Below are 230,686 nucleotides of genomic sequence, written 5' to 3' on the forward strand. Positions count from 1 at the left end.
AAAGCGGATATCAGGCCGCCAAAATTCTGATCCTGAGCAATGCCTTGCCTGAAGTGCTGGTCTGTGCGAATGATAATATGGCTCTCGGCGCGATTAAAGCTTTGGAAGAGAACGGAATACGGGTCCCGGAGGATATCTCGATCACCGGATTCGATAACTCGGATGCGGCGGCGATGGCCGGTTTGACCACGATTGCGATCCCGCGTTATGAAAGCGGTTATTTGGCGGCGAAGGAGCTGCTCGAGATGATCAAGGGCACAACGGGTAGGGAGCCCTTTAAGCTGAATGCCACCATCCAGTGGAGAAAAACGGTGAGATAAACTTTATGATTGCAACTAGTAAAATATCAATAATTTTACTAGTTTTTTTACTTAGTATTTTTATGAAAACGCGTACAATTTTTATTGACAATCTAGGTAAACCGCCCTATGATGGGTTTGTAAACGTTTTACTTTATAGAGTCCTTAAGGGGGAGGCGTGTCACTTGAAAAAAGTAAAAAAGGTATTTAGCATACTTACAGCAACGGTTTTGGTTGCAACACTTGCAGCCTGCGGTGGTACATCTGACAAAGATTCTGGAGCAGCATCCGGTGGTGATGGGGGAGATAAGCTGAAGAAAATTACGCTCTTCCAATCGAAAGTTGAAATTACAGAACCTCTTGAAGCTTTGGTTAAAACCTATAAAGAAGAAACCGGCAATGAGGTTGAAGTATGGGGTGCCGCAGGAGACGCTTATTCGCAGCAGCTGGTAGCGAAGCTCAGCAGCAATCAGGGACCGACGATATTCAGCGTGGCTCCAGGGCCCGAGTCCGAGAAGCTGAAATCTTATTTCTCCGATTTGAGCGGCGAAGAGTATGTGAAGAACATCGCGCCTGACATGGAATTGAAGGTCGATGATAAAACGGTCGGCGTTCCATACGGCGTAGAGGGCTTCGGCCTCGTGTATAACAAGGATCTGGTGGATCCGGCTAACATGAAGGACCTGGATTCCTTCACCAAGACGCTGGAGCAGCTGAAGGCTGACGGGAAGAACGGTTTGAGCCTGTCCCAAGAGGCATACTTCCTGATCGGACATATCATCAACACGCCGTTTGCGCTTCAATCCGATCCGCTGGCCTTTATCGACCAGCTGAACAAAGGCGAAGTGAAGATGGCCGATACGAAGGAGTTCCAAGAGTGGGCGAAATTCATGGACGTGATCAAGGCCAACACCAAGAATCCGCTGGAAGTGAAATACGATAGCCAAATGGGCGACTTCGCTACGGAAAAAACGGCTATGGTTCACCAAGGCAACTGGAGTTATTCCATGCTTGCGGACTTCGGCGATTTCGGCTCCAAGGTGGGCATGATGCCGTTCCCGCTTGCCGGCAACGATAAAATCGCCGTCGGCGTGGCCAGCTACTGGGTCGTAAACAATCAGGCGGATGCTGAGGAAGTTAAAGCCGCGAACGCATTCCTGAACTGGCTCTTTACTAGCGACAGCGGCAAGAAAGCCATCGTGGACGATTTCAAATTCATCCCGGCTCTAACGAATATTGAAGCAGGCGATCTGGATCCATTGTCTCAAGCGGTGCACGAAGCAACCACGAAGGGTGAGACGATCACTTGGGCGTTGAACTACTTCCCATCGGGAATCATCACCAATGACCTGGCTCCAGCTACGCAGGAGTACTTCATGAATCCGGGCATGACAGGAGAGCAGTTCCTGCAGAAGCTGGATGAAGTGTGGGCGAAAGCATCGAAATAATCGAGGCAAAACGATAACCACCTGAAATAACAATTCCATGAAAATGAAAGCCTAGCCTCAGACGTTCCGATGATGAGCGTTAGGCTTTTGTTTTTTCTAACACGAATTCAAGGTTTGATGCCGCCTTGCGGGAATCATCCGGAACGGAAAGAAGGTATGGATTATGAGCAAAAGTAAGGATAAAGCCTGGTTTGCCTTGTTTACGGTGCCGCTTCTGTTTATTTTCACGACCGTGGTTCTCATCCCGTTTATTATCGGGATCGTGTACTCTTTCGTAAATTGGGATGGCATTCCGGCAAATCCCAAAGTATTCGTAGGATTTGATAATTACGTTCAGCTGTTCCAGGACGAACGATTCCTGTCATCGGCTTGGCATACGGTTCAATTCACGCTGCTCGCGCTGGTATGCGTCAACATTCTGGGTCTGGCCTTTGCCCTGTTGGTAACGACGAAGCTCCGCTCGAGAAATGCGGCGCGAACGATGTTCTTTATGCCGAACCTCATCGGCGGCCTGATTCTGGGATACATCTGGCAGTTTATTTTTACGGATGCCTTCAGCTTCCTGGGCGAGAAGACCGGATTTGACAGCGTGTTCTTTAACTGGCTGCTGCATCCGCAGTTTGCGCTGTACGCCATCGTCGCCGTATTCACCTGGCAGCTGGCGGGTTATACGATGATCATCTACATCGCGGGCATCCAGGGGATTCCGGATGAGCTGATGGAGGCAGCGAAGGTCGACGGCGCCAACCTGTGGCAGCGACTCAAGAGCATTGTGTTCCCGCTGTTAATGCCTTCGTTCACGATCTGTCTGTTCCTGACGCTGTCCGGGGCGTTCAAAATCTATGACGTGAACCTGTCGTTGACCAAGGGCGGACCGAGCAATGCGACGGAGATGTTTGCGATGAATATTTTCAACGAGATTTTTGCTTACGGTAATTATGGTTTAGGTCAGGCCAAAGCGATCATCTTCTTCCTGATTGTGGCCGGACTTACGCTGACGCAAGTTATCATCACGAAGAGAAGAGAGGTGCAGATGTAATGAAGAAATCAGGGAAATGGCTGCTCGACATCCTGCTGTTCCTCGCCTCGCTGGTCTTCTTGTCTCCGGTCTTCATCATGCTGATTAACTCTTTTAAGGATCGTGCGGAGCTGTATGAGAATGCGCTCGCGCTGCCTTCCTCCTTCAGCTTTGAGTACTATAAATCCGCGATGGAGAAGATGAATTTCTTCACCGCTCTGGGCAACTCGCTGTATGTCACCGTCATCTCGGTGATTATCGTCATCGTGCTTGCCTCCATGACGGCATGGATGCTGGTGCGGACGGATAATAAGCTGAGCAAAATTATTTTCTTCACCTTCGTGGCGACCATGCTGATTCCCTTCCAGACGCTGATGATGCCGCTGATGCAGGTGATGGACTGGATTCGCACCAATCTGCACATTCCGATGCTCAACACTCATGAGGGCTTGATCTATATGAACGTCGGCTTTACGTCCAGTATGGCGGTCTTCCTGTACCACGGGTTCATCAAATCGGTACCGATTGCGCTGGAGGAGGCAGCTACGCTGGACGGCTGCTCCAAGCTGGGCGTGTTCTGGCGAATCGTGTTCCCGCTGCTGAAGAACATCAGCGTGACCATCGCGATCCTGAACGTCATTGCGCTGTGGAACGACTACCTGCTTCCATCGCTGACGCTGTCGGATAAAGGGCTGCGCACAATCCCGCTGTCGACCTTCTATTTCTTCGGGGAGTTCACGATTGTGTGGAACCAGGCGATGGCCGGTTTGACGCTGACGATCATCCCGGTTGTCATTTTCTATATTTTCGCCCAGAAATACATCATCAAAGGGATTGCGGCAGGTGCGGTAAAATGAGGCGGATCATTACGAGGGCCGACGATTATGCTTCCAGCCGTTCCGCCAATGCTGCGATTGCCAAGGACGTTGAGGCCGGATTCATTAAAAACGTGTCCATCATGGCGCCCGGTCCTTATCTTGGTGAGGCCGCGCAGCTGTTGGCGCATCGCAAGGACATCTGCTTCGGTTTCCATATGACGCTGAACGCGGAGTGGGATAACGTACGCTGGGGACCTGTTGCCGCGAAGGAACAGGTTCCTTCGCTTGTCGATGAGTCCGGTTATTTCTATCAGGATCCGTTCCTGTTTCAGGATCATCCGCCTTTGCTGCAGGAGATCCTCCTGGAATGCGAAGCCCAGCTTGATAAACTGACCGCAGCAGGCTTCAGCATTTCTTATGCCGATTCTCATATGCTGCCGGAGCGCTTCATACCCGGGCTGCAGGAAGAGCTGGACCGCTGGATTGAAGCGAAGGGGCTAATCAACCATCGCCATTACTACAATTTTTTCCCGGGCGGCGTGCCGGACGGGGTTGAGTCGTTTGAAAGGGTGCTTGGCAGCTTAACGGATGACCAGTATTTCTTCCTGTCCCATCCGGCATTGTATTCGGAGGAAATGGTGCAGTGCGGCAATGCTCGAGTGGATGGGGAGGAGCTGGCGCGCGGACGCGATCAGGAGGCTTCTTTTCTTGCACGGGAGGACTTGAATGAGATTAGTGAGCGGCTTGGTTTTCGTGCCATACGTTATGATGAGGCGGTGCCATTACCTGGTGTATAATGGAAGGGTCATAATGAAATTATTTTATTGATACAGGGAGAGGCGAAAGGAAGATGAACATGAAAACGGTTCAATTATTGCCAAGAAGCACCCCCGAAAATCAAGGAATCTCATCTCAGTCAATCGAACGCTTTATCCGATCGATTCAGGAAAAGGAGCTTGAACTCCACAGCTTCATGCTGGTACGGCATGGACATGTCGTGGCGGAAGGCTGGTGGAAGCCGTATCAGGCGGACAAACCGCATATGCTGTTCTCGTTAAGCAAGAGCTTTACTTCTACGGCGATCGGACTGCTCGCCCAAGAGGGACAGATTGCGCTGGAGGACCGGGTGATTGGCTTCTTTCCGGAATACGCTCCTGAAGATCCCTCCCCGAATCTGTCCGCGATGACGATACGCGACTTGCTTATCATGGGGACCGGACACGCGCAGGAGCCTGCCATGCCATCCGATATTTGGGCGGCCGACTTTCTTAAACAAGCGGTAGAGCATGAGCCCGGTACCCACTTTGTATATAACAGCGCAGCGACGTACATGCTTTCGGCCATTCTGCAGAAGGTTACCGGCATCACGCTGCTGGATTATTTGCAGCCTCGCCTGTTCGACCCGCTTGGCATTCATGGAGCCACATGGGAAAGCTGTCCGCAGGGAATCAACACCGGCGGATGGGGACTTAAGCTGAAGACCGAGGACATTGCCAAGTTCGGCCAGCTTTATCTTCAGAAGGGCGTATGGGAAGGCCAGCGGCTGATCCCGGAGGCGTGGATCGAGGAGGCGACCTCCAAACAGATATCCAACGGACCTGCGGATTCCTCTTCGGATTGGACCGAAGGGTACGGCTATCAATTCTGGATGTGCCGACACGGGGCTTACCGCGGCGACGGCGCATTCGGACAATTCTGCGTCGTGCTGCCGGAGCAGGATGCGGTCATAGCGATTACCTCCGGCCTTGGGGACATGCAGGCCGTGCTAGATGAAGCATGGGAGCATCTGCAACCTTCGATGAGGCCTGATGCGCTGCCGACCGACACCGGAGCGGAGGCTTCTCTTACTGGAATGCTGGAAGCGCTGAAGCTGGATCCGCCAAGCGAAGAGGCGGCATCCCCGGTCGAGAAGGACGTCACCGGGATCGTCTATGATCTCGAAGAGAATGAGGCGAAGCTGCGTTCGTTCTCCGTCCGGTTTGAAGAAGACGGCGCGGTAATGGAGCTTGAGGGGGAACACGGCGTCAATTCGGTTGTCTGTGGTCGCAACGCGTGGAAGACGGGAACCACGAAGCTGATGATGATGGGGGATAATGAATATGCTGCCTCCATGACCTGGAAGGATGAGCGGACGTTGAAGCTGACCATCCGACTGACAGAGACGCCATTCTACTTAACCACGGAATGCACCTTTGGTGAGGAAGGCATTCATCTTGCGTACTGGATGAATCAATCGTTCGAGGGCAAGGTGGTCCGGGAGATTAAGGGCAAGGTTAAGGCGTAAAGCCGGTAAAAGAATCGCTGTACATAAAGAAACCTCTCCATTGTCATGGAGAGGTTTCTTTACATGTCGTAATCAGAATCGCTCCGACACCGCCTTCGCCTGTGTAAACAGGAGCAGGTAGTCACGCCCGCCGGCTTTGGAGTCGGTCCCGGACATATTGAAGCCGCCGAACGGGTGGATGCCCACCAAGGCGCCGGTGCATTTCCGGTTCAAATACAGGTTGCCGACATGGAAGTCGCGCCGGGCTTGCTCCAGGTGCGCGCGGTTGTTCGAGATCACCGCGCCGGTCAGCCCATAATCGGTATTGTTGGCGAATCGGATCGCTTCGTCGAAGGAGGCTGCCTTCGTGAAGGCCACGACCGGACCAAAGATTTCCTCCTGGGAAATACGGGCGGTGCTGGCGACGTCCGCGAAGATCGTCGGCTGTATGAAATACCCCTCCGGATCGCCGGGAAAACCGCCAAGCACCAGCCTACCTTCGCTTTTCCCGATTTCGATATAGTCGAGAATTTTACGGTACGCCTTATCGTCGATGACGGGTCCTACCTGAGCCTCGGCATTGGAGGGGCTTCCGATCACCAGCTTCTTGGAGCGGTCGATCACCTTCTGCAGCACGATATCATAGACGTCCTCGTGCACGATGGCTCTGGAGCAGGCAGAGCATTTCTGACCGGAGAAGCCGAATGCGGAAGCGGCAATCGCGTCCGCCGCGAGCTCCAAATCGGCTTCGTTGTCCACGATGATTGCGTCTTTCCCGCCCATTTCGGCGATGACGCGCTTAATCCATCGTTGCCCCGGCTGCGTCTTGGCCGCGCGTTCCTGAATCCGCAGTCCGACGTCGCGTGACCCCGTAAAGCTGATAAATCTGGTCAATGGGTGATCCACCAAATAGTCGCCCACTTCCTGACCCGGGCCAGGCAGGAAATTAACGACGCCCGGAGGCAGGCTGACCTCTTCCAGTAGCTCTACGAATTTAGCGGCTATGACCGGGGTGGTGCTGGCTGGCTTCAGCACAACGGTGTTGCCGGAGACGATGGCAGCCGTTGTCATGCCGGCCATAATCGCGAGCGGGAAGTTCCACGGCGGAATGACGATGCCGACGCCAAGCGGGATGTAATAGAGATGATTCTCTTCCTCCTCGTGGACCGTCAGCGGCTGGGGCGCGCTCAGGCGCTGCATTTCGCGTGCATAGAATTCCATGAAATCGATCGCCTCGGCCGTATCGGCGTCGGCTTCGGCACGCGTCTTGCCGGCTTCGAGAGTCATGAGCGCGGAGAACTCGAGCTTTCGCCGCCGCATGATCGCCGCGGCTTTGAACAGATAGCGTGCCCGTTCGCTCGGCTCGGTGTGCTTCCACGTCTCAAAGGTACGCGCTGCCGTCTGAATGGCTTGTTCGGCAAGCTCGGTATCCGCCTGGGACACGACGCCGATGACTTGGCGTTTGCGCGCCGGATTGACCGAATTTGCGGTGCGCTCCGTATGGATTTTGGCACCGCCGATGACCAGCGGGTACGATTGGCCAAGCTCGGCTTCGACCCCGGATAACGCCGCGTCGTATAACTTGTTGTTCCATTCGTTGTTGAAGTCCATAAATGGTTCGTTCCGAAAAGATGCTCGCATGGGGAGGCCCCTCCTTAACATGATATGAATCGAAGCTTCTGGCCAATGGTCCAGCTGCGAATGCGTCATGGTGGCATGGTTAGGAACTCCTGGTGAAAACCTCTATGTAAGATATGTATGTCTTCCTGCATGCCGTCATGATTTTTGCATATGAGTTAGATAGAGTGCATTTTTGGTTTACCTTGCAGAGGGGGCGCGCGCATGGACGGAACCGAGCTTTACCGCAAAGTGATCCTGACGGTGTCCAGCAATAAACTCGTGAAATGGTTGTCGATCAAGTACGGCCGGAAATTGGCGGGCCGATTCATTGCCGGCGATACCTTGGATGAGGCGCTGGATGAAATCGAGAGGCTGAACGCGAAGGGCATTCTTGTCACGCTGGACCATCTGGGGGAGGGCATCCGGACGCTGGACGAAGCAGCCGGGTATCGGGAGGAATATTTGAAGCTGGTGGAAGGGATCGCGAGGCGTGGAGTGCAGTCGAACGTATCGTTGAAACCGACGCAGATGGGCATGGCGCTGGATCTGGAGAAGGCGTACGAGAACATCAAAATGGTGGCGAAAAAGGCGAAAGAGCACCGTAATTTCGTTCGTCTGGATATGGAGGATTCGCCGTACACCCAGGCGACGATTGATATGACGCTGCGGCTCCATAAGGAGGGGCTGACCAACGTGGGGACCGTAATGCAAGCCTACTTGTTCCGTACGGAGGAGGACGTCAAGAATTTGATGCGTGCCGGCGTAAATCTGCGGTTGGTCAAGGGGGCGTACAAAGAGCCGGGAACCATCGCCTTTCAGCAGAAGCGGGAGGTCATTGACAACTATAAGAAGTTGATCAAAATGCATTTTGATCAGGGAGCCTACGTCGCGATTGCTTCGCACGACGACAACATCATCGACTGGGTGAAGGTGTTTGCCGAGCAGAGCCGCATAGACAAACAGGACTATGAATTTCAGATGCTGTACGGACTGAGGATGAACGATCAGGCTGCCCTGGCACAGGACGGCTACCGTATCCGGTGTTATATGCCCTACGGAACGATGTGGTACCCGTATTTCACCCGGCGGCTGGCAGAGAAGCCGGCCAACCTGATGATGGTGCTCAAGAATATGTTCAAGTGAGCGGGGGGAAAACAACCAATTGCAATGGAGAGAGAACGGTAGCTCTTTCTAGCAGCTGTCCTAGAAGGAATAATATGCCTCCGAGCAGTCCATCAGGAAGGAACGCTCCAGCGGCAGGCTGCCTAACCGCATACGGGTGATGTGCTGTTGCAGATTGGCCTCCAGATCGGCGAGGGCCGATACGGCGAGCTGCATTCGTGCGGATCCCCACTGCTGCTGCTTCTGGGCATAGCGAATGGCCTCGGTCACGGGCATACCTCTCAGCCTCGTAAAGACGGATGCCCAGCGGATCAGATCCGCGAATTCTCTTGTGCTTGGCAGGGCATATTCGGCATACCCGGCCGCGTCTTTGCAGCTGATTTTGAACAACCCGCAGTTCCAATCTCGGTCGCTCCAGGGGATAAAGCGTTCAGCCGAGCACCGGTCGAAACGAAATATCTCCATGCAGCGGATGAGCTCTGCATTTAATGCAGGCGATGCGGTTTCGATGACGGGAGCCAGTGCGGCCTCGATGAGTTTCGTCATGATCTGCGCTCCTTTATAGGAATGTTATATGCACGGCAAAAAGGCCTGGTGAGCAGAGTAACCCCGCTCTCCAGGCCTATTTATCGTTAGTGGCCCTGCTACAGTGGCTGCTTCGCTTAAGGCTCGGGAGCTCAGCGTAAACGAGTGTTTCGAATGATGGATGAATCATACGCCGGAGGAATCTAAAAGTAAATGGCCATATTGGACGGATACATTCCGAAAATCGATGAAAACCGTAAAAGAAAACGCGTACATTCGGTTGTGTCATCTATTATCATGGCAAAATCTCGGTATCTCGATATATTGCGATAAATACAAGAAAACAAGAGAAATACATAGTATAGAGCAGGATTCAAGAGATAATGGAGCGAAACCGGACAGATCCTGTTCGACATAACGCCCCACGTGTTTCTGCTCACATTTACTTCCTGTAAGGCCGGACGTATGATACGAACTATGAATTGACGGACATCGGCAGCAGGCATACGGGCAGCCGTTCCATGAAGACCTAAAGGCTGTGTGGGAGCTGCCGGGTTCTTTATGGATCGAATCTCGGGCGAGGGCACCATGGGCCTTCGCTGGAAATGCAGGATGATGCGACTCTCACCGCTCGAACCTGATGCTGTGCTGTTTTGCCGGGCCTGAATGTTAGTCAATCGCTAATAGAATAACATGCTACTCGTTTTTAATTTTCGCTGAGTCCTTGAATGGAAAAGGAACGGGGGAACCAGTCGGGAGATAAACTTGATCTCTCAGGGGTGAATCCCATGGACAAGATAACGGTCTATGGGTAGGGCGACTCTCACGCCCGAATCCGTCAGCTAACCTCGTAAGCGTATCGAGAGAGGCAACGATTGTCGTGGACTTGGGCCACGGTGTATTTCACCGTGTTCTGATGAAGAAGCCTGCGGGAAGAGTTCTTCTCTTTCCCCAGGCTTCTTTGTTGTTGTCTTCTCTTTCTGAACTTTTTAGGAGGAGAACAAAAGATGGAGAAACCGCAGGAGTTTATCCTAGTATCCGCGCCGAACAAGGCCGGGGAAGAATTTATCCGCAAGTTGATCTATATGGACATTTCGTTTGCGGCCATAGCCAACAACCGGGTTGAGCAGGAGAGGCTGCGGGAACTAGGCTGCACCAACATGATCGTTATCGATACAAGGGATGAACAAACCTGGATCATTCCCGAGTTTCCCGTCAGCAAGGTGTATTTGTTCGAGAGCAGCTTGAACCTGTGCTGCCGCTATTTACGGATCTGCCGGACATGGACGACGGAGTCGATTTATGTGATTACCCATTCCAGCAATCCGCGATTGATATATAAGGGACTGGGGGCCGATGTGGTGCTTCATACGAACCATCATCAGGTATCCTTCCTGACTTCATCCATTGTCAGCTAAGCGTCTTGGCTGATGTGACCATGAGGTTTTAGGAGGTTGTATTCATGCAGGATTTATATATGGTGCTTATCTTGGGAGGAACCTACGGACTGCTCATGCTGTTTATGTTCTGGTGCGGACGCGTGGTTTCGGAACCGGAGGTGGATTAGTCGTGATGATCATTTTAATATGCACGCTCTTTATTTTTCTATATTTGATTTACGCGCTGCTTCATCCTGAAAAATTCTAGGGAAACAGCTGAAGGAGGAAGGCATTCGTCATGGGCATTTTACAAATTGCCATCGTTATACTCGTTCTGGTGCTGCTGGTAAAGCCGCTCGGAACTTATCTATATCAGGTGTTTCGCAATGAGGGGAATGGAACGGATAAATGGTTCTCCTGGTTGGAGAAACCGATCTTCGCACTGATTGGGTTGAAAGAACGCAAGGGAATGACATGGAAAGGGTATGCCGTCAGCTTTGTGATAACGAATATCGTGCTCGTGTCGGCGGGGTATTTGATTCTGCGGATACAGAGAGTATTGCCCTTCAACCCGAACGGTATCGACAATATGGAATCGACCTTGTCGTTCAATACGATCATCAGCTTTATGACGAATACGAATCTCCAGCATTACAGCGGGGAGTCGGGATTATCCTATATGGCCCAGATGGCCGTCATTACGATGATGATGTTCGCGTCCGCGGCGACCGGGCTATGCGTGGCGATTGCGTTTATCCGGGCGGTGACCAGCAAGGGTACAACCGTCGGCAACTTTTTTGAAGATTTCGTCAAAGCCCACACCCGGGTGTTTATTCCGGCCGCATTTATCATTGCGATGGTACTGGTTGCGCTGCAGGTGCCGCAGACTTTGCAGCCTACGCTCAGCGTCACGACGCTTGAAGGAAGCGAGCAGCAAATAGCGGTGGGACCGGTGGCTGCGCTGGAATCGATCAAGCATCTGGGCACCAATGGGGGCGGGTTTATGGGGGCCAACTCGGCGCATCCGTTCGAGAACCCGTCCCCGCTGACCAATGTGATCGAGATCCTGTGCATGTGGAGCCTCGGGGCGGCGCTTCCTTACACATTTGGTTTGTTCGCGAAGAGCCGTAAGCAGGGCTGGATTATTTTCTCGGTAATGATGACCTTGTTTATCGGATTCCTGTCCTTGAACTATGCGGCTGAAACGAACGGCAATCCGGCGCTGAACCAGCTGGGTATGGATACCTCCCAAGGCAGCATGGAGGGCAAGGAGGTCCGGTTCGGGATCGCCCAGTCCTCCCTGTTCACCACGGTGACGACCGCGGCCACGACCGGGTCGGTCAACAACATGCATGATACGCTCACGCCGCTTGGCGGGATAACGCCGCTATCCCTGATGATGCTGAACTCCGTTTTTGGCGGAAAAGGCGTCGGGCTAATGAACATGCTCATGTATGCGATATTGGCGGTGTTCCTGGCTGGTCTTATGGTTGGCCGAACACCCGAATTTCTAGGGAGAAAAATAGAGGCGCGGGAGATGAAGCTAATTGCGGTTGTTATCCTGGTGCATCCATTGATCATTCTGGCTCCGACCGCACTTGCGCTGATGACGGATGCGGGGCAGGCGGGCATTGCCCATGCGGGCTTTCATGGCATCTCGCAGGTATTGTACGAATACACGTCTTCCGCGGCTAATAACGGTTCCGGATTTGAGGGACTGTCGGATAACACGCCGTTCTGGAACGTGACAACCGGACTGGTCATGCTATTCGGACGTTACATTTCGATGATCGCCTTGCTGGCAGTGGGCGGCTCGTTGATGCGGAAGCAATGGGTTCCCGAGACGCTCGGAACGTTCCGGACAGATAATAAGCTGTTTGCCGGCATTCTGATCGCGACGGTTCTGATTATCGGTGCATTGACCTTCCTGCCAGTACTTGTGCTCGGTCCGATTGCTGAGCATCTGACGATCCGTTAATAGAAAAGGTGGCCTATTTCCATGAATAATACGAGAAAAAAAGCGATGTCCCAAGAGATGGTCCGTCAGGCGCTGAAAGACAGCCTCACGAAGCTGAATCCCGTCCTGATGATGAGAAATCCGGTCATGTTTGTTGTGGAGGCCGGGACGCTGGTTGTTCTGTTGATGACGTTATTTCCATCCTATTTCGGAACAGAGGGCAGTCTCGGATTTAATGTGGCGGTATTTGTCATTCTGCTGTTGACGCTGCTGTTTGCAAACTTCGCAGAGGCGCTTGCCGAAGGACGCGGAAAGGCGCAGGCCGATTCCCTTAAGCAGTCGAAGCAGGAAATGACGGCACATAAAGTGATGGAGAACGGAGGGGTACAATCCGTGCCGTCCACGGATCTTCGCAAAGGAGATATCGTGATCGTCACGCAGGGCGAGATGATTCCCGGGGACGGGGAAGTCATTGCGGGCCTTGCGTCCGTTGACGAATCGGCGATTACCGGCGAGTCCGCTCCCGTCATTAAAGAAGCCGGCGGCGATTTCAGCTCGGTCACCGGGGGGACGCGGGTTGTCAGCGATACGATCCGCGTCCGGATTACGAGCGATCCCGGGGAATCGTTTATCGACCGGATGATCTCGCTTGTGGAAGGAGCCTCTCGCCAGAAGACGCCGAATGAAATTGCGCTGAATACGCTGTTGATCGTCTTAACGCTGATATTCCTGATCGTTGTCGTTACGCTCGCTCCGATTGCGAAGTATCTTGGCATCGAGCTGTCCGTTCCGGTGCTGATCTCGCTGCTGGTATGTCTCATTCCGACCACGATCGGGGGGTTGCTGTCGGCGATCGGGATTGCCGGCATGGACCGGGTGACGCAGTTCAATGTGCTGGCGATGTCGGGCAAGGCGGTGGAGGCTGCCGGTGACATCAATACGATGATTCTGGATAAGACGGGTACCATTACGTTCGGGAACCGGATGGCCAGCCAGTTGATTCCCGTCGGCGGCGAATCGCATGCATCGCTTTCGCAATGGGCGGGCGTGAGCTCACTGCTGGATGAAACGCCGGAAGGACGTTCCGTGCTGGAGCTGCTGAAGCAGGAAAGTCTCGAAGCAGATGAAAGCATGACGGCTGAGGCGGATTTCATCGAATTTAAGGCAGAGACCCGGATGAGTGGGATGGACCTCAAGGATGGGCGAAAAGTCCGCAAAGGTGCGGTAGATGCCGTCAAAGCTTGGGTGCTGTCGCAAGGAGGCTCCATCCCTTCGGATTTGACGCCAAGCGCTGATGCCATCGCGACAGAGGGCGGAACCCCGCTCGCTGTTGCCGTGGATAACCGCATCTATGGTCTAATCTACTTGAAGGATACCGTGAAGCCGGGCATGAAGGAAAGGTTTGATCAGCTGCGCCGGATGGGCATCAAGACGATTATGTGCACGGGCGACAATCCGCTTACCGCAGCGACGATTGCCAAAGAAGCAGGTGTCGATGATTATATCGCCGAGAGCAAGCCCGAGGATAAGATTGCCGTCATCCGCCGAGAACAAGCCGAAGGCAAGCTGGTTGCGATGACTGGTGACGGTACGAACGACGCCCCGGCGCTGGCCCAGGCCGATGTGGGGCTGGCGATGAACAGCGGTACCACCGCAGCCAAGGAAGCGGCCAATATGGTGGATCTGGATTCGGATCCCTCGAAGATTATCGAGGTGGTTGCCATCGGCAAGCAGCTGCTAATGACGCGTGGCGCGCTGACCACGTTCAGCGTCGCGAACGATGTCGCCAAATATTTTGCCATCATTCCCGCGATGTTTGCAGCTGCCATACCGAGCATGAATGTTCTGAACGTCATGGGATTGGGTTCTCCCATGTCGGCGATTCTGTCGGCGCTGATCTTTAATGCGATCATTATTCCGCTGCTCATTCCGCTTGCGATGAGGGGCGTAGCCTACAAACCGATGAGCTCGTCGAAGCTGCTCCAGCGCAATGTGCTGGTCTATGGCTTAGGCGGCGTGATCGTACCGTTCCTCGGGATTAAGCTAATCGACATGATTGTCCATCTATGGATCTAGAAATGATTATCGTGCCGGGGAATAGAGATAACTCGAAAATGGTTTATATGGAAGATATGAAGGAAGGGATCGAGGAACCATGAATAATCCGTTGCAAAAATCATCCGCTGCGCCTCGCGCCGGGGCGGGGGCAGTTCGCGTCTCTCTGGGCATGGCCCTAAGAACGAGCCTTGTATTTATCGTGTTATGCGGTTTTCTCTATCCGCTGATTACGACGGGAGCCGCGCAGCTGCTCATGCCGAAGCAAGCCGGCGGCAGCTTGGTCACGGATTCCGGCGGAAAGGTGGTCGGATCGGAATTGATCGGCCAGAACTTTACGGAGCCTCAGTATTTTCACGGCAGGGTGTCCAGCATTGAATATAACGGAGCCGGCTCAGGCAGCAATAACTATGCACCTTCCAACCCGGACCTGATCGATCGGATGAAGGCCTCGATTGAAGCGTGGAAGGAGAACAACCCGGACGTTCCGGTGAGCAAGGTTCCGATGGATCTGGTTACGAATTCCGCCTCCGGATTGGATCCACACATATCGCCGCAGGCCGCGAATATTCAGATTCCGCGGATCAGCAAGCTGACTGGAATTACCGAGACAGAGCTTAATCAGTTGGTAGAGGAGCACACAGAAGGACGGGACTTGGGCGTGTTCGGTGAACCGCGCGTCAATGTGTTGAAGCTGAACCTGGCGCTGACCGAGCTTCTTGATTGATCATGGACCCATTTCGGAGAAAATCACCGGAGGAAATCTTAAGGTCGATTGCGAAGCTCCACCATGGAAGGCTTAAGGTATATATCGGGGCCGTAAGCGGTTCGGGGAAAACTTATCATATGCTTCGCGAAGGACATACCTTGAAACTGCAAGGCATCGATGTTGTTATATGCGCGGTATCCACGATGCAGCGTCCGGAAACGGTCGAGCAGGTCCGGAATCTGGAGCGGGTGCCCAGCATCCATTGGGTGGAGGACGGCGTAGAGAAGAAGGATCTTGATCTGGAACTGCTGGTGCAGCGCAACCCGGAGGTGGTGCTTGTCGATGGGCTTGCCCACCGAAATCGGAAGGGGGCGAAGCATGCCACGCGGCTGGATGACATCCGATTTCTGTTAAGACGGGGGATTAGCGTCATCACGACGGTCAATGTGTATGAGCTGGAGGACGTCCAGGATATTGCAGTCAAGCTGACAGGCATTAAGGCTAGTTATACGGTTCCTGCCGATACGCTAGAAAACGCAGACGAGGTGGTGCTCATTGATGTAACGCCTGAAACGATGCAGGAGCGGGCACAAGGCGGCTTGCTCGGGGGTGGCAGCGTATGGAAGGAGGGTAATCTGGCCGTGCTTCGGGAGCTGACGCTTCGCCTCGTAGCCGAAGGGGTAAACCACTCGCTGGAGCGGCACCGCAAGGAACGGGGATTGGTCGGCCCATCGGGAGCCCATGAGCGAATATTGGTATCCACCCAGTATCATTGGAACGGATCCATTTATATGCGGCGCGGACAGCAGATCGCGAAGAGATTGAACGGTGAGCTTATGGCCGTTACGTTTGTGAATCCGAGGTTAGAGCTCACGAAAGAGCAGGCGGCCTTCAAGCGATCTTTGCTGAAACTGTCGGAGCGTATCGGCGTCAAGCTTGAAGAGCTGCCTCTCCATTCGCGTAGGAAGCTGGCCGACGTGCTTGTTCAATATGCGTTGGAGCACCATGTGACCCGCATTGTGCTGGGTCACTCGAAGCAGACCCGCTTTCAGGAGATGCGGCAGGGCTCGCTCCTTCAGGATCTGCTGAAGAAAACGCGCGGGATCGATATTTTTATTGTGGCGGATCGGGCGGCGCATGACGGAGAACGGATCATCCCGGCGCAGATCCATCCGCGGCGAGTTTCCTCCGATTCGTTTCACCGATTGAATGAGCAAGAGCTGGACCGGAAGATGGAGCAGGTCAAGCGCGGGCGGTTTAAAGTCTATATCGGGGCTGCCCCGGGCGTGGGCAAGACGTATGCGATGCTGCGCGAAGGAAATGATCTGCTAAAGAAGGAATTGACGGTTCTTACCGGACTGTTGGAGACGCACGGCCGGATGGATACGCGATCACAGATCGGTGATCTTGAGGTTCTTCCGCGCAAAGAGATGGACTACCAGGGATCACGCCTTGAGGAGATGGATACCGATGAGATCATTCGTCGCAGGCCTGACGTGGTTCTTGTGGATGAGCTGGCGCATACGAATGTTCCCGGAAGCAAGCACAAGAAACGGTTTGAAGACGTGCTGGATATTCTGTCGGCCGGCATCTCCGTCATTACGACCATGAACGTGCAGCATTTGGAGAGCTTGAATGATGCCGTCAAGCAAATGACCGGCGTTCGTGTTCGCGAGACGGTGCCGGATCATATTCTGCAATTGGCCGATGAGGTTCAGCTCATCGACGTTACGCCGGAGTCGCTGCGGCAGCGGATGAAGGAGGGGAAAATTTATGCGCCGGAGAAAATCCCGCAAGCCCTTGGTCATTTTTTTAAGACGGGAAACCTTATTGCCTTAAGAGAGCTTGCCTTAAGAGAAATTGCGGATGATGTAGACGAGAGACTGGAGTCATGGCAGCGCAGCAGCTCGCTGCGGGGGCCTTGGCGTCGCGAGGAGGTTATCTATGTCATGCTTGGTGAAGGTCCCCAGGGAGAACGACTCATTCGCCGAGGCTTCCGGATCGCCCATCGGCTGAAAGCGGCCTGGTATGTGGCAGTCCCTCTGGAGCGGCATCACAGTCTGTCTCTTGACGACGAACAACGCCTGACGGCCCTTCAGACGTTAACGGAACGTCTCGGGGGAACGTTCACCGTGCTGCCGGTAAACAAGGGGCCAACCCGCGCCGTTTCTTCCCAATTGGTCGCAGCAGCCGATGCGGTCAAGGCCACCCAGTTGATTATCGGACAGCCGCAGATGGCCGGATGGAAGCTGTACGCCCAGCGGAGAATGATCCGGGGCCTGCTAAGAAGCGCAAGGCATATGGATGTGCTGGTGGTTGCGGATTACGATCCGCACGTTTGACGGCTTCAGCGCAGGGAGCTGAACGTTTTTGAGAGGACCGGGGACACAAGAGGCGTTGGAAATGCTGAAGGTGCAGGAAATGCAGTAAACCGCAGTAGATGCGGAGACGCAACAATTCGGAAAGCAAGAACACCGAGAACGAACATGGAACGAACATTCCGGAAAGCAAGAACACAGAAACCCAACAAACGTGGAAACGGAAGAACGCAAACATGACGAGCGGGTTATGCAATCCTAACGCAATTGACACGGATAACACCAAAAAGCCCACAGACCTTTAACTTAAATGGTCCTGTGGGCTTTTCCATGCTGCCAAACTGCTGATACGCAGGCTTGTCCTATGATTCACCCGACAATGTGCGGTCGCCGGTCAAATATTTCTCGGTCAAGATGGAGAGCAGGCGAATGCCGACTTCATTCTCTCCGCCTTCGGGAATGATCAGGTCGGCGTACTTCTTGGAGGGTTCGATGAACGCCTCATGCATCGGCTTGACGGTTGTCAGATACTGATTATGGATCGACTGGATGGTCCGGCCGCGGTCCTCGATATCGCGCACGACCCGGCGAAGCAGGCGTACATCGGGATCGGTATCCACAAACACTTTAATGTGAAGCAGCTTGCGCAGATTCTCATCGGACAGTACGTGCAGGCCTTCAATGATGACGATGTTGTTCGGCTTCAGTTCAATGGTCTGATCCGTGAAACGGGCATGGGCGGTAAAATCATACACCGGTGCAAATGCGGGTTGTCCGGTTTTCAAAATGCCGAGATGTTCGACGAGCAGCTCGTTGTCAAAGGCGAACGGATGATCATAGTTAATCGCTTCGCGTTCCTCGAAACTGAGCTCCTTATGATCCTTGTAATAGTTATCCTGCGAAATAAAAGTGACTTTATCTGAACCAAGACGGTCAATGACAGAGCGGGCAACCGTCGTTTTGCCCGATCCGGTGCCGCCGGCGATACCAATTATGAGCATGGCGAATCCATAACCCTCCCTAGAGTTTGCAATTTTATTATTGTAGCACAGCATGCGCTTATTTTCACTATGGGGACATAGAGCAAAAGATGGGATTTCCCATATGTTCTTTATTCTTACCATGGAATAGCTAACCGAATCTGTATGTCTTATCATAGAGGATAGACTTACCATTGAATTTTTTTCGGAGGGATGATCATGCATTATACGGCAAATTACTCATGCAAGCCCGCCCTATACATCCAGCAGGGAGAGCATCGTGGGAACATCGATTGGGACCGGTATGAAGCGGTGGCCCTGAGCGATACCGTGACCGGGCTTGCTGCGAAGGAAGCGACCGAGGTTCGCGCCTGCTGGAGCTCCGAATACTTTTATGTACGGTTTGTTTGCCAGGATTCTCATATCGTATCGGAGTACCAGCATCGGGATGATCCGCTGTATGAACAGGATGTCGTGGAATTGTTTATAGACGAAGCAGGAACGGGAATGGAATATATCGAGCTTGAGGTGAGTCCGAACAATATTATATTTGACGCCCTGATCCAAAGCGATGGACAAAAGTCGATCACAAGCAGCGATGTGAAGTGGAATCTTGCCGGCCTACAGACCTCGGTAGAGCATGACGATAAGGGGAATATAATGTATGAAATTCGCATTCCGGCTGCGAACTTCAAGAATCCCCTGCAAGCGGGACGAAGCTGGAAGGTGAATTTTTACCGCATTGATGAGGACACCCAAGGAAACCGGGAGTATCAGGCATGGAGCCCAACCGGTGAGGTGAATTACCATATTCCTTCACGTTTTGGGAAGCTGGAGTTCGTCGATATGATTTAGCATATCCATATAAACCAGAAGGCCGCATCGGTGGATGTTCATATCTGCTGTGCGGCATTCTTGTGTTTGCGGAGAGAATCGTGTTGCAAAAGAGTTCATCCTGTATTATTATTCACTTACCGACCGGTAAGTAGAATTATGAGGGGTTGTTAAATCAGGATGAGTAATCCATCAACGTATGAGGTTATTTTAGATACAAGCTATCGCTTGTTTGCGGAACAAGGCTTTGAGAAAACGAGCATGGCGATGATCGCCAAGGAATTGGATGTATCCAAACCTGCGCTTTATTATCATTTTTCCTCGAAGGAAGCTCTTATTGACAAGCTTTTTGAAGAGATTTGCCGCAGCATCGGTTTTCATGTTTATTTTCAACTGGAGAAATATACGGCGGAGAATTTCAGCGCGAGGCTTACCTCTGACGGGTTGAACATGATTCATACGCAACAGGAGGATGAACACTATACTCGAATTATGAATCAGTATCAGGCCTTGGGTTACCGCAATCCTAAATATGCACGGCAACTAATCGGCATTCTGGAAGGGTTCACTTCCGGCTTTACGGAGCTGCTGAAATATGGAGTTTCCATTGGAGCTCTTCCGGACGGCAATATGGGAGTTCAGGCACAGATGCTGACCATGATCATTGACAGCATGGATAACTTCATGAGTTACGGTCTGGAATACGACTATGAGGTGATCTGGACGCAAGCAGTCAACCAGGTGATGACAGGAGCCGAGGGGAATGAGCTCTAACACAACGCGTTTAACCGCACTCGATTATGCTCGCGCCTGGGCTATCTTCGGCATGATTATTGTCAATTATAAACTTGCCATGGAGGTGGGGGATCATGGAGCCAATTGGCTGCAAACCATCGCCGGTCTGTTTGAAGGAAGAGCTTCTGCATTGTTCGTGGTACTGGCTGGCACCGGTATATCCTTAATGACTGCGAAGGCTAGTATTTCCCGCAATCAACACATGATTCGAGAGAATCGCAAGACATTGGTGAAGAGAGCCGTATTCTTGTTTATCGCCGGGACACTTCTGCTGCTGACCGGATGGAGCGCCGATATATTGCATTATTATGCGGTATTTTTACTTCTGGCCTCGGTACTCATAACGGTATCGGACAAAACGCTCCTGATCCTGGCCGGACTCGTTCTGATCGTATCGTCATCCATGCTGATCCTGCTGGACTACAGCAAGGGCTGGGACCCCGGTTTTCATCGATATGCCGACTTTTGGACGGTGGAAGGATTCATCCGCAATTTGATGTTCAACGGATATCATCCTCTTTTTCCATGGATCAGCTTTTTCCTCATCGGCATGTGGCTTGGAAGAAAGGGCTGGTGGAGCGGCAAACACAGGCGGAAGCTCATGATGTATTCATTGTTCGGGGTGGTAATATTCGAGCTGTTATCCCGCTTCCTCATTCGCTGGACGTCTCCGTGGCTTGATGCCGATTCGGCTAATTATCTGTTTACAACCAAGCCGATGCCGCCGACGCTGCTCTATGTATGTTCTGCGGGTTGTCTGGCTGTTGCCGTGATTACAATCTGTTTTTATATCGTTGAGCGTTTTGAGGATAACCGCCTGACAGGGTGGCTTATATGGACCGGGCAGCTCTCACTCTCCCATTATCTCGGTCATATCTTCATTGGATTGGGGCTGCTGGAAGCGATCGGGTATTTGAACCATGGTAATCTGAGCTTTGCGGTTGCTTACGGCTGCGGTTACTTTGTGATGGCTGTCATCTTCTCTTGGGTATGGAGAAAACGAGTGAAGCGAGGTCCCATGGAGCTGCTTATGCGAAAATGGTGTTAACTCTCCGGCAGGAGAGTGGGCTATCTCTGTCCCGTAATGCCTATCCCTGGTATCGAATTAGCCGATTCCGCCATGAAACCGCTGCGCTTCAGCCATAAATACCCCGGGGTGTTTTCATAAAGGAACCAAAACCAACATCTCAAGAGGGATTTTGTCCCTTTTTTTGCATGCCGCAGGACATGTTGTTTTCATTGCAGCGTTCTATATACTTTGTAGGAAAGGGTAGCAATCCGCTTGGGGTGAGTGGACATGCAATATACGGAGGTTATTTTATGAATGCTGTCATGGATAGACTGATGCTCGAGCTGGAGCAGCAGTTGGAGGAGAAGGTCGCCGAAGATCTTCGGGATTTGCTGGATGAATATAAACAATTGAAGGGGGCGGCTCCTGATCAATTTCAGCTTTTTGAAGCGGAGTTCGGGATCGAGCTGCCACAGGACTTTCGTTCGTTTTACAGTAAGAAGAACGGCAGCGGATATGGGTTTCACGTGCTCTACCCCGGTAATGAAGGGGATGGGGAATACACGCCGTTTTATCTGATGAGCCTGGATGAGATGAGGGAGGTCAAAGTTTATTTCTGCGAACGGGATGAACCGCTGGATGCGTATTACAGTTCGGAGGAAATACAGCAGCTGGATCCGGAGATTAAGCCTTACCTGTTTCACAAGGCTTGGTATCCCTTTGCCACGATGGCAGGCGGGTCGTTGTATTTGATGCTGGATTTCGATCCGGCTGAGCCGGGAACGTCCGGGCAGATCATCATGTACGTGCATGATCCTGATTTTGTGTATTATATTGCGCCTTCCTTCACGGAGCTGCTTCAGGCGTCAAACCGCAATTTGCGCACCGACATTGAAGAGGTGGACTACTGATGGAACGCCAGGAAGCGCTCTTGATGCTTGCAACAGCGTCGCTTGTGCGTGGTCATCTGAAGGAAGAACTCGCGAGGGGAGGTGACAGCATGAAAGGCAGGCGGGTCCTCTGGGGAGTGATCATCCTGGTGGCAGCCACGTTGTTGATACCCGGTTACTTTATTGCGCGCACGTATGGGCTTTTTCAGAATGAGGTGGTCCTGATCACAGCTGGCCGTTGATGTGGATGGTGAACAAGTGGATGCATGGCCGCTGCTGGCCGGCTTTGCCGCAACCGATAAACAAGGGGAGCTTCGTCCGTTGTACTACATGCTGGAAGGGTCTGACCTCAACATGCTGTACCAATTGGCATATGGGCAGTTCGAAGTGGAGGCTTCAGAGGATAATCCTTTCTTGGCAGGGAGGGTTCAGTATGAGCATCTGGCGAACGATATTTAAACAGAATGCAGGTATCCCAAAAGCGAGGTGTTTTACATATGCAGCATACGAAAATGACTCAAGAGGTGGACCTTACCATTTCGCACCATCAGATCCAAGTCCGCTCACGGGACTTTGATGAGGATTTGTGCCAATGGGGAGAAACCAATATCAAGCAGGGCGTTGTCATTCATCCCGGTTATCTCACCTTTGATCCTATCCCTGATGATGCTTTCGGCGCCTGGGTAAAGCTGGCCTTGAAAGAGGTGTTCATCGAAGATCCGAATGCGCAGCGGCGGATGGTCGTGCCGTTTGATGTTCTGGATCCTGGGAAGCTGGAGCTGTTGTCCGTCATGTCGGACGCCGCTATTGAGCTTCCGCTGCAAGCAGGGCGATATGCACTGTATTTTGAGATTTGCGAGGATGAAGAAGTGTATTATCGTCTCACTTTTGTTCATGAGGGAGAAAAGGTTCAAGCCCGGTATCTGATGGATGATGAATGGGGCGGCAAGGCTGGAGAAGCATTGTCGGTGGGGTATTGCTGACGGATTGCTGCACTATAACAGGGCACGGAGGGCCTCGCTTGAGGTAAACGTTCTTAACTTAACATGAAAATATGAAGAGGCCGTCTCCGTGTTGGAGAGGGCCTCTTTTTTACCGTATGCTGTGCTGTCCCTCTGTCCCTGCTTAGGAAAGATCGTGTGCAGGAGGCGCAGACTTTGAATGGAGTAGTTTCTATGTTATTTTGCTGCGGTTACCGTAATCTGGCCATGCTTGCTTTGATCTGCATTCAGATTCAGAACGTCTGTTAGGAAAGCAAGCGGAACATAGACGTGGCCTTTTTTCATGACAGGAGCCGAGCCCAGCGAACGTGGGGCCATTTTGCCGAAAGTGTATGCATCCTTGTTCAGCTTCACCGCGCTCCAGACGGCTCCCTTGGAGATTTCCGTGGTTTTGCTCTTGCCGTTCCACTTGACATTGAACTGCAGCTGGCGCAGCACGGATACCTGAACCATGAGTTTGCCGTTGTTATCTTTGTAATAAGCGCCTGATTTCAATACGGCTGCAGCAGGCTTTATGTCGGATTCTTTACCCGGCAGCTTTACGGCAAATTCCGGTGTCCCTGTGGCTCCAGGGGCAATGCTGTATTTTTGGAATACGATATAGGCCTTTCCGTCCGCGACATAGAAGGATTGCTCCGCTTCTATGCCTTGAAACCCGTCTTCGTTCGAGAAATAATGGTCTTGATTCGCGGCAATCGCCGTTTTGACCGCTTGATCCACGATGGATTTGTAATCTTTGCCGAACAGGTCTTCAAGCGTCACGCGCTGTGCTTCGGCTTCGTTCGTGAAGTTGTACGTATCCACGCGGGGATCGCCATTGTTCATCCCGATGCCTTCGGTGATGACCTTAAGGGAGATCAAGCTGCCGTCTTTACCATCCGATGTGACCTCATAAGTGATGTTCAGCTGATAAGGGTGCATGGTATAGCCGTTCTTTTGCGCATTTGCAGCAGCTTCCGCCGCTTCTTTCTCCCATTTGACCATATCCTTGGAAGCATGGGATTCGATAATGTCGTTCAACTGGTCTTGATATTTGGTGTCAGTCAAACCTTGGAATACAGGGATCTTAATATTGGTTTCCAGCCATTTTTCCTTGGATTGCAGCGTTTTGGATGTTACCAGTTGCGGGGCAACGGTTGGAGCGGTCACCCGATTCGTGTTCGCTGCAGCTTTGGTTTCGGCATGGACATGAGCGGATGGCAGACCCGAAGCGGAGATCATCAGGATGCCCGCTAATCCGGCAGCCGCCAGGGTTTTGGTGATTGGGGTTGTGTGCTTCATTGTTTTTTTCATGTTATGTTACCTCCAGGTTAAGTTTTGATATTTATTATTTGTGATCTGCATTCGCCTTGATCTATCGGATGTATTCGCTGCTGACGAGCTGGTCTGCGATTACTTCCGTTGGGACCGTAAATTCCACGACGCCCATATAGCCGGGTGCAACTTCGTATTCATTGAAGCTGATGACCAGTTTGCCGTCTTGGTTGATATAGAAATTTTGGTCCTTGGCGATCGTTTGGAACAGATCCTCTGATGCATCGTTCTCCACGCCAGGCTGCTCCACCCAGTAGATGTTGTCCGGATTAGCCTGCATCTGGCGGCGCATCTGCTCCTTGATATTGTCGCTGATGACCTGGATATAACGATCATCCTTGAACAGACTTGGCAGCGTGATCACCATCTGGTTCTTCTTGTCGATCGTATCGTATTTTCTGGATTCGGCAGAGCCTCCAGCAGATTCGACAATATAACGTGAAAGCGTCAGCAGCTGTTCATTGTCGGTGATCACTTCATAACCGCTAGTAAGACTCAGATGCGCGCCGCCTTCTTTATTTAATAGGGCCACTTCGTCTTTGAAGTTTTCATACAGTTTCTTGTTTTCTTCCAGGTATTTGTTATTTAGGGTTTGCTCAAGCTCCGTATTTCCTAGGTTGGCAATGCCGGGTGTTTCGATATGCACTTCCGTGTTATCGTCTTGCTCGGCATATTCACGGATGGTGATCACCTTGATGATATGGCCCAGAACCGGCACATCGGACATGGCCTGGGCCAAGGCAGGGCTGGTATTCACTCCGGCGAACAGTAGGATGCATGCAGCTGCGCTACTAGCGAGCCAGGGCAGCGCTCTATTTTTTTTTCGTCTGGTTGCTATGGTCTTGTTGACAATCGAGCTTAGTTCGTCAGGAATAGGAGTGCTCTCGTACTGCTCTTTCATCCTATTCAGCTTGTCATGCATTATCGTTGCGCCTCCTCTTGATCTTCCTCGCTTAGATTCACCCGCAGTCTCTGTAGTCCTTGGTATAATCTCGTTTTCACCGTGCTGACGTTCTCGTGGAGCACTTCGGCAATTTCGTCAATCTTCATATCTTCAAAAAACCGGAGTATGATGACGACCCGATACTTGTCGGGTAATTCCTCCAAAGATTGGGCCAGATCCAGATTCGGATAGTGGTCATGGCTGCCGGGTAATATAACCTCCAGGTTCTCGTCGTCCATAACGCGGACTTTTTTCTGTTTTCTAATGAAATCCAGGGAGGTTGTTACAATAATTCGGAAAAACCAGCTTTTTAGTGAACCCGTCTGCTTCAGCTTTTCCATGGATATAAATGCTTTGTGGATCGCGTCCTGAACGATATCGAGGGCATCCTCTTTATTTCTAACGTAGCTGTATGCCAGCCGGTAGGCGCTGTCCTGATGTTCGGTTATGCATTGGATAAGAAGCTTCTCAAGCTTCCGGCCGCCTCTCATGTAAATATGACACTCCTTTGGGCCCGCGCGGGTAACCATCAATTGCAATTGACTTACGGAAGCAAGACGTGCGAGTCTTGCAAAAAGTTTGATTCTGCGAAAAAAATTAAAAAAGCCGTTGTTTCTGTTTCTGTCTCATTATTCAGCCCAGCCTTCCAGAATCGCAACAAGAAAAAGACCCCAGTTTTCACTGGGGTCCGGGACGCATGGGTTATTCGTGCTCATATTTCTGGATAACAATCGCCGAATTATGTCCGCCGAAGCCGAAGGAATTCGACATGCCAATCCGAAGCTCGACCTTTCTCGCCTGATTCGGTACGTAATCCAAATCGCATGCCGGATCGGCATGTTCCAGATTGATCGTCGGCGGTATGACGCCTTCCTGTAAGGATTTCACGAGTGCGATGGCCTCTACGCCGCCGGATGCGCCCAGCATATGTCCGGTCATCGACTTGTTCGCCGTTACCGGAATGCGATACGCCTCCTTGCCAAACACCTGCTTAATGGCCGCTGTCTCCGAACGGTCACCGATGACCGTGCTTGTGGCATGGGCGCTGATGACATCCACATCAGATGGGGCGAGATTCGCCTCGGTCAGGGCCAGCTTCATCGCCCGTGCCGCACCGTTGCCGTCTTCCGGCGTGGCGACCATATGATAGGCATCCGAGCTGGCACCGTAACCGATGACCTCGCCCAGAATGACGGCGCCTCTGCGTAAGGCATGGGAGAGCGATTCCAGGACGAGGATGCCGGCACCTTCTGCCATGACAAATCCGTCCCGGTCCGTATCAAACGGCCGGCTGGCCCGGCCCGGTTCATCGTTGCGGGATGAAAGGGCGGTTGCGTTCGCGAAGCTGGCCAGTGAAATATCGGTCAACGCCGCTTCGGAGCCTCCCGCGATGATGATGTCGGATCGGCCAGCCTGGATGTTAAAGAAAGCCTCGCCGATCGCCGTATTGCCGATCGAACATGCCGTAACCGGGGCCTGCGTGGAGCCCAGCGCCTTGTATTTAATGCTGATGAGCGCTGCCGCCATATTGGGAATCATCATGGGTACCAGGGTAGGACTGACCCGTTCGGGACCCCGCGCTGACAGCGTGCCGCTCTGATTCATCAGGGTCTGGATGCCGCCGATGCCGGAGCCGACATATACCCCCATCCGCTCATGATCGATCTGATCAAGATCGAGTCCCGACTGGCTTATGGCTTGATCCGCCGCAGCCAGCGCAAACTGGCAGAAGCGGTCCATACGCCGGGCTTCCTTGGCGCCGAACAGCGCGTTTGCGTCGAATTCCTTTACGGCACCTGCTATTTGTACCTTCTGTCTTGATGTGTCCAAAGTTTCTATATGTGTAATACCGGACTCTCCTCGTACAAGCCGGGACCAGAACGTCTCAACATCATGGCCCAACGGCGATATGACGCCCATACCGGTGATAACGACTCTTTCCATGGTTCAAGCCTCCTTTAAGACTTTATAACTTGTCAATCTTAAGGTTATAATGTCACGTGTAGTATCCTATTACAAGATACCGTTTATCCTAGTATAAATACTGCTATCCTTAGTTGGATGAAGGAGGCTTATAAGATGAATTCCCAGGTTAGACTCCAAGCTTTGTCGGCTTTCCTGAAAGGACAGCGTGCCAAAATCTCGCCCGAGTCCGTCGGATTGCCGCCCGGGTCACGAAGAAGGACACCGGGCTTGCGCAGAGAAGAGGTGGCCCAGCTGGCAGGTGTCAGCACCACTTGGTACACCTGGCTCGAGCAGGGACGCGACATCCAGGTGTCGTCGTCCGTGCTGGACTGCGTCGCCAATGCGCTACAGCTGAACGCGGATGAGCGAAGATATCTGTATTCTCTGGCGCTGGAGAGCGGGGCGGAGCCTTATACGGTCAAACAAGAAGCGGTGCAGATCAGCCCGTCTCTGCAAAAAATCATCACCGAGCTGAAATATTGCCCCGTCATGATATCGGATCGGATGTGCAACATCGTGGGATGGAACCGTGCGGCTGCGTATGTGTTCCTTGATTTTGACCGCATCCCGCCCGAGGAGCGGAATATGATCCGGCTGCTTTTCACCCGCAGGGAGTTTCAGCGGCTGGCGGTGAACTGGGAGCAGTTCGCCAGCGGCTTCCTGTCGATGTTTCGGTCCTATTACGGTCAATATGTCGAGGATGAGTGGTATGACCGTTTTCTGGAAGAGATGAAGCAGGGGCATCCGGAGTTCAATCGGATGTGGGAGCAGAGCCAGGTCAGCTATGCCCCGGAAGTACATCTGGAATTCCGGCATGCCAAGGCCGGAAAAATGGTATATGAGCTCACGTCGCTCAAAGTGTACGGAAATGATGATCTGCGGTGCAGCATTTATACGCCAGCTCCGGATACGACCACGGAAGCAAAGCTGCGGCAGCTGATGGAGGAGAAGTAAACGGAGGGAGTGGGACCCGGTGACGCTATCGAGGGGAGTGGCGGGGCTGGGTGATGCTATCGAGGGGAGTAGCAGCGCTGGCTGCTCCTGTTGCTCCTGGTGTAGGATTCGGTTGCTGCTTGCTGTTGGTGCGGCTGAGGTAAGGGACTCCAGTGGTGTGCACTTGCTGTACCAAGAGTAGGGATTCCGTTGCCGTTGCAGTAGCTGCGCCAAGAGTAGGGATTCCGTTGCTGTTACACTAGCTGCGCCTGAAGCAGAAGACTCCAGTTCCGATTGCACTTGCTGCGCCAAGAGTAGGGATTCCGTTGCCGTTGCAGTAGCTGCGCCAAGAGTAGGGATTCCGTTGCCGTTGCAGTAGCTGCGCCAAGAGTAGGGATTCCGTTGCTGTTACACTAGCTGCGCCTGAAGTAGAAGACTCCAGCTCCGATTGCACTTGCTGCACCCAGAGTAGGGATTTCGCGCCGCACTTACTGTTCTTGAAGTCATCTACTACTTGTTGCACCCGACTTATCGGACACCAGTTCCGCTATATTATGAGATAACGCCATAAACTCAAACTTAGGAGACACTAGGTACGTTATTGGACTCATATTCGGCGTTTTCATCGTTTTTTGGAGTAAATAACGGAACTAGGGTCCGTTCGAGTTCAAAAATGGTGGGTTTTTCCCTAAATAACGTATCCTGTGTCCGTTTATGTATAGTATCGCCACCTAATACCCTGCTACCAGGCCCGACGTTCTGGTGCTGACTGTCTTGCGCAGGTGAGGCCGATTCCGTGGCAAACTTACTGTTCTTGAATCATCTACTACTTGTTGCTCCCGACTTATCGGACACCAGTTCCGCTATTTTATGAGATAACGCCATATTTTCAAACTTAGCGGACACTAGGTACGTTATTGGGCTCATATTCGGCGTTTGCATCGTTTTTTGGAGTAAATAACGGAACTAGGGTCCGTTCGAGCTCAAAAATGGTGGGTTTTTTCCTGAATAACGTATTCTGTGTCCGTCTATGGATAGTATCGCCACCTAATACCCTGCTACCTGGCCCGACGTTTTGGTACTGACTATCTGGCGCAGGGGAGGCGGATTCCGTGGCAAACTTACTGTTCTTGAAGTCATCTACTACTTGTTGAACCCGACTTATCGGACACCAGTTCCGCTATTTTATGAGATAACGCCATATTTCCAAACTTAGCGGACACTAGGTACGTTATTGGGCTCATATTCGGCGTTTTTATCGTTTTTTGGAGCAAATAACGGAACTAGGGTCCGTTCGATTTCAAAGATGGTGGATTTTTTCCTGAATAACGTATCCTGTGTCCGGTAATGGATGGCATCGCCACCTATTACCCTGCTACAGGCCCAACGTTCTGGTACTGACTGTCTTGCGCAGGTGAGGCCGATTCCGTGGCAAACTTACTGTTCTTGAATCATCTACTACTTGTTGCACCCGACTTATCGGACTCTAGTTCCGCTATTTTATGAGATAACGCCATATTTTCAAACTTAGCGGACACTAGGTACGTTATTGGACTCATATTCGGCGTTTTTATCGTTTTTTGGAGCAAATAACGGAACTAGGGTCCGCTCGAGCTCGAAAATGGTGGATTTTTCCCTAAATAACGTATCCTATGTCCGTTTATGGATAGTATCGCCACCTAATACCCTGCTACCTGGCCCGACATTCTAGTAATGACTATCTTGAGCTGGTGAGGCGGATACCCTCTAAGCGGGAGTACCTCAAGTTGATTCGGATTACCTTCTAAGCAAGAGTACCTCAAGTTGATTCGGATTACCCTCTAAGCAAGAGTACCTCAAGTTGATTTCGGATTAACCTCTAAGCGGGAGTACCTCAAGTTGAGTCGGATTACCTTCTAAGCAAGAGTATCTTAAGTTGAACCGGATTACCCAAGACACAGGACTTCAACTGGTTCGAACCTTAGAATCCTTAGTCATACAAGCTTCATACGCGTAAACAAAACGAAATCCTGTTAAGCATTAAACTCCTCCAAATAACAAAAACCCCGTGTTGGCTCAGGGCCTCCGAAAAATGGCAAGTTTTCAGTGGCCGTGTCCTCACACGGGGCTTTCTTTTATTCAACGATATTATAGAACGGCATCTGGTAACCGCCTAGAAATTCCATAGGTATTCTGCTGTGCTTCACCCCTTCGGGGCCGAGTATCCAAGATCGCCTATCCGGTTACTCCTTGATATGACGATTACGCCCAGTCGCGCCGCAGCGTGAAGAGATCCTTCAGCTCATCGGTGGACAGCTCGGTAATCCAGCCCTCGCTGCTTGCGATAACCTGATCGCTCAGCTGCTGCTTGCTCTCCAGCATCTCGTCGATCCGCTCTTCGAGCGTCCCCATGGAGATGAACTTGTACACCTGGACATCCTTGGTCTGTCCCATCCGATAAGCGCGGTCGGTCGCCTGATTCTCCACAGCGGGGTTCCACCAGCGGTCGAAGTGGAACACGTGGTTCGCCGCGGTCAGATTCAGACCTACGCCGCCGGCCTTGATGGAGAGAATCATGACATTCGGCTGTTCTTCGGGCGGCAGGGTCTGGGATTGGAACTGCTCGATCATGCGGTCGCGCGTCCGCTTCGGTGTGCTGCCGTTCAAATACAGCACGGGTTCACCCAGCTCTTGATGCAGCACCTGCCGCATCATCTCGCCCATGCCGATATACTGGGTGAAGATCAGGCAGCGCTCGCCCTCGTCCCGCAGCTCCTTCACCATGGACAACAGCCGCTCCAGCTTCGCTGAACGGTTGACCACGGCCTCGGTATCAAGCAAGCCGCCGCCTCCCGGCAGTTCCGGGAGCGGCTCCTTCGTCAGCAGAGCCGGATGGTCGCAGAGCTGCTTGAACTGCGTCAGAGCTGCCAGAATGGCGCCTTTCCGCTCAATGCCCTCAAGCTTTTGCATGCGTTCCAGGAGACTGCTCACGGTCTGATCATAAAGCGCGCCTTGCTCGGCCGTAAGATGGATATAAGTCTTCATCTCATTTTTGTCCGGCAGGTCGAGCTGAATCGCAGGATCCTTTTTCTTGCGCCGAAGCATGAAGGGCTTAATCAGCTTCTGCAGGTCGGCCGTGCGCTGCTCGTTTTTGTCTTTTTCGATGGCCTGGATGAACCGGAGATTGAACGCCCGCAGGCTTCCAAGATATCCGGGATTGATGAAGTCATAGATGGACCACAGTTCGGACAACCGGTTCTCAATCGGTGTGCCGGTCAGCGCGACGCGATGCCTTGCCGGGAAGCTTCGCACGGCGGCGGATTGTTTGGTGTCGGCATTCTTGATGTTCTGGGCCTCGTCGATGCCGATCGTTTCCCACTTCATGTCTCTTAACATTTCTTGATCAAGCGTCGCCGTAGCATAAGAGGTAAGGATAATATCGGCTTGGTAAGCCTCTTTATAGAAATCCTCGCTGCTGCTTCGTTTGCCGCCGTAATGAAGCATGACCCGGAGCGAGGGGGCAAACCGTTCAAGCTCTTTCTGCCAATTGCCCAGCACTGAGGTGGGACAGATCAGCAGGGAGGGGAGGCGTCTTTCTTCCCGCTCCATCGTCATCTTCACGTGCAGCAGGTAGGCGATAAACTGCACGGTTTTGCCAAGACCCATGTCATCGGCAAGGCATGCACCAAGCCCGTAACGCCGCAAAAAGGCAAGCCAGGCAAAGCCGTCATGCTGATAAGTCCGCAGCTCGGCCTTCAGCCCAGCCGGGACAGGGAGGCTCGGCCATTCGTTTTGGCGGCCGAGCTGGCCTATGAGCTTCACGAGGTGCTCGTTCAGTTCCACCTCAAGCTTGATCCGCTCCGGATCCTGTGTTTCCTCCGAATCCTGCTTCGTCTGCTCCGATTCATCGTTGTTCCCGAGCAGATGAAGGTGCAGAATATCTTGAAACGATAGACCTTCCTCACGGTCTACGCCCGCCATCATCTGGCGGATTTGGGCAACCAGGGCGGGATCCAGCGGAATCCACTGCCCCCGGAACCGTACCAGCCGTTCGTTCCGGGCAACAAGCTCGGCGAATTCTGCCTCGGAAAGGGTAGCTTCCCCGATGGCGATGCGCCAATCGAAATTGACCAGCGCGTCCAGACCGAACAGGGAACCGCCGCTGCTTCGCTCGGCGTTCTCGCCCTCGCCCGAGCGTACCTTCGCCCGCAGCTTGGGCTTCTTCTTGCTGGCGGCTTCCCACCAAGCGGGCAATAGGACCAGCCAGCCTGACTGGAGCAGCCGCTGGCTGTCGTTGGTCAGGAACTGCCATGCCGCCTCGTCGGACAGCGGCCTACCGAGCACGTCTTCAGCCGGAGCATGAAGCACCCTTGCCGGCAGTGCTGCCTGCAATCCTTGGAGCCAGCCGGGGGCCCGCTCCTTGATATGAGGTGTCCATGTCTCGGGCCATGATCCATATGCATGCCCGTCTTCAGCAAGACGAACGGCTGCAAGCGCCGCGGCGTCTTGCTTGTCTTGCAATACAAGACGAAGACGCCATTCGGCTTCGTCTTCGTCAGGCTCCAACAATTGCAGCAGCGGCCGGAATGGAGCGGTATCCGGTCGCCATCCGATGGCGATCAGCCATGACTTGTCGTCCATGCCCTCGGCTGCCGTGCGGTTCGGCGAGAAGAGAAGCGGGTATTCTCTGCGCAGGTCAGCCGCCGACTCTTCGCTGCCGTAACACTGGTCTTGCACGGCGGCGGAGAACGCTGCCCGCAAGCCTTCATTCCATATCTCGTCTGCATTCAGCAGGGACAGACGGGACTGCTCTTCCGCTTTGAACGCCTCTGTATCCCAGATCCATTGCAGCTTGCCCAATCTGAAGGCGCTCAAGCTGGGCGCATATTGCTTATTCTGAATGCAAGCTGCCAGCGAAGGCGCAAGTTCAATGAAGGGAAGGCAATCCTCGTCCCATACCCATTCAATATGTTCCAGCAGCCGTCCATCCGCAAAGAACGGTATGACCTGCTCGGAAGGCAGGATGACCACTTCCATGTCCTGAACGGATTGAACGGTAAGCTCTGTTCCGTAGAAGGAAGCTTCGTGCCACGCGAATAAACGGTGCTTCAGGTATTGTCCGGACACATAACCCTGCATGACAGTAGAGCCGTATATGACGGCATCTCCGTATTCGCTTAGCGCCATGTGGACCGTGATGGTTTCTGTGTGTCTGCTCATGATATCAGCTTTCCTCTCCGCAGCTCTTCCTGGAATGCGCGAAGCCGGCTGTTTCGTACAGATAACGAGATAATGAACAGATCCCAGCGCTCCTGCTGCTTGAGCTTTTTGTATAGCTTGGCTAACCGTTTGAGCAGCTTGACGGCTGCTTTATATCCGGCTCGGTTCTTATGAAGGATGTACCGCTCAACGGCCTGATGGTAAAAAGGCAGCAGAAGCTCGGGTGCGTTCTTCTCGATCGGTGCCAGCTCGCTGACCCGGAGTTCCAGCGGCTCCCGGCCTGTGCTTAGTTGATAGTCGATCCATTCCCGCCATCTCCCGTGCGTGATCAAGGCATTCTGATAGATGTCCTTCGAATAAGGAAGCATGTCGGCAAGACTGCTCCACATCCGTTCAGCCTCCTCGGGCAAGTGCTCTATGACGGCATCCCAGTAGTATTGATAGCTGCTGAGATGCTCGTTGCGGTGACTGCCAAGCAGCGGGCCGATCTCCGGGAGCCAGCGGGCCAAGCGGTCCCATTGCTGCCCTGAATGCAGCATGTCGAAGAAGCCAAGGACGGAAGCGGGGGGCAGGCTGCTGACCTTGTCTGCTTCCCTGATCAGGTCCCAGGACGATTCATCTTCTCCGAGATAGAAGGCCATTAAGCCCTGCGCCATATACCATGAGGCGCGTGAAAGACTGCTGCCGAATTCGGCTTCGGCTGTCTGCAACTGCTCTAACTCCGCCTGGATTAAGCTGCTGTCTTTTTTCGAAAACGGATAGATCCAGTACATCCAGAGCTGCATATAGATCTGGGCGTAAAATTTGCGGTTCCGCGGCTCGCTCAGCATGCTCCGCCGGGCATGCGAAATCGTCTCGGTCAACCGCTGCCTGAATGCCTCCCCATGTTCGCTGACCTCCAGCCCTTCGTGGAAGATGCGCTCGATTCTGGCCAGGATATGATCCGCTGCCACCTGCGTATGATAGCCGATGTAGGAGCCGGAGGAATTCCAGGCACTGGCGGGCTGCTTGACGAGCTTCTCGAGAATGAAGAGATGCGCATGGAGCTCGTATAACGGATCCAGATCCGGCGGAAGCGGGGGTTTAATGTGATGGAGGGAAGCCAGCGCATTTTTGGCGTAAAACGAATTCTGCGTATTCGTTCCCAGCGAAGCCGTGCAAACTTCGAACAGCTCATGCCATGCGGAGATTGGCAGGTCGGGCAAATGATCCGCTTTGACTCTCCATTTTGATGCTCCGGCAGACGGTCGGTCCTGCGCTGGGCTGAAGCCGGACTCGCTTCGGTCATACGAAGAGGTGGAAGCATATGTGGTGGAATGCGCATTAACCAGGGCGTGAATGGAACGACCCTGAAGTTGAGCATAGTCAAGCAGAACAGCCACCATATGCTTGCAGCCATCCTTAACGGGACAGCTGCATTCGCTGTCGCTCAAGGAGTGAAGGTGAAGCTTGGTACGGTAGGTTTCCGTTCCATCCACGGAAGCCTCGACCACACCGGTCTCATCTGCCGGCTCGCTGGCGTGGACACGACCTTGCTTGTAATACTGAAATCCCCGTTTAATGGTCAAATCGCTGAAAAATCCGGCGGTTTGTTGAATCAGCGTCTGCCATTGTATATCATCTAACGTTTCGTTTGAGTTCATCATCGGACGGTCTCCTAAGAGAAATAATTCTAAGTATCCATTTAATCTATCACATTCCCATAGATGAAGAAACAAGCCAGGGCAGCTTCTCGCTGGAAAAGCCCGGCAACAGGCTGCACGGGCTTTCTTTTATGGGCGGAGCGATATGTGTTCTCCCTAAACCTAATACTGAATCGTAAACCGGCCGATCTGATCGCATTCCTCGGCGAACCAGACCTCGCCGCCGGAATCCACGGTTATGCCATGAGGTTCTGCGGAGGGGGTAGGGATTGGATACTCGGTAATGTCCCCGGTATAGGTAATTCGTCCGATTTGATTGGCTCCCCATTCGGTAAACCATAGATCCTCGGATACACCCGCCGTGATGGCATGGGGTCTGGCGTTCCCTGACGGGAGCTTGAATTCCGCAATTTCCCCGGCCGTTGTAATTCGACCGATTTGATTGCCGTTGATTTGAACAAACCATAGAGCGCCATCGGCACCTGTCGTGATGCCGACCGGTCCGGATTGCTCTGTTGGAATCCGGTACTCGGTAATCTTCCCCTCCACCGTAATTCGGCCGATGCAGTTGTTCTGGTTTTCCGTAAACCACAACGCGCCGTCCGGACCGGTTGTAATATAGGAAGGGTACGATCCTTCGCATGGTAAGTCATATTTCGTGATAATGCCTGCCGGCGTAATCCTTCCGATTCGGTTGCCGATTAGCTCGGTGAACCATATGGCTCCATCCGGACCCTCAGCCAAGCCGTAAGGAGACGAATTGGCTTCAGGCAGTTCGAATTCCGCAAATGTTCCTTCCATTGTCATTCTTCCGATTTTATTCGCTTTGTACTCCGTAAACCAGAGGTCACCGGTATGGGCAGAGAGGATGGACATGACCCCGGCATCTGGAGTCGGCACTTCGAACGTGCGTATATCCCCATCTTTGGTGAGCCGTCCGATCCGGTTTCCTTTTTGTTCCGTGAACCATATGGTCCCATCTTGTCTTGCCGTAATACCATAAGGTCCCGATTCCCGATTCGCTGTCTTGTATTCCTGTGCGGCGATCTGCATGCAAACATGCCTCCTGTTTAGAAAGTAGTTGTTAGGAATGCTTTATAAGACGGATTCTTCATTTGTCTGAGCGTAAACATGTCTCTCGCTCCGGTTGCCCGTAATCGGGGAGGTTCAGTCTTGGATGTTTGGATGAGTGCCTGTCATGGATAATCTCCATTCTCTCAATTGGTGTTTTTGAAATAGAAAAAGCCTCCCACTCCGAGATTTCGGAATAGGAGGCTAATATGAACAAGGAAGATGCGGACTTTCATGTAGAAGTCTCAAACATCCACCTGTCACATATAAAAAAAGCCGCACGAATCCTATCCCGAAAACCTCGTATCGAAATCGAAGTGTTTTCCAAATGCTTGGGACAGGATTAGTAGATCATTGGCTTTTGGTTCACCCTTTCATTTCTGGTTGCCTAGACTTTACCACAGGAGATTCAGTGGTTTCAACCCTGAATTAACTGAAGTTTACCTTCACAACCGCCGGTTTCTTTTCTCATCGATGTAGAGTTCGAGCGCGGTTATGGCCCGGATCATCAATTTAATGAGGAGATACAAAGCATATAAACCGAGAAGTGCGAATAGCCCGTATACGATAACGCTAAGCATGGAAAACATGCCGAAAAAGGATATTCCCTGGTTCAAAGATCTCACCTCCCTTCAAGGTATGGTTTTATGAATCGATATCGAACATTTTAGCTGACGTAGCCTTAAGATCAGGTGACAGCTGGACTCACAGCTAAAAGCTCGGATACAGGAGAGAGTTTGCCCGCTCCATGACATTCATATCGTTGGTATTCCGAATGAAAGCCAATACCCTTGAATTTTAATTATTCCATAATATAACAATCATATCTGATTCTAACATAACAGAAGGAGCGTGGTCATGATTTTTGCCATTGAATGGGGTGAATGATTGGATGCCCGGCAGGAAGGGGGCGACAGAGGAAGTATTTACATCATTTATGGATATGAACGAACCAATCCCGGTCACGATGCGTTTTAGTTATATAAACCTTATATTACAACCCAAGGAGATTTAGAGAACATGATCACCCGGAAATGGACAAGAATAGCAGTAAGCGGCGCTATAGCGGCCACCATGCTGATGAGTACCTTCGTACAGGCTCAGGCTGAAGCTGCACCCAAGAAGGAAATGGAATTAAACATCAATCATTGGATTGTTACGACGGATGTTAATCCCGTCATCGTGAATCAGACCACGCTGGTTCCCTTGCGCGTTATGAAGGACTACTTGAAACCCATGGAGCTTCACTGGAACAACAAAAACAAGACGGTAACTGTCAACACAGGTGCCGATCAAGTCACATTAGAGATGGGAAGCATGAAGGCGAAGGGAAAAGGGAACGCATATTCACTATCCGTTCCCGCAGCGTTAAAGGATGGCCACGTTATGGTTCCGATCCGATTTATAGCGGAGCTGTACGATGCAGAAGTAGGCTGGGATACGAAGGAGAGAATGATTTACATCTATACTCCGGATGTCGACGTGTCAACGGCGGAGGAGAACGGGGATGTAAAGCTGTATCCGATAAGCGTTACGAAATACGGCAGATATGAAGGCATGGTGGTCGAGGTTGAGGGAAGGAAGCGGGTCTTTGAAGACTGGAATGGTGGAGACGGTACGCGTAAACCCGTCATTCAATATCAGGATGTGACAGGCGATGGCAAGCCTGATGTTGTTGTGTTCTACGTGGACGGGACCGGCACAGGTCTTTACATGGGGGAGATGCATGTTGTCGACGCCGAGACTCTGAAGGAAATCCCTATCGAATCATTGGAACAGGCGGTATTGAGCCATGTGCAATCCAACATCGAGAAGTATGCGGATCACTTTGTTATCAAGCTTTTGATCGACGGGAAGGAGTATGTCCAAAGGGTCGAGGATGATTCCAAGGATAAAAGCTACTTATATGATAAGGTTGGCTTCGGGGCCGTCGTCAGGCACAAACTAGCGGAAGGCCAGCTTGTTACGGAAGCGGCAGGGAGCATAAGTCCGGCCGGTTTTGCCGGGAATCTGCAAATAACGTATCGATTTCAAGAAGAGTCGAACCGGTTTGTGGTGGATAGCATCGAATACAGTCTGGAAGAGTAGGAGAAGTAATCGTTTATTGCACACGGAACTTTAGAACTACATATAAACGCATATCCAATAAGAGGGTATAAACTTGAACGAGAAGTCATTAATTTTGATAGAATGATAGGTCTTGCTAGTAAAAAGGGCGCTGTGGCGCCCTTTTTTACGTTTTTTAATCCGCTCCAACCTGATTTATGCCCTCCCCGTTCTCCAAAAAGGAACGAATGGAAGTGGCACATATGGAACATATGCAAGAAGATTTCATCCCCTTTCATAGGCCTTTATTACCATTTACTTGAGTCTAAAGATTCCTCTAAGATAGTTAATAAACCTGACACATTTTTGCTAGGAAAAGAGAGTGATTTCGAAGTAAACGCATTCAATGTCAAGTAATATAACAAGCCCATACCATAGGGACTATGAACGAGGTGTTTTTATGCAGCAATGGCTTGGGAAATCGCTAAAGCATAAATTGTCGTTACTTATAATTGTCGCTACGCTGGTGCCGCTGCTGTTTCTTGGTATTTTCTCTTTTAACATAGCCAAGAGCCTGACGGAGGAGAAGGCCAAGATTACAGGAATGAATACGCTTCGGCAGCTGGAAGCTTACCTGGATACAATGGTCAAAGACGTGGAGAACATCTCGTTGTTTCTCATCGGGCATACCGGAGTTCAGGCCTATCTGAAGACCGAGCAGAGCAACTATGTCCAGCAGACGACGGTTATCAATTTTTTGACGAACCTGGCCTTTTCCAAAGATTATATCGCCAACATCATTGTCGAACCGCTCGGCAGCAAAGATGCAATCTCGCATAAATCCTTGGTACGGTCCGAGTTCCGGGATATTACCGAAATGGTTCCCGACTATTACGAGCAGCATCCCAAATGGTGGTCCTTTGTTCATCGCCAGTGGACCTTCGAAGGCGTTAGGAAAGTCATTACGTTGGCCAGACCGATTCGGAGCACGGATAAATATAAGCCGATCGGGAACCTGCAGATCAACCTGGACCAGGGCGTCATTGCCAATCAATTCCGGCAGGCCGTTCTAGAGAAGACCGGGTTTGTCCTTCTTCTTGACGAGAATAATCGGATTATCGCCGGTCCGCCGGATATGGAGACCAATCTTACGCTTGCAGATTATTATCCTGCGATTGGAGAGTTTGAGGGGCTCAGCGGAAATATAGACTATGGCGAGGGGAGCAACAAGAAGACCATTCTCTATAAGAAAATGTCCAGCGTGAACTGGAAACTGGTCGGCATCATTCCTTCACAGGAATACCGTTCCCAGAACCAGTACTTTATCAAATTGACGGCGGTTGCGGTCACGGTGGCCATCCTGCTCGCCATTATACTGGTACTTTTCCTGATCCAGAAAATTACGAATCCGCTGTCCGTGCTAACGAAGTTTCTCAAGAACTCAAGCCCGGAGGAGCCGCTGCCTGCGCTCCCGGTTAAGACGGTCGATGAGGTCGGACAGCTCATTATCAGTTATAACCGGCTCAGTTCGCGAATTGTGAAGCTTACCGATGAAGTGAAGCTGAACGAGTCGCTGAAGAAGGAGGCGGATATGCATGCGCTGCAAGTGCAGATCAATCCGCATTTCCTCTACAATACGCTGTCATCCATCCATTGGCTGGCGCTGATGAACCAGGATGTGAAAATTGCCGAGATGGTGGGATCGCTCAGTGATTTCCTGAGGTTCAGCCTCAATAACGGGCAGGAATATTGCACGATTCAGCAGGAAATTATGCATGTCCGTCATTACGTGAATATCCAAACCATCCGATATCCGGAAAAATTCAAGTTTGAGGTTCATGTGGAGGAAGAGCTGTATCAGCACACTATGTTAAAGCTGCTGCTGCAGCCGTTGGTTGAAAACTCCATGCTGCATGGTATTTTGAGCCGTGACGGGATGGGGACGATTACGATTCGCGGGCATCGCGAGCCTGAAGGGATCCACTTCGTGGTGGAGGATGACGGCATCGGAATGACGACGGATCGCCTGAAATGGCTTCAGGATCAGCTGGTTGAGAATCCGCTGCAGTACGAGAAGGGGCAGACCCCGCGCGGAAGCTACGGGCTGCGAAATGTCCATAAACGGCTGCTCCTTCATTACGGCAAGGATGCGGGCTTGCGTGTGGAGAGTACGGAAGGAGCCGGAACGCGTGTGATGTTTACGATACCTGATTTACCTGAAATTCAACAATCTGAATTATCCAGCAAAGGGGATGGCGACAATGAAGGTACTGATCGTTGATGATGAAGTGATCATTCGAAATGGTCTGAGTACAGTGATCAATTGGGCCGATAACGGCTTTACGGTGCTGACGCCCGCGGCTTCAGCGGAGGAAGCCCTTCAGCGTATTCCCGTTGAAATGCCCGAAATTATTTTTACCGATATTCGCATGACAGGCATAAGCGGACTGGATATGGCACATGAAGTCAAGCAGCAGTATCCCGAGATCGAAATCATTGTTATATCGGGATATGATGAATTCTCATATGCGCAGCAGGCCATGCGGGAAGGCGTAAGTGACTATTTGCTGAAGACGAGCAGGCCCGGGGAAATTATCGAGGCTGCTGTCCAAGCAAGAGAGCGTTTGTTACAGCGCAGGCTTACACAAGCGAAGGGAAGGGCGCAGGAGTTGGTAGTCAGCCGGGGTTTCCTGAGAAGGCTGCTTGCTTCCGGCACTCCGCTGGACGAGCATGCCGAGGCCGAATTGTGTGAGCGATACCCGGAGCTGCGTTTGGAATCGAACGGCTCGGTGCTGCAGATCTGGATGCTGTCGATATATCCGCTGCATCCAGAAGAAGAGGAACAATCGAACGTTAGCGAGCTGCATCGATTAATCGGCACGGAGTTGGCCGAAGAGCTGCAATGCGCGTGGCTGGAGTGGAACGGCTCCCTGCTTCTGTTGGTGCGGGCAGAGCCGAATAATGGCTGGGGGCGGGTAGATTCCGCTCTGCGGAAGATGGAATCCACGCACGCCTGCCGCATCACGGCTGCCAGCGGCCGACGGGTCGCAAACGCCAGGGAGCTGCACATTGCGCTGGCTACCGCGGTAGAGGCCAGCTCCTACGAGTGGCTGCTGCAATCGGAACGGCATATCCGTTATGAAGATATCGAAGGACGAACAGGCATCCGCACGGTCTGTTCGATGGAGGAAGAAACCAAACTGTCATCCCTGCTGCGTTCGGGAGAATCCGCCGACTTGCAGGCATGGGTGACGGATTTGCTGCGGCGCATCCAAAGTCAGGGCCAGGCAACGCCCGGCTCGGTTCAGGCTTACCTGCATTCCCTGATCGTCTCGGCACAACGATGGCTTATACGGGCTGCGACGTCTATCGGCTATACCAGTCCGGTGAAAGTGGAAGAGACGTACGATATCCGCGAGTTGACCAAGAATCCGGAGAAGGTACTGATCGATTCGCTCGGACTCATCATGAAGGAGTACCGTGATATGGTGTCGACGACAAGTCCCGTCCAGCGAGCGATCTCCTTCATTCATGAGCATCTGGGCCAGAGCTTGTCTCTCCAACAAGTGGCGAAGCATGTTCATATGAACCCCAACTATTTCAGCGAGATGTTCAAGAAGGAAACCGGACAGAATTATATCGAATTCGTGACCCAGGCGAAACTGCGAAAAGCGATGCACCTGCTAAGGGAAACGCCAGCCAAAATCAGTGAAATCGCGAATGAAATCGGCTATGAGGATATTAAGTATTTTAACCGCCTGTTCAAGAAATGGACGGGACAAACCCCGTCGGAGTATCGGGCAAATCCTGAATTTTGTCCCTCTATGGACTGAATTATATCCCCTATGTAAGCGTTATATCCTTTTATATACTTGGACTAATCATCTAAGACGTTTCATCATTTTCGTATATTAAAAAGGGGGATTGACCATGAGACCAAAACGTAAAATAGGTCTTGTACTGCTGATGATGTCACTGGTCCTTGCAGCTTGCGGAGGCGGGCAGAGCAAAGAGCAGGCGGGAGGAAATGAAGGCAATCAAGAGAAGGTCAAGCTGACCATCTGGCATAACTTCGCCGGTGACGACCTGCGCGCAAAATCAGTCCGAAGTTTTATCGATCAGTTTGCTCAGGACCATCCTGAAGTGACGCTCGATGCACAAGCGATTCCGCCGGACGGCTACCGTCAACGTCTGAGTACGGTTGCGGCTGCGAATGAAATGCCGGATGTATTCTTCGTATATGCAGGAAGTCAGTCAGCCGAGCTTCATCAGGCGAAGCTGCTTCAGCCGATTACAGAGGTGCTCGATGCGCATTCGGATTGGAAGGATAAATTCCTGCCGGGAGCGTTTGATCCGTACGAGTTCGAGGACGGCCAGATCTACTCCGCTCCACTAGGCATGTCGGCAACTTCGATTCTCTATTACAACAAAGCATTGTTTGACAAACATAACGTAAAAGTTCCAACGACTTGGGAAGAAATGATGGCAGCGGTTAAAACGTTCAACGATAACGGCATTACGCCGATCGCGCTCGGAAACAAAGCGCCATGGGTTGCGCAATCCACCATTATCGGATCGATTGCCGACCGTGTGACAGGCACCGAATGGTTTAAGAAAGCGGCAGCACAAGATGGCGCGAAATTTACCGATCCTGAGTTTATCGAAGCGCTTGGATATTTCAAAGAGCTCGTCGACAACAAAGCATTCCAAGAAGGTGCCAACAGCATCGACAACACGCAAGCCGAGCAGTATTTCATCCAAGGCAATGCAGCGATGATGATCAGCGGCGCGTGGACGCTCACCAACTTGGCGGCTTCTTCCTCGGAAGAGCAGATGAAGGATATTGAAGTGACGACTCTGCCTGCAATCCCTGGAGGCAAAGGCGAAGCTAACACCATCTCCGGCGGAGCTGGCGGCGGTCTGGCTCTTAGCAGCAGAACGGAAGGGAAAGCGAAAGAATTGGCGCTGGAGCTGATTTATGCGGTCAGCGGACCGGAAGCGCAAAAAGCGATTGCCGAGAGCAACTCCATGGTCATGTACGATACCGAAATCGATGAGTCGAAAGTTACTTCCTTGTACTACAAAGCCTTTAACCTGGTGAAATCCACAGGCATTACGCCGGTGTACGATGCTTATCTGTCTGCAGAGGCGGCTGAAGTCATCAACAACGGTCTGCAGGAAATTATGATGGGCGGTCCCGTCGAAGGTGTGGCCCAGAAGCTGCAGGACGCGCAAGCCAGATCCGCTACTCCATAAGAAACCATTCACCACTGCATAAGGATTAGGAGGGAGGAGGCTGCCATGCCTACAGCGATGAGAAGCAAAGGATTTATAGCCATAGCTCTTCTTCCTGCGCTTCTGTTGTTTCTGATATTTGTCATTATTCCGGTCTTCTGGTCAGCTTACTACGGATTTTTCAGTTGGAAAGGGTTCGGAGACGCCACATTTATCGGCCTTGATAATTATATAGAGATGTTCAAGGATCCGATCTTCTGGCGGGCGCTTCGAAACAACCTGATTCTGGTCGTATCATCCATTATCGGTCAGGTTCCAATCGCGTTGATTCTGGCCATTGTATTGTTCAAGAATTCGTTCTTCTCCAGGTTCATCCGGTCTGCCGTATTCATGCCGATGGTTCTCTCCACGGTTGTTGTCGGTCTCATCTGGGGTTACATTTACCATCCTCAGTTCGGAATCGCTAACTATGTGCTGGAGATGCTCGGTCTGGAGTCATGGACCCGTGCCTGGCTGTCCGATCCAAAAGTCAATATGCTGGCGATATCGATCCCGATTAACTGGGCGAACATCGGCCCTTATCTGGTCATCTTTATCGCAGCACTGCAAAATATTTCACCGGAGATCCATGATGCGGCCAAAATTGATGGGTCCACCGGCTGGAACAAGCTGATGCAAATCACGCTCCCGATGATCTGGAGCACGGTTGTCGTAACCATTGTGCTCTGTATCTCGGGAAGCCTGAAGGCTTTTGATCATGTTATCGTCATGACGGGCGGCGGACCGGCGCAATCGACTGAGCTGCTTGCCACCTACATGTACAACAGCACGTTCAGCGTGTATCGCTACGGTTACGGCTCCGCCGTTTCCACGATGATTATGATCGTCAGCGCCATTCTTATCGCGCTTAACTATTTCGCAACGCGCAGAAAGCCAAGTTAACATGAAGGAGGGAGCGATGTGAATTTACAGACGACCGGGACCGGAAGTGCCTCAGGGAAACGCGTCATCACGAAGGGGTTAACCGGGTTCGTAAAATTGCTGCTGATTGTGTATGCGATTCTTACGCTCTATCCCTTGTACTGGCTTTTTACGAGCGCGTTTAAATCGAATCAGGATTTCTTCACCAACCCTTACGGCTTGCCGAAGGAGTGGATGACCGAGAATTTATTCCGGGCATGGGAGCTTGGAAATATGGGCAGAGCGATGCTGAATTCAACGGTTGTGACGATTACTGCCGTCGTTCTGACCATCCTGCTCAGTGTACTTGCGGCGTATGTACTGTCCAGATTCGAGTTTCGGTTCAAAAAGCTGGTGGTCGTGTTGTTTACGACCGGGCTGCTGATTCCGATTCACAGTACGCTGGTGCCCTTGTTTATTATGATGAAAAATATCGGCTTACTCGACACGTACGGTGCGCTCATTCTGCCGTATACGGCATTTGAGCTGCCGATCGCAATCTTCTTGGCGATGGCCTACATGTCATCCATTCCTAGAGAGATTGAAGAAGCGGCCATGATTGACGGCAGCGGCTGGTGGGGAATCTTCGGCAGAATGATTCTTCCGCTCTGTACGCCTATCGTGGCAACGATATCGATTCTGGCATTCCTCCGATTCTGGAATGACTTCTCCTTCGCACTCGTATTTATTAATACGCAAGCGCTAAAGACGCTTCCGCTCAGTCTGTCCCTGTTCTCGGACGGCTTCGGTACGGATTACAGCTTGACGATGGGAGCGATGGCGATCGCAGTCATTCCAACAATTGTGGCTTACCTGATCTTGCAGGAGCAGATTATGAAGGGTATGGTGGCAGGATCCATCAAAGGTTAATTCTTTAGTCTTAAGGAATTTCAATATTCTTAAGAGAAAGGCCTCTTCCGGTCCGCGGAAGGGGTTTTTCGTAGTATTAGGTCAACCAGGATTATCAGGTTGGTTTAATTGCCGTATTGCGGTTTGTTTAAGTACCGAAGTTGGCAAAGTTTTCGCTTCTCCCTCGAAAATATTCATGCACGATTTTCGGCTACGCCATGCCGGCATATCCAATATAATAGGAACACCAGGACAATGAGAGCATGACAGGATGGCTTGCAAGCGATGGCCACAGAGTAAGTACATGAGATCGAGGGAGGAACCCCAAGTGATATCGGCTGCGAATCGACAGGAGTATTACCAGGCATTGCTGGAAAAGAAATCGGAGTACGAGGGCGTTTTTTATGTTGGCGTGAAAACAACAGGGGTATTCTGCCGCCCGACATGCCCAGCCCGGAAACCGAAGATGGAAAATTGCGAATTTTACGAGACGGCTCAAGAAGCGCTGCTGGCTTCCTTCAGACCCTGTAAACGATGTCGTCCTCTATCACATCCCAATCAGGTGTCCGACCTGGTCCGGCTGCTCGTTGAGGCGGTGGAAGCAAACCCGGAAAAAAGATGGACCAACCAGGACTTTCAGAAGCTGTCCGTGGATGCTTCGACCGCAAGGCGCCAATTCAAAAAGCGGTTCGGAATGACCTTCGTTGAATATGCACGGGCCCGGCGGATGGGACTTGCCCTGAAGCAGATAAGGGAGGGGCACGCCGTCATCGATGCGCAGCTGTCGACCGGCTACGAGTCCAGCAGCGGATTCAGGGATGCCTTTTCGCGGATTATGGGGGTAGCGCCTACCCGATCGGGGCACCATAACATCTTAAAAGCTTCATGGATCGATACGCGTCTCGGACCGATGATGGCCATCGCGGATGAGGAGGCGTTGTATCTGCTCGAATTTGTAGACCGCCGGGGCTTGGAGCGTGAGGTTGAGCGTCTTCGGCAGAGAACCAAGTCGGCAATCGTTCCAGGTTACACAGCACCGATTCGTTCGATCGAGCTTGAGCTCGGCGCGTATTTTGACGGGAAATTATCGGAATTCAAGACGCCCTTGTTCCTGTTAGGATCGCCATTTCAAAAAGAAGTATGGGACCAGTTACTGCAGATTCCACCCGGACAAACGTCTTCGTATGGCGAGATCGCAGCAACTATGGGAAGGCCCACCGCTTATCGTGCCGTTGCCCAAGCGAATGGCGCCAACCAGCTCGCGATTGTCATTCCATGCCACCGAGTGATCAATACGAGCGGCGAATTGGGCGGATACGGCGGAGGATTGTCTCGCAAGCAGTGGCTGCTCCATCATGAGAAATCGATGAGCAATGCGACTATACATGAATAGTAGACTTTGGTCGTAGAAAAGGTCTTACCTATAGGTAAGACCTTTTTTGTATAGATCGTGCAGTCATTGGTATGACGTAATGATATGTAGAATGTTTAAAATAAAGAGCATACCTTACATTCAGAGGAAAAGGGAGCGTGAACATTGTGCAGAATCAAGGACAACTGCCTCAGTGGGCAAACAACTATTTGCAATATATTCAAGTCCCGATAAGGGAGGCTTCATTGGAATATTTAACCGAAATTTGCACCGCACATCATCAGCGTGTACCGTTCGAGAACATTACCACGTTGCTGCAGTATCGGGAATATCATCAAAAAGGAAGATTGGAGCAGGATGAGAAGAGATTCGTAGATCAGCTGTGGCAGCTGAATGCGGGAGGCACTTGTTATATGATTAACAGCAGTCTTCATCAGCTCTTGAACCAGCTTGGTTTCGAAACCCGGTATGCGCTGCTGGGCGGGGGACATGTTGGGTTACTGGTGCGGATCCCGGGTGAGCAAGAAGAAGTGTACGTGGATTGCGGAAACTCCGCCCCTTTTTTCGAACCCGTACGGTTGGAGAGCGATCCCGAGCAAGTTTCCCAATATGCCGGGATTGAAGTCAGATTGCGCCCAGGGGATGAACCGGGAACATATACGTATTATCGGTATGTGGATGGTCGGCTGATTACAGAATTGGTTTGGTCATTCGACACACGGGTAACGTATCAATTCGATGATTTCCAGCCGGCCATTGCAAGCTATTTTCAACCGAATGATCTCTTTACCTCTTCATTACGCTGTCAGCTGTGGCAAATGGACCAGCAGCGCTCGCTGTCTCTGGTCGACAATGTACTGAGTATCCGGTATGCAAACGGGAAGGTAGAAAAGCGCATCTTATCCGATCTCAGCGAGCTGCGAGAGGTCATCGATCATGAGTTTCATCTCCCTAAATTGCCTGTTGAAGATGCCGTGAAGATTCTTCAGGAACTCGGATTTGATATTTTTAAAGGCAGCGCCATGACGAATTCCCTTGAGTAGAACGTTAAGAAACATACACACTCATTCTATCGATAAGTCGACGGATGGTTATCGTGGAATGAATTGGAATGAGCACGACTCTATCTGTTGCGGATATGCTACAATTTAACTAGTTATAGCGCTCGTGACTTCATTCAGCAGTGACTCCAATATACAATTAATCCGAAAAATACGGCGCTCAGTTGGAGGTTAGAGATGAATCTTTCCAAGAATAAGAGTTACGTATTTTTCTGGTTAGCTTCCACCATTTCATATTTTGGCACGTATATTACCACACTCGCTCTCCAAGTACTGGTGGTGGTTGATCTGGAAGGCAGCACCGTTGATGTGGGCTGGATCAATTCCTCGAGGTGGCTGCCCTATGTGCTGCTGGGATTGGTGGCGGGAGTGATTATTGATCGCGTCAGTCGTCGGAACATCCTGGTACTGACCGATCTGGGGCGGGGGATCTTGCTCGTAGCGATATGCCTACTGGCATTGTTCGATGGAATCAATGTGGGCATTCTGATGATCATCATGATACTCTTCGGGGCGATGTCGTTATTCAATGATGCTGCATCTCAATCTATTGTGCCCCAACTCGTGTCGAGAAGGTTGTTATTGTCCGCTTATGCGCGGTTGGAGCAAAGCGCAGCCGTTGCGGAAACCAGCGGCCCCGCAGCTGCCGGTTTATTAGTCTCTATCGTTACGGCTCCGTTTGCAATCTTGGTTAACGCAGCTTCGTATCTGTTTTCAGGGCTGGTTATGGCTTTTATTAAACATCAGCCCATACAGGAAAAGGCCTCGAATGAACGCATACTTGAATTGATAAAGGAAGGATTGCGCTGGGTCTACCGGCATCCGTTTCTCAGCACGCTGGCACTCAATACCCATGCGTGGTTTCTATTTAACAGTATGCTGGGGACGGTGCTGGTAACGTACGCTCTCACCGAATTAGGGTTTCATGCGTCAACCCTGGGACTTGTCATGACATCAGCAGGGATTGGCGCTGTTATAGGCACGACGTTATCAACCCGGGTCAGCAAGCGATTTGGAATTGGACGCAGCATCACGTTTGCTAGACTTTTGTATGCACCTGCGGTCCTGTTCATGGTTCTGGCACCACCCACTGACAACGGTGATCTGTTGATTCAGACCTTCCTCTTGATCGGATTTGGGCAACTGTTTTATGGTTTAGCATTAGGTATTGAGGGTCCGATTGAGATGGGTTACCGGCAGACGATCACACCTGCACACTTGCATGGGCGTATGAATGCCACCATGAGGTCTATCAACCGCAGTATGATCGTTATTGGAGCGCCTCTGGGTGGCTTCATCGCTGATGTATTTGGATTTCGCACAGCATTAGGCGTTGTTATCACCGGACTGGCTGTAGTCGGAATTTGGTTCGTGTTCTCACCGATGCGGGCTGCCCGGATGGATGATACGACGGATGTGAGTAATTAGATCGATACGTTCTGCACGGTCATAGTGCCGTTACCTATGGAATCTTAGCTCCCCGCACGATTTCAATTTCAACCACACAGTACGGTTCCGCAGGTACGAAAGAGAGGGAAAGACCAGATGATGGTTTCGATTCTAGCTATGGCGGCAGCCGTTTCGGGCGGCATTGTCGCCTCCGGGGCGGGAGTGGAATCGCAATCATATGATAGGGGTCTGCGTTTATTTCATGCTGGTCTTTGCTGCCGCCGGGGCCGCGATGCGATGAATGTGGCTGGAAAAAGCAGTCTAGAACATATCGAGTTACTAATGTGAAAGCAGCCTAGCTCCTGCCTTAAAGGATGAGCCTGGGCTGCTTTTTATTACCCCATTATATAGAAGGAAAAAATTCAGCGTGGGCTTTTCTCCTGCCCCGGCCTTGCCGGCACCGTTGCGGTCTCCCGGAATTTGACCGGGGATACGCCATAGTTGGCCCGAAATACCCGGTGAAAGTAGGAGTAGCTGGCGAAGCCGCAGGTTTCCGCGATTTCCTCCAGTGTCATCGTGCTGTATTTGATGCGCTCGACGGCTGCGTTCAGCCTGATCTCGAGGGCGTACTGGATCATGGTTTTTCCGTAATACTCCTTAAACAGCTTAACCGCCCGGGATAAGCTTAGCCCGACATGGGAAGCGGCCTCCTCCAGCTTGAAGGTAAGGGTGGCATGCTCCTCCACGAATCGCTTCAGCCGCAGGGCAGTGAAGGCAAGGCGATCGGTCGGCTTGATCTCGGTAATGGCGCGGTCCAGGCAGAGGCAGAGACTGCGCAGCAGGTAGTCGGTCAGTTCCCCGATTTCCCCTTCAAGGCCGCGCCGCTTCTCCAGCAGCATTTGTCTCCACAGACCCAGTAAATAATCGTCGAGCCCGACATGACTGACGACAGGGCGGGGGATGCGGTTCCACCAATTATCAATCCAGGAGCCATCGCAGAATATAAAATAATCCCCGCTGGACACGCGGCCATCCTCGCCGTCTTCCTTTACCCGCAGCTCGTATTCATCTCCGGGCTTCAGCAGCAGCAGGTCGCCTGCCTGCACGTGGTGCTCGATGCCGTTGCAGTAGATTTCGCAGGAGCCTTCGGTTTGGAGTCGGAACAGATAGGTTGTTAAGCCGCCCCGATGGCTGTTGCTGAATTGCTGAAAGTGATAGGAATAGTCGCAGATGAGCAGCCTTGCTTCCATAATGGTAACAACCCCCAGTAAAAATATAAGCAGATAGTTCATGTTGCAGCAATATTGTTTATGTTCATTTTAGCCTATTTGCATGTATGATAGTAGCAGATAGAGCAGTAACTCATTTTTGGAATCGAGGTGCGCTATAATGAGAAGAATGAACATTGGTTTGCAAATGTATACGCTGCGCGATGAAACGGCACAGGATTTCCGCGGTACGCTCCGCAAAGTCGCTGAATTGGGTTATGAAGGCGTGGAATTCGCAGGTTATGGAGACATTCCGGCCGAGGAAATGAAAACGCTTCTTCAAGAGCTTGGCCTGAAAGCAATCGGCAGTCACGTGGGCCTGCATCTGCTTCGCGCAGATCTGCAGAAGGAAATTGATTACCTGAAAACCATTGGCGCTAAATATATGATGTGTCCATATGTGGCCGAAGAAGATCGTAAAGATGCCGAGGATTGGAAGAACCTCTTCTCCTTCCTTGAGGAAGTAGGGGCTGAAGCCCGCAAGCAGGGACTGATCTTTGGATACCATAACCATGCATTCGAGTTCGAAGCCGAGGTTGATGGCCAGTTCGTCTTTGATGCAATGTATTCCGCAACGACGCCGGAAGCCGTGCAAGTGGAGATGGACGTATGCTGGGTACAATTCGCCGGACAAGATCCGCTTGCCTATATTCCGAAATACGCAGGACGTCTTCCGCTGCTTCACCTGAAAGATTTCAGCAAGGATGCGGAAGGCAACATGAAAACGCTGGAACTGAGCCAAGGCTCGGTTAACCTGCCGGGCGTCATTCAGGCTGCATCCGATGCAGGTACGGAATGGCTGATCGTCGAGCAGGACGTATGTCAGAATCCGCCGCTGCAAAGCGTGGAGAACAGCATGAACTGGCTGAAGCAGAACTACCTGAACCAATTTTAATTTATGAGCACAAAGGAGACTTTCAATGAGCAAAATTAAAGTGGCAGTGTTTGGCTGCGGCGCGATCGCCCAGCGCAGACATATTCCTGAATACGCGAACAATGCTAACGTGGAGCTGGTTGCTTTTGCCGATCCGGTAAAAGAACGCGTCGAAGAGATGGCAGCTCAGTATGGCGGTAAAGCCTATACAGACTACCAAGAACTGTTGAAGAACGAGAAGCTGGACGCCGTTAGCGTATGTACGCCGAACTATCTGCATGCTCCGATGAGCATCGCGGCTGCGAATGCCGGCCTTCATGTGCTGGTGGAGAAGCCGATGGCTACAACGGCTGAAGAAGGAGAGCAAATGATCGAGGCCGCCCGCAAGAACGGGGTGTACCTGATGGTAGGCCACAATCAGCGCCTCATGCCTCCGCACGTAAAAGCGAAGGAAATTCTGGATTCCGGCAAGCTCGGCAAAGTGCTTACCTTCCGTACTTCCTTTGGCCACGGCGGTCCGGAAAGCTGGAGTCTGGATGGACGCGACAGCTGGTTCTTCCGTAAAGAAGAAGCGATTATGGGCGCCATGGGCGATCTCGGCGTGCACAAATCCGACTTTATCCGTTACCTGCTGAACGATGAAATCGTGGAGGTGGCAGGTTTCATCGGTACGGTCCATAAAGAAGGAACCGATGTGGACGACAACGCGACTTGCATCGTTCGCATGAAGAGCGGGGCCGTGGGCACGCTGATGGCAAGCTGGACGCATTACAGATCCGGCGATAACGGAACAGTGTTGTGGTGCGAGAAGGGTGCCATGAAGATCGGTACCGTTAACGGCGACGAGGTGGTTGTGGAGCTGACCGACGGTACGGTGGAGACCTACAAGGTTGGCGCCATGGCAACCAATGAGAAGCAGGTTCCGAGCGGCGTCATCGACGCGTTCGTCGAATCCATTCTCACGAACACGCCGCCTAGCATTTCCGGTGAGGAAGGACTGCGTTCCTTGAACGTGATCCTGGGTGCATTCGAATCCCAAGAGACGGGTAAAATCGTGAAGCTGTAATAAATGAGTGTAGAAGGAGGCCGTACGCGTACGGCCTCCTTTTGTTTCTACGGGACAGTAACGCATAGCTTTGGGAAGTTAATCCTATAAAAAGAGCCGCTCTGCCATGTTCATGGAGAGCGACCTATTCGCGTATAGAGATTTTACTTGGGCATACGTGTTGTCCGATACATCCCATCCATCTTGATGCTGTCTCCATCCTCTGTGACGGGGATGAAGATCGGCCGTTCATCCGGCGTGCGGTTCGGGGTATGCACGGTCAGCATCAGCTGACCGTTCCAGGTACGGAAGACCATGCCGTGCCCGCCGTCGCTGGCATATAAGGGTTCTGGCTCTTGGAGCCAGGGCCCCGTCAGCTTGCCGGTTGTCGACTTGGCAACGCCGAGCGCGTATCGGCCGTCCACAAAGCTGGCCCATAACATGAGCAGACTCCCTGACGTTGTCCGAAACAGAAACGGTCCGTCCGTCACGTAGTTGCCCGATCCGGGAAAGCGGGGCGAGTGGAACGGCGTGGCCCAAGCGGCTTCGGAGGCACGGAACAGGGTCACGGGCTCCGAGGCTGCTTCCGTGAGATCGGGACTCAGGCGCATGGCGCAGATCTCGCCGTCCCCGACCTGCTGCCATTCATGGCAGAACACCATCCACGGCTGATCCGTTTCGTCGATATAGAGCGTGCCGTCCAGGGAACTCCAGTCGGCTGGGGTTACGGGCCCTTCGCTATGGAGGGAGAAGGGCCCCATCGGCTCCTCTGCAGACAGCACTGCAGTGCCCAGCCGATCGTTATCTTTTCGGCGGAAGGTGGCAAACATGATGTAATGCCCATGGTAATAGTAGACTTCGGGTGCCCAGAAGTTCACGTCCGCAAAGAAAGCGTCCGGTTTGCGAAAGACCGTGTAAGGGCCTTCCCAATCGTCGAGATCACGGCTGATATAGACATCGAAGCCGGTCCCTTCCTTCCAAATATTTTGTCGGTGCTGCCGTACATGTAGTATATTCGCTGTGCCGGGTCAGGCAGTACGTAGGGGTCCCGAAGCTGAATGTCTTGAGTTTTCACGCTTAAGCCGTTTACCTCCTTCAATTAACGATAGGCAGGATAGATGATGCCGATATCCCTCTCCGTCTTTAAATCTCCGTCTGAATACAACTGCATCTCATTGCCTTTGATCCGGATCGGAATGGATGTGCCTTGATAGCGGAGCTCGCCTTCAATGGTACGCACGCTCATGCCGATCACGCCCTCCAATTGTCCGCTGCGGTCCGTGACCAGCCGAATCCCGGCGGGGCCTTGAATATGAACGCGGCCTTCCCGGTATACGGTGACGTTGTCCGGGGTATTCACCAATTCGTAGTGCAGCCCGTTCACGGTTCGGCTATAGGCAGTGTTGCCGGCAACTTCTTCGCCATGATCCATGTCGACGGGAAGCAGTCCCGTAAACCACAGCCGATCCGATCCGATCGGCATGATGCCGCAGAGCCGTTCCACGTAATCCAGCAGGCACAGAATGGAAGGGGAATACGCCTCGGTAAAGCCCTCTTCACCAGTCCAAGGGCTCAAGGTTTGCGGGAAGCGCTTCGCCTTGGACAAGGCGGACAGAATGGGCTGCAGCACCCAGGTCAGCTCGACATAGCGGTGGTGATGTTCAAAGGCATGCGGCGCCCGGATCAAGCTCAGGAAATTGGACGGCCCGCCCCAGCTGTTGTAAGCGGAGGACGGATCGAACCGCGGATCGTCCATCGCCATGGACGTAAACGGATATTTGACGAAGAATTTGCGGGTATTCAGCAAATAGCGACGCAGCATATTGTCAAACAACTCGCGGTCGCCCACCTCGCAGGCCATCACGCGCAGCAGCACGTCGGATTGGACCCGGACCAGCTCGTCGTTCCGATCCCGGTCATAGAAGAACTGATCGTCTTCGTCATAACAGTAACGGAAGAGGCTGTCCAGGCTGGCTTCGGCTTTGGCCCTCCAATCGGCTCCGGATTCGCCGAGCTCTTCTGCCATGCGCGCCAAATACATCCGCTGGCAGTAGATGTTGGCCGTCAAATCCGGTGCCAGGAAGGGCAGTACCGGGGAGTCCGGGTGGAAGGCGGCGGCATCGTTCCTATAGGGCGTGTCCGGAACATGCCAGAACCTGGGCGACAGATCATGCCCGGTATCAAAGGTGCTGAAAGCCTCCACGCAGCCGGTCCCCCGGGTGCTGCGGTAACGCGCAATCCAATCGTCGTAACGCGACATGGCTTGGTACATGGTCTTCAGGAAGGAGAGGTCCCTTCCATGAAGCTCATAGTGGTTCCAGACGCAGCGCGCCAGCGGTGTGACGAGCTGGATCTGGCGGAACGAAGGGCCGTTCTCCGTCAGTTTATAAGGGAGCAGCCCATCCTCCCTTTGCTGATCCGCAAAAGCGAGGTAGGTGGTTTCCGAGACCGAAGGAATCAGTCGCGATAGCAGTTCGGCATTGATGGTGCCGGTGCTCTCCAGCCAGCAGCCGAGATAGATACCGCCCTCCTGCAGAATCGGATCGCTGCCGTTCATCGGCACGATGCAGGCCAGCAGCTTCTCCAGCGCCGTATAATAAGCCGCTTCGAGCCGTCCGCCCGATGCCGCGAATCGGACGCCAGTCGTCTGCCACTCCTGCAGCAGTTTCCGATCTTCCCGTTTACCTGGCTGCACCCGGTCCGGTATCGAAATCCGGTGCAGCCGGTCCAGCATAACTTCTGTCATGTCCGCCTCCTTGAAAACTTGTTATTGATTCGATTCAAATATGCGCACGGTGCCGTTATAGAAGTCCGCAACGGCCTGCTCGACGTTTTTCCGGCCGAAACCGATCTCCTGGGTCGTCGTCTGGGCCAGCTTGGAGAACTCGGCGAACCCCGGCGGATTATAACTTACGTCAAAAGGCTCGGTTTTCGTGGCTTCTGATACGAGACTCGTGTAATTGTACACAATCTCTTCCACGGGGCCTGCTTCCTCCTGGAGAAGGTTGCGGTTGGCTTCCGTTACCGGCACGCCGCGGTCGTTACCGAGGATTTTGGCCGCTTCGGGATCATTGATCCAGAAGTCCATGAGCGTGGCGACCTCCTTCGGATGCTTGGTGTTGGCATATCCGGATAGTCCTTGGCTGGACTCGAATACTACGCCCGTTCCCTTCGGACCTCTAGGTACCGGGTGGAGGATGAGCGGATCTTCCGTCAGGCTCTGGAATGCGGCCAGTTGATTGGAAGGGAGAAGGCTCATGGCCGCTTTGCCCGTAATTAACAAGGATTTGCTGGTATCATCGTGCGGATTGGACACCTGAAGTTCAGGCGTAACGACACCGCCGGCTTTCGATGCCTGCTCCCAATACTCGAACCATTCCTGAATGTCTTCCTTCGCGAAGCCGAGCTTTCCGTTCTCCATATCATACAGCTGTTTTCCGCGCTGCTTCAGGAAGATATCCATTCCGTCGACGGTGAAATTATAAGTACCGTATACGCCGTCGCCAAGCTTGTCGGACAATTCTTTGCTGATGGCGGCATATTCCTCCCAATCCCAATCCTGCTCCGGCAGAGGAATGCCTGCCTTTTCGAATAGTGCCTTGTTGATGACGATTCCCCGGGCGTTTGCGCCTGCAGAAATATGCTGCAGCTTCCCATCCAGACGGCCGTATTCCACCATGGTGGCATCCATGCCGTCCAGCTTCAGTTCGCTGTCGACATACGGATCCAGGTTTAGCAGCACATCTTTTTTGGCATAGTCCACCACGTTTCCGCCCAGGAAGAAGATATCCGGCGCGGTGCCGGAAGCGAGCTGGGTGTTCAGCTTATCGAAATATCCGGAGGAAGGCGAGAATTCGCCGACGATTTTGATGTTCGGATGTTTGCTCTGGAACACCTTCAGGGCTTCGTTCGTAATATCGGCCCGTTTCTGGTCGCCCCACCACATCATGCGCAGCTCGACCTGGCCGCTCGGCTCGGCCCCTGCGTCCGTACTCCCGCCTTCTCCAGTGTGATCCGTTCCGGAACAAGCGGTGACGAATAACAGGAGCGAAGCCAATATTCCAACGAAACATTTCTTCAACATGGATAATCCCCCAGTCTAATCATAATTGGTTCATTTGCAGCACGCCTTCGCAACACGTCAGGCAGCTTTCGAGACTACTTCAGGCCGGTCGTGGCAATGCCTTCGAGAAAATACCGTTGAAACACCAGAAAGATGATTGTCACAGGCAGCAGCGACAGCGTGGACATGGCGAGCAGCGCCCCCCAATCCGATTGCCCCGAAGGATCGAACAGGGATCGGATCCCCAGCTGTACAGTGAACAAATCGATCTTGCTTAAATAAATCATCTGGCTGAAGAAGTCGTCCCAGCTCCAGATGAAGGTGAAGATGGCCGTCGTAATCAGCGCAGGGACGAGAAGCGGCACCACGATGCGGAAGAAGATCTGCGATTGTCCGCAGCCGTCGATGGTCGCGCTCTCGTCAAGCTCCCGCGGAATGCCGCGGATGAACTGAACCATCAGCAGAATGAAGAAGGAGTCGTGCGCCAGCCATTTGGGCAGGATGAGCGGGAAATACGTATTGATCCAATGCAGCTCGTTATACAGAATGTATTGAGGCACGAGCGTTACGTGGTAAGGCAGCATAATCGTTACCAGCATGATGCTGAACCACAGGCCTTTGAATTTGAACTTCAATCGCGAGAAGGCGTAGGCTGCCAGGGAACAGGAGACGATGTTCCCGATGACGCTCATGACCGAGATCAGCACGGAGTTGCCGAAGAACCGTCCGAAAGAAATGCCCTGGAGCCCGCTCCAGCCGTTCACGTAATGATCCAGTGTGAAGGCAGTCGGAATGAGGCTGCTGTTGGTAAAGATGAGATGATTCGGTTTAAACGAGCTGAAGACGAGCCACAGCACCGGATACAGCATGAGCAGGCCGAAGAGGATAATGGCGGCATGCCTCCCGGCTTGAACCAGTTGTCGCTTAAGCGGCATATCCATTACCTCCCTTCCTGGTTGTCCCCGTAGAAGACCCAGAACTTTGATGTGAGAAAAACGATTCCGGTGAACACGCCGATGATGATCAGCATGATCCATGCCAGAGCCGAGGCATAACCCATATCGAAGAACGAGAAGCCTTTCAGATACAGGTACAAGGTGTAGAACATCGTGGCGTCGAGCGGTCCTCCCCGCCCGTCTCCGATGACATAGGCCGGCGTGAAGGCTTGGAACGAATTGATCATGCTCATGATCAGATTGAAAAAGATAACGGGTGACAGCATCGGCAGCGTAATGCCGAAGAACTGACGAATCTTTCCGGCACCGTCTACGCCGGATGCTTCATATAAATCAGTCGGAATCTGTTTCAGACCGGCAAGGAAGATGACCATGGCCGATCCGAACTGCCAGACGGACAGCGTGATAATCGTATACACCACATAGTCGGGGTGGGCGATCCACGAGGGGCCCGAGATGCCGAACCAGCCGAGGAACTGGTTGACCAGACCGCTGCCGTCAAAGATTTGGCGCCAGACGATGGCAATGGCAACGCTGCCTCCCAACAAGGAAGGGATGTAATACACGGTCCGGTAAATGCCGAGACCGCGGATGCCCTTGTTCAAGGCCATGGCGACCAGCAGCGCGAACGCAAGTCTCAGCGGCACGGATAAGAACACATAGTAGAACGTTAGCCACAAGGATCTTTGAAACGTATCGTCCTCGGTAAAAATCTGGACATAGTTGCTGAATCCCGTCCAAGTCGGCGATGAGAGCAGGTTGAATTTGGTCATGGATAAGTACAGCGATGCAATCATCGGCCCCAGCGTCAGACAGAAGAAGCCGATGAGCCAAGGCAGAAGAAACAAGTAGGCTGTCTTATTCTGCTGGCCGTATAAGGGCCTGGACAGCTTTCTCATAATGTGCCTCCCTTCAGGATGGATGAGCATGGGCGGTTACCTGACGGCTTGAAGCCGCTTACAATCGGGATGTCGGTGCGCCCGGTAAACACATCATACCGGGGGAAGCGAGAGGGCGGAATCTCATTTCTTCGGATCATCGTGTTCGATTTTTTCGGATTGCGACAGTCGGAACTCGGAAGGGCTTTGATTGAACATTTTTTTGAATTTGGAACTGAAATAGCCGGGTGAAGAGAAGCCCGTCAGCTCGGCTATGTCCCATACCGTCAGTCGAGTCTCCTGCAGCAGGCGTACGGCGTGTTTCATCCGAACTCCCGTAACGTACTGGATGAACGAGGCCCCAGCCCCTTCCTTGAACATCTCTGAGAAGTAGGTAGGGTGGTAGTTATACTGCTCGGCCAGCGAGGTCAGCGATAATTCCTGCATGTAATTTTCCTCGATATACCGCTTGGCGGATTCAATCAGGGTAGCGTCTTTGTCTCCGGATTCCAGGTGGTGGTCCACAAAATCCTGTGCCCACTGCATCAGCAGGCGTTCCGCCTGCTCCGGGGTCTCGAGCCATAAAACCCATTCGGGTGAAATCCATAGAGGCCCCCCTCCCTGTGAATGCCGTATGTTGTCGACGGCGGCCGATTCCATAATCAGCGTAATTTGAAAAAGGCTCCGTACCAAGCGGGAAGGCGATAGCCGGAATGCCTCGCCCAGCTCCCTCCGGATGATGCTGCGGAAGGATTCCAATTCGCCCCGGATCAGGCAGCGATGAAGCGCGCGGCTTGTTTCCTCCGGCAGCAGCGGACTTTGGTCGGTTACGGGTGCCTGATCCGGTCCGTTCTGGCGTCCTGCCAGATTCCAGGCCAGGAGGGAGTGGATATACCCCTCTTTCCATCGCTCAAGTCCCGACACGGGCAGCCCGAGTCCCACCTGCACCTCCACGGTTAAATAGGATGATGCCTGCGCGGCGAGTTTATCCGCGAATTCATGCTGAATGCCGTCAAGCGCAATGAAATGCATGATGCCGGGATGAGCTGTATCATGAAACACTTGAACGCCGCCCGGATAAGACTCGGCGATTTCATGGCAGACCATTTGAAACGGAAGGCGGAGATGTTCGGGCGCGCGGCCTTCGGGTGCTTTCTGCATGCCGCATTCCCTCATGCCCGCGGTGATGAAGCAAACGCACCCGTCCTGCCAGTCCTCCAGGTGGAACAGTCGAATCCGTTCCGGCAGGGAGGCGGGGGGGAGACGATTGCCGCGAACGAGATCCAGCAGGAAGCGCTCCTTCATTTCTTTGTAATACTGGGATAGCCGCCACTGCATCATTTCCGAATCGTCCCGTACCTTGCGGTTCTTATCCAATTCCTGTTTGATTTTGCTTAAGGCGGATTTCAGGTCGTCCCGGGCTACGGGCTTCAGCAAGTAGTCCATGGCCTGGCTGCGGACGCCCGCTCTGGCGTATTGAAAATCCTCGTATCCCGTAATGATGATGATCTGGATGGTCGGATTGTGGCTCCGGCAAACGTCGAGCAGCTGGACGCCGTCCATGACGGGCATGTTCATGTCGGTAATGAGCAGGTCATACGAATGGGATCTCAAGAGCTCTTCAGCTTCCAAGCCGTTCCCGGCCTCCCCCGAAATGGCAAAGCCCATGCTCTCCCAGTCGACTTTCAGCTTTAGCCCTTCACGAACCTCGATCTCGTCATCTGCGATCAATACGTTGTACATGATATTCCTCCTGTACCGGTAGAATCAGTTCGATGCAAGTGCCGGCTTCGCTTCCGTTCCGAATATGAACGGCAAATAAGTCGCCGTAATGCAAGCGGCAGCGTGCAATCACGTTGCCGAGTCCAATGTGCCAGCTCTCGCTTCGGAGGATCGGCTCTAATTGAGAGGCCGCCGCGGGATCCTGGAGTTTGCGGATGATCTCGGAGGGCATGCCTGGACCGTTATCCGCGACGTGGAGGTGCAGGCGATTGCCCTGCCTGCTGATCCGGATGTCCACCTGTGCCGTGGTTTGATGCTGAAAGCTGTACTTGACCGCATTCTCGATCAGCGGCTGCAGAATGAACTTGATCATCACCAGTGAATCCAGCCGGCCTTCCTCGTGGATGGAGATGTCGAGTTTATGCCCGAAGCGGGTTTGCAGAATGGAGATATAGTGGCGGACATAAGCCAGCTCTTCGGCTAAGAGGACCCGGTCGTCACTGGTATTCATGGAGAAGCGCATCATTTTGCCCAGGTCCTCGATCACCTGCACGGTATCGTCCGTCCGGCGCTGCATGGCAAGACTGCTCACCAGCTCCAGGGTGTTAAACATGAAGTGGGGATTGATCTGCATGAGCAGCGCTTTATATTCGGCTTGCTGGCGGAGCAGCTTCAGCTCGAATTCGTTCTGGATATGCTGCCGCAGGCGGCTGATCATATAGCGGAAGGTGGAGATGACGTAACTGACCTCGCTCTTTACGTTTTTGTCGGGAGGCAGCACGGACTCGGCCTGGTCGAATGCTCCGCGCTGCACCTGCCTCATCGCCAGGACCAGACGCGTTAAAGGCTTGGTGACGCCATAGGAGAGCCATGCGGCGGCAAACAGGGAGACCAGGATCAGAACGACCGTAACCACCAGGATGGTGCTCTGAAGCTTGTGAAGAGAGGAGTACAGCTCCTTTTCCGGCGCTAGTCCAGCCAGCATCCAGCCGGTGCGCCCCAGCTTCTTGTAAACCAGAATGTTCCGCTGCCCTTCATCGTTGGTCAGATAGACAACGCCCGATTTCAGCGGGCCGTTTCGAATGCGATCGATCTCCGATAGGGCTTCGGTGCCAAGTTCATGCGCCTGCTGGGATAGAATCGGGCTTCCTTGCTCGTTCAACAGAAAAATCGTGCTGTTCTTGGCCAGATGGATCCGGGTGAGCGGCTCCAGAAAATAAGACTCGCTGACGTTAACCTTCATCACGTTCTGCGCCGTGGCATGATGGAAGGTCCCGATGGGCATCAGCAGGCTGACGACGGGATTGCCGTGATCCCGGACACGTTCATGCTGGTCCGTATGCGCTGGCAGCCAGCGGTCTCCGGACGCGAAGAAGTTCGTGTACCACGATTCCCGCAAAAAGGCCGGGTCGCTTTCGACTTGGTTCTCGCCGCCGATCCGAAGTCCGCTGCGCCGGTAGATGGACACATCGGAGATACTGGTGTAGCTGTTGGTCGCCTGGGTCAGAAATCGGCTCATGGCAAGATTGGCCAGCATTTTCTCCCCTTCGGGCAGCAGCGGGTCACTGATGGCGTTATCCCAGTTCTTGGCCGTGTCGCTGTTGAACACGAGGGAAGCGACATCATAAATCTGCATCTGGACCATATCGACGTAGGAGCCGTATTCCTCCATCTTCTCGAGGGCAGAGGATTCGATGTAGGAGCGGATCACGGTGCGCGATTCCGTAAACAGCAGGAAGGAGAGCGTGCCGAAAGAGAGGACGAAGAGTGCGACGATAAAGGCGATCAAACGGCTTTTTAATGAGAAGAACATCCATTTCCTCCTTTACGAAAAGCGGATTTCTAGGCGGTCTGCGACATGTGAAAAAAGGCTGCGCAAATACGCAGCCTTTGAAGGGAAAATTGCTTGAAGCAGCCGTGTACGGCTTAGAAACGAACCAGATTGTCGATTCGTACAGGCATGCCGGTGGCGATGGCGCGGTTGGCTGCAATTCCTGTCAGTATGGATCTCGCCCCATCGATATGGTTGGCCGCACGGGCATACGGATCTTCCACCGGTTCCCCGAACAGATCATTCAGCAGCACAGGGTCGCCTCCGCCATGTCCGCCTTTTTGCTCCTCGACGTGAACCTCGTACGGGGCATCGAACATCGGAAGCACCCGCAGCGTTTTCCCGATTAACGCGCCTTCTTGGCTTTTGTCGCCCAGTGAATTGACGTAGGATTGTTCAACGATGTTCATCTCGATCCGGCCTTTGGTGCCGTTGATGGCGATGCGATAGCCTTCCCACGGCTGATAGGCGACCAGCGAATACGTTAAAATGGCCTTGTTCTGATACCGCACGAGGACGCCCATTGTATCCTCAATGTTGATGCCGTCCCCGAATACGCTTTGATCCCGCTGGTAGCCATCCTCCGGCTCGGCATCCAGGTACATGGCTTTGAGATGCGCATCCGAATCCAGATGGAGCGCGAACGGGTCCTCTTTGGCAATGGGGTTCCCGGTTGCGCGATTGTAGAATTGCGTAACGCCCCGCGCTTCGGCATTCTCTCTACCATAATACATGAGATCTCCAAATGCGAAAACGGTTTCAGGATGGGAACCGATCCAGAAGTTGACCAGGTCGAAGTGATGGGTGGATTTATGGACGAGCAATCCGCCGCTGTTCCGCTTGTCCCGGTGCCAGCGCCGGAAGTAGTCTGCGCCGTGGCGGGTATTCAGCAGCCATTCGAAGTGAACCGAGGTCACCTGGCCGATGGTGTCATTCATGATCAATTCCCGTACCTTGGTATGATGGGGGGCGTAACGGTAGTTAAAGGTGACCCTGATATTTTGTCCGGTCCGCTTGGCGGCATCCAGAATGGCCTGGCATTTTTCTTCGTCGATCGTCATCGGCTTCTCGGTCACGACGTCGCACCCAAGCTCCATTGCGCGAATGATGTACTTGTGATGCGTCCGGTCGATGCTGGTCACGATGACGAAGTCAGGCTTCTCGTTCTCGATCATCCGGTCAAATTGGTCTGCGGGGTAGGTAGGCACCTCGGTGTAATTATATTTTTCCCGCAGCAGCTGATTCGCGTAATTCATGCGAGTTTGGTTGATATCGCAAAAGGCAGCAAGCTCGGATTTGTCGCGGAAATTCTGGGCCAGTGCGCCATAAAAAAATTCGGCGCGGCCGCCGGTACCGACCAATACATAACGTTTCTTGTCACTCATCTCTATCGCCTCCTTGAATATAGCTCTAGCCTATAACAAGGGAGCACTGCTTTCGCCGCATTTCATGCGTAATCGCTTTCAAATGCCGCATATTTTGCTATAATCCAAGGAAAGGGGGCAGCCGCATGAACAAGCCGTTTCGAGCAGATTACCACGATCCCACCGGATATTTGAACATGGAGTATGACCGCCGCATTGGCTATTTCTCAATGACGGTCGACCATCTCCACGATCATTATGAGCTGTACTACCTGTTATCGGGCGAGCGGATCTACTTCATCAAGGATCGCTCTTACAGAGTTCGGGCCGGTGATCTTGTCTTCGTGGACCGGAATGCCGTTCATAAGACGCTGGACAGCGGCCGGCCCGACCATGATCGCCTTGTCCTCTATATAAGCCCGGAATTGTTCGCGGATCTGGCCGTACCGCCTGAGCTGGCCGAAGGGCTGAAGGAGCCGTTCGGCTGGGATGTTCCGATTCTAAGGCTTCCTTCGCCAGCGAGTGAAGCGGTGGAGCAAATGGTCGGCGAAATGGTGAATGAGATGATCCATCCTCAAGCGGGAAGCAGTTGGCTGCTGCGGCACCGAACGGTCGAATTGCTGCTCTTCGCCTACCGCAGCCGGCATTTGGGTACGGTTCGTTCAGCCGATACGGAGCCGGTTCTTCATCCGAAGACCCAGGCGGTGGTCCGGTATCTTAACGATAATTATCAGAAGGCTTTAACGCTGCCCGAGGTAGCGGAGGCGTTCCGAATCAGCCCGCACTATCTCAGCCGGCTGTTCAAGCAGACAACGGGGTTTACCTTTAGCGATTATTTGAACCTGCTTCGGGTTAAGGAAGCGCAGCGCCTCCTGCGAGAGAGCGATGATTCCATCACGGATATCGCCTGGCGATCAGGCTTCAGCAACTTCTCCCATTTCGGGAAGATGTTTAAGCGGACGGTTCAGCTGTCGCCGAGGGCATACAGGAAGCAGTATCGAATGCGAAGCTAAAGGAATAGACTATGTCTTCTTTCTGGTGTACTAGAAAACGCTATATTAAGATAATAGATAGTCTCTATTTTATTGCAGCGAGGAGCTAGCCCAGCCTTTGTGTATGGCTCTGATTTCTGCGCATAGAGGCTGTAGCCCTAGTCCCTAATAGAGGCACCGCGTTCATCGAGTTGGATTAGCTCGTGGCTGTGGTGTTTTTTGGTGTGCATATGGTATCTTGGAAGTGAACGAAAACGCCATATTTGATAGATTCGTTGAGAGGATCGACAGTCAATATGAAAACAAAAATACAAGAGTTGCCGCTGTCGCCGGGCGTGTATCTCATGAGAGATTCGCGGGGAACGGTCATTTACGTTGGCAAATCCAAAAGTCTCAAGAAGAGAGTACAATCGTATTTTTACAACAATAAATCGCACTCCCCAAAAGTGAAGAGGCTGGTTCAGCATGTCAAAGACCTGGAGCATATCGTCACCGACACGGAGTTTGAGGCGTTCATGCTGGAATGCAGGCTCATTCAGGACATAAAGCCGATGTATAACCGAAAAATGAAAAATCCGCTAGGTTATAGTTATATCGTATTGCGGCAAAAGCGAGATTGGCGATGGCTGGAATTTACGGATACACTGGATGAAGGCGGCCCTGACCGATCTCGTTTTTTCGGCCCCTATACAGCTAGCAGACATAGTCTTGAACATGCAGTGCAAAAGGTTAAAGAATGCTGTAAAATCGCCTGCAATCATACACCTGCCACTTCTTCGGCAAATGCTCCCTGCTTGAATTATTCGATTGGCCTCTGTCTTGGCAAGTGTCTTGGCGGCGAAAGCGCGCGGCAATTTGATGACATCATGGATCGATTCATTGCTCTGCTTCAAGGGGACGACCGACGTTTATATGATGAAATGGAGCGAAACATGCTGGGCGCCGCAGCGCGTTTCGATTTTGAGCAGGCTGCAAAATACAGGGACGGCATGGAGGCGGTGAACCTGCTTTTAAGTAAACGGGATGTGATCGAGTTCGCCGAAGAGAATCACAGCATCGTTGTCTACGAATATTTAAACGAAGATACGATTAAGTTATTCCTGATTAAGGGGAACGTTGTGCTGCACAGCGAGCGATGCTCTGTGGCTGCAACAGTGGATATTGAATCGCTGAGGCGAAGAGTCAAAGCCATGATTCTCAGCTATTTCACGAAGGATACGGAATCCGATGCTGCCGAGGTTACCCGGGAAGATATCGATGCTGCACAAATCATCTACAGCTATTTGCAGAGCAGCGCCTGTCGCTATCTTGTTCTTCAGGATTCATGGCTCGAAGACGATGGGGAGCCTGATATGGAGGCTGCACTGCGGGATTTTGTGAATCATTATGTTGTGTCATCTTAATTTGAGGAGTCGTTATCCCGCTGGGCCGAGATTGTATCGGAGGAAAGCTATCAGCGGAAATAGGTCTTTATCATATTAGCCTCTATCCGACACGGATAGAGGCTTTGGTTTACTTATTTACTTCCAACAGCAAACATATCTTTGAGTATTATGGCTTATTGAAAAATCGCCCCATCGGCATCTCTCTCGTAAAAGTGATCCCCCCATACCTATATTTCACTTCAATTTGGGTGATGGGCTCATCGTTATAAAGACGGACTCCGTAATTAAGCGGAATGCGCGAACCTTGATTGAGCGCGGCTCTCTTCTCGTCCGGCGAGAGCTCAGGCTTTAACGGCACCTCCCGAATATCCACGAATTCGATATCGGGATCTTCATCAAGGCCTCCGCCGCCGACCAGATGAAGAGAATAACTGACGCCTAGCTCGGCCTTGGCAGGCTTCATGCCATTATTCACCCGCACGTCCAGCAGCTCCACATCGGCGAATCCTTCATTGATAACCTCGAAGATGATGGTGTTTTCATCCGTAAAGGATGTAAATCCACCCACCTTGATGGGCGTGGGGCGAAGGAACAGCAGGTATAGAAGAATGGATGAAAGGAGCAGCCCCAGGCCCATATATAAGAGCCTGCGGTGAGGTTTGGATCTTGGTTTCATGGCAGAGCAATCTTCCTTCTCTTATTATATAGACAGCTTTACAACGGATTTGCCTTCCTCAATATCCGCTTTCATCGCTAACAGATATTTCCGGGTGCGTTCATCCATCTCATTCCAATTTACGAATTTGGAGAAATAGACAAAGGAGTAGATATTGCGGAAGTCGATGAAATATGGAATTCGCTCGATCCAATCCTCACTCAGCGTATTCTCTTGAAAGTAGCCGGATAAAAACGAGTCGAAGAATCGGGCCACAAACTCGGCTTTCCGGTTTTCCGGAACCGTCTGGACTGCATGATAGATGGCGATGGCGATATCGTAGGCGAACCAATGGTACGAGACATCCCCAAAGTCGAAAAAGATAATCTCCCCGTTATGTACGTGAAAGTTGTGATGGTGGAGGTCATTGTGGACGATGCCGTAGCCTTCCTGATCCTGCGGAAGCGACTCCAATTCCTTAAGATACTGTTTCCACTGCGTATGGACTCTTTCACCTGCAGCCTCCGGGAACGCATCGGTAAAAATCACATGCTCATTCCAATGTGGAAACGCCATTCGGTGCACGAGTGAGGAAGCGGTGGCGTCCTTTTTGCCGAGCTTATGCATACGGCCCATCCCGCGTCCCCACTGCTTGATTATCGCAAAATCCGATGTTACATCCGTTAACGGGCTGCCGGGAGCCTTCGTAAAGGCAATGACATGGTAACGCTTGGAATCGTGGGTTACCTCTTCAATAAGAAGGTCCTGGGCAGATCGAATGGACTCGGCCATGTTCAGACCCTGCTCGGCGAGATAGGCCATCCACGTAAGCTCGCGAATGATCGAGGCTTTGCGGTATTTGGATGCGTTCAAAAATTTAATAATGAAGCGGCGTCCGTCTTCGCCGTTGTATTCAAATACATTCTGATCGAATCCCCCAAGTAACTTCAGCGAATAAGAACCTTGGCCGAATCGTTCGGCCCCTTGATCCAAGACAGCCTGTTCCATGGAAAGTCCCCTTTATCGTATTCTCGATATGATGCTTATGCTTACATACCGGAAGATTACTGTACTCACTACCAACTACAGTCTAACGAAGATCGCGGGTGGTCGCAAAAAATGGGAGGACATACGAAAAAGGCGCTCCTAAGGGAGCACCCTTACAATTTCTTTATCAACCTTCGAATTTCTGAGCTAGCTCACGGAAATTCAGCTCCGCCGTGCTGGACAGCACGACATCTGCATGCGGGAAATGCGCGGCGTTGCCGATCGCGACGGCGAACATGCCAGCGCCCTTGATGGCGTCAACACCGGATGCGGCATCCTCCACGCCGATGCAGTAGGCAGGCTCTACGCCAAGCTCTGCAGCAGCGGTGAGGAAGATCTCCGGGTCCGGCTTGTTGTTCTTCAGCTTGGTTACGTCGACAATCACGTCGAATTGATCCATGACGCCAAGCCGGGTCAAAACGGCAATGGCGTTCTTGCTGGCGGACGCGATGCCGGTCTTCAGGCCGGCCGACCGGATGTCCCCCACAAACTCCGTAATGCCGGGCAGCAGGTCGGCTGGCGTGATCGTTTCGATCAGCTCGACGTACAGCTTGTTTTTGCGGTCGGCCAGCTGTGCCAGCTCTTCATCGGAATAGTTAACAGGCGTCTCCGCCTGGCTTAACAGGAGCTTCAGGGAATCCATGCGGGAAACGCCTTTGAGATTCTCGTTGAACTCTCTCGTGAAGGGAATGCCCAGCTCGGTTGCCGTGGCTTTCCATGCCTGATAATGATACTCCGCTGTATCGGTAATGACACCGTCCAAGTCAAAGATGACAGCCTTCAGCTTTCGTGTTTCGTTCATATCTTATAGCTCCTTTTTGAGATATCGGAGAGTACAAACCCGAAACAGGGACCTTCTTGGTATCGCAAGAAAAATGACGGTTAGTCGCAGTCTGTTTTCATAGGAAATTTTGTCGGGAATTTTGTCGATCGATCGTTTTCCTCGTAAGCCGGGATTGATGCCCTGTGCATGGGGAGGGCAATCGCCTCATGGCCTATTGTTATATGCTCTGCAATGAATGTTTCACAGGTTTCCCGGCTTCAAGCATAACGGCCTCGTCGTACAGCTTGATCTCGATGGATTCGCCTTCGACGATCTCCAAGGTGACGCCTTCCTTCTCGATGGATACGCCGATGAGGCGGTCGCGGAAGTTCAGGCGGAACGCATACTTCTCCCAGTCCTTCGGAATGGCCGGGGAGAGGGATAGTCCGCTTTCCTTCAGGCGCATGCCGGCAAAGCCGTAGACGATGGACATCCAGGTGCCGCCCATGTTGGCCATGTGCAAGCCGTCCTTCGTGTTGCCGTGCGTATTGTCCAGGTCGAGGCGTGCCGTCTCGATGAAATACTCATACGCTTTGTCCATATTCCCAATCTTCGAAGCCATGATGCTGAAGATGCAGGAAGACAGCGACGAATCATGCGTCGTGATGCCTTCGTAGTAATCATATGAACGCTGGATCGTTTCCAAGCTTTGCTCGTCTTCCAGCAGGAAGTGGGCGAGTACCGTATCCGCTTGCTTGCACACCTGATAACGGTAAATGGTGAGCGGGTGATAGTTGAGCAGCAGCGGATATTTGTCCTCCGGCGTGTTCTTGAAATCCCATACCGCTTTGCGGAGGAACGTATCGTCCTGCGGGTTAATGCCAAGTGCTTCATCATACGGGAGCAGCATGGCGTCCGCCGCTTTCGCCCAAGCCGAAATTTCATCCGCGGTTACGCCAAGCCGGTCGCACAGGGATTTGAAGCCTTGCGCATTGTAGGATTCCAGAATGGTGCAGCTCTTGGCGGCCCATTTCAGGTTATGCTTTGCCATGACGTTCGTGTAATAGTTGTTATTCACGCAGCATGTATATTCATCCGGTCCCGTCACCTCATCGATATGGAAGGCGCCGTTATAATAGTGACCGATGTCCGCCCACAGGCGGGCGGTTTCAATCAGCACCTCCGCCCCGTAGGACAAGAGGAAATCCCGGTCCTGTTCGGCGAGATAATATTGAATATAGCTGTATGCGATGTCTGCGCTGATATGGTATTGCGCCGTTCCCGAAGGGAAGAAGGAGGAGCATTCCGTTCCCGAGATCGTGCGCCACGGGAACAGCGCGCCTTGCCGATGTCCCATTTCCCGCGCTCTGCCTCTCGCCTGCTCCAGCGTGGAATAGCGATACAGCAGCAGCTGGCGCGCAATGTCCGGCTGCGTCATCAGGAATACCGGGAACATGTAAATCTCCGTGTCCCAGAAATAGTGGCCTTCATACCCTTCACCGCTCAGTCCTTTGGCGGAAATGTTGCTGTGCTTGTCCCGACCGGCGGATTGCAGCAGCTGGAATAGATTGAAACGGATGCCTTCCTGGAGCTGGTCATCATTCTGAATCACGACGTCGGCTGATTTCCAGTAGTCGTTCAGATACTCGGCCTGTTCGGCAAGCAAGTCCTCGAAAGAAAGATCCTTCAGCTCCTCCTGCAGCTGAATGCCGCGCTCGATCATGTCTTGCCCGTGACGAAGACTGTCGGTATACAGATTGTATTTCGTCAACTGGATCGGTCCGGTCAATGGAAGGACAGCCGTGAAGGTAACTTCTCCGGTTCCGGATTCGAGCCGAAAGTCCGCATCGGCATCCAAGTGGTGACGGGTCACGCAAGCTGCACGCAGTTTGGACGCCATCGTCTCGTCAACGACATAGGCATCGCTGCCTTTGACGCCTGTATCGATGACGGTCATCCGTTCCGCATGCCCTGCGCCTACCCGGGGATCGTTGGCATTGGTATAGTTCTTCACTTTGCCGTTGACGGTGGAAACGATGCGAACCTGGCCGTTGAAATTAATCGGTTCGATCCGTACGTCGATGGCGAACAGCTCCCGGTGCGCGAAGGACACCAGACGTCGGAAGGTCAGCTTGATCTCTTTGCCTTCGGGCGATATCCACTGCACGATGCGTTCGGAATACCCCTTGTCCATATGCAAGCGGCGTTCATGGGCAGTGATCGTTCCATGATCGAGGCAAAAAGGTTCTTTTTCGTCGCCTAGATAGATCAGGACCGTCTGGGCATCAATATTGTTAACGAGTTTTTGCTGTGTATCAGGAAAGGCGAAGAGCTTCTCGCCGTAAGGAATTTCAATCACGTCGTGGAAAGCGTTCAGGTAGGTACCGCGGATGGTGGACATGCTCTCTCCGTAGCCTTCTTCGAAATTGCCGCGTACACCCAAGTAACCGTTTCCAAGTGCAAAAATACTTTCCATATTCAGCAGGGCTTGCTGCGACAAATCAGGATTTGATATATTCCAGGTCATGTTCTACACTTCCTTCCTAGCATGGTTTATGCTTGAATTTTAGAGCCAATCGGGGTTATGTTATACTAAAATATCAAGGTTTTTATCAATATTTTTAGGTGGTGTGGAAATAATGAAAGGGCCTTCACGCTCGGGAAACCGTCCGTTTTATCTGTCCTCCCGTATGCATTATTTGCGCGAGAATTTTATCCATCCCCCGTTTGATTATGAGCACGAACTGCTCGAAGCGATCCGCTTCGGCGATGAGAATAGAGCCATGGATATGCTTCGTAAGATTAACGAGCTGGAAGCGGCTGTGCTTGCGACGTATCCGCTTCGGTCGAAGAAGAATGCCCTGATTGCGTCCTGTACCTTATTTACCCGGGCGATCATCAAAGGCGGCGTAGATCCTGAGATTGCCTTTCATTTAAGTGATACGATGATCCTTGAGATTGAGAAAATGACCGATGTGGAGCGGCTGGTTCATTTTGAATATGAGATGCTGGTGCAGTTTGTGTCGATGATTCGCTCCGAGAAGGAAGACGTGTCGTTCTCTCACATTGTGAATCTGGCGATCTATTACATCCGGGAGCATATTTTCGAGGAGTTGTCCCTGCAGAGGGTTGCGGAGTATTTGAAAGTCCATCCGAGTTATCTGTCCGATCGCTTTAAGCGGGAGACGGGCGAACCCTTGACAACCTTTATTAATCGGCGGAAGATCGAGGAATCCAAGCATTTGCTGGCCAATACGAATCAGTCGATATCGGAAATTGCGTTTACGTTCAAGTTTTGCAGCCAGAGTTATTATACGCAATTATTCAAGAATTTTACGGGGATGACGCCGAGACAATTCCGGATCAGCGGTACGGCGCGATAAAGGACGATCATAATGAACAACGAGAAGAGAGAGACACCCTCATGAAGAAACTAATGCAGAAAATGCTTCACTTAAGTCTGGAGAAAAAGCTGATTGCGGCGTTAGTTCTTGAGAATGCAACCGGATTTCAACTCGTTGGCCGATCGGTCATACGATGTATGGAGGAGCAACCTGTCTCTTAGCTTTTAAGATCAGGTTGTTTTTTGTTGAAATATCAGGAACGTATGTTCTATAATGATGAAGCGAGTTTGAACCTATAAGTGTTTTATACATACCAGATTGGAGAGAACCTATGAATTCCTATTGTACATATGCATTGCATCAAATCGAGGTGGCTGTCATCTCTGTTGTTGCGATTATCGACAGGCTGGATGAATCGGATTTGCTCGTTCAACCGACAGAAGACAAGCATTCCGTTGGAGAGCTGCTCAAGCATATTGCAGTGATCTGCCGGGCTGATTTTTACATATCGGGCGGGGCCACGCAAGAGGAGATGGACGCTTATTATGAGGGCGTGTCGTTAAATAACCTGAAGGATATACAGGCCGAATTGTTAAGCAGCTATTCACATTTGGAGCAGGCATTCAGAGACATGACGGAAGAAGAGCTCCATCAAGAGAAGACTTCCTACTGGGGCGTCACCTATTCAAGGTATGAATGGCTGCTTGAAATCGTCGCCCATCTGTATCACCATCGAGGACAACTGCATGCGATGCTGGTTCACTGTAACGGGAAGGATCCGAAGGTTCCGTTATTCGAATAGCCATGAGCGCTCTATCTTTCCCGACCCGAATTCTGTTTCCGGAATTCGGGTTTTGTTTATTCATAGATTTATATGTTATCATATCTTACGCGAAACCGAAATTATTAATATAATTTCATTAAATTTATTTAAGTAGTGTCAATATTATTTACATTAATATATAATAATCCTCAATATAGTGTTTTTTATGTGAATTTAATTAACATTTAAGTCGATAAGGAGTGATTCGGCATGTCCAGATTAACCGGAGTTTTTTTCAAAAGCACGCTTGCCATTATCCTAATAACGACGACTTGCTTTGTCTCCTTGGTGCAAGTTTCCCATGCTTGGGCAGCCGGGGGACAAAGCGGCAACCTGAGCCGGTTGGAATCCGTTCTCCAGCCCATTGTGAAAGCCGCAGCGGAAGACGGGATCGAGCTGTACGTCGGAGTCCAGGATCTTAGCAATACATATGGCGGAGGGAAGATTCAGGCGGGCTCATCGAATGTTTACTACGCGGCCAGCACCATCAAAATGGCCATCGTAACAGCGCTGATGCAGGATATTGAAGCAGGGAAATACGTGCTGGAGCAGACCGTCCAGGTTAAACCGGAGCAGGTTGTAGGCGGAGCTGGTTCGCTCAAGGAAGGAAAGTTCCCTCAGGAGATCACGATCGAGCGTTTAGCGGGGCTGATGATTACGCAATCCGATAATACGGCAACCAATGCCCTGATTGATCTTCTTGGGTTCGAGCGTATTAATGCTTTAATAGATGAACAGGGATTTGAAACCATGCAGTTGGGCCGGAAAATGATGACGCCTGCAAAATCCCCTGCTGCTGATAATTATGTCAACGGGGAGGAGTTGCTGACGCTCCTGGAGAGAATTTATGCTGGTGAGATCGTATCCGCCCAATCGCGGGATCAGATCCTGGCCTGGATGAAGGCGCAGGAAGTGAAGACCAAATTCGGCGTAGCGCTGCCCGGCAAGCCGATTGCCCACAAAACGGGGGAACTGGGCGATGTCAGCCATGACATCGGATATTTTCTCGTCCCCGGACGCGAGGTTGCCGTCACGGTATTAACCAAAGTCACCAAGCCGGAGGATGCGGGCAAAGCCCAGGAACTGGGCAACCCGGTTGTGCAGCGCGCGGCCAAAGCGGTGTATAACTTCTTGTTGGATACGCCGGCTGAAGTCGTATCGGCGGACGCATGGCCGGCCTTGTCGTTAGCTGTAAATCCTATCATTCGAGAGGCCGGGGATAAGGGAATCAGGGTAGCCGTTGGCTTGAAGGACTTAAGCGGCAGGGACCGGGAGCTGCTCCTGGGATCTCGCCAATCCTATATGCCTGCGAGCACCATCAAGATGGCGCTTGTATCGGCTTTGATGAAGGAAGTGGACGCCGGCAGGTTAACCTTGGAACAGAAGGTGAAAGTAGAGCAGGAAGATGTAGTTGGCGGAACAGGCTCCTTGCAAAAGGAAACATTTCCGCAGGATGTAACTATCGAACGATTGGCAAGGCTGATGATCACCCAGTCGGATAATACGGCTACGAACGTACTGATTGACGTGGTTGGATTGAATAAGGTCCAGGCTCTGTTGGATGAACTCGGCCTTGATGTCATGCATCTGGGGCGCAAAATGTTCGCAGCTGCCCCTACGCCGGAGCAGGACAACTATATTAATGCGGAGGATTTGGTCCATCTGCTTGCCAACATTCATTCAGGCGAATTCTTGTCCGATAACTCTCGTGATCAGATCATCGACTGGATGAAAGCCCAGGAGGTGGACACCAAGTTTGGTGCGGCCCTGCCCGATGCGCCGATTGCCCATAAAACCGGGGAGAATGCCAATGTTACCCATGATGCCGGATATTTTCTTCAGCCCGGCCGGGAAATCGCGATTTCGGTACTGACCGAAGTCACGACGACCAGCAGCTTTGACGAAGCCCAGGCTATCGGAAATCCGGTGGTGCAAGAGATTGCGAAGGCTGTTTATCAAGCGCTGGAACACGAAACGACCTTCACGGACGTGCCGGAGGATCACTGGGCAGCGCCTTATATTGAAGGGGCGGCGGCGGCTTCCTTGGTGAAGGGGATCTCGGAGACGACTTTCGCGCCCGAGCATCCGATCAGCCGTGCAGAGGTGACCTCCATGCTTGCTCGATCCCTTCAACTGGAGCCCGCCCTGTTCTCCCCTCAATTCAGAGACGTTCCCGGGGACCAGTGGTATTCCGCCGATGTGACAGCGGCTTATTCTTCCGGCATCGTCAGCGGACGGAATGACGGCATCTTTCATCCACAAGGTCCCATTAGCCGTGCGGAGCTGGCTGCGATGATAATCCGTGCTTACGAGTATGTGCATGGCCCGCTGGCTGAATACGAGGATGTACTTTCTCTTAAGGATGCGAACGAGATACGGGACTGGTCCAGAGAGTCGATTCTGAAGGCGGTCCAATTAGGCTTCGTGAACGGTTACAGCGACGATACATTCCGTCCGGACAGAACGGCATCAAGGGCAGAAACCCTTAAGATGATTGTGCATCTCCTCAGCAAATAAGGCCCTTGGTTTTATAAGCATTCGAGGCGCCGAGCACAGCGCGTTTTCCGACGAGTCTTTGACTTCTTTTCTCATACCGATGTCCGTCATTACACGCTTCGAGAGAGGTAGGCGGCGGTATTATCTGAAGTAACTAAATACCGTATGAGGATTAATCTCACGGCATGCTGCAGGCATAGCTTTTTCAAGGCGGCCTGCAGCATATTCCGTTTTCCAATGAGCATCCACCCCAGCTGTGCAGTTGTGCCAATAGGACGGACGATTACAGCTTCGGAACAAGTAAGAGCAGTCATTTCACACGAAATCTGCAGATAGTGATCGCAGGCTCTTTGAGTGGTTGCGCTATCATAGAATCGAGGGCTTCGCCATGATATTTGTTACATTGAATTGATATTCTTTTAAATTCGACAAAATAATACAAATTTCGCTATAGACTACGGCTAAATCATTCCTCTATGATAGATATTAAATAGCTTGGCAAGCTATTCTGAAAGCGCTATCCTGATCTTCGCTGAACCGAATGATCCTAAGTCTAGGGGGAATCCACCAAACCAGGGGACATAGCAGAATCCGTTAATTGAATGGTAAGCGCATACATGATGTGTCGAAGCCTTGATGAGTGCCGTTAACACAGATTTTACATATCGTTAATACTCTCATGATCCTAACGCCTTACCATAAGAGTGTTCGGTAAAAGGGGGACACGCACTTATGGCAGAACAAAGGACACGGCGTCTTCCCGTAATCGCTTCGATTACCAAGCTGGAACAGATCGATGCGGCTGTGAACAGCACGGTGGAACGGGTGAACCTGATGACAGGCGATATTTTGAAACTCAGGGATATCGTGAATCGACTTCACTCCTCAGGCAAAAAAGTGTTTGTTCATCTGGAGATGGTAAGCGGCATTGGCCGGGATAATTCGGCGGTGCAGTATTTGGCCGATTCGTACAAGATCGACGGGATCATTACGACGAAGACGAATACGGTATTGGCTTCGCGCCAAGCGGGCATTAGCTCGATACAGCGAGTGTTTGCCATTGATACGACAGCTTTAAGAACCGCAGTGAAAATGATCGGACAAGCCCGTCCGGATGAGGTGGAACTAATGCCGGGACTCATGCCCCGCGTAATCCGCGACCTGAAGAAGGAAATTCACTGTCCGCTTATTGTGGGAGGTTTTTTACGAAGCGAGGAAGAAATCGATGAGGCGCTGGCAAACGGTGCAGACCTCGTATCTACAGGAGATACGCGTTTTTGGACGTAAGGTTCCCTGTTCGGTGATGGATTAACTATAATTACATATTTGCTAGGGGTGGAGACGATGAGATAACCCGAGTAGCAGCTACTTTAGCTTTTATAGGAGGTGGTGGCTCTTAGGTTGCGCTCTTTTTGACGTCTCTATTTTTGTGCGCTTTTTAAGGGGTAGACGGGTTGAGTGGATGGACAGCAGTGATGAAGTTGAATGATGAGTAGATTCGAAAGGGGACAATTGATCATCTATGAAAAAGAAATCATGGTTGTTAATGTTACTGACCATATTTATGGTTATTACCACGGCTTGCGGAGGCGGCGGTGGAAGTGAAAGTGCCGGAGGAGAGGTTTCGCTCGACGATGTGGAAGCCGCTTCGATGGATATGAAGAATGATACAACACCTGTCAAAATCCAGTACTGGCATGCCCACGCGGATGCTCAACTGGAAGGCTTGAACTACATGATCGCAGAATTCCAGAAGAAGTACCCGCATATTACGGTAGAGCCGGTGTTCCAGGGCGGCTATCCTGATCTTCACAAAAAATTATCGGCTGCAGTGGCTGCGAATGACGTGCCGGCTGTAACGAATGTTGAAGTCGCGTCCCTGCCTAACTTTGCGGACAGCGGTGTGTTCTCTGATTTGGGCCCATGGATTAAGCGCGATGAAGTGAAGATGGACGATTTCGCCAAAGGAATGCTGAATGCATATGCATTCAACGGCAAGCAATATGGGTTCCCTCTGATCGTTAGTACCAGTGTGTTTGTATACAACAAAACGATGCTGGACGAGTTGGGTGTAGAGCCGCCGCAAAAGTGGGATGAGATCGATGACTTTAATGCGAAGGTAACGAAAAAAGAAGGCGACAAAACGACGCGTTATGCCTTCTCCGTTCCTGGCTGGGATACGTGGTATTACGATCCGTGGAACATTAACGGCGGCGGACAAATCCTGACCGAGGACCTGAGTGCATCGGCCGTTGAGAATGAAGAGTCGCTTCGTTATCTTCAGAACTTCTACAAATGGCAAAATGAAGGCCACATGCATATGGGCTTCGGGAAGGGTGCTTCCGATAATATGCGCCAAATGTTCCTGGGCGGCGAGATCGCCATGGTTCAGCATTCATCGGCTTTGCTCAAGATGTACCGCGAGAATGCGGACTTTGAGGTTGGCGTATCCTTTATCCCTGGCGATAAAGTGCGGACCTCCAACATTGGCGGCGCGGGGATCGTCATGATGGACGGTGCCGAGGATCTGGAGAAAGAAGCGGCTTGGAAATTTATCGAGTTCATGACTTCGGCGGAGCAAAACATTAAGTGGGCTGAATCCGTTGGATACCTGCCGACAAGAAAATCCGCAATCGAGTCTGAGGAAGGCAATCAATATTTCGAAAGATGGCCGCAATACAGAGCGGTATACGAGCATTTTGATGAAGTAACGCCGCGTCTGCAGCACCCGGCTTACCCTGAATTCAGCGAAGTTTATAAGGAAGTCGTAGGGGAAATGGTGCTGAACAAAAAAGATCCGACACCACTTATGCAGGATGCAGCCAAGAAGATCAACGATATTCTGGCTGACTATGAGTGATGCCTATGGAGACCAATAAACAAGTGACAAAGGCGGCGTCCAATCGGGCGACCGCTTCGGTCTCTAAACGGATGTCTCATACGTTGATCGAGAAGTGGAAGGACTTTTCGTTCGCGGTTCCGGCGTTGTTATTCATGGGCGTGTTTTTGTATTATCCCCTGGGCTATTCCGTGTACATTAGTTTTACGAACTGGAACATGACCCGTCCCGTGAAGAAATTCGTGGGCGTCGATAACTATACGCGCTTGCTGTCGAACTCGGATTTCTATCACTCCTTGAAGGTCACGTTCTTGTATACCGTGATGGACGTTGTATTTACGCTTGTCATCGGACTGCTGCTGGCGTTGCTGCTCAACGTGTCGTCGTCACGGTTGTTTGGATTCATGCGCGGCGTCATTTTTATGCCCTATTACATCTCGATGGTTGTCGCGGCCATGGTATTTACATGGATTTACAATGGACAATACGGGCTATTGAATTCCATTGTTTCCTGGTTCGGCATGGAGCCGGTCGAATGGCTGACCAACCCTTCGACGGCACTGCCGGCGCTGGTTGCCGTTTCCGTATGGAAGGGCGTCGGCTTTGCGATGATCCTCTTTATTGCAGGTATGCGCGGGATTCCGGCCGAGTATTATGAGGCAGCTTCGATTGATGGAGCCAGCAAGTTCCGGCAGTTCCGCAACATTACGCTGCCGCTCTTGTCGCCTATGACCCTGTTTTTGGTCATCACCAGCTTTATCTCCTCTATGCAGGTGTTCCAGTCGATCGACGTCATGACGGGCGGCGGTCCGCTCAAGGCAACGAATGCGATTGTGTACTGGATCTATACGATGGCCTTTGATGAATTCAAAACAGGAAGAGCCTCGGCGCTTGTCATGATTCTGTTTGTAATCATATTGCTGTTAACATTGGTACAATGGGTGGTCAGCAGGAAGAAGGTGCACTATGAAGGATAATTATATGGCTGGATCCGCCAAGAACCGGAAGGCCATGATGACGCTCCGTGTGATCGGAGCCGTGATCGTGACCCTCGTCATGTTCTTTCCGGTGTACTGGCTGCTGATCAGCGCGCTCAAGACGCAGTCCGAGATGCGAATGGCCGTTCCTACATTCTGGCCGGAAACCTTTGCCTGGCAGAACTTTGCCGAAGCCTTCCGGGTTATTCCTTACGCCCGGTTCTTCGGCAATACCTTGCTCATGGCGGTCGGCACCATTATTCTGCAGCTGAACGTGGCGCTCATGGCCGCTTATGCATTCGCGAAGGGGAAGTTCTGGGGACGGGACGCGCTGTTTCTGTTGGTGCTTGCCGCGTTGATCGTTCCGGAGCAGGTGATTTTCGTTCCCGTGTACGTCATGATGTCCAAACTCGATTGGCTGAACACCTTCTGGGCGCTTATCGTACCTCACGGGGCGTCCGCCTATGCGATATTCCTGCTCAGGCAGGCTTTCAAATCGATTAACAACGACGTGCTGGAAGCGGCACGCGTGGATGGAGCCGGTCGGTTCTCCATTCTATACAGGCTGTTGTTCCCGATGGCGATGCCGACGATCGTCACCATGGGCGTGCTGATCTTCATTTCGTCCTGGAATTCATATTTCTGGCCGCTGATCATGACCAACAATAACGACATGCGTGTGCTTACGGTAGGTATTGCGATGCTGCGGGATTCCATTGCCGGAAATGAAGCGATGTTCTTCAATGTCATTATGGCGTCCAGCGTCATGGCGATTATCCCGATCGTACTGGTCTTTACGGTCATGCAGAAGCATATTGTGGCCGCGATGGCGAATTCAACGTTTAAATAACCACATAACCGAATGAAGCGGTATTCAAGACGGCATGGAAACGGTGGGCAAGGATACACCGCTATGCCGTCTGTCTGTATTCTCCCGAAGGTTATGATCTGCTGCAGACAGCAGGGATCGGAAAGTTCATGGCGAACAGTCCTATAGAGCTTTAAATACCACCCCGATTACGTAAGTCAGTCCGTTACCGTAAGATACTGGCGTGATCGAGGCCATCAATCGACTAGATATGGAGGAATTGCACATGGAAGTACGTGGATTGGCTCATAGAGGGTATCCGCTGAAATACCCGGAGAACACGATGCTGGGCTATCAGAAAGCATTGGAGCTTGGCTTCTCGCACTTGGAGCTGGATGTCCAGCTGACGAAGGACGGCGTGCCCGTTGTGATTCATGATGCGACGGTAAACCGGACGACCAACGGAACAGGGGCAATCAATGCCTTCACGCTGGAGGAAATACGCAAGCTGGATGCAGGTTCAGGAGAAGTGATTCCCACGCTGGAGGAAGCACTGCGTTTTGCCAAGGATCGGATGATCGTTGACATTGAGCTGAAGCAGATGGGGGATACCTACCCCGGCCTGGAACAGAAGGTCATTGACGTAATTAAGGATACGGGCATGGAGAAGCAGGTGTTTCTCACCTCCTTCGATCATTATTCCATTGAACGGGCACGCTCCCTGGATCCTGACATTGAGCTGGGCCTTGTGATTTATGGAGCTACGCCATCGGTGTTCCCTTATCTGGAGAAGATCGGGGCTCGTTATGTGTCCGTCAAATATGTGTACGTGACTCCTTCCTTTATGGAGGAGGCGCGCAAGCGGGGCATCCAGCTCATTGTCTGGACGCCGGACGATGAGGCTGTACTGGCATCTCTTGCCCAGTACCCTGAGCTCTTGATCGTTACGAACAATCTGGAGGGCTGGGCCAGAGTATACAAGGAGAAGATTGCGCTGAACGCCTAACGGCTCCAGAAAAACTGATGCGCAAGCTGGGTGATATGTACAAGGCGCCGCTTGCATTTATAAGGTTAGGGGAAACGCCCGTTGACGGTCCCTGGAGTCGGCAGGTGTATGTATCAAAGGATCTGTCCTGGTCTTGGAGCGGGGGCAGGTCCTGTGTTAATTAATGGGTTTAAATATCTGATATCCTGCGTGTTCTGCTGCTTATACTAGCGGATAATGCGGCGGGCTTTATTCGGATTGCCGAATTTGAAAATTTAATGAAAATTTTCAGTTGACCTGCGGACAATTGTCCGTTAGAATAAAAAACGCGTTACCGGACAATTGTCCGTATACAGAGATAAGGGAGGATAAGGTCTTGGATATGGGAGTGGGGCCAAGTTCGGCCAAGATTGATTTAAGTAAAATAAAGAGAGGGCCGATTGTTGCCGCACTGATTATCGGCGCGTTCGTTTCCATCTTGAATGAGACACTGCTGAACATCGCTTTCCCAAGCTTGATGGAGCAGTTTGGTATTGGAGAGTCGACGGTTCAGTGGCTTTCAACATCCTATATGCTCGTTGTCGGTATTCTGGTGCCGGTCACGGCGCTGCTGCAGCTGTGGTTCACGACAAGACAGATGTTTATAGGCGCCATGACGCTATTTCTTATAGGTACGATTATCTGCGGCTTCTCACCGGTATTCGGGGTGCTGCTGGTAGGGCGTATCCTGCAAGCGGTCGGAACGGGGCTCATGCTGCCTGTTCTGATGAACACCATACTTAGTATTTATCCGCCTCAGAATCGCGGAGCTGCTATGGGCATGATCGGTCTTGTCATCATGACGGCCCCGGCGATCGGACCGACGCTTTCGGGCTTGATCGTGGACGCGCTGAACTGGCGCTGGTTGTTCTATCTGGTCATTCCATTGGCTGCGTTCTCCATCATATTTGCTGCGGTTTTCCTGAAGAACGTATCCGTACTGACCAAGCCGAAGGTCGATTATATTTCGATTATTCTGTCTACCATCGGTTTCGGGGGTATCGTATATGGATTCAGCAGCGCCGGAGAAGGCACCTGGTCTGATCCGAAGGTGCTTTGGTGCATTGCGGCAGGGGCCATCAGCTTGCTGTTCTTTGTATGGCGCCAACTGAAGATGAAGGAACCGATGCTGGATCTGCGTACCTTCAAATTCCCGATGTTCTCACTCGTGACCGTTCTGATGCTGGTGCTAATGATGAGCATGTTCTCCACCATGATCATGCTGCCATTGTTCCTGCAGAACGCACTGGGCTTAACTGCGCTTGCGGCAGGCCTGGTTATGATGCCTGGTGGTATCATCAACGGATTGATGGCTCCGATTACAGGGAAGCTGTTCGATAAGTTCGGACCGAGGGTTCTGATTATCCCAGGTCTTGCTCTCTTGAGTATCGCTATTTTCCTGTTCTCGCGCATCGACGCTTCATGGACCGGTGGTTATGTTATCTTCCTTCATGTTATGATGATGATAGGGATTTCGATGGTTATGATGCCGGCCCAGACTACAGCTTTGAATCAGCTGCCGCGCTTGCTGTATCCGCATGGAACAGCCATCATGAATACACTGCAGCAGGTAGCAGGAGCCGTAGGTATGGCGCTCTTTATCAGCATCATGACAGCAGGTGCTAAAAATTACGTTGAAACAACCGGGGATCTCAATCCGGTAGAGAGCATGGTTGCCGGTCTTCATAATGCTTTCGTAATCGGACTTGTTCTTGCAATCATCGCTTTAGTACTGGGATTATTTGTTAAACGCACAACTTCACCCGTTGAAGAAGAACAGTCTGCTGCATAAGGTTCCCGTGTGTTCAAATTAGAAAGGGATGCGTGCATTGCCGAAAGAGAATGACGAGTTGGGTCAAAAGATTTTGGATACGGCTCAGGCTTTATTTAATAAATACGGAGTCGAGGACGTCTCCATGCATCAAGTGGCGAAAACGGCCGGGATCGGGCAAGGCACCTTGTACCGCCGTTACCCCAGCAAGAGCAAGATTTGCTTTACGCTGATGGAAGCCAAGATCGATCGGTTTATGGAGGGGTTGGAGGTTTACCTTCAGAGCAGCGAAGGTGAACCGGTGGCTCATCGGCTGCGGACGGTGATGACGAAGGTCATTCTCCATTTCAATGAAGATTTGGAGTGGCTACGGGTAATGCTGACCTCTGACCGGCTGGAGGACACCAAGAACATTATGTGTGAGAACCCGCCCTTCACGTTTTTGAGGTTTCAGATCAAGCGCCTGCTGGAGCGTGCGGCGGAGCAGGGAGTACTGATGCCGCTAGACCCTCAGTTTACCTCTGTGATGCTCGCATCTCTGCCGCGCGCGGATATCATTCTATACATGCGTGATGTGGGATACAGCGCGGAGCAGATAGCGGAGGAATACTGCAGAAGCTTTGTTGACCCGCTGTTTATCCATCGCTAGTCAGATAATAGAGGCCGTTTCGGAAGACTTGATAAGTCTAACCCGGAACGGCCTTTTTGCGTGCTATCTTCCACATTCACTTATCATTTCATTGCAACATTTGGCAAATACGCCCGTCAGTATAGTAGTACATGATAAGTTAAGGCACCTAGAAAGGATGATGAGCATGAACAAACAATGGAAGAAGCAAGCAGCGACAATGATGGTTGCGGCCATCGCTGTCTCCGGTGGCGCAGCGGCTTATGCGGCACCCCAAACTGGAGGCAGCCAGGAACAGAAACCGGTCGTAATTTCGGCTGTAATGGATTATGGAGTTCTGGTTAACGGTAAGGAAGTGGCGGGCACCGGTTATATGAACGCCGATGCGAAGCAGGTCATGATTCCGCTGCGGAGTGTATCCGAGGCGCTCGGACTTGAACTGGGCTGGAATCAACAGGACCGCTCTGCGGAGCTGACTAAACCGGGATCCCCGATCTGGACTCTCGTGCAAACGGGCAAAGACCAGTATGCGGTTAACAAAATGTATAAGTCCCTCGGCGCTGCGCCGGTGAATGTGAAGGGTACGCTTTATGTTCCGGCTAACTTCTTCAGCGAAGTGCTCCATGTTAACGTCTCGGCCGATGGCACGAAAGTGAGCATCTCGTCCGAGGAAGAAGTGAAGAAGGAAACCGTCACTGGCAAAATCACCGAAATTATCAATAACGAAGATCGCCAAGCCGTTCACATAAACGGAACGGGAACGGAAGGAATCCTTCTGAACGTGGATGAGAACACCGTTATCCGCGGTGAAGAAGGCAAGGACATCGAGTTTAAGGATCTTGCGAAGGGGATGGAGATTGAAGCCGTTCACAGCCTGGCGATGACTATGAGCCTGCCTCCGCAGACCTATGCTTATGAAATCAGCGTGAAGTCGGACAAGGAAGAGACGGAGCAGCTCGCTACAGCCGGTGCCATCGCAGACATCAATGCGGATGGCGGCAGCCTGCGCGTAACGATTAAGGGTAAGGGATTAACGGAACAATCGCCAAATGAAGTCGTCCTGAATTTGACGCCTGAGACGGTTGTCGTGAATAAAGACGGAAAAACCTTGAAAGCAAGCGATTTGGCTGATAATGTAGAGATTATCGGTTATTACAGCCCGGTGCTCACCAAGAGCCTGCCGCCGATCGGCAATGCGATCAAAATCGTTCTTCAATAAGGAATGAAAACAAGAAGCCTGGCGGATAACGTCAGGCTTCTTAGTCGTTAATGTACAGCGGGGGAATGGGGTTTTGAGGGATTCCATGGCACAGACCCTTTCGGAAGATCATCTAAACTTATGGTTGCAAAATGGCCTTGCATGAACTTTATAGTGAGACCTCTTTCCCTCCCTCCAGCAAGAGCAGGTATATTCGTGCCATGCGCAGAATACTGTACAACAAAATCGTCCATGACGGATGGAGGGAAACGGATGAAGCGCAGTTGGGTGAATTCGCCGTATTCATATTCGCTTGGCATGTTTGCCATGATGGTTCCGAGCCAGGCGTTCAGCTCCTTTTACATCTTTTTCTACGTGGATACATTGGGTCTTGGCATAGGGCTGGCATCCCTGGCACGAACCGTATTCCTGATCTGGGATGCGGTTAATAACCCGCTGATGGGGTATTGGTCCGACCGTACGAAGACCCGGCTGGGGCGGCGCAGGCCGTGGATATTCGGCGCCATTCCGCTGTTTATGCTGACCTTCGTGCTGGTGTTCTCGCCGCCGGAAGGATTGTCTGAGAACGGACTGTTCATGTGGTTCTTAGTTGCCCTTATCCTGTATGAAGCGGTAGCGACCGTATTATGGGTCAATTATGGAGCGCTGTTTCCTGAGCTGTTCCGCGGAGACCGCATCCGGGCGAAAGCTTCGGCCATTCAGCAGGGCTACCAGGTTGTGGCGTTATTGATCGGTACCGCGCTGACCCCGATTATATATGACGCCATGGGATTTTCGAGTATGGCGATTCTGTACGCGCTGCTGTTCGGCGTGTTCATGTTCCTCTGCATGATAAGCGTCCGGGAGCAGGAGGCCTACAGCGCCAGCGAGCCGCTCAAGCTTGTCCAAGCATTCCGCGAAACCTTGCGCAACAAGAAGTTCTGGGTGTTTAACATCTCCAATTCATTCGCCCAGACAGTAAATGGCCTAATAAGCTCGACGATTCCTTTTTACGCAAAATATGTGCTCAACATCCCGGATAATCAAGTATCTATTCTGCTGGCAGCTGTGTTTGTATCGGTCATTCCGCTGGTATTCGTCTGGTACTGGATGATCCGCCGGATGGACGGCGTGAAGGCATGGCGTTTGTCGCTAGGAGTATATGGGTTATCCGTCATCCCTCTGTGGTTTGGCTATGATCTGATCAGCGGGATTCTGGCAGGCATCGGCGTGGGATTCGGTCTTGCGGGATTTCTGGTAACGCCGGCCATGGTGAGCGGCAACATCATCGACGAAGATGCGGAGCGGACGGGGCTGCGCAGAGAGGGGATCTATACGGCTGTCAGCGGATTTATTACGCGTTCCAGCGGATTGATCTCTGCCCTGGCATTTTTTGTGGTAGGCATGATATTCGGGTATGAAAGCGGTGACAACCCGGGGAGCGATCCGGAATCGACCTTCAGGTATTTGATTAGTGTCGTTCCATTGTGCTTGCTGGCGATTTCCTTCCTGTTATCGTTTGCAACCAAAATCGAATTCTCAAAAACCATAGGAGGCGGGCACGACCATGGAGCGAAGACTGATCATCAACTGTGACGATTTCGGGCAGAGCAAGGCCATGAATGAGGCGATCCGGCATCTGCTGGAGGAGAACAAAGTCTCTTCGGCAACCATTATGACCGTGGCTCCCGGCTTTGAAGAGGCGGCCTCCTGGGCGGCACGCCGACGCCAACCGAATGTGGGGCTGCACCTCACCATGACGAGCGAATTTGAGGCTCTGCGATGGAGCAGCTTAACAGGGCATTCCTCCCTTCATGATGCCAGCGGCCATCAATACCGGACCGTTCAGGAGTTTGAACGCGGGGCTGAGACGGGTGCCGTGTTAAAAGAGCTGGAGGCGCAGTATAGGTTGGCGAGCCAGGCCGGGATCCGCATTAGCCATGTGGATAATCACATGGGCAGCCTGTACGGGATGGAAACGGGGCGAAGCCTCATTCCGCAGATGCTGTGGAAGACTTCGCGTTGGCGCCTCCCCGCACGACTATTCCGCTATATCTACCCGGAGGATCCACTGCTCAGCTCGCTGCCGAATATCGAGCGTCCGGTCGCGCTCGCTTCAGGCCTTGCTGACACGTTTGGCGTGCCGATCCCGGATTATCTGCTCTCTCATCCGTTTCCTGTTGTTGAGGGAGAGACTTACGAGAGCTTCAAGCAATCGCTGATTGATAAGCTGTACAGACTCCCTGAAGGGGTCAGTGAAACCTACGTCCATCCCGGAGCGGAAGATGAATGGATGCTGGCGAATATCCCGCATTGGGAGAAGCGGGTATGGGAGTACCGGCTGCTGTTCGATGACGATTTTGCTTACGGACTGCGGGATGCCAAGGTGATCCTGACGGATTACCGTTATGTAGAGGAGCATTTAAAGAAGCCGCGCGTGCGCTCGGCCATGAAGCTGATGAAGGCAATGGCCAAAAAAACGTAAGTCTATGCCACAACAAGCCCTGCCGCGGCACCGGCAGGGCTTGTTTGTCTGTTAAGTACGGTTGGCTTTCGCCGACCGATGCTAGATGCTGCTGACGTATAAGTTTACTTCGCTTCAGCTTCCAGCTTAGCGATCTGTTCCTTGTATTGGTCCAGCAGCTTCGCCAATGCCTCTTTAATGGCATCCGAGTCCTTGGAACCTACGGCTTTGAAGAGGTCGATTCTGGCATGGATGAAAGCCAGATCTTCATCGCTGATTTTCACTGCCTCCAAACCAGCTGCCTCGCTATGGATCACGTCGTGTTTCACTATGCCGGCATCGGTTTTAACAGCTTCGGCTACTTCTATTGCCGTACCTTCTAGTGGAGTAAACTCCTTGATCTGGATCGCTTTGAATTCCTTGATATCCCCGCTGCCCGAGGACCCGTTGATATCTACAGCCGGAGTAGCCTTCACGGCAATTGCAATTCCGAATTCGCCATCACCCGTAACCGGCTGTGCATCACCGTTGTCTGCGTCGACAGCTGCAGCCTCCGAGAAGAAGAAGGTTCCCTCGGCTCCGGCAAGCTTGCCGTACTTCTCAAGCGTTTCTTTCCAATCCTGTACCGTTTCCGGTGCATATTTCTCTGCCAATTCCAGCGGGTTCGGCAGAATGGAGATGGTAGTGGCGGCTTGTATAGGTGCGCTTTTGCCTGGTTGTTTTGGTACATCACTTGTGTCAGCTCCTGATGCATGTACGGGGACGGCTGCCGTTCCAAGCAGGGCGGCGGACAGGGCGAGCTTGCCAAACAGTTTGTGTTTCATCGTTTAACACTCCTTGTGGGGTTGGTTTGTCTTACAGTACCCAGTGTACGAGTCAGCATTGGCAGAACATTGGTGTATTTGTGGAAAAATAATGGCAATCCCCTTCATCTTCCTACAGCTTGGTATACTGAGAGGAGATGAAGCCCGGAGGTCTATATATATGAACCAAAATTATCTCATCGCCGTGGTTGACGATGATCAGCATATACGTAATTTGGTGGAAGCTTATTTGCGCAAGGAGGGCTACAAGACGGTTGGCCTTGGCACGGCAGAGGAGGGCTGGGAGATGTGGAGAACGAATCCGCCGGATATGTGGGTGCTGGATATTATGCTGCCCGGCATGGACGGCTTCGAATTGTGCCGACGGATCCGTGCAGAGGCCGAGGTCCCGATCATCATGATCTCTGCCAAGGATAGCGAAGTGGATAAAATACTGGGGCTTGAGCTGGGAAGCGATGACTACATGGTCAAGCCGTTCAGCCCGCGCGAGTTGGTTGCCCGAATCAAACGACAGCTGAACCGATGGTACAAATTCCATCATGAGGAGCGTGTTCCGCGGCTTGCGCCGGCTTCTCCGGAGCTTAGCAACGGACGCCTTCAGTTAATGCTGGAGGAGCGGCGCGTGTTCTGGGATGGGGAAGAAGTGGATATGACCAACAAAGAATTCGAGATGCTGAAAGTGTTTGCCGAGCATCCGAACCGTGCGTTTACAAGGGATGAGCTGCTAACCTCCGTATGGGGCGACGACTATTTTGGAAGCGACCGTGCGGTCGATCATCTCATTAAACGGCTTCGCAAGAAGGTGGAGCAGCTGCCGATCGAGGCTATCTGGGGGCATGGATACCGAATGAGAGTGGATGGGGAGGAATCATCGATATGAAGCTGGTGCATCAGATCAATCTTGCGTTTGCCTTGTCGCTAATACTCGTGCTCTCCGTGACGGCGGTTGTGATTCATTATGTGCTGATGGACCATTTTATCGGGACGCAGAGAAAGGACATGCAGACCATAGGGGCTGAGCTGACGGCAAAACTCGAAACTGCCGCTGCCAAGAGCATTCCTATTGAGAGTGCGCCTTTGGCGGTTAGCGGCTTGACCTCGGCACAGGTAGCGGAAGTAGGCGTAATCATCCAGGATAACGAAGGGAATGTGGTCAGCTCGATTCCGGTAACTCCCTCCGCTCAATTCATGGTAAGTCAGGCGATTCGTCCGGACTATGTGGCTTCGTACTCATCCGCAGCGGGGAGCGGTCAATTCCTCACCGAGGTGACGGCGGTTCCTCAAGGGACGCTGACACTGATCACTCCGATCAGCAAGATTAAGGCCATTGAGCAGGCGCTGATGGGGCGTTTGATGCTCGTATTTGCTGTGGGAGGCGTAATCATGGTTATCTTAAGCTTGTTCATCACCAAGAGATTGATTAAGCCGCTCATGCTGCTGCGGGAGGAATTGAAGAAGGTGAAAGAGCGCCAGTTCTCCGAAGTTCAGCGGGTATCGGCAAGCGGAGAGATCGGCGTAGTTGCAGAGTCCGTGTACGAAATGGCGGGTGAGCTGGAGCGGTACAATCATGTGCAGAAGCAATTCTTCCAGAACGCATCCCACGAGCTGAAGTCGCCGCTCATGTCCATCTCCGGGTATGCGGAGGGAATTCGGGACGGGGTATTCGAAGGGGAGGAGATCCGCAAAGGGCTGGATATCATTATGAGTGAGAGCAGCCGCATGACCAATATCGTGACCGAGATGACGCTGCTCGCGAAGCTGGACAGCGAGGACGATATCTTTAAGGCAACGGCGGTCAATTTGAAGGAGCTCGTGGAGGAAACGATCGAAAGAGTCAATCCGGTCTTGGTGAAAAAGGGACTGTTCGTACATCCTTCCTATGGCGATAACGAATCGTTAATGGTGTATGCTGACCGGGATAAGCTGCTGCAAGCGCTGCTGAATATCGTTTCGAATGGAGCAAGGCACGCGAGCAAGCATATATACATTCAAGCCGGTATCCAAAATAGCCGGGTATTCCTCACCGTTTCCGATGATGGCGAGGGCATATCCGAGGAACTGCTTCCGTATTTGTTCCACCGGTTTGTGAAGGGCAAGAATGGGGAGTCCGGTCTGGGTCTGGCCATTGCTCGCGCCATCGTGGAGCGCTGTGGAGGTCTGATCACGGCAGGGAATCGAACGGAGGGAGGGGCCGTCATCTCGGTTGGTTTCCCTCAGCATAGAAAGACCACCGTCTTCTAGTTCAGGTGTGTCCCCATCTAGGTCTACAGACAGAATCATAAAGATAGGGTAAGAGGGGTCTTTTCTGGGTAATTATACTTAGATAAGGCCTCTTTTTTTGCGCGTTCGCACATATCATTCAATATTCTCTAACAAAACGCGTAAGCTATAGAGGATTTCAAGTGGGAAGGCAGAATTCTGTATATATCCGGGCAAGCTGGATGATAACAGGTGACAAGCATGATACAAAATAATCAAAAGGCGATGGTGATGTTGTCCATGGATATGCAGTATCGAATTGAAAAAGATTTTCTGGGGGAAAAACAGCTTCCTGCGGAAGCCTATTACGGAATTAATACGGTTAGGGCGGTAGAGAATTTTCCGATCAGCGGGGTACCCATCCATGCAGAATTGATATCTGCACTGGGCGAAGTTAAGAAAGCCGCTGCCCTGGCGAACATGGAGCTTGGCCTGCTGCCGAAAAAGATAGGCAGTGCCATTATAGAGGCGGCAGACGAGATCATCGCGGGTAATCTCCGTTCCGAATTTATTGTCGATTCCATCCAGGGCGGAGCAGGTACTTCGATCAATATGAATATGAATGAGGTATTGGCGAACCGGGCGCTGGAGATTTTGGGGAAACAGAAGGCCGAGTATTTCTACTGCAATCCTAATAATCATGTTAATATGTCGCAGTCCACGAACGATGCCATCCCGACGGCGATCCGCATCGCGTCTTACCGTCTGACGCAGGATCTGCTTGAGGTGTTCCGGACCTTGGTTGCCGGCATTCAGGAGAAGGCCAAGGAATTTGATGATGTCATCAAGATGGGGCGCACGCATCTGCAGGATGCGGTACCGATTCGACTCGGACAAGAGTTCGGGGCTTATGCCAATGTTCTGACACGTGACATCAACCGGATCGAGCGGGCCGCGCAAGGCTTGCTAGTCGTTAATATGGGGGCGACCGCTGTAGGTACGGGGCTTAATGCAACACCGGACTATATGCACAGTGTCGTCCAGCATTTAATTGAGCAGACAGGCTTCTCCTTGAAGCAAGCCGAAGATTTGGTCGATGCCACCCAGAACACCGATGCGTATATGGAATTGTCGGCTGCGCTCAAAGTGTGTGCCGTGAATTTCTCGAAAATGTGCAACGATATCCGCTTGATGGCTTCCGGTCCGAGAGCGGGCTTGAACGAATTGAACGTACCGGCAAGACAACCGGGTTCGTCGATTATGCCGGGCAAGGTCAATCCGGTGATGGCCGAGGTCATGAACCAGGTGTCGTTCCAAGTTATCGGAAATGACCATACGATCAGTTTGGCATGCGAAGCCGGGCAATTCGAACTTAACGTCATGGTTCCTGTCGCAGCGAACAACTTAATGCATTCCCTCAAAATCCTGAAGAACGGCATGGATGTGTTCTACAAGAATCTGATGGTCGATCTTACGGCGAATAAGGAACGCTGCAAGTACTTCGTGGATAACAGCTACGGCATTATTACGGCATTGAACCCGCATCTGGGTTATGACGTAGCCTCCAGACTCGTGAAGGAAGCGCAAAAGACAGGCCAAAGCATCAGGGAGATTATTCTGGAGCAGGGTCTTTTGACAGAGGAACAGATCCAGGTCATTCTGGACCCTTATCATATGACATCTCCAGGTATTGCCGGAGAAGAGTTCCTGCTGAACCAATAAGGTGTACCCTCGTTTTATCGATACGAAGAGCCGACCAAGATGTCATCTTGGTCGGCTCTTTTTTGGTGCTGTCGATAATCTCTGACGGATGTCGTAGATTTACGGATTGTTGAGTGCAGCTATAAGAGAGGCGATGACGTTCTTCTCGGGATCATCCAGCTCCTTGTTCGTTTGCCATTGCTCGAGCTCTTCTTCCACCTGTGTAACATTCTGATAACCAAGATGGTAAGCAATATTGGAAATGACGCTTTGCCTCATATCGTTGTCACTCAAATCAGCGAGTGCTCGAACCACGCCCGTTGTGTCTCTGGTAAACAATTCTCCTGAGATGGCGGCGTATTGCTCGGCAGAGGCACCGTCGAGATTGGTGCTTGCCATGAACAGGCTCCTGTAATGTTCGGGTTTGATAAGGGACCGGTGGGTATACAGCAGCTCAAGAGTCTCCAATGTTTTGCCATTGCTCAGGCGGTTGTATTCTGTCCAGTCCATGCCTTCCAATTGAGCAAGCATGTTCGTGACTTTATCCTCGGTATTCATGTCTTCTCCTTCATATAATGAAAATACGTTTTCCGCCGTACTGTTGTAGTCCGCCACTGCAGTTGTCGGAGGTTCGGATGATGGAGCCGGCGCTTCAACTGGATTGCTCGAACAGGCTGTTACAAGAAATAGGACAGCCATGAGGAACAAGTAAGCCATATTGGGTTTGAACATGGATTCTCATCTCCTTTACATCCTAAACGGATATTTGCTGTAAATAGTTACATAAACAGGAGGAGAACATAAGAATATGTTTCCAAATATCTGCTTATCCCGTATACCTTGATAAATGTTAAGATGAAAGCTGCCATGTTCACATTCGATTAAGTTTTACTGGCAGGCTCCATTTGCCGATAAAAGTGATAGAATAAACGTTAGGTTAGATTAAAGTGGCAGTATGATAAAAAGGGGTATGTGGTTTTGGATAATCGATGTGGTGAAATAACCGATCAGGAGATCATTCGGCAAACGAAGCAGCAGTGTATAGACAAGGGGATGAACCCGGAGCTGATTCCAACACATACGAATCGATTGAATGACGAAGTATTGGCCGCAAGACGTGCAAAATATAAAGAATACATCGAAGTGATACAGGTTTTCGTGAATAAGTTTCTTTCTTCAGGATCAGGAAACCCTGTCGTGATTACGATTACGGATAACGAGGGATTCATTCTTGATATGGAAGGGGACCCGACCATCATAGAAACAGCCCGGTATTTGGGTATCACCGAGGGCAACGGCTATTCCCAAGAAGATGGTCCAAGCTCTATTGATCTGTGTCTCCGGTACGAACGTCCGTTTACGTTGATAGGAGAGGATCATTTTCATCACATTCTGCACCGTATGGCATGTTATTCGGCTCCCTTTCACAGCGTGGATGGGAAGGAAATCCTAGGAACCATTTCTCTAATGACGAACAGGGAGTTTGTTCACCCACATTTGCATGCTTTGCTGTGTACGATGGCCGATTCCCTGGAACGGGAGATGGTTACCCGCAAACAGAACACGCAGCTGCAAACCTTGAATCAGGTGCTTCTCGGAACGAATCATTATGGCGTGATCATTACCGATGCAAAGGGTCAGATTCTGGAGATGAACGAAACCAGCTTAAGCCTGCTGTACAAAGGCGGCAGTGATCGGAGACGAACCCAATATGTGGGTCGCTCGGTGTTTGGTATTAAGCCGATTGGCGAGTATTATGAGCAGGTGATACACCGGCAGCAAATCTGCATCGGAGAAGAGCTTTCGCTTGAGATATCCGGAAACATGAATCATTATATACTGGATGTTCAGCCTGCTTACGACCGTGGGGGACAGCTCATGCGGGTGGTAGGTTTTCTTCGTGATATTACGGAGTTGAAGCGTACGGAGGAAGTACTGCGGAATACGGAAAAGCTGGTGTTTGCCGGTCAGGTTGCCGTAAGCATCGCCCATGAAGTGCGTAACCCGCTCACCACGGTGAAGGGAATGCTCCAGTTGGCGAATAAGGAGGCCTGTCTTCGGCACTATGATCTGATCATGTCCGAGCTGGAACGGGCCAATCTGATGGTAGGGGAATTTATGATTTTGGGCAAACCCCAGGCTGCGGTCTTTAAGCTTGAGGACTGCGGTCAAATTCTGGATGAGGTGCTCCACTTGTTTGCGATCCAGGCGGAGCTTAGCGGGATTGAAATGACCCGAAACATCGGGCAGAATGCTACGATTCTATGCGACCGGAACCAGATTAAGCAAGTTTTTCTTAATATTCTGAAGAATGCGATGGAAGCCTTGCCGCATGGCGGGAATATTCACATTCATCTGGATGTGCAGGAAGGATATCAACGCGTGATCTTTACGGATAACGGCTCTGGCATGACTGACGATGTGCTCCAGCGGATTGGGGAGCCATTTCATACGACCAAGCCGGACGGCAATGGCCTTGGCATTATGATCGTCCATCGGATCATGGAGAGCCATAATGGCCGGATTGTCATCCGGAGCGAGGAAGAGCGAGGGACATCGGTCGAAATAAGTCTGCCGATCTCGTAATATGTCGATACTTAGATAGGTGTAACTTGTTGTGATATTATGCTAAATTATTAGAGGGTTTTTATATCCACACTACGAGGTTGACATCTAAAGGAGGATTTTTTTCTTGGATTGGCAGGATATCCTATTTAAGTTTGTAGGCGGCTTGGGCATTTTTCTGTTCGGCATCAAGTACATGTCGGACGGACTGCAGAAGTCAGCAGGAGACAAAATGCGCGGGTTGCTGGAGAAATACACGTCCAACCCGGTGCTGGGCGTGCTGGTCGGTGTCGGTGTCACGATTCTGATTCAATCCTCATCAGGAACGACCGTGATGGCGATCGGACTGGTCAATGCGGGACTGATGACACTTCGACAAGCCATAGGCGTTATTATGGGCGCCAACATTGGCACAACCATGACTGCATTTATCGTGGGGATCAAAATTGAAGAATATGCACTGCCCATTATTGCGGTAGGAGCGTTCTTTTTATTTTTCTTTAACAAGAAAAGATTTCAATATATTGGCCAAGTGATTTTTGGCTTTGGTACCCTGTTCCTAGGGTTGTCGACTATGGGCAGTGGGGTGAAGCCGCTTAGTCAGCTTCCTGCCTTCACGGATTTTATGATCCAGCTAAAGGACCAACCGATCCTGGCTCTTATTGTTGGTACTTTGTTCACAGTGATTGTGCAAAGCTCAAGCGCGACAATCGGTATATTGCAGACGATTGCAGACGAAGGCATGATCAGCCTGCAAGGATCGCTACCGATCCTGTTTGGCGATAACATCGGGACCACCATTACGGCAGTGCTTGCTTCGATTGGCGCAACAGTCGCCGCAAAGCGAACAGCCTTGGTGCACGTCATCTTTAACGTCATCGGTGCTATTATCTTCATGATTCTGCTGATTCCCGTGCATTCTCTGGTGGCGTGGCTGGGTGAAGGCGTTAATATTCGGATGCAAATCGCGTACGCTCACGGCATCTTCAATACGACCAATGCCCTGATCTTCCTGCCTCTAATTCCGACTCTGGCCTGGCTCGTAACCAAGATCATTCCCGGCAAAATGCAGGAGATTGAATTTAAGGCGATTTATCTGGATGAACGTTTACTGGCCACTCCGGCTGTCGCTTTTGGACAAGCCCAGCATGAAATTCTGCGCATGGGGCAATATGCCCGAGAGACGCTCAATGATGCGTCTGCTTTCTTTTTCAGCAGGGAACCCCGGGTGGGGGAACTCGCCCTGCAGAAGGAAGAGCTTATCAACGAATTGAATCGGAAAATTACGGATTATATGGTGAAAATCCAGCAGCAGAACGGATTGCCGGAAGGGGAGTCCGAAAAAGCCTCCGGTTGGTTCCAACTGGTGAACGATATTGAGCGGATCGGCGATCATGCGGAAAATATCGTGGAGCTCTCCGAATTCAGCATTAATAAAAAGGTTGAGTTCTCAGAGGAAGCCGGGCGCGAGCTGAAGGAAATGCTGTCCTTAGCCGACAAGGCGGTGGAACGGGCGCTGACTGCGTTAGAGCATAATGACGTGGCCGCGGCTCAAGAGGTGCTGGACTATGAGCGGCAATTAGACGAGATGGAAGTTAGGTTCCGCAAGAGTCATATCCAGCGGTTGAACCAGAATCTGTGCACAGGGAACTCTGGAGCGGTCTATCTGGATATTCTGAGCAACTTGGAACGTGTCGGAGACCACAGTAAGAACATCGCTCAATTCGTCATGCACAAGGAGTAGGCTTAATCGATATGGATTCCATAGAAACAGCGCTGGCCAAGCCAGTCCTTAGAACTCAAGGACAGGGCATGCCAGCGCTGTTTGTTATAGGATAAAGTACTTCATCCTTATTCCCAGTAACGGGACATAATGTCCGTAGCCCATTCGGGCTGCTTGGTCTGCGTCTTCGGCAAAAACTCCTCCATGACAGGTTTGATATCAACGACGGGAGTCCCGTCTATGGCATCCAGCCCTTTTACGAAAACGGACCTGCCCTCTCTGCTTACCAACTCCACCATGGTGGCTCCTAGTCTGTTGGGTCGGTTCTTGCCCCGCTGGGCGAAGATACCGACCTTGGGAAAGCTCGGATTATTTCGCGGATGTCTCGCCGCGTACTGGATGCTGTCGTCCTGGACGAGATGGAATACATAGATGATTTCGAGGTGGCTGAACGTTTCAATCCCATCCAGGGAGCTTTCATCCCACGCTTCGCCCAGCTTGATCTCCGAGATGACATCCCCCCAGTAATCATCCTGAATCGCCTTTCTTTCGTTATGGACCATTCCGATTGCCTGTATCGTATACATGCGTTAACCTCCTTTTAGGTTATCGTTCCTTCATATAAACTTCCGGCGTTTTACCGATCACCGCTTTAAAATCCCGGATAAAATGCGACTGGTCGTAATAGCCCATGTCCATGGCCAATTGCAGTGCATCCTGTTGATCAAGGCCTTCAAGCATCTCGGCGGCATTTTGCAGCCGGTACAGGCGGATCACCCATTTAGGGCTTACCCCGACGTACTGCTTGAACAGGCGCTGAAGTGATCTCGGGCTCATCTGGAACCATTCGCTAACCTGCTCGACTCGGATGATGTCCCGGTTGTGATGAATGTGATCGATGATGGCATGAATCCGTTCGATCTGTTCGTCTTCTTCGGGGAGAACACGGCGGATAAGCTCCTCCATGTACCTGACTTTTTGCTCCGGTTCTTCTGCGGTCAATAGCTGCTGTTCCAGCGTATGGGAGTCGACTCGGAGAATCTCCATGGTCCCTATGGAGGAATCCGTCAGACGGTCCATGGACGTGTTCACGAACGGATAGAATCCGCCGGGTCTGAACTTGATTCCGAATACTTGGCCCCTCCCCTCCAGATGGTGGGAATGCCTGGTGCTGGATACGCCGTAAAAAGCGGTTCGATGAAGCTGGACGACCAAGTTTGCGCAAGGATTAGGAACAACATCCTGCAGATGAGGCTCCTGACCGGTTAAATCCCAATGAATGATCCAGTAATGCTTGATGAAATAGGAAAGGTCGCTGGATGGGGGAATTCGCAGGAGCTGGAACTTCTCTCCGGCTCTTTTCATGTTCAAAATGCCAAGGCTGGACTGATGAGGATGCTGAATCATGGACATAAACACCTCCAATTAATCCGTAGCAGGCCTGGATCAATAGACCATAGATCACTGGCCCCATACGGGACTTGTGCTTGTGATTTGAAGTGATTCCATAGGTTGCAGCCTGTCGCATTTTTACAATACTTGGATCGCAGCTGCTTGATAACATCATCATATCACAGGAGGACAAGTCGGTCTTCCTGCGCATTTTATAGAGGGTAGGAGGAAGCTGCATGGAGCCGTTGCAATATGAGTTTTATATCGGTGCTTCGCCGGAGAAGGTATGGGATGTCTTAATTTCGCCGGAGGGTACGCGGGCCACCTTTTTCGGGAGCGAACTGAGATCTTCATTTGAAGTCGGGGAGCCTTATGCTTATGTGGGTCCGGGGAATGACGGGGAGGAGACGGTTCATGTCTATGGGAAGGTTCTGGCTTATGAGCCGCAGAAGACACTGAGTCTGTCCGAGCATCCGGGGCCGTCGTATTATGCCAATCATGAGGAGCTGGAGTCTCGGATTACATTCACTCTCGAGCCGGTAGGGAATTGTACCAAGCTGACGCTCGTCAATGATCAATATACGCCAAATCACCCGTCCCGTGCCAAGGCAGCGGAAGGCTGGTGGATGACCATGAGCATTCTGAAGACCTATGCGGAGACGGGGAAGACGCTGGAATTAGGCTGGTAGCCACAGGGTGAATAATCGGCATATGGCCGACAGCATCCAAGCATCCGGCTGGACTGTACCGTTACGCATGATGCATGGAATCGTTATATGCCCAGGAAAGAAAGTCGATTAAAGAGCCGTAATGGCTCTTTTTTTGCGGGGGTTTATAGAGGCAGGCAGCAGGCGTATAAGCCGTTTAATTTCTTCACCGTGTGTATTTTATAGGAGGTTTGGAGTCTGATCAGTCAGAAGCCTATTTACGGTGTGTAGCAGATGGATAGATTGTACCAATGAGGGAAACTCTATACCTAAAAAGGAAGGGAGGTCCAAGGGTGAGCTGGATCATGATTTTGAAGGCGGTGGGAATTATTGTTGCCGGAACCATCCTATTTCGGATCGGCGGCAGGAAATCCATCTCACAGATGACCATTACGCAGGTTGTCATTATGATCGGGATTGGTTCATTGCTCGTACAGCCTCTAAGCGGTCAGGGCTATTGGGTTACGATCGGGGTTGCTACCGTCCTCATTCTCTCTATGGTTATTATGGAGTACATCGAGTATAAGGCTGACGGGCTGGAGACGTTAATCTCCGGCAAATCGGTGGTGGTCATTGAACACGGCAAACTTCATGAGGCCAGTCTCGACAAGCTGAGACTCACGGTGGATAAGCTGGAGATGAGGCTAAGACAGGCGGGAATCGCCAATATATCGGACGTGGAGTGGGCTACGCTGGAGGTCAGCGGAAATCTGGGATACACCTTGAAGAGCCATAAGCAACCGGCTACAAAAGAGGATATTAACCAGCTTATGGCGCTCATTAGCCAGATTGTCCCTGTCCCTGCCACACCTCAATCGGAGACCAGCTCCGCTGCTAGCCTCTTCTCTGAAATCAAGAACGGCCATCAGTCGAAAGTGCCGGAGAAATGGCAGTAATTAGAACTGGAGTGGAATGACGAATCGGTTGAGAACCAAAAGTGGGAGTTGCTTCGCTTTTGGTTCTTTCACTTGCCAAATTTCTGATAGCGGGTATGATTTAGGTATCCATCCCGGCTTGCCGATAAGCGGCTTCCGGCAATGGGAAAGATGGGAGTGAATGAAACATGACGGAGCGGAGGCAACTCCCTGTCCAGCAAATTCGTATCGGTATTATCGGAAGCCAGACGATCGTTGATAAAATTATGAAGGTCATTGAAACCTTTCCTTCCTTTGACCCCGTACCGCTTGTTTTTCAGGATGATGACGAAGCGCCGGCCCTGGCTGAGCGGATCGGAGGCGAGGTTGAGGTGTTGTTCCTCTCGGATCCGCTGACCCAGCGCAAGGTGAAGGAGCTCGGACAGGTCTCGATCCCTGTGCATTATGTCCCCGTCACGGACGCGGGTTTATATAAAGCGTTGTTCCATGCCGGGGAGCGGGGAAGACTGGCTGGCGGCATATCGGTGGATACTTTAACCGAGACGATGGTGGTCCGGACGATAAGGGATCTGGGTATCCCGGCCGTACAGGCCGCCATTTACGATGGACCGGCTTATGCCCCGAAGGAGAACCTGGTTGCTTTTCACCGTCTACAATATGAATCCGGCGCGTGCTCCGTTGCGTTCACGGGCGTGGAAGCGGTGGCCCATGAGCTGACGAGGCTCGGGGTCCCTAATGAGTGGCTGCTGCCTTCCGATCAGGATATCGTGGTATCGCTGGAGCGGGCTTTGCTGTCTACGGCATCCCGTCGTAGCAGGGAAGGCCAAATCGTTGTTGGGATGATTAATATAGATGATTTTGGAACCCAGGCGTTAAGACGGAATAATGAGCATGAGGTGCAGAAGCTGAAGCTGGACATTCACCGGATGGTGCTCGATTATGTGGAATCGCTGGACGGATATCTGACCCATCTGGGCGGGGACGAGTATTTGTTCTTCACGACACGCGGCATCTTTGAACGGGAAACCGGCGGCTATAAAACGATCCCCTTGGCTAAAGACGTGAACAAAAGCTATGGTATTTCGCTCAGCATCGGGATGGGTTTTGGCCAGTCGGCCAGCATGGCGGGAACCAATGCGCGAATCGCGATGCGGAAATCCAAGGAGGTGGGCGGCAACGCCTGCTTTATCGTGCGTGAGGATGGCACGCTGATCGGACCGCTGGAGATGTCCGACCCTGTGCAGGAGGTGCTGTCCTTTACGGATGCAGGGCTGATCAAGCGGGCAGAGGACGCAGGGATGACGAGCGCCTACTTGAGCAAGCTGCTGAACCAGCGTGCCCGTTCGGGTAAATATGAATACAAGGTCCATGAGCTCGCTCACCTGCTGGACATTACCGTCCGCAGTGCACATCGGCTGCTCCAATTGTGGACCGACAACGACTTGGTTGAGATAGCCGGAATCGAGAAGGTGCCGAGGGGAAGGCCAAGGCAGATATTCAGATTCACGTTTCTGGAGTAGCGTTGTGAAATAACTTTGGGAACACTGGCGCCTCTTCCGTTATGCGACGGAGGAGGCGCTTTTCCGGTATGGTCCCGCTTGGAGAGTTTTTTAGCGCGCCTGCAACCTTCCAGATGATGGAACCGTTAGTAGATAAAATGGAATATATTTATCTACAGGGGGGTTGAAATATGGGAAAGCGGGGTTCATGGATTGCTGCTTTGATGCTTATCGTATTGCTGGTCAGCGGCTGCTCTTCGGGTTCTCAAGACAAAAGCGCCGGAAGTGCCGCGCCCGTCGAAAAGCAAGTAACATCGACGGATCAAGCCTCAAACAAAACAGATGGAGGTGCGGCGAAAGCCGAAAGCGAAACGGCGGATAAGAGCAAGAACAGCGCCGAGGAGCCGGTATCGGCGGATGCTGAGCTTCCGAATATGCCATCGCCTGCCCAGACTTCCGGCGCAGGGTTTAACTCGCAGGATTTGTCAAGCGGCCTCAACCAAAAGCTGATGTACAAAGCGAATATCGTGATGGAGATTCAGGACTATGGAAAAGCGCAGTCGGAAGTCCGGAACACAGTGACGCTTTCCGGCGGTTATATTGTTAATTTCAGCGAAACCCAGTCCAGCAGCGAAAAAGGCGGCACGTTTATTGTGAAAGTTCCTGCGAACGGTTTCTCCTCCTTTATAGACCGTTTGGAGAACATTGCGCATGAAAGCCTGCAGCGAAGCATCGAAGGGCAGGACGTGACCGAGGAATACATCGATTTGGAATCCAGGCTTAAGGCCAAGCAAATCATGGAGGAGCAGTACGTCGCCTTCATGAAAAAAGCAACAAAAACGACCGACCTTGTCGCTTTTGCCAACGAGCTGGAGCGCATTCAATCCGAAATCGAGCAGATGAAAGGCCGGATGCGTTACATTGATCAAAACGTGTCTTACTCCACGGTAGAAATCAGGCTTTACGAGTCGCCCGAAAAAAAGGATGATCCCAAAACGTCCGCCATTCAAGCGCCGCTCGGACAGCGGGTTTCCCAAGCTTTTCAGGGCAGCATCGATGTGATCACCATCATCATCCAATGGATTATCGTCATCCTTTCCGGCTCACTTCCCTTATTGGTCATCGCGGCCTTCGTTCTGCTCATCCTATGGCTTGCACGAAGATCGGGGCAGCGGAAACGGGAAGAGGCAGCCCGAATACGAAAGCTGCTCAATAACGGCGTGACATCGGAGCAAGGATATCCGGAAGGCCACAAGGACGAGGATAAACGATTGAAAGACGAATAACGGCAGGAGCAGACCAAATACATCAAAAAACAATCATAAAATCCCGAGGAAGGCAAAGGCAAATCTTCAGATTCACCATTCTGGAATAGGATATCAGATATGTATTATAATGGAGGAAGAGGTGATCGTGATGAATAAAACGAAGGTCAAATTTACTCGCGTTGAGAAAATCGTCATCTTCACGATGCTGGGGCTGGCAGCCTCCTTTATCATTGCCTTCCTCGTGCTTCGACACATCGTGCTGAACGTTTCGTTTGCTCCCTGAAACCAGGGAGCTTTTTTTAGGAGATAAGAAAATATAAACATCCGAGGCTTAGCATCTTTATTTCGCAGGTAAAAACTTCCTCTAAACACGATCTATCTACCTATTTAAAGACGATTTAAAGATTTGTCTTTATATCAATTGGGGCCGTATGATGAAGAAGAATCATCAATCGGAGGAGGAGATTGTTCATGTTAACCGTTGCGGAATTAGAAGCGAAGCTGGCGGAGCCTTCAGCACAGCTTGTTGCCGATCTGGCATCTTTGGAGGGGGATATTCTTGTGTTGGGCGTCGGCGGGAAAATGGGTCCCAGCCTTGCAAGGCTGGCGGCCAACGCCGTTCGGGAAGGCGGTGGAGGAAAACGGATCATCGGCGTATCGCGGTTCTCGAACCAGGAGGCTAGACGTGAGCTGGAGGAGGCGGGCGTTCAGACGATGTCGTGCGACCTGCTGAACGATGGGGAACTGCAGCAGCTGCCCGAGGCTCCGAACGTGATCTACATGGCGGGCAATAAATTCGGCACGACCGGGCGTGAATATTTTACTTGGGCGATGAACTCGTACTTGCCGGGCCGGGTGGCCGAGAAATTCAAGCAATCCAGAATGGTCGTATTTTCATCAGGAAATGTGTACCCGTTCTCACCGGTGGGCAGTGGCGGAGTCAACGAATCCGTTGCGCCGGAGCCGGTTGGAGAGTATGCGCAGTCTTGTCTCGGCAGAGAGCGCGTCTTTGAATACTTCTCCCACCAGAATGGTACGCCGATGGCGATTTACCGCCTGAATTATGCCATCGACATGCGGTACGGCGTTCTGCATGAGCTGGCCAGATCGATTCACGAGGACCGGCCGATTCACCTGGCGATGGGGCATGCGAATATCATATGGCAAGGAGATGCCAATGAGATGGCGCTCCGTTCGCTCCTGCACTGCAGCTCTCCTCCGGAGATCATCAACATTACCGGACCGGAGACGATGTCGATCCGCTGGGCGGCACAGGAATTGGCGGCACGGATGGGCAAGGAAGTGACCTTTACGGGTACGGAATCCGAGACCGCACTCCTGAACAATGCTGCGAAATCCCACCAGCTGTTCGGTTATCCGAAGGTGTCTCTGCTGCAGATGCTGGACTGGACCGCAGCATGGGTACAATCGGGCGGCGAGAGCTGGAATAAGCCGACTCACTTCCAAGAGAGAAAGGGGAAATTCTAATGAGCGGACAGGTTCCTGCAACTCAACGTTTAGCCCCCGAGAAGCTTAAAGCTCTGCATGAAGGGCTTGTCATACCGGCTCACCCGCTTGCTTTGGATGAGAACCGAAAGCTGGACGAACGACGCCAGCGGGCATTAACGCGCTATTATGCGGCATCCGGTGCGGGCGGTGTTGCCGTCGGCGTTCATTCGACACAATTCGAGATCCGTGACAAGGGCATCGACTTGTATGAACCCGTGCTGCGACTTGCGGCAGAAGAGGTTCGCAAGGCGAAGCTGGATCGCCCGTTCATTATGGTGGCCGGCGTCTGCGGCCCCACGGAGCAGGCTGTAGAGGAAACGGAGATCGCCCGAAAGCTCGGCTATGACGCCGTCCTCCTCAGCATGGGCGGTTTAAGCGGCTGGAGTGAAGAAGACATTCTAAGGCGCACGGAGACGATTGCGCAGAGGATGCCGGTGATCGGGTTCTACCTTCAGCCGTCGGTTGGGGGCAACATCTTCTCCTTCGACTTTTGGCGCGCCTTCGCCGAAATTCCGAATATCGTGGCAATCAAGATGGCTCCCTTCAACCGCTATCAGACGATTGACGTCGTCCGTGCCGTCTGTTATTCGAGCCGCAGAGATGACATTGCGCTCTATACGGGGAATGATGATAACATCGTCAACGATTTGCTGACGACGTATCAATTCCAAGTGGACGGGACGCTGGTCACCAAGCCTATCGTCGGCGGTCTGCTCGGTCATTGGGCGGTCTGGACCAAGAAAGCGGTAGAGCTGCTGGAAGAAATCAAGGAGGCACGCACAGAGAAGCAATTCGCGAAGGAGTGGCTCATACGCAATGTGGAGATTACCGACTCCAATGCGGCCTTTTTTGATCCCGCACATCAGTTTGCAGGCTGTATTCCGGGCATCCATGAGGTGCTCCGCAGGCAGGGGCTGCTGCAAGGCACATGGTGCCTGAATCCGCATGAAACGCTGTCTCCCGGACAATCCGAAGAGATTGACAGAGTCTACCGGGATTATCCGCATTTGAACGATGACGATTTTATACAAGAGCACTTGGAAAGTTGGCTGGCGGACTGATACAATGAGGGCAGAATAGTTGAAAGTGGGGAATCGCGCATGCGGTTTAAAGATGTGTTTTCTATTATTGGGCCCAGTATGGTGGGGCCGTCGAGCTCTCATACCGCTGGGGCCGTGCGGATCGGAAGGGCTGCGCGGCGCATATTTGGAGCATTCCCCGATCAAGCGGAAATTGTGTTCTACGGTTCTTTTGCCGAAACCTACCGCGGCCACGGCACCGATCTGGCTGTCGTGGGCGGATTGCTCGATTTTGCCACGGATGATATGCGTATCCGGAATTCGATCGAGCTTGCGGAGGCGGCAGGCATTGAACTTAATTTCAAAACGGCACAGAATGTGGCCTTTCACCCGAACACCGTTGAGCTGAGGCTGACGGACGGCGATCATACCGACGTCATTGCAGGCGCTTCCATTGGCGGAGGCAGTGTGGAAATGCTGCGCGTGAACGGTTTCGACGTTAAGTTTACGATGAATTATCCGGTGCTGCTGGTCTTTCATGATGATACGCCGGGCATGGTCGCGCATATCACCCGGCTCCTGGAGGCAGGCGGCGTCAACATTGCCTATATGGACGTGGACCGCAAGGGAAGAGGCGGCGATGCCATGACGGTGGTGGAGTCGGATGAAGCGGTCCCGGCTGAGTTGATGAAGCATATCGAAGGGCTGCCGAGCGTGCACCGCGTCGTCGTTGCGGATTTGACAGTAGAGGAGGCGCAGTCATGAAGTTTTCTACGCTGGAGCAAATCATTGCGTGCTGCCGGGAGGACCAGGTTACAATCGGCCAGCTGATGCTGAATGAGCAGATCAAGGAAACCGGCAAGAGCAAGGAAGAGACGTTTAAACAAATGGCCGATTATTACGGCATTATGAAGGAAGCGGTGCACCGGGGGATCCATGAACCTGTTCCTTCCAAAAGCGGACTGACCGGCGGGGATGCCGTGCGCGTCCATCAATATATGAGCAGCGGGGTGCCTGCGCTCGGTACCGACGCTTGCACGGCACTGGCCTACGCGCTGTCCGTGTCCGAAGTGAATGCCTCCATGGGGCGCATCGTGGCTACGCCGACAGCAGGCTCCTGCGGCATTATCCCCGGCGTATTCGTCAGCACGCAGGAGCGCTTCGGCTGGGAAGACGAGCATCTGGTGATGGGGCTGTTTAGCGCAGGCGCGATCGGCTACGTGATCGCCAACAATTCGTTTATTTCCGGTGCGGAGGGCGGCTGTCAAGCCGAAGTGGGCTCAGCCATCGGCATGGCGGCAGGCGCTCTGACAGAGCTGAGGGGCGGCACGCCGGAGCAAGCGGTTCATGCCGTTGGACTTGCACTGAAAAATTCCTTAGGGCTCATCTGCGACCCGGTTGGCGGACTGGTCGAGATTCCTTGCATCGTGCGCAACGGCTTCGGTGCCGTGACCGCGCTGGCGGCATCGGATATGGCGCTGGCCGGCGTTCGAAGCGTCATCCCGTCGGATGAAGTGATTGACGTGATGCTGGAGGTCGGGACGGCCATGCCGTCCAAGCACCGGGAGACCGCGAAGGGCGGACTTGCGCAGACGCCGACAGGAAAAAAAATCTTGAAGGATTTGTACGGCAAGGAAGGCAAGAAGCTGCGCGAAAAGGGCACAAAAGGGGGGGAGTAACCGGGTGTGACGCTGTTGAATATCGGTATTATCGGACTGGACGCGTCCCACATGGTCGTTTTTCCCCGGAGGATCGCCGGACTTTCCGCTTAGCACCGGCCGGGTGGATGCCTTCATGAAGGAGATCAAGGAGCAATTCGGCGTTGCGCTTCTAAATACTGGAAGAGCTGGTTGTCGCTTGTGCTGCCGTCCTTCTGCTGTCGGCAGATGGGTGGGTGCACCTGCGGCAGTTCCGCTCGATCGCGCTTCCTATGGCAAGCGGGTGTTCCTCGACAAGCTGTTGGCGCTGCGTACGCATGAGGCGAAGGAGATCCTCACTTGGTATCGGCTGTTGAAAAAGTTCGAAGTACTCTCTGGATAAGGATGAACAATAAACATGCTATATAAGAGATTCCAAATCCGATACAAAATGACTGGCTGCCTCCGTATGTAAGAGAAGATCTTGTGGCTCAACTCCTTGACTCATCAAGGCCGCGATGCTCTGTTCAGCATATCCCAAAATCTTGTCGACATCCGAAAATGCAGTAAGATCCCCGCCGTCTGCCAGCGGCTAGCCGGCTGTCTTCAGCGCACGGACGGTCATCACCATCATGTTCTGGCGGTGAGCGGCTGATATCCTCTAAAGGTCTGGTGAGTAAAGGCGCTTACAATCCCCATTCCACTGCAACGGCGATATCATCGGCGATATCCTCGTTAGTATGCACATCGCTGAACAAGAACTCCGATTTGGCGGTACCCTCTAATTCATGAGCTTTAATTAGAAGCGAGACGGAATCTTGATCGAAGCGGCAGGAGTAAAGCTGCCTTCTGCCGCTTCCTGGATGATTCCTCCTGTTACCTTGAGCACGCCAACACCGACATCAGGCCCAACTCTGGCACCAACGCCAGCTCCAGCACCGGCACCGGTACCAACGCCGGCTCCAACTGAGGCCGGATAGAGCAATTACCCGTGCCGAGTTTGTATTTGTACTGTCCAGTCTCCTCGATGTGAATGGCACGAAGCTTGCCGATTTCAAGGATACCCACAAGCATTGGGCACGGGATGCTCTTGCTGATTTCGCTGCAGCCGAACTATTCAAGGTTACAAGGATGGCAGCTTTAAGCCTAATAAATCGATTACTCGTGAGGAATGGTGGTCAGCTTATCCCGTATTTTGGATCTGGAAAACCTGCGGAAGGAATCTCAAGGCGTGGAATTCTTGGACCTGCAGGGATCATGGGCATCAGATATCATTAGACGGACTGCGCATGCAGGAATCATCTCCGGTAAACAAGCACTGTTGGAGCATCTAAAGTAAAACCATGCTACTATAGCGCCCCTGATAGGGAAGGACCTGTGATTCTTCAGGCCATTCATATCAGAGGCGCTTTTCATATTTATAGTAGATTACAGGATTTACGCTGACAGCAACAATTTGTTATCGATGCTTTTAAATTACCGTATATCTGAATTCATGGGGACGGTAAGATAAATCTATAAGAAAGGTCAACCATGTTGGTACAGAAGGGAAGCATGCGAATGAAACAAACGGAATCATCCAATAAGCAAAGGGAGAGCGGCAAGAGTATAACGCAGGCTGCTTCAAACCGAAAGGGTGCGAAGTGGAAAAAGACGATTGTACTCGATATGATGCTGGCACCGGCGCTTATTCTGACGTTTATTTTTTCTTACATTCCAATGGCAGGTCTAGTCATGGCGTTTCAAAATTACAGGCCGGCGTTAGGGATGACGGGATCAGAGTGGATCGGATTTGATCACTTTAAATTTTTGTTCAGCATTGATGAGAACGTTCAAGTCATCTGGAATACGGTCATTATCGCAGGGCTGAAGATGGTTGCGAATCTGATCGTTCCTTTCATTTTTGCTCTTCTTTTAAATGAGATCCGAAAGATGCTCTTTAAAAGAGTAGTCCAAACGATTGTTTATATGCCTCATTTTCTGTCTTGGGTACTTGTGGGGGGGATCTTGATTGATCTGCTGGCACAGGATGGGGGCCTTGTGAACCAGACTCTAACCGGCGTTTTTGGCATAAAACCGATATTCTTTTTGGGAGACGGGGACTGGTTCCGCTTTGTCGTGGTAGTGAGTGATGTGTGGAAAGAGTTCGGTTTCAACACCATTGTTTTTCTGGCAGCGCTGTCAGGCATCAATCCCTCGCTGTACGAGGCGGCAGAAGTGGACGGAGCGGGAAGATGGCAGCAAACCTGGTCGATTACCATCCCTTCCATGCTTCCGATTACGATCGTGGTCGGCACACTTGCGCTCGGCAATATATTGAACGGGGGCTTTGATCAAATTTTCAATCTGTATAATGCTCTCGTCTATGATAAAGGCGATATTATCGATACCTTTGTTTATCGCTACGGAATTATCGGCGGTAAATTCAGCTTCTCCACGGCTGTGGGTCTGTTTAAGTCGGTTGTCAGCTTTGTCCTGATCGTTATCGCTTACCGGATGGCCTATAAACTGGCGAATTACCGAATCTTCTAGAAGAAAGGAGGCCTCAGGGCGCTTGTATCATAAATCGACTTCTTACAAAGCTTTTACAGTGTTTAACTACGTGTTCATGATTGCGGTTTCGCTGGCTTGCATTATTCCCTTGGTTCATATTCTGGCTGTTTCATTCAGCGGCAAGGCGGCAGCGAGCGCGAATCTGGTCAAGCTGTGGCCGGTGGACTTCACTTGGGATGCTTATGTAAAAACAATAGCGAATGAAAATTTTATAAGATCCATTTGGGTTACACTCCAGCGTACGGTCCTGGGCACCGTGTTCGGTATGCTCATTGTGATCTTTGCGGCTTACCCGCTGTCCAAGGAGACCCGCAGCTTTAAACGAAGAAATATCTACATATGGTATTTTGTGTTTACCATGCTCTTTAGCGGCGGTTTAGTCCCCTTCTATATCTTGATTCGAAATCTGGAGATGCTGAATACGCTGTGGGTTCTGATTTTGCCTGGTGCGGTTTCGGTATGGAATATGATCCTGCTCCTTAATTTCTTTCGGGGGATTCCAAAGGAGATGGAAGAAGCATCGTTGATTGACGGGGCGGGACATTTAAGGACCCTTCTAAGTGTGTATCTACCGATTTCAACACCCGCCTTGGCTACGCTTTCCCTGTTTACCTTAGTCGGCCACTGGAACTCATGGTTTGACGGCCTGCTGTTCATGACAGATCACAAAAATTATCCCCTAGCTTCTTACTTGCAGACAGTTATTGTTCAGCAAGATTTCAGTAAGGTATCTGTCAGGCCGGAGGATCTCGAAAACATCTCTCAGAGAACGGTTAAAGCGGCTCAGATTTTCATCGGAATGGCCCCGATTCTGCTTGTCTATCCGTTTCTGCAGCGGTTTTTCGTAAAAGGCATTGTACTAGGGGCTGTTAAAGAATAGAGCCATTGTCTCCATAGCATTTCGATGGGAGGTGAGGGAAGGCTGGCCGTAAGAGAACAGGTTCGCATTTGATAATAAACATCTTGCACATATCACTTTTAAAGATTAATAGGGGGTTGAAAAAATGGCAATAACGATGAAAAAAACCGTGATGGCCTTATTAAGTACCGTCATGTTATCCGGCGTATTAGCAGGCTGCTCCGGTACCAGCAAAAAAACAACAGAAGAAGCGGGTACGGGGGAGGAGAGCTTTTACTCGGCTCCTTTTGAAAACGGCAAATATACAGAACCGGTAAGCTTGACCACCGTATTTCCGATTTCCAGCAACCTGAAGTTCAAAAACGGAGAAAACATCGAAGACAACGTCCATACCCGGTGGGCAAAGGAGGCCCTTGGCATTGATATAAAATACTTATGGACAGTCAGCGAACAAAACAATGCCTATGAAACCAAGCTGCGTCTCATGCTGACGGCCGGCGAAGAAATGCCTGACATTGTGGCATTCCGGGGAAGTCCTGCCCTGATTGCCGATCTGATTGACAGCGGGCAATTTGCGGATGCAGGTGAGTTGTTTGATAAATACGCTTCTGATATTTACAAAAAGGCGATGGCAGAGGATCCGAATGTCTGGAATCCTTTGATGAGAGATGGAAAAAGAATGGGTATTCCGATTTTGGAAAATGCCTACAATAATGATCCTGTGATGTATATCAGAGAAGACTGGCTTAAAAAGCTGGACCTGAAGGCACCGACAAACATAACTGAGCTCGAGACCGTCATGGATGCTTTCACAAATCAAGATCCGGACGGAAACGGCAAGAACGATACGACAGGTCTTTCCGTGGGGTTTAAAAACAACCTGAACACCTGGATGTCGGATTCCGGATGGATATTCGGAATGTTTGGGGCCATGCCGAACCAGTGGAACAAAACAGAAGATAACCGGCTTGTTTACGGTTCTGTCCAGCCTGAAATGAAACCTGCTCTACTCAAAATGAAGGAGTGGATGGATAAGGGATACATCTCTGCCGAGTCCGGGTTGTATGATGAAAATAAGGCGACGGAAGCATTCACGGCAGGGAAGTCCGGCATTATCGTAGGTCCGTACTGGATGACAGGGTGGCCGCTTCCAGACTTGAAGGTAAACGTTCCGGATGCAGAGTACAAGCCATACCCTCTGCCAGCAGGGCCGGATGGCAAAATTGGACGTCACGGTACTGCGATCAGCAGCGGCGCGGTATTGATTAACAAGGATATGAAACATAAAGACGCTTTCTTCGTGTATCAGAATTACCTGTTTGATCACTGGGCTAATCCGGAGAGCACGGTCTTTACTGATGGATTTGCCAAAGGTTATGATTACGATATTGGTCCGAACGGAGAAGTGTATAGAGAGCAGCAGAGCGATAAAATACCTGGCGGATGGGTGGATGCCATTCGGTATACGCTGACCTTTGACGGTGCGATCATTCCAAATCTGATGATGAACTCCCTGGCCAAGCTTGCAGACGGAGCCGAGCCGGCTAACCAGTATGAGAAAATCCTATCGGAACGTATTGCTGAGCAGATTCAAGCAGCCAAAATTGTAATCGATCAGAAAGATGCTGTTATGCCGGAAATGTTCACAGGTGCGCCAACTCCTACACAATTGTCCCGCGGGGATATGTTGAGCAAATTGGAGAAAGAAGTCCTGAACAAAATTATTTACGATAAAGCTTCCATTGACGAGTTTGATGCCTTTGTGGAAAAATGGAAATCTACCGGCGGGGATCAAATAACGGAAGAAGTTAACGCCTGGTATCAATCTGTCCAGAAATAAATAGGACACAGGTTGGACAAGGGCAGCCTTAAAGGCTGCCCTTTATTTGCAATATTCTTATTGGCTAGAACACCAATCCAGTCATAATAAATGTAAGTTTGCTGCCAAGATTGATACAGATCATGCTCCAGGAGGAACTGCTAATGATAACGCGACTGTCCATTTTTCAGAAACTTCTATTATTTCTTCTGCTCATGGTGGCGGTTATTGTTATCGCTTTCTGGTACATTTATAACTTGAATATCAAAGCTATACAGTCCGAAGTCAATAAGAACAAGATGAATGATATCCGTTTTATCACCTCCCAGCTTTCAAGCCAGTTTGAACAGGTGCTCATGAATACGATGACGCTTTCTCAAGACTCCACGGTCCGCGGCTTTCCTTATGCTATAAAATCCGGCGATAAATATTCGCGGTATGAGACGAAGCTTGCCATTATGGATAAGCTGGCGTTGAACTCGGCCTCCACCTCCTGGAACAATACCGTGATTCTCTACTATCTTAATGAAAGAGAAATGGTCTCATCCGCGAATTCCTTTTCGTTTACAACATTCAAGCTTCCGGATGCAAAATACAACGAATGGACGATTCATATGGAGGATGACGAAACAGGTTATTACTCCTATATCATGCGGAGTCATCTCAGCGCGCTGTTGATCGAGGTTAGAATTTCTTTGGAAAATATAAAAAAGATGATGCAGCAGTACAATTCTGGAATTCCTTTGCTTTATGATGCCGGAAAAAATACGTTCATTCGCAGGGAGTTTGATCTCCACGAGGATTCATATCGGACGATAGCAGAAGGAATCACTGGCGAAAGCGGTTCTTTTGTATTAAAGGATCAGGGAACAGAGTATCTGGTTAACTACATGAAATCCGATATGCTCGATCTTTATTTTCTCGACTATCACCCTAAGAGCCAGTATACCAAACAAATCTTTCGCAATAACCAGTATTTTGTTTATGCGGTTCTAATCGTACTCATAGGGGCTCTCGGTTATACCCTGCTGTTGCAAAAACAAGTTCAAAAGCCTATTCATGTGCTTCGGAGAGCGATAAACCGCTTTGACCGGGGAGATTTGTCCAGCAGGGTCGCCACTCTGAATTCCAACGAGTTCTGGATGCTTGGCAATTCGTTCAACCGCATGGCCGAGAATACCCAAAGACTGATCGAGCAGGTGCTGTTAATTGAAATTGAAGTGAAGGAAGCCAAGCTTAAACAGTATCAAGCCCAGATTAATCCCCATTTTCTGTTTAATTGCTTGAATTACATTCAAAGCAAGGCAAGTGTCAAAGATTACGAATCCGTAACGGCAATGACACTTCACCTGGGGTCTTACTGCCGGTATATTCATAAAATTGAGCTGGTTGATTCTACCTTGCTGGAGGAGTACACATTTGTAGAGCATTTTCTTTCCATCGTCCAGCTCCGTAAACGAGAGATTGCCTTTGACATACACATTCCGGAAAGCCTCTATGATGAACGGGTGCCAAGGATGATTCTTCAGCCTTTGGTCGAGAATTGCGTGAAGCATGGAATTGAGCCGGGAATACGGCCAGGGATTGTCTCTATAACCGCTGTGCTTATCAAGGATGGGTTCCAAATAGTCATTTCGGATAACGGGGTAGGGATGACGGAAGAGAGAAGGCAGGCTATTCAACGACACATGGATGACGTGGTACCACAGAATGGAGCTCTTGGAGCCGGCATCCGGAATGTGCACCAGCGGCTTCGTTTGTATTACGGAAAAAACTCCGGCATTATTATTGAATCAGCGCTTTCTAAGGGAACCTGTTACCGGATTCACATCCAGAAGGGAGACGTTGAACATGCTGCAGATCTTGCTGGTTGACGATGAACAATATGTGGTGGACGATCTGAAAGTCGCCTTCCCATGGACGGAGTTCGGAATCGGCCAAGTCCATAAGGCCTATTCCGGGCTTCAAGCCAAGCAGCTCCTGCAGGAATATCTAATTGATATCCTCATTACGGACATCGCCATGCCAGGCATGAGCGGACTGGAGCTGGTTGGCTACACGAGAGAAAGCCATCCCCAAACCAAATGTATTCTGCTTACGGGATTTTCTGATTTTGAATACGCGGTAGAAGCGCTTAAACATGGAGTGCTTGAATATCTGGTCAAACCGCTTGATCAAAACAAGCTGCGTTCTGCACTCGAGTCAACTATACAGAAGATTCAGGAGGACCTGCGTATATCAGCCTCTTTAGATAACGCCAAGCTTGCCTTCTATGAGCATTTGCCCATGCTGAAAGACAAGCTGCTGTGTGAGCTGATTCAGGGGAAAAAATTTAAAGCGGGCGAGCTGGCGGAGAAAATGGAAGTCTATCAGATCTCCATTCACGAGCAGGATCGGATATATTTGGTTTTGATACGTTTGGAAGAGCGTTTCACCAATTATGGACCAGACAGCCAGATGCTGTTCGAATATGCCGTTATTAATATTGCGGAAGAGATATTTGGGGACAGCTTTGAAGTTTGGCATTGTCGGGACCCATATGAATATCTCGTGCTTATTCTTAAACACAAGGAAGACGAAGAGGTACCGGATCAAGAGAACGTGATGAAGCAGCTTAATTATAAGGCAGATCAACTTCACTACAATGTGAATGAATATTTGAAGGGGGGCATCTCGGTCGTAGTATCCTATTCCGGCTTGTTCGCTCAAGATGTGCGGACAATGTACGAAGATGCCGTATATGCGCTGAGACAGCAGGTGGGTAACTGCCAAGGATATTTACTGTCGGTGGCAGGAAAACCTAAAGAAACCTCTGTACAGCCTTTAACCATTCTCTACGAGCCGCCATCACTTATTCATTTGCTGGAGACCGGGCAATGGACAGGTTATAAGGAACGGCTGAACCGAATCAAACAGGAGTGCGGGAGCCTGTCCGGTTATAATGAGGAATATTTTGAAGAAATCCGCAGCTTGCTGCTGGCCTCATTTCATTATATAGCTCATAAAAATCAAAAACTTTTATCTGATTTAGTGGGATATGAACGAATGCAAAGATCCTCCTTTCGCTCACTGGAGCAACTGATTCGATGGGGAGAAGAGCTGGCGGACCTTTTAAAGGACAAGCTGGAGACGGATACACGTTCAACCCAGCAGAGAGTGGTTCATGAGATCCGTCACTATGTAGACCACAGTTATGCGAATGCCAGCCTTCAAGCAGCAGCCGACCATGTCTCGCTGCACCCGTCTTATGTGTCAAGGCTGTTCAAACAAGTGACAGGGAGCAGCATTAGTGAATATATTCATAAAGTAAAGATGGAACGGGCTTTAGTTCAATTAAAAGATTCGGAGGCCAAGGTTTACGAAATATCCGAACAGCTTGGATATTCGAATTCCCAATATTTCATTAAGGTATTTAAAGATCAATTCGGGATGACACCGCAGGAATATCGTGAAAAAGCAGCAATCAGATAACTTCTCACCTTATCCGTGATAAAGAGGGGCGAATTGCCATATATAGCGGGTGATGTGCAGATGAAGCTTCTGATCCAAAGCGAAGAAAGACGAAACGGGTGAATGAATTCACTCCCATTTTCTTATAACGCCTAAGGCATCAACTTCTCTAATATACGATGACGAAGAGAAGAAATTTAACATACTCCGTGAGGGATTTCGTTATGAAATTCCTCGCTTTTTTTATCTATTTCTACCGCTTTAGCATTTTCCATCTCCCTGAAAAGCCTGATATTAAGCGGGTTTTCGGCTTTTTATCCGCCTGATCGAGAAAAAACACCATCTCGCAGAAATACGCTTCTTTACGAATCGTGGAAGCGTTTTTATGATGTGGATGGGTAGAAAAATCCGTGCCGGGGATCGGCATCGGCTGCCCGAATGATTTTAGAATATTCCCTGCGCTCAGCTGGGGATCTTCGCCAACAAGGAGGAATGGTAGAAAGCGACTTGCATCAGCAGCGCAGACCGGATAAGTAAGCAAACATACACAGATGAGTGGAAATGACGGGGGTAGAGTAGCGATCGCACAGATTCAGACAGCCTGATTTAAATGATGAATTATGAGGAGGAACGAACATGACAAAAAAGTGGTTTCGCATGGCACTCGTATTTACATTAATCATTTCGATCCTGGCAGCATGCAGCGGAGGAGATAAAGAGGCAGCTCCCGAAACGGACGGAGACACAGCACCTCCAACGGCACCGGCAGATCCCGATCAATATGGAGATACAGGAGGCCTCGCGCTTCCATTGGTCGATAAACCGACAACGATCAATTGGATGGTCGTCAGCGAGAAAACCAATCTGAACGATTCCTTGCTTGCCAAGGAAATCGAGAAGCGAACCGGAATCAAAGTGAATTTCCAGGCTTATTCCTCGGCTACGTTTCAAGACAAACTGAAAGTAACCGTTGCATCCGGCAAGCTCCCGGACATTATCCATGGGCTGACGCCTCCAGAGCTGAAGAAGATCGGCAAACAGAAAGCGGTTGTTGCCATTAACGAATATCTCGACATGCTCCCGAACTTCAAAAAAATGTATGTGGACGAGAACCCGTGGGTCATTCCGTCCTTCGGAGACGAATCCGGCAACATCTATACCTGGCCGGTTGCGAACATTAACCGTGACGTCAACCACGGCTTCCTGTACCGCAAAGATATTTTCGATGAGCTGGGCATCAAGGAATGGACGAATACCGACGAGTTTTACCAGGCTCTGAAGAAGTTGAAGGAAGCCTATCCGGACTCCTATCCTTACGCCTCCAAGACGAAAGAGCACATTTTCCGCGACTGGGCCTTCGGCTGGGGAATCGGCGGAGCCAACTATCCGACGTATTACGACGAGACGGCGAAGGTGTGGAAATACGCTACGATACAGCCAGAGCACAAAGAAATGCTCGATTTTATGAAGAAGCTGTATAACGAGGGACTCCTGGATCCGGAATTCATGACGGACACCGACGATTCCTGGACGGCGAAAATGACGTCAGGCAATAAATCCTTTGTGACCTATGACTGGATCGGACGTTTGGACCTGTTCTACAACCAGGTGAAGGATCAAAACCCGAATTATGACCTGAGATACGGAAATCCGGTTGGACCGACCGGCAACGGCAAAACGATCGAGAGCATCACGAACGGCTTCAGCATCGCGGTAGCAAACAACGACAACAAGGAAGCTGCCCTGAAGCTGCTCGACTACCTGACGAGCCCGTCCGGCGCAACGCTGGTAACGATGGGCGTGGAAGGCGAGACGTTCAAGATGGAAGGCGATAAAGCCGTCTATCCGGAGCTGACCGACGTGCCGTTGGTGGATATCAGCGTGCTGGAGGACCGTTATGGTCTGTGGCTGCAAGGTCTGTATGTCAATTCCGATAAGCGCAGCGTGTACTTCAACTACACGGAGAAGGAGCAGGAAGCTCAGGATAAGCTGCTGAACGGAAATAAATTCGAGCCGCTGGATCCGGTTGTGAACTTTACGGATGACGAAACCGCAACGATTGCGGAAATCCAAACCTCGCTGAAGAAATTGGCGGATGAATTTAACGCAAAATACATTCTGAACAAAAACTACGGCGATGCCGAGTGGCAGCAATGGCAGGTTCAGGCTGAGAAGCAGGGAGCTAAACAGCTCGTCGATATTTTCAACGCAGCCCAGAAGAGATTGGATGAAGCCACGAATTAATCTGCAGAAGAAATAGGAGTGATGGCGGCATCCGGGTACCACGCTCGGGTGCTGCTCATCATCTTAAGGAGGGGACACCATGTCAAGTGCAGGGACAGAGACGAATCTCGCCAATCCCCGCGGCGGGCTTGGAAGAAGAATGGTTTCGGCCTTTCAGCATATGAAGCGGGACAGACAGCTGTTGATTTTGTTTATCCCGTGCCTGTTGTTTTATATTATTTTCCGATACGGGCCCCTGTACGGCTTAATCATTGCCTTCAAGGACTACAGCGTATTCACCGGCATCCTGGAGAGCGACTGGGTGGGGCTCAAGCATTTTGAGAAATTTTTTAACAGTCCGGATTTCTGGCTGTTGTTCAAGAATACGCTGCTTCTCGGCGTGTATAATCTCATTTTTGGTTTTCCTTTTCCCATCATTCTGGCGATTCTCTTGAACGAGGTCAGAGTGAAATGGTTCAAAAAGTCGGTTCAAACACTCAGCTATCTGCCTTCGTTCCTGTCGGTCGTCATTATCAGCAGCATGATCATCGACTTCCTGTCGCCCAATCAGGGGATCATTAACCAGCTTATCGCCGCGCTAGGCTTTGAGAAGACGTACTTTCTCATAGAACCGAGCTGGTTTAGAACCATCTATGTTTCCTCGGATATCTGGGCAACCGTCGGTTATGAGGCCATTATCTATATGGCTGCTATCGCAGGGATCAGCCCGTCGCTCTACGAAGCGGCCAAGGTGGATGGTGCCAAAAGACGCCACATGATCTTCAGAATTACGATTCCCGCCATTCTTCCAACGATTATTATCATGTTTGTCTTGAAGACGGGATCGATGCTCCGGATCGGATACGAGAAGGTACTGCTGCTTTATAATCCGATGACCTACGAGGTAGCGGACGTATTCTCGACATATGTCTACCGGAAAGGGCTCCTGGAGAGCAACTATAGCTATGGTGCAGCCGTGGGCTTGTTTGAAGCCGTGGTTGCCATGATATTGCTGCTGTCCTCCAACTACTTCAGCAAGCGGCTGGGAGGTAGCGGATTATGGTAAACAACAAACGCTTCAGCCTTCGGAATATCTCGTTGTTTGGCATCATCAATACGCTGATTCTGACGTGCCTTGCCATTATTACCGTGTACCCTGTCGTGTATATCACCGCCGTTTCCCTCAGTGCAACTTCCGAAGTGGTGCAAGGGAATATCACCTTGTTTCCCAAGGGATTTAATTTGGACGCCTATGCCCAGGTGCTAAATGATGATCGGGTGCCGCGCGCCTACCTGAACACGATTTTTTATACCGCGCTCGGTACGGTGATTAATCTGCTGCTTACGGCCGTAGCGGCTTATCCGCTCGCACGTAAAAACTTTTTCGGGCGCAAGTTCTTTCTGCTGGCAATCATCATGACCATGTTCCTGAATCCGGGGATCATTCCGAACTACCTAATTGTATCGGAGCTTGGCCTGCTGGACAGCGTATGGGCGCTCGTGCTTCCGAATGCGATTTGGACCTTTGAACTGTTAATCCTCAAAAGCTTCTACGAGAACATGTCGGAATCTCTGCGTGAGGCAGCTGTTGTTGACGGCGCTTCCGAGTACCGTATTCTGTTCCAGATCGTGCTTCCGCTGTCCAAACCGGCGCTGGCCTCAATCGGATTGTTTTACTTCATGGGTCACTGGAACAGCTTCTTTATCCCGCTGATTTATCTGAACGATGCGAATATGTATCCGCTCCAGGTCGTGCTTAGGGATATGCTGATTTTCAGCGAGAACGGCAGCAACCCGAGTCTGGTGGATGCGTCGGCGCTTGCTCCGCAAGCCATGAAGAATGCAACCATCGTGCTGTCGATGATTCCGGTGCTGCTGATCTATCCGTTTGCCCAGAAGTATTTTGCCAAAGGGGTCATGCTAGGTTCCGAGAAGGGATAACGGGGAGGTGACGAGGGCTTTCATGTTGAATATGAAGGGATGACATCCAAGAGAGGTGAATCCGTATGAATCGATTGATCGCCAACAGAGGTTTGCTCCAGATTTTCTTCGCTCTGCAACTGGTCGTCGGCATCATGTTCATATTCAATTACATTGTGTACAAGAATTCCATTACCGGAATTTACGACAAGGTGAGCGAGAACAACCGGATGGTGATCAGAAATATCATTCAGTCGTTTGATACCAGTTTCTCCTCCATAAACAACCTGATTTTTAATATCCATGCGCTTCCTTCAGATCGGATGCTGATGGAGAACGGCATGCTGGACATGGAGAAAGTCATCTCCTTGCAGGACAGCGTCTCCAGCATTGTGTCCAACGTGGACATCGTGGAGGATGTGGTCATCTCGTTCGACAATCATGATTTGGCCATTACGACGCGCGGAACCAGCAACCTCGACGCCTTGTTTGACAGGCGGTACAAGTCCCAGAAGTTCAACTCGATGTTCTGGAAGACGTTTACCCGATCGGAGCACGAGCTTACCATCTTTCCGGCAGAGGTTTATGCGGATCAGAGCAGCGGATATGGCCGTAATTTGATGATAGCCGTGGACGGCAACAAGGTCAGGATGTCGAACAAAAACCTCATGGTCCTGATCAACGTGAACCGGCTGCTGAAAGGGATCGATTTGAACTCGATGATTCCCGGCGCCTCGCTCATCGTGCTGGATGCGAACCGGAATGTCATCTTGAGCACCGAGAAGGATCTGGATTTGGTAGGCATTCTGAACGACGTATACTTTAACCCGTCGCAGGAAGCCTCCCTCACGCACGACGATTTTGAGTACAATTTCTACAAATCGGACTATAACGGTTATATATATATCAATAAATTGCCGTATAAGTTTCAAAATATCGATTCCGTCACGAATGCCAATACCTGGATTATGTACGGCGCGATTGCGTTAAACGTCATCTTGTCGGTGCTGCTCAGCATCTATCTGTACCGGCCGGTGAAGAACATTGTGCAGCTGCTCGGAGGCAGTTCTCTGAAAGGGAATGATTTTGTAAAAATCCAGAGCGGCATCATCAAGGTCCAGCGGGAGAATGAATCCCTGAAGAAGCAGATGGACCTGGTGGATGAGGATATTCGCCGCGGCGTGTTTCTGCAAACCCTGGATGGCCATCACCATTCGCGCGAGCAGGAAATGCAGATGCAAAAGCATTACACGCATTTTTTCCAGTGCCGGCATTTCATGATGGCGGCCGTGTATTTGCAGCCTGCCGGCAAGGGAGCGGCCCAGGCGGATTTTGTCCTGGAGGAGTTGACGGCCCAGATTCGAAGCAGCCTGCAGGAACGCTATGAACATGTGGTGGTTTATCATGTGGAAGAACTGAGATTCCTTGCGCTTATCGGTTTGGATCAGCCGTCGGACCGCAAGCAGCTGGTACGGAAATTCGAAGACTATATCCGTCTGTGCAACCAGGAGTATACGGATATGTTCACGGTGTGGGGCTGCGTTAGCCGGACATATGAGTCCAAGATCAGCAACTGCTGCGAGGCATACCGGAATATTAAGGATGGCCGGTTATACCGGAATGTGAAGGCAGACACGGATATGGTCGACACGGAGCAAATCCGCTACGTCCCGGATATTTATTATCCGCTTCAGCAGATTGAGAAGCTGAGCAACTGCATGCTGAGCGGCAAGGTGGACGAAGGACTCCAGATCGTGAGTGACATTGTTCAGCAGAATGCCGATCTTCACATCCATCATCATCAGCTGGTGCACATTGCGAAGAGTATGTTCTTTCTCGTCATGAAGCAGGCGGACTCGCCGTCCGTTGATCGCAATGAGCTGTTTCGGCTGGAGAGTGATTTCATCCGCAAGGTCGATCAAGCCTACACCTATGAAGAGATTCAGAAGGCGCTGATGGAAGTGATGCGCGTGGTGGCCAATACGCGGAACCATGATCCGCGGAGCAAGCTGAATCCCGCCTTCATCTCCCAATATATCGAACTTCATTATATGGAGAATCTGTATTTGGACCATATGGCTGAAGTGCTGGATACCAGCTCGAAATATTTCTCGAATTATTTCAAGAAGACATTCGGCGTCAATTATGTGGAGTATTTGAACAAGGTCCGACTATCGCACGCACGTGAATATCTCCGGAACACGGATCTCAGCATTGCCGAAATCGGAGAGAAAACGGGGTATTCGAACTCTTCCACATTTACGACAACGTTTAAGAAGTATAGCGGCGTATCGCCCAGCGAATATCGGAAAGCATCAGGAAAATAAGAGGTGGAGCAGGAGGGTTCATATTGAAGGCTGTTGCCACGATTCATGGAAACGTGATCGTTGATCAAATCGAGAAGCCGGCTGAATTGCCGGCAGGCCATGTGCGGATTCGTACCGAATACTCGGCGGTCAGCCCGGGCACGGAGATGATTTTTATACGAAGAGCATCGGATCAGAAGGTCATTATGGGTTACAGCGCTGTTGGAATTGTCGAAGACATGGGGGAAGGCGTGCAGGGGCTAACCGTTGGTCAACGGGTGGCCTGTTATGGGGCTCCTTACGTGCGCCATGCCCAGTGGCTTACAGTGCCTTCCAACCTAACAGCGATGGTTCCGGATGGCGTGGATCCGCAGGAAGCGGCTTTTGCGGGACTGGGAGCGATTGCAATCCATGCCCTGCGGGTGGCGGATCTTCGCTTTGGCGAATCGGCCGTGGTGGTCGGACTTGGCATCCTGGGGCAGATCATTGCCCAGATCGCGCACGCGGCGGCTTGCCCGGTTGCAGGATTTGACCTGAACCCGGAGCGGGTGCAGGGGATGAAGCGGCATATTCCTTATGCCTATGATAACCGGGAGCAGCTTGAGGAGCAGATTCAGGTTATGACGGGCGGATATGGAGCCGACAGCGTTATTCTGTGCGCAAGCGGTCCCGGGGAGGAACTCATCAACTCTTCGATGTCATGGATTCGGGATAAGGGAAAAATCGTCATTGTCGGCGATTTGTCCATGACTTACGCCCGGGACCGGATGTTTGGCAAGGAGGCGCAGGTGCTCATATCGCGAGCAGGCGGTCCGGGCCGTTACGACGCAAGCTATGAACTCAACAATACGGATTACCCGATCGGCTTTGTGCGCTGGACGGAAGGCCGCAACATCGCCGAGTATATTCGTCTGTTGGCGGAAGGGAGAATATCGGTTAAACCGCTGATCTCGCATGTGGTCCCCGTGGATGAAGCGGACAAGGCTTATGAGCGGTATGGCCCTGGATCAACGACGCTGGGGACGATATTTAACTACGCGGACAACGCTTGAGTTCCGGGAATGGGATTCCGGCACAGGAATGGAAGAGGAAACATGATAGCTGTCTTTCCGAGCAGTGATGGCGCTGCAGAAAGGCGGCTTTTTGCTTGCGTCGGAATCAATTCCGTCAAACTATTAATTTACAATAATATACAATTCTATTATACTAGTAGTAGATATGAATAATATCTTTTGTTATATGGAGGCAGTTACATATCTAATTTTCTTGGTATTAATACATATAAGCAGCGTTCCTCGTTTCCATCGATTATTGGAAGGGTGGTGGTTGATTCGAAACCGGTTTACCAGGCTGTAGTGGTAATGGCTTTCCAATTCGTAAAACAAAGGAGCGAAGCGTGATGAAAGTATTCCGAAATTCGATCATCCGTAAGTCTGCTGTGTTGTTCTGCGCTGTTCTACTGATTTTGCCAGCCGGATTGTCTCTGGCGGCCAACAAGCCGTTTCCCCAGCATACGTCGTATACGAGCGGTTCGATTAAACCGAACAATGTGACGCAGTCAGCGATGGACAATGCGGTCAAGAGCAAATGGAACAGCTGGAAAGGGTCTTTCCTGAAGCCTGCAGCGACAGGGCAATATTACGTAAAATACAATTCGGCGGGCGAGACGGTGTCCGAGGCTCATGGCTACGGGATGCTCTTCACCGTTCTGATGGCGGGATACGATAGTAATGCCCAGTCGTATTTCGACGGACTTTATCGCTATTATAAAGCGCATCCGAGTAATAACAATCCGTATCTGATGGCTTGGAAGCAGAACAGCAGCTTTCAGAATATAGGGGGAGCCAATTCGGCAACGGACGGCGATATGGACATTGCCTACGCACTCCTGCTTGCGGACAAGCAGTGGGGAAGCAGCGGGGCGATCAATTACCTGCAGGCAGCAAAGGATATGATCAATGCCATCATGAGCAATGACGTTAATCAGTCGCAGTGGACGCTGCGCTTAGGCGATTGGGCAACAAGCGGCATCTTCGACACCGCTACGCGGCCATCGGATTTCATGCTGAACCATATGAAGGCATTCCGTGCGGCTACCGGCGATGCCCGCTGGGATAACGTCATTAATAAAACCTATACCATCATCAACTCCATCTATAACGGCTACAGCTCCAATACCGGCTTGCTTCCGGATTTCGTAGTCATGTCGGGCAGCAATTATCAGCCTGCAGAAGCGGGATTCCTGGAGGGGGCAAATGACGGGAAGTATTATTATAATTCGTCCCGGACCCCTTGGCGGATTACGACCGACTATCTGATGACCGGCGATACGCGCGCGCTGAATCAATTGAACAAGATGAACACGTTCATTAAATCAGCCACAAGCAGCAGTCCTGCCAACATCAAGGCAGGGTATAACCTGAACGGCAGTGCACTGGTGACTTATAATAGTGGGGCGTTCTATGCTCCTTTTGGCGTAAGTGCGATGACTTCGTCCAGCCACCAGAGCTGGCTGAATTCGGTATGGAGTTACACGGCGAATGCATCCGCCGAGGGATATTATGAGGAAAGCATCAAGCTGTTCTCGATGATCGTCATGTCGGGTAACTGGTGGACATATTAACGCATGACGCCCTTTAATTTTATGTAAACATAAAACAAAACCCTGATCCGCATTGGATCAGGGTTTTGTTAGGTCTTTCCTACCAATAATTGATTTGTAGCCATAAATAATAAGAATTTGCATTGATATTTCATGCCGAGCAGTGTTAATATCTTATCAAATATAAAACATTTTATATTAATCTAAATTAAACAGCGACGAATTTACGAAACTAAACATCTTGGTTTTTCATTTATGTAAGGGTTTACAAAAAACGGGGACGAAGGGAGAATCATATGCACAAGAGCATGCTGAGTAAGACGGCTGCGGCAGGGATAGCCGCAGTTTTAATGGTGGGAGGTTTAGGCGCTTCAGGCCAAGGACCTGCAGCGAGCGGTCCTGAGGTATACGCGCAGGAGGCGCAGGAGACGCAGGTGAAGAAGGGAGAGAAAGCGCCTATATTCCGAGAGGCATCCGTCCATGATCCGTCCGTCATCAAGACAGGGGATATATACTATGTGTTCGGTTCTCATCTGGCCGCCGCAAAATCGAAGGATTTGATGAGCTGGAACATGGTGGCGTCGGGGGTCTCGAATGGCAACCCGCTGATTCCGAACGTGACGGAGGAATTGAAAGAAACGCTGGAATGGGCACAGAGCGATACCTTGTGGGCAGCGGATGTGATTCAGCTTGCCGACGGCAAATTCTATATGTACTACAATGCTTGCAAAGGGGATTCCCCCCGCTCGGCTATGGGCATCGCTGTAGCCGATCAGATCGAAGGCCCGTATAAGGACACCGGCATTATTCTGAAATCCGGCATGTGGGACGAGATCAGTGAGGATGGAACCGTCTATGATGCAACGAAGCACCCGAATGTGGTGGATCCGGATGTGTTCTTTGATAAGAACGGCAAGCTGTGGATGGTATACGGCTCCTATTCCGGCGGGATTTTTATAATGGAGCTGGATCCTAAGACCGGAAAACCGCTGCCTGGACAGGGATACGGCAAGAAGCTGCTCGGCGGCAACCACAGCCGGATTGAAGGGCCGTACATGCTCTACAACCCGACCACGGACTATTACTACCTGTATTTGTCCTACGGGGGATTGGATGCGGTTGGCGGCTACAATATGCGGGTCGTCCGCTCCAAAAATCCGGATGGTCCTTTTTACGATGCGGAGGGCAACGATATGAGAGAGGTGAAGGCCGATCCTTCCCTTCCGATTTTTGATGACCGATCGATTGAGCCGTATGGCGTGAAACTGATGGGCAACTACTTGTTCAAGCGCTTGATCGGCGATCCGGGAACGGGGATCGGCACCGGGGCTGTATCGCCGGGCCATAACTCCGTCTATTATGATGAACAGAGCGGAAGAACATTCCTAATCTTTCACAGCCGCTTTCCGCAGCGGGGAGAAGAGCATGAAATCCGGGTGCATGAATTGTATATGAACCAGGACGGCTGGCCGGTAGCGGCTCCATACCGCTATGCGGGTGAGGAAGCCAAAGAAGCCAAGAAAATTACGCCGAATGATGCAGCCGGAGACTACAAGCTGATTCAACATGGGAAAGATATTTCGTCCGTTATTAAAGAATCGATGCCGATTGAGCTTCATAAGAACGGTAAAGTGACGGGCGGAGCATCCGGGACATGGAAGATCAGCGGCAAGCGGGATGTGCTGCTTACTCTGGATGGAAAGAGTTATAAAGGCGTACTGACTCTGCAGTGGGACCCGGAAGGGAAGCGGCAGGCGATGACCTTTACGGCTCTCTCGGCCGATGGCACAGCTGTGTGGGGCGCACGTCAGCTTGATCGAAGCGACAAGGAACTCGTGGATGCCGTGCAGAAGGACCTGTCTCTCGGGGATGTGAGCGGGGTTTTCTACGATCTTGATCTGCCGTCAGAGGGTTCCGGCGGTGCGGTTATTCGCTGGAGTTCCTCTCATTCCCAGGTCGTATCAGCGGAAGGGAAGGTCCATCGTCCTGCTGCCGGGGCCGGGGACGCGAAGGTTACGCTGACCGCTCAGATTACGAAAGGCAAAGCGAAGACTTCCAAGACCTTTGACGTGACCGTGTTGCAGCAGTCAGCAGGGCCGCTGCTGCTGAATTATCCATTCAGTGAGAATGAGGGCGGCTCGGTATTAGACAACTCGGATAATGGATTTCATGGCAAGGTCCTTGGAGGAGTCCAGTGGAATGAGAAGAGCCGGCAGGGAGGCGGAATGGACTTTGGCGGCTCGGACGGCTATATTGAACTGCCGAACCGGGTTGCGGATACAGAGGACTTTACCTTTGCTGCTTGGGTGTATTGGAAGGGTGGAGCACCGTGGCAGAGAGTGTTGGACGTAGGGAACGGACTTGCCAGGCATATGTTTCTGACACCATCCCAGCATTCGGGCGTTCTTCAATTCACGCTTCATGGCAGCATGGGAGATCAGAGCCTCCTGTCAAAGGCACCACTGCCGAGCAATGAATGGACGCACGTTGCGGTCACGCTGCAAGGGGATGCCGGTAAGCTGTACGTGAACGGTCAAGTCGTAGCATCCGGTGATCATATGAAGCTGAATCCGAATGAACTGTTGGCAACGGAAGCTTATTTAGGTAAAAGCCGTTTTGCGGCCGACCCTTATTTTAACGGGAGCTTGGATGAGGTGCGGATTTACAACGTGGCGCTAACCGACAGCGAAATCAAGAAGCTGGCGGAATGACTTTACACGATGAATCATGAGTTATGCGTGCAGACTACCGTCTGCACGCTTTTTGTATTGGCGTTTAAATAAACGGTTGACAGGAGGATGTATTTCATATATCTTAATATTAAGTTAAGTGACTATATAAAAGTTAGTTGATTGAAAGGGGTAAGTTTAAAGTGTTTAAACGTTAGCGAAGATGAAGCTGGTTAATCATTCTATATGTATATATCTTTAAATCAAGATATCGGTAAACGGTGTCGATGGATTTCTATAAATTATGAAAATGAAAAATAAAATGGAGGCGAATAAAATGGCTATAGATATTGGATTGTTGTTACTTCGTTTGGTGGTTGGTTTGTCGTTCATGGCGCACGGCGCGCAGAAGCTGTTTGGATGGTTTGGCGGTTACGGACCCAAAGGGACCGGCGGCTGGATGGAATCGGTTGGCATTAAGCCTGGTGTCACAATTGCGGTGTTGTCAGGACTGATGGAGCTGGTTGGCGGGCTGTTGTTCGCGGCTGGATTTCTCACGGTGCTCGGTGCAGCGCTCATCACGCTGACGATGCTGGGCGCAATCGTGAAGGTACATGGCCGAAACGGGTATTGGTCTACAGCGAATGGGTACGAGTATAATCTGCTGTTGATCGCAGTCGCAGTTGCACTGGTATTCACGGGTGCGGGTGCATATTCACTGGATGCGGTAATCTTTAACTAATCGATGATGGAGGCGTGCGGATATGAGTGATCTGACAACATTAATTAAGAGCCGGAGATCGGCCAATCGGTTTATGGAAGGGATCGAAATTCCGGATCAGGATTTGAATGATATATTTACTGAAGTTAAATATGCGCCTTCGGCTTTTAATTTGCAGCATACACACTATGTTGTAGTTAAGGATCCCGATGTCAAGCACAAGGTTTACGAAGCCGCCCACAAGCAGCATAAGATACTCACCGCGTCGGCCGTCATCGTTGTGCTGGGGAACCGGCAGGCCTACCGGGAAATCGGGAGAATGAATGAGGGTTTCCTGAATTTGGGCGTGATCGACAAGCTCGAATATGACATGACGGTTGAATCCGTCACGAACTTTTATGAAGCGGGCGGAGAATCCTTCATGAGGGATGAAGCCATCCGCAATGCCAGCCTATCCGCGATGTTAATGATGATGGTGGCTAAAGACAAGGGGTGGGATACCTGCCCGATGATCGGTTTTGATCCCGAGATTCTGCAGAAGGAACTGAACATTCCGGATTCTTATGTGCCTGCCATGCTGATCGCGATTGGCAAGGAGGATGCAAGAAAGCCACGTCCCCGGGGCTATCGCAAGCCTGTATTGGAATTTGTAAGCTATAATCAATTTTAAATGATGCATAATATGAGAAGGAGCTCCCACTGCAGGTCTTTAGATCTGGCGGGAGCTTTTTTTCATCTACAGTGATAAACATTCCCCTCTGTTATGACGATGATGAATATAAAGAGATCGGTACAGCGCCAATCCTAAATACGATTGTATTTGTTATATATGGAGGTGAACGAAGTGAAGACGAGGAAGAGGCCGTATCTGCGATCCGGACAGATCCTAATTATGGCTGTCATGACGATGATGTTAATGGTGGCATGCACGAAGGAGGTACCGGAATCCGTATCCGTACAGCAAACCGCCGCCACGCCGAGCGCAGGAGAAGCCGGGAATGCATCGGAAATGCAGCCGCCAGCTAGGGAGAGTTTGCGTACGGCATTCCATTCGGAAGAGCAAAGCCATCACCAGGTTAAGCAAGAAGTAGAGCCGCCAGCGGGGGAGTCCAACCATGATCCGATTCAAGCGGTTCTCAACATGTATGAGGCGCTTCAGGCTAACGATTCTGCATCGTATTTCCGTCATGCTGACATTGCGAGCGTCCGTATGTCCCCCGCCATGCTGAAGGTGCTGTTCGAAGAGGCCGGCAAACGTGAGGTGAGACCGGAACGATTCAAGCTTTTTGATAAGGAGGGGCTGGATGGGGAAAGTCGCCAGCTGCTATCACTTACGTACGGCAGCCAGGCCGAGGTTGTGCTGGAGGAGCTAAGTCAGGGCGATCATAACTTGTGGTTTGTGACGGCGTTCCCGGATGGGCTTAAAGTGGTGGAGCAATCCACGATCTACCCCGGGGCCTATGAGCTTGGAAGAGAGGCGACAATGGAAGAGCTTATCGCTATAGAGATCCAGCATACGGCGGAAGACAGGACATTTCTGGCAGCAAAAGCGAAGCAGCCTGTATGGAGTCCGGTACAGACCGTTTCCTTGCTGTATCAGGCAGCACAGGCGGAGGATGCGGAAACCTTTTATGCGATATCGGGTGGAGATGAGGGATACTTTTCGGGTCAGTACGTCCGGGACATGGTGGAATTTACGGAATGGATGAGAGCTTTTGAAAGCGTGCAGCATATTTCAATCGAATCGGTTCCGCAGGAGAATTTGGCTGGGAGTTATAGAGAAGAATATAATAAAAGCTTTGGCGACGCATGGCGATTCATTGTGGCTTGGGACCCGAAGGATGAAGCAGGATACCAAGGGACATACTGGATTATGGCGCCTGGCGAAGACGGAATTCGATATGTGGTAAAGCAGACGCTTACTGCCAATCTGGAATCATTTTTTAGATGAGGAATGAATACATACATAAACCTTAGTAAACATAGAAGCCCCGCTCATCAGAGCAGGGCTTCTATGTTATCGTCATGACCTTGGCAAATTACGGCTGAAGATTTTGGAGCATATCCATCGTTTCGTTAATTTTAGTGATGGTTTGAACGATGTTGGAATTCTGGAAGTCGGTCACTCCGTTCTGGATTTGATCCATGTAGCCGTTGATGTCGGTCAGCAGCGTGTCGTTTAAACCGACCAGCTGTTCATGGATGGACTGCGCAAAGGCAGGGGCATTAATGCCATTAAACTCCGAAATCCGGGTTTTCATCGCCTCGAGCTCTTGGGTCAGCGTTTCCTTGGCATCTGTATTCGTGGCGGCCTGCTGGGCAAGCTCCGGAATGGACTCGGCAAATTGGGTTGTTTCATTTATAAAAGTGGTGGCTTCCTTCGTATAATCCAAGGAATTGTTCACGCTGTCCACCAAGGAACAGCCGGAGAGAACTCCCAGAACAAGTGAAATTAACAATAATCTTTTGATCATTTCTCATCCTCCTGTCGTTTAAACGCAGTTCTTATACGTTGTATACGTATGGCAAGGAGAATGGTTGTATTTTTTTCGTAGTCTCCTTTTTGGATGATTATGTATTAGACGAGGAGGATTTCGCCATTGTTGCAGCGTTACTTGGAAATAAGTATCAAATTCTTAGTTTCTGCCGGAAGCGCAAATACCCCGCAAGCCAAAATGGCTGCGGAGCAGGGTTGAACCTGGGCGCGCGTATCGCGGGTCGATTGCATTTTTCACGATGATGGTTAGTAGTTCAGAATAGAAGCAGGCACAGCAGGCCAGGTTAGATCTGTCTTGCTTCCAGCCGTCTGGCGATGACGGACAGAAGATAATTCAGCGTGAAGTACAGCAAGGACGCAAAAACAAGGGCGGGTATTACATAGTCATAGCTGGAACCGCTAAGAATCTGCACATTGCGCATCAGCTCAGGCAGTGAAATGATTACGGCGAGCGATGTGTCTTTAATGAGCGAGATGAACTGGCTCACCATGGGCGGGGACATTCGGCGCAGCGCCAGCGGGAGAATCACGTGCCGCAGTGTCTGCATATAAGAGAGACCCGAGGCCCGGGCCGCTTCAATCTGGCCTTTATCCACCGATACGAGGCCGCTGCGGACAATTTCGGCGATCATGGCTCCTTCAAAGATGCTCAGGCCGACGACGGCCGCCCAGAAGGTGGGGATTCGAATCCCGGTCTGCGGCAGAACCATGCCGATGAAGAAAATGATCAGTAAGAGCGGCAGATTGCGGATTATATCCACGAATATGGCCGTTGTCCTCGACAGGAAGGGTGTTTTCGTATATCTCACGGTCCCGAGCACGGTTCCAATGATGAAGCTGAATACAATGGATAAGCCGGCAACCTGCACCGTGATCCAAAAGCCTTGAAGGAGATATCGCAGATTCGGCCAGGAGTACGCACCGATAAAATCCATCTCATGCCACCTCCTGTTTATTAGGCAAACTTGCTTTTAACGTCAATTGCTTCTCGCAAAGCGGCGCTCCATGTAATGGACGGCCAAGCTGAGCGGTATGGTCAGGAGCAGGTAGAACAGGGCCACAAACGTATAGACGGGAATGCCTTTGAAGGTGCTCAGGTTAATCAGATCGGCATAATACATCAGGTCCAGTCCGGCGATAACGCCGAGGACCGAGGAGTTTTTGACCAGATTGATCAATTGATTGCCGATCGCCGGCAGTACGATTTTGATCGCCTGCGGAAGAATGATGTAGCGCATATTCTGGATATAACTCAGCCCGGAGGAGCGAGCCGCCTCCGACTGTCCGGAGGGTACCGCCTGGATCCCCGCCCGAATGGCTTCGGCAATGAAGGCGGCCGTATACACCATCAGCCCAAGCGTACCCGAAGTAAACGGGTCAACCGGTATGCCGAGAGAGGGCAGGCCCAGGAAAAAGAAAAAGACAACCACCAAGAGCGGAATGTTGCGGATAAACTCAACATAGATGGCGCCGATGGCTTTCAATATGCGGAATGGGGCAATCCGCAGGATAGCGATCAAGGTGCCCAGCACCAGGCTGCCGATCAGCCCAAGCAGGCTGGCGAGAATGGTCTGGCCCAGGCCAGCCATGAATTGATCCCAATGCTGAACCAGAATGTTAAAATCCCACAAGGTCAAAATGCCTCACCTCCAATGGGGGATGATGGTCGTTTAGCCGGTCAAAAGTAGCCAGGCTGTTCCGCCCGATAATAGGGGGGAACCTGATTGGAGCCATGACACCTTAAGCCCGGCCGACCATTATATGCTTGCGGTTATTCCGGTTTTACGCCCATCCATTGCTCATACAGTTTGTCGTATTCGCCGCTATCCTTCAGCTCCTTCAACAGCTCGTTGACGGTTTTCACGAACTCCGGATTCCCTTTTTTGATGGCCATGCCGTAGGGTTCATCCGTAAAGTTGCCGCCGACCAGCTCAAAGCTCGGGTCCTGCTGCTGCATGCCGAGGAGGATGGAATTGTCGGTGGTCAGGGCATCGCCCTGTCCCGCTTTGAGGGCGGTGAAGGCGTCCTGATAGTTCTCGAATTCGAGAATGACCGCGTCGGGCGCTTTCTCGCGGATATTTTGCGCAGAGGTAGAGCCCTTTACGGTAAGCACCTTCGTATCCTTGTTCAGGCTTTCCAGACCCGTGATCGGGCTTCCCTTCTTCACGAGCAGCGATTGGCCGGCTTCAAAATACACATCGCTGAAGTCCACCTGCTCCTTGCGCTCCTCCGTTATAGTCATCGTGGCGATAATGATGTCAATGTCCCCGTTCTTCAGCATGTCGATCCGGGTTTTGGAGGTAACCTCCTTCAGCTCGACTTTGGTCTCGTCACCGAGAATTTTTTTGGCCAGCGCTTTGGCGATGTCGATATCAAAGCCCTCCACATTGCCGGAGGCAGGGTCCTGCAGCCCAAACAGCTTCGTATCATATTTCACCCCGGCTACAAGCTTGCCCCGTTTCTTGATCGCCTCGAGGGTGTCCGTATTCCCGGAACCTCCGCATCCGGATGCGACCAGCATGATGACTAAAGCTAGCAGGGCCGCGCTCCACTTGAAGGTCCTCGTCAATCTTTTCTTCATACACCAGATCCCCCTTAAAGATATGATTTCTCTTACTAAGCAAGCTCCTAAAGAGCCAAGCGGCAATTTCTTTCCGCCCCTACGCACCAAGTCCGGGTTAGTGATGCAGCAGGCGGCTCAGGAACGCCCGTGCTCTTTCTTCCCGCGGCTGATTGAAAAAATCGGAGGCGGGCGCATCCTCGATAATCCGGCCTTCGTCCATAAAGACGATTCGATCCGCGGCTTCGCGGGCGAAGCCCATCTCATGGGTAACCACGGCCATGGTCATGCCTTGGTGGGCGAGTGAACGCATGACATCCAGCACTTCGCCGATCATCTCCGGGTCGAGTGCGGACGTCGGTTCATCAAACAGCATAATCTTCGGGTTCATGGTCAATCCGCGGGCAATGGCAACCCGCTGCTGCTGGCCGCCCGAGAGCTGAGAGGGATAGCTGTCCGCTTTGTCCGCAATTCCGACTCGCTGCAGATACGTCATTGCTTTTTCCGTTGCCTCCGCTTTGGACATCCCCAGCACCTTCATGGGCGCGAGAATGATATTGTCGATCACCTTTTTGTGCGGGTACAGGTTGAAATGCTGGAAGACCATCCCGATATTTCGCCTGAACGTATTAATGTCGATCTTCTTGTCATGCAGCTTGACGCCATTCACGACAAGCTCGCCATCCGTAATGCTTTCGAGCCGATTGATGCACCGCAGCAGCGTGCTTTTACCTGAGCCGGAAGGTCCAACGATGACAACGACTTCCCCCTGGGAAATGGTCAGGTCGATTTCTTTCAGAACATGGAAGGTTCCGAAAAATTTGTTGACACGGCTAAATTCAATCAGTAGAGATCCCCTCCTATTCACTTCGAATTGGACGCTTGCATCATGTAAGCTTGTGTCCTGTCTTGGTGCCAGGCCCTTTTTACACTGGTATGGCAAAGGGAGCTTGTTCCATGCCACTTTTAGGAAAATTTAGTATCCAAGCGGTGGGGAGTGAGATATAATAGGGGGCGTATTCATATGAAGGAGGCAACATGGATAAACGTGCAAAAATAACCGAAATCGACCTGGTTCGGGGCTTTGCGATGATGGGCGTGCTGATGGTGCATGCGACGTCGTTCGCCACAGTTCAGATGCGCGGGGACGATTTTTTTGGCTTGTATAACTTCTTGAACATATTCTCGAAGGTTGGAACGACGACCTTCATATTTCTGAGCAGCTTCGTGCTGTTTTATAACTACTATCACCGTCCGTTCAGAGGCCGTGACCTGGCGCGGTTCTTCAAAAACCGGCTGATGTATATACTAGTGCCGTACCTGCTGTTCTCGGTGATATTTTTTACGGTGGCCTGGTATCATCGCGGAGGCGAGCCGAATCTGGCGGCAATGCTGGAGAGTTTCTGGCCCAAGCTGGCAACGGGGAAATCTTACACGCACTTATATTTCATCTTCATTAACATCCAGTTCTATCTGCTGTTCCCGCTCGTGCTGATGCTGCTGAAGCGATTCCGCGGCTTCGCGGCGGTCTGCGTGCTGGTCGGCATTGTACTGCAGTGGTTGTTCTATATCGGCAATGATGCCTGGTGGGACGTAACGAACCGGAACAGCTGGTCGCTGTCGTTTCTGTCGTATTATTTTCTCGGGGCATGGATCGGTATTTATTATGACCGGGTCAAGGATTGGCTAACTTCAACGAAGTTTGCCGCAAGACCGGCGCTGCGCAAGCTGGGCTGGATCGTGCTCTGGGCAGTATGGCTGGGCGCCGCGCTGGTGCATATCGGCCTTCGATACAATCAGCGGCTGCTGGGGACGGAGTATCATCCACTGCTCTACGATGCCTTCTGGAATGTGCATACGTTGACCACCGCACTGGTCATGCTTCAGGTTGCTCTCCATTTCGGGAATAAGAGGGCATGGTGGTTGAACGGGTTCAGGCGGCTCGGCGTGTATTCCTTCGGTGTGTATCTGGTGCATCCGCTGGTTCTGCTCCTCTACCGGGACTTTCCTCCGCAGACGGAGAACTCCTGGCTGCTTCTGGCGTGGTATGCTGGCGGACTTATCAGTGCACTTGTGGTCTCGTATATGGTGGTGTACAGCATGAGTCGTCTCGGGAGCTGGACCTGGATCTTCTTTGGTAAACTGCCGGGCGGCTTGCGGAAGGGAAGATCACCAAGTCACCCTGTTCCGGCCAAGCCGGTTACGGAGGTTTCTTCGTAAGATTGATAAGTGGAAAGGTGCAATCCTCGAACAGAGGAGAGCGCCTTTTTCTTTTGCCCGGGTGGCGATATTTCAGAATGATACCCTGATTTTCGGCAATGAGGCTTATCACTAGGGACGTCATGTTATATTTTGTTTGATGTTCGGTCTGTTGGCGGAAGGAAGTCGTTGCTAAGCACAGGTCAATTACATTCGTTACAGACATGATAACCGGAGGGGTGCCAATATGAAGGATACCAGAGATTCTTTAGTAAACGGTTTCGTTAAGGCGGACGGCCAACGTTTAGTCAATGGGGAGGGTCAGGAAATTCTGCTGCAGGGAGTCGGACTTGGAAGCTGGCTGCTGCCGGAAGGATACATGTGGAAAATGCCGGAGCAGGGAGACCGTCCGCGGCGTATCGAAGGCATGGTCAGGGAGCTGATCGGTGAGGAGAAGGCGGCTGCGTTCTGGGAGACCTATTACGAGCGTTATATCACGGAAGCCGATATCCGGCAGATGGCTTCAGAAGGCTTCAATTCCATTCGAGTACCGATCAATGCGAGGTTCATTATGGAGGAAGGGCAGCACCCGCCTTTTGTATATCATGAAGGTCATCTGAGGCTTATTGATCAGGTGATCGATTGGTGCAGGACGTATTCGCTGTATGTTATTCTGGATTTGCATGGCGCGCCAGGCGGACAGACCGGCGCCAATATCGACGATTCCGAGCGGGATTTGCCGGAGCTGTTCACGGACCGATGGAACGCGGAGCGGACGGTGGCGCTATGGCGCTTGCTGGCGGAACGCTATAAAGACGAGTGGATCGTGGCCGGTTACGACCTGCTTAACGAACCGCTGCCGGACTGGTTCAGCGAGTACAATGACCGGGTGATGCCGCTGTATAAGGAAATCACCGCGGCTATACGCGAAGTGGACAAGCGCCATATGATCATTTTGGAAGGCGTCCACTGGTCTACGGATTGGAGTATTTTTGACGACAAGTTTGACGATAATTTGATGCTTCAGTTCCATAAATACTGGAATAATCCCGACACGGAGAGCATTTAGAAATATCTGGATTTGCGCGAAGAATGGAATGTGCCGATCTTCATGGGTGAAGGCGGCGAGAATAACCCGCAGTGGTATACGGGCGCATTCCGAATGTTTGAGGACCATAACATATCCTGGAACTTCTGGACCTGGAAGAAGATGAACACTCAAAACTCACCCTTCTCGATTCGCATGCCGAAAGGCTGGGAGAAGCTGACGGGTTACCTGGAAGGCGGAGAGAGGCCCTCTTCAGCTGAAGCTGAAGCGATTCTGGGCGAATACCTGGATCATCTTCCGCTGGCAGCTTGCGATGCTTACCCGAACATATCGCGGTCGTTGCTTCGCCGGCTGCCCATTCAGATTCCGGCGGAGTTTTACGGATATCGGGGCGAGGGCGTTTCGTATCATGTTGAGACAAAGGCCAGCCAGGATATCGGTTTCCGGATTTCTGACGGCGTTCCGATGCGAATGATGACGGGCAAGGCAGAGAAACCAAGCTACGCTCCGGAAGGCGGCAAGCCGTGGATAGAGGATAATCTGGTATGCGTGCAGCTCCGGGAGGGAGATTGGCTCGCTTATGCTGCGAATTGCGCTTCCGCAGACATCTTTCATCTGGATATTCGGGGACGGATTTCCGAGGGTATGGTGGATATCATGCTTCAGATCGGGGATCGGGAGCCTGAGCTTATCGCCTTGTCTGATTCTGGCGAAGGACAATGGCAAATCCATAGAGTGGTTGAGGCTATGCCGATTGAGGAAGGTCCTGTGGATCTGGTGTTCATGGTGAATAAGGGCCGAATCGAGCTGGATTGGCTGGAATTTACCGAAGCGCGTTAAAATTATAAGTTGAAGGGGCGATGGCGCTGTGACGGAACAGGCCGCAATATCGGAAGGGCTGCACCAATGGCTGGATGGAAGTAATCTGGAATCGAAACAGCACGAAGCGATGATGCTATTGAGCGTAACGGAAGAGGGATGGCCGCATACGGCCATGCTCAGCGTAGGGGAGGTCTTGGCCTTGGACCGGAGCCGACTCCGGATTGCATTATGGCAGGGAACGGCTACGACAGGCAATCTCCTTCGGTCAGGACAGGCAACCTTGGTGGCGATTCATGATGGAGCGGCCCATTATGTTCGGCTGCGTCTTCAAGCGCTTCCCGATCTGCCGGATGCCCGGCATCCGCTGCAGCGTTTTGAAGCCACGGTCGTGGCTGTTCGGGAGGATATCGCGAAGTATGCGGATATCACATCGGCCGTGAAGTTTCAGCTGCACGACCCCGGTGAAGTCCTGCAGCGCTGGAAGGAAACGCTGGAGGAATTGCGGAAGTAAACGTTTACGCGCAAAAACCTGCTTAAGATCTAGGCTCCCGGCATATGCCGGGAGTTGTATATGCCTGCCATGCCTAATCGGAATGATGCCGAAGAAAATAACTTTAATTTTTCCGCAGAATCTTTTGCTTTGGTATTTGCTATCGGCAGTCAAATGTGTTAAGATATGAATATCGAAATCGACCTGAATTCACATATTGTAGAGGGTTGTCATTTCTGGTAACCTTGTGCAATATGTGAATTTTTTTATTCCGTCTGCGAAGAAAAAAGGTCATGTAAATATATATCAAGGAGGATTCCCCCATGCAAACAGGAACTGTTAAATGGTTTAATGCTGAAAAGGGCTTTGGTTTCATCGAAGTTGAAGGCGGTAACGATGTATTCGTTCACTTCAGCGCGATCCAAGGCGACGGCTTCAAAACGCTTGACGAAGGCCAACGCGTTGAATTCAACATTGTTGAAGGAAACCGTGGACCACAAGCTGAGAACGTTGTTAAATTGTAATTACAATTGAAGACTGCCCTTAATGTGTGACATTAAGGGCAGTTTTCTTTTATACGGCGTTTCTATTTTCTAAGACGAGAATAAGGAGGAGCGTTCATGTATTCGCGTAAAAACTCGATGGAGAGTATTCCTGAAGAAATAACGGAAGTTTGGGCATGCACTAAGGAAGACTGCAAAGGGTGGATGCGGGACGATTTTGCGTTCGACACGGAACCGGTATGCCATTTGTGTCAATCCCCTATGGTCAAGGAAACGAGAAGCCTGCCGCAGCTAGTTAATACCAACAAACAACAGAAATCTCTGGCTAAGGGGATTCAGATCGAGCGCAAATAGCAGCTAATACCTAGAGAAAGCGCTGGGCAAACACAAATTCTTCTTGAAGCTACCTTCGGATTTTATGGTAAATCCGTCTATTTCTGTTTCATTGGAAGGAGAATGGTTAGTAATACGTGTACCCTTTCATTCTGATTCAGAATGATTTTACGGATAAGGGACGCAAAATTCAAAGGAGTGAAATGTATTGAACACGCAAACCGAGGTACTGAAGAGGAACATTGACAACATGATCATCCAGGATAACCAAGGCGGCTTGAACGATCAGGAGAAATTCATCATGCAGAAGCTGATGCGTGAGAAATACCAACAGGAACACGAAAGCAAACAGGAACAACGTGAGGAAGACAAAGGGGAATAACTGGGAAACCGTTTGATATACGTGACGAAAAACGATAACGCCGCCGTAACGATCCGATGGATCGCTTGTGGCGAAAGATCGTTAGAGCAAGAGGAAAGGCATGAATGGCAGCTGTGGAGGCTGCTGTCCATGTCTTTTTTTGTGTCTGGAATGAGTAGAGGGTACAATATTTCGTTTTGAGTTGCATTATTTCGTAAATAGCGAAGTGTACCCGAAAAATGAGCCCCTTGAAACGAAATCTGAAACCTTTCGTGCAGAGAAAGGACGATCTACAATATAAACATAGAGAATGTAAAGGTTTTCAAAATGATAGGATCAACCTGGAGGTCATAACCCATGCAAAATCAACTTCATGCCGACGTTTCCGAAACCGGTGTCGGTCCCTCGATGGAGCCTTCTGTACAGAAGAAGCTTGACAGAAAAAGATGGCTCAGAAAGCTCTACGGCCAACGACATCTCCAAATTATGGCGCTGCTCGGCGTTGCGTGGATGATCATCTTTAACTACATTCCGATGTATGGTGTCATCATTGCATTTAAGGAATTCAATATCGTGAAGTCCATCGGCGAAGCTCCATGGGTAGGGTTGGCGCACTTTAAGGAGTTTTTCTCAGACGAGGACTTTAGGAACGTTATGCGGAACACGCTCGGGATCAGCTTGCTGAAGCTGTTTATCGGATTTCCGCTTCCGATCATATTTGCACTCTTTCTGAACGAAATCCGGTCTGTTCGATACAAGAGGACTATTCAGACGATCTCTTATCTGCCTCACTTCTTGTCATGGGTCATTCTGGGCGGGATTCTGATGACCTGGCTGGCGGATATCGGGATTATCAACAATATTTTGATGGCTCTGCATATGATCGATGAGCCGATCACGTATCTGGCTGAACCGAAATATTTCTGGGGAATCATTATCACCTCGGATATATGGAAGGAGCTTGGATGGTCCGCGATTATCTATCTGGCGGCCATTGCCAGCATTTCGCCTGAAATGTACGAGGCGTCGACGATAGATGGCGCAGGTCGGTTTCAGAAGATGTGGTACATCACCCTTCCCAGTATCAAATCGACCATATCCATCCTCTTTATTCTTGCGGTTGGTGGTGTGCTGAACTCCAACTTCGATCAGATTTTGGTGCTCCGAAACACGCTGAACGAAAGCGCGAGCAACGTCATCGATATTTTCGTGTACCACACCGGGATGCAGAACGGACGATACTCCTACGCGCAAGCCGTTGCATTGTTCAAGTCCGTCATTGCGATTATCCTGCTGTTGATCGCGAACAAGGTGACCAAAAAACTGAACGACACATCACTATTCTAGCGAGACCAGCAAGAAGGGAGACGAATAATCCATGTTTAAACGCAGAACCAAAGGCGAAGCCTTCTTCGATATATTCAACAATTTCGGCATGCTGATCGTATGCTTTCTGACGATCTACCCGATCTGGTACGTGCTGGTGAATGCCTTCAATGACGGGCAGGACGCCATGCGCGGAGGAATCTACTGGTGGCCGCGGATGTTCAGCCTCGAGAATTTCAGCGCGGTGTTCCAGAGCTCCGGCATCATGACGGCGATGGGCATCACCGTAGCCAAAACCGTGATCGGCGTGTTCATCCACGTCCTCTTCACCGCGATGGTCGCCTATGCATTCTCGCGGAAGGGACTGATCGGCGGCAAATTCTATATTTTGCTCGGAACGGTGACGATGTTTTTCGGCGGCGGACTGATTCCGACCTATCTGTTGATCAAGGATTTGAATATGCTCGACAGCTTCCTGGTGTACATTATTCCGTTTATGTTCAGTTTCTTTGATCTTATCATCTTCATGACCTTCTTCCGGGAAATTCCCGACGGTCTGGAGGAGGCGGCAAAAATTGACGGGGCTAATGACTGGTCCATCTTCCTCCGGGTTGTGCTGCCTGTATCCATGCCGGTCATCGCGACAATCGCATTGTTTCACGGGGTATTCCAATGGAACGATTATTTCACTGGTGTCATCTACATCAACAATACGGACCTCCAGCCGATCCAGACGTATCTGTATAAAGTCGTCGCTCAATCCAGCTCGAATCAGATGATGGCTCAGGTGCCGGGCGGGGTTGCCAAGACGGTCACCTCCCAATCGATCAAAATGGCGACCATGGTCGTAACGACGGCGCCGATCGTATTCGTCTATCCGTTCCTGCAGCGATACTTCGTCAAAGGGATGATGATCGGCTCCATTAAAGGTTGAATCACAAAATGTTCGTTGATGTTTCCTTCCCATCTCCCGGAGAGACCCGGGGAGGGGAAATCTTACCGGTAGCTTCTCTTGCCTAATCCGGCGGGAGTTCTATATAATCATATTTTTAAATAAGAAAAGGGGTAAACACATGAGCAAGATGCTTAAGCCAAAGAGCCTTCTGTTGTTGATGTTCGCACTGGTCATGGCCTTTACAACAGCATGCTCGTCCGGCGGTGATAATAGCGGCGCGTCGGAAAAAGAAAAAGAGGAAGACAAACCGGCAGAAGAAGTGAAATTGACTCAGGATCAGCCGGGATGGGCAGTCGATACCTCCCCGATTACGTTTGATTGGTACATCAACTTCGCCTGGTTCCCGAACAAATGGGGCGAGGATATTACGTCGCAATACGTAACGAAGAAGACGGGGGTTAACGTCAACTTCATCGTACCGGCAGGGAACGAAGTCGAGAAGATGAATACGATGATTGCTTCCGGCACACTGCCTGATTTTATTACGCTGGGATGGTATGAAGACGCTGTCAAAAAAATGATTGAAGGCGACCTCGTTCTGCCGCTGAACGAATTGGCAGACCAATACGATCCGTATTTCTATAAAGTAACCGACCCTGCGAAGGTGTCGTGGTACACCAAGGATGACGGCAATATTTACGGTTATCCGAATGCCTCCTCTTCACCGAAGGACTATGAGAAGTTTGGCGATAACATTACCTCCAACCAAACGTTCTTGGTCCGCAAAGACATGTATGAGGCGCTCGGAAGCCCGGATATGCGCACACCGGAAGGTTTCCTGAAAGCGCTTGAGGATGCCAAGAAAATGTTCCCGGACGTGAACGGACAGCCGCTCATTCCGTTCGGATTGCATGATTTCCATGAAAAAGGAAACAGCTCCCTCGAGGGCTACCTGCAGAACTTCCTTGCCATTCCGCAGGATAAAGACGGAAAGCTGTACGACCGCAGCACCGATCCGGAATATGTAAGATGGTTGAAGACGTTCCGTATGGCGAATGAAAAAGGTTTGATGTCCAAGGATATTTTCGTGGATAAACGTCCGCAGATGGAAGAAAAAATCGCACAGGGCCGCTATTTCGCGATGCTGTACCAACGCAGCGATATGGCGAACCAGCAGAACGCATTGTATGCAAACGATCCGAACTCGGTCTACATTGCAGTGGACGGACCGGCTAACTCCAACCTGGATCAGCCGACCTTGTCGGGTCCTTCGATCTCCGGCTGGACGGTAACCCTCATCTCCAAAAACGTAAAAGACAAAGCGCGCGCCATTCGCTTCCTGGATTACCTGATCTCCGAAGAAGGCCAGCGTGATACTTACTTGGGCGAAAAAGGCGTGACATGGGATACGATTGACGGCAAAGACCAATTCCTGCCTGAGGTAGCGGAGCTGCTGAACAGCGACCGCGGCGCATTCGACAAAAAGTATGGAGCATCCCACACCTTCTGGATGATGATGGATAACAACGTTACGCAGCCTTGGATGCCTGCTGCCGTCGAGCCGTTTAAGCAGATGGAAGACTGGACTCGCGGCAAGACCCAGAGCTTCTCGCAATTCGATCAGTTGGATCCGGATGCCAGCTCCGAGGAAGGCATCATTAACGACAAGGTAATGAACGAGTGGGGTAAAATCCTGCCGAAGCTGATCTTTGCCAAAACGGATGCCGAGTTCGATCAAATTTGGAACGATTACCAAGCGAAGCGTGAATCCCTCGGTTTCGCGAAAGTACAGGAATTCAGACAGAAAGAATACGAAGAGAACGTCAAGAAGCTTGAGGAATTCCTGAAGTAAGGATGATCCGCTCAGGCGGATGAACAGAATAAGGACTTAAGGTACCCTATTATCGATATTGTCGAAATAGGGTGCCTTTTGTCGCATCACGAGCTAATATAGGAGGGTATCCGATCGGCTGATGCCGCCTTTTCATACTGGGCTCGGCTGCGGTCATTCATAGAAAACGGGATGTGACAGTCATGATGACACGAATAAGATCGCTTATTCAATCGTTTGCTTATTGGTTTGGCCGCAGATCGATGCAGAGCCGTTTGGTTGCTGCCTATATCTTGATTTTGCTGATTCCGAGCATTATCGTGTCGAACTATTTTTTCAAGCAGATTCGGGATACCTATATCAGCGATGCGCTCAACCAGAACTCGTTCCTGCTGGAAATTGAGAAGATGAACATGCTGAATCAGATTGAGGCGATTGAAATGGCCGCACAGCTGGCGATTTCGGATGACGGCATCAAGGATTATCTTCGAATCAATGAAGAGCCCGAGCCGGCGTGGCTGATCGATTTGGCTCGGGGGCCCTTCAAGGACATCCAGCGGATCCAAACCAACAATCCGAATATTACCCACCTTCGGTTATACACAAACAACGCAAACGTGACGGAAATGTGGCCGATTATTTTTCAAGAGAAACGGATCGCAAGCGAGCCGTGGTTCCCCAAAGTCAAGGAGTTGGACGGCGGAGAGATGTGGATATTCAACCACCGCGATCCCGATATTCTGCAGCGCTACGCTGCCGACGTGTCCGAGGAGCTGCCAAAGGTGTCCTTGATTCGCCAAGTCCATAGCGGGGATTACAGCAGCGTGATCCAGGTGGATATGCTGCTCAAGTACTTTGCTCCGAAGACCTTTGCCGGTATCGTGGATAACAGCTCGCAGATGGTCATCGTCGATCAGGAAGGGCAGCTGTTCATGGACCGAAGCCAATCGTTCATGAACAGTCACGAGGGACTTCGAGGCGAGGTGGAGCTTCAGTTCGCTAAGCTGAAGCAGGAGGCGGGCGACTCCGAGAAGACCATACATGCCAGGTTTAGCCTGGACGGATCCTCGTTCTTGCTGATCGCGACGCCGATGGAGCGGCTTCATGCCCATGTGCTGAATGTCGTTTCTCTGGAAGGGGCGCTGAATAACGTATCCAAGGCCCAGGGGCAGATTATAGCGGCGAACATTGTATTGATTTTTCTGCTGTCGATCATTACGTATTACCTAAATTCCATTATTCTGAAGAGCCTGCGCCGTTTAACGGAGACGATGAAGAGAGTCCGCAAGGGAGAAGTTACCGCAGCCATTACGATTCAGGGGGGCGGCGAGGTTGGTGAACTGGCGCATCATTTTAACAAATTGATCCGCACCATCAATGAACTGATTGCCCAGGGCGTACGCAAGCAAGCGGTGACCAAGGAGGCGGAGCTGCGAACGCTGCACAGCCAGATTGATTCTCATTTCCTATACAATACGCTTGAAAATATTAAGATGCTGGCCGAAATCGAGGGGCAGCGGACGATTTCGGATGCGTTGACCTCACTTGGCGGGATGATGCGCTACAACTTCAAGTGGTCGGGGGAGTACGTTAAATTGAAGGATGAAATTCGCCATATCCGCAATTACATTGATGTCATGAATATCCGGTTTGACGAGCCAATCCGGCTTGAACTCAATATCCCGTCCGAATTCATGGAGCTCGAGGTATTAAAAATGTCGCTGCAGCCCATCGTGGAAAACGCCGTTAAGCATGCCTGGCCCGAGTTCCCGGATCAGGAAAAGCGAATCAAGATCGATGCCATTGCATGGGAAGAGGATCGGATCACGATTAACGTTACGGATAATGGCATCGGGATGGAGCCTTATCGACTGGGCAGGCTGGGCGAGATTCTTCGAACGGCGGACAATGAGGAACTCCCTTCCGTAGATTACGGGCACGGTGGAGTGCAGGCTGGAGGAATCGGACTTCGGAATGTGCACCAGCGAATCCGGTTGTTCTACGGGAATGAATATGGAATCGAAGTGAAGAGCGAAGAGGGGAAGTTCACGCAGGTGACCATGACATTCCCTAAGGTTCTGTTAACAGGAGGAGGCAGTGGACATGAGAAGTCTGATGATCGTGGATGATGAGAAGAATATCCGGTATGGACTGAAAACGATGATTGAACGGGAGTTCCCGGATCAGTACGAGATCCGCCTGGCTGCCCAAGGGCAGGAAGCGCTGGACTCTTTTCGCGAAGAGCCGGCCGATATCGTCATTACAGACATCCGGATGCCGGTCATGGACGGGATACGCCTGATTGAGGCCCTTGCTGAACTGGAAGGAACATTGGGGGTTAAACCCGTCGTTCTGATCCTGAGCGGATATGACGATTTTGAATATGCCAAGGCGGCGATCCGCTATCAGGTAAAGGAGTATCTGCTTAAGCCGATTCGACGGGATGAACTGTTCGCCGCCCTTCGAAAGACAGAAGAAGTTTTGATCCGGCAAGCGGAAGTGCACAACCGGGTGGCCGCCAGCGAGGTATATCTTCAGCAGCTGCAGACCCATCGGCTGAAGGAGCTGCTGGAGCTGCCGCAAGGACTGGGGCTGGATATGGAAGCTGCCGCGAACGAAATCGGATTTGATTCGTTTGTGAAGCCATTTCGGGTAGCGGTGATGAAATACAAATACGAAGACGGTAATGCCATGAACAAGGATGAGCTGAAGCAATTGATGGATAACATGAGGGCTTCAGTGGAAGGGCGGATCAACGCTTGCTTTCTGGACAGCAAGGGGAGAGTCGTGCTCATTGGCAGTCCGGACGGACAATTCGAAGAGCTGGCACGGCAGTTTGCCGAGCGGGAGATGGACGGGCTCTTCGTGGGCATCAGCCGGGAAGGCATCCGGATCGAAGACATCCGGATGGGTTATACTCAGGCGCTGACCGCCCTGAGTTATACGTTCATCCATCCCAACGTCAAGCTGATGAGCCATGATGATATTCAGGGGGAGCTGCGCACGTATCCGGTGCCGGAAGAGAGTATCCGGAAGCTCGGCAACATGCTCGGCACGGAGCGGGAGCGGGAGATCAAGGCGCTGCTGCTGGATATTTTTCATATCGAGGATATGCCGCATGTGGCCATCGATTATTTGGAACATGTCAGCAAGCGGATCAATGAGCAGGTGCTGGATGAGGTGTTCCGCGTGTACGGGGAATCCATGGTGGAAGTGTTGAAGTTATACCGAAAGGTGGGGACAATGGACAATTACCGTCATTTTCACACCTATTTCAGAAATTTGGAGCATCTGCTGCTGCACGTGAATGAATATGTTAAAGGGATTCGTTCCGCCCACAGCGAGCATTCCGAGATCAAGGCAGCGGTAAGTTACATGGAGGAGAATTACCACAGGCCGCTGAACATGGCGATGGTCAGCAATTATGTGTCTTTGAATTATTCTTATTTCAGTGAAGCATTTAAGGCCCATACGGGGGAGAACTTTGTGGTATATCTTAAGAAGCTGCGGATTACGAAGGCCAAAGACCTGCTTCAAGACGGCACCATGAAGCTTGCGGACATTGGTAAAGCGGTCGGCTTTGAGAACACCAAGCAATTCTCTCGTGTCTTTAAGGAGCTGGAAGGGATCTCGCCGCATGAATACCGGATCAAGGTACAAACAGGTCCGGGACTGCAGCAGGAGTAGGTAATGCAAACGCGGTGAGGAGGAGACAACTGAATCCTATTGTCATATAAGAGGGGAGAACCTTGGCCGTCAAGCGGCAGGGTTCTCCCCTCTTATATAAACGGGGGGATTTTACATCCGATCCCGTTTTACCGGTTTACGCTATTGTTCACTAGTAAGCGTTGAACCCGTTTCTAGTAAGGTTTTCAATCCCGATAGTACGATCGGCAAGCCTAACTTGAGTGTGTTCGCCGTATGTTCGGCCTGATCAAACTCATCATGGATAACCGTTACAAGGGTTACACCGCTAAGCTCCGCATGGGGATCAATTTCCCACGTAATACGTGAGAGACTCTCGCTGGCCGTATCTTCGTTTATTAACATCCTCCAACTCAGAACCAGCTTATGCGGAGGGTTTATGCTTAGAATGGTTCCTTCTGCTTGAACCTTGCCTTGGGGGTTCTTAAGTTCGAAAGGAGAGCCAATTTCCCAGTTGGATTGGATAGAGCAGTTGTACCAGAACTTTGATGTCTTGGCCGGATCGGTAATGGCGTGCCATACTTGCTCGGGCGCTGCTTTAATGGCAATTTGGTTTACATGTCGAGGTTTTTGTTCCATATTCGGTTCACGCTCCAATTCATTTTTAAGGGATGACAATTCCATGGCCCAAGGCTCAGCGTATTTGCTGACCCACCGGTCGTATATTTGTCGGATCGGCACGGAGTTCAGATAATGCAGCTTCTCCCTGCCGACCTTTCTCGTTGTGATAAGGCCGGCTTCCTCCAGTATATGAAGATGTTTCATGACACCGAATCGGGTCATCTCCAGGGGAACACAAAGTTCGCTTAAACTTTGCCCATCTGTTTTATACAGCAGATCCAAGAGTGTGCGTCGGCTGGGATCCGCCAGTGCTTTAAAAATTTCATTTTCCAATCGTTGCATCTCCTTCTTAACAACATGCTAAGAAAATCCAAATGGCTATTTACATGTGACTAAATGGTAATGTGTTATAAACGTGACAGTATAGTCACATATTATCATACAACGAATCGTTTGTCAGCTTACGGCATTTGAATGGACGAATGGGGAGGTATATCGAGAATTTCTGGAATCGGAGTGATATGGATAGCACCGATATGTGGCGCCAAATTCGAGGCAGCTAAAGATTCGGCACGATCCAGTCCTATTGACTGGGTCGTTTATTTTGCTCACCGAAAAAAAGACACCGGGTCGGCTTTCCAGGGACATGCCTGGAATTCGCGATCGGGTGTCTTCTTATATGCAGGATTATGTAATCCCTATAATATTATTTATTGAGCTGCGGTCTCTAATGTGGACAGCGTCATTTCCATTTTGCGGGTGATTTCTTTCTGCCATTTCACGTCTCCAAGTTGGATCGCGAGGTTCAACAGGTCCAGATAATCATCCATTTGCAGAGAACAGCGGCGGGAAGTCGTTTTCATAAGTCAATCGGCTCTCCTTTATATATAAACTCTTCAAGCGAAAAGCGTGTAAACCTGAGTATAAATACATTCTCAACACATTCTCACTTGTCCGGTAATGATAATCATTATCATGTGGTTAATTCTCATTATAAAGGCTTCCCGCCCAGGTTGCAAGCGACTTTCTTGGATTTTGCGTAAAAAAGAATTAATTCATGAAGAACCGCTGCCTATATTTGCGCGGCGAGATCCCTTCCTGCTTCGTAAAGCAGGAGGTGAAGTAGGCCGCATGATTGAAACCGACCTCCTCCGCAACCCGGCTGATGCTGAAGTCCGTCTGCATCAGGAGCATCTTGGCTTGTTCGATCCGATAGCGCTGCAAATATTCAACGGGTGAACAGCCGAATTCCTTCTGCATGCAGCGTGCAATATAGACAGGGTGGAAGTTGATGCGGTCGCCCAGCTCCTGCACCTTGAACTCTTCGCGATAATGCTTCCGCAGATAGGCCGCGGCCCGCTCGGCGCAAGCGGAGGAAGGAGAGGACACCGGTGTATCCAGTGCGGCGGCCAACTGCTCGATGAGCTCTTGGAACACCACCTGCTGCCGCCACAGAAATTTAGCTTGGTGACCGTACTGAACCAGCGAAGACATGGTAGCCAGAAGCTCCAGGGCCTTTTCCGGTTGAGGCAGGGTGCCGAATTGGGGGATGTTGACGGAAAAATAGTTTGGCGTCATCGCCTTTAACTCCGGAGCCTCTTCTCGTCTAGGCGCTTGGCAGGCCTCATCTGCATGCCAATTCCCGGAGGTTTGGAAATGAAGCCAGTAATAATCGGTCTCCTCCGTGCATCCCTTCGTGCCGAAATGATGCGTATCGGGACGCAGGATGAGGAACATGCCGGGTTTGATTTCATAAGGAATGCCATTCTCCGTGACATGGAGCTGCCCCTTCATGACCACGAGCAGATCAAAGATGCCAATGTTTTTGCGGTTGGGATGTCCGCTGTGAACAGGAGCGCGGGTAAGCCCGCTATTGATGTATTCCGGCAGCGGCGGAACGGTAAAATTCAGGATCGTCATAAGAAAGCCCTTTCGTGATTCGCGAGGTTTGAATTTTGATAGTTTTCGTTCGGAAAATGATATTATAACTCCAGTATACCATCTATAATTTGAGAAGGTTAAAGACCGTTTCATCATGAATTGTGTTTAACCCTTACATCATGGGTGGAGGTTGGAATGTTGGATAAAAACACAAGCAAATTTACATTATGGGTTCTCGCTTGGCCCATATTTATCGAGCTGTTCCTGCAGTTTTTGCTGGGAGCGGTGGATACATTGATGGTCAGTCGGATTTCCGACGATGCGGTGGCTGTGGTTGGCTTCTCCAATCAGCTGTTTCAGGCGATGACGACCCTGTTCATGACGGTTGCCAGCGGTGCCGGCATTCTCATTGCCCAGAAGATCGGTTCGCATCGAACGGGAGACGCTCGAACGATCGGCATCATGGCGGTGAGTGCCACGACAATCATCGGATTGGTGTGCAGCGTGATATTGTTTGCGATGCCGGAGGCTATCGCTTCGATCCTCCAGCTGCCGGAGCATCTGCTTCCGCTAGCCGGAACGTATATCTCCATTGTCGGCGGCGGGATGGTGCTGATTGCCATGATGGCTACGATGAGCACCGTCATCCGGAATACCGGTAACACGCGTGCGCCGATGTATGTAGCGATCGGAATGAATATCATTCACGTTATTATGAACTATGGGTTTATTTTCGGCGCTTTCGGGTTCCCGCAGTGGGGGCTTACCGGCGTCGCGATCTCGACGGTGGTAAGCCGGCTGCTCGCTGTGCTCTTACTGCTGTATATATTCCTTCGTTCATTTGAATACCGGATCAAGTGGAAGGAATTCCGCGTGTTCAACCGTCCGCTGTTCGGTGAAATTCTGAAGATCGGATGGCCGCTCGGCATCAATATGTCCTGCTGGGTGTTCACGCAGCTGATCATCTATTCCTTCATTGCAACGCTGGGCGCTGCCGAGCTGGCTGCGCGTACGTATATGAATACACTGGAATCCTTCTGCTTCCTGCTGGGCTCATCAATCGCGATGGCTGCCCAGATTCAGATCGCGCATCTGTTCGGCGCGGGCCGGATCAAGGAGGCTTATCGGAGCGCGTACCGCGCGCTGGGCATCGGGGCTGTTTACGTTGTCGTCAATGCCTTCCTACTGTATGTGTTTGGGAAGCAGCTGCTGGGGCTGTTTACGGACGATAAGACAATCATTGCGATCGGGGCCTCGCTCCTGGGCATGAACCTGATTCTCCAGCCTGGCAAAATGCTCAACATGGCGCTCGGGAACTCGCTTAATGCCGTCGGAGACACGAGGTTTACGATGTACATTTCCCTGGGCTCGATGTGGCTGGTCGCCACCGTGCTCTCTTATGTACTCGGCATTCACATGGGGTGGGGGCTTATCGGCATATACTCCTGCATGATTGCCGACGAGTATTTGCGGGGTGTGCTGTCCTTCTACCGCTGGCGCGGGCAAAAACACCTGCGGAAGGCAGAGCGAGTCGAGCCGGTGAATCATCAGGGGACGTCAATGGAGCCGATGCCAGCGCAAGCGTAATGATGGGTTTTGATATGAAAAAGGATACTTCGGCCGTGCGGCATCGGGGTATCCTTTTTTTGCCATACTAAAAAATAATGCAATCGAAAACTTTTTAACCGCATGACGGGGTATTGTAAGTGATTGGCCAAGTGAAAGGAGGAAAGCGCGGTTTGGTACACGACCTTATACAACGACTAAAGACGGAATACAGTGACGAATTGTTTGAAGAACTTTACCGGTTATACGCGGATCGGGCGATTCGAACGGCTACCGCAGTAACCGGAAGTCCGGCAAGCGCTGCCGACGTGGTCCAGGAAACGTTCATCCGGGTATACCGTAACCTCGGTGCCTATGATGGAAGCAAACCCTTTGACCCGTGGTTCAACCGGATTCTCTATAACGAATGCAATCGGTATTTGAAGAAACATGCGAGAGTGGTGCCTTCCGAGATATCGGAGGAGAGGGATCTTCCCTCGGAAACCGACACCTACGATTTTGACCGGCATGGCGAGGTATATGAGATGGTGCAGCGGCTGGATGACCAGCACCGGATTCCCGTTATCTTGAAATATTTGAATGATGTTGCCGAGAAGGATATCGCGGACATGATGGAGCTCAACATCAACACGGTGAAGTCCAGATTGTTCAAAGCCCGAAAGAAGTTGAAGGAATGGATGCTGCAGAATAGGGGAGGGGATCAGCATGGGACGTGATCCATTGGATCAAGAGATAACGGACGGTCTGAAAAAGGGTACGGATGACGCGATGCGACATAAAGACGAGATTTGGTTGGCGATTAAGGAGCGGATTCATAGCGAGCAAGCCCGGCGGTCTGCGGAATCGGAGACTTCCTTCGCGCCGCGGGAATCGAAAGGGCGCCGCCGTTCGGGACGAAGAACTGCCGGATGGATTGCGGCAACCGCCGCTGCGGCAGCCATCGTGCTGACCGTCAGCTTTCAGACGGCGCCGGTTCAGGCGTTCCTTGATCAGGTGAAGGAATGGTTTGCTCCCCAGAAAACGGTCGAGCAGGAGCTTGAAGGAACGCCGGAAACCAGCGTGGATCAGCTGCATGAGGGTGCCGATTACGTGATTTATATTGATGAGAGCCGGTTTAAAATGATTCATGAATCGGGCGTGGACCGCATTGAATTGAAGGAGAAGCCGACGGATGACCGCTATCCGGAAGTGTTCATGGAAATTTCGCAGGAGGGCATCGATGCCAAGACGGCAGCGGAGCGGATCCAGACGGAGCTGCAAGAATATCCGAAGGTTGAATCGAATCCCGTGGATGAACCGATTCAAGGCTGGGAAGTGCGTGCCATTGGTGGAACCGGCGGTAAAGAGTGGGATGACCCGGTGATACGATATTATGTGTTCGATAACGGGCAGGGCGGCAGCTTTGTTGTGAAGCAGCAGTATTTCCTGGAGGCCTCCGAAGGCTTCGGCGCACGCTTCCATAACATGATGAAGGAATTCCACATTACGACGAATACCCATGCTGAGTCTGACATCGAATAGGATTTTCAGTTTATTGATTGCTTTTAATGAGAACGCTCGGTAGAGGTCACAACTCGAACGATTAATGTGGTGGTAATCACTATGGCAAATCTCGCATGATGATACCGTCATGAGCTTATATCGATAAATAACAGCCATATACAGGGATAGCCCAATCGCATGATGGGGGCTATCCTTTTTTTATGTTCAAAGATTTAAAGATTGGGTTAGAAACGCTAAGTATAATAGTTTGATGTAATGTTATATAACATATTTGAAGTCTATTATATATAATAACACTTCCCTATTACTGGATTATATTATTTTCAATTCATTAAAATAGGCTGATAATACAGTTATATTTCTGTATTTCTTCAATTGTAAACGCTTTTCCTATAATATGTCCGGTTTGTTATATTAAATAACATTAAATAGAATAACTCTAACGAATACATATTTATGTGTTATATATTGTAACATTAAGGGAGAGTGCCATGATGAAACCAAAGTCAAAACGTCCTTTAGCGGTCTGGAGTACCGCTGCATTCACCGCTTTTGTTATTTCTTTATCACCTGTTGGAACCTATGCGGCACATGCTGCAACGGTGACGGAAGTGAAAGGAACGGTTAGTACGGCTCCGCCCGCACAGACCCCTGCAACGCCGGGAAGGAATACGACGGTACCTCCGCTATCGGAAGCTTCCAAACAATCGACAAGGCCGAACGTGCTGGTCATTGCTACCGGCGGCACTTTGGCAGGGCAATCGACGGATGCCACCAGCTTTCAATCCTACCGGGCGGGTACGTTGAAGATTGAGGACATGGTCGGTGAGCTTCCCAATACGGACAAGATTGCGGATATCAGCACGCTCCAGTTCGGCAATTCGGGATCAAGCGCGTATACCATGGCGGATCTGTATGATTTGTCCCGGACGGTGGACCATGCGCTTAAGGTCTATGACAGTGTCGTTGTAACGACGGGGACGGATACGATGGAAGAGATTGCGTACTTCCTTGATCTGACGGTACAAAGCGACAAGCCTGTAGTCATTACCGGCTCTATGCGGCCTTGGACGGTGATCGGTTCCGATGCGCAGGCGAATCTGTACAATGCCATCAAACTGGCTGGAAGCGGCCGCACGGAATCCTTCGGCACGGTGCTAATGCTGAATGATACGATTCATCTGGCGCGCGGCGTAACCAAGACGAATGACTACCGTACCGACACGTTTGAGACGCCTATGCTGGGTGCAGTCGGATATATCGATGATGAGAATATTCGGATATACCGTGCCCCCCTCCGTGCGATGAAGGCGGAAGGTGAAGGCAAACCAGTATTTGATCTGAGCAGAATCACAAAAGAGGACCTGGCGAAGGTTGAAATTGCAATCTCTTATCAGGAAGCCGGCGGTGGTGCCATTAAAGGCTTTGTGGCAGACGGAGCTAAAGGCATCGTCACTTCCGGCACCGGCGCAGGCGGCATCTCGAGAGAGATGAGCGCGGCCCGCAAGGAAGCCATCGAGAAGGGGGTGGTTTTCGTAACAACGACCCGTACAGGCTCCGGTAGCGTATACGGCGGAGGTGAAGGCATCATTTCAGGCGACAATCTGAGTCCTCAACAAGCCCGCGTACTGCTGCTGCTCTCCCTGTCCTTTACGGATGATTTCAATACCATTAAGGGTTGGTTCGCAACCTACGGAACATCTGAAGTGTAATCTCAGACTCAGTCATTTTTTTAGCTGCTCATTATTCCTACTGAACCATGTAATTCCTTCCACCAATTATATTGCCGCCAGGGTTGCCTGGCGGTCTTTTTTTGACGGTGTATATTTCGTCTAATCAAAGAACCATCCCCATATAAGCTGCTCATAGAGCAAGTTCACACGGGGATGGTTTTTTAATTTCGTTTATTTTTCGATATGCTCCACAAACCAGTGGATAATATGACTTAAGCGTTTCACCCGCAGATGCGGGTGGCCGCTTCGGGACAAGTTGTGATCGGCACCAGGGAAACGGATGAACTGAGCTTCCCGGCCAAGTCGCTTCAAGGCAATAAACAGCTGTTCTCCCTGTTCGATCGGGCAGCGGAGATCCTGTTCTCCGTGAAGGATGAGAAGCGGCGTATGGATGTCCTTCACGTAAGCGAGCGGGGAATGCTTCCACAGCTTCTCCAGATCGTCCCATGGATTGCCCCAGATCTGATCCTGCGTAAAGGTGTAGCCGATATCGCTGACGCCGTAGAAGGAGATCCAGTTCGATATCGAGCGCTGGGTTACCGCTGCCTGGAACCGGTCGGTATGACCGACGATCCAGTTGGTCATGAAGCCGCCGTAGCTGCCGCCGGTTACGCCAAGTCGGGAGGCATCGACATAGGTATAGGTATCCAGAACATAATCGACAGCTTCCATCAGATCCTGGTAATCCCGTCCGCCGTAATCTCCCCTAACGGTATTAACGTGTACTTGACCGTATCCGTGGCCACCCCGAGGGTTGGTGTAGAATACCGCATAACCGGCTGCAGCCAGCAGCTGGAACTCATGCATGAACGTATGCCCGTACATGGCTTGCGGACCGCCGTGAATTTCAAGCACGGCCGGAACTTTGGCGCCTTCCGTGAAGCCGGCAGGCTTCATGATCCACCCTTGAATCGGCCAGCCGTCCGACGTCCGGAACGTAAAGGACTCCGGCGTGCTTAACGTAAGCTCGCTCCACAGCTCCTCGTTGCAGTTCGTCAGACGTTTCTCCTCGTTCTTAGCGATAGAGAAGCTGAACAGATCACCGGGCTGCAGCGGGTCAGCCGCAGCAAACACTACGTTCTCCTCCGGTGTCAGAGCGAATTGGTACACTTCGCGTTCACCCGATACCACCAGCTCATAGGATGAACCGTCCAGGGCAAATCGTCCAATATGGACGCCGCCATCCTGGCTGAGCTGGATGTACACGGATTGGCCGTCCCTACTGAACAGCGGAGGCGTTCCGGCTCCGGCCCTCATGTCGCTGACCGCGGCGTGCCCCAGCTGAATATCCATGTCCGTGAAGAGCACGCGGGATTCTCCGCCGGAGAGCGGGATCAAGTGGATTTTGGTCAGCGTGGCAAAACCGCAGCTAAGATCGCTGGCAAGCACGAGCATATACTGCCCGTCCGGGGTGAACGCAATGGAGCCGATCGAGAGAGTTCCATCCGTCAATTCGGTTACGGATCCGCTGGCGAGGTCCATGACAAACACATCGTCCGTCAAACGAAGATCCGGATCCGGGAATTGCTCCGTGGCAAGGCTGCTGCTGTATGCGATGCGGGTGCCGTCCGGTGACCAGGCGAAGGCTTGTATATCAAAATCTCCTTCTGTAATTTGTGTGCATTCTTCCGTTGCCGGATTCACGAGGTATAGATGATGTCGACGTTCATTCCACAATCCGGGCCCATCGGCTTTATATTTAATGCGATTAATGATTTTTTCCTCGGGCAGCTTGTTTTTACCGTCTTTGTCTAGCTCCTCGCCTTCAGTAGTCTTCCCCGCGTCTGCCTCGCCTTTAACAAGCAGGCGTGTGCAGTCCGGTGACCATTTAAAGGCGCTGACTCCGTGCTTCAAGTCGGTAACCGGTCTTGCTTCCCCTCCGTTGGCAGGCATGATCCATATCTGTGGTTTATCGCCCTTTTTGCGCAAGAAAGCAAGCTCCGACCCGTCCGGGGACCAAGCGGGTGCGGCATCCGCTTCGCCCGACGTGTAGGGAACGTCCTGGTCTCCTTCTGCAGGAAGCAATCGGATATGGGAACGGTAACCGTCGAACTTTTCGCTGACGGATTTATGTACATAAGCTATGGCTCCGCTAGCTGGAGATACGACAGGGTCATTCACCCAGTGCATCCGGTACAAATCCTCTGGCGTTATGAGTCGCTTATCAGTCATGAATCATCCTCCTAATCTTCTTGTATGAGTTAAACATCATTATCCCAGATAATGGCATGGAAATCTAGAAGAAAAATGAGAGGGGAGATGCGGACGTTTCGTACCCAATGCTAGTAAAATAGAGGGGGAATTACAATAATTATAGGGTGTAATACGGAGGTTGTTGAACTGAAAACAGCGAATTAATTTTCAACTGGTCAATTTAGAAGCGATACGGTGCGCTTTTTGTTATAATTGAGACAGACTCTCAATTAGGAGTATGTAAAATAAAACCAACTATATATAGCTCAGGAGGAAATCAGATATGAACGTAAGTGAAGCGATCCGAACGCGCCGCAGCCTTGGCAAGGTCAAGCCTGATGCCGTACCGCAGGAATGGATTGAACAAATCGTAGAAGCAGGTACCTGGGCGCCGAATCACAAGCTCACGGAGCCGTGGAAATTTTTTGTTATGCAAGGTGAGGGCCGTGATGTGCTCGGCAACGCGCTTGGTGACATTCAGGCGGCAGGCGGCGATGATACGAGTGAAGAGGCTGTAAATGCAGCACGCGAGTCGGGACGTACGAAGGCATACCGGGCTCCGGTTGTCATCGGTGTGGCGGTCGAACCGTCCACGGACCCCAAGGTGATTGAACTTGAAGAGTACGGAGCGGTATTTGCCGCCATTCAAAATATGCTTCTGCAAATTCATGAGCTTGGTCTGGGTGCCGTGTGGAGAACAGGCGAGCCGTGTTTCCATACGCTGATGAACCAAGCGTTCGGATTGAAGCCTGAAGATAAAATGCTGGGTTTCCTGTACATCGGATATCCGGATATGGAACCTAAGCAGGGGAAACGTCAACCGGCAGCGAACAAAACGGTATGGCTCAATAGTGCCGCAGACCTGTAGTTGATCTACCCTACGCCGCAAAAATCCGGTATAATGAACCCTAAGTTTGCCTAAAGGGTGTTACGGCATCCGGGCGATTGACACTAGGGGAGTGTACGTGGATGAAATTTCGGTTCAAGCAGTGGGATCTGGGGAGCAAGTTGATTTTTATAGCCACCTGTTTAGCGATAGCTTCTTTCTTTTTTAAATGGCTGGATATCGGCGTGGCTGCAGAGAATGGTTTCTTGCAGGGCGGCGTGTTTTTCATCGTATGTTTCATCTATCCATTTTTGAAAGTGGTTCGCGAGAAGAAGATGAACAAGATCATAGCATACGCCTTTGCGCTGGTCGCTATTTTTTTGACAATGATGTACGTGTCATCCAAGACCGTAGATTTTTTTGGAGAGACGATAAGAGGGGCAGCGGCGGGGCCGTATCTGTTCTTGGCGTCATGCGGACTGCTGAGCTTCGGTATTTTTAGCCGCAAGTTCTAGTCTCGCTGCGCAGTCTTTTGCATAAGAGTGATAGGAATGAAGGGCTGAACCCGGAGGTGACATACCTCCGAGAGGGATGGCCCTTTTTCTATATGAGACGGATCACCTCTGGGTGAGCAGGACAAAGCCGCTGATGGACACCGCGTAAATGATTAACAGCACCACAGCGTACTTTTTGGCACGGATGTTCAAGTTGAAGGCGGCGGTGAGTCCGTTATTGATTAAATTACCGATGTATAGAATGAGTATGAGCGCGAGTGCGGTGATCGCACCGATGAGCGTAACGGTTTCCATAGGTTTGTGAATCCTCCTGTTTAAGCTGCTAATGTTGTATCAGATATAACCATTGTAACGGACGAAGTTTAAACCCCGGTTAAATGTAGTTAAAAAAATGAAGGCAGCCCTGGCAAGTGGTGTAACGTTGAGCGGGATACTGGGGTTTTGATATACTGGAGAAAGCGGCTTTACAACCGCTGCATTACATAATAGGAGGGATTTCAGAATGGCCAATCAAACTTTTACCGATGGACCTACTTTGAATGATGGCGTAAAAATGCCGTGGCTGGGTCTTGGCGTATGGAAGACCAAAGAAGGCGAAGAGGTTATTCAGTCCGTAAAATCAGCAATCGCTGCAGGGTACCGCAGCATTGATACTGCTGCCATCTACGGCAATGAAGAGGGCGTAGGGCAAGCCATTCGCGAATCCGGAGTTTCGCGGGACGAGCTGTTCATCACCACCAAAGTGTGGAACGATGACCAGGGGTATGAGAAGACGCTGCAAGCTTTTGAGACGAGCCGCAAGAAGCTCGGGCTGGATATCGTTGATTTGTATCTCGTGCACTGGCCGGGAAAAGATAAATACCTCGACACGTGGAAGGCATTGATTCACTTGCAAAAAGAAGGACTTGTTCGTTCCATCGGCGTCAGCAACTTCCAGATCCGCCACTTGCAGCATATCATCGAGGACACAGGTGTTGTACCGGTTGTGAACCAAGTCGAATTGCATCCGCTGCTCTCCCAGAAGGAGCTGCTGGGATTTGCACGCGAGAACCAGATCGTCCTGGAGGCGTGGAGTCCGTTGATGCAGGGCAATCTGGATCAACCGGTCCTCGCGCAGATTGCGGAGAAATACGGAAAAACCACGGCGCAAGTCATTCTGCGCTGGGATATTCAGAACGGCGTCATCGTCATTCCGAAATCGGTGAAGGAGCATCGCATCCGCGAAAATGCCGGCATCTTCGATTTCGAGCTTTCGGCGGAAGATATGGCAGCCATTGACGGCTTGAACCAAAACAAACGTTTTGGCTCCAATCCGGATGAATTCCTGTTCTAAATTTTGCATTTATATAAAAAGAGCGAGCCCAACCCGGAATGAGGGAAGTGCTCGCTCTTTTTGCGTCAATTATCAGGATGGAGAGGCCTCTTACAGTTACTGTTCTTTGGGTCCATCCTCCGGAAACAACGGTTCGCCGATCGTGCCGAGGTTTCCCTGCACTAGGTCTTCGTTCAATCTTTTTAACCAGTTCAGGTCGGTCTTGGCATGTTCGTACATCCCGATCATCAGGTGCTGGGTGCTGCGGGGTACGATATGCTGGTGTTCCACGTATAATTGATATGCCTGGTTCACCCGATGCTCTGCCTCCCGGATACGGGACTGCAAGATCGGGGCCAGAACGGCCGGATCCGCGTGTCGCGAGAAAGGCAGGGCAATATAGAGCGGGTGGTGTACGGGCTCGATGTCCCTGAATTTCTTGAGCAGCAGCTGCTCAAAAAGCTTGCGTCCGGCATCCGTGATCCGGTAGATGGTTTTGTCCGGGCGGCTATCGCTCTGTATGGTTTCCACTGCTTTGATATATCCGTCCTCGGCAAGCCGGTCTACCGCGTAATAAAGAGAGCCCATCTGCAGCTTCGTATACTGATCCATGCCGCGATCCTTCATTTTGATCCGGATCTCGTACGGATGATGGTCTCCTTCCAGCAGCAAGCCCAGGATGGCCAGCTTCATCGACATGCCATTAGGCTCCCTTGGCCTTGGCAGGTACGGTCACTCGTTCGTTGCCCATCATCAGCACGAACACGAGAGCCAGCACCGCAGGCACAAGCGCCCACAAGAACGTATTCGAAATGGAATCCGCCAAGGAGGCCGTGATCTGTTCACGTACGTTCGGCGGGAGCTGGCCCATCACTTCAGGTGAAAGCACAGCATCTGCATTTAACTCGGCACCGGCGGGCGCGTTTCCTCCGGCTTCCGCGAGTCGGCTGTTGAGGCCGTTGCGCTGGATAATCCCGAAGATCGTAATCCCCACCGTCATGCCGAAGGAGCGAAGGAAGGAGTTCGTTGATGTGGCTGCGCCGCGCTGTCTGGCATCAAAGTTATGGATGGAGGCCATGCTGAGCGTGGAGAACGAGAATCCGACGCCAAAGCCGGTCAGGATCATGAAAACCGTCAACAGGTAGCGCGGCGTATCCGGGCTTATCGTGCTCAGGCAGAAAATGCCTGCAATAAAGCACAAGACGGACAGAATCATGATGTTTCTAAACGAAGTCCGGGTCGTCAGCATACCGCCGCCCTGGCTGCCGACTACACTGCCGAGCATCATCGGCATCAGAATGAGGCCCGAATTGGTTGCTGATCCACCGTACACTCCGCTAACAAAGATCGGGATGTAGATCGTTGCCACGATGAAGGTTGCTCCATAGAACAAGGCAACGATATTGCTGGAGGCAAACAGCCGTTTACGAAACATTTGAAACGAAATAATGGGTTCGGCTGCCCGGGTCTCTGCCAATAGAAACACAAAAAACAGAGCAATGAATCCACCGAACAAGCCCAGAATTTGCGGTGAATCCCATGCATAGGTTTGCCCGCCCAGTTCCAGACCGAACATCAAACAGATGATCGCGCCTACAAGCGTTGCAGCCCCCGTCCAGTCAATCTTTTGTTTGGCATGGGAACGGGACTCCTTGTAGGAAGTCATGATGAAGATAAAGGATACGATACCGATTGGCACGTTGACATAGAATATCCATTCCCAGCCGATGCTGTCGGTAATAAAAGCGCCCAGCAGCGGTCCCATAATGCTGGAGGTGCCGAATACGGCACCGAGCAAACCCGTCATTTTACCGCGCTTCTCCGGCGGGAACAGGTCGAACACGATGGTAAACGCAATCGGCATAAGAGCACCGCCGCCGATTCCTTGAATCGCCCGGTAAATAATAAGCTCTGTCATGTTGTTCGCCATCCCGCAAAGAGCGGAACCGATCAGAAAGACAACCAACCCGAATATAAAGAACCGCTTCCGTCCATACATATCGGATAACTTACCGAAGATCGGTGTACCGGCCATAACGGCAACCATGTAGATCGAGGTTACCCAAACGACTTGGTCGAAGCCCTGAAGATCGCGGATAATCGTCGATAAGGCAGTGGCTACAATCGTGTTATCGATGGCGGCCATGAAGATGCCGAGCAGCAGACCGGCCACGACCAATTTGATGTTGCTTTGTTGTGCATTCATGTTAAGGATACTCCTTTTCCATATTCAACTATGTACATATTATTCAAATTTGAATAATTCGGTGGTTATATTGTAGCCGGATTAACAGATGTTGGCAAGATGTTTAATGGCACGGCCTTTCTCAACATTCTGCACAAGAAAAAACAAGGCCAACCCTGATTTACGGGATGACCTTGCGATAATAAGGAGTCAGCTGCCGGAATACTTTCGCGTTAAGACGCGCTGCCAGCTGTGCCAGTTAGGACCTAGCAGTTCATCTGCGGCGATTTGGGATCCAGCTGCATGAATTCGATCCGGTTGCCGTCCGGGTCCCTGGCCCAGCACTGCCAGTTGAAGTCTTTTCCTTGAACCGGCTCGGCGTCCAGCTTCACGCCCTGATTGCGGAGATGCTCCGCGATGTGCTCGATGTCTTCCACCTCAAGGCAGAGATGGGAGAATCCGACGGGCCGATTTACATGCTCCGGTTTATTTTGCCCACCGTAAAACAACTCGATAAATTGTCCCTCGCATACCTTAATGTACTCGATCCACGGCTCACCCTGGTCGTTAGGGATATCAAAAGCACGGGTGAAACCAAGCACATCGCAGTAAAAATGCAGGGACTTCTCCATATCGGCTACGTCAAACGCCAGATGGGCAATTCCTTTAATCATGACGGCATTCCTCCTCGGTATGTATCAAAGCATGAGATAAGATGATTTCTTAAGTCCATTGTAACGCATTATGTATACGCTTCCATATTTATATGTAAAATCGGGAAATTAAAACAATGGAGAGAAAAGGACCGACCTGATACGTTCGCTGAAGAACGATAGGGGTCAGTCCTTTTTGTATATTGGATAACGTCTTACAAGCATATGGATGAATGATGGCAGCAAAATGAACGATGTCATTGTTTGCGGTAATTCCGGTAACTAGCTCCTTAACGCCTAATGTGCACCGGAACCTCTTTGCGCCCCTGCTTCATGGGCGACTGGCATAAAGGACAGGCCTTGCTCTCCCGATTCCGTGTGCCTGCAGGGATTCTTGCGTTGACCCGCTGCCAGCCTTTGCAATTGGCGCTGGTGCATAACCACACGTCGACGATCTCTGTCCCGGCGGATGCAGCCTGATGCTGTGGGCTCGGAGCGGAGCCTGAATCTGAACCGATTCGTTGGCTCCTCTGACTGGTTGTTGTGCTCACCATTGCCCGCCCAGCAGAAGAGGGCAGGGAAGAGCGCTTGGTTGAGGTTGAGGTTGAGGTCTCTATGCGGATCGTGCGTTTAGCCGTAAAGGATGTACGGGGCGTTGACCCGCCGACCTTGTTTGGTATACGGTTGCCTTGTTTGCTCAGCTCGTCCGTGACGAACACATCGCGGAAGAAGCGGGAAACCTCCGCTTTACGTCCCCGGTAAAAGCCAGGCGAACTGACAATCAATTCATCCCGTGCCCTGGTGATAGCGACATAAGCTAATCTGCGCTCCTCTTCCAGTGCATCCAGCGCCTTATCCTCCTTGTCCGACAGCGGACGCTGATCGTCCCTGCGCTCGGCTTCTAAAGCGGACGTATGCGGGAGAATGCCCTCGCTCGCCCCGATCAGGCATACCGAGGGAAACTCCAGCCCTTTGGATTTATGGATCGTCATTAAGCGGACGGCATCGGCCTGCTCGTCCCGTTTCATGGCCGCCATTTCCTTATGAATGACGATCAGCCGATCGACAAATTCAACGAACTCAGCGATATCGCCAAAACGCTTCGCCGAGGCCTCCAATTCATCCAGGCCTTCCTGTATGAATTCCTTATGGAGGGTGATCTCCTGACGTTCGTCTGCCTCCAGAAACTTGTCGTAGAATTGCCGCCTCATTTCCTGTACGGCTTGAAGGGGCTCCATCGCCTTTAATCCCTTTATGAGCTTAGTGCGATCTCTAATATTCTCGATCTGGAAGTCCTTCAGGCCGGGAAAGGATAGAAGATGCGATAGAGGCCCCTTCTTGGGACGCGGAGCATCCTGCTGCCGGATGAACGCCATCCCTTTGTCCCGGTTCATGTACAGCGTATGAAGCATGCCCTCCATCGCCGTGAAATTGCGCCGGTCCAGCGACAGCCGCAGATGGTCCATGAGCGGTTTGACAATCCACTGCTCGTAGAACAGATCTCCGTTCTCGTAATGAATGAACGGAATTTCCCGCATCACGAGCTGTTCGAAAATCGCCCGGCTGTTGTTTGCGATTCGGTATAGAATCGCATGATCGCGGTACTGTTTTCCGTGCTCCCGGACCTGTTCGGTAATATGGGTCAGCAGCAGCTCCGCTTCTTGGTCGGGATCACCTGGACGAAGATACAGCGGTACGCTGCTGCTCTTGCGGGTAGAGCGCAGCTGCTTGGGACGGCGGCGTTCGTTGACACGGATAATTTCATTTCCCAGCCCGACGATCGACGAGAGGGATCGATAGTTGATATCCAGCGTCACCACCTTGGCCCCGGGAAACGTCTGGTCGAATTCCAGAATGAATTCGTTACGCGCGCCATTGAAGCCGTAGATGGTCTGGTCATCGTCACCGACAACCATCAGGTTGCGATGCGGGGCGACCATCTTCTTCAGCAGCTCATAGGGCAGCAGCCCGGTATCTTGAAACTCGTCGACCATCACATAACGGTACCGCCTTTGAAGGGAAGCCAGCAATCCGGGATCCTGCGCCAGCAGACGGTAGGACAAAACCAGAATATCATCGAAATCCATCTGGCCGTGTTCTTCCTTCCACGCCTCATAACGGGCGAAAATTTGCCTTTGCTCGACTTCCGCAGGTGTTTTGACAGGCAGCTCGTCAAGACCGGTCATACTCATTCGATGGGCAGACCAGAGCGATAGCAGTGTCTCGGCTTCGTAGCTGTCCTGCAAGCCCATTTCTCGCAGGATGCGCTTTATAATAAATTGCTGATGCCTGGAGTTGCTCAGGATTTCCTGCCTGTAGCCGCGGGTTCGCAACAAGTATAGGAAGAAGGAATGGAAGGTTCTTGCCGTTACTTTGGCGGTTTCGCTAGCCCGTAACCCGGGAAGCGCCATGATGCGGTCCTTCATCTCGGCTGCCGCTTTGGATGAGAAGGTGACAAGCAGGATGGAAGACGGATCGATCTTCTTGGCCGCAATGAGGTAGCCTGTCCGGCTGACCAGCACGGAGGTCTTCCCGGAGCCGGCGCCTGCAAGCGTAAGCAGCGGTCCTTGCGTATGTCGTACAGCTTGGATTTGGGCGCGGTTCAGCAGCAGCCCTTGTGATTCCAAGCCGCGAAAAAAAGCCGCATCCGGGGCGTCATCGCGGATCAGGTCCTGGCTGTTCTCGAAGGAAGCCAGCTTGGCAAACGGAATATCCTGACGCTCACCGCCGTACGGGCGTTTATAGAAGGGTATGGATGTCATGAATTTCACCAATCATTTCGTATTTCGATTATCGTCCTACCAGTTTACCGGATTCTCGGAAGTCTGGCAAAGCGCAGGATATGGATGAGAGCCGTGAGGCGGGTGCTTGATAGACTGATCACGTTACCCCATTTCATTTAATAGTATAGTTTTGGATTGACCATATAACAGTTACACTAAGTTGCTTGCTGAATGTAGTAGCCTATATTCTATTCCATCGATTTCATAAGTTAGTTCCGGAAGAAACTCCTTGGTAATTATATTTAACGTGTTTTGGTCTATCTCGTTGTATCTAATCTCTGGAATAAAAATGATAAGCGCAAGAATAGAATCCAATAAATCTAAAATAGGTTGCATATACTTCTCTCCATTGCTTGATGTTCTAACCTTATCCAAAATCAAATAAAAGGATTCGCTCGCTAAAGAAATCGGTGGGGCATCCTCGTTTCTTTTAAAATCTCTGAAATGTAGCAATAGTTCATCATTTGTATGCGATTTTATAGTTATATATAAAACCTCGTTGTTCAAATTAAAGCTGGCTTCGGCACCAGCATCTATAACTTTGAATTTTCGAATAAGGCTTTCTCTTGATTGATAGATACGATTTATGAACATAGCATTCTCCCTTTCAATTCTAAATCCTTATTAATCTTGAGATCCTTTATTCGTATAGAGACCGTCTCACTAAATATATCTGGAAAGCATCTGGCAGCACAATCGCTGATCATTCATGACCTAAATCATTTATATGAATAACAAAATCCCGGACTCGAATGTAGGAAGTCCGGGAGATTTGTTACCCCTATGTGATATTGTACATCGTGCGTAATGCTCCATGTGGCACGGTGTGTAATCCGGGGCAGGCTTGGCTGGCTGGGCACCCTTATTCAATGTCAGCACGCATTTAGAAGCAAACGGAATTCGCTAAAAGATCGTCACTCGGTCCAGTTCCACAACCGCACTTCCCCGACCCGCAGGTCATGCACCCAGGATACCTTGCGCAGGGTCAGCAGTTCCTTGACGGGCCCGGTTACGACAGCTCCATACAGGCGAACGCCGTTTTGTTCGATATAAGCTAAGGAAGCGTCCACGTCTACGAACGGAGCCACCCGATTCGCAATGAGCTCGTACTCCTGCAGAAGCCGCAGCGACTTGATGAAGTGTTCATTCCGCAGTTCCCCATCCCCGTAGGTGTCTATAGAAGGGTAATGTCCGCCGCTGGACACGATTTTGCCGAACCAGCCGCGTTTTTCTTCCTGATAAGAGGTTACCGTCAAATCGTCATGATGCCAGACGGGATAAGATGGGAAGCCGACAGGATCGGTGATGACTCCATCATGATCGCCGAATCGGTCATTCGGCCCGGTATCCACGGCAAACCAGACAGGCTCCATGTTCCGGTTCTCGAACTGCTTCAGCAGCTCGTCGGTCGAGAAGAAGCGGTTAAACGATACATAAGCCTCGGCCACGGTACCCTCGGGGAGCTTTGAAAGCCTGGACCAGTCACCGCTCTTGGTGGAGGAGGGTCTGGTGTTCTGTTCTTTTGACTGTTCCTGGGGAGCTCCGTCTTGGTCGACTGAAGACGCCTTCGCTGGGCCGTCCGGTCGGTAGAAAACCCGTGATGGACTACTGCGTTCGTTCCAGTCCATGTTGACGGACGGCAGCCCGAACAGGAAGTTCACGGTATATTCGCCGACGGTCACGCGTTCTTTCCCCACTTTCTTGTCTATATCCCCGTACACCTCCTGCATAAAGAAGACTTTGCCCTGACTGCTTAGTGGAACCTCGATGTTAGGTTGGGAGATCGAGATAGCGGAGGCGATGGCATCCTGATATTTATCGTTTCGGCTCGGGTCGCCGACACCGTAGAATAACGCTGTACCAATTGAGCTAAGGACCGTTATAGCCAGAATTGCCGATATTACTGTCAGCGCATTCGAGATTCGGGCTTTCCATTTGCCCCTGCGAACGATTCGCTTTTCTTTCTTGGGCGAGAGGCCGGTCTGATCGTCAGCTCGCATATGCATAGCGCTATTAGAATTAGAGCTTGTGTTATCCATCATCTCGTTCAAGTAAGTCTGGTATTCCTCCAGCTTCTCCATTTCCCGCTCAATTTCGATTTTTTCCTCGTCAGTCAGCTTGCCATCTGCATAATCCTTCAGCCGCCGTTTAAATTCTTCGCTCATAACATCCCGTCCTTTCGTTTCATTTCCCGCAGCCGCTGCCTGGCCCGAAATAACGTAATTTTGATATGGGATAAGGTGATGCCCATAATATCCGCCGCCTCCTGGTATGTGAATTGATGAAAGTCCACCAGAAGCACCGCTTGCCGCTGCTTTTCCGGAATATCGGTTAACATTTGCCCAATTTCTCTTTGGGCTTCTTGCTGGAGCAGGATGTCCTCCGGGGTATGGCGGTCGATCAGCTGATCGAAAAAAACAGAGTCCCTCACGATGCTGCGGCTGGCCTTCCGCTGATAATCCACATAAGCGTTATGGGCGACTCGAAATAACCATGGCTTGATTCGTTCTTCCTTCCAATCCTCAAGGAACAGGTAAGCGCGATAGAAGGTTTCCTGTACCAGGTCTTCCGCCGTATGGTGATCATAAGAGAGGGAGTACAAGTAACGATAAACGTCCTTTACGTAATATTGATAAACCGATTCAAGACTGTTCAGTTTCATGTCCTCCCCTCTAAGTAAACACACGTTTAACCAGGGCAAAAAGTTACACTTTCGGCAATAAAGTAATGAAGCTGCGATGTAACCCCTTAGTCGCAAAAAGCAAAAGCCCGCCAGATGAGCGGGCTTCAAACGTATATAAGGTGATGTAGGAACTGTAAGAGAGTTGTATTGCTGGCAGTCGCACCTCTTTTTATACCATGCAGCGTTACCTCAATTGAATGTCCGGATCCAACACGATAATTCGCTGTTCATCCAATGCGGTGTTTAGCAGTTCATCCTTCAGCTGCTGCGTGCTGGTTATGACGTCAGGCTGGGTAGACTTGATATCCGTCGTCAGTTTATTCACTAATCGCTCGATCGATAGCATATCCCGATATTCCGGCGGGGAGTAGTCTTCCCAGTATTGATCTTCGCTGATGCCCATCGTATCCAGTATGCGCAAGTGCTGTTCTTGGACCTGCCGCGGCTGGGTTTCGAGCGTCTTCCGAAGCTCCTTGGCCCTTTGAATACCATCCTCCAGATTCGCCGCAACGCCTTGTTCGTTGGCCAATTGAAGCATCAATTCCTTCGTTGCCATTTCTTTAAGGAGCGTAGCGTCATCAGGGAGGGGCGCGGTGCTATGCGCGAGGTTGTTCTTATAGGCAGTTAGATGGGTATGCGTGATGAAGGTGGAGCCGACTTGAACCAGCGCCTGTCCGTTCATGTTGTCGTTCATGCGATGATGCTGGCCCGAGCGATTCGAAGCATCCGTGAAGAAGAGTATGATGCTTACCGTCAGAACGCTGGCCACAGCGATACTGAGAATGGCGATAAATTTACGGTTTATTTTCATACCTGACACCTCTCTTGACAGGGATATATGAAAACGAAGATATAATATAGACGTTTCATCAGCCTGAAAGGTTCTATAACAACGTGAAAAAAACGCCTGAAGGCACAAGATAAAGTGCTTTCAGGCGCAAAAGTTACATGATGATGGAATGACAGGCTTCGCGTTGAAACTTACTTACGAAGCAGGCGGGTCTTATGGGCATAGATAATCGCTTTGTCCGCGAGAAATGCCGCGTAGAGCAGCAGGAAGACCGCATAGGGAAATCCGGTGCCGTCCAGGCTCGGAACCAACCATTCGGCGGCAATAAAATACAGCAGCGTCAGAAGCACCGGGAGCTGCCGTTTCAGATGGTATTTCCAAACCGACCAGATGACGCCGGCAGTCCCGGCAAACAGCATGAGGAGACGGACGGCGTCCAATGCGGATTGCACAACCTTTCTGGCCTCCTCGTTTCCGATCGCTGCCGCATATTTGGAGGTGCGGCCGGCATATATGCTCCGGAAGAGATGAACCAAAGGGTTGCCTTCGATGTATCTCGATTCCAGCCACAGCGAGGCAAGGTTCCACGGACCGGACATATACATCAAACGATTGAAAAGCGGGATGTTCAGCCACCATGGAGATAAGATGAGCAAATAACCTGCGCTAATAAGAAGGAGCCCGCCGGTTACGATTTTGATCGGACTGCGGTACTTGATCCAAAAGGCAATGAACAATACCGGATACAGCAGCGCTTGAAGGTTGTAACAAGCCATAAGCGCTGTAAGCGCGCCGGCAGCTGCGTACCAGCCAGCCTGCTTCAATTCAAGCGCTCCGATGACGGCGCAGACCAGAAGAAGCATTAAGGTTTGCATGGTCGTATCCGGCAGGATTAGCCGGACTGCACCGTAGGCCGGCCAGAACAGAGCGTAGATCATGCATGACAGAAAAGCGATTCGCGTATTAAACATGTAGCGGGACAGTACGAAAACCAAGTATACGGAAAATGCATGGAAGACGCATTGAAGGAGCTGGTAGGCAATCAGGGCGGCATCCATGCTTCCGAATAAGGCGGTAAGTCCGGCAATCATAAGCGGCACACCGGGCATGACGCTGGAAGCATGGTCTTCCAGGTCTCCACCGGGGTGGCTGATCATGGCCGCACTTTGGATATATCGTTCTTCGATCACGCTGCTTATGCTCGGGGAACGTTCATGAAGACCGGTAAGAACCAGCAGACATGACATAACCAGAACCGCTGCAATCAGTATCAGCAGCATCCTTCGCTGCACACGGTTTAACGTCCATATGGAAAACAAAGGGTCCACTCCACTCTTTATATAATCTCTAGGTTTAAATCCGCATTCATCCTCTTCTATATTAAAGAAAAAAAGGTGAAATAAAAAGGCTCCGCTAAAACGGAGCCCATAAGTTCAAGTTACGCTGCAGTGATAAGGTCAGTCCCACTTTTAAAAGCCGCTGTGATACTTATCATTACTGGATGAACGCTTCTTTGACGTCCCGTCCCGCTGCTTCTCTTCCTGGCGCTCCAGTCTGGCGTCTTCCATCGGAATCGGGTCCACATGCTGTTCGCTCTCATGTTGATCGAACAGGCTTTCTTGTTCCGTCGGGTATTGTTCAGGGTGATCCATGTTGCCGGGACCGTTGTGAAGCGGGAGATCCTTTTTCTTGTCAGTCACCGTTTCTCACCTCATTTATCGTTGTGATACTACCTTTATACCTTATTTGGGGAAGTATCAAACATGTAGAGGTGATAATAGGAGGGGCATCGGTCTCTTTAAGACGTCTCCGAACCGGCTGCAGGCTGCTGCTGTGCTTCTGCTTTGAGTCTTAAATAACGAATAAACAGCTCAACAAGCTCCGGATCGAATTGCGTGCCTGAGCAGCGGAGCAATTCCTCAATTCCCTCCTCGAAGGTTTTCGTTTTTTGGTAAGGTCGTTCCGTTGTCATCGCGTCAAAGGAATCGATAATGGTCAGCATCCGGCACAGTTTGGGGATTTGGCTGCCCTTGAAGCCGTGCGGATATCCCCCGCCATCGTATCTTTCATGGTGTAATTCAATATAAGGAACCAGTTCCTTGAACTTCTCGTTCGTTTCCGCGATGCGTTTACCCCAGCTGACATGCCGTTTGACGGTTTCCCATTCACCGGCCGTGAGCTTGTCCCGTTTGTTCAAGATCCCCCAAGGAATCTCAAGCTTGCCGATATCGTGAATGAGTGCACCGAGCACGAAATTGCGTCGTTCCACACTATCAAGCCCGAGCACTTCGCTGATGTCCATGGCATAGCGGAATACCCGTTTGGAGTGTTTGAACGTATCCACATCTTTATACAAGAACAGCTTCAGCTGCTGCTCAATATCGCGGACGTCCTCCGCGAAGTCGATCTCGGATTCTTTTTCGGCGCCGCTCCCGTATACGTGTACATTATTCTTGCCCTGCTTCTTGGCATAGTACAGCGCCTGATCGGCAAGCTCGACGAGCTGTGACTTGTCATGGATGTCAATCCGATAGGACGCAACGCCGGCAGAGAAGGAGAGGCACCCGGATGGGAATATCTCAACGCCGTCAAAATAGGTATCGTTCAATTTTTTGCGGAGCCTGTTAATGAAGGAACGTGCTTTGTTGTCATCGTAACCCGGCATTAGAATCGTGAATTCCTCACCGCCGAAACGAGAGGCCACCACTTCAGCCGTTTCGGATTCCACCTTGAGGTAATTGCCGAGAAATCCGAGCAGCATGTCCCCTTTCAGGTGACCGAATTGATCGTTGTATTTCTTGAAATCATCGATATCGATCATGGCCAGCGACAATGGCGTCTCATTGGCCTTGGCTTTCTTGATCTCGTCCTCCAGTAAACTTTCGAAATAACTGTGATTATACAGGCTCGTCCGTTGATCCTTGATTGCTTTTTCCTGTACCTGTTTATACATTGTGAAGAGCTGTTTGAAAGAATAGGACAGCATCACGCTGAGTCCTATAAACAAGGTTAGTCCGAACACGCCGTTATGTACGATGAGTATGGAGAGAACCAGCGAAAGAATGAGCGTACTAAGGTATACAAGCAGTGTATCTTTTATGAAGGTTTTCAAAATATCATATAACGATCCTTTGTATAGAAGGTAATAGTAGAAACCGACAAGGAATACGTTGATAACAAAATAAACAACCAACGCTGCAAGATACGCACCAAATTGATCATTGTGAATAGGGCCAGCTTGTCCGCCTGCCATTTTGAAAATGAAGGAGGACCCGACGATCATCACGGTATACACAGAGAAATTAACAAAATGCTTCCAGAAGGGGATTTTTCTGTCGTACAGCGCCATGGTAAGGGAGACAAACAGGATGACAGACAGCGCAAACGGTGCTCCATATATAAAGATACACGCCAGGTAAACAGAGGAATCCATAGACTGTAAATTACCCTCTGGCGGCAGCTGGAAGGTGAAGTAATTTAAGATGAGGGCGGCGCCTAACATCGCATAGACCCATACCCACTGTGAAGGAGTATAATGGAAAATCTCCCCTTGTTGCACCAACAGGAAGGTTGAACAGCCCAGAAGAGAAAGAAAAACAAAATACAGCTGTCCCGCTAAGTCTCGAGAGAATCTAGGACGCTTTAATATGGACATAAATGATTTCTCCTCAATAAAATCAATGGTGTATTCTCCACATTTTAAGGTATATTGCGATGCAAAACAACGAAAAAGATATAAAAAAACAGGCTGAATTTTCCAGCCTGTTTTTATGGAAGTCTATTATCCGAATCTGTAACCGGAAGTCAGAGCGACAACAACAGAAGCAACGATGATCGCATTCAATACGATGCGGGAATACTTGATTTTATCAGTTTTCTTCACAGTTCTCCCTCCTTTCCAGGTGGCATGATGTATGATTAATTTTGCGGTTCCACACGTTCATTGGTATCGGATTTGGTTCCTAATGTTTGCACGTTGGCGGTATTCTTCCCCACGGTCATGAGATTTAGAATGTAGAGAAATATGCCGAAGTTCATGATAATATCTCCGATACTGATAACCTGTGTTCTTGGGTACGGCGGGGATAATGGTATAATGTCTCCCAGGAACGGCAGGCGGGTAGAGGCGTCCATCAGATAGTGCTTGGTAGTAGCTGTGGCATCCACTAGCATGTCCATATAAACAGGATCCAGCACGGAAGCTGCACCCATGGAAACGGGCATTCTGCCACCGTTCACTGCCATGACAAGGAAATTCAGAAAGACACCTGCCAAGATGCTGCCAAAACCTTTCTGATCCCGGTTCATCCAGAGAAAGATCATGCCGGCAACGTAGATGAACATAAAGACGTAGCCGCTTGCGGCTGCCAACCAATCAGAGTTCACTTGAAAGCGGAATATGAGCAGCTGCACAATCAGGAGTATGGGGAAGATTAAGCCGCCCTTCAGACGAATCTTACTGAATTGCTGCAGTCCATGACGAAGTCCGCCACGTATCAGCCCGACAATTAACCCGAGTATAATGCCGTCAAATACCATGATAGAATTCCTACTTTCATAGTTCATTATCTCTGTTATTAAGATAGTTCGACAGCAAATTGGTAATTCCTTCAACAAAAATCAAATTTTATAAAAAAACTTAGGAAGTATGATAAAAAGCTTGTCCCTTCCTGTATGAATCTAATGAATTATGTACATTATAACAGATTAAAAGGATAAATCTTCCTACTTTTTTCGTGTTTCTGTTGCAGAAAGAAGCAAATTCTTGAGCTTTACATACTTATGGGGGGTATAGTAAGGTTGAATGGTACAACATTATATGATAGGAGGACGACAGCATGAAACAAGTGACATTGACAGTGGAAGGCATGTCCTGCAACCATTGCGTGAACTCGGTGGAAGGCGCACTGAAGAATGCGGGAGCTTCCGGTAAAGTCGATCTTGCATCCAATACAGTGGCTATCGAATACGACGAAAACAAGGTCAGCCTTGAAGCATTAAAAGAAGCGATTGAAGAGCAAGGCTACGATATCGTGTCCTAACGAACATTCCCTGGAATAATCCAAGGCCATGAGCTTTGGCTAAAATAGGAGCCGGCTGCTGAAGGCGATCGACAGCAAGCCGGCTTTTTTGCGCGGTGTCACCTATCGCGTGAACTTGCACTGCCCAAGCCGAAGTTTCATAATAGATGGAACAATGCTTTCAGCCTAAGGAGTGGATACCCCGATGAATGATACCATATCGCTTCTGATGAACCATCGATCGATTCGTAAATATTCGGATCGACCCGTGTCAGAGGAGCAGCTTAGGACCGTTGTGGCAGCAGGTCAGATGGCATCAACCTCAAGCAACGTCCAGGCATACAGCGTAATTGCCGTTACCTCTCAAGAGAAGAAGCAGCGGTTGGCCGCTTTAGCGGGAAATCAGTCGTATATTGTGGAATGCCCGGTATTTCTGGTGTGGTGCGCGGATCTGTATCGTTTGAAAAAAAGCGCAGAGGCGCACGTGGTTGATCAAGAGACGTATGAAGATTCGACCGAGAATTTCATCGTGGCGACGGTGGATGCCGCTTTGGCTGCGCAAAATGCCGCGATAGCCGCGGAATCGCTTGGTCTTGGCATCGTGTATATAGGTGGGGTCCGCAACTCCATTGCTGAGTTCTCCGAGGCTTTGGAGCTCCCGGATTTGGTCTATCCGGTATTTGGCATGTGCCTGGGTTACCCGGATCAGGAGCCGGGGCTTCGTCCTCGGCTTCCGGTGGAGGCTGTTCTGCACCGCGACAGCTACAATCGTGCGGCTATAGAAGAAGTGAAGAACTACGATCGAACCTCTTCCGAATACTTGTCCCTGCGTACCCATGGCAAAAACAACACACCGTGGTCGGCGCTTATGGCTAAACGCCTGGCAGAGCCGGTAAGGCTGCACATGAAGGACTTCCTGAAGGGGAAGGGGTTCATGGGGCGTTAGACATGAATAGAGAAAGCGGGTACAGCGCTCTCGAGGTACGTGCTGCGAACCAGCAGATCCCGATCATCATGCTGATACGGCTGCTCTCGTGGGGAATACTACGGGGCGCGGCTCTAGGAACTAAGCTCGGCCTCGAAACTAGGTCCAGCCTCGAATCCAAGCCTAGCTCGGAACCAAGCCCGACCTCAGATCCCATCCCACGCCAGCCGGCGTCGGAACCAAGCCCCGCCTCGGACCCCATCCCACATCAGCCAGCCTCGAACCCAAGCCTGGCTGATGTGGGATTCGTGGCGTAGGAGGCGAGCAGTGCACCGCAAGTTTAACCGTAGCTTCCAAGCCGCAAGCCGGAATGAGTTACGGCCCGGGAGTAGCAGTATCGGACCACATCCCACGCCAGCCGGCGTCGGAACCAAGCCCCGCCTCGGACCCCATCCCACATCAGCCAGCCTCGAACCCAAGCCTGGCTGATGTGGGATTCGTGGCGTAGGAGGCGAGCAGTGTACCGCAAGTTTAACCGTAGCTTCCAAGCCGCAAGCCGGAACGAGTTGCAGCACGGCAGTAGCAGTATCGGACCTCAGATCCGTTATTTGCGCTATGGGCTCGTTTTTGCAGGATCTATCGGACACACGTTCCGTTAAGTAGCGTATAATCCGAAACATGAGAGCCTTATTCGGGGAATAACGGACCTCTTGTCCGCCACCATTCGAGAAATGGTGCTTTTGGTCAAAATAAGGTCCGCTGAGTCCGCAAAAATGTGCAACTATTTTATACATCGTGCGCACTGCTCCCTGTGCGCACGATGCGTGGTTCGGAGCATGCCTGGATGACTCGTCGGCGCTAATCGTGCCGCCATGTACGACGCTTGAACGCAAGTCATAGCACATAAAAAAAGGGGCTGTCCCAAAAGGTCGTGAAATACGGACCTGGGGACAGCCCTTTTTTCAGCGGTCTCCTTTTATATGGAGATTACTGATCAGGATGACATGCCGATTTATTTGCCGATGCCCTGCTGACGGTATTGTCCGGGCGTAATCCCTTCAAGCTTCTTGAACATACGATTGAAGTAGGGAGGCTGATATCCGGCGGCCTCCGCAATCTCGTGAATGCGAAGATCGGTGGTCAGCAGCAATTCTTTGCAGCGGTTCATGCGCACGGTTGTCAGATAGTCTATATAATTCGTGCCCGTCATCTGCTTGAACGCTTTGCTCAGCTGGGATACACTGACGCCGGCTTCCATGGCCATGGCATCCAGGGACAAATCCTGCATCCCGTTTTGCTCGATTTGCTCCAGCACGTTTTCGACCAGCGATTTCATGGAGCTGTTGAAGTTCTTTGTTAACTGATCGAGGTAGGGTTCGATAATTTCTTTCTGAAACCAGGTCACGCAGGCCTTCGGATCCCGAAGCAGGGACAACTGTTCCTGCAGATTGGAGAAATTGTACACCTGATATGGATTTAAGCCAGCCTGCAGCATAGACCGGTGAACGCTTGTGATTAACCGCATGAGGCCATGGTGGACATGCCACTCCGAGCCTCCCCCGGCCTGAAGCGCCGTTACGAAGCGGCTTAGGGAACGCAGCGCATCCCCCTGAAGCCCAAGATTCAAGGTATGAATGAAATCCTGCTCCAATTCCAGCGGAAAATCGATCCAGTCGTTTTTCTGGGAAAGCACGGTTTCCGCTTCCAGCAGCTGACTGCCTGCGTCGAAGGACCGGTAATGCAGCGCCCGCTTGGCCTGTTCGAGAATATGGGGAACATCGGTCCAGGTTGAGCTTGGCCCGCCCAATACGATGGTTGCCGACATGCGGAGCGTATCGCGCAACGCCCGCATGATCTGATCGCACAGCTCCTTCATCAAACGCGATTGTTCATCGGCTTGATGGGAGGCCGGAGCGATCAAGATGACGCCGAAGGAGCCGTCGAAGAAATTGATGGGATGCATATATGCGCTTATGTCCTCTGCCAGCTCCTGGATCACGTTCAGAGCGGCATACGTGAGAAGATGCTGATCGTTTTCCGTCAGAGGTGTCCGATCCTCCCCGTGGGTATGCTGCTGAAGCACGATGGCCGAGAACTGCTTATGGGTAATGTCAAGATCCATCTCCTGCAGCTTGAGCACATATTCGGACTCCGTCAGGTGGGCGGCTTGTCCGCTCAAGAATTGATTGATATAAGCCTCCCTGATCGCGGGCAGGGACCGCTGCCATTGGTTCTGAAGCGTATCGTGCGAGAACCGGTACTGTTTCCACTCGTGTTCAATGTAATCAAGCTCATTGTATCGCGCGCTCGGTTTGGCCTGATCGCTGCCAATCATATTCAGCATCTTGCTGATAGGACGATACATGCTCTTAGAGGCAAACCAGCTTACAGCCAGTGATGCCGCAAGCGCAAAAGCAAAGCAAATCAGGATGATATGAGTATACGGCTTCGTTGGAGCAATGATTTTCGATTGCGGCGTGCCGGAAACATAGGTCCAACTTTGCTGCATTTTTTCGAATTGAACGGTATTCACCAGCAATACATCCTGGTCGACCGGAACCTTCAATCGCAGATGATTCGCACTCCGGGCATTCTCCGGTAGCTTCAGCTGTTCCTGAATCGCGCTCATCGCCTTCGGCATGCTGCGGCTCATCCCCGACTCTCCGATGACGTGGCCATGGTCGTCCAGCAGGAACGAGAGATTCTCGCTATTGCGAATGACGTGCAGCTTCGACGGATCAATATAGATGACGATCGCGCCGTAGGGCGTATGACCGTTGAAGGGAAGTCGCATGACAAGCGCGTGAGAGGATTTATCCTTGTTAAAAGGCCGCTCCAGGTCGTGGACCCAGAACATATCCGTATCTCCTTCCATGAGCCTGTTGAAGTTTAACGCATCCTGTTCCTGATCCAGCGTCCGCAGGCCGAGATCAGGCTCCATGATTTTATTTTGCTTTTTGATATAGAGATAGACCTGATCCACCAGCGGATCGGCATTCTCCACCAGGTTCAGTGTATTGAACAGCTCGTTCGTCTCCTCGATATTCGATACAAAGTCCATATCAGACAACGAAGGCTTGAAATGGGGCTTCACCACCATATTGAGGGCGTAGTGGACCAATTGGGTGAATTGCTCGTCTACTTGTCGCGCAGCGTCAACCAAGGCTTCTTCGTTCCGCTGCTGATATTGGTTAATCATGTGCTGGTTGCCCACATAAAGGTAAACGGCCGTTATGGCCGAGATGGGGAGGCATGTTAACAAAACGGCAAGCGCGATGCTTCTCCAATACATAATACCTTTGAAAACGGATTCAGGATTCTGTTGCCTCATTACTTTAACCCCCTGTTGGCATAGACAAATCAAAGGCTTGATCGAAGCGAGCCGGTAAAATGATTACATACTATCATAGCGAATGAGTGGATGAGTTGAAAAGATCATATCTTCCTAATCGAGTTCGAGTCAACGTGACCGATTAACCGAATCGGACGTTCATTTGCCGTGGAAAAAAAGTGCAATACAAGGAAACGAAAGGTTCCACAATGCCGTAGAGACCGAGCTTTCCCTGTGCCGTGCATCGAATGGGAGGGGGATTGGAGCCGACGGAAAAAAAGTGGAATTGCAGGGAATTCTGCAACCGTTTACATTAGGACTACATTCCGTGAACGGTATGTTGAACGAGATGACAAGGCTGAAAGTGAGGGAATATCGATGAAAGCACAAGAAACCGTCCAGTCGGCAAAAGGAAGCGGGGGCCCCCCATTCCCGTGAAATCCAAAACGAAGTGGGGGAGGATATGGTCGGATGTTGTGCGCGACAAGTATTTGTACGTGCTGGCCTTGCCGGGTCTGATCTTTTTTATCATTTTCAAATATATTCCGATTACGAATCTCGTGATTGCCTTCCAGGAGTATTCACCATACTTTGGAGTGCTCGGAAGCCCTTGGGTAGGATTCGAGCATTTCACCCGGTTCTTCTCCAACGATGATTTCTGGATGCTGCTGCGCAATACGCTGGCGATCAGCTTTCTGAGCTTGATTTTCTTTTTCCCGGCACCGATCATTTTAGCTTTGATGCTGAATGAAGTGCGAAATTCCTTCTATAAGAGGACCATTCAGTCTCTGGTGTATATCCCCCATTTTTTATCCTGGGTATTGATCTATGGCCTTACGTACCTCATGTTCTCGCAATCGGAGGGCTTGTTTAATAAGTGGCTCATCTCGATGGATTGGGAGACGGTCGATATTCTCTCCAACCCCAACTACTTCTGGGGGATGCTGACGGGACAATCCATCTGGAAGGAAGTCGGGTGGGGAACCATCATCTTTCTCGCGGCCATCGCCGGTGTGGACCCGCAGTTATATGAAGCAGCCGTCATGGACGGCGCGGGCCGTATGAGACGGATGTGGCATATTACCCTGCCCGCGATGCGCAACGTGATCTTGATTCTGTTGATCCTCCGTCTGGGAACGATTCTGGATACGGGATTCGAACAGATATATCTGATGATGAATGCACCTGTTACCAATGTAGCTGAAGTGTTCGATACCTATGTATACCGGGTGGGGATTCGGCAGGGAGAGTTCAGTTACAGTACGGCTATCGGATTGTTCAAATCGATTGTCGGCGTCATTCTGGTGGTTACGGCCAACCGGCTGGCGAGGCGTTACGGTCAAGAAAGCTTGTACTAAAGGATGGGTGAAGACAAGGAGGAGTAAAGCATGCATGAGAAAGGATGGAAAACCAGGCTGTTCGGTCTTGTGAATAACGGACTGCTGCTGATCATCGGTTTGGCAACGATATTTCCGATTTATTATACCGTTATTTTGTCGTTTACCGATCCGGTGGAGTATTATCAACGAAGCCTGATATTATGGCCGCGGGTTTGGACGCTGGATGCTTATAAGCATTTACTCTCCAACGGACTGTTTGTCACCTCGATTTCCGTGAGTGTGTTCCTGGCTACGGTCGGCACGCTGCTCAGTCTGCTCGTTACCGGGGGCTTGGCTTATGCGGTGTCCCGCAAACGTCTGCGGTTTCGCAAGGCAATCATGATTATGATCCTAATCACCTTTCTCTTCACGCCGGGATTGGTGCCGCTGTATTTGGTGGTTCGTAATGTGGGACTCATTGACAGCATCTGGTCGCTTATCCTGCCCAGCTTGACCAGCGCATGGTATGTGCTGCTCATGAAGGGATTCTTCGACAGCATTCCGGAAAGTCTGGAGGAAGCCGCGATGATTGACGGTTCGAATGATATCGGCGTATTCTGGAGAATTATTTTGCCTCTGTCGCTGCCGGCGCTGGTCGCTTTCGGATTGTTCTTTGCGGTCGGTTATTGGAATACGTATTTCAACGCATTGATGTTTATTAACGACCAGAAGATGTGGCCGCTGCAAGTATTGCTGCAAAATATGCTTGTGGATCCAACGACGATGGGATCCGGAAGCGGCGGCGGATTCGCCTTCCAAGTGAATCGTCCCGTTCCAACGGAAACGTTGAAGATGGCGGCGGTCGTTATTGCAACCGTGCCGATCATGTTAGTGTATCCATTCCTGCAGAAGCACTTCGCCAAAGGAGCGATGGTAGGCTCTGTCAAGGAATGAATCGATATACGGTTTATCTGACATCATGATCAGTCAGGAGAGAGGTATCATTATAAGGGAGGTCTAATGATGAAAAGAATGGAAACCAAGCCGGGCAAGTCATTTTTAAAAATGTCGGGGGTGCTGCTCTTGGCAAGCTCGCTCTTGCTTAGCGCATGCGGCAGCCGTAACGGAAGTGCACCGAGCGACAACGGAGGCGGAACAGACAGCAGTGAACCTACAAGTATTACGATACAGACCCTGAATTATGCCACCGAATTCATAGACAACACCAATGCACTATGGAAAGAGCTCGAGAAACGCACCAATACCAAGCTGAATATTACGTGGCTGTCGCCGTCCACGGCCGAAGAGAAGATCAATGTCATGCTTGCATCCGGCGATCTTCCAGAGGTTACTTTCGTGGAGACGTTGCAGAACCCGCAGCTGCAGAAAATGCTGAAGCAGGGGGTTTTCTGGGATCTGACACCGTTTCTTAAAGACTATCCGAATTTGAACCGCGAAGAATTGAAGGAAATGTGGGAAATCACCAAGGTGGATGGCAAGAACATCGTCATTCCTCGTTATTATCCTAGCTATGGCGGCGGAGTGTTCCCGATGATCCGCAAGGACTGGCTGGATGCCCTTTAGCTGGAAACGCCCACAACGCTGGATGAGTTCCATAACGTGTTAAAGGCTTTTAAGGAACAGGATCCGAATGGTAATGGACAGGCGGATGAGATCCCGTATGCCGCTAATCCGAGCGCACTCGCCTATATTTATAATATATTTAATGAAACGCAAGGGTCCTGGAAGCTTCAACCCGATAATACCCTGACTCCGATTATGACGTCGGACGAGTCTAGGGAGGCCATGCTGTGGATCAAAAAAGCATATGATGAGGGCTTGTTCCCCAAAGACTTCGCTATCATGAAGTTCTCGCAGGTAATGGATACGATGCGAAGCGCCAAGGCAGGGGTAGGGGGCATGTCCATGAACCATGCCTGGGTGACCGGAGAAGCCGTGAAGGGCGTTGATCCCAAGGCGGATCTGATGCCGCTTGCTTATTTGGAGAATGCAAACGGGGTGAAGTATACGCCTTCAGGATCGCCGTATTATGGAGTATACCTGATTTCGAAGAAAGTACCGGAGGCGAAAGTAAAGAAAATCCTCGAGTTTTTCGACTATGGTTATAGTCAGGAAGGCAATGAAATGTTGACCTACGGAATCGAAGGGGTCCATTACAATGTGGAGAACGGGAAGAAGGTTGCAACGCCGCAGGCCGCCGTGGATAAGACGGGTGACGGCAACTTGAACAATATGATTCACCTCGTCAGCGATGATATGGCTATCAGCGCCGTAGGGATGCCGGATGAAGTATATGAGAGGAACGTAGAGATCGTCACGGAGCGCAAGACGGTCAAGGTTCCGAATCCTTCGGGAGAGCTGTATTCGGAAGCCTACAACAAATACTATCCCGAGCTTTCCAAGAAAGTGGAGGATATGCGGGTCATGGTCATCACGGGCAAAGAACCGGTTGAATCGTACGATAAACTGATCGAAACAATCAAGAGTGATCCGAAGATGAAGGAAATTACAGACGAGATGTCAAAGGCATATCAGGAGAAGTATGTTAAATAACGTTAAATAAGTACGTTAAATAATGGAACCAAAAAACCACTATGCTGCGGTTGGCATTGTGGTTCTTTGGCGTGAATAACAGAAATAAGCCCCTCCATGTCATATTTCTGATGTCTAATATTAAACATCCTATAATTTTACATTAAAGCATAAAATATTACATGAGGGGAGGATATAAAGTCATGGAAACGAAGGAAGGCATAAAGTTTAATATCGAGCAAGAACGGCATAAACTTCATAAGATGAAGCAGCGGTATCGTGATTTTAATCATCCTAAAGTCCTCAGACAATCGATTGTGCTTGATGAGTTGATTAATCAATATAACCGATTTCTTCTTAAAGAGAACAAGCCGATTGCCTAAGCAACCGACTTGAACTGCATGAAGATTCTTTTTATAGACCGTAAAGTCTCGCGGCATTCTCATATAAAATCCTGCGGGCCTCAAGTAAGGACAGCCCCTTAAGCTCAGCCCATGCCGAAGCCACAGAAGCCGTCATCCGAGGATGGGTCATCTGTCCGGTGAACGGACCTTCGAACGGCCAAGGTCCATCGGTTTCGGTCATGACGAGGTGATCCGGATACCTACATGCCATAGCACGAATTTCTTCCTCATAGAGGATGTCGGGCGTAAAGGAAATATAGTATCCGTTGCCCGCCATTCGCTGCAAGGTGTCACGGGAGCCCTTAAACCAATGAAAATGGGCACGAGTGACGCCGTATTTTTCGAGCAGATCACATGCGATATCCGCATCTTCATATACAGCGTGCAGAATGACCGGTTTATGATGCTTCTTAGCAAAAGCTATAAATTGCTCCAACAGATAGGCGTAAGGGCGGTTATCCCAGGGACGGCCTTCCGATTCAGCCTCCAGCCTGGCGTAATAGGGGAGACCCACCTCTCCTACGGCAACCATCTCATCGACATGCTCTGCCATCCAATCCAGCAGCCCTTCGATTTCGTCAGAGGAAGGGAGGGGCTGCTCCGGATGATAACCGAAAGCCGGCCGCACCATCAGTCCGTACTGCCTGGCCAGCTCCAGGTTTCGCTTGCAGGAAGTCAGATGCATGGAGACAGAGATGATGGATTGAACCTCATGATGGCGGATGTCCGCGAGAATCGCTTGTTGATCGGATAACGAATAACTGTCCAGATGAATATGAGTGTCGATCAGGGGGGAATTCGCTTCATTCTGCATGAATGATTTCATGGTTACATCACCTCGCTTGCAAGCTTCCACGAAGCGCTTTGCCCATCATGGATGTATGTATTACGCTGGCCTTCATCGGTCAGCGCTTGTGCTGTTCTTCCCGCATGATGGCGGAAATTTCGGTTTTTAATGCGATGAAGGACGGATCCATCAGGATGTTTTCCCGGCGCGGGCGGGAGAAAGGGACTTCTACCCGTTTCAAGATGGTTCCGGGCCGTGCTGATAGGATATAGATACTGTCCGAGAGGAGCAGCGCCTCCTCGATATGATGGGTAATCATCAGCACCGAACGGCGCGTATCCTCCCAGATATCGAGCAGCCAGCGCTGCATATCGCTGCGCGTTAACGCATCCAATGCACTGAACGGTTCGTCCAGGCACATAACTTCCTGCGGACTCATCAGTGCGCGCAGAAAAGCCGCCCGCTGCTGCATTCCGCCAGAGAGGGTGTGCGGATAGGCCTTTTCGAAGCCGCTGAGTCCGGCGCGTTCCATCCAGCTGCGGGCATGTTCCCTGGCAGCGGCTTTCGAGGTGCCTCTCAGCTCCTCGGGAAGGAGCACATTGTCCTCCACCGTACGCCAAGGGAATAGGGCCGGCTGTTGAGGCATATAGGCGATGCGGCCTTTTTCCCCGGTCACGTCCTGACCGTCCATGAGGACAGAGCCTGCATCCGGAGCTGTTAACCCCCCAATGATATGGAAGAGGGTGCTCTTTCCGCTGCCTGAGGGACCGATTAAGGAGACGAATTCCCCGGGTTGTACTTGAAGCGAAAGGCCATCCAGCACATGCACTTCGCTGCGCCGGTCGCGGAAGGTTTTTCGAAGGGTGCGAACCTCGAGGGCAGGTGCGGTTGAGACCGACGCAGCCGACGGGTCAGCCCCGTCCTGGACCGTCAGGGGTACTTGATGTGTCATATCGACAAATGGCCTCCTATCATATAAGATTCGTTACGTCTATTCACGGAGACTCAACCTTTTCGATTCCAGCGGATGAGCCGCTTCTCCAGCAGAGTGATCAGCAGCACCATCAGCAGGCTGAGCAGGACGATGACCAGGATGGCAACAAACACCCGATCCGTGCGGTAGCCGGATTTTTGCAGCATCATGTAGTAACCGATTCCCCGGTCCGAGCCGATCCATTCCCCGATAACCGCACCCATGACCGAATAGGTGGCCGCAATTCGAATCCCGGAGAAGATGGAGGGAAGGGCATGCGGCAGCTCCAGCTTGCTGAAAATTTGCCAAGAGGTAGCCCCCGCCATCTGCATGTAGTTCATCATGGTTCGGTCAGTACGGGCCAGTCCGTCCAGTGCCGCAACAGCGACGGGGAAGAAGCAGACCAGCGTAATCACGATAACCTTGGGCAGCATGCCGAAGCCGAACCAAATCATGAGAAGCGGGGCTAGGGCGATTGTCGGCACATTCTGGCTAAGAATAAGAAGTGGATAAAGAGCGGTTTTGAGAAAAGGAACCATGTGCAGTGCCAGCGAGATGACTAGGCCGATCGCCGTACCGATCATAAATCCGACCAAGGTTAATTGCAGGGTGGCCGCTGTATGCTGGAAGAGACCGGAAGCTCCGGTAACGGCCTCATGCCCGATGGCCGTCGGCGCAGGCAGAATAAAAGGTTCAATGTCGAATATAGATACTGCGGCCTGCCATACCACCAAAAAGAAGAGGACCGCCACAACGGGCGGCCAAACCGAACTCCACCAGCTTCTCATGGACGGTATTTCTCAGTCAGCTTATCCATGCTGATGCCGCTGGGATGATGAGCGATTTTAACTTGGGATATGATGCTGGGACTTCCCGCATTCACCAGCGCTTCATGCATGCGCTCCACGATCTTGAGCAGCTCGGCGAGCTCACCTTCCATGGTCGTTTCGAGTGCATGAACCTCGTATTTCACGCCTGATTCCTGAATGACCTTAATCGCTTCATCTACATAAGGGATGCTGTCGGCCCCGTTTGGCGTTCTCGGTATCACTTGAATGCTCAAAAGTGTATTCGCCATGTAAACTCATCCTTTCGTGCAAGCTATAATGTATTGGAAGAAAGGCAGCCTTTTGCAAAGGCCGACTTTCTTCTTTTTAAATAAAAATAGCCTTATGGCTGCTCCGGTAAAAAATCATTGGTGAATGCGCGGTCCGCGTCAAGTTCCTTCTCCAGCAGCTTACGCTCAAACATCCAGTCTGCATATCCCGACCATACTTCGGCTTTCTGTTCGCCCCAGCGGGATGCATCATCCTGATAACGGGGGCTCAGCCATTTCTGGCTGGCGAGAACCAGTTCGGCATCGAGGTCAGGAACCGCCTTCGTAAGCAGAGCTGCCGCATCTTCAGGATGTTGAATCGCATAGTCGTATCCTTTTGAAGTCGCCCGCATGAACGCTTTGATAAGCTCGGGGTCTTCCTGGATCAGCTTCTCGTTCGTCACGATCACTGGTGTGTAATAATCAAGCTGCTCGGAGTAGTCCTTCACATAAATCATGTCAAGCGGTTCATTGCGAAGCTCGGCTTCAATCCCCGTCCAAGCATAGAAGATCCAGGCAAAATCAATGTCGCGTTTGACGGCCGTAAAATAATCGGCATCGCCCATATTGACCATATTCACCTTGCTGACATCGGCGCCATCGATCTCCATGATGGATTTCATGACGGCCTCCTCCACAGGCGAGCCCCAGCCGCCATAGGATTTTCCTTCAAAATCGCCTGCCTTCACGATGCCTTTGTCCTTGGGGGCGGCAAAGCCGGACGTATTATGCTGAATGATCGCTGCAATGGAAACGAGCGGCAAGCCTTGGGTTCTGGCCAGCGTTACGCCTTCCTGATAACTGATGCCAAACGGCACGTTTCCGGATGCGACCAGCGTATCCGTTCCGCCTGCTCCCGGCTGGACGATCTGGACATTAAGCCCTTCTTCCTCATAATACCCAAGCTCCTTCGCTGCATACAGGCCGGTGTGATTCGTATTGGCGGACCAATCGAGCATCAGATGCACGTCACGGAGTTTCCCGGAAGTCTGACTGCCTTCACCTTCGGCACCTGTCTTTTTGTTCTGTCCGCTTGTGCCGCATCCGGACGCGACCATCAGCAGGACGCAAGCGAGAAGCAGCGGAATCCATCTTCCCTTCTTCATCGTTTCTTCTCTCCTTTGAGTTCTCTTTCTATTACCTCGCAACTCCACAAAAAAAACGCCCTGATGATATCAGGACGCATGACGGCGTAAGTGTATACCACGGCAAATAAATAGCTGCCGCAAACATGGGCTTCCTACGCTGGCATTACCCAGATCAGGTGTAAGGGTCAGTATCATATCGGATACACTCTCAGCCGGCTATATCCCAGCTCCCCCGGTATTTATGAAGTTTTGATCATTACATCCGCTATTATAGTCCTAACACACCAGACCTGTCTAGTTCGAAGGAGCGCGAACGAGGCAGGTCTTTGCTCAGAACACTTGCCATGGGAAGGATTAATTAATCCTATGAACCTTTCACGGAATAAAGGATTTGAATAAGGCTTCTATATTGAGGTTAGCGCTGGAAGAACTCAATCCATTCCCCTTCGGGACCATGAACGAAGAAATAACGGAAACCATTCGGGAGCGTCACGATCTCCTCGTCCAAGTGAGGAACGTCAAGTCCTTGAACCCGGGCATATTCCTCTTCAATGTTATCCGTGCTGACTGCAAAATGATGAACGGTGCCCTCCGCTGGCAGCGTGTCGCTGTATCCCTGAATAAGCTCGACTTCCGTCTCGTTGCTGCCGTTAAATCCGAGGAACGCCAGCTGGATGACGCCATTCGTATGGGTCAGGCGATCCTTTAGTTCTAGTCCGACTACGGATGTATAGAAGGCGATTGTAGCTTCTAGGTCCCGGACAACAATACCAACATGATCTAATCGTTTCTGTGACATGGTTCAACACCCTTTCCGATCCATATGAGATATGACTGAAATATTATCACATAATCCCTATACGTCAAGTGGGAGTTGTGTTCATGCAGGGCTGATACAGATGATTTTTCTTTCATTTCCTCATCTTTACTTTTGGGTGGGTAAAAAGTATCATGAGAAATAGAAAGATTAATTCAAAAGACCTAACATATGAAAGTGATCCAGCTTACCCTTTGGCCGAGGAGGAATGCTTATGAGTCCAACTCCAGCAGATCATCTGTGGATTCGACTCGCCATGATATATGCATTCATTCAGATCATGATTGCTCTGTGGATGCCTGAGGCTTTATCGCTTCAGCGTGTTCTAGTCATTATTCCTCCTGCAGCCGCCTCCGTTTATTTAATGCGGATTAGTCGGCGTTATGAGGTTCATCTTCGCAGGTTTTGGCTTATTGTGAGTCTCGGATTAATGGGGGATGCAGCGGCACGAATCATTCACGCTTGTTATGTTTGGTTTGAAAAAGAGAGCGCTTTCTCGCCGATCCTAACCCACTTATTCTGGGGACTTGAACTCATTCTGTTCGCAAGTTCTCTCATTTATTTATTCCGGCATGTTCAAGGTTCGTTTCGGGGGCTCCGGTTTATGCTGGATATCGTGATTGTTGGCATAGCCGTCATGACAGTAGGGTGGGAATATTTCATCAAGCCTGAGCTTCAGGGTCTGGCCCATGAGGCAGTATGGGGAAACCTTTGGGTGGACATGCTGTATCCCCTGTGCGCAATGGTACTTATTTTTTTTACGCTGGTGTTGTATTTTAATACCGGACTGTTAGGGAAAAGGGCGGCCATTCTGTTATGTCTAGGCGGAAGCGCATATATTGCCGGAGATGTCCTGTACATCTATCTCGTTGATCTGATGGGTATCGAGGTTCGTTCCTATCTGTATCCACTCTATACGATATCGGTATTATTCATTAGTTTCGCAGGTGGGCAGTCCGCTCCTAATTCCCGTAAACCATCCGTTGGCGAGCGGGAGCCGCGTTCAGTCGGAAACCTGATCGTAAGGTACCTGCTTCCCTACAGCGTGCTTGGCGGGATGTTTGCCCTTATGGCGCAGCGGTTTGGAGGGTGGACTGGACTGTTTACCGGCCTATCCCTGTGCGTGATCCTGATTCTGTTCAGGCAGATTTTAATCCAGTTCGAGAACGATCGCTTGTTTGACCGACTGCATGAGAGTCTGATGCAGAGTGAAGCCCTGGCACATCGTGATGATCTTACGGGGCTGTATAATCGCCGTTATTTTAATGCAAGGCTGGCGAGTTCGCTGAAGGAGGCGGACCTCGCAGCTTCCCGTGTAGGCTTGCTGTATATGGATATGAACCGTTTCAAACGAGTCAATGACCGATACGGCCACCGTGCCGGCGATTTGTTGATACGAAAGGTTGCAGACCGGCTTCAATCTCTTGAATCCAAGGGAGTTTTGGTTTCCCGTTTAGGAGGAGACGAATTCACCGTTATGATCCATCCGGCTGGTGAGGATCAGGAGCTGATCTGGATGGCGGAGGAGATTTGGACGATGCTTAGCGAGCCGTACGAATTGGAAGGGCATGAAGTTCGAACCACGCCGAGTATCGGCATTGCGGTTTATCCGGATCATGCCAGAAATGACCAGGAGCTGATTGGTCGCGCCGATGCCGCGATGTATGCGGCCAAGGAACGGAACGCCCCTTGGCATTTTGATGTGGAGCGGACGATGCTGCTGCAGCTTTTGGATCAAAAGGTTGAGTAGATCAAGCATGACCATAATATTGACAATACGTTGTTAAAAGCAATATAAGTCGATTTTTGTAGAATTTGGCGTAATCATTGCACGAATCTTGCGCATTTCTCTTAAAATAGGTCATAAATTCGATATAAAATCCATAAAATGCAAAGAAATCATATTCAAAATGCCGATAAGAAGCATAGTGAGAGCTAGCTTGCCAAGGAGGACGAACATGATTTGCGACAATTGCAGCACCTTTGAACCGATTGAGGATCAGGGGACCATTCATATGAAGCCTGCAAGTGGAGAGCTTATTCAGTTGCTGGCAGTGAACGGCTACGCGGTACAAGAGAACAATGAGGGTTGTGCTGTAAACTACAAGGTACGCGCGGACCTGATCTCCATGATGAAGTGTCTGCAGCCCCTTCCGCTGAAGATTCGTCAAGAGCTGTCCTTCTGTGTTACCGACGGAGAAGCTCCGCAAATCCGGCATTCGTGGACCCCTATGCAGAAGTTCGAACTGCAGATGGAGCATTACGATATGGTAAGTATCATTTTACATAAGCAGTTTACGAGCTATATGCAGCCCATCGTGGATTCATCCGAGCAGATCGTTGCCTACGAATTTCTCCTTCGTCCGGTAGATGGGGGAGCCAGGTTCCAGCCGTATGAGCTGTTTGAGACAGCCCGTAAAACCGGATTGCATGCATTCCTGGACCGGGCGGCACGAACCAGTGCCATTGAGACCAGTGCCGAGTGGCTTCCCATCGGCGTGAAGCGATTCGTGAACTTCCTGCCATCCTCCATATATGATGCGCAGATGTGTCTAAGCCACACCTTCCATACCATAGACAGGCTCCATCTGGATCCGAGGGACTTCGTATTTGAGGTTGTGGAAACCGAGAAGATTGATGATGTTGAGCATTTGCAATCGATTTTCGAGGTGTATCGCAGTCATGGAATCTCGGTAGCCATGGATGACGTTGGTGCAGGTTATTCCACATTGGAGCAGATGATTAAGCTTAAGCCGGATTATGTAAAGATCGACCGAAGTCTGATCGACCATTGCGATCGTAATCCCGGGCAGCAGGAGCAACTCAAAATGATCACGAACAAGGCTCATGATTTTGGGGCCATGGTGCTGGCTGAAGGCATTGAGAGACGGGAGGAGTTTCATTTTTGCCGAGATATCGGGATCGAGCTCTCGCAGGGGTATTTGTTTGGGAAGCCATCTGAACGGCCTCCGCGTGATCCCCATTCTCAACTCATTTATTCATAGCATACATAATCGGTATTTCTCCCGCCATCGGGATGCGAAGCTTTGCATCTGATTGTCACAACCTTTGGCTGAGTTCAGACGATATAGATGCTTGGCGTGGATGAAAACGAGCCCTTTAAGAAGGAGCAATGATGCCTGAAGGAGCCCGTTTTCTGTAAAAACAAGAGCCCTGGAATGTTCTCCAGGGCTCTTGTTTTTATATAACTCGGTAGTTTTTATTAGACGTATGCCTGTTATCTTGCGGCTTGGACCTCTCCAAATCCGTCGATGCTATACTCCTTGCCATTCACGTTCAGGACAGCCGGCGTATCCGTTTCGTTGACGATGATGGTTTCCTTGCCTTTGACGTTGACCTTCAGGCGGGAACCGCGGAACATCACCTTGAAGGAGAAGGAAGACCAGTGACCTGGAATGAATGGATTCAAATGCAATACGCCGTCCTTCACGCGCAAGCCGCCGAAGCCATGCACAACGGACATCCAGGTTCCCGCCATACTGGTTGTATGACAGCCGTCCTCGGTATCGTTGTTGTAGTTGTCCAGATCCAGGCGAGCTGTACGGAGGTACATCTCGTACGCCTTCTCCTGGTACCCAAGCTCGCACGCGAGAATGGAGTGTACGCAAGGCGAGAGGGAGGACTCATGCACCGTGAACGGTTCATAGAAGTCGAAGTTGCGTTTTTTCGTAGCCAAGTCGTACTGGTCGCCAAGGAAGAACAAGCCTTGCAGCACGTCAGCCTGCTTAATGTACACCGAGCGCAGAATGCGGTCCCAGGACCAGTTCTGATTGAGTGGCAGGTGGGCTGGATCCAATTCCTTCACAGGGACAAGCTCCTTGTTGAGGAATCCGTCCTGCTGCAGGAATACGCCGAGCTCCTCATCGACCGGGTAGTACATTTTGCTGATGATATCCTGCCATTTGGCCGTTTCGACATCCTGCAGCCCCAGCTTCGCCGCAAGCTCGGCATAGCGGGAATTCTCGTTCTCTTTCAAATATTCGAGCACGTCAAGCGTGTATTCCATCGTCCAGCTGGCAATGCGGTTAGTATACCAGTTGTTGTTGACGTTGTTCTCGTACTCGTTCGGACCGGTGACCCCGAGCATCATATACTGATCCTTCGCCGGCACGTAATTCACGCGCTCTTCCCAGAAGCGGGAAATTTCGACGAGCACTTCCAGACCGTATTGGCCGAGGTAAGAGAAGTCGCCGGTATAGTTTACATAGTTATAGATGGCATAGGCAATCGCGCCGTTACGGTGGATTTCTTCAAACGTAATTTCCCACTCGTTATGGCATTCCTCGCCGTTCATCGTCACCATAGGATAGAGGGCGCCTTTGGTAAAGCCGAGCTTCTTGGCGTTTTCCTTCGCTTTTTCCAGGTGTTTATAACGATAGATCAGCAGGTTGCGCGAAATGCTGGCGTCCGCGGTGCTCAGGTAGAACGGCAGGCAATAAGCCTCGGTATCCCAGTAGGTGCTGCCGCCGTATTTTTCACCGGTGAAGCCCTTCGGCCCGATGTTCAGACGGTCGTCTTCGCCGCTGTAGGTTTGGTTCAACTGGAAGATGTTGAAGCGGATCGCTTGCTGGGCCGCCACATCGCCTTCAATGACGATATCGCTTTCCTTCCATTTGTCGCCCCACGCATCCGCCTGCTCCTTCAGCAGCATCTCAAATCCGGTTTCGACCGCCGGCTCCAGCACAGCACGTGCAGCATCCACCAATTCGCCGAATCCATGATTGCGGGATGTGACGTTGGCTACATATTTATAGATGGTGATGGCTTCGCCTTCAGATACGGATACGTTTACGCGGTTCGCCGCATACTTCTCTTTTTCCACCAGTTCGGCCTGAAGATCCAGCTTCGCGCCGTTCTTAAGGATGCTATATGACATGACGGAGGTCACATGGAAATCGAGTTTCTTGGTCTTTACGGTCAATGCGGCCGAGCCTTGCGCCGCTTCTTTGAATACCTCCAGCCAGAACTTCTCGTCATAGTTGGAGTCTTTATTCTTCACATCGCCATCGAGATAAGGCGTAACCGTAAGCTCTCCAGCAAAATTGAGCGGAGTTACGGCATATCGAATGGCGCCGATCTCGTGGCGAACAATGCTGACAAAACGGACAGCTTCAACTTTGAGCTCCTTGCCGTTTTCCATGACAGCGGTAAAGCTGCGGGAGAGGAAGCCTTCTTTCATATTCAGCTCGCGCACAAAATCCTTCACCGTGCATTTGGCCAGATCAAGCGGCGTGCCGTCGATTTCAATGCCGATGCCAATCCAGTTGGTGCTGTTCAGCACTTTGGCAAAATATTCGGGATAACCGTTCTTCCACCAGCCTACACGGGTTTTATCCGGATAATACACGCCGGCCATATAACTGCCTTGCAGGGAGGAACCGCTGTAGGATTCCTCGAAGTTGGCGCGCTGGCCCATAAATCCGTTACCGATACTGAAGATACTCTCCGAGATCTCATGCGTGTGAGGATCAAAGCCCTCCTCAATAATTGACCATTCATCAAGCTTTAAATATTGTTTCACAATCATCGGCTCCTTTGTTTTTAGGAAAAATGGTTGCAGTTCTATATGGGATGAAACTACCGGATGCCGTAAGCGTGTCGCATTCGCTTACAACTCCAGCAGACGATCCACCGTGAAACCTTCCAGGGAGGGAAGAACGATGTTGGCGCGCCCCAAGGTTTCAGGCGACCCGATACCGACGCTCCGCATTCCTGCGCGGATGGCGGCTTCGATGCCGGCCTCGGCATCCTCGAATACGACGCAGGCGTCAGGCCGGGCGCCAAGCTCGCGGGCTCCCATCGTAAATACCTCGGGATCCGGCTTCGCTTGGGCAGTCTTCGTTCCATCGATGATAGCGTCGAAATAAGGAGTCAGGCCGGTATTGTTCAGGATCAGCATCGCGTTCTTGCTGGCGGAGCCCAGCGCAACCTTGATGCCGCGGTCCTTCAGCGCTTGGATAAATTCGCGAGCTCCAGGCAAAATCTCGGATTCGTCCATGTTGGAAATATACTCGACATACCAAGCATTCTTCTTCTCGGCTAGCGCCAGCTTCGCGTCTTCATCGAGCGTAATTCCGCCAACCTCAAGCAGAATATCGAGGGAAGCCATGCGGCTTACACCCTTCAGGCGTTCATTGTCCTGCTCCGTAAATTCAAAGCCCAGCTCTCCGGCAAGACGCTTCCAGGCAATGTAGTGATACTTGGCGGTATCCACCAGCACGCCGTCAAGATCAAATAAACAAGCGGTTAGGTTTGACATGATCATCCTCCTTAATGAATTAGTGCAAACGTTTGAACCAAGCTGCAAAAATAAAGGAAGCACCACGATGCTTCTTTATTTTGATAATACTTCGTGTATTCCGCCATGTTTATCCAAACCTTATGATTTCGGCAGCGAAAACATCGAGGATTCGCGGATCATCAACCGGTGCGGAATGATATAGCGGTGCGGCAGTATCGTGTTGTCATCGTTACGAATGGTCTGGATCAGCGCTTGCGAAGCGGTATAACCCAGGTTGTAAATACCGATGTCCACACTGCTCAGCGGCGGGGTCGATAGTTCGGTCAATGAGATGTTATTGAAACTGATAATGGACACATCTTCGGGAACCTTATACCCCAGCTCGTGCAGTCCTCTCAGCACGCCGAAGGATACAATATCGTCAACAATAACAAGCGCCGTCGGACGTTCAGGCAGGTTCATGAAAAAGGACATGGCGCGATAGCCGCTCTCCTGAAGGAACTCGCCTTCGACAATCCATTCTTTTCTCATCTCCAGACCGGCATCGGCAAGCGCTTTGCCATAGCCTTTCATCCTGTCCTGAGAGACGATCAGGTTAGGCGGGCCGCTGACAAAGCCGATCCGTTGATGTCCAAGGGAGATCAAATGCTTGGTTGCATCATAGGCAGCCTGCACATTATCGGTATCGACGGATAACAGATCCGGGTATTTCTCGCTCCGGCCGACAAGCACGAACGGGTAGTTGTTGGACTTGAGAAAATCGACCACCTGATCGTCCTGCCTGGAGTACAGCAAAATGGCGCCGTCGACGCGGCGACCGTTAAGCAGCCGGGATACGGCTTCGACTTCTTCCTTCTCGTTGCCGCCCGAACTGAGAACGACGTCGTATCCGGAGCGGTTCGCTTGGGTGACGATCCCGCGGATCAGTTCCATGAAGAATAAGTTGAGGAACAATTCTTCCGCAGGTTTCGGCAGAATCACGCATATGCTTTCCGTCGTTTTGGAAACCAGGCTCTTGGCCATAATATTGGGATGGTAGCCCATTTCCTCCATGATCTCTTTTACCTTCCGCGAGGTTTCGCGGCTGATCCTAGGATGATTGGAAAGGACCCTTGAGACGGTGGAGGGGGATACGCCCGCTCGTTTTGCGACATCTTTAATCGTTACAGACATAATAGGACCTCCAGTGGAACCGTTTGCGTTTTTTTGAAAATAAGAAAGCGACTACTGGAGTTCTCTCTAATTTCAGAAGAGTAACTTCCGCTAATCGCGGACCGTTCTTCTTTATTTAATTGTGGGTCTGTCAGGCCCTGAGTATACATGATACCTATTGATTTAAAGCCATATTGATCCGGTTTGTTAAACGGTTTCACACTGCTATATTAACGTTAATCGATAGGCTTGTAAATACGTATCCAAGTCAGTCCAGCGCAAATATTTCACAAATACACCAAAAAAGAAGCAAGGGTTAGAAAACGGGAGAAAGTGCGGTATTATAGTCAGAAAAGCCCGGAAAACAACTTAAAACGGCATTGTGCAAACGATTTAACAAAACAAAGAAGTAAGTTATGATATGGATGGATAAAAACGAGCCGTCATCTACGGAATAAGATGAATGTTAAGTTGAACCACGAAATGTAACCGTTTTACTGGGAAACAATGATGAAATCGAATACAAACGTTTGCGCTATTCTAAGATAGCTGTAGAGATCCATTTGAATAGATAAGTGCAGCAACTGGATGAATTTCAGCTGCTGCAACGAACAGGAGGTAAACAACGTGATACGTTCTACATGGGGAAAACGCAGGGCTCTGCCTATATGGCTCGCAGTCTTTGCGCTTACGGGAAGTCTGCTGGCAGGCTGCAGCGGCACAGCGGCTCCGTCGCAAGAGGAGGCTAAGCCGCCGGCAGCCCCGGAAACAAAACAGCCGGATCCGAAAGCGCCCGAAGCAATGGAGACAGCGGAGGTGGATGAGCAGCCCTCCGACGTCTATTATGAGATCTTTGTACGCTCATTCTATGATTCCGATGGGGATGGGATCGGTGACTTACAAGGCGTCATTGAGAAGCTGGATTATCTGAATGACGGAAATCCGGAAACTTCAGAGGATCTTGGCGTGACGGGGATATGGCTGATGCCGATTAATCCTTCGCCGAGCTATCACGGCTATGATGTGACCGACTATCGTTCCATCCACCCGGACTACGGAACCCTTGATGACTTTAAGAAGCTGCTTGCCGAAGCGGATAAGCGCGGAATCAAGATTATTATGGATTTGGTAGTCAATCACACAAGCACGGAGCATGCCTGGTTCCAGCAGGCTGCGAAAGACAAGGCTTCGGCAACCCGCGATTGGTACATATGGGCCGAGGATCAAGGGAGGACTCCTTCAGGAGCCAGCGCGGCAGGCAGCGACTCGCCATGGCATGAGATCAACGGGGCCCATTACATGGGCACGTTCTGGGGCGGGATGCCGGACCTGAACTTTGATCATCCCAAGGTCCGCGAAGAGATGAAGGATATCGGGAAGTTCTGGCTGGAGCTGGGTGTCGACGGATTCCGGATCGATGCAGCCAAACATATTTATGAGGATCTGATGTCCGATAAAGGCGAAGCGACAACGGCTAAGAATACAGCATGGTGGCAGGAATTCCGCGCCAGCATGAATGAGGTGAATCCGGACGCTTATATTGTCGGGGAGATTTGGGATAATTCCGCTGCGGTCATTGCGCCGTATCTGGATAACGCGTTTGATTCCGGGTTCAACTTTAGCCTGGGCGAGAGCATCATCGGTGCCGCGATGAATGAAAAGGATAACAATCTGGCCTTCACCCTGGAGCGGATGTATGGTTTGTTCAGCCAAGTATCGGGCGGCAAGTTTACGGATGCCGCATTCTTGACGAATCATGACATGAACCGTGTCATGTCCCAGCTGAAGGACGATGAGAACCACGCCAAGATGGCCGCCGGCATTCTGCTGACCATGCCGGGCAATCCGTTTATTTATTACGGAGAAGAGATCGGGATGAAGGGAGCGAAACCGGACGAACAAATCCGCGAGCCGATGATCTGGTCCAATACGGGCAGCGATAAGGGGCAGACGACCTGGGAGCCGCTTAAGCATAATCGCGGCGATCAGGTGCAGGGCGTGGAACAGCAGATAGAAGACCCGGATTCTCTGCTGTCCCGTTACCGCACGCTGATCCGCTGGCGGAATGATATGCCTGCGCTGAACAGCGGAACGATTGAATCCTTTGCTTCCGGCAATGGGCAGGTGATGGCTTATATCCGCCGTTCCCAAGACAACAAAGCCCTTGTTGTCCACAATCTGTCAAGCGAAGAGCAGACGGTTGATTTGGCAGCAAAGAGCGGGGAATCGCCGTTCCAATCCTTGTCGAAAACAACGGATGATAGAGCGGCATTAGACGGCAAAGGTTTAACACTGCCGCCTTATACAACCGTCATATTGGAGTAAGTCGGTCTCAGCTTGTCTACTACAGTGGAACACAAAAAGACCGCGTACCCCCTTGGAAGGAGGGGGACTCGCGGTCTTTTTGCCGTTAGGATGCCTTCGCATGAGCCAAAAAAGGCCTAGATGTCTAGCCTTGAAACTGCCGTAAATATCTGGCTGTTAGGGAATGCGGGTTCTTCAGCAGATCGGCCGGTTTGCCGGAGAACAGGACATTCCCGCCGTCATGTCCCGCGCCGGGCCCCATGTCAATGATCCAATCCGCTTGGCTGATGATATCCAGGTTATGCTCAATCACAATGACCGTGCTGTTCTGAGCGACAAGTCGGTTGATGATGGACATAAGCCGCTCACAGTCGGACAGATGAAGGCCAGTTGAAGGTTCATCGAGCACATAAATTTCACCTTGCTTATCGAGCTCTGCCGCCAGCTTCACCCGCTGCCGTTCCCCTCCCGACAGCGTGCTTAAGGGCTGGCCGAGCGTCAAGTAACCCAGTCCAACATGCTCAATGCGCTGAAGCGCGGCCACGATACCCTGTTCCGTGAAATAATCCAGCGCTTCGTCGGTGGTCATGGCGAGCACGTCACTGATGTTTCTACCGCGAAGTTGATAGCCCAGAACGTCATCATGAAAGCGGCGGCCCTGGCAGGCTTCGCAAACCGTAACCAGGCTGTCCATAAAAGCCAGATCCATCGTAATCGTGCCGGAGCCGTTACATACCGGACAAGCCCCCTTTGCGTTAAAGCTGAACAGGGAAGGACTTACCCGATTCTCGTTGGCGAACAGCTTGCGGATAGCATCAAAAATGCCGGTAAACGTCGCGATATTGGAGCGGTTGGATGCCTGGATCATGTCCTGATTGATAATGACGGCCTCCGGATAAACGTTCGGCAGCACCTGGTTAATGAGTGTGCTTTTGCCTGACCCGGCAACGCCTGTTACCACGGTCAGCACCCCGGCGGGAATGCTCACGGATACCTGCTTCAGATTGTGAAGTGAGGCGTCTTTGATGCGCAGCCATCCAGCCGGCTCCCGGACCGCGGACTTTAAGCGGGTGCGTTGACTGAGATATTTACCTGTCAGGGTGTTGGCGTGCCGTAACCCTTCCGGGTCCCCCTCGTACACGATCGTACCGCCAGCGGTGCCTGCTCGCGGCCCCATATCTACAATATGATCCGCAATCCGGATGACGTCCGGATCATGCTCCACGATGATGACCGTGTTCCCCTTATCCCGAAGCTGTTGCAGCAGGCGGTTCATGTTATGCACATCGTGCGGATGCAGGCCAATGCTGGGCTCGTCAAAAATATACGTTAAATCCGTCAAGCTGCTCCCCAGCTGGCGCACCATTTTGATGCGCTGGGACTCGCCTCCGGACAGTGTTGCGGTTTCCCGGTCCATCGTCAGGTAACCGATCCCGACCAGAAGCAGCTGCTCCAGCCGAGTGATGCAGGTATCCACGACAGTTGCTGCCGCCGGATCCTCGATCGTCTGCAAAAAAGCGATCAGCTCATTGACCTGCATCCGTGCACAGTCGGCGATGGATGTGCCGTTGATTTTGCAGGAGAGCACCTCCTGATTCAGTCTCCCGCCATGGCATAACGGGCAGGCGGTCTCAGCCACCACTTGATCAATAGCTTCCCTGTACGTCCTCGCATCCCGTGAATCCTTGCTCAGGAACGTCCGCTCCAACCGGGGTATAATGCCTTCATAATACGAGGTGGGCGGCCATTCCTCCGTTGGGCTCGGCGGTTTAAAACCGGTTTTGTACAGCAGCGTGTCCCATTCTTCCTCGGTGTAATCCTTCAATTTCTTATCATTATCAAACAGGCCTGTAGCGACATAACGCTTCCAGCGGAACTCCCCCGGGCGGAATGTCGGGAACCGGATGGGGCCTTCGTTCAGCGATTTCTCCTTGTCGATCAAGTTCTCGATCCGAAAGCTGTTCACTTTGCCGAGTCCCTCGCAATGGGGGCACATGCCTTGAGGGTTGTTAAAGGAAAAGACGTCCGAATATCCGACAAAGGGCCGGCCTATTCGTGAGAATAACAAGCGCAGCAAGGAATGGATATCGGTAATGGTTCCCACGGTTGAACGGGCATTGCCGCCGATTCTTTTCTGATTGACGACGATGGTCACCGACAGGTTTTCAACCGAATCCACCTCCGGCTGTCCGTAATGGGGGAGGCGATGGCGAATAAAGCTGGAATACGTCTCATTTAGCTGACGCTGGGATTCCGCGGCAATCGTATCGAAGACCATGGCGGATTTGCCGGAACCGGACACACCGGTGAACACCGTGATTTGTTTTTTGGGGATCGAGAGGCTCACGTTACGCAGGTTTTTGTTGCGGGCACCATTAACCTTGATGGCCTGTTCCATAGGGTTGCACATCATGAGGGCTCCTTTCTTGTATCGTTTTGACCTTGACACAGCAATAGCATATCTTATAAACATGACAATTATTGTCTAGTTATAACGTGTGAGGTGGATATTATGTCAAAAGCGAAACAGCTTATGGATGTCATCATGTATGTCAATGCCAAAAGGAGCTTTACCGCTCAGGAAGTGGCCGATGAATTCGGCGTTTCCGTTCGCACGGCGCACCGGTATCTAACCGAGATCAGCGACATGGGCGTTCCCTTATATACGGAGCAAGGGCGGCACGGGGGATACCGTACATTGAAGAGCCGCGTTCTTCCTCCGATCCTGTTCGATGAAGATGAAGTGTTTGCTATATTTTTTGCTTTTCAAGCCTTGAAGCGTTATACCTCGTTGCCGTTCGAGCTGAATATCGGCTCTGCCTCCCGCAAGCTGCTGGCCGGATTTCCGGAGGATACCAAAATGATGATCAGCCGCCTGGAATCGGTGCTGACGTTCTGGAGTCCAAACAGAACCGCAGGGTCCCCTTATCTAAAAGACGTCATTGAAGCCGCTCTTCATCAGCGGGCTATACGGATCAGCTATCGTTCCAAATCGGGCACGAGCGACCGGGAAGTGCTGCCGATCGGCGTTTATGCCCAGGATGGTTTATGGTATATGCCCGCGGTGGAGCATGGGAAGGAAGGGGTGCGCCTGTTCCGCATGGACCGAATGGAATCCTTAGCCCTGACCGATAACACCTATGAGGCGGACATTAGCATGCAAGAATGGCTCGAGGATTACCCCATTCGGGAGCCGGTTCGATTGTATGCAGAGCTGACTAGGGAAGGGGCGAGACAGTGCGAGAGCATTCCGTGGCTGGAGAACGAGGTAGCCATGCAAGACGAGCACCGGGGCATTGTGGATACAACCATTGATGGCAATGATCTTGAATATGTCGCTCAAATCTTCCTGCGTCTGGGTACGGAAGCGAAAGTCATTGAACCTCCGGAGATCGTTGATATGCTCAGGGAGAAGGCAAGGCAGCTGAGCCTGCACTACGGATTGCCGGGTTAGCGAATCATATGCCTGCACGCCGGGTCTCCCATGATACAATGACAAATGATGGATCAATGTATACCTACATAGATACGGGAGTCTTTTTTGTTTTGAAGGACCTAAGGAGCTCCTTCTAAGGGGATATGATTATTTGCACGAGAAAGGAAGATGGTTCATGAGCGCATGCATTCTATATATCGAGGATGACCGGGAGATCGGCGGGTGGGTCAGTGAGTTTCTTAAGGACAAGGGGTATGAGGTGCGATGGCTGCTCAGCGGAGAGAAGGCCGTAGGGGAAGCAGCTTCGTGTGCGGTCGTTGTTCTGGATGTTATGCTTCCGGGACTTGACGGCTTTACAGTCGGGCAGCGTCTCAAAAAGGCTTATCCCGGATTGCCCATCCTGATGCTGTCGGCTCGAACCTCCATTGACGATAAGCTGCAGGGGCTTGAGTTCGCCGATGATTACTTGACGAAGCCCTTCCACCCGGACGAGCTGGCTGCCCGTCTCGAGGTGCTTCTGCGTCGATCCGTCGTCAAATCCGCGGAGCCCATGAGAGTGAAGCACTTATCGGTATACGAAGCCGAGAATCGGATCGTGAACGAGGATACCGGCGAGGAGACGCTGCTGACCGGTAAACAGCATCAAATTTTTATGTACCTGCTCCAGCATCAGGGGCGTGTCATGACCAAGGAGCAAATATATGAGTCGGTCTGGGGAGAGTCATATATCGAAGGGGACAAGACGCTGATGGTCCACATCCGGTATCTGCGCGAGAAGCTGGAGCGGGATCCCGCCAACCCGGAGATTATTGAGACGGTTCGCGGGCTTGGTTATCGGGTGAGAGCATGAGATGGAGAAAGAAGCAGGGAAGGTTCCGCAATTCGCTGACCAACCGGTATTTGCTGTTGATTTTGATGGCCATGATCTTCATGCCGATCATGTTTCCGTTAGCGTCGATTTTTTACTGGTTCGTGAACGATACCTTCTCGAACCGTCCGCCGACCCCTGCAGGGAAATATACCAGCGGTGCCGCGTTAGAGAGAATGTGGCACGAGGAAGCAGCCGGATTAAGCGGAGCTTCGCCGGAGGCCATTGAGCAGAAGCTGAATTCGATACGGCAGGAGTATCCGGAGATCTCCATGTTCTGGGTGGATGGCGGCAATGAGACCAGGCTGCAGCTGCCGGTGCAGCCTAACCTGCCCGAGGTATGGAGCGCGCTCGATACCGTGCAATTTATGAAAAACTCTAGGGATAGCGATCCGTTCACTTCCGTGGCTTTTATCGGGGGAGAGGGATCGGGAGAAGGATTCATGGTCATGCAGCTGCCGAGAAAATACCTGAATGTCCAGCAGCCCATTGCGAGCGAAACAGCGCTGTACGGGGTGTTCACAGCTTCGATGTCCGGCCTGTTCATTCTGATCTCCTGGCTGTTCTTCGTGCGTATTCGCAAGCGGCTGCTGCGGCTTCGTACGGCTATGAAGTCGTCCCATACGGTAACGGGCATACCTCAGCCGGTTACGTTAACCAAGTATGACGAGATTGGGCAGCTGGAAGAGGGCTATAACGATATGGTCATCCAGTTGGAAGAGGGGCAGCGCCGCCAGCGCGAGGAAGAAGAGCTGCGCAAATCCCTGATCGCCAATCTGTCTCATGATCTGAGAACCCCTCTGACGGTGATTCGAAGCCATACTTTCTCCATGGAACGGGAGCCGCTGAGCCCGAAGGGGAAAGAATCGCTGTCACTCATTGAATCGAAAATCGCGGATTTAGGCGGTCTGATCGACAACCTGTTGTCCTACAACCTGCTCACCAGCGGCAGAGTGCAGCTGAGCATGGAGCCAACCGACGTTCTGCGAATCGTCAAGGAAAGCGCGGCGGCCTGGTACCCCCTGTGGGAGAAGGAGGGAATCGAACCCGATATCCAGGTGCGCGACGAGCCGCTGAGCTGGAACGTGGACGTGCTGTGGTTCCGACGACTTCTTGATAATCTGTTTCAAAATGTCGTCCGCCATGCCAAATCGGGGCAGTACATTGGAATACATACCGAGGAGAGTGAAGGGCTTGAGGGCGTGCTTGTCATTTCGGATCACGGACCTGGAATCGAAAGCGACTCCGGCAACAAGGGCACAGGCATCGGCCTGGCCATCGTGGAACACCTGACAAGGGAAATGGGACTTGGATGCCATGTGGTAAGCTCGGATGAGGGAACGAGGATCAGCATCTGGAAGCGGTGAGGAATCAGGGAGTGCATGCTGGCGAAGAGCGAGATCGTTTCTAGCGGGAGTTATATGCAATTCAAGTAACCTACCTCAGTTACGAGCAGTAAGGCTTGTATGTGAAGGATTTAAACCACCCAAGTAGTTTTTAGAAAGTTATTTCGAACCGTCGGATACGAGAAGGAACCGGAATTTGCCGGTTCCTTTTTTGGTTGCGGAATATACATAAGCGTGCGTGTTTCGGGGTGTTCTTGGAATGGCAGTCAACCTATGTGATTTAAAAAGTGACGGGGTAGGCATTTTTGGTTACGGTGCGTCTGGTTTTTACTATGAACTTTCCACGTGTACACCAGCGGAGGGGACGGAATCGTTGCTGGAAAAGCGAAGCGGTCGCCTTTAAATCCGGGAAACCACCCTTGGGCAAATTACAGTTTCCTGGATTTAACAGCGATCGGAAGAACGATTCGGCACCGGAGCGGCCTTAGCTGCGCGAAGCTGCTCTAGCTCTTTTCACGAAGTCATTCCTATCTACACAGAAGCTCCAGCGACAGAGATCCACGAAAATTCCCACGATAGTGGCAGACACTTCGAAACCGTTTGGATAGGCTGCCAGCTTTTTTAAAGAAAATTTAAACTTGGGGCCGACCGGCATTTAACCTTGGACAGGTAGGATATTACCTGAGGTGATGAACGTGACGGAACTCGTCATTCAAACGAAAGGCTTATATAAAATATACAAAAAGCGCGCAGCAGTCGTAGATTTGAACCTGGAGATCGCACGCGGCGACATTTATGGCTTCCTTGGACCGAACGGCGCCGGGAAAACAACGACCATCCGCATGCTGCTCGGACTCATTCAACCGACGCGCGGCGCGATTCATTTGTTCGGCAAGGATTTGAAAAGTGAAAAAATGGACATTTTGCGCCGGACCGGATCACTCGTGGAGTATCCTTCGTATTACGGCCATTTGACGGCCGTTGAGAATCTGGAAGCGATTCGCCGGATCACCGGCGGGCCGAAGTCCCGCATCGCGGAAGTGCTGGAGATCGTCTCCTTGACGAAGGAGGCCAAGCGCCCGGTCAAGGGATACTCGCTTGGGATGAAGCAGCGTCTTGGCATCGCAGCTGCCCTGCTGAACAATCCGGAGCTGCTCATTCTGGATGAGCCGACCAACGGCCTGGATCCGTCCGGCATACATGAAATCCGGGAGCTGATCAAGAATATGCCGCGCCAATACGGCATTACCGTGCTGGTATCCAGTCACCTGCTGGGCGAGGTCGAGCAGATGGCGGACAAAGTCGGCATTATCCGTGAAGGAAGGATGGTGTTCCAGGATACGATCGACAATCTGGTATCCACGGCTTCCAGCGGTTTCCGTCTGTCGGTGTCCGAGCCGGAGTTAGCACTCGGCTTGGCGCTGGACCTGGGCTGTGAAGGAGTTCTGCGTAATCAGATGCTGGAGCTGGAAAGCATGCAGGATGCGAAGATTGCGCTGCTCGTGAAGCGGCTCGTGGAGAATCAGCACGCGGTGTACCGGGTGGAAGAGCAGCGGAGGTCGCTCGAGGATATTTTCATGCAGATCGTAGGGGAGGGAAGCCGGGTATGATGTTCCGTGCGCTTTCCGCCGATTGGCTGAAGATCCGGGGCAAGGGCATTTGGTTTCTCGCCGCGCTCGGTCCCATCGGGCTGGCAGCGATGCAAGGGCTGAACTTCGGACTTCGCTATGATTACCTGATGAAATCCTACGCGGCAGATCCTTGGGGCGGGCTGCTCGAGAACGTGCTGTTTTTTGTACCGATTGCCCTCTTTCTTGGGATCACGCTGGTCTGCTCGCTGATGGCCAACGTGGAGCATCAGCTGAGCTCGTGGAAACAGCTGCTGGCATTGCCTATTTCCAGAACAGCGGTATTCAGCGCCAAGTTCGTACAGGCCTTCCTCATTCTCTGCGTATCCTGTCTCCTTCTGTCGATCAGTACCGCCGTGCTCGGCATCATACTGGGGATGGGGGCGGAGCAAATGCCTTATATGGATCTGCTGCGCATTGGCTTTGTACAGCTATTTGCGGCGCTTCCCATGCTGGCTTTTCAGCTGTGGATGTCTTTGACGCTTAAGAACCAGGGGATTGCGGTTGGGATCGGGATTACCGCCTCTGTGGTGTCGATGTTTGCCCTGCAATTCCCCGATTGGATGCCGCTAAAGTGGCCGCTGCTGGCATATATGGGGCCGGGAGAAGTCAAGGTCATCGGAGCGGGTTTGCTGCTGGGCACGGTCATAACGTGCGTTGGCCTGATTCATTTTAACCGAAAGGATGTGGACTAAGATGACATCCTATAGAAGAGCGGTGTCCGCAGAGTGGCTAAAACTGTCGAAATCGAAGCTATGGCCGCAAATCTTCTTGTGTGCGATCCTGGTCATGCTGCTTGGCATATTAAATGGAAAGCCTGAGGAGCTTGCGCCATGGGAGTACTTGATCAGCATTATGATCATTCTGCATGCGATGCTGCTGCTCCCGATTCTGACGGGGATTTTTAGTGCCATGGTGTGTCGGTATGAGCATTCGGGCGGGGGGTGGAAGCAGCTGCTTGTCCTGCCGGTTTCACGCGGCACCGTCTATTTTGCGAAGTTCTCGGTGGTAGCCATGCTGCTGGCCGTCGTCCAGTTACTGTTCATGGGAGCCGTGCTGGGAGCCGGTTTGATCCACAAGGTGGATGCCCCGATACCGTGGGAAATGCTGCTGCGCAGCCTGCTTGGCGGTTGGGTTGCTTGCTTGCCGCTGGCCGCGCTGCAGCTTGGAGTCTCCACGGCCTGGAGCAGCTTTGCCGCTCCGCTGGCATTGAACGTCGTTTTTACCATACCGAACATGCTGGTGGCCAACTCGCAGACGTATGCCCCTTACTATCCTTGGACGCAGCCGTTTCTGGCGATGATGCCGGCGGGTCAAGCCGATTTCGGCGCATTCAACCTGCCGTTCGAAAGCCTCATGACCGTCGTGGTTGGCGGGTTTCTACTGTTCTTTCTTGCAGGCTTTATCTATTTTCAGCGGAAAGAAGTGTAAGCATTCAGAACCGGAAAAAATCGGTTGAATCATGACAAAGAGCTGCCCCGGGCCTTTTTGGCCTGTTGGAGCAGCTCTTTTTTATTTTGCTAATGTGTAACGAACCCTTGGTTTCGCTATTGAGGCAAATCCAACCACACATAAGGGGTGTCAGCGGCCTTCAATCCATACTCGATAATCGTGATGACGGCGACCGTTTCTGCCGGGTTGACGGCAGGCTTGCCCGTTTCGAAGAAATTCACCAGATTCTCGATGAACAAGTTGAAAAAATTCGAATGGGCGGTGACCTGCTTGAAGCCCCCGTCGCCATTCTTAAGGCCTAAGGTAAATGGACAATTATCGCCAAGATGATTTACGGTGGCCTGCCGTCCGTTCCCGAAATCGATCAGCAGGGCAGGGGAGTCAGGCGTGCCGATATACATCACCCGCTTCGGGCTGGCCCCCATCAGGCTGACGATCGGCTCGATTTGATGGATCGAATAATTGGCGAAGGCACCCGGCCCCCAGCTGCTGATCGTTTGGATATCGCTTCGGTCCAGCTCACGGTATTCGCTGGCAAAACGCAGAGCGGACGTCGAATACATCGGCGTTCCATGCTTTGCCGCCAGGTCGAACAGGCGGATAGCCGTTTCGCGGTCAGGCGCGAACGTTTTATCGATATAGGTCGGCTTGCCGGATTGCAGCGGCAGCTGGGACAGCTCCTCATGGAATTCCGGGTTATCCGGGGACAACACGATCAGGTAATCACTGCGCTCCACCACCTCTTCGATTGTGGGCAGCAGCTCAATGCCAAACTCCTGGCTCCAGGCAGCGTTCGTGAGCCCGTTCTCTTTGTCTCTTTTGCCGTAGGCGTACACGACCTTAATGGCATATTCCGATGCCTGTTCAATCCAACCGGGATATTTATTCGCGTGGAATTGGTCCAGATGCAGGTCGATGAATCCGATTTTTTTCATGTAAAAGGGCCTCCCTGGCGTTCGAACTATAGGTTATAGGCTGTTCTGGGCAACGGGCTGCAGCGAAACCTCCGCGCCTTGGTCGGACGAGTCGTAAATCGCCTGGATGATCTGGGAGGAGAGGATGACCGTATCGATATGCGAAGGCTGCTTCTCCCCGGTTTGAATGCAGCGGATGAACCCGTCGATCTCATTTTGGAACATGCTGCCAAGATTGAATTTCGGCGTGGTTTCAATCAATGCGCCGTCCTCCGTTGTGTAGAAGGTGAAGTCCGCGCCGTATTTCAGCCGGATGCCGCCTTTGTCGCCGAGGAAGTCGATGAACATTTCTTCGGCGCCGATATTTTGCGCCCATGCGCCGTTCAAGGAAATGGTCGGACCTTCGGTGCGGACGAGAGCCGTGACAAAATCGTCGACGTCATACGTGCCGTCATATTTCGGCGGACCTGCCCACATTTTGAGGAAGGTGTAATTCTCCATGTCCTTGCCCAGCTTGCAGTAAGCCTGGCCGGAGACGGTCTTCGGCTTCGGATCGCCCGTACAGTACATCACGACATCGAGGAAGTGAACGCCCCAATCGATCAGCGCGCCGCCGCCGGCAATGGCTTTGGTCGTGAAGGCGCCGCCGAGTCCCGGGATCGAGCGGTGGGAACGGAAGCTGGCATATACGTGATACAGCTCGCCGAGATCGCCGTTTTGGATCATTTTTCTGATTCTGTTTACGCTTTCATTGTAACGGTTGACCACCCCGATATTGAGCGTTTTGCCCGTTTCGTGCTGAACCTTCTGCATTTCCAGCGCTTCCGCGTAGGTGCGGGCTGCCGGTTTTTCGCATAATACATGCTTACCTGCCCGCAAGCAATCGATGGCGATGGAAGCATGAACGTCATTTGGCGTACAGATCGATACCGCGTCGACCTCAGGGTCGTTCAGGATCTGGTTGTAATCTTCGATGGCTTGGCCGCATTCGTATTTGGCGACGGCGGCATCGGCCCGATCCTTCACGATATCGCAGAAATATTTGATCTCGGCATCTTCGTTGGCCATGTAGGCGGGAATATGGGCGCTGTTTGCAATCGTGCCGCAGCCAATCACGGCAATTGTAATTTTGTTCATCGGTTCTCCTCCAAAATCGTGGATTGATGATGCTGTGAAAACATAAGCCTGTCGCTTGATTCTTCGATATTGCTTGCCACGAGTATAGCATGTGAACGAACCGATCGATTTCACTATCGTGTTTATTTATTGGATTATCGTACCGGGGGTGTTAGTCCACGGTTTTAAAAGCGTTCTTTTTGTAGTAGGCAGGAGTCGTTCCCGTATATTTCTTGAAAGTGCGGCAGAAGTAGGGAAGCTCGTTAAACCCGACCTTAAAGCATACATCGGTTACCGTGAGCTCGGGCTCCGTCAGCAGCCGCATGGCCATCCGTATCCGATAGTTGGCCAAGTACTGGCTGAAGGTCCAGCCGGTCACTTCCTTGAACCGTCGGCAAAAGTTCGTCCGAGACATCATCGTCCGCGCACAGAGATCCTCCAGCCATAGAGGCTGGTCGTAATGGTCGTGAATATATTGTACGGATTCCAAAATGGGCTCACGGTACGGGGCGCTGCCGGCGGTTACCGCTGTATGCTTGCCTTGCTCGGCATGCTCGCGGTTCACGATGGCCAGCAGCTTCAGCAGATTGGCCTTCAGCAGAATATCGAAGAATGGGCCGCGGCCTCCGAACTCGTTCAGCATTTCGGTCAGGAGCTCCTTTACGGCGAGGTCGCTGCCGCCGGTTAAGGTGATTTTGAGCGGGACACGGTCTTCGGTCGTGACAAAAGGCTTGATAAAGGAAAGGTCGAACAGCTGCGGCTTAGCCGGCATTCCCTCCAATCGCTCGTTAATGAAGGCCGGCATGAATTCGCACCCCAGCACCTCCAGTTCTTTCCCGGGGACCATCTCCACGCGATGGACGCTGTAAGGAGGGAGCACGAATATATTGCCTTGGACCATCCGGTATTTTTGACCATAGAGCGTATGGATGAATTCGCCTTTGCTGACATACCAGATTTGAAGATAGTCATGCATATGATCGGATAAGCTCCCGAACTTTTCGGTAATGCGGTACATTTTGCAGGGCAGGCCATTCGCCATCTCCAGCTCCGACGTAAAGTAGGCGATTCCTCTTCGGGTGCATTCGGCGATATCCGGTTCCAGCCAGTGAATAGCCATCGTTTTTTTCCTCCTCACGTACGTTTCGATCCTGTTATTCATAGCATAACTGATTAAGGACATGAAGGAAGAGAAAAAGTTGAAAAAGTTAGCTGTTCATGCGCATTATGTCCAATGATCAATGTGATGAGGATGCCCTTTATGAAGAGGTGAACAAGTGTATTTTTTTGGCTCGGCGAGGGTCATGATCTAGAAAGTGGGACCTTCCATGTGCTGGTTCCCGTTGAAGGCGTAATTCAAAATAACTAAAGATCAAATCCCCTTTAAGCGTGCGAAGATCAATTTTCGTACAGCAAAGAGCCGAGGAAACCTGAAACACAGGTAAACCTCGGCTCTTTTTTCGTTACGGGCAAAACTCCTTCAGCATCTGCTCCTTCACTTCTTCAATGGGGAAGTGCTGGGGATAGGTGGATATCATCAGCATGATGCCCTGCAGGGTAGAAGAAAAGTACAAGGAGCGCTTGCGCGGCTCGGGAACCCCGAGGCTTTCGAATATGCGGCACTGAATCTCAAATTGCCGTGCAGCCTCTTCCACAAGACGCTTGCTGTAGGGAAACAGCTCTTGATCCGCTTCGGGCTGGGTTTGAAGATGCAAGTAAAAACGGAATACTTCCGGCTGCCGATCGACGTTGTCGATGGCTTGCTCCAAAATATATTTCAGCTGATCTGCGGGTGCTTGGAGCGAAGCTGCATTCTCTATGACTTCGGCAACGCCTGCGATTCGCTCCTCGACCATAGCGGCAAGCAGTCCTTCCTTGCCTGGAAAATAGTTATAGAGCAGCCCTTTGGAAATGCCGGCTTGCTTGGCTACATCACTAATGGAAGTGGCATGGTAGCCCTGATGGATAAACAAATCCATGGCGGCTTCTAAAATTTTCTCTTTCGCCATCTGGCGTATGCGTTCGTTCTCGCTGGGTGAGCGTGGCATAAAATCTTCATTCCTTCACGAAAGAATACCTAATCAATCTTCAATCATTTACAGAACTTGATGAGATTTATTTTAGTATTGAATGAATGATGGGTCAATATTAAAACAGAAGCGGATCTTAAGTTGCTTCTCGGAGAATGAAGAGCATTGTGTTTTTTTCTGTGAATTAATTCACTAATAATGATTGTGAATTATGTTACAATCGAAAAAAACAACTTTGCGGATGAGGAGGAACGGACGATGGCTCGTTATTTTAACGGTAAAGAAGTGGAACTGTTAGCTCCTGCCGGAACATTCGAGATATTCAAAACCGTCATTGACGCAAACTGCGATGCCGTATATTTCGGGGGACCATCCTTGAACATGCGCATGATGCGCAAGGGCTATAACTTAAGTTATGAGGAAGTCAAAGAAGCCGTCCATTTGGCCCATGAGCGCGGTAAACGTGCTTACATTACAGTGAACAATCTGATGGATGAGGAGGATCTGGAGGAAGCGAAGCGTTATTTCGCCTTTTTGAACGAGATTGGCCCGGATGCCATTATCGCGCAGGATCTGGCCGTATTTCCTCTGATTCAGGAGATGAACTATACCAATATTCCGGTTCACTCCTCGGTCATGATGAATGTGCACAATCTGGAGATGATTGAAGCCGTCAAAGCATTGGGCGTTTCCCGCATCGTGGCTTCCCGGGAGATGGACCTGAAGACGGCGGAGGTGCTGCACACTAGGAGCGGAATGGAGTTCGAGTATTTTGTGCACGGTGATATGTGCACCGTTCACGGCGCTAACTGCCTGTACAGCTCCATGCTGTTCGGCAACAGCTCCAACCGGGGACGATGCATGAAGCCCTGCCGCTGGGATTATCGGGTGAAAAAAGACGGCTACCTCTATCCTACCGAGTACCCGCTTGCGGCGAAAGATATGTATATGTACGAGCATATTCCGGAGCTGGTCAAGTCTGGGATTACCAGCTTTAAAATAGAAGGACGCATGAGAGACATCGAATTTCTGCTGATGGTCGTTAATTCTTACGGAGATGCCATAGATCGTTACATTACGGATCCGCTGGGCTTTAACCGCGAAGACGGGGCGGATACGCTGCATAAAAACCGGAAGCGCGATTTCACGACCGCTTATGCCTTTGGCAAGCCGGGACTAGCGTTCATCAATCGCCGTTATGAAGGAACAGGCAAGTTTTACAGTTCGGGGAAGGTGTTCAGCACGCCTACCGCGGAACGCGAGATGAAGGAGGAGCGGGTGCTTCAGGTGAAGGAGTCGCTTCGTCATGCGAAGCGGGAGCAGCCTTGCACGTCGATTCCGCAAATTACGGTGCATGTCAACTCGGTGGAGCAGGCCCGAGCGGCAATAGAAGAAGGCGCGGACGTCATCTATCTGACAGGCGACGTGTTCCAGCCGGATCGCCCTTTCGGTCGTGAGGATATCGAAGCTTTGACGGCGGATAAAGGGAATGCCGAAATGATTCTTGGCATGCCGCGCATGATGAATGAGCTGCATATGGAGCAGTACCATCATTTCCTCGCCGAGGGGAAACAGCATAAGTTTTATGGCCTGGATGGCCTGCTTGCCTCCAACATCGGTGCCATGCACAAGTTTCAATCTCTAGGGCTGCCGATGATTGCCGATTTCAGCCTGAATATATACAACCATATGGCGGCTTCGTTTTATCAGAAGCATTTTGGCATATCCAGAGTCATTCCGTCCCTTGAGCTTCAGCTCCATGATTTGACGAAATTGCTGCGTCATCCGGAGATTCCCCTCGAGGTCATCGTCCACGGATCGCCCATCGTCATGTATCTGGAGCATGACCTGTACGCCAATGCGGCAGAGTTTGAGCCCATAGCTGAAGAGGATAACCGGTTCGTGGATAACCGACATCTCGTACTGCTTACGGATAAAGGGGAGAACCCTGTATACCGGGATGCCGCAGGGCGTAACCACTTGGCACTGGCAAAAGAGCTTTGCTTCATGCCGTTCTTGAAGGAGCTGCACGAAGCGGGCGTGAATCACTTCCGCATTGAAGGGAAGACGTATACGACGGAGCAGCTTCGCGGCCTGGTGCGGATATATCGTCAAGCTGCCCTGAACCTGGACTCCTGCGGCAGGCTGTATCAAGACATGACACCGATCTATGCCGGTTATACACTGGGTTCGCTCCAATTCGGCCATGCCATGCAGCTTGAGCTGACGGAAGTATGAGTTGAGCTTCGAGACGGAGTATGAGGATTAACCCGACATAAGTCATTCGTTTGACGTATTTTCCCGGAACATGGGGAACAAGAGAACAATTCAAAGAGGTGAATATCCATGACGCATGCAGATCAGACGTATATGGGTCCGGAAGCTATCGTGACAAAGCGTCGGGAATACGGCTACCCTTGCACGGCCAATTTCTATAAAGAGCCGCCCCAGATCATCAGCGGCAAGATGCATAAACTTTACGGGCATGATGGCAAAGCGTATGTCGACTTCTTTACGGGAGTGTCGGTTGTCGCCTGCGGCCACTGCAATGAAGCCATTACGGCAAGAACGATCGAACAGCTGCAGACGCTGCAGCATACGTCAACCATTTACCTTACCCAGCCGATGGCAGATCTGGCGGAGCGGTTGGCAAACGGCGTTTTGCCTGGCAACTTAAAGCGAACGTTCTTCGTAAACAGCGGCTCCGAAGCGAATGAAGGCGCGCTGCTTGTCGCCCGTCTGCACACGAAACGCCGCCATTTTCTGGCGCTGGATTACGGCCTTCATGGCCGCACCTTCCTGACCATGAATGTGACCGGCATCCCGATGTGGCGTGCCGATGATTTCCTGGACCAGGAGGTGGCTACGTTTATTCCTCGTCCCTATGATCCTGCCATGGATCAGGATGCTGCCGCTCGCCGTTCCCTGGATGCGTTGGCGAGTGTGCTCGCTGCGAAGGGAGACACCTTCGCCGCCATGATCGTGGAGGCGATCCAAGGCAACGGGGGAATGATCGTGCCGCCGGATTGGTATTTCCGTGAGCTGAAGACGATGCTGGAGGAGCATGGCATTCTCCTGATTGCCGACGAAGTTCAGACGGGCTGCGGCCGCACGGGACGCATGTTCGCGATCGAGCATTACGGCATCGTGCCTGATATTCTTACCATGGCCAAGGCACTAGGCAATGGCGTGCCGATCGGCGCCTTTTCCACGACGGACGAGATTGCCGCCAGTCTGGATCGGCCTTCCGCCTCGACCTTTGGCGGCAACCCGGTATCATCCGTCACGGCGCTTGCCGTCTTGGATTACATCGAACAGCAGGGCCTGGTTGAGCGTTCCCGGCGCGTTGGCGGGCGGCTCATCGAAGGTTTGGGGGAGCTGCAAGGCCGATATAAGATAATCGCCGATGTCCGAGGCAAGGGCTTTATGGCGGGGGCCGAAATCCGTGGAGCGACCGAAGAGGAAAGCGCAGCATGGACGGATATCATTCTGGAGCGCATGAAGGAAGAAGGATTTATTATCGGCAAAAATGGGGTGGGCCGAAACGTGCTGGCTTTCCAGCCGGCCATGATGATTCCGGAGGAAGATATCGAGGCCATGCTCAGTGCGCTGGACAAGGTGCTGGCTGGGTTATCCCAATTCGTAAACGAATGAGGTTGGATTCGGATGCAGATGATGTATAAAGTCGTTCATAAGACCAAAATGTTCGGAGAACTGGTGATGTTCTCCCACACGCTGTTCTCGCTGCCCTTCGCCATCATTTCCATGATCTGGGCCGCGGACGGCGTACCGTCATGGCATGTCATGCTGTGGTCGTTGATTGCGCTGGTAGCCGCACGCAATGGAGCCAATGCCTTCAACCGCATCGCCGATTTGAAGTTTGATGCCGCTAACCCGCGGACGGCGACTCGCCATATGCCAAGAAAACTCCTGCTGCCTCGCGAGGTGTACGTATTTGTGGCCGTTAACTTCGCCATCTTTATTCTCGCGGCGGGGATGCTGAACCCGCTCTGCCTGGGACTCTCTCCGGCAGCGATCGTGCTGATTTGCACGTACTCGTACACGAAGCGCTTCACCTGGCTGTGCCATCTGTATCTGGGCTTTACGATCGCTTCGGCTCCGATCGGGGCATGGTTTGCCGTAACGGGGCAATTCGCATTCATTCCGTTTATCATCGGTACCGTCGTCATGCTGTGGATTGCAGGCTTTGATATCATCTATGCCACGCAGGATATCGAATTCGACCGGAGCACCGGCTTGTGGAGCATTCCCCGCGCGTTTGGGTTAGAGGGCGGACTGCTCATTTCCGGAATGCTGCACGGGATTATGATCATCCTGCTGGTTTCCCTTTACTTTATCCAAGGCTTAGGCTGGCTCTACTTGGCGGGAATTGCCGTTTCGGTGATACTGCTTGCCGTGGAGCATCGCATCATCAAGCCTTCCAGCCGCAGGCGGATGCACCTTGCCTCCTACAACCTGAATCAGGTCATTAGCTTGACGATTCTGCTCTTTACCTTGGCCGACCAATTTGTGCTCGGATAAAAAAACTCCCTTCGACTGCCGGACCGCTACTCGGGCCATATGGCATTCAAAGGGAGTTTGATTTTATTGCCCGGCTTTCAAGATCGCAAAGCCGTAAGCAGGCAGCTTCACGGTCAGCTGGCCTTGCTTCGCGCTGAGACCTTCGCCGTTCCACAGGTTCGTCCATTGCTGGTCCTGCACAGGGACGGTTATCGTGTTGCCCGCCTTGTCGTTGTTGACGGCAATGAGGATCGTTTCGTTGTCGTCCTCGCGCAGGTAAGCGATTTTGCCGCCGTTCTTCTCGGCCTTCAAAAATTTGAAGGTTCCCGTGCGGAGAGCGGAATGCTCTTTGCGGAGCTTAATGAGCGTTTGGTAGAAATGGAACAGGTCCTTGTCATGCTTGGACTCGTCCCATTCCATGCATTTGCGGCAGCCCGGATCGTGTCCGCCGTCCATGCCGATTTCGTCGCCGTAATAGATGCAAGGCGTGCCGAAGTACGTGAACTGGAACATCGCGGCCAGTTTCATCAGGCGTTTGTCGCCGTTCGCCTGCGTTAACAGTCTTGCGGTGTCATGGCTGTCCAGCAGATTGAACATCACTTCGCTGGCTTGTCTCGGATAGCCGGCAAGCTGCTTGCCGAGCATGAACGAGAACTTCTCGGCATCGGCGGTACGGTTGATGAAGAAATCCAGTACGGCATTCGTGAACGGGTAGTTCATGACGGCGTCAAACTGGTCGCCTTCCAGCCAGATGGAGGATTCATGCCATACTTCGCCAAGGATGTAAGCATCCGGGTTGGCTTTTTTCACGACTTGACGGAATTCGCGCCAGAAGCTGTGTCCCACCTCGTTGGCTACATCCAAGCGCCAGCCGTCGATGCCCGTTTCCTTGATCCAGTACTCGGCAGCCTTGAGCAGGTAAGCCCGGACTTCCGGATTCTCCGTGTTCAGCTTTGGCATCAGCGGCTCGAAAGCAAAGGTATCGTAAGTCGGAATGCCATCCACCACTTCCAGCGGCAGGGAGCGAACGTAGAACCAATCCTTATATTTGGAGTTCAAACCGTTCTTCTGCACGTCAACGAATGGGGCAAACGTTCTGCCGGAATGATTGAAGACCGCATCCAGCAAGACGCGGATTCCGCGCGCGTGGCATAGATCGACCAGTTTCTTCAGCGTGTCCTTGTCGCCGAACTGCGGATCGATTTCCATATAGTCTTCAGTATCGTATTTATGGTTTGTTGTTGCCGTAAACAGCGGCGTAAAGTAAATCGCGTTGACGCCGAGCTCGCTTAAATGGTCAAGATGGTCGATAACCCCCTGAAGGTCACCGCCGAAGAAGTTCTTCGGCGTCGGTTCGGCACTGCCCCAAGGCAAAGTGCCATCCGGGTCATTGCTTGTATCCCCATTCGCGAAGCGTTCCGGGAAGATTTGATAGAAGATCGCGTCCTTGACCCATGCAGGCGGGTGGAAAACGTCATCCGGATTGATGAACGGGTACTCGAACAGGCGGTCCGGATTGGCCGGCGGCTCTGTCAGGAAATCATATTCGGTCATCCAGCGCTTCTCGTCAACCTGCTGGAGCAGGAAGCCGTATTTCAAACGGCGGTACGGAGGAGTTGCCTCGCACTCCCAATAATCGAACATTTCATCCGAGGACAGCTTGGTCATCGGAATATATTCCATCGTTTGATCCCACAGGTACTTGTCGCCTGCGAGGGCGTACACTTCGGTAAGGTCGTCTTTTTTGGTGCGGATTCTGAGATGGATGGTCGTGCCGTTATAAGCGTAGGACCAGTTTTTGCGCGGACGGTGATAGATGGCTTCCAAGAACATCGATAATTCCTCCTTAAATAGGTAAATTAAAAAAGGCACAGCCAGGACTATGAATAGCCGAGGTTGTACCTTTGTAAGATAACATTGCCTTTAAATTATGAGGTTTGGATCCGGTTGCTTATGAATTCATTAGCTGATTAAAAATATACCACGCGCTCTGAGCGTATTCAAGCCCCAAGTCGAAGTCGCTGATCCTGGCCTGCAACGAGGGAGACAGGGTGCGGATTTTCGAGCGGATACCGCCGGGCGGTGCAGGTCGCAAGGAAAGAGCGGGCATTTGTTGTATAATATAGGGATAAGGACAAGCCTGACAGTGACAGATACGTATTATAGGAGGACGGTCATATGCAATACGACGATCAGATGAAAAACCGGATCAAGCGGATTGAAGGACAGCTTCGCGGCATCTTGAAGATGATGGAGGAGAACAAGGACTGCAGGGAGGTCATCACCCAACTATCCGCTTCGCGTACGGCGATCGACCGAACCATTGGCGTTGTCGTCAGCTCCAACCTGGTGGATTGTGTACGGAAGGCCGAAGAGAATGGTGAGGATACGGAGAAGCTTGTGCAGGATGCCGTTAATTTGCTCGTTAAGAGCAGATAAAGGATTAGGCACCGAACGCGAGAGCGCCGCTTGTTAAGGGGCTAGCCTTAGGGCTAGGAAATTTGTAAACGGACAAAATGGGTAAAGATAGGATGACGGTTTTTTTAAAGGAGGGTACTCAGATGTCTGTAAACGAACAAATTATACTAGCCAAAAGGCCGCAAGGCATGCCGGAGGAGTCGGATTTTATATTGGAGGAGCAGCCTTTGCCCGTTCCGCAAGCCGGAGAAGTCCTGGTACGGACCGTATACTTGTCGGTGGATCCGTATATGCGGGGCAGAATGAGCGATGCCAAGAGTTATGCGAAACCCTACGAAGTAGGACAGGTTATCGCTGGAGGCGCAGTAGGGCAGGTCATGGAATCGACGGATCCGACCTATCGGGCAGGCGATTATGTTGCAGGAACATGGGGCTGGCAGCGCTTTGCCGCCGTGCGGACAGGAACGCTGCGTAAGGTCAACCCGGATCTGGCGCCTGTATCGACCGCCTTGGGCGTGCTGGGGATGACCGGTTTGACGGCCTATTTCGGACTGCTGGATATCGGTCAGCCGAAGGAAGGCGAGACGGTCGTGATATCGGGTGCCGCAGGCGCCGTTGGCATGATTGTCGGGCAGATTGCCAAGATCAAAGGGACCCGGGTGATCGGTATTGCCGGTTCTGACGAGAAAACCAAGTACCTGACCGAGAAGCTGGGGTTTGATGCAGCGATCAATTACCAGACCGAAGATCTGGCATCGTCTTTAGCGGAAGCTTGCCCGAATGGGGTGGACGTTTATTTTGACAATGTCGGCGGTGAGGTTTCGGATGCGGTGCTGCGTCTGATCAACAAAAATGCACGGATCCCGATTTGCGGCCAAATCGCACTCTATAACCTGGAAAAACCCGATACGGGCCCGAGAATTCAGAGCCTGCTGTTGACCAATACGGCACTGATGAAGGGCTTCCTGGTCGGCGACTATGCCAGTCGGTACAATGAGGCATTGCATGAGCTGGCCGAATGGCTGAGGGATGGTAACATTCAGTACGCCGAACATATCGTCGATGGTTTCGAGAAGACCATTGAGGCGTTTCTGGGGCTCTTCTCCGGGCAGAATCTGGGGAAACAGCTGGTGAAGGTAAGCGAGGAGCAGAGTTAGTCTTTTGATATAGATAACAAAAGAGTGTCGGATTCACGACTTCGTGAAACTCCTCAACACGGGAGCTTCACGGCCGAACGGGTACAATCCGTCCGGTTTGCGTGAATATCGGCACTCTTTTTTGCGTTTATTAAGTTTAATGACTATATAGATTGAACTAAAGAAAAGAAGAACTTCAACGGAGAAGGAGGAATTATTGTGTAGAAACGAAGTGGTCGCCTTTGCCCCCGGATTTTAACCATGATATGAATGTATCGAAGAAATCTGGGGGCCACAGCGATCGGAAGAATAATCCGCATTCGTAGTGCTGCTTAGGCTAAGAGTCTTTAGTTCAACTTATATAGTTAACGATGGAACATGTCCGCTATATAGCCGCTCCTGGTGTCGTAAATTGCTGATACTGGCGATACATCGAGATGCGCCAGTGGACAATCATGCCGTAAGCCAGCATGAAGAACAGCGCCGCGGTCTGCGGGATGGAAATATGCTGCTCAATGTATCCGTGGAGCAGGAGCCGGACAGCCAGCAGGCCGAGCAGAATGTAAACAAAGCTTTTCGATTTCTGCATGAAGATCTGGCCATCGACCTTCTCGAATTTGGTGCTTCGAATCAGTGGATAGGAGAAGATGAACCAGCCTACCAGAAAGGCAATTCCCGCCCACCATATAGGGATGCGTACCTGCGGCTCAACGAACATCAGAAACCCTGTGCTCATCGCGACGGGAGGGATGATGATCTTCTTGACGGTGACGGGGCGGTTGCTCGCTTTCATCCGAATGAAAATAACGGTCAGTGCCATAACCAGCATCGCAATCGTAGAGCCTATCTGAAGAATTGGGGAATCGAAATTAACCACAATTCAGAACCTCTTTCCATAAATAAAATGACATGAAATGTGCTGCCTTTTGATTATAGCACATTCTGATGCCAGGCAAAATCAGGCAGGAGCGGGAGGATCAGCGCGGTTTGGCGGCGGTCGTCTTTAAGGTTGGAGTCCATCGATGAAAATCCGGATCATGAAATCCAGGCTTTCATCTACATTCAGATCCATAGCGAATTGACCCCCGCGTTCCAGAGATGAGAAGCCATGGCACAGGCTGCGAAGTGTCCGCACGGCATGCAGCGCCTCCTGCTCACTGAGCTGGTATGGAGCCAAAATTTGGAGCAGAAGCTCGACAATCTGATTGCCTACCTGCTGCGCCTCCTGTTGTTCCGGATGGAGAGGCTGCAATGCGGCTTCGTATAATCCGGGGTGAGATCTGGCAAAGTCGACATAGGTAAGGCATACATAACGCAGCGCGTCTTCACCAGACCGGCCGGCGACAGCCTTCAGCAGCCGATCATGCAATGTCTGGAGGCCATACAGCATCAGGGCGGCATGCAGACCCGGCAGTCCGTCTACGTGGTTATACAGGGAAGGCGACCGAACGCCCAGCTTGCCTGCAAGCGCGGCCAAGGTCACGGCATGAAGTCCATCCTGATCCGCCAGATCGGCAGCGGTTTGAAGCAGTTGAAGCCGGTCGATTCCGGGTCTTGGACTCATTTTGCATTCCTCCTAATTGTAGATTCCGCATGCGTAACGGCCTTCTGCATGGCAGCGACAGGATTCTTTAGCATCCGTCCGTGGCCGACGGCCAGAACGGCGGGCTTTCGTGCGGTTAGCACTTTGGCGCTTTCCAAGGCAAGCTCCTTGCTCCAGGTCGCCATGGCAGGGAAGGGAAACCAGGGTTTGAGCACACCGGATACGGCTAATCCGCCCCGTGTCTGCCAAGCATCGCCGGCAATCAATATACCGCTGCGCTCATCGAGAAATGCCATATGCCCCGGCGTGTGTCCGGGAGTGGCGATCGCCTTGAGCGAACCAACGGAATCCCCGTCAGCCAGAAGCACGTCCGGAACGGTGGTTATGTTCTTGGGGATATCTCCGCGAATCGGAGCTTGCAACTCCCCAGGCTGGACCTCCGCGTTTCCTTTCAACAGCAGCGCATCACGCCGCGAGATGTAGACCGACGCATTCGGAAGCTCTTTCTTTAACCCGTCGAGCGCCCCGACATGGTCGCCGTGGGCATGGGTCAGCACGATCCGGGTGATGGGCTTACCTATAGCGGCTGCCGCTTGCAGGATTCCCTTTTGGGAAAATGACATACCAGCATCAATCAGCGTAATGCCGTCGCTCTCTTCTACAAGATAGACATTTATCGGGAATAGGCGAGGAAGAAATGAAATTTGAGTCACGTGCTCAATCGTTGTTTGTAACATAAAAGGATTCCCCTTTCACTCAAAACTAATTATGTTAGTATAATAACTAATATCATTAGTTTTATCAAGCCTAAATTTTAACATTTTCATGAATAGGCTCATTTCACCCCTAAAATTTTTATATATTTACCAAATTTTGAGTGCAATTTTCATTGTTTTGCGTTACCATAAAGATAGATATACGGAAAAAAATGTAGATTATTGAGATGAAGGGTGAGGGGCGGACGACATGGATATTTTCAAACGCATCGTACTTCTGATGGTGATGTATGCCTTCTCCGCGGTACTTCTGTATGTAGCCAGTCAGCACACGCCATATCTGCTTCCTGTCATCTGGATTTCTGCGCTTATGCTGCTGTTATGCGGCATCGGCTATCTTGGATACCATTATTTCTTTAAAGGACGCAGAAAACGAAGTTAATCGAAGATACGTACAAGTCTGCCCAACCGGGCGGGCTTTTTTTGTGCGAAAAATAAAAAAACCGTTTGAATCACTTTGCAGTCTTATATACAGTGATGTAAACAAGCGAGGCAGGTCGGACAAGGGGAAGGGTAATCGGATGATAGATCATAATGAGCTTGCGGCTGCTGCATGCAGAGGAGACGAGGAAGCGTTCTATGCACTCGTGACGGAGCACCGAAGGCGCCTATATGGAATTGCGTACAGTTATTTGCATAACGAGAGTGACGCACTGGAGGTATTGCAGGAGACGGTGTGCAGGGCCTGGGTGAAGTGCCGGAAGCTGAAGCATCCGGAGGCATTTGTCCCTTGGCTCATTCGGATCCTGATTAACTGCTGCATGGATGAGCAGAAACGAAAAAAACGCATGGTTCCGGTTGAAGAAGTGCGCAGCCAGGAGACGGCTGCCGAGATGGTCAGTGACAGCAAGCTGGATCTGGAGCGTGCGCTCAGCCGGATGAAGCCCAAATACCGCCATGTGCTGATTTTGAAATACTATCAGGACATGACGATCAGCGATATCGCCAATATTCTCGATGTTCCGGAGGGTACGGTCAAAACCCGGCTGCATCAAGGATTAAAGCTGCTGCGGCAAAAAATCGAGCCAGGAGGTGCCATATTCCATGTTTGAGAAGGAAGAGCGAATGCTCAAGGAGATGAACAGGGACGCGGAGATCAGCGAAGCGGTTGTATCCGATGAAGCATTGGACGCGGCGGTGCGAAGCGGGATGCGAAGAGGACGGCGCACGCACCGGAGCCGGGCCCGAATGGCTACCGTCTCTGCCGTGGCTGTAACCGTTGCGGCTGCGCTGCTGTTCGTCGTCTGGAGCGGGAACGAAGGGCTGGTAAATCCCAAGGAGCAAATGGCGGCTCAGGGGCCGTATCCGCCATTGACCGGGTTTGATTTCGGAGAAGATATTACGCTGAATTCAGCCAACAAACACGGCATGATTCAGCTGGTGGATCAATCGGCGACCAAGGGGGATTATACGGTAACGGTCAACGGGATACTTGTAGGCTCCCAGCAGATGGAGGTGTTCTATACGATCCAAAACCGTGCGGAGAATCCCGCAGATTTAAAGGGTGTGGAGATGAAGCGCCGGGGATCCAGCGAACCGCTGCCTTATAGTATTGGGTCGTCGGGTGGAAACGAGATTAAGCCCGGCGCCGACAAGCTGTTCCATTCCCGATCGTACATTCATATGGCTGAGAATCACGCTATACCTGAGGAATTGACGTTATCTTTTAAGATTGCCCCCTATTCGACAAATACGGCTTATGAATCCTCGGCAGAAAACCAGCAGGTGCTCGATATTAACGTATCCGTTGATATGGAGACAGTCCGGAAGTATATTAGCACGATTCCGCTCAACAAAATGCTGCAGATTGAGAGTCAGCGGTTCTATTTGAAAGAAGCCGTGTTGTCTCCTGCCGGTATCGTCGTGAAAGCAAACATCCCATCCAGCAATACGATGAAGGTATCCGGTTTATGGGATGTGTATTTGGAAGCCGTGGTTAACGGCGAGAAGATCAGATTGAACAGCGATTCCGCCTTTTTGCCCGGTGCAGGCGGCGGAGACATGACTTACTTCTTCGACAGCAATATATTGGAGAAGCCGGAATCGATCACGCTGAAAGCGAGCGGATTCCAGGCGGTGGACCCCTCGAAGATGAAACTCGTGGTGGATACGGATAAGAAGGAGGTCATTCGTTCACCGGACGGCGACCTTCGATTCGGAGAGTACACGGGGCATACGCTGACAGTTGAATACGAAGAACAGGCTGACCGGCATATGGGCAGCGTGTCGATTGAACCGGAGTTTGTGGATGGAGAAGGGAAAAAGCATAGGATCAACGAGGATGCAGGGGGGCTCAGTGCCTCGTCCCAATCCTCATCGGATTCTGAGGTAAGCCTCATTACGCAGTATATTCACCTTAAGCCCGGGGTTTACCCTCAGCCGCTGACATTTACGTTAAGCAGTTATCCTGGTGTCATGGAGCAGGCATTCGAGGTGCCGATTCAATAAACTTAAAGATGCTGAAAGCTCATCAGGATAACCACAACGCCGAATGCGATGGCCACTTTGCCGGCGAATTTTAGATACCATATTCTCAAATCGCTGAGTTCAATATCATCCCTGGTTCTTCTAAACCACCATGAATGCGGATTTCGGATGGCGTATAGCCCAATCGCGATGAATGCGATGCCCATTAACACTGTTAATATAAAGTTGATGAACAGAGGTCAATCAGCTCCTTTCTTTAACGATAATACGCAAGGTTAAATAATGAAGTTCCAACATGTGTAAATAGGAGAGCATCTCCATTTAAAGTGATGCGCCAGAAATGAGGATTAGAAAAAGGAACCGCCCCCGACCATAAAGGCCGGAGAACGGTTCCTTTCTCATGTATTTATATCTTGAAACAAGGGCTTGATGACGCTATTCCTTGTGCGCGGTAGGGGAGCTGCCTTCGTGTCCCTTGGCATCCAGGAGTTCAATTAGAGCTTTGGGCACTCCGTTGAGCAGCAGCCACTCACGAAGTGTTTCGATGGCCCGGATATGGCCATTCCCCTCATCCCGCCAGGTCAGCAGCTCGACGACCTTGATGACGAGGAGCATGAGCTCCATTTTGTCATGCTCGGTTTGGTCTGCGCGGATTTTTTGGAATACGGCTTCTTTCTCCCAATCCAGCAGGATCTCTTCACCAATGGTTGGTCTCATGAGTGAATAGCTGTAATCGCACTGCGGGCAGAGTACCGTGGTGAACTGTTCTGATTTGAACGTAACCCGGATATCCGCTTGACACTGACGGCAGTGAAATTGGACTTCAATTGCTGAGTTCGTTTCCATATCGATGATGCCTCCTTCGAAGAGAAAGGTATCTACTTATACCCAATAGTCGGTAACTATGACCCATCGTCTTGGTAAAACCTTTGCCGATAAAGTCTATCGTGACGCTGGTGGGAAGGAAGAATATCATCGTATGGCTTTACACGGTGGGTACAAAAAGAAAACCGTGAGCTCCCCTCGCCGGGGAATTCACGGTTAAATCGAACAAGTTCATTATGCCAATGACCTATTCCAGCTCCAGTACATCATAGATCAGCCATTTGCCTTCGGTTTTCTTGAGCCAGTAAAGGGAGGTCGAATGGATGATTTCACCGTCGGCATCATCGGTTTCTTCAGCGTAGACGACGGCGTCTTCCCCTTGGAAGAAGACCGTTCGGAGCTCAACTGATTTAAGGTTGAAATTCACCTCATCGAAGATGCCTTCCGCAATGCTGGTTCGGAACATCTCGTGGAAGGCCGATTCCGGATGAATAACCGACATGAGCAGCGGACCATTCTCATCATTGAAGCCCTTGGACTGGGTGTCAATGGTCGCCACTATGGCTTTTTGTTCCGCTTCCGGCACTTCCGGATGAGCTTCCAGCAGTTCATCTCCGACTAGATATTCCGTCTCGTAATGGCTCAGATCATAGATTTTCCATGCTCCCGACGCGTCCTTCTTCAAGAGATTCTCGTAATGGAGCGTAGCATCCCAAGCAAAAGGCCCGCTGGTGCGGTCGAGGGTCACACTGGTGTAGGCATGGATCGACGTTCCGGCTACCGTTACTTCCCATACGTCAGCGGATACATGCAGATCGTTCTTGAATTGGTTCTGATAATTTTCTTGGATTTCTGCAAAAACAGGAGATTTTGGATGGAAGGCGCTCATGACAGCATCCAGTTTCTTGGCATTACCAGCTTCTTCAATTGTATGATAAAGCTTCTTCACCTCGTCGGTGGCGTTGTCGATTGCACCCTCCCGGTCGATCTTGATGGTACGTGACTTGGAGTCCCACTTCACGGGCAGTCCGGTGGCTTCCGCTACGAAACGAAGGGGAACCAGCGTGTTGCCGCCTTGCGTGAATGGGGCGATCTGAAGCGTGGTTTTTGCGCCATTGACATAAGCGGTCTTCTGCCCGATGGTCATCTGCAGCTTCTGATCGAGGTATGTACCCGTTACCTGTTTATTTCCGCTGTTCCAATTGACTTTATAATCCAGGGCCTGAAACAGAGGGCGGAATTGCACGAAGGTAACTCCATTTTTCATAATAGGGGCTGCCTGAAATTTGATTTCCTGGTTATCGAGGTAGACTCGGATATTCCCTTGAATCTTTGCCGGAGCGGCTTGCGTCGCGCTGGCGAACAGGAACAGAAGAGCGAATGCCAGTAGGCTTATTTTTTTCTTCAATTGGCTGTCATCTCCTTCAACGAATGATAGAATAGAGGGGTAATTGTGGTAATCGTACATGATAAAACCAATGCTAGCAATAGATTTCTTCGTGAGTAATAAGGGGTAGAGCAACGTGGCGGGGGCTTGCCGGTTCGAATTGAAAAAAGGCGGTAAGCACGAAGCCCTTATGGGTAATACATAATAAGGATCAGACCGGGTCACCGGAACATTCATTAGACAAAGGAGTGGATCACATGACAGCAGGACAGGAACTGATATTTTACATAGGAACCTACGGTTCGGATGAAGAGAATCGCATTCATTGGGGGGCGATGGATCGGGGTACAGGAGAGCTCCGTCTCTTAGGCGGTACGGCGGGTATTGAAAACCCTACCTATCTGGATTTCGATGATTCCATCTCCGTACTGTATGCAGCCAGTGAGAAGGGCGAAAGCGATGTGTCGGCTTATTCGGCCAATCTGGTAACCGGTGAATTAACGCTGCTGAATGTTCAGTCTACCGGCTCATCCGGTGCGTGTCATGTATCCCGGACATCGGACGGGAACTACCTGCTTACGACAGGGTACAGCGATGGACATATATCGGTGCTGGCATTAGAAGAAGACGGTCAGATCGGAGAGCTGGTCTCCAAGATCAAGCACAGCGGACGCGGTCTTCGCGATGACCGTCAATCGGAAGCGCATCCGCATTCGATATTTGAAGACCCCGTCAACAAGTATATCGTGGTCAGTGACCTGGGCATGGATGATGTGAACCTGTATCGGCTGGAGGAAGGCAAGCTGGTCACCCACCGCGAGATCAGTCTTCCGCCAGGCTCGGGCCCAAGGCATGTGTCCTTTCATCCATCAGGCAAGTGGGTGTATGGCGCGAACGAACTGAACAGCACGGTAACGGCATACGCAAACGACGGGACATTTGGGGATTTGAAAATATTACAGCATATATCGACGCTGCCAGAGGATGTAGTGTTGGATAACAACACATCGGCCCACCTGCTGGTATCTCCTTGCGGCCGTTATCTGTACGCCTCCAACCGGGGCCATGACAGCATCGTTCAATATGTGATCGACCAGGAGACCGGTACGCTCCGCGCAGTCAACTGGGTGTCTTCCGGCGGTAAAACGCCGCGCCACTTCAATATACTGCCAGAGGGCTTTCTGCTGACGGCGAATCAGGACAATGGTTTGATCGCAAGTTATCGGATCGATCCGGACACGGGTAACCTGGTCTCTACGGGTTATACACTAGAAGTTACGCGCCCGGTATGTATCTGTCCTGTAGAGAAGGCAAAGGCGAATAAACGTTAACTTATATAAAGAAGAAGCAGCCCGAAGACCCGGAAATGGGACTTGAGCTGCTTCTTTTTTTGGTGTTCTTTGCCCGTAGCAATGAACAAGGAACACGGTGTTCAACCTCCGCAAAGAGAGGAAACAGGCTAAGCAAGGTCATAGGAACTCATAGGAATTCATGGGTTTAAAGATTCATTCGATGAATAATTAATGCGCAAAGATATGATTGCCGATCTGCAGCACTTGCGGTCTGGACCAGATCCATTTGCTGGTCGCTGTTTTGGGATTAAAATAGTAAAGGGATTCAAAAGTCGGATCCCAGCCGCGAACGGCATCCAATGCGGCCAAATAGGCGGTCCGGTTCGGGGGGAGCCAGTATTGTCCATCGTCTACGGCTGTAAAGGCCCCTTTTTGAAAGACAACGCCCCGAATATCATTCGGAAATTCGCTGGATTGAATGCGGTTCATGACAACGGCCCCGACGGCAACTTGTCCTTTGTAAGGCTCACCGCGGGCTTCACTGTAAATGACTCTGGCCATGACATCCATTTCGGATTGATTTAACGTATATTTTTTCAGCTGTCTCCAGGTTTGTGCGCCGGTAACTCCATCGGCTGGCACACCGTATTCTTTTTGGAAACGGGTAACAGCTGTTTTCGTGTTTGCGCCATATTTGCCATCCAACGGCTGCGTGTAGAAGTCCAGCGTTTTCAGGCGATATTGAAGTTCCCAGACATCCCCGTTTTCACTGCCCGGCTTTAACAGCGGAGCTGCCTCCGTCGTTTGGGCGAATGCAGGCATGAACAGAAGAATACTTAGGAAAAGAGCAGAAATTATTTTCCTAGTTGGCTTTCTTATGGTGATCATCTCCTTTGGGGTTGAATTATAAGGATGGAAGCGAGTTCATACAACCCTCAGTAAATGGAAAACCACGCTGTGACTGCGTTCGCGGGCCAAAAATGGTTCTATGGACCGGGGGGGGCCAAACTTGTAATTATTTGAAAAAAAGGTTTGACAGCAGAGGATGGACTTATTACAATAGCTTCATAACATACTAAACAGGTAGGAATTATAATATTTTGTTCTCACCGTATCGACGGAGGAACGCTCAAGGATCAAGAGCAGGCACGGTAGCAAACCGGCTTGACTCTGTTCTGATGAGCCTTCCTCCGTCTTTTTTTGCCATACGGCCTGTTTAGTAGAGAATACCAGGGGGAGTGATCCATATGAAAAAGGTGTTGAAGCAAGGGGTTCTCATCGGATTGACCATGATGTTGACGGCGGCGCTTACGGCTTGCGGTGCAGAGAAAACAGAGACAGTCGCAACCGCCAATGGAGAAGCGCCTGCTTCGGGTTCAAGCAAGCCGAGCGTGGAACTTCTCAATGTTTCTTACGATCCGACCCGCGAGTTATATGACCAGTACAATAAAGCATTCGCGGCGCATTGGGAGAAAGAACAAGGCCAGAAGGTAACATTTAAGCAATCGCACGGGGGTTCAGGCAAGCAAAGCCGTTCGGTAATCGACGGTTTGGAGGCGGACGTGGTGACACTGGCCCTCGGATACGATATCGATGCAATCCGTCAGGCCGGATTGATCAATGAGGGCTGGGAGAGCAAGTTCGAGCATAACAGTGCGCCTTACACCTCGACGATCGTTTTTCTCGTCCGCAAAGGCAACCCGAAAGGCATTAAGGATTGGCCGGATCTGATCAAGGAGGGGGTAGAGGTTATCACACCGAACCCGCAGACCTCCGGCGGCGCACGGTGGAACTACCTGGCGGCATGGGGCTATGCACTCAAGGTTAACCATAACGATGAAGCGAAGGCACAGGAATTCGTGAAAGAGCTGTTCACCCACGTGCCGGTGCTGGACAGCGGCGCACGTGGTGCAACAACCACTTTTGTAGAACGTGGGATCGGGGATGTGCTGCTGGCTTGGGAGAATGAAGCGTATCTCTCGATTAACGAACTGGGACCGGACAAATTCGAAATCGTGAACCCGTCGGTCAGCATTTTGGCGGAACCGCCGGTTGCCGTCGTGGATAAGAACGTCGACAAGCGAGGGACCCGCGAGGTAGCGGAAGCGTACCTGCAATATCTATACAGTGAAGAGGGACAGACGATTGCGGCGGAGAATTACTACCGTCCGACGCTTGCCAGCGTGGCTGACAAGTACAAGGAGAAATTCCCGGCCATCGAATTGTTTACGCTCAAGGATGTGTTTGGAACATGGGAAGAGACGCAAACGAAGCATTTCAATGACGGCGGCATCTTTAATCAGATTTACGTGCCAGGAAGCTGATCGGCATAACCGCCGAAGGCAGGAAAGGATGAGTGGACATGGCTGTACTCCGCGTACAGAAGCAAGGCAGAAATCATCGCAGGGTGCTCCCTGGTTTTGGAATCGGCATGGGACTGACCGTTCTTTATATGAGTTTGGTTGTGCTCGTCCCGCTGTCCGCGCTGCTGCTCAATCAAACCGGACTAACCTGGGAGAAGTTTTGGTCGGTTGCAACCGATCCGAGGGTGCTGGCCTCCTACCGGGTTAGTCTGACGACAGCGGCGCTGGCCGCATTCGCGGATACGATATTGGGGTTGCTGCTGGCTTGGGTGCTGGTGCGGTATGATTTCCCCGGTAAAAAATTGTGGGATGCGCTGATCGATTTGCCATTCGCCCTGCCAACGGCCGTGGCGGGGGTGGCTCTAACCGCGATCTATTCCGCTAATGGCTGGATCGGATCGCTGCTGGAGCCGCTAGGGATCAAGGCGGCATTCTCTCCTTTGGGCATTACGCTGGCTCTTATGTTCATCGGCATACCGTTTGTTGTGCGGACGGTCCAGCCGGTGCTGGAGGATGCGGAGCGGGATACGGAAGAGGCGGCTGCTACGCTGGGGGCAGGCCGATGGCGAACGTTTAGCACCATCATTCTGCCAACCCTGATTCCGCCGCTGTTGACCGGATTTGCGCTTGCTTTTGCCCGGGGGATCGGAGAATACGGCTCCGTGGTTTTCATATCGGGGAATATGCCGATGAAGACGGAGATTGCGCCGCTGCTGATCATGACAAAGCTGGAGCAATTTGATTATGCCGGCGCGACGGCGGTTGCCTTGATCTTGCTGCTCATCTCTTTTGCGCTGCTGCTCGGCATCAATATTTTACAACATTGGACGCGGAAAACCGCGCGTTAAGGAGGGGATACCATGGCTGGAACTGTACCCGCTGCCGTTCCCGCAGCGAAACGAAATTCGCCGTCCTCTCCGGCTGCAGCGGAGAAGCCGTGGGTGAAATGGACATTCATAAGTTTGGCTGGGCTTGTGCTGTTGTGGCTTATTGTGCTGCCTCTCATTACGGTGATGTCCGAAGCGCTTAAGAAGGGATGGGACGTCTATATAGCAGCCTTATCCGATCCAGATGCCCTATCCGCGCTTCAGCTGACTTTACTGGTAGCGGCCATTGCGGTACCGCTGAATTCGATGTTCGGTGTCATCGCGGCATGGACCATAACGAAGTTCCGTTTTAAAGGGAAAAATCTGTTGATTACGCTGCTGGATCTGCCGTTTGCGGTATCGCCGGTGATCGGCGGGTTAATCTTCGTGCTGATCTTCGGTCGGCAGGGCTGGTTCGGCCCTTGGCTTGAAAGTCAGGATATCAAGATTATTTTTGCCGTGCCCGGCATTGTTCTGGCTACATTGTTTGTCACGTTTCCCTTTGTGGCAAAGGAACTGATCCCGCTGATGGAAGACCAAGGGACGAAAGAAGAGGAAGCGGCAGTAACGCTGGGCGCCAAGGGCTGGCAAATATTCTGGAGGGTTACCCTGCCCAATATCAAGTGGGGGCTATTGTACGGCATCATTCTGTGCAACGCCAGAGCCATGGGCGAGTTTGGGGCCGTGTCCGTTGTATCCGGTCATATCCGCGGTGAGACGAATACGCTGCCCCTTCACGTGGAAATTTTGTACAACGAGTATCAGTTTTCGGCATCGTTTGCGGTGGCCTCATTATTGTTGTTATTAGCGGTCGTAACCCTGCTGCTGAAAAATTGGTTTACGCGAAAAAATGACCATTGACAGTCGTTTCCAACCCATGCTAATGTTAATTCATACTATGTAGGTTGGAAAAGAATGAATAATGAACGCGTGCAGGTAGGTTGCCACTTCGACTTGTGGGATGAGTAAATAGATTGGGGCTTTGCCCGGTGAGGAGGCGTATCCATGGCTAAACCTTTAAAAGTGGATGAAATGTGGCTCGAACGCATAGCAAGCCTGCTGAACGACATGGAATTCGGTTCGCTGCAAATCGTAGTGCATGAGGGTCAGATCGTTCAGATGGAACGAACGGAGCGCAAGCGTTTCGAGAATACGGCCTCCGGAGCGGTCAAGACGTCCCGGGCATCCGGCCAACAACGAAGAACGAGCGCAAGATGACCCCGCAAGGTTGTCGAGTATCGAGATAAGAACTTCCATCGATGCCATGAAGTGCACCTTATCCAATAGACTTTGGAAAAACACCCTGGAGTGTCAGCCGATGTAGTCTAAGGGAGTGCGCTTCAGCATTTATGCGGGAGTTCTTTTCTTTTTTGTAGAAGGAATGCGGTATGGAAGAGCGTGATATCCGATAATATCTGCCTGCCCCAAAGGATTGCGAAAATAAAAAAACAGCCCGGCCGATGAATTTCGGTGCGGGTTGTTTTTCGTAATACTCATGTCGCTGTTGTCTTATCTGGACCGCAGAGGACTGCTGCTAATCTCCGGTTCACTGGAATGTGCCGTCTCACTAAGAGGGTCGTGATCTCCCGCAGGATGAAGAAATTGTTCCATTAGCTCCGGGTGCCCGGCATAGGGCCGTTCACGCCGCTGGCGAGTGGCCGTAACCCGGAAACCCGCCAGATACAGCAAGCATTGGGTAGCCAAAACGTAAGGTGAGGCCTCGTTCCAGATCAGATTAAACAGGGCTGAAGCTACAATCAGCAGATGCAGCACGGTATAGATAACGCCATGCGTTCTTCTTCTGGAGTCCATCAACAATCGATAGAAAGAGATCGTGGCAATCATGTTGGAGAGCCATAGACACCATACCTCGGGGTTTGTCCAGACAGAGGATTGCCTTAGTTCTTGAACGAGAATCGTCGTCCATAGGATTGCAGCACCTAGTGAAAGGGCAGGTATTGCAGGTTTCAAGAGCAGCCATAACCCCATACCCCAACCTGGTTTCTCGAGCCGTCCAACCAGCTCGTCGCGCTCCTTCATAAGCCTGTTGATCTCGCGGTCCAGCAGCTTGTGAAGTGTTGTCAATCTGGATTCATCACGATCACTTAGAAAGGTATCAATCTGTTCGTGGAGCTCCCGAGTCAACAGGTCAGCGGATTTGCATTCCTGCAGAAGCCGGATAAGCAGATCCTCGGGGACAGCCGTTCGGGTCGGTCGATTGATAAGGGTTCCCAGAGGCCCGGCCAGTCTGGTGTAAATCGTCAAGGACTGACGAATGCGGGCGAGTGAATCCTTGCGTGCGCCCAGTAGCCGGGATGCACTGTATATGTACAGGCCCGTAAATACCGCAGTGGCAAGAAGCACAGCCACAAGCGTGTCGAGTGAGCCAATGATATCATTCATCCATTCCGTAAGGGACAAGCGGATCCCTCCTTCAATATTCTACCTTTCACTATTGCACAACAAGGGAGGGATTTCAAGCTGATTCGGTAACAGGCAGCTATGGAGAGCATAGGGGGTTGCGTATAACGTTACGTCATATCCTATAGTCACCTTAGGAGGGGATTGAAGTGAAACGAAAAAAAAGATGGGTACTCTTGGGTAGTATTCTCATTGCGATACTAGCTATACTGACGGTAATAGGCTTCCTATTTAGAGATGACGGGTCGTTAAGCGGTTTTGTTACAGAGGATGGGCAGAAGGAATATACGGCAGCTTATGGTGAGGCGATGAGTCACTTACCAGAACCGGTTGAATCGATTAAGGTTCATACCGATTTTGGCGTGGTACAGCTCTACAAGTTCCAGGGGAGCGATACACCGCATAAAACACCCCTGCTGCTGCTTCCCGGTAAGGGATCTGCTACACCCATGTGGGAGGCCAATCTAAGCGGCTTTCTAGAACACAGGCCTGTATACACACTTGATTTGATAGGAGAGCCGGGTTTAAGCACAGAAACCAGACGGATTGAAACCGCAGCGGACCAAGCAGCATGGTTAGGGCAAGTGCTGGATCAGCTGCCGGAATCAGAGATCCACCTATTAGGGCTATCGTTCGGCGGGTGGAGTGCGGCGAATGTGGCGCTCAAGCATCCTGAGAAGATTCACTCGCTCATATTGCTGGACCCTGTCTATGTGTTTGGCCCCATTCCACTGAAAATGATACTGGTATCCATTCCGGCGTCTGTGCCCATGGTGCCCAAACCGATTCGGGAGAAAATGCTCAGCTATATATCCGGCGGGGCTGAAGTTGATGACAGCGACCCGACCGCCAAATTAATCGAAACCGGTATGCGGACATTCAAGAGCAAGTTGCCTATGCCGGAAGCCATCAAGCCGGAACGATTAGCTGAGCTGACGATGCCGGTGCTCGGTATTTTAGCTGGACAATCGACGATGCACCATGCTGAAAAGTCGTATCAAACGGGGAAGGAGTCTCTGAAAGACCCTAATAGCGAGATGGTCGTATTTGAAGATGCTTCGCACGCAATTAACGGGGAATACCCTGAAGAGTTACTGGAAACAATAGAAGCTTTTTTAGCGAAAATCGAGTAAGGGACAAAGAAGGGATGGGTTCATGGAAAAAAAATATTCCGTAAAAGAACTCAGTCAATTGTCGGGAATAACTCCGCGAACCATTCAGTATTACGATAATGAAGGGATTCTTAAGGCGGAGCGGGATGAGCTGGGGCATAGAGTATATTATGATAAACAGCTGTATGTACTTGAACAGATTATGTTCTATAGAGCCATTGGTTTCTCTTTAAAAAAGATCAAAGAACAATTGATCGTGGGCACCGAGGAGCAGGATATCGAGAACATTCTAGATTACCAGGCATCGGTCCTCTATTCACAGAAAGAGAGTATCCAAGCCAAGCTTGACGGATTGCATGTCGCAAAGGAAATGATGAAAGAAGGTTACACCGTACCCTGGGAGCTGTTAGCCCATCTCATGCGTTCATTGAATGAGGTTGATATGTCGGCTTGGAAAGAATACGAATTTTCGGAGGAAGACTCGCGACTATTTCGAACAGTATTTAACTCTGAGCAGGCGGCATTGGATTTTTACAATACGTTCAGAAAAATATCGCTGCAAGCTGCAGCTTATAAGGCCTCAAACGTTCCCATCGAGTCCCGTTTAGCCAGAACCTTAGCCGAAGAATGGCAACGGATGGTTCAACGTGTGACACATGGCGACGAACGGATTCATGCTGCCTTCTTAGCAGTCGATAGAAATCGGGATCAATGGAACACGGGAGAGCGTCAGCTTGTAATGGAAGCA

The 230,686-nt window shown here is 51.2% G+C and carries 201 protein-coding genes, 1 pseudogene and 2 riboswitches (2 of these 204 only partly in view); of the genes and pseudogenes, 127 read left to right on the plus strand and 75 right to left on the minus strand.

Going from position 1 to position 230,686, the window contains the following annotated elements; all coding sequences use genetic code 11:
• The 6 genes from MKY82_RS02375 to MKY82_RS02400 all read left to right on the plus strand — a co-directional run.
• Positions 1-320: the final stretch of a LacI family DNA-binding transcriptional regulator gene (locus MKY82_RS02375; RefSeq protein WP_071219137.1), read on the plus strand. The gene continues 640 nt to the left of window position 1, outside the view; 320 of the gene's 960 nt are visible here — the last part of the coding sequence; its start codon lies off the left edge, out of view; it ends in the stop codon at positions 318-320.
• 164 nt (positions 321-484) lie between these two features.
• Positions 485-1,747: an ABC transporter substrate-binding protein gene (locus MKY82_RS02380; RefSeq protein WP_339295407.1), complete on the plus strand. Its 1,263-nt coding sequence runs from the start codon at positions 485-487 to the stop codon at positions 1,745-1,747.
• A 163-nt stretch (positions 1,748-1,910) separates the two neighbouring features.
• Positions 1,911-2,786 carry a sugar ABC transporter permease gene (locus MKY82_RS02385; RefSeq protein ID WP_194540591.1) on the plus strand — a complete coding sequence of 292 codons (876 nt, stop codon included), beginning with the start codon at positions 1,911-1,913 and terminating at the stop codon, positions 2,784-2,786.
• The gene (locus MKY82_RS02390; protein ID WP_194540592.1) at positions 2,786-3,622 is read left to right on the plus strand and encodes a carbohydrate ABC transporter permease; all 837 of its coding nucleotides are present in this window, start codon (positions 2,786-2,788) and stop codon (positions 3,620-3,622) included. Before MKY82_RS02385 ends, MKY82_RS02390 begins: the two co-directional genes overlap by 1 nt.
• Positions 3,619-4,380, plus strand: a complete 762-nt coding sequence (locus MKY82_RS02395; protein WP_339295408.1) for a polysaccharide deacetylase family protein — start codon at positions 3,619-3,621, stop codon at positions 4,378-4,380. The genes MKY82_RS02390 and MKY82_RS02395 overlap by 4 nt, the downstream gene beginning before the upstream one ends.
• A gap of 59 nt (positions 4,381-4,439) precedes the next feature.
• Positions 4,440-5,867, plus strand: a complete 1,428-nt coding sequence (locus tag MKY82_RS02400) for a serine hydrolase (protein WP_339295409.1) — start codon at positions 4,440-4,442, stop codon at positions 5,865-5,867.
• Positions 5,868-5,939: 72 nt separating this feature from the next.
• On the opposite strand, the gene pruA is transcribed toward MKY82_RS02400, so the two are convergent.
• Complete coding sequence (gene pruA, locus MKY82_RS02405) at positions 5,940-7,487, minus strand: L-glutamate gamma-semialdehyde dehydrogenase (RefSeq protein ID WP_339295410.1); 1,548 nt, start codon at positions 7,485-7,487, stop codon at positions 5,940-5,942.
• 201 nt (positions 7,488-7,688) lie between these two features.
• On the opposite strand from pruA, the gene MKY82_RS02410 reads away from it, so the two are divergent.
• Positions 7,689-8,609 (plus strand): proline dehydrogenase family protein, encoded by a 921-nt coding sequence (locus MKY82_RS02410; RefSeq protein ID WP_339295411.1) that lies wholly within the window; start codon positions 7,689-7,691, stop codon positions 8,607-8,609.
• A 60-nt stretch (positions 8,610-8,669) separates the two neighbouring features.
• Here MKY82_RS02410 and MKY82_RS02415 read toward each other — a convergent pair whose 3' ends face one another.
• Positions 8,670-9,134 (minus strand): hypothetical protein, encoded by a 465-nt coding sequence (locus MKY82_RS02415; protein WP_339295412.1) that lies wholly within the window; start codon positions 9,132-9,134, stop codon positions 8,670-8,672.
• A gap of 683 nt (positions 9,135-9,817) precedes the next feature.
• Positions 9,818-9,986: riboswitch (cyclic di-AMP (ydaO/yuaA leader) on the plus strand.
• 134 nt (positions 9,987-10,120) lie between these two features.
• On the opposite strand from MKY82_RS02415, the gene MKY82_RS02420 reads away from it, so the two are divergent.
• From MKY82_RS02420 to MKY82_RS02440, 5 genes are all read left to right on the plus strand, one after another.
• Positions 10,121-10,531: a hypothetical protein gene (locus MKY82_RS02420; protein ID WP_339295413.1), complete on the plus strand. Its 411-nt coding sequence runs from the start codon at positions 10,121-10,123 to the stop codon at positions 10,529-10,531.
• Positions 10,532-10,790: 259 nt separating this feature from the next.
• Complete coding sequence (gene kdpA, locus MKY82_RS02425) at positions 10,791-12,470, plus strand: potassium-transporting ATPase subunit KdpA (RefSeq protein WP_339295414.1); 1,680 nt, start codon at positions 10,791-10,793, stop codon at positions 12,468-12,470.
• A gap of 21 nt (positions 12,471-12,491) precedes the next feature.
• Positions 12,492-14,525 carry a potassium-transporting ATPase subunit KdpB gene (gene kdpB, locus MKY82_RS02430; RefSeq protein WP_339295415.1) on the plus strand — a complete coding sequence of 678 codons (2,034 nt, stop codon included), beginning with the start codon at positions 12,492-12,494 and terminating at the stop codon, positions 14,523-14,525.
• Between the two features lie 79 nt (positions 14,526-14,604).
• Entirely contained in the window at positions 14,605-15,231 is a 627-nt protein-coding gene (gene kdpC, locus MKY82_RS02435) for a potassium-transporting ATPase subunit KdpC (RefSeq protein ID WP_339295416.1), read from the plus strand.
• A gap of 2 nt (positions 15,232-15,233) precedes the next feature.
• Entirely contained in the window at positions 15,234-17,555 is a 2,322-nt protein-coding gene (locus MKY82_RS02440; RefSeq protein WP_339296629.1) for a histidine kinase, read from the plus strand.
• Positions 17,556-17,893: 338 nt separating this feature from the next.
• Here the strand turns inward: MKY82_RS02440 and udk are convergent, their stop codons facing one another.
• Complete coding sequence (gene udk, locus MKY82_RS02445) at positions 17,894-18,532, minus strand: uridine kinase (RefSeq protein WP_071219124.1); 639 nt, start codon at positions 18,530-18,532, stop codon at positions 17,894-17,896.
• A 198-nt stretch (positions 18,533-18,730) separates the two neighbouring features.
• Between udk and MKY82_RS02450 the strand changes: the two genes are divergently transcribed.
• The 7 genes from MKY82_RS02450 (at position 18,731) to comJ (ending at position 23,022) form a co-directional block, all read left to right on the plus strand.
• Positions 18,731-19,366: a carbohydrate-binding family 9-like protein gene (locus MKY82_RS02450; RefSeq protein ID WP_339295417.1), complete on the plus strand. Its 636-nt coding sequence runs from the start codon at positions 18,731-18,733 to the stop codon at positions 19,364-19,366.
• A 159-nt stretch (positions 19,367-19,525) separates the two neighbouring features.
• Positions 19,526-20,119, plus strand: a complete 594-nt coding sequence (locus MKY82_RS02455) for a TetR/AcrR family transcriptional regulator (RefSeq protein ID WP_194540604.1) — start codon at positions 19,526-19,528, stop codon at positions 20,117-20,119.
• Positions 20,109-21,188 carry a heparan-alpha-glucosaminide N-acetyltransferase domain-containing protein gene (locus MKY82_RS02460; protein WP_339295418.1) on the plus strand — a complete coding sequence of 360 codons (1,080 nt, stop codon included), beginning with the start codon at positions 20,109-20,111 and terminating at the stop codon, positions 21,186-21,188. Before MKY82_RS02455 ends, MKY82_RS02460 begins: the two co-directional genes overlap by 11 nt.
• A gap of 272 nt (positions 21,189-21,460) precedes the next feature.
• Complete coding sequence (locus MKY82_RS02465; RefSeq protein ID WP_339295419.1) at positions 21,461-22,060, plus strand: SMI1/KNR4 family protein; 600 nt, start codon at positions 21,461-21,463, stop codon at positions 22,058-22,060.
• Positions 22,061-22,083: 23 nt separating this feature from the next.
• The gene (locus MKY82_RS02470; RefSeq protein ID WP_339295420.1) at positions 22,084-22,281 is read left to right on the plus strand and encodes a hypothetical protein; all 198 of its coding nucleotides are present in this window, start codon (positions 22,084-22,086) and stop codon (positions 22,279-22,281) included.
• A gap of 1 nt (position 22,282) precedes the next feature.
• A complete protein-coding gene (locus tag MKY82_RS02475) occupies positions 22,283-22,498 on the plus strand; it encodes a hypothetical protein (RefSeq protein ID WP_339295421.1) in 216 nt (71 codons plus the stop codon).
• A 38-nt stretch (positions 22,499-22,536) separates the two neighbouring features.
• Entirely contained in the window at positions 22,537-23,022 is a 486-nt protein-coding gene (comJ, locus tag MKY82_RS02480) for a competence protein ComJ (protein WP_339295422.1), read from the plus strand.
• A gap of 195 nt (positions 23,023-23,217) precedes the next feature.
• Here the strand turns inward: comJ and MKY82_RS02485 are convergent, their stop codons facing one another.
• The 4 genes from MKY82_RS02485 to fabF all read right to left on the minus strand — a co-directional run bounded on the left by MKY82_RS02485 (position 23,218) and on the right by fabF (position 27,241).
• Positions 23,218-24,333 (minus strand): DUF3298 domain-containing protein, encoded by a 1,116-nt coding sequence (locus MKY82_RS02485; protein WP_339295423.1) that lies wholly within the window; start codon positions 24,331-24,333, stop codon positions 23,218-23,220.
• A 61-nt stretch (positions 24,334-24,394) separates the two neighbouring features.
• Positions 24,395-25,276, minus strand: coding sequence for a DUF3298 domain-containing protein (locus tag MKY82_RS02490; RefSeq protein ID WP_339221248.1), 882 nt, complete (start codon positions 25,274-25,276; stop codon positions 24,395-24,397).
• A complete protein-coding gene (locus tag MKY82_RS02495; RefSeq protein WP_339221250.1) occupies positions 25,276-25,788 on the minus strand; it encodes an RNA polymerase sigma factor in 513 nt (170 codons plus the stop codon). Before MKY82_RS02495 ends, MKY82_RS02490 begins: the two co-directional genes overlap by 1 nt.
• 211 nt (positions 25,789-25,999) lie before the next feature.
• A complete protein-coding gene (gene fabF / locus MKY82_RS02500; protein ID WP_339295424.1) occupies positions 26,000-27,241 on the minus strand; it encodes a beta-ketoacyl-ACP synthase II in 1,242 nt (413 codons plus the stop codon).
• A 135-nt stretch (positions 27,242-27,376) separates the two neighbouring features.
• On the opposite strand from fabF, the gene MKY82_RS02505 reads away from it, so the two are divergent.
• Positions 27,377-28,216, plus strand: coding sequence for a helix-turn-helix transcriptional regulator (locus tag MKY82_RS02505; RefSeq protein ID WP_194540611.1), 840 nt, complete (start codon positions 27,377-27,379; stop codon positions 28,214-28,216).
• A 2,220-nt stretch (positions 28,217-30,436) separates the two neighbouring features.
• On the opposite strand, the gene MKY82_RS02510 is transcribed toward MKY82_RS02505, so the two are convergent.
• The 4 genes from MKY82_RS02510 to MKY82_RS02525 form a co-directional block, all read right to left on the minus strand.
• Positions 30,437-33,394, minus strand: coding sequence for a DEAD/DEAH box helicase (locus MKY82_RS02510; protein ID WP_339295425.1), 2,958 nt, complete (start codon positions 33,392-33,394; stop codon positions 30,437-30,439).
• On the minus strand, positions 33,391-35,040 hold the full coding sequence (locus MKY82_RS02515; protein WP_339295426.1) for an SWIM zinc finger family protein: 1,650 nt from the start codon (positions 35,038-35,040) through the stop codon (positions 33,391-33,393). Before MKY82_RS02515 ends, MKY82_RS02510 begins: the two co-directional genes overlap by 4 nt.
• Before the next feature lie 159 nt (positions 35,041-35,199).
• A complete protein-coding gene (vgb(C), locus tag MKY82_RS02520) occupies positions 35,200-36,090 on the minus strand; it encodes a streptogramin B lyase Vgb(C) (RefSeq protein WP_339295427.1) in 891 nt (296 codons plus the stop codon).
• A 464-nt stretch (positions 36,091-36,554) separates the two neighbouring features.
• Positions 36,555-36,725, minus strand: coding sequence for a hypothetical protein (locus MKY82_RS02525; RefSeq protein WP_181469823.1), 171 nt, complete (start codon positions 36,723-36,725; stop codon positions 36,555-36,557).
• Between the two features lie 403 nt (positions 36,726-37,128).
• Between MKY82_RS02525 and MKY82_RS02530 the strand changes: the two genes are divergently transcribed.
• The 9 genes from MKY82_RS02530 (at position 37,129) to MKY82_RS02570 (ending at position 49,059) form a co-directional block, all read left to right on the plus strand.
• A complete protein-coding gene (locus MKY82_RS02530; protein WP_339295428.1) occupies positions 37,129-38,196 on the plus strand; it encodes a copper amine oxidase N-terminal domain-containing protein in 1,068 nt (355 codons plus the stop codon).
• Positions 38,197-38,614: 418 nt separating this feature from the next.
• Positions 38,615-40,435, plus strand: a complete 1,821-nt coding sequence (locus tag MKY82_RS02535) for a sensor histidine kinase (RefSeq protein WP_220686779.1) — start codon at positions 38,615-38,617, stop codon at positions 40,433-40,435.
• Entirely contained in the window at positions 40,416-41,987 is a 1,572-nt protein-coding gene (locus tag MKY82_RS02540) for a helix-turn-helix domain-containing protein (RefSeq protein ID WP_339295429.1), read from the plus strand. The genes MKY82_RS02535 and MKY82_RS02540 overlap by 20 nt, the downstream gene beginning before the upstream one ends.
• Positions 41,988-42,084: 97 nt before the next feature.
• Complete coding sequence (locus MKY82_RS02545; RefSeq protein ID WP_194540617.1) at positions 42,085-43,410, plus strand: extracellular solute-binding protein; 1,326 nt, start codon at positions 42,085-42,087, stop codon at positions 43,408-43,410.
• A gap of 45 nt (positions 43,411-43,455) precedes the next feature.
• Complete coding sequence (locus tag MKY82_RS02550) at positions 43,456-44,331, plus strand: sugar ABC transporter permease (protein WP_194540618.1); 876 nt, start codon at positions 43,456-43,458, stop codon at positions 44,329-44,331.
• 18 nt (positions 44,332-44,349) lie between these two features.
• Positions 44,350-45,219, plus strand: a complete 870-nt coding sequence (locus MKY82_RS02555) for a carbohydrate ABC transporter permease (protein ID WP_071219105.1) — start codon at positions 44,350-44,352, stop codon at positions 45,217-45,219.
• 307 nt (positions 45,220-45,526) lie between these two features.
• A complete protein-coding gene (locus MKY82_RS02560; protein ID WP_339295430.1) occupies positions 45,527-46,591 on the plus strand; it encodes a trifunctional transcriptional activator/DNA repair protein Ada/methylated-DNA--[protein]-cysteine S-methyltransferase in 1,065 nt (354 codons plus the stop codon).
• A gap of 137 nt (positions 46,592-46,728) precedes the next feature.
• Positions 46,729-47,613, plus strand: coding sequence for an arylamine N-acetyltransferase (locus MKY82_RS02565; RefSeq protein WP_220686777.1), 885 nt, complete (start codon positions 46,729-46,731; stop codon positions 47,611-47,613).
• A gap of 195 nt (positions 47,614-47,808) precedes the next feature.
• Positions 47,809-49,059 carry an MFS transporter gene (locus MKY82_RS02570; protein WP_339295431.1) on the plus strand — a complete coding sequence of 417 codons (1,251 nt, stop codon included), beginning with the start codon at positions 47,809-47,811 and terminating at the stop codon, positions 49,057-49,059.
• Positions 49,060-49,442: 383 nt separating this feature from the next.
• Here the strand turns inward: MKY82_RS02570 and MKY82_RS02575 are convergent, their stop codons facing one another.
• Positions 49,443-50,270: an AraC family transcriptional regulator gene (locus MKY82_RS02575; protein ID WP_194545032.1), complete on the minus strand. Its 828-nt coding sequence runs from the start codon at positions 50,268-50,270 to the stop codon at positions 49,443-49,445.
• Between the two features lie 139 nt (positions 50,271-50,409).
• On the opposite strand from MKY82_RS02575, the gene MKY82_RS02580 reads away from it, so the two are divergent.
• Positions 50,410-51,183 carry a sugar phosphate isomerase/epimerase gene (locus MKY82_RS02580; protein ID WP_216532801.1) on the plus strand — a complete coding sequence of 258 codons (774 nt, stop codon included), beginning with the start codon at positions 50,410-50,412 and terminating at the stop codon, positions 51,181-51,183.
• Positions 51,184-51,208: 25 nt separating this feature from the next.
• On the plus strand, positions 51,209-52,228 hold the full coding sequence (locus MKY82_RS02585) for a Gfo/Idh/MocA family oxidoreductase (protein ID WP_220686775.1): 1,020 nt from the start codon (positions 51,209-51,211) through the stop codon (positions 52,226-52,228).
• A gap of 143 nt (positions 52,229-52,371) precedes the next feature.
• Here MKY82_RS02585 and MKY82_RS02590 read toward each other — a convergent pair.
• The 8 genes and pseudogenes from MKY82_RS02590 to MKY82_RS02625 all read right to left on the minus strand — a co-directional run bounded on the left by MKY82_RS02590 (position 52,372) and on the right by MKY82_RS02625 (position 63,042).
• Positions 52,372-53,282, minus strand: a pseudogene (locus MKY82_RS02590) (glycoside hydrolase family 43 protein).
• A gap of 24 nt (positions 53,283-53,306) precedes the next feature.
• Positions 53,307-54,953: a hypothetical protein gene (locus MKY82_RS02595; RefSeq protein ID WP_339295432.1), complete on the minus strand. Its 1,647-nt coding sequence runs from the start codon at positions 54,951-54,953 to the stop codon at positions 53,307-53,309.
• A 21-nt stretch (positions 54,954-54,974) separates the two neighbouring features.
• Positions 54,975-56,291, minus strand: coding sequence for an extracellular solute-binding protein (locus MKY82_RS02600; RefSeq protein ID WP_339295433.1), 1,317 nt, complete (start codon positions 56,289-56,291; stop codon positions 54,975-54,977).
• A gap of 74 nt (positions 56,292-56,365) precedes the next feature.
• Positions 56,366-57,205, minus strand: a complete 840-nt coding sequence (locus tag MKY82_RS02605) for a carbohydrate ABC transporter permease (RefSeq protein ID WP_220686771.1) — start codon at positions 57,203-57,205, stop codon at positions 56,366-56,368.
• A gap of 5 nt (positions 57,206-57,210) precedes the next feature.
• Positions 57,211-58,125, minus strand: coding sequence for a sugar ABC transporter permease (locus MKY82_RS02610; RefSeq protein WP_339295434.1), 915 nt, complete (start codon positions 58,123-58,125; stop codon positions 57,211-57,213).
• A 123-nt stretch (positions 58,126-58,248) separates the two neighbouring features.
• Complete coding sequence (locus MKY82_RS02615; RefSeq protein WP_339221277.1) at positions 58,249-59,847, minus strand: response regulator; 1,599 nt, start codon at positions 59,845-59,847, stop codon at positions 58,249-58,251.
• Positions 59,822-61,639 carry a histidine kinase gene (locus tag MKY82_RS02620; RefSeq protein ID WP_339221278.1) on the minus strand — a complete coding sequence of 606 codons (1,818 nt, stop codon included), beginning with the start codon at positions 61,637-61,639 and terminating at the stop codon, positions 59,822-59,824. Before MKY82_RS02620 ends, MKY82_RS02615 begins: the two co-directional genes overlap by 26 nt.
• Before the next feature lie 113 nt (positions 61,640-61,752).
• Positions 61,753-63,042, minus strand: a complete 1,290-nt coding sequence (locus MKY82_RS02625) for a Gfo/Idh/MocA family oxidoreductase (protein WP_194540629.1) — start codon at positions 63,040-63,042, stop codon at positions 61,753-61,755.
• Positions 63,043-63,167: 125 nt separating this feature from the next.
• Here MKY82_RS02625 and MKY82_RS02630 point away from each other — a divergent pair, with 125 nt between their 5' ends.
• The gene (locus tag MKY82_RS02630; protein WP_339295435.1) at positions 63,168-64,034 is read left to right on the plus strand and encodes an AraC family transcriptional regulator; all 867 of its coding nucleotides are present in this window, start codon (positions 63,168-63,170) and stop codon (positions 64,032-64,034) included.
• A 275-nt stretch (positions 64,035-64,309) separates the two neighbouring features.
• Entirely contained in the window at positions 64,310-65,416 is a 1,107-nt protein-coding gene (locus MKY82_RS02635) for a GIY-YIG nuclease family protein (protein ID WP_339295436.1), read from the plus strand.
• Between the two features lie 148 nt (positions 65,417-65,564).
• Here MKY82_RS02635 and MKY82_RS02640 read toward each other — a convergent pair whose 3' ends face one another.
• The 4 genes from MKY82_RS02640 to MKY82_RS02655 all read right to left on the minus strand — a co-directional run bounded on the left by MKY82_RS02640 (position 65,565) and on the right by MKY82_RS02655 (position 70,390).
• Positions 65,565-66,074, minus strand: coding sequence for a hypothetical protein (locus MKY82_RS02640; RefSeq protein WP_339295437.1), 510 nt, complete (start codon positions 66,072-66,074; stop codon positions 65,565-65,567).
• 24 nt (positions 66,075-66,098) lie between these two features.
• On the minus strand, positions 66,099-67,061 hold the full coding sequence (locus MKY82_RS02645; protein ID WP_339295438.1) for a phosphotransferase: 963 nt from the start codon (positions 67,059-67,061) through the stop codon (positions 66,099-66,101).
• Between the two features lie 166 nt (positions 67,062-67,227).
• A complete protein-coding gene (pgmB, locus tag MKY82_RS02650; protein ID WP_339295439.1) occupies positions 67,228-67,902 on the minus strand; it encodes a beta-phosphoglucomutase in 675 nt (224 codons plus the stop codon).
• A 199-nt stretch (positions 67,903-68,101) separates the two neighbouring features.
• The gene (locus MKY82_RS02655) at positions 68,102-70,390 is read right to left on the minus strand and encodes a glycosyl hydrolase family 65 protein (RefSeq protein WP_220686764.1); all 2,289 of its coding nucleotides are present in this window, start codon (positions 70,388-70,390) and stop codon (positions 68,102-68,104) included.
• 112 nt (positions 70,391-70,502) lie between these two features.
• Between MKY82_RS02655 and MKY82_RS02660 the strand changes: the two genes are divergently transcribed.
• From MKY82_RS02660 to MKY82_RS02725, 14 genes are all read left to right on the plus strand, one after another.
• Entirely contained in the window at positions 70,503-71,246 is a 744-nt protein-coding gene (locus tag MKY82_RS02660) for an AraC family transcriptional regulator (protein WP_194540636.1), read from the plus strand.
• 41 nt (positions 71,247-71,287) lie between these two features.
• The gene (locus tag MKY82_RS02665) at positions 71,288-71,428 is read left to right on the plus strand and encodes a hypothetical protein (protein ID WP_194540637.1); all 141 of its coding nucleotides are present in this window, start codon (positions 71,288-71,290) and stop codon (positions 71,426-71,428) included.
• A gap of 110 nt (positions 71,429-71,538) precedes the next feature.
• Positions 71,539-72,009: a DinB family protein gene (locus tag MKY82_RS02670; protein ID WP_194540638.1), complete on the plus strand. Its 471-nt coding sequence runs from the start codon at positions 71,539-71,541 to the stop codon at positions 72,007-72,009.
• Between the two features lie 231 nt (positions 72,010-72,240).
• Positions 72,241-74,547, plus strand: coding sequence for a serine hydrolase (locus MKY82_RS02675; protein WP_339295440.1), 2,307 nt, complete (start codon positions 72,241-72,243; stop codon positions 74,545-74,547).
• Positions 74,548-75,258: 711 nt separating this feature from the next.
• Complete coding sequence (locus MKY82_RS02680) at positions 75,259-75,813, plus strand: glycerol-3-phosphate responsive antiterminator (protein ID WP_194540639.1); 555 nt, start codon at positions 75,259-75,261, stop codon at positions 75,811-75,813.
• 235 nt (positions 75,814-76,048) lie between these two features.
• Positions 76,049-77,386, plus strand: a complete 1,338-nt coding sequence (locus MKY82_RS02685; RefSeq protein ID WP_194540640.1) for an ABC transporter substrate-binding protein — start codon at positions 76,049-76,051, stop codon at positions 77,384-77,386.
• A 5-nt stretch (positions 77,387-77,391) separates the two neighbouring features.
• Positions 77,392-78,342, plus strand: coding sequence for a sugar ABC transporter permease (locus MKY82_RS02690; protein WP_194540641.1), 951 nt, complete (start codon positions 77,392-77,394; stop codon positions 78,340-78,342).
• Positions 78,332-79,192 (plus strand): carbohydrate ABC transporter permease, encoded by an 861-nt coding sequence (locus MKY82_RS02695; protein ID WP_220686762.1) that lies wholly within the window; start codon positions 78,332-78,334, stop codon positions 79,190-79,192. Before MKY82_RS02690 ends, MKY82_RS02695 begins: the two co-directional genes overlap by 11 nt.
• A gap of 244 nt (positions 79,193-79,436) precedes the next feature.
• Positions 79,437-80,156: a glycerophosphodiester phosphodiesterase family protein gene (locus MKY82_RS02700; protein ID WP_339295441.1), complete on the plus strand. Its 720-nt coding sequence runs from the start codon at positions 79,437-79,439 to the stop codon at positions 80,154-80,156.
• A 355-nt stretch (positions 80,157-80,511) separates the two neighbouring features.
• On the plus strand, positions 80,512-81,966 hold the full coding sequence (locus MKY82_RS02705) for an MDR family MFS transporter (RefSeq protein WP_339295442.1): 1,455 nt from the start codon (positions 80,512-80,514) through the stop codon (positions 81,964-81,966).
• Between the two features lie 28 nt (positions 81,967-81,994).
• Positions 81,995-82,594 (plus strand): TetR/AcrR family transcriptional regulator, encoded by a 600-nt coding sequence (locus MKY82_RS02710; RefSeq protein ID WP_233354729.1) that lies wholly within the window; start codon positions 81,995-81,997, stop codon positions 82,592-82,594.
• A gap of 166 nt (positions 82,595-82,760) precedes the next feature.
• Positions 82,761-83,792 (plus strand): copper amine oxidase N-terminal domain-containing protein, encoded by a 1,032-nt coding sequence (locus MKY82_RS02715; RefSeq protein WP_339295443.1) that lies wholly within the window; start codon positions 82,761-82,763, stop codon positions 83,790-83,792.
• A 252-nt stretch (positions 83,793-84,044) separates the two neighbouring features.
• Positions 84,045-85,367, plus strand: a complete 1,323-nt coding sequence (locus MKY82_RS02720; RefSeq protein ID WP_339295444.1) for an MFS transporter — start codon at positions 84,045-84,047, stop codon at positions 85,365-85,367.
• Positions 85,339-86,256: a polysaccharide deacetylase family protein gene (locus tag MKY82_RS02725; RefSeq protein ID WP_194540647.1), complete on the plus strand. Its 918-nt coding sequence runs from the start codon at positions 85,339-85,341 to the stop codon at positions 86,254-86,256. The genes MKY82_RS02720 and MKY82_RS02725 overlap by 29 nt, the downstream gene beginning before the upstream one ends.
• Before the next feature lie 104 nt (positions 86,257-86,360).
• On the opposite strand, the gene MKY82_RS02730 is transcribed toward MKY82_RS02725, so the two are convergent.
• Positions 86,361-87,059 (minus strand): hypothetical protein, encoded by a 699-nt coding sequence (locus MKY82_RS02730; protein WP_339295445.1) that lies wholly within the window; start codon positions 87,057-87,059, stop codon positions 86,361-86,363.
• 160 nt (positions 87,060-87,219) lie between these two features.
• Between MKY82_RS02730 and MKY82_RS02735 the strand changes: the two genes are divergently transcribed.
• From MKY82_RS02735 to aspA, 3 genes are all read left to right on the plus strand, one after another.
• Positions 87,220-87,939, plus strand: a complete 720-nt coding sequence (locus MKY82_RS02735) for a response regulator transcription factor (RefSeq protein WP_194540648.1) — start codon at positions 87,220-87,222, stop codon at positions 87,937-87,939.
• Positions 87,936-89,300, plus strand: a complete 1,365-nt coding sequence (locus MKY82_RS02740) for a HAMP domain-containing sensor histidine kinase (RefSeq protein ID WP_339295446.1) — start codon at positions 87,936-87,938, stop codon at positions 89,298-89,300. The genes MKY82_RS02735 and MKY82_RS02740 overlap by 4 nt, the downstream gene beginning before the upstream one ends.
• 258 nt (positions 89,301-89,558) lie before the next feature.
• Complete coding sequence (gene aspA, locus MKY82_RS02745; RefSeq protein ID WP_339296630.1) at positions 89,559-90,980, plus strand: aspartate ammonia-lyase; 1,422 nt, start codon at positions 89,559-89,561, stop codon at positions 90,978-90,980.
• Positions 90,981-91,079: 99 nt separating this feature from the next.
• Here aspA and MKY82_RS02750 read toward each other — a convergent pair whose 3' ends face one another.
• Positions 91,080-91,691: a hypothetical protein gene (locus MKY82_RS02750; protein WP_339295447.1), complete on the minus strand. Its 612-nt coding sequence runs from the start codon at positions 91,689-91,691 to the stop codon at positions 91,080-91,082.
• 240 nt (positions 91,692-91,931) lie between these two features.
• On the opposite strand from MKY82_RS02750, the gene MKY82_RS02755 reads away from it, so the two are divergent.
• Complete coding sequence (locus tag MKY82_RS02755; RefSeq protein ID WP_194540651.1) at positions 91,932-93,545, plus strand: ATP-binding protein; 1,614 nt, start codon at positions 91,932-91,934, stop codon at positions 93,543-93,545.
• Positions 93,546-93,651: 106 nt separating this feature from the next.
• On the plus strand, positions 93,652-95,268 hold the full coding sequence (locus MKY82_RS02760; RefSeq protein WP_339295448.1) for a Na/Pi cotransporter family protein: 1,617 nt from the start codon (positions 93,652-93,654) through the stop codon (positions 95,266-95,268).
• Between the two features lie 107 nt (positions 95,269-95,375).
• Here MKY82_RS02760 and MKY82_RS02765 read toward each other — a convergent pair whose 3' ends face one another.
• Positions 95,376-95,834, minus strand: a complete 459-nt coding sequence (locus MKY82_RS02765) for an SAM-dependent methyltransferase (RefSeq protein ID WP_194540653.1) — start codon at positions 95,832-95,834, stop codon at positions 95,376-95,378.
• A 19-nt stretch (positions 95,835-95,853) separates the two neighbouring features.
• A complete protein-coding gene (locus MKY82_RS02770; protein ID WP_339221311.1) occupies positions 95,854-96,660 on the minus strand; it encodes a helix-turn-helix domain-containing protein in 807 nt (268 codons plus the stop codon).
• A 215-nt stretch (positions 96,661-96,875) separates the two neighbouring features.
• Between MKY82_RS02770 and MKY82_RS02775 the strand changes: the two genes are divergently transcribed.
• From MKY82_RS02775 to MKY82_RS02820, 10 genes are all read left to right on the plus strand, one after another.
• The gene (locus tag MKY82_RS02775) at positions 96,876-97,328 is read left to right on the plus strand and encodes an SRPBCC family protein (RefSeq protein WP_194540654.1); all 453 of its coding nucleotides are present in this window, start codon (positions 96,876-96,878) and stop codon (positions 97,326-97,328) included.
• A gap of 311 nt (positions 97,329-97,639) precedes the next feature.
• Complete coding sequence (locus tag MKY82_RS02780; protein ID WP_220686755.1) at positions 97,640-98,242, plus strand: DUF421 domain-containing protein; 603 nt, start codon at positions 97,640-97,642, stop codon at positions 98,240-98,242.
• Positions 98,243-98,409: 167 nt separating this feature from the next.
• Positions 98,410-99,741 carry a hypothetical protein gene (locus MKY82_RS02785; RefSeq protein WP_220686754.1) on the plus strand — a complete coding sequence of 444 codons (1,332 nt, stop codon included), beginning with the start codon at positions 98,410-98,412 and terminating at the stop codon, positions 99,739-99,741.
• A gap of 170 nt (positions 99,742-99,911) precedes the next feature.
• Positions 99,912-101,006, plus strand: coding sequence for a DUF4349 domain-containing protein (locus MKY82_RS02790; RefSeq protein WP_220686753.1), 1,095 nt, complete (start codon positions 99,912-99,914; stop codon positions 101,004-101,006).
• Positions 101,007-101,136: 130 nt separating this feature from the next.
• Positions 101,137-101,271: a hypothetical protein gene (locus MKY82_RS02795; RefSeq protein ID WP_256720511.1), complete on the plus strand. Its 135-nt coding sequence runs from the start codon at positions 101,137-101,139 to the stop codon at positions 101,269-101,271.
• A 188-nt stretch (positions 101,272-101,459) separates the two neighbouring features.
• Positions 101,460-102,476 (plus strand): NAD(P)-dependent oxidoreductase, encoded by a 1,017-nt coding sequence (locus tag MKY82_RS02800; RefSeq protein ID WP_339295449.1) that lies wholly within the window; start codon positions 101,460-101,462, stop codon positions 102,474-102,476.
• Positions 102,476-103,558 (plus strand): dihydrodipicolinate synthase family protein, encoded by a 1,083-nt coding sequence (locus MKY82_RS02805; RefSeq protein WP_220686751.1) that lies wholly within the window; start codon positions 102,476-102,478, stop codon positions 103,556-103,558. The genes MKY82_RS02800 and MKY82_RS02805 overlap by 1 nt, the downstream gene beginning before the upstream one ends.
• Positions 103,559-103,597: 39 nt before the next feature.
• The gene (gene sdaAB / locus MKY82_RS02810) at positions 103,598-104,281 is read left to right on the plus strand and encodes an L-serine ammonia-lyase, iron-sulfur-dependent subunit beta (protein WP_071222255.1); all 684 of its coding nucleotides are present in this window, start codon (positions 103,598-103,600) and stop codon (positions 104,279-104,281) included.
• The gene (sdaAA, locus tag MKY82_RS02815; protein ID WP_220686750.1) at positions 104,278-105,195 is read left to right on the plus strand and encodes an L-serine ammonia-lyase, iron-sulfur-dependent, subunit alpha; all 918 of its coding nucleotides are present in this window, start codon (positions 104,278-104,280) and stop codon (positions 105,193-105,195) included. The genes sdaAB and sdaAA overlap by 4 nt, the downstream gene beginning before the upstream one ends.
• Before the next feature lie 115 nt (positions 105,196-105,310).
• A complete protein-coding gene (locus tag MKY82_RS02820; RefSeq protein WP_339295450.1) occupies positions 105,311-105,556 on the plus strand; it encodes a hypothetical protein in 246 nt (81 codons plus the stop codon).
• Positions 105,557-105,952: 396 nt separating this feature from the next.
• Here MKY82_RS02820 and MKY82_RS02825 read toward each other — a convergent pair whose 3' ends face one another.
• Complete coding sequence (locus MKY82_RS02825) at positions 105,953-106,138, minus strand: hypothetical protein (protein WP_220686748.1); 186 nt, start codon at positions 106,136-106,138, stop codon at positions 105,953-105,955.
• Positions 106,139-106,821: 683 nt separating this feature from the next.
• Between MKY82_RS02825 and MKY82_RS02830 the strand changes: the two genes are divergently transcribed.
• From MKY82_RS02830 to MKY82_RS02900, 15 genes are all read left to right on the plus strand, one after another.
• Entirely contained in the window at positions 106,822-107,685 is an 864-nt protein-coding gene (locus MKY82_RS02830; protein WP_220687530.1) for an ABC transporter permease subunit, read from the plus strand.
• A gap of 22 nt (positions 107,686-107,707) precedes the next feature.
• Positions 107,708-108,586, plus strand: coding sequence for a carbohydrate ABC transporter permease (locus MKY82_RS02835; protein WP_028406193.1), 879 nt, complete (start codon positions 107,708-107,710; stop codon positions 108,584-108,586).
• A gap of 124 nt (positions 108,587-108,710) precedes the next feature.
• On the plus strand, positions 108,711-110,405 hold the full coding sequence (locus MKY82_RS02840; RefSeq protein WP_339221331.1) for an extracellular solute-binding protein: 1,695 nt from the start codon (positions 108,711-108,713) through the stop codon (positions 110,403-110,405).
• Positions 110,406-110,548: 143 nt separating this feature from the next.
• Positions 110,549-112,258, plus strand: a complete 1,710-nt coding sequence (locus MKY82_RS02845; RefSeq protein ID WP_220686746.1) for a histidine kinase — start codon at positions 110,549-110,551, stop codon at positions 112,256-112,258.
• Positions 112,236-113,855 (plus strand): response regulator, encoded by a 1,620-nt coding sequence (locus MKY82_RS02850; protein WP_220686745.1) that lies wholly within the window; start codon positions 112,236-112,238, stop codon positions 113,853-113,855. Before MKY82_RS02845 ends, MKY82_RS02850 begins: the two co-directional genes overlap by 23 nt.
• A 615-nt stretch (positions 113,856-114,470) precedes the next feature.
• The gene (locus MKY82_RS02855) at positions 114,471-116,078 is read left to right on the plus strand and encodes an extracellular solute-binding protein (RefSeq protein WP_194540661.1); all 1,608 of its coding nucleotides are present in this window, start codon (positions 114,471-114,473) and stop codon (positions 116,076-116,078) included.
• Between the two features lie 79 nt (positions 116,079-116,157).
• Positions 116,158-117,123, plus strand: coding sequence for an ABC transporter permease subunit (locus tag MKY82_RS02860; protein WP_083397714.1), 966 nt, complete (start codon positions 116,158-116,160; stop codon positions 117,121-117,123).
• Positions 117,117-117,998: a carbohydrate ABC transporter permease gene (locus tag MKY82_RS02865; protein ID WP_127593775.1), complete on the plus strand. Its 882-nt coding sequence runs from the start codon at positions 117,117-117,119 to the stop codon at positions 117,996-117,998. The genes MKY82_RS02860 and MKY82_RS02865 overlap by 7 nt, the downstream gene beginning before the upstream one ends.
• A 65-nt stretch (positions 117,999-118,063) precedes the next feature.
• Positions 118,064-120,304, plus strand: coding sequence for an AraC family transcriptional regulator (locus MKY82_RS02870; protein ID WP_339295451.1), 2,241 nt, complete (start codon positions 118,064-118,066; stop codon positions 120,302-120,304).
• A 23-nt stretch (positions 120,305-120,327) separates the two neighbouring features.
• A complete protein-coding gene (locus MKY82_RS02875; RefSeq protein ID WP_339295452.1) occupies positions 120,328-121,335 on the plus strand; it encodes a zinc-binding alcohol dehydrogenase in 1,008 nt (335 codons plus the stop codon).
• A 347-nt stretch (positions 121,336-121,682) separates the two neighbouring features.
• Positions 121,683-122,906 carry a glycosyl hydrolase family 8 gene (locus MKY82_RS02880; RefSeq protein ID WP_339221346.1) on the plus strand — a complete coding sequence of 408 codons (1,224 nt, stop codon included), beginning with the start codon at positions 121,683-121,685 and terminating at the stop codon, positions 122,904-122,906.
• A gap of 275 nt (positions 122,907-123,181) precedes the next feature.
• Positions 123,182-125,596 (plus strand): LamG-like jellyroll fold domain-containing protein, encoded by a 2,415-nt coding sequence (locus MKY82_RS02885; protein ID WP_339295453.1) that lies wholly within the window; start codon positions 123,182-123,184, stop codon positions 125,594-125,596.
• Between the two features lie 295 nt (positions 125,597-125,891).
• Positions 125,892-126,296 (plus strand): DoxX family protein, encoded by a 405-nt coding sequence (locus tag MKY82_RS02890; protein ID WP_113059259.1) that lies wholly within the window; start codon positions 125,892-125,894, stop codon positions 126,294-126,296.
• Positions 126,297-126,318: 22 nt separating this feature from the next.
• Entirely contained in the window at positions 126,319-126,945 is a 627-nt protein-coding gene (locus tag MKY82_RS02895) for a nitroreductase family protein (protein WP_339295454.1), read from the plus strand.
• A gap of 174 nt (positions 126,946-127,119) precedes the next feature.
• Positions 127,120-128,226 (plus strand): hypothetical protein, encoded by a 1,107-nt coding sequence (locus tag MKY82_RS02900; protein ID WP_339295455.1) that lies wholly within the window; start codon positions 127,120-127,122, stop codon positions 128,224-128,226.
• An 88-nt stretch (positions 128,227-128,314) separates the two neighbouring features.
• Here MKY82_RS02900 and MKY82_RS02905 read toward each other — a convergent pair whose 3' ends face one another.
• The 5 genes from MKY82_RS02905 to MKY82_RS02925 all read right to left on the minus strand — a co-directional run bounded on the left by MKY82_RS02905 (position 128,315) and on the right by MKY82_RS02925 (position 132,200).
• Positions 128,315-128,749 carry a DUF6376 family protein gene (locus MKY82_RS02905; RefSeq protein WP_339295456.1) on the minus strand — a complete coding sequence of 145 codons (435 nt, stop codon included), beginning with the start codon at positions 128,747-128,749 and terminating at the stop codon, positions 128,315-128,317.
• A gap of 307 nt (positions 128,750-129,056) precedes the next feature.
• Entirely contained in the window at positions 129,057-129,707 is a 651-nt protein-coding gene (locus tag MKY82_RS02910) for an amino acid ABC transporter permease (RefSeq protein WP_194540668.1), read from the minus strand.
• A 42-nt stretch (positions 129,708-129,749) separates the two neighbouring features.
• A complete protein-coding gene (locus MKY82_RS02915; RefSeq protein WP_179090632.1) occupies positions 129,750-130,403 on the minus strand; it encodes an amino acid ABC transporter permease in 654 nt (217 codons plus the stop codon).
• Between the two features lie 140 nt (positions 130,404-130,543).
• Positions 130,544-131,353, minus strand: a complete 810-nt coding sequence (locus MKY82_RS02920) for a transporter substrate-binding domain-containing protein (RefSeq protein WP_194540669.1) — start codon at positions 131,351-131,353, stop codon at positions 130,544-130,546.
• A 97-nt stretch (positions 131,354-131,450) separates the two neighbouring features.
• Positions 131,451-132,200: an amino acid ABC transporter ATP-binding protein gene (locus MKY82_RS02925; protein WP_308116317.1), complete on the minus strand. Its 750-nt coding sequence runs from the start codon at positions 132,198-132,200 to the stop codon at positions 131,451-131,453.
• A 170-nt stretch (positions 132,201-132,370) separates the two neighbouring features.
• On the opposite strand from MKY82_RS02925, the gene MKY82_RS02930 reads away from it, so the two are divergent.
• The 12 genes from MKY82_RS02930 to MKY82_RS02985 all read left to right on the plus strand — a co-directional run bounded on the left by MKY82_RS02930 (position 132,371) and on the right by MKY82_RS02985 (position 144,827).
• Positions 132,371-133,552: an acyltransferase gene (locus tag MKY82_RS02930; RefSeq protein ID WP_220686736.1), complete on the plus strand. Its 1,182-nt coding sequence runs from the start codon at positions 132,371-132,373 to the stop codon at positions 133,550-133,552.
• A 226-nt stretch (positions 133,553-133,778) separates the two neighbouring features.
• The gene (locus MKY82_RS02935; protein WP_339295457.1) at positions 133,779-134,600 is read left to right on the plus strand and encodes a cellulase family glycosylhydrolase; all 822 of its coding nucleotides are present in this window, start codon (positions 133,779-133,781) and stop codon (positions 134,598-134,600) included.
• 12 nt (positions 134,601-134,612) lie between these two features.
• Complete coding sequence (locus MKY82_RS02940) at positions 134,613-135,419, plus strand: hypothetical protein (protein ID WP_339295458.1); 807 nt, start codon at positions 134,613-134,615, stop codon at positions 135,417-135,419.
• Positions 135,420-135,447: 28 nt separating this feature from the next.
• The gene (locus tag MKY82_RS02945) at positions 135,448-135,912 is read left to right on the plus strand and encodes a pyridoxamine 5'-phosphate oxidase family protein (RefSeq protein ID WP_339221361.1); all 465 of its coding nucleotides are present in this window, start codon (positions 135,448-135,450) and stop codon (positions 135,910-135,912) included.
• A gap of 302 nt (positions 135,913-136,214) precedes the next feature.
• Positions 136,215-136,415 carry a cold-shock protein CspD gene (cspD, locus tag MKY82_RS02950; RefSeq protein WP_006207896.1) on the plus strand — a complete coding sequence of 67 codons (201 nt, stop codon included), beginning with the start codon at positions 136,215-136,217 and terminating at the stop codon, positions 136,413-136,415.
• A 96-nt stretch (positions 136,416-136,511) separates the two neighbouring features.
• Entirely contained in the window at positions 136,512-136,748 is a 237-nt protein-coding gene (locus tag MKY82_RS02955) for a cold-shock protein (protein WP_071222231.1), read from the plus strand.
• Between the two features lie 187 nt (positions 136,749-136,935).
• Entirely contained in the window at positions 136,936-137,109 is a 174-nt protein-coding gene (locus tag MKY82_RS02960) for a hypothetical protein (protein ID WP_181469830.1), read from the plus strand.
• Positions 137,110-137,445: 336 nt separating this feature from the next.
• Complete coding sequence (locus tag MKY82_RS02965; RefSeq protein ID WP_194540674.1) at positions 137,446-138,435, plus strand: ABC transporter permease subunit; 990 nt, start codon at positions 137,446-137,448, stop codon at positions 138,433-138,435.
• Positions 138,436-138,466: 31 nt separating this feature from the next.
• Positions 138,467-139,348 (plus strand): carbohydrate ABC transporter permease, encoded by an 882-nt coding sequence (locus tag MKY82_RS02970; protein ID WP_194540675.1) that lies wholly within the window; start codon positions 138,467-138,469, stop codon positions 139,346-139,348.
• A 139-nt stretch (positions 139,349-139,487) separates the two neighbouring features.
• A complete protein-coding gene (locus tag MKY82_RS02975) occupies positions 139,488-141,161 on the plus strand; it encodes an extracellular solute-binding protein (RefSeq protein WP_194540676.1) in 1,674 nt (557 codons plus the stop codon).
• A 182-nt stretch (positions 141,162-141,343) separates the two neighbouring features.
• Positions 141,344-143,269, plus strand: a complete 1,926-nt coding sequence (locus MKY82_RS02980; protein ID WP_339295459.1) for a sensor histidine kinase — start codon at positions 141,344-141,346, stop codon at positions 143,267-143,269.
• On the plus strand, positions 143,244-144,827 hold the full coding sequence (locus tag MKY82_RS02985) for a response regulator (protein ID WP_339295460.1): 1,584 nt from the start codon (positions 143,244-143,246) through the stop codon (positions 144,825-144,827). Before MKY82_RS02980 ends, MKY82_RS02985 begins: the two co-directional genes overlap by 26 nt.
• Positions 144,828-144,968: 141 nt before the next feature.
• On the opposite strand, the gene MKY82_RS02990 is transcribed toward MKY82_RS02985, so the two are convergent.
• The 3 genes from MKY82_RS02990 to MKY82_RS03000 all read right to left on the minus strand — a co-directional run bounded on the left by MKY82_RS02990 (position 144,969) and on the right by MKY82_RS03000 (position 147,326).
• Positions 144,969-145,739 carry a metalloregulator ArsR/SmtB family transcription factor gene (locus MKY82_RS02990; RefSeq protein WP_220686732.1) on the minus strand — a complete coding sequence of 257 codons (771 nt, stop codon included), beginning with the start codon at positions 145,737-145,739 and terminating at the stop codon, positions 144,969-144,971.
• Between the two features lie 377 nt (positions 145,740-146,116).
• A complete protein-coding gene (locus tag MKY82_RS02995) occupies positions 146,117-146,269 on the minus strand; it encodes a hypothetical protein (protein ID WP_009591875.1) in 153 nt (50 codons plus the stop codon).
• Between the two features lie 187 nt (positions 146,270-146,456).
• Positions 146,457-147,326, minus strand: coding sequence for an AraC family transcriptional regulator (locus MKY82_RS03000; RefSeq protein ID WP_194540680.1), 870 nt, complete (start codon positions 147,324-147,326; stop codon positions 146,457-146,459).
• Positions 147,327-147,482: 156 nt separating this feature from the next.
• Here MKY82_RS03000 and MKY82_RS03005 point away from each other — a divergent pair, with 156 nt between their 5' ends.
• From MKY82_RS03005 to MKY82_RS03020, 4 genes are all read left to right on the plus strand, one after another.
• Positions 147,483-148,874, plus strand: a complete 1,392-nt coding sequence (locus tag MKY82_RS03005; RefSeq protein WP_339295461.1) for an MATE family efflux transporter — start codon at positions 147,483-147,485, stop codon at positions 148,872-148,874.
• Between the two features lie 152 nt (positions 148,875-149,026).
• Complete coding sequence (locus tag MKY82_RS03010; protein WP_194540682.1) at positions 149,027-149,569, plus strand: sigma-70 family RNA polymerase sigma factor; 543 nt, start codon at positions 149,027-149,029, stop codon at positions 149,567-149,569.
• Positions 149,559-150,374, plus strand: coding sequence for a hypothetical protein (locus MKY82_RS03015; protein WP_220686730.1), 816 nt, complete (start codon positions 149,559-149,561; stop codon positions 150,372-150,374). The genes MKY82_RS03010 and MKY82_RS03015 overlap by 11 nt, the downstream gene beginning before the upstream one ends.
• A 473-nt stretch (positions 150,375-150,847) precedes the next feature.
• Positions 150,848-152,068, plus strand: coding sequence for an asparaginase (locus tag MKY82_RS03020; protein WP_339295462.1), 1,221 nt, complete (start codon positions 150,848-150,850; stop codon positions 152,066-152,068).
• A gap of 192 nt (positions 152,069-152,260) precedes the next feature.
• Here MKY82_RS03020 and MKY82_RS03025 read toward each other — a convergent pair whose 3' ends face one another.
• A complete protein-coding gene (locus tag MKY82_RS03025) occupies positions 152,261-154,261 on the minus strand; it encodes a S9 family peptidase (protein ID WP_339295463.1) in 2,001 nt (666 codons plus the stop codon).
• 304 nt (positions 154,262-154,565) lie between these two features.
• Here MKY82_RS03025 and MKY82_RS03030 point away from each other — a divergent pair, with 304 nt between their 5' ends.
• Positions 154,566-155,150, plus strand: a complete 585-nt coding sequence (locus MKY82_RS03030) for a nitroreductase (protein WP_071222219.1) — start codon at positions 154,566-154,568, stop codon at positions 155,148-155,150.
• 101 nt (positions 155,151-155,251) lie between these two features.
• Complete coding sequence (locus MKY82_RS03035; protein ID WP_339221380.1) at positions 155,252-155,623, plus strand: hypothetical protein; 372 nt, start codon at positions 155,252-155,254, stop codon at positions 155,621-155,623.
• A 102-nt stretch (positions 155,624-155,725) separates the two neighbouring features.
• Here MKY82_RS03035 and MKY82_RS03040 read toward each other — a convergent pair whose 3' ends face one another.
• Positions 155,726-155,917, minus strand: a complete 192-nt coding sequence (locus tag MKY82_RS03040; RefSeq protein ID WP_194540686.1) for a hypothetical protein — start codon at positions 155,915-155,917, stop codon at positions 155,726-155,728.
• Between the two features lie 208 nt (positions 155,918-156,125).
• Between MKY82_RS03040 and MKY82_RS03045 the strand changes: the two genes are divergently transcribed.
• A complete protein-coding gene (locus MKY82_RS03045) occupies positions 156,126-156,956 on the plus strand; it encodes an aldo/keto reductase (protein ID WP_071222216.1) in 831 nt (276 codons plus the stop codon).
• Positions 156,957-157,052: 96 nt separating this feature from the next.
• Here the strand turns inward: MKY82_RS03045 and MKY82_RS03050 are convergent, their stop codons facing one another.
• The 12 genes from MKY82_RS03050 to MKY82_RS03105 form a co-directional block, all read right to left on the minus strand.
• Entirely contained in the window at positions 157,053-157,634 is a 582-nt protein-coding gene (locus tag MKY82_RS03050) for a PadR family transcriptional regulator (protein WP_194540687.1), read from the minus strand.
• Between the two features lie 4 nt (positions 157,635-157,638).
• The gene (locus MKY82_RS03055) at positions 157,639-159,141 is read right to left on the minus strand and encodes an MDR family MFS transporter (protein WP_339295464.1); all 1,503 of its coding nucleotides are present in this window, start codon (positions 159,139-159,141) and stop codon (positions 157,639-157,641) included.
• A gap of 245 nt (positions 159,142-159,386) precedes the next feature.
• A complete protein-coding gene (locus tag MKY82_RS03060) occupies positions 159,387-159,794 on the minus strand; it encodes a VOC family protein (RefSeq protein WP_220686725.1) in 408 nt (135 codons plus the stop codon).
• 269 nt (positions 159,795-160,063) lie between these two features.
• Complete coding sequence (locus tag MKY82_RS03065; protein ID WP_339295465.1) at positions 160,064-162,535, minus strand: UvrD-helicase domain-containing protein; 2,472 nt, start codon at positions 162,533-162,535, stop codon at positions 160,064-160,066.
• 171 nt (positions 162,536-162,706) lie between these two features.
• Positions 162,707-163,150 (minus strand): hypothetical protein, encoded by a 444-nt coding sequence (locus MKY82_RS03070; RefSeq protein WP_220686723.1) that lies wholly within the window; start codon positions 163,148-163,150, stop codon positions 162,707-162,709.
• 320 nt (positions 163,151-163,470) lie between these two features.
• Positions 163,471-164,721, minus strand: coding sequence for an anti-sigma factor (locus tag MKY82_RS03075; protein ID WP_339295466.1), 1,251 nt, complete (start codon positions 164,719-164,721; stop codon positions 163,471-163,473).
• On the minus strand, positions 164,718-165,218 hold the full coding sequence (locus MKY82_RS03080) for a sigma-70 family RNA polymerase sigma factor (protein WP_220686721.1): 501 nt from the start codon (positions 165,216-165,218) through the stop codon (positions 164,718-164,720). Before MKY82_RS03080 ends, MKY82_RS03075 begins: the two co-directional genes overlap by 4 nt.
• Positions 165,219-165,423: 205 nt before the next feature.
• Positions 165,424-166,050, minus strand: coding sequence for a hypothetical protein (locus tag MKY82_RS03085; protein WP_339295467.1), 627 nt, complete (start codon positions 166,048-166,050; stop codon positions 165,424-165,426).
• A gap of 170 nt (positions 166,051-166,220) precedes the next feature.
• A complete protein-coding gene (locus MKY82_RS03090; RefSeq protein ID WP_194540694.1) occupies positions 166,221-167,348 on the minus strand; it encodes a glycosyltransferase family 39 protein in 1,128 nt (375 codons plus the stop codon).
• 150 nt (positions 167,349-167,498) lie between these two features.
• Complete coding sequence (locus tag MKY82_RS03095; RefSeq protein WP_194540695.1) at positions 167,499-167,729, minus strand: hypothetical protein; 231 nt, start codon at positions 167,727-167,729, stop codon at positions 167,499-167,501.
• Positions 167,730-167,827: 98 nt separating this feature from the next.
• A complete protein-coding gene (locus MKY82_RS03100; RefSeq protein ID WP_194540696.1) occupies positions 167,828-169,684 on the minus strand; it encodes a diguanylate cyclase in 1,857 nt (618 codons plus the stop codon).
• A 263-nt stretch (positions 169,685-169,947) separates the two neighbouring features.
• Entirely contained in the window at positions 169,948-170,568 is a 621-nt protein-coding gene (locus MKY82_RS03105; protein WP_194540697.1) for a DUF5317 domain-containing protein, read from the minus strand.
• Between the two features lie 299 nt (positions 170,569-170,867).
• On the opposite strand from MKY82_RS03105, the gene MKY82_RS03110 reads away from it, so the two are divergent.
• Together MKY82_RS03110 and nfsA are read left to right on the plus strand one after the other, a co-directional pair.
• Positions 170,868-171,071, plus strand: coding sequence for a cation transporter (locus MKY82_RS03110; protein ID WP_071222204.1), 204 nt, complete (start codon positions 170,868-170,870; stop codon positions 171,069-171,071).
• A gap of 184 nt (positions 171,072-171,255) precedes the next feature.
• Positions 171,256-171,996 (plus strand): oxygen-insensitive NADPH nitroreductase, encoded by a 741-nt coding sequence (gene nfsA / locus MKY82_RS03115; RefSeq protein WP_339295468.1) that lies wholly within the window; start codon positions 171,256-171,258, stop codon positions 171,994-171,996.
• A gap of 185 nt (positions 171,997-172,181) precedes the next feature.
• Here the strand turns inward: nfsA and MKY82_RS03120 are convergent, their stop codons facing one another.
• Both MKY82_RS03120 and MKY82_RS03125 read right to left on the minus strand, forming a co-directional pair.
• On the minus strand, positions 172,182-172,769 hold the full coding sequence (locus MKY82_RS03120; protein ID WP_339295469.1) for a hypothetical protein: 588 nt from the start codon (positions 172,767-172,769) through the stop codon (positions 172,182-172,184).
• Between the two features lie 218 nt (positions 172,770-172,987).
• Positions 172,988-175,306 carry a helix-turn-helix domain-containing protein gene (locus MKY82_RS03125; RefSeq protein WP_339295470.1) on the minus strand — a complete coding sequence of 773 codons (2,319 nt, stop codon included), beginning with the start codon at positions 175,304-175,306 and terminating at the stop codon, positions 172,988-172,990.
• Positions 175,307-175,740: 434 nt separating this feature from the next.
• Between MKY82_RS03125 and MKY82_RS03130 the strand changes: the two genes are divergently transcribed.
• The 5 genes from MKY82_RS03130 to MKY82_RS03150 all read left to right on the plus strand — a co-directional run bounded on the left by MKY82_RS03130 (position 175,741) and on the right by MKY82_RS03150 (position 179,561).
• Positions 175,741-176,664 (plus strand): ABC transporter permease subunit, encoded by a 924-nt coding sequence (locus MKY82_RS03130; RefSeq protein WP_339295471.1) that lies wholly within the window; start codon positions 175,741-175,743, stop codon positions 176,662-176,664.
• 30 nt (positions 176,665-176,694) lie between these two features.
• Positions 176,695-177,579 carry a carbohydrate ABC transporter permease gene (locus MKY82_RS03135; RefSeq protein ID WP_071222199.1) on the plus strand — a complete coding sequence of 295 codons (885 nt, stop codon included), beginning with the start codon at positions 176,695-176,697 and terminating at the stop codon, positions 177,577-177,579.
• 66 nt (positions 177,580-177,645) lie between these two features.
• Complete coding sequence (locus tag MKY82_RS03140; protein WP_339295472.1) at positions 177,646-178,209, plus strand: extracellular solute-binding protein; 564 nt, start codon at positions 177,646-177,648, stop codon at positions 178,207-178,209.
• Between the two features lie 36 nt (positions 178,210-178,245).
• On the plus strand, positions 178,246-179,199 hold the full coding sequence (locus tag MKY82_RS03145; protein ID WP_339295473.1) for a hypothetical protein: 954 nt from the start codon (positions 178,246-178,248) through the stop codon (positions 179,197-179,199).
• Positions 179,200-179,381: 182 nt separating this feature from the next.
• Complete coding sequence (locus MKY82_RS03150) at positions 179,382-179,561, plus strand: aspartyl-phosphate phosphatase Spo0E family protein (protein ID WP_113059296.1); 180 nt, start codon at positions 179,382-179,384, stop codon at positions 179,559-179,561.
• A 31-nt stretch (positions 179,562-179,592) separates the two neighbouring features.
• Here the strand turns inward: MKY82_RS03150 and MKY82_RS03155 are convergent, their stop codons facing one another.
• The 6 genes from MKY82_RS03155 to MKY82_RS03180 form a co-directional block, all read right to left on the minus strand.
• Positions 179,593-180,408 carry a TatD family hydrolase gene (locus tag MKY82_RS03155; RefSeq protein ID WP_339295474.1) on the minus strand — a complete coding sequence of 272 codons (816 nt, stop codon included), beginning with the start codon at positions 180,406-180,408 and terminating at the stop codon, positions 179,593-179,595.
• A gap of 79 nt (positions 180,409-180,487) precedes the next feature.
• Complete coding sequence (locus MKY82_RS03160) at positions 180,488-181,321, minus strand: ABC transporter ATP-binding protein (RefSeq protein ID WP_339221408.1); 834 nt, start codon at positions 181,319-181,321, stop codon at positions 180,488-180,490.
• 53 nt (positions 181,322-181,374) lie between these two features.
• Positions 181,375-182,130, minus strand: coding sequence for an ABC transporter permease (locus MKY82_RS03165; protein WP_220686712.1), 756 nt, complete (start codon positions 182,128-182,130; stop codon positions 181,375-181,377).
• Positions 182,127-182,420, minus strand: a complete 294-nt coding sequence (locus MKY82_RS03170; RefSeq protein ID WP_071222195.1) for an MTH1187 family thiamine-binding protein — start codon at positions 182,418-182,420, stop codon at positions 182,127-182,129. The genes MKY82_RS03165 and MKY82_RS03170 overlap by 4 nt, the downstream gene beginning before the upstream one ends.
• 92 nt (positions 182,421-182,512) lie before the next feature.
• A complete protein-coding gene (locus tag MKY82_RS03175) occupies positions 182,513-183,544 on the minus strand; it encodes an ABC transporter substrate-binding protein (RefSeq protein ID WP_339295475.1) in 1,032 nt (343 codons plus the stop codon).
• Positions 183,545-183,658: 114 nt separating this feature from the next.
• Positions 183,659-183,770, minus strand: a riboswitch (TPP riboswitch).
• Between the two features lie 171 nt (positions 183,771-183,941).
• Positions 183,942-184,325 (minus strand): VOC family protein, encoded by a 384-nt coding sequence (locus MKY82_RS03180; RefSeq protein WP_194540707.1) that lies wholly within the window; start codon positions 184,323-184,325, stop codon positions 183,942-183,944.
• Positions 184,326-184,557: 232 nt separating this feature from the next.
• Here MKY82_RS03180 and MKY82_RS03185 point away from each other — a divergent pair, with 232 nt between their 5' ends.
• Positions 184,558-186,093, plus strand: coding sequence for a GGDEF domain-containing protein (locus tag MKY82_RS03185; RefSeq protein WP_220686709.1), 1,536 nt, complete (start codon positions 184,558-184,560; stop codon positions 186,091-186,093).
• Between the two features lie 208 nt (positions 186,094-186,301).
• Positions 186,302-187,348 carry an EAL domain-containing protein gene (locus tag MKY82_RS03190; RefSeq protein ID WP_194540709.1) on the plus strand — a complete coding sequence of 349 codons (1,047 nt, stop codon included), beginning with the start codon at positions 186,302-186,304 and terminating at the stop codon, positions 187,346-187,348.
• Between the two features lie 233 nt (positions 187,349-187,581).
• On the opposite strand, the gene MKY82_RS03195 is transcribed toward MKY82_RS03190, so the two are convergent.
• The 3 genes from MKY82_RS03195 to MKY82_RS03205 form a co-directional block, all read right to left on the minus strand.
• Positions 187,582-189,885, minus strand: coding sequence for a glycoside hydrolase family 65 protein (locus MKY82_RS03195; RefSeq protein WP_220686708.1), 2,304 nt, complete (start codon positions 189,883-189,885; stop codon positions 187,582-187,584).
• Positions 189,886-189,972: 87 nt separating this feature from the next.
• On the minus strand, positions 189,973-190,623 hold the full coding sequence (gene pgmB, locus MKY82_RS03200) for a beta-phosphoglucomutase (protein WP_194540711.1): 651 nt from the start codon (positions 190,621-190,623) through the stop codon (positions 189,973-189,975).
• Between the two features lie 120 nt (positions 190,624-190,743).
• Positions 190,744-191,778 (minus strand): LacI family DNA-binding transcriptional regulator, encoded by a 1,035-nt coding sequence (locus MKY82_RS03205; RefSeq protein WP_071222189.1) that lies wholly within the window; start codon positions 191,776-191,778, stop codon positions 190,744-190,746.
• 606 nt (positions 191,779-192,384) lie between these two features.
• Here MKY82_RS03205 and MKY82_RS03210 point away from each other — a divergent pair.
• Positions 192,385-194,082: an alpha-amylase family glycosyl hydrolase gene (locus tag MKY82_RS03210; RefSeq protein WP_194540713.1), complete on the plus strand. Its 1,698-nt coding sequence runs from the start codon at positions 192,385-192,387 to the stop codon at positions 194,080-194,082.
• Between the two features lie 124 nt (positions 194,083-194,206).
• On the opposite strand, the gene MKY82_RS03215 is transcribed toward MKY82_RS03210, so the two are convergent.
• Complete coding sequence (locus tag MKY82_RS03215) at positions 194,207-196,474, minus strand: excinuclease ABC subunit UvrA (RefSeq protein WP_339295476.1); 2,268 nt, start codon at positions 196,472-196,474, stop codon at positions 194,207-194,209.
• Positions 196,475-196,573: 99 nt separating this feature from the next.
• Here MKY82_RS03215 and MKY82_RS03220 point away from each other — a divergent pair, with 99 nt between their 5' ends.
• The 6 genes from MKY82_RS03220 to MKY82_RS03245 all read left to right on the plus strand — a co-directional run bounded on the left by MKY82_RS03220 (position 196,574) and on the right by MKY82_RS03245 (position 202,770).
• Positions 196,574-197,515, plus strand: coding sequence for a YafY family protein (locus MKY82_RS03220; protein ID WP_220686705.1), 942 nt, complete (start codon positions 196,574-196,576; stop codon positions 197,513-197,515).
• 157 nt (positions 197,516-197,672) lie between these two features.
• Positions 197,673-198,347, plus strand: a complete 675-nt coding sequence (locus MKY82_RS03225; RefSeq protein ID WP_071222186.1) for a response regulator transcription factor — start codon at positions 197,673-197,675, stop codon at positions 198,345-198,347.
• Entirely contained in the window at positions 198,344-199,732 is a 1,389-nt protein-coding gene (locus MKY82_RS03230) for a HAMP domain-containing sensor histidine kinase (protein ID WP_339295477.1), read from the plus strand. The genes MKY82_RS03225 and MKY82_RS03230 overlap by 4 nt, the downstream gene beginning before the upstream one ends.
• Positions 199,733-200,406: 674 nt before the next feature.
• The gene (locus MKY82_RS03235) at positions 200,407-201,321 is read left to right on the plus strand and encodes an ABC transporter ATP-binding protein (protein ID WP_194545036.1); all 915 of its coding nucleotides are present in this window, start codon (positions 200,407-200,409) and stop codon (positions 201,319-201,321) included.
• Entirely contained in the window at positions 201,318-202,034 is a 717-nt protein-coding gene (locus tag MKY82_RS03240) for an ABC transporter permease (RefSeq protein ID WP_339295478.1), read from the plus strand. Before MKY82_RS03235 ends, MKY82_RS03240 begins: the two co-directional genes overlap by 4 nt.
• Before the next feature lies 1 nt (position 202,035).
• Positions 202,036-202,770 carry an ABC transporter permease gene (locus tag MKY82_RS03245; protein ID WP_216532697.1) on the plus strand — a complete coding sequence of 245 codons (735 nt, stop codon included), beginning with the start codon at positions 202,036-202,038 and terminating at the stop codon, positions 202,768-202,770.
• A 116-nt stretch (positions 202,771-202,886) separates the two neighbouring features.
• On the opposite strand, the gene MKY82_RS03250 is transcribed toward MKY82_RS03245, so the two are convergent.
• The 4 genes from MKY82_RS03250 to MKY82_RS03265 all read right to left on the minus strand — a co-directional run bounded on the left by MKY82_RS03250 (position 202,887) and on the right by MKY82_RS03265 (position 206,869).
• Positions 202,887-203,726, minus strand: a complete 840-nt coding sequence (locus tag MKY82_RS03250; protein WP_339295479.1) for a hypothetical protein — start codon at positions 203,724-203,726, stop codon at positions 202,887-202,889.
• Positions 203,727-203,759: 33 nt separating this feature from the next.
• Positions 203,760-204,842, minus strand: coding sequence for a Gfo/Idh/MocA family oxidoreductase (locus MKY82_RS03255; protein ID WP_071222181.1), 1,083 nt, complete (start codon positions 204,840-204,842; stop codon positions 203,760-203,762).
• A 151-nt stretch (positions 204,843-204,993) separates the two neighbouring features.
• Positions 204,994-205,941: an AraC family transcriptional regulator gene (locus MKY82_RS03260; protein WP_339295480.1), complete on the minus strand. Its 948-nt coding sequence runs from the start codon at positions 205,939-205,941 to the stop codon at positions 204,994-204,996.
• 343 nt (positions 205,942-206,284) lie between these two features.
• The gene (locus tag MKY82_RS03265) at positions 206,285-206,869 is read right to left on the minus strand and encodes a TetR/AcrR family transcriptional regulator (RefSeq protein WP_194540722.1); all 585 of its coding nucleotides are present in this window, start codon (positions 206,867-206,869) and stop codon (positions 206,285-206,287) included.
• 240 nt (positions 206,870-207,109) lie between these two features.
• On the opposite strand from MKY82_RS03265, the gene MKY82_RS03270 reads away from it, so the two are divergent.
• From MKY82_RS03270 to MKY82_RS03280, 3 genes are all read left to right on the plus strand, one after another.
• Positions 207,110-209,089 carry a U32 family peptidase gene (locus MKY82_RS03270; RefSeq protein WP_194540723.1) on the plus strand — a complete coding sequence of 660 codons (1,980 nt, stop codon included), beginning with the start codon at positions 207,110-207,112 and terminating at the stop codon, positions 209,087-209,089.
• A 108-nt stretch (positions 209,090-209,197) separates the two neighbouring features.
• Positions 209,198-210,505, plus strand: a complete 1,308-nt coding sequence (locus tag MKY82_RS03275) for an aspartate aminotransferase family protein (RefSeq protein WP_339295481.1) — start codon at positions 209,198-209,200, stop codon at positions 210,503-210,505.
• 12 nt (positions 210,506-210,517) lie between these two features.
• Positions 210,518-211,393 carry a UbiA-like polyprenyltransferase gene (locus MKY82_RS03280; RefSeq protein ID WP_339295482.1) on the plus strand — a complete coding sequence of 292 codons (876 nt, stop codon included), beginning with the start codon at positions 210,518-210,520 and terminating at the stop codon, positions 211,391-211,393.
• A gap of 63 nt (positions 211,394-211,456) precedes the next feature.
• Here MKY82_RS03280 and MKY82_RS03285 read toward each other — a convergent pair whose 3' ends face one another.
• Positions 211,457-213,205: an alpha-glycosidase gene (locus MKY82_RS03285; protein WP_339295483.1), complete on the minus strand. Its 1,749-nt coding sequence runs from the start codon at positions 213,203-213,205 to the stop codon at positions 211,457-211,459.
• A gap of 345 nt (positions 213,206-213,550) precedes the next feature.
• Here MKY82_RS03285 and MKY82_RS03290 point away from each other — a divergent pair, with 345 nt between their 5' ends.
• Together MKY82_RS03290 and MKY82_RS03295 are read left to right on the plus strand one after the other, a co-directional pair.
• On the plus strand, positions 213,551-213,811 hold the full coding sequence (locus tag MKY82_RS03290; RefSeq protein WP_071222173.1) for a metal-sensitive transcriptional regulator: 261 nt from the start codon (positions 213,551-213,553) through the stop codon (positions 213,809-213,811).
• 122 nt (positions 213,812-213,933) lie between these two features.
• Positions 213,934-214,947: an NADP-dependent oxidoreductase gene (locus MKY82_RS03295; RefSeq protein WP_194540727.1), complete on the plus strand. Its 1,014-nt coding sequence runs from the start codon at positions 213,934-213,936 to the stop codon at positions 214,945-214,947.
• A gap of 364 nt (positions 214,948-215,311) precedes the next feature.
• Here MKY82_RS03295 and MKY82_RS03300 read toward each other — a convergent pair whose 3' ends face one another.
• The 3 genes from MKY82_RS03300 to MKY82_RS03310 form a co-directional block, all read right to left on the minus strand.
• Positions 215,312-215,803: a cytochrome c biogenesis protein CcdC gene (locus MKY82_RS03300; RefSeq protein WP_071222169.1), complete on the minus strand. Its 492-nt coding sequence runs from the start codon at positions 215,801-215,803 to the stop codon at positions 215,312-215,314.
• A gap of 126 nt (positions 215,804-215,929) precedes the next feature.
• Positions 215,930-216,490 (minus strand): TetR/AcrR family transcriptional regulator, encoded by a 561-nt coding sequence (locus MKY82_RS03305; protein ID WP_194540728.1) that lies wholly within the window; start codon positions 216,488-216,490, stop codon positions 215,930-215,932.
• Positions 216,487-217,206 (minus strand): MBL fold metallo-hydrolase, encoded by a 720-nt coding sequence (locus MKY82_RS03310; RefSeq protein WP_220686694.1) that lies wholly within the window; start codon positions 217,204-217,206, stop codon positions 216,487-216,489. The genes MKY82_RS03305 and MKY82_RS03310 overlap by 4 nt, the downstream gene beginning before the upstream one ends.
• Before the next feature lie 229 nt (positions 217,207-217,435).
• On the opposite strand from MKY82_RS03310, the gene MKY82_RS03315 reads away from it, so the two are divergent.
• From MKY82_RS03315 to MKY82_RS03325, 3 genes are all read left to right on the plus strand, one after another.
• Positions 217,436-217,627 carry a hypothetical protein gene (locus MKY82_RS03315; protein ID WP_071222164.1) on the plus strand — a complete coding sequence of 64 codons (192 nt, stop codon included), beginning with the start codon at positions 217,436-217,438 and terminating at the stop codon, positions 217,625-217,627.
• A 139-nt stretch (positions 217,628-217,766) separates the two neighbouring features.
• Positions 217,767-218,297 carry a sigma-70 family RNA polymerase sigma factor gene (locus tag MKY82_RS03320; protein WP_216532684.1) on the plus strand — a complete coding sequence of 177 codons (531 nt, stop codon included), beginning with the start codon at positions 217,767-217,769 and terminating at the stop codon, positions 218,295-218,297.
• Complete coding sequence (locus MKY82_RS03325; protein WP_339295484.1) at positions 218,290-219,693, plus strand: DUF4179 domain-containing protein; 1,404 nt, start codon at positions 218,290-218,292, stop codon at positions 219,691-219,693. Before MKY82_RS03320 ends, MKY82_RS03325 begins: the two co-directional genes overlap by 8 nt.
• A gap of 414 nt (positions 219,694-220,107) precedes the next feature.
• Here MKY82_RS03325 and MKY82_RS03330 read toward each other — a convergent pair whose 3' ends face one another.
• Together MKY82_RS03330 and MKY82_RS03335 are read right to left on the minus strand one after the other, a co-directional pair.
• Positions 220,108-220,518, minus strand: a complete 411-nt coding sequence (locus MKY82_RS03330) for a hypothetical protein (protein WP_339295485.1) — start codon at positions 220,516-220,518, stop codon at positions 220,108-220,110.
• 226 nt (positions 220,519-220,744) lie between these two features.
• Positions 220,745-221,905, minus strand: coding sequence for a copper amine oxidase N-terminal domain-containing protein (locus MKY82_RS03335; protein ID WP_339221432.1), 1,161 nt, complete (start codon positions 221,903-221,905; stop codon positions 220,745-220,747).
• A gap of 236 nt (positions 221,906-222,141) precedes the next feature.
• Here MKY82_RS03335 and MKY82_RS03340 point away from each other — a divergent pair, with 236 nt between their 5' ends.
• Positions 222,142-223,215 (plus strand): lactonase family protein, encoded by a 1,074-nt coding sequence (locus tag MKY82_RS03340; RefSeq protein WP_220686689.1) that lies wholly within the window; start codon positions 222,142-222,144, stop codon positions 223,213-223,215.
• 189 nt (positions 223,216-223,404) lie between these two features.
• Here the strand turns inward: MKY82_RS03340 and sleB are convergent, their stop codons facing one another.
• Entirely contained in the window at positions 223,405-224,064 is a 660-nt protein-coding gene (sleB, locus tag MKY82_RS03345; protein WP_220686688.1) for a spore cortex-lytic enzyme, read from the minus strand.
• A 359-nt stretch (positions 224,065-224,423) separates the two neighbouring features.
• On the opposite strand from sleB, the gene MKY82_RS03350 reads away from it, so the two are divergent.
• From MKY82_RS03350 to MKY82_RS03365, 4 genes are all read left to right on the plus strand, one after another.
• The gene (locus MKY82_RS03350; RefSeq protein WP_071222147.1) at positions 224,424-225,500 is read left to right on the plus strand and encodes a sulfate ABC transporter substrate-binding protein; all 1,077 of its coding nucleotides are present in this window, start codon (positions 224,424-224,426) and stop codon (positions 225,498-225,500) included.
• Between the two features lie 38 nt (positions 225,501-225,538).
• On the plus strand, positions 225,539-226,387 hold the full coding sequence (cysT, locus tag MKY82_RS03355; RefSeq protein WP_113060891.1) for a sulfate ABC transporter permease subunit CysT: 849 nt from the start codon (positions 225,539-225,541) through the stop codon (positions 226,385-226,387).
• Between the two features lie 12 nt (positions 226,388-226,399).
• A complete protein-coding gene (gene cysW / locus MKY82_RS03360) occupies positions 226,400-227,266 on the plus strand; it encodes a sulfate ABC transporter permease subunit CysW (protein ID WP_194540738.1) in 867 nt (288 codons plus the stop codon).
• A gap of 144 nt (positions 227,267-227,410) precedes the next feature.
• Positions 227,411-227,623 (plus strand): YezD family protein, encoded by a 213-nt coding sequence (locus tag MKY82_RS03365; RefSeq protein WP_071222142.1) that lies wholly within the window; start codon positions 227,411-227,413, stop codon positions 227,621-227,623.
• A 291-nt stretch (positions 227,624-227,914) separates the two neighbouring features.
• Here the strand turns inward: MKY82_RS03365 and MKY82_RS03370 are convergent, their stop codons facing one another.
• Positions 227,915-228,826, minus strand: a complete 912-nt coding sequence (locus MKY82_RS03370) for a hypothetical protein (RefSeq protein WP_339295486.1) — start codon at positions 228,824-228,826, stop codon at positions 227,915-227,917.
• Positions 228,827-228,975: 149 nt separating this feature from the next.
• On the opposite strand from MKY82_RS03370, the gene MKY82_RS03375 reads away from it, so the two are divergent.
• Entirely contained in the window at positions 228,976-229,959 is a 984-nt protein-coding gene (locus MKY82_RS03375; RefSeq protein ID WP_339295487.1) for an alpha/beta hydrolase, read from the plus strand.
• Positions 229,960-229,981: 22 nt separating this feature from the next.
• Positions 229,982-230,686 carry the 5' portion of a MerR family transcriptional regulator gene (locus MKY82_RS03380; protein ID WP_339221437.1) on the plus strand. It continues 48 nt past the right edge of the window, so the window shows 705 of its 753 coding nt (coding positions 1-705); it begins with the start codon at positions 229,982-229,984; its stop codon lies off the right edge, out of view.

Origin of the sequence: Paenibacillus sp. FSL W7-1279, from assembly GCF_037969845.1 — a bacterium.
Classification (GTDB): domain Bacteria; phylum Bacillota; class Bacilli; order Paenibacillales; family Paenibacillaceae; genus Paenibacillus_AQ.

Coding starts and splice junctions, on each gene's coding strand:
- MKY82_RS02385 (WP_194540591.1), top strand. CDS start 1,911: ATGAGCAAAAGTAAGGATAAAGCCTGGTTTGCCTTGTTTACGGTGCCG.
- MKY82_RS02390 (WP_194540592.1), top strand. CDS start 2,786: ATGAAGAAATCAGGGAAATGGCTGCTCGACATCCTGCTGTTCCTCGCC.
- MKY82_RS02395 (WP_339295408.1), top strand. CDS start 3,619: ATGAGGCGGATCATTACGAGGGCCGACGATTATGCTTCCAGCCGTTCC.
- MKY82_RS02400 (WP_339295409.1), top strand. CDS start 4,440: ATGAAAACGGTTCAATTATTGCCAAGAAGCACCCCCGAAAATCAAGGA.
- pruA (WP_339295410.1), bottom strand. CDS start 7,487: ATGCGAGCATCTTTTCGGAACGAACCATTTATGGACTTCAACAACGAA.
- MKY82_RS02410 (WP_339295411.1), top strand. CDS start 7,689: ATGGACGGAACCGAGCTTTACCGCAAAGTGATCCTGACGGTGTCCAGC.
- MKY82_RS02415 (WP_339295412.1), bottom strand. CDS start 9,134: ATGACGAAACTCATCGAGGCCGCACTGGCTCCCGTCATCGAAACCGCA.
- MKY82_RS02420 (WP_339295413.1), top strand. CDS start 10,121: ATGGAGAAACCGCAGGAGTTTATCCTAGTATCCGCGCCGAACAAGGCC.
- kdpA (WP_339295414.1), top strand. CDS start 10,791: ATGGGCATTTTACAAATTGCCATCGTTATACTCGTTCTGGTGCTGCTG.
- kdpB (WP_339295415.1), top strand. CDS start 12,492: ATGAATAATACGAGAAAAAAAGCGATGTCCCAAGAGATGGTCCGTCAG.
- kdpC (WP_339295416.1), top strand. CDS start 14,605: ATGAATAATCCGTTGCAAAAATCATCCGCTGCGCCTCGCGCCGGGGCG.
- MKY82_RS02440 (WP_339296629.1), top strand. CDS start 15,234: ATGGACCCATTTCGGAGAAAATCACCGGAGGAAATCTTAAGGTCGATT.
- udk (WP_071219124.1), bottom strand. CDS start 18,532: ATGCTCATAATTGGTATCGCCGGCGGCACCGGATCGGGCAAAACGACG.
- MKY82_RS02450 (WP_339295417.1), top strand. CDS start 18,731: ATGCATTATACGGCAAATTACTCATGCAAGCCCGCCCTATACATCCAG.
- MKY82_RS02455 (WP_194540604.1), top strand. CDS start 19,526: ATGAGTAATCCATCAACGTATGAGGTTATTTTAGATACAAGCTATCGC.
- MKY82_RS02460 (WP_339295418.1), top strand. CDS start 20,109: ATGAGCTCTAACACAACGCGTTTAACCGCACTCGATTATGCTCGCGCC.
- MKY82_RS02465 (WP_339295419.1), top strand. CDS start 21,461: ATGAATGCTGTCATGGATAGACTGATGCTCGAGCTGGAGCAGCAGTTG.
- MKY82_RS02470 (WP_339295420.1), top strand. CDS start 22,084: ATGCTTGCAACAGCGTCGCTTGTGCGTGGTCATCTGAAGGAAGAACTC.
- comJ (WP_339295422.1), top strand. CDS start 22,537: ATGCAGCATACGAAAATGACTCAAGAGGTGGACCTTACCATTTCGCAC.
- MKY82_RS02485 (WP_339295423.1), bottom strand. CDS start 24,333: ATGAAAAAAACAATGAAGCACACAACCCCAATCACCAAAACCCTGGCG.
- MKY82_RS02490 (WP_339221248.1), bottom strand. CDS start 25,276: ATGCATGACAAGCTGAATAGGATGAAAGAGCAGTACGAGAGCACTCCT.
- MKY82_RS02495 (WP_339221250.1), bottom strand. CDS start 25,788: ATGAGAGGCGGCCGGAAGCTTGAGAAGCTTCTTATCCAATGCATAACC.
- fabF (WP_339295424.1), bottom strand. CDS start 27,241: ATGGAAAGAGTCGTTATCACCGGTATGGGCGTCATATCGCCGTTGGGC.
- MKY82_RS02505 (WP_194540611.1), top strand. CDS start 27,377: ATGAATTCCCAGGTTAGACTCCAAGCTTTGTCGGCTTTCCTGAAAGGA.
- MKY82_RS02510 (WP_339295425.1), bottom strand. CDS start 33,394: ATGAGCAGACACACAGAAACCATCACGGTCCACATGGCGCTAAGCGAA.
- MKY82_RS02515 (WP_339295426.1), bottom strand. CDS start 35,040: ATGATGAACTCAAACGAAACGTTAGATGATATACAATGGCAGACGCTG.
- MKY82_RS02530 (WP_339295428.1), top strand. CDS start 37,129: ATGATCACCCGGAAATGGACAAGAATAGCAGTAAGCGGCGCTATAGCG.
- MKY82_RS02535 (WP_220686779.1), top strand. CDS start 38,615: ATGCAGCAATGGCTTGGGAAATCGCTAAAGCATAAATTGTCGTTACTT.
- MKY82_RS02540 (WP_339295429.1), top strand. CDS start 40,416: ATGAAGGTACTGATCGTTGATGATGAAGTGATCATTCGAAATGGTCTG.
- MKY82_RS02545 (WP_194540617.1), top strand. CDS start 42,085: ATGAGACCAAAACGTAAAATAGGTCTTGTACTGCTGATGATGTCACTG.
- MKY82_RS02550 (WP_194540618.1), top strand. CDS start 43,456: ATGCCTACAGCGATGAGAAGCAAAGGATTTATAGCCATAGCTCTTCTT.
- MKY82_RS02570 (WP_339295431.1), top strand. CDS start 47,809: ATGAATCTTTCCAAGAATAAGAGTTACGTATTTTTCTGGTTAGCTTCC.
- MKY82_RS02575 (WP_194545032.1), bottom strand. CDS start 50,270: ATGGAAGCAAGGCTGCTCATCTGCGACTATTCCTATCACTTTCAGCAA.
- MKY82_RS02580 (WP_216532801.1), top strand. CDS start 50,410: ATGAGAAGAATGAACATTGGTTTGCAAATGTATACGCTGCGCGATGAA.
- MKY82_RS02585 (WP_220686775.1), top strand. CDS start 51,209: ATGAGCAAAATTAAAGTGGCAGTGTTTGGCTGCGGCGCGATCGCCCAG.
- MKY82_RS02595 (WP_339295432.1), bottom strand. CDS start 54,953: ATGACAGAAGTTATGCTGGACCGGCTGCACCGGATTTCGATACCGGAC.
- MKY82_RS02600 (WP_339295433.1), bottom strand. CDS start 56,291: ATGTTGAAGAAATGTTTCGTTGGAATATTGGCTTCGCTCCTGTTATTC.
- MKY82_RS02605 (WP_220686771.1), bottom strand. CDS start 57,205: ATGCCGCTTAAGCGACAACTGGTTCAAGCCGGGAGGCATGCCGCCATT.
- MKY82_RS02610 (WP_339295434.1), bottom strand. CDS start 58,125: ATGAGAAAGCTGTCCAGGCCCTTATACGGCCAGCAGAATAAGACAGCC.
- MKY82_RS02615 (WP_339221277.1), bottom strand. CDS start 59,847: ATGTACAACGTATTGATCGCAGATGACGAGATCGAGGTTCGTGAAGGG.
- MKY82_RS02620 (WP_339221278.1), bottom strand. CDS start 61,639: ATGTTCTTCTCATTAAAAAGCCGTTTGATCGCCTTTATCGTCGCACTC.
- MKY82_RS02625 (WP_194540629.1), bottom strand. CDS start 63,042: ATGAGTGACAAGAAACGTTATGTATTGGTCGGTACCGGCGGCCGCGCC.
- MKY82_RS02630 (WP_339295435.1), top strand. CDS start 63,168: ATGAACAAGCCGTTTCGAGCAGATTACCACGATCCCACCGGATATTTG.
- MKY82_RS02635 (WP_339295436.1), top strand. CDS start 64,310: ATGAAAACAAAAATACAAGAGTTGCCGCTGTCGCCGGGCGTGTATCTC.
- MKY82_RS02640 (WP_339295437.1), bottom strand. CDS start 66,074: ATGAAACCAAGATCCAAACCTCACCGCAGGCTCTTATATATGGGCCTG.
- MKY82_RS02645 (WP_339295438.1), bottom strand. CDS start 67,061: ATGGAACAGGCTGTCTTGGATCAAGGGGCCGAACGATTCGGCCAAGGT.
- pgmB (WP_339295439.1), bottom strand. CDS start 67,902: ATGAACGAAACACGAAAGCTGAAGGCTGTCATCTTTGACTTGGACGGT.
- MKY82_RS02655 (WP_220686764.1), bottom strand. CDS start 70,390: ATGACCTGGAATATATCAAATCCTGATTTGTCGCAGCAAGCCCTGCTG.
- MKY82_RS02660 (WP_194540636.1), top strand. CDS start 70,503: ATGAAAGGGCCTTCACGCTCGGGAAACCGTCCGTTTTATCTGTCCTCC.
- MKY82_RS02665 (WP_194540637.1), top strand. CDS start 71,288: ATGAAGAAACTAATGCAGAAAATGCTTCACTTAAGTCTGGAGAAAAAG.
- MKY82_RS02670 (WP_194540638.1), top strand. CDS start 71,539: ATGAATTCCTATTGTACATATGCATTGCATCAAATCGAGGTGGCTGTC.
- MKY82_RS02675 (WP_339295440.1), top strand. CDS start 72,241: ATGTCCAGATTAACCGGAGTTTTTTTCAAAAGCACGCTTGCCATTATC.
- MKY82_RS02680 (WP_194540639.1), top strand. CDS start 75,259: ATGGCAGAACAAAGGACACGGCGTCTTCCCGTAATCGCTTCGATTACC.
- MKY82_RS02685 (WP_194540640.1), top strand. CDS start 76,049: ATGAAAAAGAAATCATGGTTGTTAATGTTACTGACCATATTTATGGTT.
- MKY82_RS02690 (WP_194540641.1), top strand. CDS start 77,392: ATGGAGACCAATAAACAAGTGACAAAGGCGGCGTCCAATCGGGCGACC.
- MKY82_RS02695 (WP_220686762.1), top strand. CDS start 78,332: ATGAAGGATAATTATATGGCTGGATCCGCCAAGAACCGGAAGGCCATG.
- MKY82_RS02700 (WP_339295441.1), top strand. CDS start 79,437: ATGGAAGTACGTGGATTGGCTCATAGAGGGTATCCGCTGAAATACCCG.
- MKY82_RS02710 (WP_233354729.1), top strand. CDS start 81,995: ATGCGTGCATTGCCGAAAGAGAATGACGAGTTGGGTCAAAAGATTTTG.
- MKY82_RS02715 (WP_339295443.1), top strand. CDS start 82,761: ATGAACAAACAATGGAAGAAGCAAGCAGCGACAATGATGGTTGCGGCC.
- MKY82_RS02720 (WP_339295444.1), top strand. CDS start 84,045: ATGAAGCGCAGTTGGGTGAATTCGCCGTATTCATATTCGCTTGGCATG.
- MKY82_RS02725 (WP_194540647.1), top strand. CDS start 85,339: ATGGAGCGAAGACTGATCATCAACTGTGACGATTTCGGGCAGAGCAAG.
- MKY82_RS02730 (WP_339295445.1), bottom strand. CDS start 87,059: ATGAAACACAAACTGTTTGGCAAGCTCGCCCTGTCCGCCGCCCTGCTT.
- MKY82_RS02735 (WP_194540648.1), top strand. CDS start 87,220: ATGAACCAAAATTATCTCATCGCCGTGGTTGACGATGATCAGCATATA.
- MKY82_RS02740 (WP_339295446.1), top strand. CDS start 87,936: ATGAAGCTGGTGCATCAGATCAATCTTGCGTTTGCCTTGTCGCTAATA.
- aspA (WP_339296630.1), top strand. CDS start 89,559: ATGGATATGCAGTATCGAATTGAAAAAGATTTTCTGGGGGAAAAACAG.
- MKY82_RS02750 (WP_339295447.1), bottom strand. CDS start 91,691: ATGTTCAAACCCAATATGGCTTACTTGTTCCTCATGGCTGTCCTATTT.
- MKY82_RS02765 (WP_194540653.1), bottom strand. CDS start 95,834: ATGTATACGATACAGGCAATCGGAATGGTCCATAACGAAAGAAAGGCG.
- MKY82_RS02770 (WP_339221311.1), bottom strand. CDS start 96,660: ATGTCCATGATTCAGCATCCTCATCAGTCCAGCCTTGGCATTTTGAAC.
- MKY82_RS02775 (WP_194540654.1), top strand. CDS start 96,876: ATGGAGCCGTTGCAATATGAGTTTTATATCGGTGCTTCGCCGGAGAAG.
- MKY82_RS02785 (WP_220686754.1), top strand. CDS start 98,410: ATGACGGAGCGGAGGCAACTCCCTGTCCAGCAAATTCGTATCGGTATT.
- MKY82_RS02790 (WP_220686753.1), top strand. CDS start 99,912: ATGGGAAAGCGGGGTTCATGGATTGCTGCTTTGATGCTTATCGTATTG.
- MKY82_RS02795 (WP_256720511.1), top strand. CDS start 101,137: ATGAATAAAACGAAGGTCAAATTTACTCGCGTTGAGAAAATCGTCATC.
- MKY82_RS02800 (WP_339295449.1), top strand. CDS start 101,460: ATGTTAACCGTTGCGGAATTAGAAGCGAAGCTGGCGGAGCCTTCAGCA.
- MKY82_RS02805 (WP_220686751.1), top strand. CDS start 102,476: ATGAGCGGACAGGTTCCTGCAACTCAACGTTTAGCCCCCGAGAAGCTT.
- sdaAB (WP_071222255.1), top strand. CDS start 103,598: ATGCGGTTTAAAGATGTGTTTTCTATTATTGGGCCCAGTATGGTGGGG.
- sdaAA (WP_220686750.1), top strand. CDS start 104,278: ATGAAGTTTTCTACGCTGGAGCAAATCATTGCGTGCTGCCGGGAGGAC.
- MKY82_RS02820 (WP_339295450.1), top strand. CDS start 105,311: ATGAAGGAGATCAAGGAGCAATTCGGCGTTGCGCTTCTAAATACTGGA.
- MKY82_RS02830 (WP_220687530.1), top strand. CDS start 106,822: ATGATGCTGGCACCGGCGCTTATTCTGACGTTTATTTTTTCTTACATT.
- MKY82_RS02840 (WP_339221331.1), top strand. CDS start 108,711: ATGGCAATAACGATGAAAAAAACCGTGATGGCCTTATTAAGTACCGTC.
- MKY82_RS02845 (WP_220686746.1), top strand. CDS start 110,549: ATGATAACGCGACTGTCCATTTTTCAGAAACTTCTATTATTTCTTCTG.
- MKY82_RS02850 (WP_220686745.1), top strand. CDS start 112,236: ATGCTGCAGATCTTGCTGGTTGACGATGAACAATATGTGGTGGACGAT.
- MKY82_RS02855 (WP_194540661.1), top strand. CDS start 114,471: ATGACAAAAAAGTGGTTTCGCATGGCACTCGTATTTACATTAATCATT.
- MKY82_RS02860 (WP_083397714.1), top strand. CDS start 116,158: ATGTCAAGTGCAGGGACAGAGACGAATCTCGCCAATCCCCGCGGCGGG.
- MKY82_RS02865 (WP_127593775.1), top strand. CDS start 117,117: ATGGTAAACAACAAACGCTTCAGCCTTCGGAATATCTCGTTGTTTGGC.
- MKY82_RS02870 (WP_339295451.1), top strand. CDS start 118,064: ATGAATCGATTGATCGCCAACAGAGGTTTGCTCCAGATTTTCTTCGCT.
- MKY82_RS02880 (WP_339221346.1), top strand. CDS start 121,683: ATGAAAGTATTCCGAAATTCGATCATCCGTAAGTCTGCTGTGTTGTTC.
- MKY82_RS02885 (WP_339295453.1), top strand. CDS start 123,182: ATGCACAAGAGCATGCTGAGTAAGACGGCTGCGGCAGGGATAGCCGCA.
- MKY82_RS02890 (WP_113059259.1), top strand. CDS start 125,892: ATGGCTATAGATATTGGATTGTTGTTACTTCGTTTGGTGGTTGGTTTG.
- MKY82_RS02895 (WP_339295454.1), top strand. CDS start 126,319: ATGAGTGATCTGACAACATTAATTAAGAGCCGGAGATCGGCCAATCGG.
- MKY82_RS02905 (WP_339295456.1), bottom strand. CDS start 128,749: ATGATCAAAAGATTATTGTTAATTTCACTTGTTCTGGGAGTTCTCTCC.
- MKY82_RS02910 (WP_194540668.1), bottom strand. CDS start 129,707: ATGGATTTTATCGGTGCGTACTCCTGGCCGAATCTGCGATATCTCCTT.
- MKY82_RS02920 (WP_194540669.1), bottom strand. CDS start 131,353: ATGAAGAAAAGATTGACGAGGACCTTCAAGTGGAGCGCGGCCCTGCTA.
- MKY82_RS02930 (WP_220686736.1), top strand. CDS start 132,371: ATGGATAAACGTGCAAAAATAACCGAAATCGACCTGGTTCGGGGCTTT.
- MKY82_RS02935 (WP_339295457.1), top strand. CDS start 133,779: ATGAAGGATACCAGAGATTCTTTAGTAAACGGTTTCGTTAAGGCGGAC.
- cspD (WP_006207896.1), top strand. CDS start 136,215: ATGCAAACAGGAACTGTTAAATGGTTTAATGCTGAAAAGGGCTTTGGT.
- MKY82_RS02955 (WP_071222231.1), top strand. CDS start 136,512: ATGTATTCGCGTAAAAACTCGATGGAGAGTATTCCTGAAGAAATAACG.
- MKY82_RS02965 (WP_194540674.1), top strand. CDS start 137,446: ATGCAAAATCAACTTCATGCCGACGTTTCCGAAACCGGTGTCGGTCCC.
- MKY82_RS02970 (WP_194540675.1), top strand. CDS start 138,467: ATGTTTAAACGCAGAACCAAAGGCGAAGCCTTCTTCGATATATTCAAC.
- MKY82_RS02975 (WP_194540676.1), top strand. CDS start 139,488: ATGAGCAAGATGCTTAAGCCAAAGAGCCTTCTGTTGTTGATGTTCGCA.
- MKY82_RS02980 (WP_339295459.1), top strand. CDS start 141,344: ATGATGACACGAATAAGATCGCTTATTCAATCGTTTGCTTATTGGTTT.
- MKY82_RS02985 (WP_339295460.1), top strand. CDS start 143,244: ATGAGAAGTCTGATGATCGTGGATGATGAGAAGAATATCCGGTATGGA.
- MKY82_RS02995 (WP_009591875.1), bottom strand. CDS start 146,269: ATGAAAACGACTTCCCGCCGCTGTTCTCTGCAAATGGATGATTATCTG.
- MKY82_RS03000 (WP_194540680.1), bottom strand. CDS start 147,326: ATGACGATCCTGAATTTTACCGTTCCGCCGCTGCCGGAATACATCAAT.
- MKY82_RS03005 (WP_339295461.1), top strand. CDS start 147,483: ATGTTGGATAAAAACACAAGCAAATTTACATTATGGGTTCTCGCTTGG.
- MKY82_RS03015 (WP_220686730.1), top strand. CDS start 149,559: ATGGGACGTGATCCATTGGATCAAGAGATAACGGACGGTCTGAAAAAG.
- MKY82_RS03020 (WP_339295462.1), top strand. CDS start 150,848: ATGATGAAACCAAAGTCAAAACGTCCTTTAGCGGTCTGGAGTACCGCT.
- MKY82_RS03025 (WP_339295463.1), bottom strand. CDS start 154,261: ATGACTGATAAGCGACTCATAACGCCAGAGGATTTGTACCGGATGCAC.
- MKY82_RS03030 (WP_071222219.1), top strand. CDS start 154,566: ATGAACGTAAGTGAAGCGATCCGAACGCGCCGCAGCCTTGGCAAGGTC.
- MKY82_RS03035 (WP_339221380.1), top strand. CDS start 155,252: ATGAAATTTCGGTTCAAGCAGTGGGATCTGGGGAGCAAGTTGATTTTT.
- MKY82_RS03040 (WP_194540686.1), bottom strand. CDS start 155,917: ATGGAAACCGTTACGCTCATCGGTGCGATCACCGCACTCGCGCTCATA.
- MKY82_RS03045 (WP_071222216.1), top strand. CDS start 156,126: ATGGCCAATCAAACTTTTACCGATGGACCTACTTTGAATGATGGCGTA.
- MKY82_RS03050 (WP_194540687.1), bottom strand. CDS start 157,634: ATGTCGATGAAGCTGGCCATCCTGGGCTTGCTGCTGGAAGGAGACCAT.
- MKY82_RS03055 (WP_339295464.1), bottom strand. CDS start 159,141: ATGAATGCACAACAAAGCAACATCAAATTGGTCGTGGCCGGTCTGCTG.
- MKY82_RS03060 (WP_220686725.1), bottom strand. CDS start 159,794: ATGATTAAAGGAATTGCCCATCTGGCGTTTGACGTAGCCGATATGGAG.
- MKY82_RS03065 (WP_339295465.1), bottom strand. CDS start 162,535: ATGACATCCATACCCTTCTATAAACGCCCGTACGGCGGTGAGCGTCAG.
- MKY82_RS03070 (WP_220686723.1), bottom strand. CDS start 163,150: ATGTTCATAAATCGTATCTATCAATCAAGAGAAAGCCTTATTCGAAAA.
- MKY82_RS03075 (WP_339295466.1), bottom strand. CDS start 164,721: ATGAGCGAAGAATTTAAACGGCGGCTGAAGGATTATGCAGATGGCAAG.
- MKY82_RS03080 (WP_220686721.1), bottom strand. CDS start 165,218: ATGAAACTGAACAGTCTTGAATCGGTTTATCAATATTACGTAAAGGAC.
- MKY82_RS03085 (WP_339295467.1), bottom strand. CDS start 166,050: ATGAAAATAAACCGTAAATTTATCGCCATTCTCAGTATCGCTGTGGCC.
- MKY82_RS03100 (WP_194540696.1), bottom strand. CDS start 169,684: ATGTCCATATTAAAGCGTCCTAGATTCTCTCGAGACTTAGCGGGACAG.
- MKY82_RS03105 (WP_194540697.1), bottom strand. CDS start 170,568: ATGGTATTTGACGGCATTATACTCGGGTTAATTGTCGGGCTGATACGT.
- MKY82_RS03110 (WP_071222204.1), top strand. CDS start 170,868: ATGAAACAAGTGACATTGACAGTGGAAGGCATGTCCTGCAACCATTGC.
- nfsA (WP_339295468.1), top strand. CDS start 171,256: ATGAATGATACCATATCGCTTCTGATGAACCATCGATCGATTCGTAAA.
- MKY82_RS03120 (WP_339295469.1), bottom strand. CDS start 172,769: ATGTATAAAATAGTTGCACATTTTTGCGGACTCAGCGGACCTTATTTT.
- MKY82_RS03125 (WP_339295470.1), bottom strand. CDS start 175,306: ATGAGGCAACAGAATCCTGAATCCGTTTTCAAAGGTATTATGTATTGG.
- MKY82_RS03135 (WP_071222199.1), top strand. CDS start 176,695: ATGCATGAGAAAGGATGGAAAACCAGGCTGTTCGGTCTTGTGAATAAC.
- MKY82_RS03140 (WP_339295472.1), top strand. CDS start 177,646: ATGATGAAAAGAATGGAAACCAAGCCGGGCAAGTCATTTTTAAAAATG.
- MKY82_RS03150 (WP_113059296.1), top strand. CDS start 179,382: ATGGAAACGAAGGAAGGCATAAAGTTTAATATCGAGCAAGAACGGCAT.
- MKY82_RS03155 (WP_339295474.1), bottom strand. CDS start 180,408: ATGAAATCATTCATGCAGAATGAAGCGAATTCCCCCCTGATCGACACT.
- MKY82_RS03160 (WP_339221408.1), bottom strand. CDS start 181,321: ATGACACATCAAGTACCCCTGACGGTCCAGGACGGGGCTGACCCGTCG.
- MKY82_RS03165 (WP_220686712.1), bottom strand. CDS start 182,130: ATGAGAAGCTGGTGGAGTTCGGTTTGGCCGCCCGTTGTGGCGGTCCTC.
- MKY82_RS03170 (WP_071222195.1), bottom strand. CDS start 182,420: ATGGCGAATACACTTTTGAGCATTCAAGTGATACCGAGAACGCCAAAC.
- MKY82_RS03175 (WP_339295475.1), bottom strand. CDS start 183,544: ATGAAGAAGGGAAGATGGATTCCGCTGCTTCTCGCTTGCGTCCTGCTG.
- MKY82_RS03180 (WP_194540707.1), bottom strand. CDS start 184,325: ATGTCACAGAAACGATTAGATCATGTTGGTATTGTTGTCCGGGACCTA.
- MKY82_RS03185 (WP_220686709.1), top strand. CDS start 184,558: ATGAGTCCAACTCCAGCAGATCATCTGTGGATTCGACTCGCCATGATA.
- MKY82_RS03190 (WP_194540709.1), top strand. CDS start 186,302: ATGATTTGCGACAATTGCAGCACCTTTGAACCGATTGAGGATCAGGGG.
- pgmB (WP_194540711.1), bottom strand. CDS start 190,623: ATGTCAAACCTAACCGCTTGTTTATTTGATCTTGACGGCGTGCTGGTG.
- MKY82_RS03205 (WP_071222189.1), bottom strand. CDS start 191,778: ATGTCTGTAACGATTAAAGATGTCGCAAAACGAGCGGGCGTATCCCCC.
- MKY82_RS03215 (WP_339295476.1), bottom strand. CDS start 196,474: ATGATGTGCAACCCTATGGAACAGGCCATCAAGGTTAATGGTGCCCGC.
- MKY82_RS03220 (WP_220686705.1), top strand. CDS start 196,574: ATGTCAAAAGCGAAACAGCTTATGGATGTCATCATGTATGTCAATGCC.
- MKY82_RS03225 (WP_071222186.1), top strand. CDS start 197,673: ATGAGCGCATGCATTCTATATATCGAGGATGACCGGGAGATCGGCGGG.
- MKY82_RS03230 (WP_339295477.1), top strand. CDS start 198,344: ATGAGATGGAGAAAGAAGCAGGGAAGGTTCCGCAATTCGCTGACCAAC.
- MKY82_RS03240 (WP_339295478.1), top strand. CDS start 201,318: ATGATGTTCCGTGCGCTTTCCGCCGATTGGCTGAAGATCCGGGGCAAG.
- MKY82_RS03245 (WP_216532697.1), top strand. CDS start 202,036: ATGACATCCTATAGAAGAGCGGTGTCCGCAGAGTGGCTAAAACTGTCG.
- MKY82_RS03250 (WP_339295479.1), bottom strand. CDS start 203,726: ATGAAAAAAATCGGATTCATCGACCTGCATCTGGACCAATTCCACGCG.
- MKY82_RS03255 (WP_071222181.1), bottom strand. CDS start 204,842: ATGAACAAAATTACAATTGCCGTGATTGGCTGCGGCACGATTGCAAAC.
- MKY82_RS03260 (WP_339295480.1), bottom strand. CDS start 205,941: ATGGCTATTCACTGGCTGGAACCGGATATCGCCGAATGCACCCGAAGA.
- MKY82_RS03265 (WP_194540722.1), bottom strand. CDS start 206,869: ATGCCACGCTCACCCAGCGAGAACGAACGCATACGCCAGATGGCGAAA.
- MKY82_RS03270 (WP_194540723.1), top strand. CDS start 207,110: ATGGCTCGTTATTTTAACGGTAAAGAAGTGGAACTGTTAGCTCCTGCC.
- MKY82_RS03275 (WP_339295481.1), top strand. CDS start 209,198: ATGACGCATGCAGATCAGACGTATATGGGTCCGGAAGCTATCGTGACA.
- MKY82_RS03280 (WP_339295482.1), top strand. CDS start 210,518: ATGCAGATGATGTATAAAGTCGTTCATAAGACCAAAATGTTCGGAGAA.
- MKY82_RS03285 (WP_339295483.1), bottom strand. CDS start 213,205: ATGTTCTTGGAAGCCATCTATCACCGTCCGCGCAAAAACTGGTCCTAC.
- MKY82_RS03290 (WP_071222173.1), top strand. CDS start 213,551: ATGCAATACGACGATCAGATGAAAAACCGGATCAAGCGGATTGAAGGA.
- MKY82_RS03295 (WP_194540727.1), top strand. CDS start 213,934: ATGTCTGTAAACGAACAAATTATACTAGCCAAAAGGCCGCAAGGCATG.
- MKY82_RS03305 (WP_194540728.1), bottom strand. CDS start 216,490: ATGAGTCCAAGACCCGGAATCGACCGGCTTCAACTGCTTCAAACCGCT.
- MKY82_RS03310 (WP_220686694.1), bottom strand. CDS start 217,206: ATGTTACAAACAACGATTGAGCACGTGACTCAAATTTCATTTCTTCCT.
- MKY82_RS03315 (WP_071222164.1), top strand. CDS start 217,436: ATGGATATTTTCAAACGCATCGTACTTCTGATGGTGATGTATGCCTTC.
- MKY82_RS03320 (WP_216532684.1), top strand. CDS start 217,767: ATGATAGATCATAATGAGCTTGCGGCTGCTGCATGCAGAGGAGACGAG.
- MKY82_RS03325 (WP_339295484.1), top strand. CDS start 218,290: ATGTTTGAGAAGGAAGAGCGAATGCTCAAGGAGATGAACAGGGACGCG.
- MKY82_RS03330 (WP_339295485.1), bottom strand. CDS start 220,518: ATGGAAACGAACTCAGCAATTGAAGTCCAATTTCACTGCCGTCAGTGT.
- MKY82_RS03340 (WP_220686689.1), top strand. CDS start 222,142: ATGACAGCAGGACAGGAACTGATATTTTACATAGGAACCTACGGTTCG.
- sleB (WP_220686688.1), bottom strand. CDS start 224,064: ATGATCACCATAAGAAAGCCAACTAGGAAAATAATTTCTGCTCTTTTC.
- MKY82_RS03350 (WP_071222147.1), top strand. CDS start 224,424: ATGAAAAAGGTGTTGAAGCAAGGGGTTCTCATCGGATTGACCATGATG.
- cysT (WP_113060891.1), top strand. CDS start 225,539: ATGGCTGTACTCCGCGTACAGAAGCAAGGCAGAAATCATCGCAGGGTG.
- cysW (WP_194540738.1), top strand. CDS start 226,400: ATGGCTGGAACTGTACCCGCTGCCGTTCCCGCAGCGAAACGAAATTCG.
- MKY82_RS03365 (WP_071222142.1), top strand. CDS start 227,411: ATGGCTAAACCTTTAAAAGTGGATGAAATGTGGCTCGAACGCATAGCA.